The organism is Burkholderia sp. Bp9090 (assembly GCF_003857985.1).
GTDB lineage: Bacteria > Pseudomonadota > Gammaproteobacteria > Burkholderiales > Burkholderiaceae > Burkholderia.
Genome location: NZ_QTPV01000012.1, coordinates 1 through 162,243 on the forward strand (window position 1 = coordinate 1; position 162,243 = coordinate 162,243).

The window sequence follows — 162,243 nt, forward strand, 5'->3', positions numbered from 1 at the left end:
TCGTCGATCGCCTGCTTGCCGAGGATCACCAGTTGCGGCTGTTCCTTGTCGACCAGCGCCTTCAGGATCTTCGCGACGGCCAGCGGCTCGACGCTGTCGTTCGATTCGACGAGGATCGCGCGGTCCGCGCCGATCGCCAGCGCCGTGCGCAGCGTTTCCTGCGCTTGCGTCACGCCGACCGATACCGCGATCACTTCGGTCGCGACACCGGCTTCCTTCAGGCGCACCGCTTCTTCCACCGCGATTTCGTCGAACGGGTTCATCGACATCTTCACGTTCGCGATGTCGACGCCCGTGTTGTCCGACTTCACGCGGACCTTCACGTTGTAATCGACCACTCTTTTCACTGGCACCAGGATTTTCATGCACACGCTCCAAAGTTACGAATACGACCAGAGGCCATTCTATAGCGAGGCCTCATGACTGCGCGGCCAAGCGGACCAATCCATCGCGGCTATCGAGGATAGCGCGCCTCTCCGGCGCGCCGGCAATAGCGAACGGTCGTTCTATTTTAAAAGAGAAAAAACCCGGACGCAAAGCCCGGGTTTTCGATCATCGACTCTAATCGTCACCGGGCGCGCCCCGCATCACGTGTTACCAGGCAGCGATCACCGCGCCGCCGAACTTCTGTTCGATGAACTGCTTCACTTCCGCGGAATGATAAGCCGCGACCAGCTTCGCGACCCACGGCTTACCCCGGTCGGCCTCGCGAATCGCGAGAATGTTCGCGTACGGGCCAGTCGGGCCCTCGATCGCGATCGCATCCTGTTTCGGTTTCAACCCCGCTTCCATCGCGTAGTTGGTATTGATCGCGGCCGCGTCGACGTCGCCGAGCGAGCGCGGAATCTGCGCCGCATCGAGCTCGACGATCTTCAGCTTGCGCGGGTTATCGACGATGTCGAGCGGCGTCGCCTTCAGCCCGGCGTCCGCGCGCAGCTTCAGCAGCCCCTGTTTCTGCAGCAACAGCAGCGCACGGCCGCCGTTGGTCGGATCGTTCGGCACCGCGATGCGCGCGCCCGGCTTCAACTCGGCCAGCGACTTCACCCGCTTCGAATAGATGCCCATCGGGAACGTGACGGTCTCCGCGACCTTGATCAGCTTGTAGCCGCGATCCTTCACCTGCGCCTGCAGATACGGATCGTGCTGGTAGCTGTTCGCGTCGAGATCGCCCGACGCGAGCGCCGCGTTCGGTTGCACGTAATCCGAGAATTCGACGACGCGGATGTCGAGGCCGCCCTTGGCCGCGACCTTCTTCACCACCTCCATGATCTGCGCGTGCGGGCCGCCCGTCACGCCCACCTTGATGGTTTCGGTCTGCGCGTGCGCGCTCGCGAACAGTGCGGCCGCGCCGAATGCGGCCGCGAACTTCAGCATGAAGCGTCGTTGCATCCTATCCCCCAACGAATGAATGTCGTTTTACTTGTGGCTCAGCCGGCGCACGAGCCAGTCGCCGAACGACTGCACGATCTGCACGAACACGATCAGGATCGCGACGACCGTCCACATCACTTCCGGCAGATAGCGCTGGTAGCCGTAGCGGATCCCGAGATCGCCGAGCCCGCCGCCGCCGATCGCACCGGCCATCGCCGAATAGCCGACGAGCGACACGAACGTGATCGTCAGGCCCGCGACGATGCCCGGCAGCGATTCGGGCAGCAGCACCTTGAACACGATTTGCGAGGTCGTCGCCCCCATCGACTGGGCGGCCTCGATCAGCCCGCGGTCGACTTCGCGCAGCGCGGTCTCGACCAGCCGCGCGACGAACGGTGCGGCCGCGAGCGTCAGCGGCACGACCGCTGCGGCCGTGCCGATCGACGACCCCGTGACGAGCCGCGTGAACGGAATGACCGCGACCAGCAGGATGATGAACGGCGTCGAGCGCACCGCGTTCACGATGCCGCCGAGCACGCGATTCACGCCGAGGTTCTGCAGCACGCCCTGGCGGTCGGTCAGGTAGAGCAGCACGCCGAGCGGCAGCCCGACGAGCGCGCCGACCGCCCCCGAGATGCCGACCATGATCAGCGTCTCCCAGAACGACTGCACGAACATATCGAACATCTCACTCAACATACGAAAGCTCCTCTACCACCACACCTTGCTCGCGCAGGAACGCGAGCGCCTGCCCGACCTTGCCCGGTTCGCCGCCCGCGAGCACCGCGAGCGACCCGAACGCCTGCCCCTGGATCTCGTCGATCTGGCCATGCAGGATGTTGAAATCGAGTTCGTACCGGCGGATCGTCTCCGACAGGATCGGCTGATCGACACCCGAGCCGGTGAACGCGAGCCGCAGCAGATGCCCGCTGCCCGTCTTCAGCCGCTCGGCCACGCGCGCCTTCAGCGCCGGCGGCAGTTCCTGCGCGATCACGTCGCCGATCAGCGCGCGCGTCACTTCGTGATGCGGCTGCAGGAACACGTCGATCACGCGGCCCTCTTCGACCACGCGGCCCGCGTCGAGCACCGCCACGCGATCGCACACCTGCTTGATGACTTCCATCTGGTGCGTGATCAGCACGATCGTCAGGCCCAGCTCGCGGTTGATGCGCTTCAGCAGGTCGAGGATCGCGCGCGTGGTCTCGGGGTCGAGCGCCGACGTCGCTTCGTCCGACAGCAGCACCTTCGGCTTGCTCGCGAGCGCGCGGGCGATGCCGACGCGCTGCTTCTGGCCGCCGCTGATCTGCGCCGGATAGCGATCCTTCTGCGCGGACAGCCCGACGAGGTCGAGCAGCGGCAGCACCGCCGCCTCGATCTCGGCACGGCTCGCGCCGGCCAGCTCGAGCGGCAGCGCGACGTTGTCGAACACCGTGCGCGACGACAGCAGATTGAAGTGCTGGAAGATCATGCCGATTTCGCGGCGCGCTTCGCGCAGCGCGCCGGACGACAGCAGCGTGAGATCGCGTCCCCCGACGACGACATTGCCTTCGGTCGGCCGCGTGAGCAGGTTGATGGTGCGCACGAGCGTGCTCTTGCCGGCGCCGCTTCGGCCGATGATGCCGAACACCTCTCCCTGCGGGATCGTCAGATTGACGTTGTGCAATGCGTCGACCCAGCCGGTCGGCCCGGGAAAACGCTGCGACAGATTGCGTAATTCGATCATGTAAACAAAACGGCGGCCGGCTGGCGAGGCCCGCCAGTTGGCCGCCGAAGCATCTGGAATAGCCGGCGATTTTACCGCAAACGCCTCATTCCACTTAATAATCGATTTCGATCTTTTCATAACCAGACGAAATTAGAGGGGCGCTGCTGGGCCGCCGCGCGGGTACCGCGACTATGATCCGGAACACCGATGCCAACGAGACAGGGGACCCGCCAGATGACCGCCACCACCACGCAGGCCGCCGCACCCGCCGCCACCTCGGCATCGGGCCCGGTATCGCCGCCCGCCCCGCGGATGGGCCGGCTGCGTACCGCGGACGGGCTCGAACTGGCGTCGTATCGCTGGCCGGCCGGCGACGGCACGCTGCCGCCGCTTGCGACGATCGCGCTCGTCCACGGCCTCGCCGAGCATGCGGGCCGTTACGCGGCGCTCGCGGCCAGATTGAACGCGGCGGGCATCGACGTGCTGGCGATCGATCTGCGCGGGCACGGCCAGTCGCCCGGCAAACGCGCATGGGTCGAGTGTTTCGACGATTACCTGAACGATGCGGATGCGCTGGTTGCCGAAGCCGCCCGCGGCGCCACGCCGCTCTTCCTGATGGGGCACAGCATGGGCGGCGCCGTCGCGGCGCTGTATGCGATCGAACGCGTGCCGGCTCGCGGCCACGCGCTGGCAGGCCTCGTGCTGTCGAGCCCGGCGCTCGCGCCGGGACGCGACGTGCCGCGCTGGATGCTCGCGATGAGCCGCTTCATCAGCCGCGTGTGGCCGAGCTTCCCTGCAATCAGGATCGATGCGGCGCTGCTGTCACGCGATCCGGCCGTCGTCGCCGCCAATCGCGCCGATCCGCTCGTGCACCACGGCGCGGTGCCGGCGCGCACCGGCGCCGAAATCCTCGATGCGATGGCGCGCATCGAGCACGGTCGCGGTGCGCTGCGCGTGCCGGTGCTCGTCTATCACGGCACCGAGGACAAGCTGACCGAACCCGATGGAAGCCGCGCGTTCGGCGCCCGCGTCGGCTCGCCCGATCGCACGCTGACGCTATACGAAGGCGGGTTCCACGAAACGATGAACGATCTCGAGCGCGACCGCGTGATCGATGCGCTGATCGCGTGGATTCACGCGCACGTGCCGGCGCGCTGAGCGCGCGCCGATCCGCTGCCGGTCAGATGCCGGCCAGCACGCGCAGGTGCGCGACCACGCTGCGCCCGAGTGCCGACAGGTTGTAGCCGCCCTCGAGACAGCTCACGATGCGACCCTGCGCATGCCGGCGCGCGACGTCGACGACCTGGGCGGTCAGCCATTCGAAATCGGATTCGACGAGACCGAGGTTGCCGATGTCGTCCTCGCGATGCGCGTCGAAACCGGCCGACACGAACAGCATTTGCGGCTTGAACGCGTCGAGACGCGGCAGCCAGAACATGTCGACCGCTTCGCGGATCGCCATCCCGTTGCTGCGCGCAGGCATCGGCAGGTTGACCATGTTCGGCGCCTGGTGATCGGCGCCCGAGAACGGGTACAGCGGATGCTGGAAGAAGCTGCACATCAGCACGCGCTCGTCGTTCGCGAACGCGGCTTCGGTGCCGTTGCCGTGGTGCACGTCGAAATCGATGATCGCGACCCGCTCGAGGCCGTGCACGTCGAGCGCGTGCCGCGCGGCGATCGCGACGTTGTTGAAGAAGCAGAAGCCCATCGCGCGCGCGGGTTCCGCGTGATGGCCGGGCGGCCGAACGCTGCAGAACGCATTCGCGTAGCGGCCTTCGATCACCGCGTCGGTCGCCGCGATCGCGGCGCCGGCCGCACGCAGCGCGGCGCGCCACGTGTCGCGGTTCATCAGCGTGTCGGGATCGATCTCGACGTAGCCGTCGACGGGCATCATGCTGCGGATGTAGTCGATATGGGCCTGCGTATGCACGCGGCCCAGCGCCACCTCGCTCGCGAACGGCGCGGTTTCGTGCACGATCAGGTCGTCGATGCGGCTCGCGATCAGCTGATCCTGGATCGCCGACAGTCGGGCCGGGCATTCCGGATGCCATTCCCCCATCTCGTGCAGCATGCAGTCGGGGTGCGTATAGAAGGCGGTTGCCATAAGCTGTCATCCGCGACGCGGGTTGCGCCGCAGGTCTCCATCAATGATGTCCATCGTCTGCCGCGAATTCGCCGCTAACTTACCACAACGGTGCGCTGCTACGCCCCGGCACGCAAGGTGCGTCGGGTATACTGCGCCGAACCCCATCGCCCTGTCCGCCCGCTTCGACATGAATTCCAGCAAGCCTGCCGCCCTTCTCTCCGCACTGTTCCGCGTTCGCGTTCCGCTCGTTGCCGCTGCCGTCGCCGCTACCCTGGCCGCCGCACCCGCCGCCGCGCAAACACAGCCTGCGAAGTCTCCCGGCACGCTCGTCGCGCAGGCGCAACCGCAGCAGCCGACGCCGCCGGGCCAGACCTTCGAAGAGGAGATCGTTCCGCAGCGTTACGCGAGCAACGCGAAGGTCGATGCGTTCATCGACGAGATGGTGAGCCGCAACGGCTTCGATTCCGCAAGCCTGCACGCGCTGTTCTCGCGCGTCAGCTACTCGGCCACGGCCGTGAAACTCGTGAAGCCGGCGCCGACGCCTTCGGTGAAGAACTGGAGCGTCTATCGTTCGCGCTTCATCGAACCGATCCGCATCAACGCGGGCGTGAAATTCTGGAAGGCGAACCGGGCAACGCTGCAGCGCGCGTCCGAGGAATTCGGCGTGCCGCCCGAGGTGATCGTCGGCATCATCGGCGTCGAAACGATCTACGGCCGCTACATGGGCAACTTCCGCGTGCTCGATGCGCTGACGACGCTCACGTTCGACTACCCGGACACGCCGAATCGCGACAGCCGCCAGGCCACGTTCCGCAAGAACCTCGAGGACTTCCTCGTCTGGACCCGCGACAACCAGCTCGACCCGACCACCGTGCTCGGCTCGTACACGGGTGCGATCGGCATCCCGCAGTTCCTGCCGAGCAGCATCCGCGAGTATGCGGTCGACTACGACGGCGGTGGCCACGTCGATCTGCGCAGCAGTCCTGCCGATGCGATCGGCAGCGTCGCAAACTACCTGAAGCAGCACGGCTGGGAAACCGACCGCCCGGTGGTCTGGCGGATCACGCCCGACACGGGCAGCCTCGGCATCGCCCAGGCGGCCGCGGACGGCCAGCCCGAACCGCACTGGGCACTGTCGCAGCTGCTGCGCGCCGGCATGACGCTCAACGAGCCGACGGTCAATATCACCACCGAAGCCGGCACGCCGGTGACCGTGGTCGATCTGCCGTCGCCGGGGCGCGCAACCGAGTACATGCTCGGCCTCAAGAACTTCTACGTGCTGACGCGCTACAACCGCAGCTTCTTCTACGCGCTCACCGTGTACCAGCTCGGCGAAGCCGTGAAGGCGCAGATGGAAGCGAGCGGCGCGCTGCCGCTGCCCGCGGCGGACACGGAAGCACCAGCGCAGTAAGCTCGGCCCGCGCAAAGAAAAAGCGCCGCTCGTGCGGCGCTTTTTTATCGCGTGATCCTGCCGATGCCGTTCCGGCTCAGGCAGGAAACACGCCGGTCGACAGGTATCGGTCGCCGCGATCGCAGACGATGAACACGATCGTCGCGTTCTCGACCTGGCGCGCGATGCGCATCGCGACTTCGCATGCGCCCCCCGACGAGATGCCGGCAAAGATGCCTTCGACGGCCGCGAGCCGGCGCGCCATCGTTTCGGACGCGGCCTGGCTCACGCTCTCGACGCGATCGACGCGGCTGCGATCGAAGATCGTCGGCATATAGGCCTCCGGCCACTTGCGAATGCCCGGGATGCGCGACCCTTCTTCCGGCTGCGCGCCAACGATCTCGATCGCCGGATTCTGTTCCTTCAGAAAACGCGACGTGCCCATGATCGTGCCCGTCGTGCCCATCGCCGACACGAAGTGCGTGACGCGCCCCTCGGTGTCGCGCCAGATCTCCGGGCCCGTTCCTTCGTAGTGCGCGAGCGGGTTGTCGGGGTTCCCAAACTGATCGAGGATCACGCCCTTGCCTTCGCGCTGCATCTGCTCCGCGAGGTCGCGCGCCAGTTCCATCCCGCCCTTTACCGGCGTCAGGATGATTTCGGCACCGTAAGCGGCCATGCTCTGGCGACGCTCGACCGACAGGTCTTCCGGCATGATCAGCACCATCTTGTAACCGCGGATCGCCGCGGCCATCGCGAGCGCGATGCCCGTATTGCCGCTCGTCGCCTCGATCAGCGTATCGCCCGGCTTGATGCGGCCGCGCGCCTCGGCCTTGTTGATCATCGACAGCGCCGGGCGATCCTTCACGGAACCGGCCGGATTGTTGCCTTCCAGCTTGGCGAGCAACACGTTGTTGCGTGCGCGAATCTCGTCGTCCGGCAGGCGGACCAGTTGCACGAGCGGCGTGTTGCCGATCGTGTCTTCGATAGTTTTGTAAGCCATGGAGATACCGTGAGTGCGAGGCTGATCAATCGATTGATTGTAAACCAGCGCCGGGGCTCGCGCCGGCAACCCCCATTGCGACGGTGGAATAAGCGTGCCCGCGATTCACGATCGTGCGCGTGCAGCATGCACGCAAAAAACCCGCGGCATGCCGCGGGAAGCCGTCGCAACGACGGCGACTGAAGGAGCCCTTCGCCTCGCGAGCGTTACTTCTGCGCAGTGCGGGCGGGCGCCGCGGCAGGTTTCACTGCCGTGGGCTTGCCCGCGGCGGGTGCCTGCGCACCCGAGCCAGCTGCGCCGATCGTCAACCCCTCCTGCTGAAGGCGCTCGACCGTATGGCCGCCCATGCCTTTCACGCGCGATGCAAGATCGTCTGCATTCCTGAACGGGCCGCGTGCGCCGCGCTCGTCGAGAATCGCCTTTGCCCGCGCGGGACCAATGCCCTTGATACCGACGAGTGCATCCTCGTTCGCGGTGTTGACGTCGACGGCCGCCCAGGCCGACGCGATCGCGCCGAACATCGCTGCGGCGGCAAACCATTTCCTGATCATGTGCTGGATCTCCGATGAAAAACGGTCGGCGGCTGCCGACCGTGAGACCCAGTCTAGCGATGCGACGCGCGGACTTAAACCTGGCCGGACAGCCAACGCACGTAACGGTCGACACCTTCCTGCACCGTCAGGAACGGCGCATCGTAGCCGGCAGCACGCAGCTTCGTCTGGTCGGCCTGCGTGAAGCACTGGTACTTGCCGCGCAGCGCATCCGGGAACGGCACGTATTCGATCAGCCCCTGCTCGACCTGCTGCGCGAGCGTCAGCGGCGGCAGGCCGTCGAGCGCGCGCAGCGTGTTCACGACCGTCGACGCGATGTCGTTGAACGGTTGTGCGCGGCCGGTGCCGAGGTTGAAGATGCCCGACTTCTCCGGATGATCGAAGAAGAACAGGTTCACCTTCGCGACATCCTCGATCGACACGAAGTCGCGCGTCTGCTCACCCGGCGCATAACCGTTGTACTCGCCGAACAGCTTGACCTTGCCTTCCGCGCGGAACTGGTTGAAGTTGTGGAACGCGACCGACGCCATGCGGCCCTTGTGCGTCTCGCGCGGGCCGTACACGTTGAAGTAGCGGAACCCGGCGATCTGGCTCTTCGCGCTCGGCAGCACGCGGCGGATCACCTGGTCGAACAGGAACTTCGAATAGCCGTAGACGTTCAGCGGCGCCTCGACCTCGCGCTCCTCGACGAAGCGCGTCGAGCCGCCGTAGGTCGCCGCCGACGACGCGTACAGGAACTGCGCGCCCTGCGCGAGGCACGCATCGAGCACCGCGCGGCTGTAGCGGAAGTTGTTGTCCATCATGTAGCGGCCGTCGGTTTCCATCGTGTCCGAACAGGCGCCTTCGTGGAACACCGCGCGTACCTTGCCGAAATCGCCGCGTGCGAAGCGTTCGACGAATTCCGTCTTGTCGAGATAGTCGTCGATCTCGCAATCGACGAGATTGCGGAACTTTTCCGCGCGCGTCAGATTGTCGACCGCGATGATGCGCGACTCGCCACGCTCGTTGAGCGCCTTGACGATGTTCGCGCCGATAAAACCGGCTGCGCCGGTGACGATGATGGTCATGGTCGTCCTGCCTGAAAAATGGGAGCCGTCCGGCCGGCGCGTGCGCCGCCCGATGCGCTCAGTGAAACAGTTCGTCGTAGCCGACGGTCGCCGTGCCGAGCTTGCCGACCACGATACCCGCGGCACGGTTCGCCAGCACGACGGCGTCGACGAGCGGCACGCCTGCGCCGAGCATCGTCGCGACGGTCGCGATCACGGTATCGCCCGCCCCCGACACGTCGTACACCTCGCGCGCGAGCGCCGGCGCGTGCAGTTCGCCCGCGGCGGAAAAGAGCGTCATCCCCTCTTCCGAACGCGTGAGCAGCAACGCATCGAGATCGAGTTCCGCGCGCAGCTTCGCGACGCGCGCGCGAAGGTCGTCTTCCGAATGCCACTGACCGACGACTTCGCGCAACTCCGCGCGGTTCGGCGTGATCAGCGAGGCGCCGCGATAGCGCGCCCAGTCGCCGCCCTTCGGATCGACGAGCACCGGTTTGCCGGCCGCGCGCGCCTTCTCGATCATCGTCGTCACGTGCGTCAGCCCGCCTTTCGCGTAATCCGACATCAGCACGATGTCGTGCTGCGGCAGCAGCGCGTCGAACCGCGCGAGCCCGGCGAGCAGCACCTCGTGCGTCGGCATCGCCTCGAAATCGACGCGCAGCAGCTGCTGCTGGCGCGCAAGCACGCGCAGCTTGATGGTCGTCGGCAGCGCCGCGTCGCGCTCGAGATGGGGCGTGACGCCACTGCTGCCGAGCAGCTCGACGATCCGCTCACCAGGTTCGTCGCAGCCGACCACGCACAGCAGCCCGGCCTGGGCGCCGAGCGTCACGGCGTTGCGCGCGACGTTGGCCGCGCCGCCGAGCCGCTCTTCCTGGCGCTGCACGTGCACGACGGGCACCGGCGCTTCCGGCGAAATACGGTCGACGTTGCCGAACCAGTAGCGGTCGAGCATCACGTCGCCGACCACGAGCACACGCGAACGCGCGAGCTGCGCGCGCGGGACCGGCACCACTTCGCGAAGGGTCGTCATCGTGCGCTCATCCACGGGAGGGGGACTGCGGATCGACGTGCGGACGCCCGATCGCATGGTAGTCGAAGCCGAGTTCGGCCATCGCGTCCGGTTCGTACAGGTTGCGTCCGTCGAAGATCACCGGCGCCTTCAGTTCGGCCTTCAGGCGCGTGAAATCCGGGCTCCGGAATTCCTTCCACTCGGTGACGATCACGAGCGCATCCGCGGCGCTCACGGCCGCGTCCTGGGTATCGACGAAATGCAGACGCGCAAGCGCGTCGGAAGCCTCGCCGAGATCGAGCGCGAACACGCGGCGCGCCTCGTCGATCGCGACGGGATCGTACGCGCGCACGATCGCGCCACGCCCGAGCAGCGCGGCGATCAGCCGACGGCTCGGCGCCTCGCGCATGTCGTCCGTATTCGGCTTGAACGCGAGGCCCCAGACCGCGAATTCGCGACCGGTCAGGTCCGCGCCGAAGCGCTGCTCGATCTTGCCGATCAGCACGTCCTTCTGTGCGGAGTTGGCCGCTTCGACGGCCTCCAGGATGCGCAGCGGCTGGCCGTTCTCGCCGGCGGTGCGGATCAGCGCCTGCACGTCCTTCGGGAAGCACGAGCCGCCGTAGCCGACGCCCGCGTACAGGAAGTGATAGCCGATGCGCGGATCGGAACCGATCCCGCGGCGCACGGCTTCGATGTCGGCACCGACCTTGTCGGCGAGATTCGACATCTCGTTCATGAACGAGATGCGGGTCGCGAGCATCGCATTCGCCGCATATTTCGCGAATTCCGCCGAACGCACGTCCATGTAGATCGTGCGCTCGTGATTGCGGTTGAACGGCGCGTACAGCTTCTTCATCCTCTCGCGCGCCGCCGCGCCCGTCTCGTCGTCGTCGACGCCGATGACGATCCGGTCCGGGCGCATGAAGTCCTCGACTGCCGCGCCTTCCTTCAGGAATTCCGGATTCGATACGACCGAGAAACGGTGCGCGACGCTGCCCGCAAGCCCGCGGGCGCCGAGCGCCTCGTCGACCACCGCGCGCACGCGCTGCGCGGTGCCGACCGGCACCGTCGACTTGTCGACGATCACCTTGAAACCGGTCATGTAACGACCGATGTTGCGCGCGGCCTCGAGCACGTATTGCAGGTCGGCCGAACCGTCCTCGTCGGGCGGCGTGCCGACGGCGATGAACTGGATCTCGCCGTGCGCGACGCTCGCCTCGATGTCCGTCGAGAAGCGCAGACGCCCTGCCGCGCGATTGCGCGCGATGATGTCCAGCAGGCCCGGTTCGTGAATCGGCATCCCGCCGTTGTTCAGGATCTCGATCTTGCGCGGATCGACATCCAGACAGAAGACGTCGTGGCCGATCTCGGCGAGGCAGGAGCCTGTGACAAGACCGACATAGCCGGTGCCGATGATGGTGATTTTCATAGATGTTCCGGTACGTCCCGGTAATTGACTAACTTGCCCGCCGGGCCGGACCCGGCGGGAACCGCAGTGCGTCGGCGCCGCGCCCCGGGATCAACCCGGCATCGCAGGTTCGACGCGGCGCGGCGCATAGGTTTCCCAGCCGCTGCATCCGGGGCACTGCCAGTAGAAGAGCCGTGCCCGGAAACCGCAATTCTGGCACGTATAGCGTGGCAGATTTTTGGTTCGCTGCTTGATCAGCGCGCGCATCATTTCAAGTTCCTTACGGCGCGGCTCGTCGGCGGCCGCGATCTGCGCATCGAGCAGGTGCAGCATGCCCGACAGGTTCGGCGACTTCTCCATCTGCGTGCGCGCGAGCGTATGCGCCGCGTCCTGGCCGCGCAACCCGGCGATGTGCTGATACGCAGTATCGAGCAGGTCGTTCGACGGATAGCGATCGACGTAGCCCATCAGCAGCTCGGCGCCCTCGACCGGCTTGTCGAGCGCGACATAGGCCTTCATCAGCTTGTCGGCGACGAGCGGCAGATAAGCGGGATTTTGCGCCTCGACGCGCTTCCAGTGCTCGATCGCGGCCGCGTGATCGCCCGCCGCCTGCGCGGCATCACCGGACAGGATCGTCGCGCGGACGTTCTGCGGGTTTGCGGCAAGCGCGAGCTTCAACTGCTCGGCCGCGGCAGTGGCGTTCTTGCGTTGCAGCGCGTCCTGCGCGAGTTCGCAGTGGAACTGCGCTATTTCGGTGCCGAGCGGCTTGTCGCTCATCGATTCGATGCGCTTCGCGGTGTCGATCGACTTGTTCCAGTCCTTCTCGATCTCGTAGATCGTCAGCAGCGCCCGCTGCGCGCCCAGCGCGTAGTCGCCGTCGGCGAGCCGGTGGAATGCCTCCTCGGCACGATCGAGCAGGCCGGCCTTCAGGAAATCCTGGCCGAGTTCGTACAGCGCATGGTCGCGCTCGTTGACCGGCAGGTCCGTGCGGCTCAGCAGATTCTGGTGCACGCGGATCGCACGGTCCGTTTCGCCGCGACGGCGGAACAGGTTGCCGAGCGCGAAGTGCAGCTCGACCGTCTCGGGGTCGAGTTTCGCGACCTCGATGAACGCGTCGATCGCCTTGTCCGGTTGTTCGTTCAACAGAAAGTTCAGGCCGCGGAAATACGATCGCGGCAGGTTGGCGCTCTCCGACAGGAGGTTCTTCAGGTCATAGCGTGACGCCGCCCAGCCGAGCGCGAACGCCACCGGAATCGCGAGCAACCACCAGAAATCCAGATCCATGCGAAATATCGAAGCAGAGACGAAAACCGCGCGGGAGTCGCGCGGCGTCCGTGTTAAATGACGGGCGGCATCGGCGGCTGGTCGACGATGGCCGGGGTTTCGCGCGCCGCACGCAGATCGCGCTTCAGGCGCCCGTTCTCGAGGCGCAGGCGGAACATCGCCGGCAGTGCCGACAGCAGGCCGGCCAGCAGCCCGACGACGAAGAACGCGAGGCCGATCAGGATCAGCGGCGCTTGCCATGCGTAGCCGGCAACGAAATTCAGCGTCGCGGTTTGCGTATTGGCCAGTGCGAGCACCAGCAGCAGCACGAACACCAATACCCGGATCAGCCAGACGATAAACTTCATGTAGCCCTCTCTTTGTTGAGGTTTGCCGCGGCGCGCGACTCCCCTTCGCGGCGCCGAATCGACCCGTATTGTAAAGGAAGCGTTTCCGCGTCACCGCACATCCTGCGGATGCGCATTGCCGCACGGCGGCCGGAAATGAAAAAAGCGCCCGCAAGGGGCGCTTTTTTCTTCAGCCTTCGCCGGACGGATTCCGGGCAAGCCGAACGACGTTCAACGTTCGTCGTCCGGATCATCAGCTTTCAGCGGCTCGCCGGCGCGGCCGTCGACGCGTTCACGCAATTCCTTGCCGGGCTTGAAGTGAGGCACGAACTTCTCGGGCACCTGCACCTTCTCCCCCGACTTCGGGTTGCGTCCGACGCGCGCCGGGCGACGGTTGAGGCCGAAGCTGCCGAAACCCCGAATTTCGATGCGATGCCCTTTCGCCAGGGCGTCGGACATCGCATCGAGCATCGTTTTCACCGCGAAATCCGCATCCTTGAGGACAAGTTGCGGAAATCGCAGTGCCAGCTGCGCGACCAACTCGGATTTGGTCATACTTCAGCAGACCTCGTGAGGCTTACTGGTTCTGGCCGTCGAGCTTCGCCTTCAGCAGCGCGCCGAGGTTGGTCGTACCGGTCGCAGCAGCGCTGGTGTCCGACTGCAGGCCGCGGATCGCTTCCTGTTGTTCAGCCGAATCCTTCGCCTTGATCGACAGGTTGATGCCACGCGACTTGCGATCGATGTTGATCACCATCGCGTTGACCTTGTCGCCTTCCTTCAGCACGTTGCGTGCGTCTTCGACGCGATCCTGCGAGATTTCCGATGCACGCAGGTAGCCTTCGATGTCGCCCGTCAGCGTGATGACAGCGCCCTTCGCATCGACCGACTTCACCACGCCGTCGACGATCGAACCCTTGTCGTTCATTGCAACGTAGTTGCTGAACGGGTCGCCTTCGAGCTGCTTGATGCCGAGCGAAATACGCTCCTTCTCGACGTCGATACCGAGCACGATCGCTTCGACTTCGTCGCCCTTCTTGTACTTGCGAACAGCTTCTTCGCCGGCTTCGCTCCACGACAGGTCCGACAGGTGGACCAGGCCGTCGATGCCGCCCGGCAGACCGATGAACACGCCGAAGTCGGTGATCGACTTGATTGCGCCCGTGATCTTGTCGCCCTTCTTGAAGTTGCGGCTGAAGTCATCCCACGGATTCGGCTTGCACTGCTTCATGCCGAGGCTGATACGACGACGGTCTTCGTCGATCTCGAGGACCATGACTTCGACTTCGTCGCCCAGCTGGACAACCTTCGACGGCGCAACGTTCTTGTTGGTCCAGTCCATTTCCGACACGTGGACGAGGCCTTCGATGCCCGATTCCACTTCGACGAATGCGCCGTAGTCGGTGATGTTCGTGACCTTGCCGAACAGGCGCGTGCCCGACGGGTAACGGCGCGAGATGCCTTCCCACGGATCGTCGCCCAGTTGCTTGATGCCCAGCGAGACGCGGTTCTTCTCTTGGTCGAACTTGAGGATCTTCGCGGTGACTTCCTGGCCAACCGACAGGACTTCGCTCGGGTGACGCACGCGACGCCATGCGATGTCGGTGATGTGCAGCAGGCCGTCGATGCCGCCGAGGTCGACGAACGCGCCGTAGTCGGTGATGTTCTTGACCACGCCGTTGACGATCGCGCCTTCCTTCAGCGTCTCGAGCAGCTTCGCGCGCTCTTCGCCTTGCGTTGCTTCGATCACTGCACGACGCGACAGCACGACGTTGTTACGCTTGCGATCGAGCTTGATCACGCGGAACTCGAGCGTCTTGCCTTCGTACGGGGTCGTGTCCTTGACCGGACGCGTGTCGACCAGCGAACCCGGCAGGAACGCGCGGATGCCGTTGACCATCACGGTCATGCCGCCCTTCACCTTGCCGGTGATCGTGCCGGTGACGAGTTCGTTGTTGTCGAGGGCCTTTTCCAGCGACAGCCACGATGCCAGGCGCTTCGCCTTGTCGCGCGACAGGATCGTGTCGCCGTAGCCGTTTTCGAGTGCGTCGATCGCGACGGACACGAAATCGCCCGACTGCACCTCAACCTCGCCCTGATCGTTCAGGAATTCCTCGATCGGAATGTAAGCCTCGGACTTCAGGCCTGCATTGACGACCACGAAGTTGTGGTCGACGCGCACGACTTCGGCGGAAATCACTTCGCCGGCGCGCATGTCTTGACGGGTCAGCGACTCTTCGAACAGAGCCGCAAAGGATTCGGTATTCGGGGTGGAGGTTTGCAGGTCGGACATAAAAATCTGATTGTGCATGGCTCGCTGTGCCACGCCGGCCGGAATGGCAGGCTGAAAGGGCCAGATCGAGGTCCATACGGGGTTAAGGGTTCGAAACACGCTCCGCGCTGCCCGCGCGAAGCACCTACTGCCGCTCGCCTTCTCAGGCGGGCTGGCCGAGCGCCCGATACCACTGCAGCACCTGGTCGACCGCTTCATCGACCGAAAGCGCCGACGTATCGAGCAGCTTGGCATCTGCCGCGGGCTTCAGCGGCGCGGCGGCGCGATTGCTGTCGCGCGCATCACGTTCACGAAGATCCCGGAGCAAGTCATCTATATTAGCAGAAAAACCTTTTTGCATCAATTGCTTATACCGTCTGGCCGCGCGCGCCTCGGCGCTGGCCGTCAGAAACACCTTCAGCACGGCGTCCGGGAAGATCACGGTGCCCATGTCGCGCCCGTCGGCGACAAGGCCCGGCGTCTTGCGGAATGCGCGCTGGCGCGCGACCAGCGCGGTACGCACCGGCCCATGCACGGCAATCGCCGACGCGCGGTTGCCGACCGCTTCGGCGCGGATGTCGTTCGACACGTCGACGCCGTCGAGCTGCGCGCAGCCCTCGCGGAACGTGATGTGAAGATCGTCGATCAGCTTCACGAGCGCGTCGATGTCCTCCGCCGCGATGCCGTAGCGTACGCTCGCGAGCGCGGCGAGACGATACAGCGCGCCGCTGTCGAGCAGGTGGAAGCCGAGATGCGCGGCGACGAGCGCGGCGACGGTCCCCTTGCCGGAAGCGGTCGGACCGTCGATCGTGATGACGGGGGTCGGGTGAAAGGGTCGGGTGGATTTCATCGGTACGGTGGGTCAGGCCTTGGCGAGCGCGGCGAAGCGGTCGAAATAGTCGGGGAACGTCTTGCCGACGCACTTCGGATCGTTGATTCGCACGGGCACGCCGCCCAGACTGACGAGCGAGAAGCACATCGCCATCCGGTGATCGTCGTACGTGTCGATCGCGGCGTTCGGCGTGAGTTGTTGCGGCGGCGTGACGACCAGATAGTCGGGGCCTTCCTCGACGATCGCGCCGACCTTGCGCAACTCGGTCGCCATCGCGGCGATGCGGTCGGTTTCCTTCACGCGCCAGCTCGCGATGTTGCGCAGCGTGCTCGTGCCGCTCGCGAACAGCGCCGCGACCGCGATGGTCATCGCCGCGTCGGGAATCAGGTTGAAGTCCATGTCGATCGGCTCGAGCTTGCCATGGTCGTGGCCGATGCCGCGCACCTCGATCCAGTCGTCGCCCATCGATACGTTCGCGCCCATCTGCATCAGCGCATTCGCAAAGCCGACGTCGCCCTGGATGCTCGCGCGCCCTACGCCCTCGACGCGCAGCGGGCCGCCGCCGAGCGCGCCGGCCGCGAGGAAATACGAGGCCGACGACGCATCGCCCTCGACCATGATGCGCCCCGGCGAACGGTAGCGGACGCCGGCCGGCACGACGAAGCGCTGCCAGCCGTCGCGCTCGATGGTCACGCCGAAGCGCTCCATCAGCCGGATCGTGATGTCGATGTACGGCTTCGAGATCAGTTCGCCGTCGACTTCGACGACGATCCTGCCGTCCTTCGCCTTCACGAGCGGCAGCGTCATCAGCAGCGCGGTGAGGAACTGGCTCGACACGTCGCCGCGCACGCGGATCGGCGCGTCGACCGCGATCGCCGCAGGCTTGATCCGCAGCGGCGGAAAACCGTCGTTCTGCTCGTAGTCGATCTGCGCGCCGATCTGCCGCAGGCCGTCGACGAGATCGCCGATCGGCCGCTCGTGCATGCGCGGCACGCCATGCACGCGATAGTCGCCGCCATTGACCGCGAGCGCCGCCGTCAACGGTCGCACCGCGGTGCCCGCGTTGCCGAGGAACAGGTCGGCGGTCTTCGCGGTGAACGCGCCGCGCGTGCCGGTGACGACACAGGTGTCGCCGTCGCGCGCGAGCTTCACGCCGAGCTTGCCGAGCGCATCGAGCATCACGCGCGTGTCGTCGGAATCCAGCAGGTTGGTGATCGTCGTATCGCCTTCGGCAAGCGCCGCAAGCAGCAGCACGCGGTTCGAGATGCTCTTCGAGCCGGGCAGGCGCACGGTGCCCGACGCACTGGAATACGGGCCGAGATCGAGATAGTCCATGGGAATCGTCCTGTTTCCTGTTATTTCTTGACCGGTTCGGCAGCGGGCTGCGCGCCGCGTTCCTGCCATGCCTTGCGGGCCGCGCGCGAGCGCGTGAACACGGCTTCAAGCGCCGCGCCGTCGCCGGCGTCGATCGCCGCACGCAGCCGGGCGAGCACGCGCGTGTAGCCGTCGAGCTCGTCGAGCAGCGCCGCGCGATTCGCGACACACACGTCGCGCCACATTTCCGGGCTCGACGCCGCGATCCGCGTGAAGTCGCGGAAGCCGCCCGCCGCATACGAGAATTTCAGTTCGGCATCCGTCTCGCCGAGGATCTGCTCGACGAGCGCGAACGACAGCACGTGCGGCAGATGGCTGATCGACGCGAACACGCGATCGTGCTGCGCCGTGCTCATCGTGCGCACGTCGGCGCCGGTCGCCCGCCACATCGCGTCGATCCGCGCGACCGCGTCGGGTGCGTTCTCCGGCAGCGGGCACAGCACGACGTTGCGGCCGACGTACAGATCCGGCAGCGCGGCCTCGACACCGCTCGACTCGCGCCCGGCGATTGGGTGGCCCGGCACGAATTGCGCGATCCGCGCACCGAGCACGTCGCGCGCCGCCGCGACGACATCGGACTTGGTGCTGCCCGCGTCGGTGACGAGCGTCGCGGCGTCGAGCCACGGCGCGATGCGCGCGAGCAGCGGGCCCGTTTGCGCGACGGGCGCGGCCAGCAGCACGAGATCGGCGCCGGCAAGCGCGTCGCGCAGTTGCGCATCGTCGTCGAGCGCCGCCGCGCGATCGATCACGCCGAGCGCGAGCGCGCGCTCGACCGACGCACGGGAACGGCCGACGCCGACGACTTCGCCCGCGCCGCCCGGTGCGCGCTCGCGCAGCGCGCGCGCCAGCGATCCGCCGATCAGGCCGACGCCGAAGATGACCAGTTTGTTGAATGCAAAGCCTGACACGACAAGAGCCAAGTGACGCGCGCGGAACGATGCCCCGCGCGCGGAAGTCCAGATTCCGGGCAACGGGCCCGCACCCGGCACGACCTGCACCGGATACCGCCCGAGCCCGCCTTGGGCAGCGCCGCCCGGCCTGCCCTGCCCGCTTCGCCGCGCCGCCTGCGCGGTGCAGGCGACGGGCCGCTGCGCGTCAGCGCGCGCGCGGATACGAACCGAGTACCTTCAGGAACGCGGCCTTCTGGCCGAGCTCCGCGAGCGCGGCGGCCACGGCTGGCTCGTCCCGGTGCCCTTCGATGTCGATGTAGAAGTAATACTCCCACGTGCCGACGCGCGCCGGGCGCGATTCGAAGCGGGTCATCGACACCCCGTGCCGCGCGAGCGGTTCGAGCAGCTTGAACACCGCACCCGGCTCGTTCTTCACCGAAACGATCAGCGAGGTCTGGTCGTGACCGCTCGGTCCGGCCGGCTGCTTGCCGATGATCACGAAGCGCGTGCGGTTGTGCGGATCGTCCTGGATCAGCGAGAACGCGATCTGCAGCCCGTAGTGCGCGGCCGCGCGGTCGCCCGCGATCGCCGCGACGCTCGGGTCGGCCGCCGCGAGACGCGCGGCCTCCGCGTTGCTCGACACTGCTTGCCGCTCGAGCTGCGGTGCGTTCGCGGCGAGCCACTGCTGGCATTGCGCGAGTGCCTGCGCATGCGCGCAGACGCGCTTCACGCCGTCGAGCGTGCCGCTCTGCGTGAGCAGGTTGTGATGGATCGGCAGCGCGAGTTCGCCGCTGATCAGCAACTGCGTCTGCAGCAGCAGGTCGAGCGTGCGCGACACCGCGCCTTCGGTCGAATTCTCGACCGGCGCGATGCCGAATGCGGACGCGCCCGCCTCGACCGAGCGGAACACCTCGTCGATCGACGGACACGGCAGCCCTTCGATCGACTGGCCGAAATACTCGAACATCGCCTGTTCGCTGTACGTGCCGACCGGCCCGAGGAACGCGACGTGGATCGTCTGCTCGAGCGCGCGGCTCGCGGCCATGATCTCGCGCCAGATGGCGCTGATGTGCTCGCTCGCGAGCGGCCCCGCGCTCATGTCCTGCAGGCGCGCGATCACCTGCAGCTCGCGTTCCGGCCGGAACACCGGCGCATTGAAATGCTTCTTGACCTCGCCCACCTCGAGCGCCACCGCGGCGCGCTGGTTGAGGAGCGCGATCAGCTGCGCGTCGATCGCATCGATGCGGTCGCGCAGCGGTTTCAGGCGGGAATTCAGTTCGTCGTCCATGCGTTTTGCCGTGCTGTTTGAACAGCGCCGCCGTCAGGCGCCGCGCCGTTCGAAGTCCTTCATGTACTCGACGAGCGCTTTCACGCCCTCGAGCGGCACCGCGTTGTAGATCGACGCCCGCATGCCGCCGACGGACTTGTGGCCCTTCAGCTGCAGCAACCCGCGCGCCTTTGCGCCGGCAAGGAAGTCTTCATTGCGCGTTTCGTCGGCCAGGAAAAAGGGCACGTTCATCCGCGAACGCGCCGCCGGCTCGACCTTGTTCAGATAGAAGCTGCTCGCATCGATCGTGTCGTAGAGCAGCTTCGCCTTCTCGATATTGCGGGCCTCGATCGCCTCGAGGCCGCCCTGCCGCTTCAGCCACTGAAACACGAGGCCCGCGACGTAGATCGCATAGGTGGGCGGCGTGTTGTACAGCGAGTTGTTCTCGGCGACGGTTTTCCATTCGAATGCGGACGGGCAGATCGACAGCGCGCGATCGAGCAGATCCTCGCGCACGATCACGACCGTCACGCCGGCTATTCCGATGTTCTTCTGCGCGCCGCCGAACAGCACGCCGTACTTCGCGACGTCCATCGGGCGCGACAGGATGTGCGACGAGACATCGGCGACGAGCGGCACGTCGCCGAGGTCGGGAATCTCGAACGTCTCGACGCCGTCGATCGTCTCGTTCGTGCACAGATGCACGTAGGCCGGATCGTCCGACAGCTGCCACTCGGCACGGGCAGGCGCGCGCGTGAAACCGTCGGCCGTCTTGCCGGAGGCGGCCAGATGCGGCGTGCCGTATTTCTTCGCTTCGTTGAACGACTTCTGCGACCACGAGCCCGTCACGACGAAGTCGGCGGTCTTGCGCGAGCCGAGCAGGTTCATCGGCACGGTCGCGTTCGCGCCGATGCCGCCGCCCTGCAGGAACAGGATCCGGTGGCTGGCCGGCACATCGAGCAGTTCGCGCAGGTCGGTCAGCGCCGCCTCGTGGATCGACATGAATTCCTTGCCGCGATGGCTCATCTCCATCACGCTCATGCCGCTGCCGTGCCAGTCGAGCATTTCGTCGGCGGCCTGCCGCAGCACTTCCTCGGGGAGCGCCGCAGGACCGGCGGAGAAATTAAAGACGCGCATCGTGAAAACCTCGGGAGGGACGCGACCGGCTTGCGACCGGCTTGCCGCCGGCAGAAAGAACCGCGCCTGAAAAGAAATGGCCGCTTGCGCTCGCGCGCAAACGGCCATTATCGCACTGTCATCAGGCTCCCGCCAAACCCGGCCGAACGGCCGGGCGGCGTGCCCGGACGGCTTACTTGCCCGGCTTGACTGCCGCGACTTCCTTGTCAGCCTGCGCGCGCGTCGCCTGGATCGCTTGCGGCATGTACTTCTGCATCAGGCCGTTGACCACGTCGCGGCCGACCTGATCCTGAACCTGGATGAACTTGCGGCCCGTCGGGCTCTTGTAGAACGTCGTCAGATCCTTGATCTCCGACGTGCTGTAGTACTTCGCATAGGCGTCGTACTGAGCCGACATCGCATCGTTCTGGAACTGCTGCGAGCCGAACACCTTGCCCGCGCCGTCAACCAGCTTCGGCACTGCGTTCTTCTGCAGCGTCGGCACGGCAGCTTGCTTCTGCTTGTCGTTCAGCGACTTGTTTTCCGACAGCGCGTCCGACAGGATCGCCGGCACGAGCTGCTTTGCCTGCATCTCGGCGCTGTTGCCGATAGCCGACACGAGCTTCGGCGCGTCGATCGCGTCGAGCAGATCCTTGATCGCTGCCTTCTTGTCGGCGTCGATCGGCGCAGCTGCCGCGGTCGCAGCCGGTGCGGAATTCGACAGCGCTTGCGCCATCGCGAACGTCGGCACCAGTGCAGCCAGCAGAACCAGTTGCTTGAATTGCTTTTGCATCATCACTCCCTTTTGGAAATATGAATGGTTGCTCGCCGACCGCGGCGCTTTTCGCCCGCGGCGGCTCGAGTCTCATCCGTTCTTCAGGCTTCGCCGTCCGACGCCTCGTCGGCCTCGCCATCGCCCTCTTCGGCTTCCGCGATCTGCTGCAGGCCGGAGAGCTTGGTACCCTCATCGAGACTGATGAGTGTAACACCTTGCGTGGCGCGCCCCATTTCGCGAATCTCGGACACACGCGTCCGGATCAACACGCCGGCGGTCGTGATCAGCATGATCTGATCCTCGGCGTCGACGAGCGTCGCGGCGACGACCTTGCCGTTGCGCTCGGACGTCTGGATCGCGATCATCCCCTTCGTGCCGCGGCCGTGACGCGTGTACTCGGTGATCGGCGTGCGCTTGCCGTAGCCGTTTTCGGTCGCGGTGAGCACGGTCTGCTCCTCGCTGCCGGCAACCAGCAGCGCGATGACCTGCTGCCCGTCCTCGAGCTGCATGCCGCGCACGCCGCGCGCTTCCCGGCCCATCGGGCGCACGTCGTTCTCGTCGAAGCGCACGGCCTTGCCTGCGTCAGAGAACAGCATCACGTCGTGCGCGCCGTCGGTGATCGACGCGCCGATCAGGTAATCGCCCTCGTCGAGGCCGACCGCGATGATGCCCTTCTTCATCGGGCGGCTGAATGCTTCGAGCGGCGTCTTCTTCACGGTGCCGAGCGACGTCGCCATGAACACGAACTTGTCGGCCGAGAACTCCTTGACCGGCAGCACGACGTTGATCTTCTCGCCTTCCTGCAGCGGGAACATGTTGACGATCGGACGGCCGCGCGAGTTGCGCGAGCCCTGCGGCACTTCATAGACCTTGACCCAGTACACGCGGCCGCGGTTCGAGAAGCACAGGATGTAGTCGTGCGTGTTCGCGATGAACAGCGTCTCGATCCAGTCGTCTTCCTTCATCTGCGTCGCCTGCTTGCCGCGACCGCCGCGCTTCTGCGCGCGATACTCGGACAGCGGCTGCGACTTCACGTAGCCCGCGTGCGACATCGTGACGACCATGTCCTGCGGCGTGATCAGGTCTTCGGTATTCAGCTCGGTCGCGTTCAGCTCGATCTTCGAGCGGCGCGCGTCGCCGAATTCGGCCTTCACCGAGGTCAGCTCTTCGCCGATCATCGTCGTGATCCGCTCCGGGCGCGCGAGGATGTCCAGCAGGTCGGCGATCTGCGCCATCACTTCGCGGTACTCGCCGATGATCTTGTCCTGCTCGAGACCGGTCAGGCGCTGCAGACGCATCTGCAGGATTTCCTGCGCCTGCGTGTCGGACAGACGGTACAGCCCGTCGGTCTGCATCCCGAACGCCGGATTCAGGCCTTCCGGACGGTACGCGGAGCGGCCGCCCGCGGATGCGTTCTCGGTCTCGGCGCGCGTCAGCATCTCGCGCACGAGCGACGAATCCCACGGCTTCGCCATCAGTTCCTGCTTCGCGATCGGCGGCGTCGGCGCGGCCTTGATGATCGCGATGAACTCGTCGATGTTCGCGAGCGCAACGGCAAGACCTTCGAGCACGTGGCCGCGTTCGCGGGCCTTGCGCAGTTCGTAGATCGTGCGGCGCGTCAGCACTTCGCGTCGATGCGACAGGAAGCACTGCAGGATTTCCTTCAGGTTCAGCAGCTTCGGCTGGCCGTCGACCAGCGCGACCATGTTCATGCCGAACGTGTCCTGCAGCTGCGTCGCCTTGTACAGGTTGTTCAGCACCACTTCGGGCACTTCGCCGCGCTTCAGCTCGATCACGACGCGCATGCCGCTCTTGTCGGACTCGTCGCGGATGTCGGAGATGCCCTCGAGCTTCTTCTCGTTGACGAGCTCGGCAATGCGCTCGAGCAGCGAGCGCTTGTTCACCTGGTACGGCAGCTCGTCGACGATGATCGCCATCCGCTGGCCGCGGTCGATCTCCTCGAAGTGCGTGGCCGCGCGCATCACGACGCGGCCGCGCCCGGTGCGGTAGCCGTCGCGCACGCCGGCGACGCCGTAGATGATGCCGGCCGTCGGGAAGTCCGGCGCCGGGATGATCTCGATCAGCTCGTCGATCGTCGCTTCCGGGTTGCCCAGCAGGTGCTGGCACGCGTCGACGACTTCGTTCAGGTTGTGCGGCGGGATGTTGGTCGCCATGCCGACCGCGATGCCCGACGAACCGTTGATCAGCAGGTTCGGGATGCGCGACGGCAGGACCGACGGCTGCATCTCGTTGCCGTCGTAGTTCGGCTCGAAGTCGACCGTTTCCTTGTCGATGTCGGCGAGCAGCTCGTGACCGATCTTCGCCATGCGAATTTCGGTGTAACGCATCGCCGCGGCGTTGTCGCCGTCGATCGAGCCGAAGTTGCCCTGCCCGTCGATCAGCATGTAGCGCAGCGAGAAGTCCTGCGCCATCCGCACGATCGTGTCGTACACCGCGGTATCGCCGTGAGGGTGATACTTACCGATCACGTCACCGACGATACGCGCCGATTTCTTGTACGCGCGGTTCCAGTCGTTGTTCAGTTCGTGCATCGCGAACAATACGCGCCGGTGCACGGGTTTCAGGCCATCGCGGACATCCGGAAGGGCACGTCCGACGATCACGCTCATCGCGTAATCGAGATACGAACGGCGCATTTCCTCCTCTAGGGAGGTGGGCAGGGTCTCTTTGGCGAATTGATCCATGTATCCGTATCGTTTCGGAGCGAAGACGGCGAACGCCTTTCGCGTGGGCGCTGCATGCGCAACGCAACGCGAGATTCTAACATGCGCCCATCAGCCACCGATTCGCCACCCCCTCTATATGTAAACAGCAAAAATCGCGACCACGGCAGCGGCACCGCGAACCGGCCGCGATCGCGCCCCCTCAGGCGGCTCGGGGGCCGCGCGGATCCGAGTCGCGCACGCGGGTAAACATTTGCGGCCTTTCGCGCAATTTCGCGGACCCACTCTTGACAATCTCTAAAAGTTACGGCAGGCCAGTGTTGCGCATGCACCACAAAGTTGAAGCGATCTTAGGGTGGGGAGGATTTTTTTTCGTAGGAAGGGAACGATATGGCAAAATGCCAACGCACTGAAAGTTAGACGCTGCTCGAAGTCTACACAGAGCGGTGCCGCGTTTTTTGTGCCGCACCAATGTTATACTTCGAGCAATGTATGACTTGTCACCGTCAACAGGCTCGCAGTAAACCTGCGGTAATCTCAATTTCGAGAGGAGAAATATGAATAAACTTTCAAAGCTCGCGTTCATTGCAGCTACCGCAGTTATGGCTGCATCCGCTTCGGCACAGTCGGTGCCGGCGTCGCGTCAAGCCGTCAACGACAACTGGGTGAACGGCACGGGCGAATGGGTGTGGATGAACGGCACGAACGAGCTCTGCTGGCGTGACGCGTTCTGGACGCCGGCCACCGCCAACGCGAAGTGCGATGGCGCACTGGTCGCCCAGGCACCGGCACCGGCTCCGGTCGCACCGGTCGCCCCGGCAATCACGAGCCAGAAGATCACGTATCAAGCCGACGCACTGTTCGACTTCGACAAGGCAACGCTCAAGCCGCTGGGCAAGCAAAAGCTGGACGAACTGGCTTCGAAGATCCAGGGCATGAACACGGAAGTGGTCGTCGCTACGGGCTACACGGACCGCATCGGTTCGGACAAGTACAACGACCGCCTGTCGCTGCGCCGTGCGCAAGCCGTCAAGTCGTACCTGGTCAGCAAGGGTGTCCCGGCCAACAAGATCTACACGGAAGGCAAGGGCAAGCGCAACCCGGTCACGACGGGCTGCAACCAGAAGAACCGCAAGCAACTGATCGCCTGCCTCGCACCGGACCGCCGCGTGGAAGTCGAAGTGGTCGGTACGCAAGAAGTCCAGAAGACGACCGTTCCGGCACAGTAAGCCGCGGTTTTCGACTGCTTCAAAGCCCCGCTCCGGCGGGGCTTTTTCTTTGACGCCCGCCCAGGCGCTCGCTGGCCTCGTTGTGCGCCCCCTTATATACTCGGGGCTGACGTACCGACGCATCGCCCTCCTTCCGTAGCCCGTTTGCCGACATGACCAACGCCGATCCGCACGAACTCCAGAAATTCAGCGACCTCGCCCATCGGTGGTGGGATCCGAATGCCGAATTCAAGCCCCTGCACGACCTGAACCCGGTCCGGCTCGGCTGGATCGATTCGCATGCGCACCTCGCCGGCAAGCGCGCGCTCGATATCGGCTGCGGCGGCGGCATCCTGTCCGAATCGATGGCCGGACTCGGCGCGCAGGTGAAAGGCATCGACCTGTCGACCGAAGCACTCGGCGTGGCCGACCTGCACAGCCTCGAAAGCGGTATCACGGTCGATTACGAGGCGATCGCCGCCGAAGCGATTGCCGAACGCGAGCCGGGCACCTATGACGTCGTCACGTGCATGGAAATGCTCGAGCACGTCCCGTCGCCGGCCGGCGTCGTCGCCGCGTGCGCGACGCTCGTGAAGCCGGGCGGCTGGGTGTTCTTCTCCACGCTGAACCGCAACCTGAAGTCCTACCTGTTCGCAGTGATCGGTGCGGAGTACATCGCGCAGATGCTGCCGAAGGGCACCCACGACTACGCGCGCTTCATCCGCCCGTCGGAACTGGCGAGCTTCGTGCGCGGGACCGATCTGCATATCGTGGAGATCAAGGGCATTACCTATCACCCGATCGGCAAGCGCTTCGCGCTGTCGAACGATACCGACATCAACTATCTCGTCGCGTGCCGCCGCGGCGCGTGACCTTCCGACCGGCATGACGACTCCCCTTTCGACCGGGCGGCCCGCACTCGACGAGCCGCGCCTGCTGCACTGCGATGCCGTGCTGTTCGACCTCGACGGCACGCTCGCCGACACGGCGCCCGATCTCGCCGCCGCCGTCAACAAGATGCAGCGCGTGCGCGGCCTGCCCGAAACGTCGCTCGACGTGCTGCGGCCGCTGGCATCGGCCGGCGCGCGCGGCCTGCTCGGCGGCGCATTCGGCATCGGCCCGCAATCGGCCGGCTACGAAGCGATGCGCGACGAATTCCTGACCAATTACGCGACGGACATCTGCGTGCACACCGTGCTGTTCCCCGGCATCGGCGACGTGCTCGACGAACTCGATGCGCGCGGCGTGCGCTGGGGCATCGTCACGAACAAGGCGATGCGCCTCACCGCGCCGCTCGCCGACCTGCTCGGCCTTGCGCCGCGCGCGGCCTGCATCGTCGCGGGCGACACAACGCCGCACTCGAAACCGCATCCGGCCCCGCTGCTGCACGCGGCCGGACAGATGACGCTCGCGCCCGAGCGCATCGTCTATGTCGGCGACGATCTTCGCGACATCCAGGCCGGCAGCGCGGCAGGGATGGCAACCGTCGCGGCTGCCTATGGCTACTGCGGCGACGGCGCCGCGCCGGCCGACTGGCAGGCGCAGCATCTCGTCGGCTCGACGCAGGAACTGCGCGAACTGTTGCGCGATGTTGGGCTATAATGTTTGATCTTATCCGCGGGGGCGACCTGGTTTCGACAGGGGTTGTGAAGCGGCTAGGGCATGTCGAGGACCCGTCACCTCGTTAATCAATGGGAAAATCGTAACTGCAAACGACGATACGTTCGCACTGGCAGCCTAACGGCCGCCGTCCTCTGCCTAGTTCACTGACGGGCTAGTGTCGCAAGACCGGTAGCAATACCGCCAGAGGTCATTTACGTCAGTTAAGCCCTGTCGGCGTCGCGACGCCAGGGTCGAAAACCTAGCGAATCGCCGTAGTGCAGCGTGTTCGTCCGCGTCGCTGCGGTTAAATCAAATGACTGAACTAAACATGTAGAACTAGTCGTGGAGCGCTTCTGGACGCGGGTTCGATTCCCGCCGCCTCCACCAAATTCCGCGCTTGACGCACGAACCCCGCACGACGCGAGTCTGCGGGGTTTTTTGTTGCCGGTGCGCCCACCTCCCGCGCCCTCCGAAAAAGCGCCCGGCCCGGGCGGGCCAGGCGGAATGCCACCGATACGCCGGCGACAGGAGGTGACGGAGGTTCGGCGCCGTCCACGCTGCGCTCGAGCGCAGCGGACGACGCCCTGCCCGGCACCGCGACCGGACGCGATGCATCGTCGCACCGGCCCCGTGGCCCCGCCAGGCAATGCGCAGCTTAGCTGCCGCGATACAGCGACTTCATTTCTTCCGCGCTGGCCGGACGCACGCCGATCGCACGCGAGCCCGCTGCCGATGCGCCCTGCACCTGCGCGCCGTAGCCGCTGGCGTCGGCGCCTTGCGCCTGGGCCAACGCGCTGCGCTGCTGTTCTGCAACACGCGCGGTTGCGGCCTGGATCGCTTCCGGATAGTGCGGATCTTCGCCGCGGGCGGTGTTGTAACCGGCCTGCTGGAGCTGAACCAGTTCGGCGCGAACCTGTGCGCGGGTGAGTGCCGAGCCGGACTGCGCAAACGAAACGACCGGAGCAACGAGAGCGGCAGCAACGACAACGGCTTGAACGAGCGACTTCATGATGACCTACCTCCAGATTTGTCTGATTTCGCGGTGAACACCCGTTCATCGCTGACAAACCGAAGTTTATGTAGGCGGATGCTTAAGAATAAGGCAGGTTTCAGGAAGACATCCTTCCTGGATTACGGGTTAACCCTAGAATCCCGACAGGCACCCGATCCGGCATCGCACGATCGCACTGGACTACGACCGGCCATAAAGCACGAGCCCCGCAAGGCAGCATGCCCTGCGGGGCTCGAAAAGAATCGCGCGGCATCGGCGCGGCACGGCCGCACAGACGCGTCGACGACGACCCGGCGCGTCTGCCTTGGTTTATTGAGTGTCCAGCGGGCACTTCAGGTTGCAGCCGTTCGGATCCCCCATATCGCCCTTGCGGCGCAATGCCGACTTCTTGCCGCTCTGGTATTTCTGCGACGGCGCGGACGCCGCGAACGGCATCTGCGGATGCTCGTTCAGGCGGAACTGTTCGCTCAGGATGCCGCCAGGCACGCCCGGGGAATTCTGCGCAAGCGCAAACGGCGAAACAGCGACGAGAAGCCCTGCGGTCAACGCTGCCGCGGCGAAGGGAACGGAAAGTTTCATGGCGGGATGACGCCTGAACGGCGTGCTTGTTGGAACGTTGATCAAGCGGCAAGCGTAGCGCAAATCCCTCGCTGCTGCAGCGCGGCTCGCGTGCATTCCCGTTACCGTGCGTTGCCGTCCGGCGTACCGGCCGCGACCGTACCGGCGAAGCCCTCCGCGACACCGGCCAGCGTCCCGCACGCCGCCGGATCGTAGCCGTCGAGATGCGCGACGCGCTCGACGAAACGTGCATCGCGCAGCAAGGCGAGCACGCCGGCGAGCGGCCGCGAGTCGAGCTGCGCGCGTTCGCACGCGAAGTAGTAGTCCTCGTCGACGACCGGGATGAAATCGAGCCCGAAATGGCGGGCGGCCGGCTCGACGCCGAAGCCGAGATCGGCCATCCCGCTCGCGACGAACGCGGCGATCGCCGAGTGCGTGAGCTCGGCCGAAGCATAGCCGTCGATCCGCTCGGGATCGATGCCGATCGCCCGCAACGCGAGATCGAGCAGCATGCGCGTGCCCGACCCCGGCTGCCGATTGACGAAGCGGATGTCGTGGCGGGCGAGATCGGCCAGCCCGCCGACCTGCTTCGGGTTGCCGCGCGGCACGAACAGCCCCTGCTGGCGACGCGTCAGATGAATCAGCACGTGACGCGTGTCGTCGAGCCACGGCCGGTAGATCTGCGCGCACCGTTCGCGGAACGCGCCGCGCGGCAGATGGAAGCCGGCCAGCTCGCATTCGCCGCGCGCGAGTGCCTGCACGGCCTCGACGCTCTCGCGATACTTGATGTCGACGGCGGCCTGCGCATCGACGAGCGCGGAAACGAGCGCCGCAACCGCATAGCCGTGCGACGCATGGATGCGCACGGCGCCGTCGCGCTGTGCGAGCCGCCGGTTCAGGTCGCTCGCCACCTCGGCCGCCAGCGCGCGCAGGTTCCCGTCGAGACGGCTGCGCGCGAGCCGCTGCGCGTCGACGACCGCCTGCCCCAGCTCGGACAATGTCGATCCCTTGCCGCGCGCGGTCTCGATCAACTCGCCGCCGACGCACGCCTCCAGCGCCCGCAGCATGCCCCACGCGTGCCGATACGACAGCCCTTTCGCCTGCGCGGCCTGTGCAATGCTGCCCGTATCGGCGACGAGCTCCAGCAACGGGGCGACATCCGACAGGCTCGCCGTGCGGCCCTCCGTGTCGCGTACGGTCAGATACGCGTCGCATTCGATTCGAATCAATTATGTACTCCGATTTCCTATTGCGACTGCGAAATCTTCCGCTTATCGTTGCTCAAAATCAATCAGGACGAAGTCCCGGTGTGCACTATATGAATCAAGGGCACATATGAGACTTTGGAGGAGCACAACGATGTCCCCGAATTCCCCTGCGCCCGACGCGCTCGTCGAGCGTCATGCGCGCGCCGGCCGCTCGCTCGTCGCGATCCTGCATGCGATCCAGGACGAGGCCGGCTACGTACCGGCAGGCTGCGTCGCGCCGCTCGCGAAGGCGCTGAATCTGTCGCGTGCCGAAGTGCACGGCGTGCTCACCTACTATCACCACTTCCGCACCACGCCGCCCGCGCGCGTGACGATCCAGATGTGCCGCGCCGAGGCGTGCCGCAGCATGGGCTGCGAAGCGCTGGCCGCGCACGCGGAAGCGCGCACGGGTTGCCGGTTCGACGCCGCGCACGGCGATGGCGCCGACGCGCACGCGCCGGGCGACGTCGCGCTCGAGTCGGTCTACTGCCTCGGGCTGTGCGCACAATCGCCGTCGATGACGGTCAACGGCGTACTGCACGCAAAGGTCACGCCGGAGAAGTTCGACGCCCTGCTCGCCGACGCGGCCGCCCACACCCCGGAGGCCGCATGACGACCCGCATCTACGTTCCGCGCGATTCGTCCGCGCTGGCGCTCGGCGCCGACGCCCTCGCCGCCGCGATCCTCGCGGAAGCCGAGCGGCGCGGCGTCGCGATCGAACTGATCCGCAACGGTTCGCGCGGGCTGCTGTGGCTCGAGCCGCTCGTCGAGGTCGGCACGGCCGCCGGGCGCGTCGGCTACGCGAACCTGTCGGCGGCCGACGTGCCCGCCCTGTTCGATGCAAACTGGCTCGACGGCGGCACGCACCCGAGCGGCGTCGGCCTCGTCGACGCGCTGCCCTATCTCGCGCGCCAGCAGCGCCTCACGTTCGCGCGCATCGGCCTGACCGATCCGCTGTCGATCGACGACTACCTGAAGCATGACGGCCTCGCCGGCCTGAAGAACGCGCTCGCACTCGACGGCGACGCCGCGTGCGAGCAGCTGATCGAATCGGGGCTGCGCGGCCGCGGCGGCGCGGCCTTCCCGGCCGGCATCAAGTGGCGCACGGTCCGGCAGGCGCGCGCCGCGCAGAAGTACATCGTCTGCAACGCGGACGAAGGCGATTCGGGCACGTTCTCCGATCGCCTGCTCATGGAGTGCGATCCGTACTGCCTGATCGAAGGGATGATCATCGCGGGCATCGCGACGGGCGCGACGCTCGGCTACATCTACGTGCGCAGCGAATACCCGCATGCAATCGCGGCACTCGAAACGGCGATCGAACGCGCTCGCAAAGCCGGCTGGCTCGGCGAACGCGTGCTCGGCTCCGCGCATGCGTTCGACCTGCACGTCGCGAAGGGCGCCGGTTCGTACGTGTGCGGCGAGGAAACGGCGCTGCTCGAATCGCTCGAAGGCAAGCGCGGCGTCGTGCGCGCGAAGCCGCCGCTGCCGGCGCTCGCCGGCCTGTTCGGCCAGCCGACCGTGATCAACAACGTGATCACGCTCGCGACCGCGCCGGTGATCTTCGCGCGCGGCGCCGCGTTCTATCGTGACTACGGGATGGGCCGCTCGCGCGGCACGCTGCCGTTCCAGCTCGCGGGCAACATCCGCCACGGCGGCCTCGTCGAGCTCGCGTTCGGCGTCACGCTGCGCGAGCTGCTGTTCGACTACGGCGGCGGCTCGGCCAGCGGCCGGCCCGCGCGCGCCGCCCAGGTCGGCGGCCCGCTCGGCACCTACCTGCCCGAACACCAGTGGGACGTGCCGCTCGACTACGAGGCGTACGCGGCGATCGGCGCGGTGGTCGGCCACGGCGGCATCGTGCTGCACGACGACACGTCGAATCTCGCGGAGCTCGCCGAATACGCGATGAAGTTCTGCGCGATCGAATCGTGTGGCAAGTGCACGCCCTGCCGGATCGGCTCGACGCGCGGCGTCGAGACGATCGCGCGGATTCGCGAAGGCGACACGTCGGAGCGCCAGGTCACGCTGCTGCGCGACCTGTGCGACACGATGCTCGCCGGCTCGCTGTGCGCGATGGGCGGGATGACGCCGTATCCGGTGCTGTCCGCGCTCGACCATTTCCCCGAAGATTTCGGGCTCGCCGCCGGCAAGCAAGCCGCGTCGGGTCCGGTCAAGGCTGCGGCCTGACCCAGAAGGAGCCCTGCATGTCCCTCGACACGAACAACGTCCGCCAAGGCGGCTGCGGCTCGGGCCAATGCGCGTGCAAGAGCGCCGCTGAGGCACGCGTGCGCGATCCGTTCGACGAAACCGACTACGGCACGCCGCAACGGCATGCCGATACCGACGTCACGCTCGAAATCGACGGCCAGCCGGTCACGGTGCCGGCCGGCACGTCGGTAATGCGCGCCGCGATCGAAGCCGGCGTCAACGTACCCAAGCTCTGCGCGACCGATTCGCTCGAACCGTTCGGCTCGTGCCGTCTGTGCCTGGTCGAAATCGAAGGCCGGCGCGGCTATCCGGCATCGTGCACGACGCCCGCCGAAGCCGGGATGAAGGTGCGTACGCAGTCGGACCGGCTGCAGTCGCTGCGCCGCAACGTGATGGAGCTGTACATCTCCGACCATCCGCTCGACTGCCTCACCTGCCCCGCCAACGGCGACTGCGAACTGCAGGACATGGCGGGCGTGGTGGGCTTGCGCGAAGTGCGCTACGGCTTCGACGGCGCCAATCACTTGCGCGACCAGAAGGACGAATCGAATCCGTACTTCACGTACGACCCGTCGAAGTGCATCGTCTGCAACCGCTGCGTGCGGGCATGCGAGGAAACGCAGGGCACGTTCGCGCTGACGATCGCCGCGCGCGGTTTCGAATCGCGCGTCGCCGCCGGCGAAAGCGAATCGTTCATGGCATCGGAATGCGTATCGTGCGGCGCGTGCGTCGCCGCGTGCCCGACGGCCACCTTGCAGGAAAAGACCGTCGTCCAGCTCGGCCAGGCCGAGCATTCGGTCGTCACGACCTGCGCGTACTGCGGCGTCGGCTGCTCGTTCAAGGCCGAGATGAAGGGCACGCAGGTCGTGCGCATGACGCCGCACAAGAACGGCCTCGCGAACGAAGGCCACGCGTGCGTGAAGGGCCGTTTCGCGTGGGGCTACGCGACGCACAAGGACCGCATCACGAAGCCGATGATCCGCGAGAAGATCACCGACCCGTGGCGCGAAGTCAGCTGGGAAGAGGCGCTCACCTACGCCGCGACGCAGTTCCGCAAGCTGCAGCAGAAGTACGGCCGCGATTCGATCGGCGGCATCACGTCGTCGCGCTGCACGAACGAGGAAACCTACCTCGTGCAGAAGCTCGTGCGCGCCGCGTTCGGCAACAACAACGTCGACACCTGCGCACGCGTGTGCCACTCGCCGACCGGCTATGGCCTGAAGACGACGCTCGGCGAATCGGCCGGCACGCAGACCTTCGCGTCGGTCGGCCAGTCCGACGTGATCGTCGTGATGGGCGCGAACCCGACCGACGGGCACCCGGTGTTCGGCTCGCGCATGAAGCGGCGCATCCGTGAGGGCGCGAAGCTGATCGTGATCGACCCGCGCCGCATCGACGTGGTCGACGGCCCGCACGTGAAGGCCACGCATCACCTGCAGCTGCGCCCGGGCACCAACGTCGCGATCGTCAACGCACTCGCGCACGTGATCGTCACCGAGGGGCTCGTCGCCGACGCATTCGTCGCCGAACGCTGCGACACGCGCGCGTTCGAGCAATGGCGCGACTTCGTATCGCGCGCCGAGAACTCGCCCGAAGCGACCGCCGACGTAACGGGCGTGCCGGCCGCGCTGGTGCGCGACGCCGCGCGCCTCTATGCGACGGGCGGCAACGCCGCGATCTACTACGGCCTCGGCGTGACCGAACACGCGCAAGGCTCGACGACGGTGATGGGCATCGCGAACCTCGCGATGGCGACCGGCAACATCGGCCGCGAAGGCGTCGGCGTCAATCCGCTGCGCGGCCAGAACAACGTGCAGGGTTCGTGCGACATGGGCTCGTTCCCGCATGAACTGCCCGGCTACCGGCACATCAGCGACGAAGTCGTACGCACGCAGTTCGAACAGGCATGGTCGGCCACGCTACAGCCGGAACCGGGGCTGCGCATCCCGAACATGTTCGACGCGGCGCTCGACGGCAGCTTCAAGGGCCTCTATTGCCAGGGCGAGGACATCGTCCAGTCGGACCCGAACACGCAGCACGTCGCGGCCGCGCTGTCGTCGATGGAATGCATCGTCGTGCAGGACATCTTCCTGAACGAAACCGCGAAATACGCGCACGTGCTGCTGCCGGGCTCGACGTTCCTCGAGAAGGACGGCACGTTCACGAACGCGGAGCGCCGCATCTCGCGCGTGCGCAAGGTGATGCCGCCGCTCGCGGGCTACGCGGACTGGGAAGTGACGCTGCTGCTGTCGCGGGCGCTCGGCTACGACATGCACTACACGCATCCGTCGGAAATCATGGACGAGATCGCGCGGCTCACGCCGACCTTCTCGGGTGTGTCGTACGAGAAGCTCGATGCGCTCGGCAGCATCCAGTGGCCGTGCAACGAACAGGCGCCGGACGGCACGCCGACGATGCACATCGACGCATTCGTGCGCGGCAAGGGCCGGTTCGTGATCACGCAGTTCATTCCGACGCCGGAAAAGGTCACGCAGCGCTATCCGCTGATCCTGACTACGGGCCGCATCCTGTCGCAATACAACGTCGGCGCGCAGACGCGCCGGACCGAGAACGTGCAGTGGCACGAAGAGGACCGTCTCGAGATCCATCCGCACGACGCGGAGGACCGCGGAATCCGGACCGGCGACTGGGTCGGCATCGAATCGCGGGCGGGCCAGACCGTGTTGCGCGCGCTCGTGTCCGACCGCATGCAGCCGGGTGTCGTATACACGACGTTCCACTTCCCCGAATCGGGCGCGAACGTGATCACGACGGACAGCTCCGACTGGGCGACGAACTGCCCGGAATACAAGGTGACGGCCGTGCAGGTGATGCCGGTCGCGCAGCCGTCGGACTGGCAGCGCGCGTATGCGCGCTTCAACTCGGAGCAGCTCGACCTCCTCGAGCGCCGCGCCGCCACGCCGGCCGCCGTGACGACGGGCAAGTGAGGAAGCGATGGACAACGGACACCTGGTCGACATGGCCAACCAGATCGGCGCGTTCTTCGAATCGATGCCCGATCGCGAAGAAGCGCTGAGCGGGATCGCCGAGCATATCCGGCGCTTCTGGGAACCGCGGATGCGTCGTGCATTGCTCGCCGCGCTCGACGATCCGTCGAGCGCGGCCGGACAACGCGCGGCGCCGATCGTGCGCGACGCGATCGCCGCGCACCGCGCATCGCTCGTACCAGCCGCGGCCTCCGCCTGAGCGCCCCGCTACGCAGGCACCGACATGCCCGCGAACCAGCTTTCGCAGTGGCGCAGCAGCGCGTTCGCGTCGGTGGCGGTACGGCCGCGCACCGCGATGTAGCCGTCGGGCCGCAGCAGGTAGAACGACGGCCTCGAGCGGCCGTATACCTGCGCAAGCCCATCCGTGCCGTCGCTTTCGGCATCGGCGACGCGCCATGTTCGCACGGCGCCCGGCATGATCCGCTCCAGCCCCTGCACAAGCGCCTGCGCATCCGCGGGCATCGGCGGCACGTCGCCCGTCTCGCCAGCGTCGGCTCCTGCCGGTTCCTCGAGCAGCAGCAGCGTAAAGCTCGCGGGGTCGTGCAGGTCGTATAGCCGCGCGGTTCCGGGCGCCCGCCCGAGCGGCCCGTCGACCACGTGCACGAGCGCGTCGGGCGCGCGCTCGCCTGCGCGCGGCCCGCCGTCGAGCACGCGTTCGAGCGTGAGCGGGCTTTTTCGGTATTGCACGCCGAGTTCGCTGACGGTGCGGCGTACCGCGTCGCGCACCGGCCCGAACGACGCCAGCAGCGGCACGACATGATCGCGCAGCAGCTTCATCGCGCCGTGGTCGGCTTCGACGATCTGCGTGACGAGGCCGGTCTGCCGCAATACGTCACGCTCGATCGGGTGGCGCTCGGCGTGATACGTGTCGAGCAGGCGCTCCGGCGTGCCCGCGCCGAGCACGCGCGCGAGCTTCCAGCCAAGATTGAACGCTTCCTGGATGCCCGTGTTCATGCCCTGCGCGCCCGCCGGGCTGTGAACGTGCGCGGCGTCGCCCGCGAAGAATACCCGCCCGTGACGCAGTCGCTCGACCATCCGGCTATGCAGGCGGAAATACGTCGACCACGCGAGATCGCTCGGCGCAATCGACGCACCGACGCGCGCGCGCACGATCGCCTCGCATTCGTCGAGCGACGGGGTCGAGGGCGTGAGTCCGTCGGGCGATGCGTCGCTGCCGGGCGGCCGGTCGGCAACGAGCCGGTAGCGGCCGCCGCCCATCGGAAACAGCCCCGCGATGCCGTCGGGCGTCGTGAACAGATGGATCTCCTCGTCCGGCCAGTCGGGTATCGCCGCGAAATCGGCGAGCAGGAAAGTCTGTTCGAACGCATGCCCGGCGAAGCCCAGGCCAAGCAGGTGGCGCACCGTGCTGTGCGCGCCGTCGGCGGCGATCAGGTACGAGGGCGCGAACGCCTGTTCACGACCATCGGCATCGCGGATCGTCACGTCGAGCGACGGTCCGCCCGCATCGCATGCGGTGAGCGTGACGCCGCGTTCGACGGTCACGCCGAACCCGGCCAGATGCTCGGCGAGCAGCCGCTCGGTGATGCTCTGGTCGAGAAACAGCAGATACGGATAACGCGTTTGCAGCGGATCGAAATCGAGCCGCGCGATCACGCGGCCGTCCGCATGCAGCGCGGCCGCATGGGCGCGATGACCCAGCGCGAGAAACGGTTCGACCGCGCGATGCTGCTCCAGCAGTTCGAGCGTGCGTGCCTGGATACCGATCGCGCGCGAATACGGCGCGGGCACGGCCAGCCGGTCGATGATGCGCACCGGCACGCGGGCGCGCGCGAGACTCATCGCTGCGGCAAGGCCGGTGGGGCCTGCGCCGACGATCAGCACCGGCGGGATATCGAGCAGTGTGTCAGCCATGAGAACCTCGATGACACGCGATTGTGCAAGTCTACGCCGCTCCGCGTGACGGGGCCATATGCCGACCGGCCGATCTGGGGTGCCCGCGCGCAGTGTGGGAAAATACGCGCTTTCCGTCAGTTTTCGCGTCATGGAATCCGCATTCGACCGAGCGTATGCCGCGCACCGCGCGGGCCGCCTCGCCGAGGCCGAGCACGGCTATCGCGCCGCACTCGCCACTCATCCCGCCGACGCCGACGCGCTGCATCTGTTCGGCGTGCTGCGGCATCAGCAGGGCCAGCATGCCGAGGCGGCCGATCTCGTCGGGCGTGCGGTCGAGTTGCGCCCGAACGACGCCGCGCTGCAGCTCAATCTCGGCAACGCGCTGAAGGCGCTCGGCCGGCTCGACGAAGCGATCGACCGCTTTCGCAACGCGCTGACGCTCGCGCCCGAATTTCCGCTCGCGCACTACAACCTCGGCAACGCCTATGCGGCACTGCAGCGCCACGAAGATGCCGTCGACGCATTTGCCCGCGCACTTCGGCTCACACCGGACGACGCATCGATCCACAACAACCTCGGCAACGCGCTGAATGCGCTCGGCCGTCACGACGATGCGCTCGCCGCATTCCATCGCGCGCTCGAGCTGCGGCCCGGGCATGCCGGCGCGCACAACAATCTCGCGATGGCGCTGAACGCGATGGGCCGGGCCGACGACGCGATCGCCCATTTTCAGGCTGCGATCGCCGCGCAGCCGCGCTTTGTCGCCGCGCATTTCAATCTCGGCAACACGCTCGAGGCGCTCGGCCGTCATGGCGAAGCCGCCGCCGCATTCGAAGCCGCGCTCGCGCTGCACCCGCCGTTTCCGCTCGCCCTCTTCGGGCTCGCGAACGCGCTGTGCGCGCAGGCACGCCAGCGCGAAGCGCTGCCCTACTACGAACGCGCGGTCGGTCTCGATCCGTCGTTCAGTCTCGCGTGGTTGAACCTCGGCAACGCGCATCACGCACTCGGCGCGCACGAGATGGCGCTGCGCGCGTTCGACCAGGCGCTGCGCGTCGCCCCCGACCTGAAACTCGCGCAGCTGCACCGCGCCGTCACGCTGCTGACGCTGGGCGACTTCGCCCGCGGCCTGCCCGCGTACGAAACGCGCCACGACACGCCGGGCGCGACGCCGCTCGGCACGCTGCCGCGCTGGCAAGGCGAGCCGATTGCCGCGCGCACGCTGCTGATCCGCGCGGAACAGGGCTTCGGCGACACGCTGCAGTTCGTCCGCTTCGTGCCGCTCGCCCGCGCGCGTTGCGCGCGCGTCGTGCTCGAAGTGCAGCCGGAACTCGTCGCGCTGCTCGCACCGGCCGCGGCACGCTGGCGCGTGACGCTCGTCGCGCAGGGCGCCGCGAAGCCGCCGGCGGCGGACATCGCATGCACGCTGATGAGCCTGCCGTTCCTGCTCGGCCTGCAGCCGGCCGACATCGTCGCGGGCACACGCTACCTCGACGTGCCGGACAGCACGCAGCGGCGCTTTCGCGGCTCGCTGGGCGGCCAGTCGAAGCGCAAGTTCGGCCTTGCGTGGACGGGACGCCGGCAAGCACAGGAAAACCGCTCGATGCCGTTCGACGCGCTCGCGCCGCTGCTCGCGCTGCCGGACATCGACTGGATCGTGCTGCAGCCGGCGCTCGACGACGACGAACGGGCACGCGTCGACGCGCATCCCCGCATGCATCGCCTCGACGGGCGGCTGAACGACTTCGCCGACACGGCAGCGCTGATCGAACGGCTCGACGGCGTCGTCACGATCGATACGGCGGTCGCGCACCTCGCGGGCGCGCTCGGCAAGCCGCTGTGGATCATGCTGCCGTTCGCATCCGACTGGCGCTGGTTCACCGGCGACGACTGTCCGTGGTATCCGCGAGCGAGGCTCGCCCGCCAGTCCGCACCGGGACAATGGCTCGACGTGGCGGCGGCGGTCGCCGCCGCGCTGCGCGACGCCTGAATACCCGAGCGCAGACAAAAAAAGGGAGCGCGGCGCGCTCCCTTTTTTCAGTCGACGTGATGCGATACAGGCGGCGTCAGGCCGACTTGTACTGGTTGCGCGCTTCGCGCGTGCGATACAACACGAGCGTCGCGATCAATCCGCAGAATGCGGCGACGCTCAGCCACAGCCCCGGTGCCGCCTTGTTGCCGGTCTGGTGGATCAGCAACGTCGAGATCGCCGGCGTGAACCCGCCGATCGTCGTCGCGAGGCTGTACGCGAGCGAGAAGCCGGCCGTGCGCACATCGGCCGGCATCACTTCGGTCAGCGCGACGACCATCGCGCCGTTGTACGAGCCGTACAGGAACGACAGCCACAGCTCGACCGCGAGCAGCCGCAGGAACGACGGATCCGCCACGAGCCACAGCACGGCCGGATAGGCCGACAGCAGCGTGAGCACCGTGAACGCGATCAGCACCGGGCGGCGGCCGATGCGATCCGACAACGCGCCGGACAGCGGCAGCCAGACGAGATTGGACAGGCCGACGCAGACGGTCACGACGAGTGCGTCGAGCGACGACAGGTGCAGCACTTCCTTGCCGAACGTCGGCGTGTATGCGGTGATCATGTAGAACGACACCGTCGTCATGATCACCATCCCCATGCCGGCGATCACGACGCCCCAGTTTTCCAGCATCGAACGCATGATCTCGCCCATCGTCGGACGGTGACGCTTCGCGAGGAATTCGTCGGTTTCCTTCAGCGAACGGCGGATCAGGAACAGGAACGGAACGATCAGGCAACCGATCAGGAACGGAATGCGCCAGCCCCACGCGGTCATGTCCTCGGCCGGCAACGCGCGGTTCAGCAGCACGCCGACGAACGCGGCGAACACGACCGCCACCTGCTGGCTGCCCGATTGCCACGACGTATAGAACCCCTTGTGCCCCTTCGTCGCGATCTCCGACAGGTAGACGGACACGCCGCCGAGCTCGACGCCCGCGGAAAAGCCCTGCAGCAGCCGGCCGAGCAGCACGAGCACCGGCGCGAGCACGCCGATCGTCGCGTAACCCGGTATCGAGGCCACCGTGAGCGTGCCGAGCGCCATCAGCCCGAGGGTCAGGATCAGCCCCTTGCGGCGGCCGTGATGGTCGATGTACGCGCCGAGCACGATCGCGCCGACCGGGCGCATCAGGAAGCCCGCGCCGAACACCGATAGCGACAGCATCAGCGACGCGAACGCGTTGCCGCTCGGAAAGTACGTTTTCGCGATGGCCGACGCGTAATACCCGTAGACCATGAAGTCGTACATTTCCAGGAAGTTGCCGCTGACGACCCGGAACACGGTACGGAATTTCGATTCCTGCGCGACGGCGTGTGTGGCAGTGGACATGGAGTTCTCTCGGCTCGGAAGGCGCGACCTGCGCGCCGTGGGGATCCGACGATGCGTGTCGCCGGGCCGGCGCACACGGGCATCGCTGCCAGCCGGCGGCGCCGCGCGCAACGATGCGCATGCCGGCATGGTTGGCGAATGATGCCACGCGAAGCCGACAATTGCCTTGTACCCGACCGGCGTTGCGGACGCCGCGTCCGGCTCGTACGAATCGCCGCGAAAGGCGCATCAAAATCAGATTGATCCGATCGACCGATCGCGATCGCCTGACCACAATGTCACGATTTGCGACGCACTCCGCGCCGCGGCCGGCCACGCGGCCCGCGTCGCACCGCACACCGCCCTCATGATTCCATCGCCCCTCGTTTCCGTCGAAGGCTCGATCGCCCGCCCTCGCGTCGCGCCGCTCGACGGCGTGCCGCCGTTCGGCCGCGAATGGCGGTTCGGCGCCGCGTCCGGCAGCCGCTCCGGCATCCGCTGCGTGGCAACGTTGACGACTTCGTGCATCGACGTCGACGCGCCGCATCGTGCCTGCCGCTGGCAACCGCTGGCCGCCGTACAGCCGTCGTCAGCGGGCGTACCGGCCGTTGCGGCCGGCGCCAGCGGTCGGCATCGGCACATCGCACGTGCCGTCAATCGAGCACATGACCGGCGGGCACGGCATGCCGCCTGCTGGAGCATCGGCGCACTCGCGATCATCGGCGGGCTGATCGTCGCCCACGAACCGTTTCCGGATGTCGCGCGTTCGCCGGTCATGCAAATCGCCGGCGCCGTGCCGGAGCACGCGACGGAATTCACGGGTCGAGTGCGGAGCGCCGGGGCCGAGCCCGCCACGGCCATCACGCCGGCACGGCACCACGCGGCGCGGGCCGTTGCCAATACACCTATCACATCGTCGCAGCCCGCACGCGACGCTGCGCTCGCGCCGTCGCCGCGACTCGCCGACGCCGACGGCGCGCCGGACGTACGACGCGCCGCCACCGCGGCGGTACCGTCGCCGAATCGACCGAACGGCACGCACGCGACAGCCGCGCAAGTCCACCCGCCTTCCGCGCCGCGACTCGCCGGCCGCCCGTCGATCACGCACGTCGCATCGCGCATGCCAACGCCCGGTCGCGCCGGTTCACTGCGGGTCCCGGACACCCGGCACGACCAGCACGCTTCGCTCGACGATCCACTCACGCTGATCGCGATGGCGAACGCGCTGCGCGCCGATCGCCCGGCATGGGCGGCCGACGCGCCCGCCGCAGACTTCGACTGGACGACGCACCTGTCCCATCGCCGCCTGACCGACACACCGACCACGCTCACCCGCTGACGCGCGGGCAATAAAAAACCCGGCGAAGCACGCTGCGCCGGGTTTTCGTTCGTCGACCGGTCCGTCGGGCCGGCCGCTCGTCACTTGCGCGCGGGCAACCCCGTTTCGGCCTGCCGCTCGAGTTGCCGTACCTGCTCCTGCAGTTCGCGCAACTGCAGCTGCGCCGCCCGCTTCTCGACCTGCAGCGCCTGCGCCTGTTCGTGCGCCGACTTCTGCCGCTGCGCGACCTCGGCCTGCTGGCTGCGCGCGACGCTCAGATCGGCCTGCAGTTGCTGCGCACGATTCGCCTGCAGCGCGATCACGCGTTCGAGGAACGCCTTCTGCGCCTGCAGTTCGGTGCGGCGGATTTCGACGTCCGCGAGTTGCGTCGTCTGCTGGACGAAGTTCGCGTAGACCATTTCCGCGCGGGTCTTCTCCTGCGACTTGACCACGCGCCACAGATGCTTGTCCTGGAACAGCGCGACGTAATACGTCATCTCGCGCGGATCGAACATCAGGCTCGCGCCGTAGCTGCCGTTGTAGGTGGTGCGCATCTCGACGATTCGCCCGTCGTGCAGCATCTGCGTGAGCTCGGCGACGTTGCCTTGCGCGGTCGCATCCGTCGCGGAGGCGGCGGACGCGTCGGAAGGGGAAGCCGCCTGCGCGGCATCGCCGCGCAGGCTCGTCACCGCGGGGCGCGAGCCCGCGACCGGCGCGGTCGCGTCGACGGACCACGCTGCGCCCGCGTGCACGCAGGCGGCCAGCGCAACGATCCACGTTGCGCATCGTGCAGGGGAAAAATCTCGGAAGGCCAACTTCAGACTCCGGCGAACGAATCGGGAGTCGCGATTATCGTTCAAAACGAAACGGCCGCATCTCGAATTTAACGGGATGCGGCCGGCCTTCCTGCTCGGTACTGCAAACGCCGCCTACAGGCGCGTTTCGCGTGCCGCGCGCAGGAATGCATCGAGCAGCGGCGTGCAGTCGAGCAGTTCGGCGCCGCCCGCACGATGAAACTCCGGGTGCCATTGCACGCCGACGACGAACGGCGCGCGCCGGTAGCGAATGCCTTCGATGATCCCGTCGCCGGCCGACACGGCCTCGATGTTCAGATCGCGGCCGAGATCGCGGATCGCCTGATGGTGGATCGAGTTTACGATCGCTTCGCTGCGCCCGGGAAACATGCTCGCCAGCGTCGACGAGTCCGGGAAGCGGATCGCGTGGCGATGCTGGTCGTAATGCTCGCTCACGTGCGCGTTCGCGGTCGGTACGTCGGTCGCGATGTCCTGGTACAGCGACCCGCCGAACGCGACGTTGATCAGCTGGCAACCGCGGCACACGCCGAGCACCGGCTTGCCGGACTCGACGAACTCGTGAAACAGCTCGAGCTCGTACATGTCGCGCACGCGGTCGCCCGGCCATTCGGGGCGCGCGTCCGACGCCGCGTACGTTTGCGGCGACACGTCGGCGCCGCCTTGCAGCAGCAGGCCGTCGAGATGCTTCGCGTAGTCGCGCAGGCGGATGTTGCTCGGGTGCAGCATGCCCTGGTGACCGACGGTCGGGATCATGAACACGAGCACGTCGCGCGACATCACCCAGTGCGCGATCGATTCCTCGAGATACTGCAGCGTCTTGCCGCGCAGCCCCTTCGCGCCGGGCTCCGGATGGAAGATCCGCGCCGACACGCCGATGCGCAGCGTGCGCTGCGTGATCCGCTGGCCGGCGCGATCGAATAGCCGGCGTGCGCGCGCCGCGATGATCCGGCCGAATACCGACCACGGCGTGTCGCTTTGCTTCAGGTAAGCCGGCGGCACGTTCTGCGCATTCGCGGGCGGCGGGCGCGGCGTGTCGAAATCGGGCTGCGCGCCGAAACCGGGTGGCGCCGCACCGGGTTTCGGCGGCGCTGCACTGCCTTCGGCGGCGGCACCCGCCGTGCCTGCGGCGCCCGGCTCGGCCGCCGCCGTGACCGGCGCTGCGCCATTCGCCGCGACGACCTGCGCAGCGGCAGCCTGCGTGGCGGGCGCCTCCGGCGTGGGCGCCGGACCGGAACGAGGGGAATCGGTGGAAGCGGAAGAAGTGCCGGGCAGACCGGCCGGGGGAGGCGTGTTTTCGCTCATGACGATGGTCTGGTACGTCGCTCGCGCGTATTGGATTGACGAGGATTCATTATGCTTCAGTGCACGATCGCGCGGTAAACCTGCAACATCCTGTCGAAATTGTTGCAAGTCGTCGCATCCCCCGCCGGACGTGCCACCGGCCTCCATTCGATGGTATCGAAGGTCGTCCGGGCGAACTGGACATCAGTGATATATCACAATAATATTCACGGATCGTCCACGTTGCCCGATCGCCCGCGCCATGACCGCACCCTGTCCGGCCACCGCGCCCCCGCCTGCATGAACGCCCTGACCGACGCCCTCCACGACCGGCCCGCCGCATCGGCGGTCAGCCTCGCCGACCGCGCGTACGCGCTGATCCAGCGCGACATCATCACGATGCGCCTCAAGCCGGGCGCCGCGCTCAACGAAGCCGACCTCGTGGCCCGCACCGGCATCGGCCGCACGCCCGTCCATCAGGCCGTCCACCGGCTGGTGCTCGAAGGGCTGCTGTCCGTGATGCCGCGCAAGGGGCTGATGGTGCAACCGCTGTCGCTCGACGACATCGCCGCGGTGATCGACGTGCGCCGCATCAACGAAGCGCATTGCGTCGAACTCGCCGCCCGCCACGCAACGCCCGACGATCTCGCGCGCATGGCCGCGCTGCTCGACGACGGCCAGGCCTGCGTCGACTCGCACGACGTCGAGGGCATGATGGAGCTCGACCGCGCGTTTCATCAGACGATCGCCGCGGCGGCACGCAACACGGTGCTCGCGGAAATCCTGCGCGCGCTGCACGAACGCTCGCTGCGCTTCTGGTTCGTCACGCTGTCCGAGCCGCATCACCTGTCCGACGTCCAGCACGAACACCGCGAACTGTTCGAGCGGCTGTCCGCGCGCGACGCCGCCGGCGCACGCACGGCCGTCGAACGCCACATCGATTCGTTTCGCGCCACCCTTGTCCAACACCTTCGCCCCTGAGCCGCCCATGACCACCTTCACGCCCTTCCCTCCGCTCGCCCAGCTCGCCGCCGATCTCGCCGCCGGTCGGACCACGAGCCGCGCGCTCGTCGACGTCGCGCTCGACCGGATCGCCGATCCGGCCGGCCAGGGTGCCGCCGTCTTCACCGAAGTCGACGCCGACAACGCGCGCGCGGCCGCCGACGCGCACGACCGCCTGCGTGCCGCGGGCACCGTGCTGTCGCCGCTCGCGGGCATCCCCGTATCGGTGAAGGATCTGTTCGACGTCGCGGGCCAGGTGACGCGCGCCGGTTCGCGCGTGCTCGACGGGGCGCCGCCCGCCAGGGCCGACGCGGTCGCCGTCGCGCGGCTCAAGCGCGCGGGCGCGGTGCTGATCGGCCGCACCAACATGAGCGAGTTCGCGTTCTCGGGGCTCGGGCTGAATCCGCACTTCGGCAATCCGCGCTCGCCGTACCACCGCGACGTGCCGGGCGATGCACGGATTTCCGGCGGCTCGTCGTCGGGCGCGGCCGCGTCCGTCGCCGACGGGATGGCCGCCGTCGCGCTCGGCACCGACACCGGCGGCTCGATCCGCATCCCGGCCGCCCTGTGCGGGCTGACCGGCTTCAAGCCGACCGCGAGCCGGATCCCGACGCAAGGCGGCGTGCCGCTGTCGACCACGCTCGACTCGTTCGGCCCGATCGGCCTGACGGTTGCCTGCTGCGCACTCGTCGACCGGATGCTCGCGGGTCTCGAACCGAACGTGCCGGCCGCGCGGCCGCTCGAAGGCGTGCGGCTCGGCGTGCTGACCAATTACGTGACCGACGGCGTCGACGCCGACGTCGCCGCCGCGCTCGACGCATCGCTGAAGCACCTCGAAGCCGCGGGCGCGATCGTCACTGAAGTGCGCTTTTCCGCGCTCGACCGGCTGCCGGACATCAACCGCTTCGGCTTCTCGCCGATCGAGGCGTACGCGTGGCATCGCCCGCTGCTCGCGCAGCACCGCGACCAATACGACCCGCGCGTGCTGTCGCGCATCCTGAAGGGCGAGCCGGCGAGCGCGGCCGACTATCTCGACCTGCTCGCCGCCCGCCACGCGATGCTGGAAGAAGCGGCACACACCGTCTGGTCGCGCTTCGACGCGCTCGTCGCGCCGACGGTGCCGGTCGTGCCGCCGCGCATCGCCGAACTCGAAGCGGACGACGCCGCGTTCACGCGCACCAATGCGCTGATCCTGCGCAATCCGAGCGCCTTCAACTTCCTCGACGCATGCGCGCTGTCGCTGCCGTGCCATCCGCGCGACGCGGCGCCGGTCGGCCTGATGCTCGCGGCCGCGCCGCATCGCGACGACGCGCTGCTCGCGATCGGCCAGGCGGTCGAGGCCGTGCTGAACACGATCCGGTGACCGCCCGCGCGGCATGACGGCGGGCTACGGACCGGACGAAGCGACGGCGGCCGGGTGCCGCACGCGCGCTGTCAGTTTCGTGCCAGATCGTTCGCGCTAAAATCGCGCGATTGTTTATCGGACCGACCAACGACAGGAATCCCGCCGACATGAACGACTCCACGCTCGCACTCCGCCGTGAACGCCGCCTGCTGATGCTGCTCGGCTGGGTGTGCATCGCCCTGCTGGCCGGCGCGCTGTATCTGCAGTACGTGAAGAACGAAGATCCGTGCCCGCTGTGCATCATCCAGCGCTACTTCTTCGCGGCGATCGGGATCTTCGCGTTCCTGGCCGCGGGGATGCGCAACTGGCGCGGCATCTGGGTGCTCGAGTTGCTGATCGCGATCGCCGCGGCCGGCGGCGTCGGCACCGCCGCGCGGCACCTGTCGATCCAGATGAATCCGGGTTTCAGCTGCGGCTTCGACACGCTGCAGCCGATCGTCGACAGCCTGCCGCCCGCCCAGTGGTTCCCCGGCATGTTCAAGGTTGCCGGCCTGTGCGAGACGGTCTACCCGCCGATCTTCGGGATCCTGCTGCCCGGCTGGGCGCTGATCGGCTTCGCCGTGATCCTGATTGCCGTCGCCTCGAGCCTCTGGCGCCATCGCCGCAAGCTGGCGGGCTGACCGGCCGCGCCGCGCGATCCGGCCGACCGGTCGAGGCCGCGTGGCCGCTTCGTCCGGCTAGGCCCACGACACCGGCGCGACCCCGATGCGGCCGCACCCTGCCGGCCGCGCGTAAACACCTATCCCCGCCGCTGTCCCGATTCCCGGGCGAACGCGCGTCGCGCGACATCCGCGCGCACGCCCCGCCACGCATGCGTTTCGGCCCGACGCCCGCGCGTCGGCGCCCCCGATCCCGCGCGGCGGGCCTATGATCGACATGATCGCCGTCTGATAGCCCGGATCACCGCCCGGCAATGTTCCCGCCGCCTTGCGGTGCTATCTTCACGACTGGATGGCGATCTACGTGCGCGAGGCCAGGCGGTCTCACCTCCTGCGTAACGCGCGCCCGATCCGCAATGTCGACTGGATTCATCATGACAACGCAAACCATCCGCATCCGTCACCCTCATGGCGTCCGCACGTTGCGCGGCGTCGTTCGCGCGCGCCTTCGGCGCACGGCCACCGCACTGAACCCGTCGTGCGGCCGGCCCGCCTCGCTCCCGTCCGTCCTCGTTGCCGCCGCGCCCGCCAGCCCGCGCCGCGCGTCGTGCCGAATCGTCCGGAACGGAGCGTGCTGATGGAAGCCTGGCTCGGCGATCTGCAGCAACTGCTCGCACACGGCGAAGCGGCCGTGCTCGTGACGGTCGCGCATACCGACGGCTCCGCGCCGCGCGAGGCCGGCACCAAGATGCTCGTCACGCGCGACACGGCCCGCCATACGATCGGCGGCGGTCATCTGGAATGGAAGGCGATCGAGATCGCACGGCACCTGCTGAAGGACGGCGCGCACGTGCCCCACGCGCGCCGGCTCGAACGGCTCGCGCTCGGCCCGAGCCTCGGCCAGTGCTGCGGCGGCGCGGTCGTGCTCGCGTTCGAGCGGCTCGACGTCGGCGACCTCGGCTGGATCATGTCGCTCGCGAAGCGCGTCGCGGCGGGCGCCGCGACCGTGCGTAGCGTATCATTCGGCCCCTCGCCGGGCGCGCCGCTGCTGAGCGAGCCCGAATCGCCGGCCGCGCGTGCCGATTGCCTGCTGTGGGAAACCGGCGGTGTAGCGTTGATGACCGAAACGATCGCGCCGTATGCGTTCCCCGTCGTGCTGTTCGGCGCCGGGCACATCGGCACCGCGCTCGTGAAGGTGCTGGCGACGCTACCGTGCCACGTGCGCTGGATCGACGGCCCCGATGCGGTGTTCCCGCCGGCCGAGGCGCTCGCCGGGATCGGCAATCTCGCGATCGACGCGCTTGCCAGCCCGGCCGATGCCGTCGACACGGCGCCGCCGCACGCGTACTTCGTCGTGATGACGCACGACCACGCACTCGATTTCATGCTGGCCGAGCGCATCCTGCGGCGCGGCGACTATGCATACTTCGGGATGACCGGCTCGCACACCAAGCGCGCGCAGTTCGATCATCGGCTGGCGGCGATCGGCATCGACCCGGCCCAGGTCGCGCGGATGCGCTGCCCGATCGGCGTCGAAGGCATCATCGACAAGGCACCCGAAGTGATCGCGATCTCGGTGGCCGCGCAGTTGCTGCAGGCCGTCGAGGCGAACGCACCCGTGCAGGCTTCCCCAACATTCTGACCGACCAAGAACAACGCCATGACCCCGACATTCAAGGACAAGATCGCCCGCGCTCCGAAAGCGGAGCTGCACATCCATATCGAAGGCTCGCTCGAGCCCGAACTGATTTTCGCGCTCGCGCAGCGCAACGGCGTGAAGCTCGCGTACGAATCGATCGACGCGCTGCGTGCCGCATACGCGTTCACCGACCTGCAGTCGTTCCTCGACATCTATTACGCCGGCGCGAGCGTGCTGCTGACCGAGCAGGATTTCTACGACATGACGGCCGCATATTGCGAACGCGCGCTCGCCGACAACGTCGTCCACACCGAGCTGTTCTTCGACCCGCAGACGCACACCGAACGCGGCGTGCCGATCGAGACGGTGGTGGCCGGCATCGACCGCGCGCTCGCCGATGCCGAGCAGCGCGGGCTGTCGAGCAAGCTGATCCTGTGTTTCCTGCGCCACCTGCCGGAACAAGATGCGCTCGCGACGTTCGACGCCGCGCTGCCGCTGTTCGAACGCTATCGCCATCGGCTGATCGGCGTCGGGCTCGACTCGTCCGAACTCGGCCATCCGCCGACGAAGTTCGCGCGCGTGTTCGAGAAGGCGCGCGCGCTCGGGCTGAAGCTTGTCGCGCATGCGGGCGAGGAAGGCCCGCCCGCGTATATCTACGAAGCGCTCGACGTGCTGAAGGTCGACCGGATCGACCACGGCGTGCGCAGCATCGAGGATGCGGCGCTCGTCGAACGCCTCGCGCGCACGCGCACGGCGCTAACCGTATGCCCGCTGTCGAACCTGAAGCTGTGCGTGTTCGACGACATGGCGAAGCACACGCTGAAGGCGCTGCTCGATCGCGGCGTCGCGGTGACGATCAACTCCGACGATCCGGCCTATTTCGGCGGCTACGTCAACGACAACTACTTCGCGACGGTCGACGGGCTGCAGCTGACGGACGCCGAAGTGCACGCGGTGATTCGCAACGGCTTCGAGGCGTCGTTCGTCGACGCCGCGCAGCGCGATGCGCTGATTGCGCGTCTCGATTCGTACTGGCAGGCCGCGTGACGGCCGGCATCGAGGTTCGCTAGACAGATGAAACACCGCAACGACATCCGCTTCGCGACGACCGGCCCGGCGTTGTGCCGCACCGGCCGCCTGCGTGCGCCGGGCACGCAGGCCGGCATCGCGTCCGTCGTACGCGTGGCGACGGCGGTGTGCGTCGTCGCGCGCCGAAGCCTGTCGCTGCGCGTCGTGCAACGACTGTTGCGGCTCGCGATGCCGCTCGCCGGCGAGCCGGTCGCCGTGATCGCGATCGCCATCGCGATGGCGGCGCTGTCCGCCGGTACGTCGGCCATCGCGGCGACGGCCGCCGCGCTTGCGTGCGCGCTCGCAGCGCGCGGCGCCGCCTGCGCGGCTCGCCGCGTCGCGCACGCCCGGGCCGCCCCCGCCGCGTCGTCGCCCGCGCGGCACCGACCGTTTTCTTCTGTTCGCCTTACCTTGATGCAGGACCCTTCGTCATGACGCAAACCGCTTTCCGTTCCCAGCTGCTGACCTTCAACGGCGACCCGGCGCAATCGAGCCAGGCCGCGAACCACGAGACCGACGGCCTCCTGATCGTCGACGACGGCAAGGTCGTCGCGGCCGGCCCGCATGCGCGGCTGGCCGCGACGCTCGCGCGCGACGCGGTCGTCCACGACCTGCGCGACAAGCTGATCGTGCCCGGCTTCATCGATACGCACATCCACTATCCGCAGACGGACATGATCGCGTCGCCGGCGCCCGGCCTGCTGCCGTGGCTCGACAAGTACACGTTCCCGACCGAGCGCCAGTTCGGCGACCCGGAACACGCGCGCGAAGTCGCCGACTTCTTCGTCGACGAATTGCTCGCGTGCGGCACGACGAGCGCGCTCGTCTACTGCACCGTGCACAAGCAGTCGGCCGACGCGCTGTTCGCGGCGAGCGACGCGCGCGACCTGCGGATGATCGCGGGCAAGGTGCTGATGGATCGCAACTGCCCCGAGTTCCTGCGCGACACCGCGCAATCGGGCTATGACGACAGCGCCGAGCTGATCGGCCGCTGGCACGGCAAGGGCCGTCAGATGTACGCGCTCACGCCGCGCTTCGCGCCGACCTCCACCGAGGCGCAGCTCGAGGCGTGCAGCGAACTCGCGCGCCGCCATCCGGACGTGTTCGTGCAGAGCCACGTCGCGGAAAACGTCGACGAAGTGAAATGGGCGGCCGAGCTGTTCCCGGGCCACCGCAGCTATCTCGACATCTACGATCGTTACGGGCTGCTGCGCCCGCGCGCGGTGTACGGCCACTGCATCCATCTCGACGACGAGGACCGTCGCCGGATGGCCGAGACGCGCACCGTCGTCGCGCACTGCCCGACGTCGAACTTCTTCCTCGGCAGCGGGCTGTTCGACTTCGACAAGGCCGGCGAATACGACGTGCCCGTCACGCTCGCCACCGACGTCGGCGGCGGCACGTCGTTCTCGATGCTGCAGACGATGAACGAGGCGCACAAGGTTGCGCGGCTGTCGGGCCACCACCTGAGCGCGACGCGGATGTTCTGGCTCGCGACGGCCGGCGCCGCGCAGGCACTCGATCTCGCCGACACGGTCGGCACGCTCGCGCCGCGCACCGAAGCCGACTTCGTCGTGCTCGACCCGCAGGCCACGCCGCTGCTCGCACGCCGCACGAAGCGCGCGGAGTCGCTCGAGGAACTGCTGTTCGCATTCGCGCTGCTCGGCGACGACCGCGCCGTGTACCGCACGTACGCGGCCGGCCGGCTCGTGCACGAGCGCGGTGCCGCACGCCGCGCCGCCGCGTAACCGGCGCACCTGAGCCCCACCCTGCGCCGGCATGCGCTGCGGCGCATGCCGGCGCCGTCGAATTCTCCGCGCGCGGCACGCGCCGTGCTAGAATTCGCCGCTCATTGGGGAGTAGCCGCTCCGCTCGATGTCCCGCGCCCCCGGCGCGCATCGTGACGGAGGCGTCCGTCAACAGACTTGGCCGTTCGGCCATGGCGGACGCAGCCACCAAGGCCTGGCGAGACCGATGGTTCACTGCGCGCCGCATCAGGGCCCGGCGCGCGGCGGATCGTCGCTCGCACGCACAACATCGGCCCGTGGAACCCCATACGTGTCCCAAGCCTTCCTGATCTCCACCGGCGCCGTCGCCCTCGCTGAAATCGGCGACAAGACCCAACTGCTGTCCCTCGTGCTGGCCGCGCGCTATCGCAAGCCCGTGCCGATCATTCTCGGCGTGCTGGTTGCGACGGTCGTGAACCACGGCTTCGCCGGTGCGCTCGGCGAATGGCTCGGCATTCTCGTCACGCCGTCGATCATGCGCTGGGCGCTCGCGTTCTCGTTCATCGCGATGGGCTTGTGGATCCTCGTGCCGGACAAGCTCGATGCGGACGAAGCCAATGCGAACCGCTCGCGGCTCGGCGTGTTCGGCGCGACGCTCGTCGCGTTCTTCCTCGCGGAAATGGGCGACAAGACGCAGATCGCGACCGTCGCGCTCGCCGCGCGCTTCCAGGATTACATCGGCGTGGTGGCCGGCACGACCTTCGGGATGATGCTGGCGAACGTGCCCGCGATCCTGCTGGGCGACCGTTTCGCGCACCGCCTGCCGACGAAGCTGGTGCATGGCATCGCGGCCGTGCTGTTCGTCGTGCTGGGCGCGCTGGCGCTGCTGGGCGTCGGCGTCTGACGCACGCAGGCAAGTGGCGCGGCCGGGCGGCCGCGCCGGTGTCGATACCGCGTTACTTCGCGACCGCCGCACCCGATGCCGGCGCCGCCGGCACCGCGCGCTCGTTGGCGGCCGGCGCGGCCGGCCCGCCGCGCTTGTCGACCGGCAGCCGCACCGTGCGGATCGCCCCGTTCGACAACGGGAAATCGGCGAGCGCGCTGCGCGCGAGAAACGGCATCGCATACAGCAGCGCGCCGTTGTCGCCCGTGGTGCGCGCGGTCACGTTATAGACCTCCTTGCCGGTCGCGCGCTCGGTGATCCGGATGCCGAGCGTGTAGTCGAACACCTGGTAGGTCTGCGCGACGTAGCCGGCCGGCATCGGCCCCCAGGGCCCCCACGGGCCCCACGGCCCGCCCCGCCAGTACGGCCCCGGCCCCATGAACCACGGGTCGTAGTAGACCGGCTGCGGCACCGTCACCAGATCGCTGCCGACCCCGTAGGCCAGCCCGACCAGATAGCGTGCCTGCGCGGCCGGCACCTGGCGGAACGCATACGCGGACAGTTCGTTCGCGACGATCGGCTCGTAGGTCGACTGCTCGATGCTGTGCTTCTGCGCGTCGGTGCGCGTGAAGGCGTAAGTGCGCGTCGCGTCGCTGCCGCTCCAGTCGGAGAAGGCCGTGACCTGGGTCGTCACGTAGCTGGTGCAGCCCGTCAGCAGCGCCACGCACAGGGCCGCCGCCCAGCCCGCACCGCGTTGAATCCATTCGTGTTTCATGTCGATCCTCGTCGATCCGTCACCCGTTCGTCGCACCGCGCGAACCGCACGGGATGCCGATAATACGCGGACTGCCGGAACCGGTAAAAAGTTCGCGCGGCACGCGGCCGCAAGCCTTTGTACAATGGCCCGGTTCAGCCGGCCCGCGCTGCGGGCCCGATCCCCACTCCACCGATCTCGACGACCATGTCCGACAACGCCTCCTCCACCGTGATCCGCCGCGCCGACTACACGCCGCCGGCCTTCCTCATCGATTCCGTCGCACTCGAATTCGATCTCGCGCCGGCCCGCACGATCGTCAGGAACACGATGCGCGTGCGCCGCAATCCGGACGCGGCGCCCACCCCGCATCTGGAGCTGATGGGCGAAGCGCTCGAATTCCTCGGCGCACGGCTCGACGGCGCGCCGTATGGTCCGGTGCGCGCGCACGACCACGGGCTGACCGTCGAAAACGTGCCCGATGCGTTCGAGCTTACGCTCGACAGCGCGTGCGCGCCGGACCAGAACACGACGCTGTCCGGGCTGTACGTGTCGAGCGGCAACTTCTTCACGCAGTGCGAGGCCGAAGGCTTTCGCCGCATCACCTACTTCCTCGACCGCCCCGACGTGATGGCGTCGTACACCGTCACGCTGCGCGCCGACAAGACCGCGTACCCGGTGCTGCTGTCGAACGGCAATCTCGTCGACTCGGGCGAGCTGGCCGACGGCCGCCACTTCGCGAAATGGGAGGACCCGTTCCGCAAGCCGAGCTACCTGTTCGCGCTGGTCGCGGGCAAGCTCGTCGCGATCGAGGAGAAGATCACGTCCGGCTCCGGCAAGGAAAAGCTGCTGCAGGTGTGGGTCGAACCGGCCGATCTCGACAAGACCCGTCACGCGATGGATTCGCTGATCCATTCGATCCGCTGGGATGAAAAGCGCTTCGGCCTCGAGCTCGATCTCGACCGCTTCATGATCGTCGCGGTCGGCGACTTCAACATGGGCGCGATGGAGAACAAGGGGCTCAACATCTTCAACACGAAGTACGTGCTGGCGAACCCCGAGACCGCGACCGACACCGACTTCACGAACATCGAATCGGTGGTCGGCCACGAGTACTTCCACAACTGGACCGGCAACCGCGTGACCTGCCGCGACTGGTTCCAGCTGAGCCTGAAGGAAGGGCTGACCGTGTTCCGCGACCAGGAGTTCTCGGCCGACATGGCCGCGGGCGACGACGTCGAATCCGCGGCCCGCGCGGTCAAGCGCATCGAGGACGTGCGCGTGCTGCGCCAGCTGCAGTTCGCCGAGGATGCGGGCCCGATGGCGCATCCGGTGCGTCCGGAAAGCTACGTCGAGATCAACAACTTCTACACGATGACCGTCTACGAGAAAGGCTCGGAAGTCGTGCGGATGTACCAGACGCTGTTCGGCCGCGACGGCTTCCGCAAGGGGATGGACCTGTACTTCCAGCGCCACGACGGTCAAGCGGTGACTTGCGACGACTTCCGTCACGCGATGGCCGACGCGAACGGGCGCGACCTCGCGCAATTCGAACGTTGGTACAGCCAGGCCGGCACGCCGCGCGTGTCGGTGCGCACCGCGTACGACGCGGCTGCGCGCCGCTACACGGTCACGCTCGCGCAGGGCTACGGCGACGCGTCGCCGGCCGCGCGCGAGACGCAGCAGGGGCCGCTGCTGATTCCGTTCGCGATCGGCCTGATCGGCCGCGACGGCCGCGACCTGCCGTTGCGCCTCGACGGCGAAGCCGCCGCATCGGGCACGACGCGCGTGCTCGACTTCACCGACACCGAGCAGACCTTCACGTTCGTCGACGTGCCGGAGGAGCCGCTGCCGTCGCTGCTGCGCAATTTCTCCGCGCCGGTGATCGTCGAATACGACTACGGCGACGACGACCTCGCGTTCCTGCTCGCGCACGACAGCGACCCGTTCAACCGCTGGGAAGCCGGCCAGCGCCTCGCGACACGCGCGCTGCTGACGCTCGCCGCGCGCGCCGCCGCGAACGAACCGCTCACGCTCGGCGCGAATTTCGTCGCCGCGTTCCGCCGCGTGCTGACCGATGAAAACCTGTCGCCCGCGTTCCGCGAGCTCGCACTGACGCTGCCGTCGGAAACCTATCTGGCCGACCAGATGGCGGAAGCCGATCCGGCCGCCGTGCATCGCGCCCGCCAATTCGTGCGCCGCCAGCTCGCGACCGCGCTGCGCGCCGAGTGGCTCGCCGCGTACGAGCAGCACCAGACGCCGGGCGCGTACGAGCCGACGCCTGAAGCCTCCGGCCGCCGCGCGCTGAAGAACCTCGCGCTCGCGTATCTCGCCGAACTCGAGGATCCGGCCGACGCCGTGCGCATCGCGACCGCGCAGTACGACGCGGCGAACAACATGACCGATCGCGCCGCCGCGCTCGGCGCACTGCTGTCCGCCGCGGCGGCCGGTGCGAACGACGCGGCCGCGCGCGCGCTCGACGACTTCTACCGCCGCTTCGAAAAGGAAGCGCTCGTGATCGACAAGTGGTTCGCGATGCAGGCCGCGCAGCGCGGCACGCCGGCCCAGCCGACGCTCGCGAAGGTCCGCACGCTGATGGCCCACCCCGCGTTCAACCTGAAGAACCCGAACCGCGCGCGCGCGCTGATCTTCAGCTTCTGCGCGGCGAACCCGGCGCAATTCCACGCGGCGGACGGCTCGGGCTACGCGTTCTGGGCCGAACAGGTGCTCGCGCTCGACGCGATCAACCCGCAGGTCGCCGCGCGCCTCGCCCGCTCGCTCGAACTGTGGCGCCGCTTTACGCCGGCGCTGCGCGACCGGATGCGCGAAGCGCTCGAGCAGGTCGCGGCCGGTGCCAAATCGCGCGACGTGCGCGAGATCGTCGAGAAGGCGCTCGCGTAACGTCACGCACGCGACTCGCCGCGCGCGCCAGCGCGACGAAGCCGGTGCCGCCCCGTTGCGGCGCCGGCTTTTTTGTCGTCTGAAGGTTGGCGGAACGGGAGCCGGACCATGCGTTCGCCCCCCCCGGTTTTACCGCCGCTGCCGGGCCGATCCGCCGCGCCGCGCACGCCGGAACCCGGCCAGACCAGCCGGCCGACCATGTAACCGGACGAAAAAAGGCGGCGGCTCGGGAAGCGCGCCGGGTAAAATTGCGGCAATTCAAGGATTCTTTGGCCTCTCGGAGTCTGTCATGTCCATTGCCCGCCGCACCACGCTGTCCAAGTTCCTGATCGAGCAGCAGCGTGAGACCAACAACCTCCCCGCCGACCTCCGCCTGCTGATCGAAGTCGTCGCCCGCGCGTGCAAGGCGATCAGCTACAACGTGTCGAAGGGCGCGCTCGGCGATGCACTCGGCACCGCCGGCAGCGAGAACGTCCAGGGCGAAGTGCAGAAGAAGCTCGACATCCTGTCGAACGAGATCCTGCTCGACGCGAACGAATGGGGCGGCAACCTCGCCGCGATGGCATCGGAGGAAATGGAAACGTTCTTCCCGATCCCCGCGAACTACCCGCGCGGCGAATACCTGCTCGTGTTCGACCCGCTCGACGGCTCGTCGAACATCGACGTGAACGTGTCGATCGGCACGATCTTCTCGGTACTGCGCTGCCCGGACGGCAAGCTGGCCACCGAGGAATCGTTCCTGCAGCCGGGCACGGAGCAGGTCGCGGCCGGCTACGCGGTGTACGGCCCGCAAACCGTGTTCGTACTGACGACCGGCAACGGCGTGAACTGCTTCACGCTCGACCGCGAAGTCGGCTCGTGGGTGCTCACGCAAAGCAACATGCAGATCCCGGCCGATACGCGCGAATACGCGATCAACGCATCGAACGCACGGCACTGGTACGAACCGGTCCAGCGCTACGTCAACGAACTGAACGCCGGCAAGGAAGGCCCGCGCGGCGACAACTTCAACATGCGCTGGATCGCGTCGATGGTGGCCGACGTGCACCGGATCCTGAACCGCGGCGGCATCTTCATGTACCCGGCCGACAAGCGCACGCCCGATCGTCCGGGCAAGCTGCGCCTGATGTACGAAGCGAACCCGATGTCGTTCATCGTCGAACAGGCGGGCGGCGCCGCGACGACGGGCACGCAGCGCATCATGGAAGTGCAGCCGACCGGCCTGCACCAGCGCGTGCCGGTATTCCTCGGTTCGAAGAACGAAGTCGAGCGCGTGACCGGCTATCACAACGAAGGCAAATAAATTTGCACTGCAGCACTAGACGGGGGTGCGAGACGTCAGTACAATCGCGCCTTCGCGATGTGGCCCTGACAGGCTGCATCGCAGTGAAGTGAAAGCGGGAAGTCCGCCGGATCGAGGGTTTCGCGAAGCAGCAGCAGCAAGCTGAAAAAAATTTCGCAAAACCTATTGCCAAGATCTCGGATTTGACCATATAATTTCATTTCTCTGCTGCCGGTGTAGCTCAGTTGGTAGAGCAGCGCATTCGTAATGCGAAGGTCGTAGGTTCGACTCCTATCTCCGGCACCAAGATATAAAGGCCTGACAAGCATCGCTTGTCAGGCCTTTTCTCTTTTCCGGCCGCAATTCCGATTCCAGCCACGATTTCCGATGCGCGAAGTCGTGCGCCACCCTCTCCGCCATTTCCGCTTGCGGGCATCCCCCGACTCCCGCACCGCGCGCCGCCGATTACAATCGCCGGACCACCGGCCCCTCCCCAGCATCATGCGCACCTGGCGTCTCGAGCGACCGAACCTCAGCGGACAACTGGACGTGTCCCGTGCAACCGGTCTCGTCGCCGCGATCGGCGGCAGCGAGCCGAACGCGTTCGCCGCGGAAATCCTGAAGCTGTTCGACGATGCGCTGGCCGTCACGCAGTGCACGATCTTCGCGTACGAGTTCGGCAACCGGCCGCGCACCGTCTCGGTCGCCGACCATCGCGGCGGCCGCTACCTGCGCGACGTTGCCGACACCTATGCGCGCCATTTCTATGCGCTCGACGGCAACCAGCGAATCGTCTCGGCCGCCGGTCGCCGCACGCAGCGCCGCGACGTGCTGCTGCATCAGCAGGCCGGCGACGAGATCGGCCACGACGCGTATCGCACGGCCTGCTACCGCGGCCCCGACGTCTCCGATCGCCTCGCGTTACTGATGCAGCCGAACGACTCGACCTGGCTGTCGATCAATCTGTATCGCGCGCACCGCAGCGGCACGTTCCAGCCGCGCGAGATCACGGCCATCGAAACGCTCGCACCGCTGATCGCGCAGGCCACGCAGCATCACTATGCGCTCGCGGGCTCGGCGCAGATCGGCATCCCGCTACAGATGCTCGCGCGGCTGCGCGGCGCATGCCCGACACTGTCCAAGCGCGAGCTCGACGTGCTGCGCGGCGTGCTCGAAGGCCAGACCGCACAGGAGATCGGCGAGACGATCGGCGTGAAGGCTTCGAGTGTCGTCACCTATCAGAAGCGCGCGTACCGGCGCCTCGGCATCTCGAGCCAGCGCCAGCTGTTCGCGCTGTGCCTGCAACCCTGAACTTCGATTGCCGATCCTGAACGCGTCGGGGTAAATCCCGGCCCGCCGCCAGCCGTTCGCCGTACCCGGAATGGGGACAGCGGTGTCCGGCGCGGCTTCCATACTGCATCCAACCTGCCGCACGCATCGCGTCGCCGAGCGTGCGCGTTCGATCAGCGCAACCTGGAAGCCAACGATGGGCATCGAATTCAAACCCTACCCGTTCGTCGCCGTGCGTCATCCCCCGCACCTGCCGACCTGCAGCGCCGGCGTCGATACGCAGCGGCACCGCGTCGCGATCGTCGGCGGCGGCCCGGTGGGCCTCGCTGTCGCACTCGGCCTCGCCAATCACGGCATCCGCAGCGTGCTGCTCGAAGCCGATGATTCGGTCTGTCACGGCAGCCGCGCGATCTGCATCTCGCGACGCAGCCTCGAGATCATCGAGCGGCTCGGCGCGCTCGACAGCTTCATGCGCGTCGGACTGCCGTGGAGCGGCGGACGCAGCTTCCATCGTCACGACGAAGTGCTGCATTTCACGATGCCGCAGGACGAGAACCAGAAGCTGCCGCCGATGGTGAACCTCGCGCAGTATCACATCGAGCAGTTCCTGCTCGATGCCGCGCTGCGCCGCCCCGAGCTCATCGAGATCCGCTGGCAGACGAAAGTCGCGGGCGTCACGCAGCACCCGGCCGGCGCGCGCCTCGACGTCGATACGCCGCTCGGCCGCTATGCACTCGATGCCGACTGGGTCGTCGCGAGCGACGGCGGGCGCAGCACGATACGCGATGCGCTCGGGCTGTCGCTGCAGGGCACAAGCTATGAAGGCCGCTACGTGATCGTCGACATCGCGCTCGACAGCGACCGGCCGACCGAGCGGCTCGCGTACTTCGACCCGGCGTCGAACCCCGGCTCGACGGTACTCGTCCACAAGCAGCCGGACAACGTATGGCGGATCGACTATCAGCTGCGCGACGATGAGGATCCCGAAGCGGCCGTGAAACCCGAGAACGTGATCCCGCGCGTGCAGAGCCTGCTCGACATGATGGGCGAGCGCGGCGACTGGTCGCCGATCTGGATCACGATCTACAAGGCAAACGCGCTGACGCTCGAACGCTATCGGCACGGCCGCGTGCTGTTCTGCGGCGACGCCGCCCACCTCGTGCCGATCTTCGGCGTGCGTGGCGCGAACTCGGGCATCGACGACGCCGACAACGTCGCGTGGAAACTCGCGTACGTGATTCGCGGCCTCGCGTCGGACGCGCTGCTCGACAGCTATTCGGACGAGCGCGTGTTCGCGACGCACGAGAACCTGCGCTACGGCAGCAAGAGCACCGAGTTCATGGCGCCGCCGTCGTTCGCGTTCGACCTGATGCGCAAGGCCGTGCTGACGCTCGCGGTCCGGCATCCGGCGTTGCGTTCGCTGATCAATCCGCGCCAGACGTCGGCCATCGCCTACACGGCGTCACCGCTCAATGCGGACGAGCGCGATGCGTTTTCGGCCGGGCCGTCGCCCGGCATGGTACTCGCGGAATGTCCGCTGATGCTGCACGCGTCGGGCGACATCGGCACCGACGAAGGCATGCGACGCGGCCACCTGACGGATCTCGTCGGTCCGCGTTTCACCGCGTTCCGCTTCATGCGTGACGGTGCGCCCGATCCGTCGTTCGCCGATCTCGAACGAAACCTGCACGAGGCCGGCATACCGTTCGCGCTGGTCACGCTTGCACGGCACGCGGCACCGCAACAGCCGGGATGCGGCGGCTACGATGCCGACGGCCGGCTGTTCGACCTGTACGGCGCGCGCGACGGCACCGTCTATCTCGTACGTCCGGACGGACACGTGCTCGGCCGCTGGCACGATGCACGCGCCGCCGACGTGACCGCCGCACTCGAACGCGCGCTGCACCCGCGCACGTCGGCCAACATTCAGGAGCACGCATGATCACCGATACCGAACGCGACATCCTCTACACCGACCTGTGCCGCACGATGACCGGCATCGGCGAAACCGATGCGGCGCTCTTTCTCGCCCGCTTCGCGTTGCTGGCGATAGAGGCGATCGGCGATACGGCAACCGTCACCCGCCTGATTGCCGACGCCGGCGACGGCCTGCCCGACACGGGCACACCGGCGCCGACGCACGGACGATGACGCATGACGCATGACGCATGACGCACAATCGTGCGGCCCCTCCTTACAGATTCATTTCGAATGACAGACGAATCCTCTGGAAAAACCCGTTAAGGGTGCATAACATTACTTAACGATTCCGACCCGTCTATCGCGTTACATTGCGTGGGCGGCGCGGCGGGTCGCATGCCGCTTCATGCAGCTTGCGGTGAAACAGCCGACGTCCGGTCATTTCGACTCAACACAAGGAGAGGATCACCATGACTCATGGCTTGATTATGTGGCTCATCATCGGCGCGATCGCCGGCTGGCTGGCGGGCGTGCTCGTCAAGGGCGGCGGGTTCGGCCTGATCGTCGACATCATCGTCGGTATCGTCGGCGCGGTGATCGGCGGCTGGCTGGCCGGGCTGCTCGGCATCACCCTCGGCAGCGGCTTCATCGGCTCGGTGATCGTCGCGGTCATCGGCGCCGTGATCCTGCTGTTCGTGATCCGGCTGTTCAGGCGCGCGGCCTGACGATCTTCTCGCGCGCCTTCGGGCGCGCTTTCGTTTGTCGCATCGAAGCGGCGCGCGGGGCATCCCCCGCGCCGCCGTCCGTTTCAGCGGCGCTTGCCGCGCTGCAACCAGCCGTCGAGCACGTCGGTCGTCAGCAAGCCGCTGCGCGCGTCGCGTGCGCCGTCGCGACCGATCCACACGGTACGCGGCATTTCTCCCCGCCATCCCGCATCGAGCGCCGCCCGCAGACGCTCGGGCATCGGCTCGGCGTTCGCATACTGCGCGACCTGCGGCGGCAGGTTCATTTGCGCGAGCGCCTGTGCGATTGCCGCACCGTTGTCGTCGTACGCGTCCATCGAGACCATCGCGAGCTGCACGTCCGGATGGCGGCGCTGCCACGCGACCAGATGCGCGGCGTTCTCGCGGCAGTAGCCACAATCGAGCGACCAGATCTCGACTGCGAGCGGCCGTTCGTGCGCCGTCGCGTACACCTTCGCGACCTCGGCCGCGCGCAGCGGCTGCAGTCCGCCAGCCCATCCCGGCAGGCTTGCGAACACGGCGCCGATCAACACGATCAGCCGTTTCATTGCGCCCCCTCCACGGCAATCAGCCGGTAGCCGTCGTTACGCGTACGCCACGACAGGTAGATGCGGCCCGCATCGTCGAGCAGTTGCGGGTTGTCGCTCGCGCCCGACGTCGACGCGATCACGCGCGGCGCCGACCAGTGCTCGCCGCGATCGTCCGAGCGGCGCAGCTTGATCTGCATCGTGTCGCCGTCGAACGCCTTCCATGCGAGCCAGACGACCTCGCCGCGCACGACGAGTGCCGCATGCGATGCCTGCTCGGCCGGCACCGCCGGATTCGCGCCGAACGCCCACGGCGTGCCGCTCGGCCGGCCATCGGCGCCGATGCGCGAATAGAACACGTCGCCGCGGCCGTCGACGACGCCGAACCACGCAAGATGGCGCGTGCCGTCCGGCGTGATCGCGAGCGCCGGCCCGTGCTCGGGGCAAGCCTCGACATGCCAGTTTGAGAACGTCGCACGCACCGGCACGACGGACTCCGATGCCGAAACGGGCAACACCGCGAGCGCATGGTCGCGGATCTGCCCCGGGAACACGTTGCGCCACACGGCTTCGATGTGCCCGGCCGGATCGATCGCCATCGCGATGCGGCAGCATTCGCACGTGTGATCCGTCACCTTGCGCTCGGGCTCGAACGACGCACCGCCGTCGCGCGACACCGCGTAGTAGACGGCCGCCCCTTCGTACGCCTGCCCCGCCGCCTTCGCCGCGACGAGATCGCGCTTGTCGATCCACGCGATCGCGATGTTGCCGGCCGGATCGACCGCCATCATGTCGAAGCGGTGCGTGATCGCCTGCCGGTCGCGATGCACGGTGACCGGCACGCTCCAGGTCGCGCCGCCGTCGAGCGAACGCGCGAAGCGCACCATGCCGGTGTACGGCGCATCCAGCGGCATCGACCACGATACGTACACTGCGCGACCGTCCGGGCTCGTCGCGATCTTCGGGCGATTCTCCGCGCTCGTGTAGATCGGCTCGGGCAGCGCGTTGACGGTCACGGGCGCGGACAGCGTGCGGCCCGCATCGTCCGAGTGCGCGACGACGACGTGCGCGCCTTCGACCCATGCGACCCACAGCCGGTGCCGCGCGTCGAACGCGGCGCCGGTCGCGAGCGGCTGCTTCTGTTGCGCCGGTGCGGCCTGCATGCTCATGTGCGCCGCATGCGGATCGGCGGCTTTCGGCGCGTCGTGCGCGCCGGCAGGCGACAGCGCCGCGAGCCACAGCGCGCAGCCTGCCGCGAGCGATTTCACAGCGACCATTTCAGTTCTCCAAAGAAAGTGCGGCCCGGATACGGATGGAACACGTAGTAGCGGCGGTCCGTCAGGTTGTCGATGCCGACCGACGCAGTCCAGTGACGATCGAACCGGTAACGCGCCTTCAGGTCGACGACCGTGAAGATGCTCGTGCCGCCGTACACGTCCGGATTCACGTCGCTGTTGTCGAGCGTGTTGAACTGGCGGCCCGAGTAGCGGACGCCGACGCTCGCGAGCCAGTGCTCGTCGAAGCGGTACGACGCGAGCAGGTTCGCGCGCATGCGCGGGATGCGCGGAAAGCGCGAGCCGACGTACGCGGGATTCGCGGTGTCGGCCAGGATCTGCGCGTTGCTCGCCGACACGTTCGCGTCGATGTCGAGCCCGCGCAGCCCGACGTTCTGGCCGCTGAATGCGAGTTCGACGCCGCGCACGCGCACGCGATCGACGTTCGAGATGTTGGTGACGGTCGACGCGCCCGACACCGTCGTCTGGCTGTAGATCGAATCGCGCAGGTCGCTCTGGAACACGCTCGCGCGCACGACGCCGACGCCCACGTCGCGCTCGGCCGTGAAGTCCCAGTCGATCGCCTTTTCCGGCCGCAGGTTCGGGTTGTTGTTGACGATCGCGTTGTTCGAGATCGTGCCCTGGAACAGCTCGCCGACCGTCGGGAAGCGGGTGCCGGTCGCGAACGACAGCCGGAAACGCCAGACGTCCGTCGCGTCCCATTGCAGCGCGACTTTCGGCGACAGCGCATTCGCGCCGCGGTCCGCGTAGCCGAGCGTGCCGTTCGCGTTGCCGAGCGCGCCGCCGTACGCATCCCAGCGCTCGTAGCGCAGCCCGAGGGTCGCGAGCCAGCCGGGCGCGAAACGCCACGCGTCCTGCGCGAACAGCGCCTGCGTGCGCGTGTCGCCCCGGTAGACGCTCGCGAGCGACGTGGTCGGCCCGGCCAGCCAGTCGGCCGTGTTGTACGTGACGTTGCGCAGGAAGTAGTTGTCGTAGTGATAGCCGAACGTGAGCGTGTGCCCCTTCACTTCCGGCGCCTCGGCCTTCAGGTCGAGCGTGCGCCAGCCCGTGCCGTCGCCCTGGAACAGCGTGCCCGCCCCGCCCTGCACGGTCGATGCCGCGCGCAGCACGTCGCGCGACACGTCGTAGGCGGAAACCACGCCCGACAGCCGCCAGCCCGAATCGAGCCGGCCGTTCAGCCCGAGCGCGTACAGCCAGTTCTCCTGGTCGCCGCGCTGCGGCGCGAACGCGCTCGGCGCGACGGTCACGTTCCGGCCGCCGAGCGACACGTTGCCGCCGTACACGGGATTGCCGGCCGCGTCGCGCAGGAAGGTTTCGCCGTGCTGCCGGAAATGGTTCTCCCAGTGCCCGAGCGTCAGCGTCGCGTCGACGCGGTCCGTGAACGCATAGCCCATCCGGACCGTCTCGTTGAGCTGCTCGGTCCGCTCGATGTTCTGCGCACCGACGATCGTGCGCGGCTTGCCGTTGGGGCCGATGTCGGTGGCCGCGCCCGTCACGGGCACCGCGGCCCCCAGCCGCGGGTTGTAGGCGGCGTTGGGGCTCGCATATTGCATCGGCTGGCCGTCGTTCTCCAGCCGGTCGAGCGACAGCGAGAACCAGAACTTGCCGACGCGGTTCGCGATCCGAGCGGTCTGGTGATTGCCGCCGAAGCTGTCCGCGAACCCGTAGCCGTCGTGATAGCGCTGCGTGAAGAACTGCGTCGACAGGGACGCCTCGAGCTTGTCGGGACGCCGCGTCGTCAGCAGCACGGTCGAGCCGATCGCATTGCCGGAATACAGCGCGGAAAAGGGGCCATACAGCACGTCGACGCGCGCGATATCGTCGGGCGCGATCAGTGACCAGCGCGGCGGATACGCATAGCTCGAGCCGAGCAGGTTCGACAGCAGCAGGCCGTCGGCGTACACGAGCCCGCGCGCACTCTGCAGTTCGTTGAAGTCGCGGCCGGCGAACACGCTGTTGCGGTCGCCGATGTAGCGCCTGCGAACCATCAGGTTGGGCGCGTACTTCAGCGCGTCCTCGGTGGTGACGTTGGTATGCGCGTCGATCTGCTCGCGCGTGATCGACTCGACGACGGCCGGCGTATCCGGATCGACGGGTTGCCGGCTTGCGGTGACGCTGACGGCGGTCAGCGTGTCGCCCGCAGAGGCGAGCGCGGCGACCGGTGCGGCACGGCCGGCCGGGTTGCCGGCGCCGGCGGGCACCGGCGCGGCGGATGCGCCATCGATCGAGGCCGCCTGCGCGGCCGGCCAGGCAAAAGCGGCCGCGCAGGCAAGCGCGAGCCGGCCGCGCGAGGGCCGCGCGGCGAAGGTGAACGACATGGATGAATTCCTGAAAACGTGACCGGACGCCGCCGCACGCAAGCCAACGCGCCGCGCGCAGACGGCACGGCGCGCGGACCAGGCCGCGGGCGGCACGCGCGCCACTGGGGCGCGCGAACGATATCAATCAGATCGGGACGTTTTCAGGCGGACCGCGCGGCTGCGCGAGACGGATGCCCGTGCGGGGAACATCGGGAACGGCCGGGGCGCCCGCCCGGTACGCGAACGCGCGCACGAAACCCGGCAACGCGGGCAGGCTCGTGCCGAGCGCGACGTTCGCCGCGAAGCCGGGACAGTACACGCAGTGCGGCACGCCGGCATGATCGAACGACGCCGCGCCGCGGTCGTCGCCGGACTGCGCGAGGACGACCTCGCGAGCGCCTGCCGCACTGCACAACTCGAGCGTGAGCCCGCCGGAACCGCTCGATGCGAGACGCGCGTAGCCGACGACGGGCGACAGTACGTTCAGTACCAGCGCCAGCCATACGAGGCCGATCCATCGCGTCGTTCGTTTCATCGCGGTCCAGGAAAAAGTGCGCGCAAGTATAGCAAGCGGCCCGATTGTTGCCGATTGTGCAGGGTGTGATAGTCGGCATTGCTCGGCGCGCAGCAGCGCATGTGCCGTTAATACAACAGAGACAAAATCTAACGATTCGCCACTGGCATAAATCCAAGCGCGAGGTTGATAATCATTGAACCCGCTGGAGAAACGAACATGGACGAAAGACCAACCCGCATGCCCCCGCCCGAGCAAGTGATGAGCCCGGATCCGGAACCCGTCGGCGTGGAATTCCTCGCCGAATTGCCCGAGCACGTCCGGGCATTCTTCGACGAGCAGCACAAGCTGTACTCGCCGAAGTGAACCTACGTTCCGTCCTGTAACCGCCACGTGTCGATCGATATCGCGCGGTTCGTCGCTGCGTTTTCGGCGCAGATCGCTTCGCACCCCGGCTGCAACGGCCTGACGGTGCCGGATCAGCGCGTCCGCTGATTCTTCTGTCGCGTCGTTCCGCCGCGCGACTGTCTTCGTCTATCCTTCTGGTTTTCCACCTCCGGCCTGTCCGGCTCTCCCCTCTCCCGATGTTTCCGATGAAACAAGCCATTCGTGCCAGCGTCGCTGTCGCCGCGCTCGGCGTCGCCCTTTTTTCGTCACCGCATATCGCGCGCGCGGACGGCGACGACACGGCGCTCACCAATCTCGTCGCGCTCGCATCGCAGCGGCTCGCGCTGGCCGAACCCGTCGCGCGATGGAAATGGGCGAACCACCAGGCGATCGAGGATCGGCCGCGCGAAGCGGCACTGCTCGCATCGGTGGAGAAGCGCGCCGCACAGTCCGGCGTGGATCCGGCGTTCGCGCGCACGTTTTTCGAGGATCAGATCGCGGCCAGCAAGGACGTGCAGAACGCGCTCTTTGCAAAGTGGCGCGCGACGCAGCCGCCGGAAGGCACGCCGCCCGACCTCGCGACCAGCACGCGGCCGGCGCTCGACCAGCTCACGCAAAAGATGCTGACGGGCCTCGCGCAAGTCGCACCGCTGCGCGACGCACCCGACTGCCAGGCGCGGCTCGCACGCAGCATCGCGAACTGGAAGACGCTCACCCGCTACGACTCCACCCAGACGCAGGCGCTCGGCACCGCGCTGTCGCACGTTTGCGCCGCAGGCGGCGCCAGCGCGATCGGCTGACGGCGGCGTCGCGCGCCGCGGCCCGCGCTGCTCAGTCGGCAGGCGTCAGTGCCGCGAGCGGAATGAGTTGCAGGCCGCGTGCGAGATGCGTCTGCAGAAGACGATGGGTATGGGGTTCGAACGCGCCGTCCGTGCCGTCGGCCACGAGCCGCACGGCCGCGTCGAGCGATTCGGCCGTACCGAGGTAGCGCCAGCCGTCGATCACGTGAAACAGGCGGCGCTCGCCGCTCGCTTCGAAAGCGACCGCACCGTCGAACGGCCAGGGCGCATTGCCCGCACGGGCGTGATCGGCTGCGGGACGCCGGTTGTATGACGGACGCAGGCGGGCGATCCACTGCGCTTCGGCGAGCATCGCGCCCAGTTCGTTGCCGGTCTCCCGCCACTCGACCCGCCGTACCTGCTGCGCAATCCGCATTTCCTTCGACGAGCGCCGCTCGCCGGTCAGCAGCGCGCGCAAGCGCTGCCGCACGCGCACGCTGCGGCCGACATACAGCGCTTGGTCGTCCTCCCCGAACAGCGCGTACGCGCCGCATCCGGCCGGCGCGGTATCGAGCCACGCTTCGGTCATGCCGCCCGCGAGACGGAAGTGGCGCGTCGTACGCGCAATCTGGTCGCGCAGACGCTCGAGCGGCACGATCTCGTGCAATTGCCGCCAGAACTGCCAAAGCAGATCGGCATCCGCGAGTGCCCGGTGGCGGGCGGATGGAACGAGGCCATGCCGCTCGATCAGCGCATCGAGTCCGTGCCGCGCCTCGCGCGGAAACAGCGCGCGCGACAGGCGCACCGTGCACAGCACGTCCGGATTGAACGCGATGCCGGCGCGCTCGAATTCGGCGCGCAGGAAGCCACGGTCGAAGCTCGCGTTGTGCGCGACGAACAGCTTGCCGTCGAGCCGCTCGAACAGCGCGGGCGCGAGCGACGCAAACGAAGGCGCGTCGCGCACCATCTCGTCGGAAATGCCCGTCAGCTGCTGGATGAACGGCGGAATCGACTGTCCCGGATTGACCAGCGTCGTCCATGTCGATACGCCGAGCGGACCGAGTTCGACCACGCCGATTTCAGTGATGCGGTGCTCGGCGGACGAGCCGCCGGTGGTTTCGAGGTCGACGAAGACGAGCGGCTGGTCGCAGGCGGGATCGAACGGACGGGAATCGGACATGAAAAGACGGGGGAAACGATGCTTTCGTGAGTATGCACCGGCAGATGCGTTCGCGACCAGTCCGAACCCGAATCGATTCGCCGGCCGCCGATTTTCGTGCCCCGGAAAGCAAAAAGCCCCCGCGATGCGGGGGCCGGACGTGATCGGCGAAGCGTGGCGCGTCAGACCGCCTGGATATTCGCTGCCTGCTTGCCTTTCGGCCCGACTTTCACGTCAAAGGAAACGCGCTGGTTTTCCTTCAGCGTTTTGAAGCCGTCCATCCGGATTTCGGAAAAGTGCGCAAACAAATCTTCGCCGCCATTGTCGGACGTAATAAAGCCGAAACCTTTAGCATCGTTAAACCATTTTACGATACCGGTATCCATACCTTCGTTCCCCACTCGTTTAGATCAAAAAAGCTACTGTTATAGCCGCTTCCCGAAATCCCGCAACGGCGCGCCGACACTCCCCCAGCGCTCCGCCCGGGGACGGAGTGCTGACTTTATAAATTGGACAATCCGGGTGCGTCAAGGGAATTTTTAGGGCTTTCTTTATCAAAAAAACGCTAATGCCACTGGAATCGGTACACGATCGCGTTTTATTAATTGATTCGCATCAAGAACCTGTCAATATTACCGGGATCGGATCGCTAATAATCGAAATCGCGAAAAACATACCGGGGACGAATCGTTTCGGTAAATTCCTCGGGTTTTTTCCGGGTTGCGGAAAACGGGGGACGTTGCGATGCTGGTGCAAAGGCAATGGGAAGGAGAAGGCCATGTGGCTGGACGGATTCAAGCGCTTCGCGAGCCGGCTTGCACGCGTACGCCGCAAGTCCCGCGCGCTGGCCGAGACCCGTGAAGCGCCGTGCGACACCGAGTTCGACCCGACCTGGCACGGCGATCATTGGCAGAACCTGCTGGCGTCACCGCTGGACGCCCGTCACTACGTAATGGAAGACTGGACGTACACGCCGCCGCAGGCCGAAGCCGACGACACGCAGCCGACCGGCAAGCGCAAGCGCAAACGGCGCTCGTACGCGCAGTAGGGATCGGAACGACAGGGCAAAAAAAAGCGCGACTGGGAAGTCGCGCCGACAAAGGTTTGGAGATCTTTTCCGTCAACGAAAAAGTCTGCTTCGGAAAGCAGAGATCGCAGTATAGCGAGAGAACATCCTTTCATTATCCATGCCCCGCACAAACCTCTATTGCCGATGTGTCAATAATCGCGCTAGGCCTGCTCTCGCCCGTCATTGACCGCCTGTCGCGATCGCGCAACGCCCGCGACACCCGATACGCAGTCCTGATTGCTTTTTTCGCGTGCTGCATTGCCGCAAAGTCTTGATGGCCGGGCCTCTCGGCGCATATGCTGATTCTTGCCGGATTCAAAATACAGTATTGCGGGAAGCAATTTTCTTCTACGCCCGGACCGATCCGTACACTGCAAATGGATATCCGACGAGGGTGCCGCGCCCAATGCGCACGGCGTCGCCAACCTGCGACGCCGCCGATGCCCGCAGCAGGTTCGATCGACATCATCCTGTTTGGAGACAGATCATGAAAAAGACCCTGATCGTCGCGGCATTGGCGGGCGCGTACGCCACCGGCGCCCATGCGCAAAGCGCCGTCACGCTGTACGGCCTGATCGACGCCGGCATCACCTACACGAACAACCAGGGTGGTCACAGTGCGTGGCAGGAGACGAGCGGCTCGATCAACGGCAGCCGCTGGGGCCTGCGCGGTACCGAGGATCTCGGCGGCGGCCTGAAGGCGATCTTCACGCTGGAAAACGGCTTCGGCATCAATAACGGTTCACTCAAGCAGAACGGCCGCGAATTCGGCCGCCAGGCGTTCGTCGGGCTCGCGCACGAGAGCTACGGCTCGCTCACGCTCGGCCGCCAGTACGACAGCGTCGTCGATTTCCTCGGCCCGCTGTCGCTGACCGGCACCCAGTACGGCGGCACGCAGTTCGCGCACCCGTTCGACAACGACAACCTGAACAACTCGTTCCGGATCAACAACGCGGTCAAGTACCAGAGCGCGAACTACGGCGGCCTGAAATTCGGTGCGCTGTACGGCTTCTCGAATTCCAGCAATTTCTCGAACAACCGCGCGTACAGCGTCGGCGCGTCGTACAGCTACATGGGCTTCAACGTCGCGGCCGCATACATGCAGCTGAACAACAACGTCAACGCACTGGCGCTCGCGGCCAGCGACCCGGGCGCGGTAGCCGGCGACTGGACGTTCGGCGCCAGCCGTCAGCGCACCTGGGGCGCGGGCCTCAACTACGCGTTCGGGCCCGCGACGGCCGGCTTCGTGTTCACGCAGACACGCCTGACCGATTCGGCCAGGATCAGCGCCGGGCAGTCCGGCGTGTCGGGCGGCATCCCGCTCATCGGCGGCACGCGGTTCAACAATTACGAAGTGAACGGCCGCTACGCGCTGACGCCGGCGTTCTCGCTCGCTGGCTCGTACACGTACACCGACAGCCGCCTCGACGGCCAGACGCCGAGCTGGCACCAGTTCAACCTGCAGGCCGACTATGCGCTGTCGAAGCGCACCGACCTGTACCTGCAGGGCGAATACCAGCGGGTCAATGCGGACGGCCTGGCGATCGGCGCGAACATCAACGGGCTCGGCACCGCGTCGTCCACCAACAAGCAGATCGCCGTCACGGCCGGCATGCGCCATCGCTTCTGAGCGATGCGCGTGAGCCCGGCCGTTCGGCCAGGACCGTCATGACGAAGCGCCCCACCCGGGGCGCTCGTTCGTTTCAGCGCTGCACCGCACGCATGCGCCGCGCCATGCTCACGCGCTGCCCGACGCCGGATAGCGAACGTCGAGCACGTCGATCGGCTGGGGACCGGCCGGCGTCATCAGCGTGACGGTATCGCCGATCTTCGCCTTGATGAGCGCCCGCGCGACCGGCGAGATCCAGCTGACGCAACCGCGATCGAGATCGACCTCGTCGATCCCGACGATGGTAACGGTATGATCCTCGCCGTCCGGCGTCGCGTAATCGACGGTCGCGCCGAAAAACACCTGGTCGACGTTCTCCTGGCGGCTCGCGTCGACGACTTCGGCGAGATCGAGCCGCTTCGTCAGGAAGCGGATCCGGCGGTCGATCTCGCGCAACCGCCGCTTGCCGTAGATGTAGTCGCCGTTCTCCGACCGGTCGCCGTTCGACGCGGCCCACGACACCAGCCGCACGACCTCGGGACGCTCGACGTCGATCAGGTTCAGGAGCTCGTCCCTGAGCCGCTTGTGGCCGGCCGGGGTGATGTAATTCTTCGTGCCCGCCGGAATCGCGGGCTGACCCGGGTCGAGATCGTCGTCGTCGCCGTCCGACTCTTTGACAAACGCCTTGTTCATGATGCAGATTCAACGCATGGATGACTGATGCTTCAAGGGTACACGAAGGCGGCCTTCCCAAGATCGGGTGACATTTTTTGCGAATAAGGCTTCCCTTTTTATACAACCCTGCTATACTTCCGCTTCTGCGTGCGGCTGTAGCTCAGTTGGATAGAGTACTTGGCTACGAACCAAGGGGTCGTGGGTTCGAATCCTGCCAGCCGCGCCACCTTTTTCGAGGGCCTTCCCAACCGAAGGCCCTTTCAGTTCGATGTTGTAGCATTTTGTTGTTGCGTGCGGCTGTAGCTCAGTTGGATAGAGTACTTGGCTACGAACCAAGGGGTCGTGGGTTCGAATCCTGCCAGCCGCGCCACCTTTTTCGAGGGCCTTCCCAACCGAAGGCCCTTTCAGTTCGATGTTGTAGCATTTTGTTGTTGCGTGCGGCTGTAGCTCAGTTGGATAGAGTACTTGGCTACGAACCAAGGGGTCGTGGGTTCGAATCCTGCCAGCCGCGCCACCTCAGAAGGGCCTTCCTCCGGGAAGGCCCTTTTTTCTTTTCCGCTTACCCTCTTCGCCTCTCCTCCTCTTCCCGGCAACACCGATCGCGCCCGAATCGTGCGGGAGCTGCCGCCACACAACGCCAAGCCCACATCACAAACGAAAACGGCGGCCCGTGGCCGCCGTCTCATTCCGCTGCATCGCAATGCGCGGCGTCAGTAATCCTGCCGCTCGCGCTCGATGCGCATGCCGCCGTCATGACGCGCGTGCACGCTGTCGTCGGTCGAGCGCTCGCGCATGATCCGCATCACGTCCGGATTGGTCCGCACGCGCCGCATCACGTTCGCCAGATGGACACGGTCGCTCACCTGGATCACGAAGCGCAGCACCGTCGATTCGTGCGTCAGATCCTCGTCCATCGCGATGTGAACGATGTTCGCGTCCGCCGACGTGATATCCGCCGCGACGCGCGCGAAGATGCCCTTCGTGTTCTTCACGAGCGCCTTCACCGCGACGTCGAACAGACGACCCGGCTGCGGCGCCCATTCGACGTCGATCCAGCGGCCCGGATCGCGGCGATGGATGCGCTGCGCGACGCGGCAATCCGTCGTATGAATCGCCATCCCGAGACCGATGCCGATATAGCCCATGATCGCGTCGCCCGGAATCGGCCGGCAGCACGCCGACAGTTGCACGGACATCCCTTCGGTGCCGGTAATCACGACCGGCGGCGCATTGTGCGCGGGGTGCCGCTCGGACTTCGGCAGATCGTCGTCCGCATCGCGGCCGCTCATCAGCACCTCGATGCGCTTGGCCATCACCGCGGCGACGCGGCGGCCGAGGCCGATGTCCGCGAAGATTTCCTGGCGGCTCTTGTTGCCCGTCCACTGGACGAGCTTCTCCCACACTTCCGGCCCCACGTCGGCCAGCGCGAGCCCGTAACCCTTCAGGCTCTGGTCGACGAGCCGCTCGCCGAGCTGCACCGACTCGTTCAGGCGCATCGTCTTCAGGTAGTGACGAATCGCCGAACGCGCCTTGCCGGTGCGCACGAAGCCGAGCCATGCGGGGTTCGGCTTCGAATACGGCGCGGTGATCACCTCGACGATGTCGCCGCTCTTCAGCTCGGTACGCAGCGGCAGCAACTCGTTGTTGATCTTCACGGCCACGCACTGGTTGCCGAGATCGCTGTGGATCGAATACGCGAAATCGAGCGCCGTCGCGCCGCGCGGCAGCGCCATGATCTTCGACTTCGGCGTGAACACGTAGACCGCATCCGGGAACAGGTCGATCTTCACGTGTTCGAGGAACTCGCTCGAATCGCCGGCTTCGCTCTGGATGTCGAGCAGCGACTTCAGCCACTGGTGCGCGCGCTTCTGCACGTCGTTCAGGTCCGCGCCGCCGTTCTTGTACAGCCAGTGCGCGGCCACGCCGGCCTCGGCGATCTCGTGCATCTTGCGCGTGCGCACCTGGAACTCGATCGGTGCGCCGAACGGGCCGACGAGCGTCGTGTGCAGCGACTGGTAGCCGTTGATCTTCGGGATCGCGATGTAGTCCTTGAACTTGCCGGGCACGGGCTTGTACAGCGCGTGCAGCGCGCCGATGCACGTGTAGCAGTCGAGCGGGCTCTCGACGACGACGCGAAAGCCGTACACGTCGAGCACCTGCGAGAACGACAGCTGCTTGTCGCGCATCTTGCGATAGATGCTGTAGATCGTCTTTTCGCGGCCGGTAATCTCGGCGTCGAGCTTCGCATCGCCCATCGCGCGCTGGGCGGCCTCTAGGATCTTGCTGATCACTTCGCGGCGGTTGCCGCGCGCGGCCTTCACGGCCTTCTCGAGCGTCGCGTAGCGATGCGGGTTGAAGTTCGCGAAGCTCATGTCCTGCAGCTCGCGATACGTGTTGTTCAACCCGAGGCGGTGCGCGATCGGCGCATAGATGTCGAGCGTCTCGCGGGCGACGCGGCGGCGCTTTTCCATCGGCACCGCACCGAGCGTGCGCATGTTGTGCAAACGATCGGCGAGCTTGACGAGGATGACGCGCACGTCGCGCGCCATCGCGAGCAGCATCTTGCGGAAGTTTTCCGCCTGCGCTTCCTCGCGGCTGCGGAACTCCATCTTGTCGAGCTTCGACAGGCCGTCGACCAGTTCGGCGACCTTCGGGCCGAACCGTTCGGCCAGCTCGCTCTTGGTCACGCCCTGGTCTTCCATCACGTCGTGCAGCAGCGCCGCCATGACGGCTTGCGCGTCGAGCTTCCAGCCGGCGCAGATTTCCGCGACGGCGACGGGATGGGTGATGTAGGGTTCGCCGCTCTGGCGATATTGACCGAGGTGGGCTTCGTCGCTGAAGTGGAACGCCGCCTTGACCTCTTTGATTTCCTCCGGAGGGAGATACTCGGCAAGCACGCCCGTCAGTTTCGCGATCGAAACGACGCCGTGCTTGCGCGGCTGCTCCGGCGTGGCGGTCGGCCCGAACAGGTGCCGAAAGGACTGTTCGAGGACCGCGTCGATGTACTGGCGCGCAGGCGACTGGGCCGTGGCTTCGGTGGTCGAATCCGCGGAGGCGGACGATGGGGTGGTGCTCATATTCGCCTCCAGGTCGAGTCGTTGCGCGCGTGGACTACATGGCTGGAACGGGCCGGATGCGCGTTACACCGGCACCTTCTTCAGCATCTCGACGCCGACCTGGCCGGAGGCGATCTCGCGCAGCGCGACGACGGTCGGCTTGTCGCGGCTCTCGATCTTCGGCGTATGGCCTTGCGCGAGCTGCCGCGCGCGGTAGGTGGCGGCGAGCGCCAGTTCGAAGCGGTTGGGGATTTGCTTCAGGCAGTCTTCGACGGTAATGCGAGCCATGTTGGAAATTCCTTCTGAATATAGTCGTTATTCTACCTTATGTCCCTCTACCCTCGCGTCATTCCGCGTGGGGCAGATGGATGCCGAGCTCGATGAACAGCTCCGCGTGTCGCGCGTACTGCGAAGCAAAGCGCAGGCGCGTGGCCGCGACGATGCATTCGAGTTCGGCGAGCGCACGATCGAAATTCTCGTTGATCACGACGTATTCCGCTTCCGACGCGTGCGCGATCTCGCTGCCGGCAGCCAGCAGGCGCCGCGTGATCACGTTCGGTTCGTCCTGGCCGCGCTTCTTCAGACGTTCCTCGAGCGCGTCGAGCGACGGCGGCAGGATGAAGATGCCGACCGCGTTGCGGAACTGCTTCTTCACCTGCAGTGCGCCCTGCCAGTCGATCTCGAGCAGCACGTCGTGGCCGTTCATCATCTGCTCTTCGATCCAGACGCGCGACGTGCCGTAATAGTTGCCGTGCACTTCCGCGCTCTCGAGGAATTCGTGCGCGGCGTGGCGCGCGCGGAAATCCTCGACGGTCGTGAAGTGGTAGTGCTGGCCGTCCTGCTCGCCCGGGCGCGGCTTGCGCGTCGTGTACGAGATCGACAGGCAGATGTCGCTGTCCTTCGACAGCAACGCGTTCACGAGCGTCGACTTGCCGGCACCCGACGGCGCGACGACCATGAACAGATTGCCGGGATAGACGCCGCCGTGCAGCGCATGCGACGCGTGGCCGTCGCGGTTGAGGTCGGTCATGTTGCTTTACTCCAGGTTTTGCACTTGCTCACGCATCTGCTCGATCAACAGCTTGAGCGCCATCGATGCGTCGGCGAGTTCCTTCGCCGCCGCCTTCGAGCCGAGCGTGTTTGCTTCGCGATTCAGTTCCTGCATCATGAAGTCGAGACGCTTGCCGACGCGGCCGCCCTTCTCGATCACGTGACGCGTTTCGTTCAGGTGCGCGGTGAGTCGCGACAGCTCTTCCGCGATGTCGATCCGGATGCCGTACATCGTCACTTCCTGACGAATGCGTTCCGCGGCTTCCTCGCGCGTGACGATCGGCGCGCTGCCTTCGGGCGCCGCGATGCCGAGCGCTTCCTGCAGCCGCTCGACGATCTTCTGCTGATGCTTCGCGATCAGCTCAGGCACGAGCGGCGTGATGCGCGCGACGATCGCTTCCATTTCGGTGACGTTCGACAGCAGCATCGTCGCCAGCTGCGCGCCTTCGCGCGAACGCACGACGACGAGCTCGCCGATCGCTTCCTTGCCGCACGCGAGCACCGCGTCGCGGATCGCGTCCGCCGACACGCCGCTCTCGGCGAGCACGCCCGGCCAGCGCAGGATCTCGCCCGCGCGCAGGCGGCCGACGCCCGGGAACGAATCGAGCACCGAACGCTCGAGCTCGGCGAGCTGGCCGAGCGCCGTCTGGTTCAGCGCGCCCGCACCGATGCTCTGCTCGCCGCGCTGCAGGTTGATGCGCACGTCGACCTTGCCGCGCGACAGCTTGTTCATCAGCATTTCGCGCAGCGCGGGTTCGCACGCGCGCACGTCGTCCGGCATGCGGAAATTCAGGTCGAGGAAGCGCGAGTTCACGGTGCGCAGTTCGACCGACACGCTGGTGCCGCCGTTGCCGGTGGCCGTCGCGAGTTCGCGCGTCGCGCTCGCATAGCCCGTCATGCTGTAGATCATGGTTCGTCTCGCCGTCTGGGTGCCCTTCACGGGCGGGAATATGTCGAGGCGCCCGGCGCATTGCAAGGCGCGGGGCGGGAAGCGCGCATTATCCCATTTTTGCGTCCCACCCCGCCGGGCACGCCTGCCGTTCGGCGCTAAAATCGGGGTTTCCTCTTCCGTCCACGATTCCCCCATGACGTCTTCCCTGTCCCGCCCGAGCGGCCGCCGCGCCGACGAACTGCGCAAGGTCGCCCTCACGCGCCACTACACGAAACACGCCGAAGGCTCGGTACTCGTCGAATTCGGCGATACCAAGGTGATCTGCACCGCGAGCGTCGCCGAGCGCGTGCCCGAATTCCTGCGCGATCGCGGCCAGGGCTGGCTGACGGCCGAATACGGGATGCTGCCGCGCGCGACGCACACGCGCAGCGACCGTGAAGCGGCGCGCGGCAAGCAGACGGGCCGCACGCAGGAAATTCAGCGCCTGATCGGCCGTGCGCTGCGCGCGGTGTTCGATCTGGAGGCGCTCGGCCCGCGCACGATCCACATCGACTGCGACGTGATCCAGGCCGACGGCGGCACGCGCACGGCCAGCATCACCGGCGCCTTCGTCGCCGCGCACGACGCCGTATCGAAGCTGATCGCGGCCGGCAAGCTCGCGCGCTCGCCGATCACCGACCACGTCGCCGCGATCTCGGTCGGCGTGTACGAAGGCGCGCCCGTGCTCGATCTCGACTACGCCGAAGATTCGCAGTGCGATACCGACATGAACGTCGTGATGACGGGCGCCGGCGGCTTCGTCGAAGTCCAGGGCACCGCCGAAGGCGTGCCGTTCTCGCGCGCCGAGATGAACGCGCTGCTCGACCTCGCGCAAAACGGGATCGGCCAGCTCGTGCAGCTGCAGAAGGACGTGCTGGGCGCCGGCCATGTCTGATGATCGCACCCTCGCGCCGCTGTCGCGCATCGTGCTCGCGTCGAACAACGCCGGCAAGCTGCGCGAATTCACCGCGCTGTTCTCGACGGTCGGCATCGAGATCGTGCCGCAGGGCGAGCTGGCCGTGCCCGAGGCGGAAGAACCGTTCGGCACGTTCATCGAGAATGCGCTGACGAAAGCGCGGCACGCGTCGCGGCTCACCGGCCTGCCGGCGATCGCCGACGATTCGGGGCTGTGCGTGCGCGCGCTGCGCGGCGCACCGGGCGTCTATTCGGCGCGCTACGCGCAGCGCGCGGGCGGCGCCAAGGGCGACGCTGCCAACAACGCGTACCTCGTCGAGCAGCTACGCGGCGTCGCAGACCGACGCGCATACTATTGCTGCGTGCTCGCGCTGGTGCGCCACGCGGACGATCCCGAACCGCTGTTCGCCGAAGGCCGCTGGGTGGGCGAGATCGTCGACACGCCGCGCGGCGAGCACGGATTCGGCTACGACCCGTATTTCCTCCTGCCGTCGCTCGGCGCGACGGCGGCCGAACTCGAGCCGGCCGTGAAGAACACGCACAGCCATCGCGCGCTCGCTCTGAAGGCGCTGCTCGCGCGGCTCGCGGAGGAACCGGCATGATCGTCTTCGTCACGCATTCGCAACCGGAGGCCGCATGAGCCAGGCGGCGGAAACCGGCGCGCGCGTCGTCGCGACATTCACGTCGCCCGGGCAGGTACGGCTCACGTCGCTGCCGCCGCTCGCGCTGTACGTGCATTTTCCGTGGTGCGTGCGCAAGTGCCCGTACTGCGATTTCAACTCGCACGAGTGGAAAGGCGAGCGGTTTCCGGAAACCGAGTACCTCGATGCGCTGCGGGCCGATCTCGAACAGGCGCTGCCGCTCGTCTGGGGCCGGCAGGTGCATACGGTGTTCATCGGCGGCGGCACGCCGAGCCTGCTGTCCGCGGCCGGCCTCGACCGGCTGCTGTCCGACGTGCGCGCGCTGCTGCCGCTCGATGCCGACGCCGAGATCACGCTCGAGGCGAACCCGGGCACGTTCGAAGCCGCGAAGTTCGCGCAATTCCGCGCGAGCGGCGTGAACCGCCTGTCGGTCGGCATCCAGAGCTTCAACGAAGGCCATCTGAAAGCGCTCGGCCGTATTCACGACACCGCGCAGGCGCGCGCGGCCGTCGAGATCGCCGCGAAGACGTTCGACAACTTCAACCTCGACCTGATGTTCGCGCTGCCGAACCAGACGCTCGACGAATGCCGGGCCGACATCGAGACCGCGCTGTCGTACGCGCCGCCGCATCTGTCGCTGTATCACCTGACGCTCGAGCCGAACACGCTGTTCGCGAAGTTTCCGCCCGCGGTTCCCGACGACGACGCGTCGGCCGACATGCAGGAATGGATCCACGCGCGCACGGCCGAGGCCGGCTACGACCGCTACGAAGTGTCGGCGTACGCGAAGCCGAATCATCAGTGCAAGCACAACCTGAACTACTGGCGCTTCGGCGACTATCTCGGGATCGGCGCGGGCGCGCACACGAAGCTGTCGTTCCCGAACCGGATCCTGCGGCAGGCGCGCTACAAGCATCCGGCCACCTTCATCGAACAGGCGATGGCTGGCACGCCGGTGCAGGAAGAGCGCGAAGTCGGTGCGCGCGACCTGCCGTTCGAGTTCATGCTGAACACGCTGCGGCTCGTCGAGGGCTTCCCGGTGCACAGCTTCGTCGAACGCACGGGTTTGCCGATCAGCACGATCGAGCCGGCACTGAAGGAAGCGGAACGGCGCGGGCTGATCACACGCGATTTCGCGCAGATCGCGCCGACGCCGCTCGGCCAGCGTTTCCTCAACGACTTGCAGGAATTGTTCCTGCGTGACGATTGAAGCGGAACGAGGCGGCATTTCGGTTACAATGCCGCCTCGTGTGGAAGCGTGGCCGAGCGGTTTAAGGCACCGGTCTTGAAAACCGGCGACGGGAAACTGTCCGTGAGTTCGAATCTCACCGCTTCCGCCAGGAAGTTCGCCCAACCCCGTCCATTCATCGAATGACGGGGTTTTTGTTTGTTCGCGGCGCGCCGCGCACGCTGCCCCCTCTGCCTGCCGACGCATCTCGCCCGATGCCGTTACAATCCGGCGCTCCGATTCGCGAAACGGGAAATCCACGTCATGAAGCCCTTCATCGCCTCGTCGCTCGTCGCCCTGCTGGCCGCCGTCGGCACGCACGCAGCGGCCGCCGATTCCGCCTCCGGCACCGACGCGCAAACACCGTCGTGCGCGATCGCGTACGTGAAGGGCGTCGGCGGCTCGCCGCGCGGCCTGCGCGAATATCTCGCGAGCCCGACGCCGTACAACTACCTGAAGGAAAACGAGCTCCAGTGCAAGGTATCGGATGACGGACGCGCGACGAATTGCACCGGCGTGACCTACATCCGCAACGAGCAGGTCAGCGTGTACGACGATTCCGACCCGGCGACGCTGACGGTCGTCGCGCCGGTGGAACTCGAGCACGGCCAGAAGTATCCGGTGATCCTCGTGGTGCAGCGCAAGGACGCGCGCTGCACGCGGTAACACGCACCGCCTGCGGCACGCTCGACGTTGCCGCAGGCGACGCGCGCAGCCCTCACGGGCCGGGCCGCCATCGCCTAGAATTCGATCAGCACGGCGACACGACCGCCGCCGCAATTCGATGCCGCCCGCGCCATCCGTGCGTGCGGCACACGGAGACCGCCATGACCGAACTGTCGACAGCGCCCGATCACGTCGATTACGAAGGCTTCGAGATCCATGTGGTGCCGGGCCTCGTCCCCGGCAGCGATGCGCGCTACACCTACACAGGCTATGTCTGCCATCCGGGCGTGAACCCCGCGCTGCCGGATCATGCCGTGCCGTTCCATGCGGACGGCGAAGAAAGCTTCGCGAGCGTCGAGGAAGCGGTGCATGAAGCCGTGCACATCGGCAAGACCATCATCGACGGCACGCATCCGGACCTGTCCGTTCTATCGCTCGTGACACACGGCTACTGAGCCGGTCGAGCACGCCGCTGCCGTTGCGGCCGGCACGCGCCGCGCGTGCGCAATCGTCGTGCCCGCATGGTCACGTGTCATGTCACATCGCGTCGCGATGCGCGCCGGAAGCCCCGCCGAATCGCCATCATCCGCGAATCGGCACATCGCGCTTCGCGTGCTATGCGTTTGTCCCGATAACGCGCCGCGCGCAGACGCCTATCATTTTTTTATCGTCACCCTCCGGCACTCCCCCATGCCTTCTCTTCCCTGCCCGGGCGTCGACCGGCTGCGCATTGCCGCGCTGGTCGCCGCCGTCATGCTTGCCGCCTGCACGATCACGCCGCCCCCGTCGCTGCGCTCGATCCTGACGATTCCGTCGGTCATCCGCAGCGCGAATCGCGACCAGTACCGCGTGGAAGTCGCGCAGTGCGTCGCCGAGCACAATCCGTCCGCCGTGTCGCACGGGATGCCGCAGGCGATGCTGCGCTCGCTCGTCGTCGTCGCGTTCACCGTCGATCGCAGCGGCCAGCTCGTCAACGCATCCGTCTATCGCAGCAACGGCGACAGTGAAGCGGAAGCGCTCGCGCTCGCGTCGCTGCGCCGCTCGGCGCCACTGCCGCCACCGCCGTCGAAACTGCTGGACGGCAATGGCCGGCTCGAGATGATGGAAGGCTGGCTGTTCAACGACGACGGCCACTTCCAGTTGCAAAGCACCGCATCCGCGCAGGCGCAATCGATCGACTGAGCCCGCGCCCGCCCGCGTTTGCCGCCATGTCGCGGCGCTGGCTATAATTTTCCGCAATCGCGCGGCCACCCTCCCGCGCGCGTTCGCGCGCCGCACCCGGCATGCGAGCCGACCACGCCGGCACCGGGCGGCGGCGACCTATCCGTCTCCATCGTCGACCGGCGGGTGACGTCCGCGCCACGCCGCGCGTCCACGCCGCCGCCTCATCCGCTCGGCCGCTCCCGGCAAGCGCCCGCCTGCCCGAGCGCTCACCCGGCCGACCGCCCAACGACAAAACGGAGACATCCATGTCCGCATCTCCCCCGGCCGTTGCACACGCAACCGGTTCGGCCGGCGCCGTCAGCCACCGGCGCATCGTGTTCGCGAGCTTCATCGGCACCGCGATCGAGTTCTACGACTTCTACGTGTACGCGACCGCCGCGGCACTCGTCATCGGCCCCGTGTTCTTTCCGTACGGCTCCGCGACCGCCCAGGCGCTGTCCGCATTCGTCACGTTCGGCATCGCGTTCATCGCGCGGCCGATCGGCTCGTTCCTGTTCGGCCACTTCGGCGACCGCATCGGCCGCAAATCGACGCTCGTCGCGTCGCTGCTCGTGATGGGCGTGTCCACCACCGCGATCGGCTTCGTGCCCGGCTACGACACGATCGGTGCGCTCGCACCGGTGCTGCTGTGCGTGCTGCGCTTCGGCCAGGGGATCGGCCTCGGCGGCGAATGGGGCGGTGCGGCGCTGCTCGCGACCGAGCACGCGCCGCAAGGCAAGCGCGGCTGGTTCGGGATGTTCCCGCAGCTGGGCCCGTCGGTGGGCTTCCTGATGTCGAACGGGTTGTTCTTCGCGCTCGCGCTGTCGCTGTCCGACGAACAATTCCGCAGCTGGGGCTGGCGCATCCCGTTCCTCGTCAGCGCGGTGCTCGTCGCGCTCGGCCTGTACGTGCGGCTGAAAATCACCGAGACGCCGGCGTTCCAGGCCGCACTCGACCGCAACGAGCGCGTGCGCGTGCCGGTCGCGACGCTCGTCTCGCAACACTGGAAGCCGACGCTGCTCGGCGCGCTCGCGATGGTGGTCTGCTACACGCTGTTCTATATCTCGACGGTGTTCTCGCTGTCGTACGGCGTGTCGACGCTGCATATTCCGCGCCAGAGCTTCCTCGGCCTGCTGTGCTTCGCGGTCGTGTTCATGGGGCTTGCGACGCCGCTGTCGGCGTGGGCCTCGGACCGCTTCGGCCGCAAGCCGGTGCTGGTCGTCGGCGCGATCGCCGCGCTGTCGTCCGGCTTCGCGATGGAGCCGCTGCTCGGCAGCGGCTCGATGCCGCTCGTCGCGCTGTTCCTGACCATCGAGCTGTTCCTGATGGGCGTGACGTTCGCGCCGATGGGCGCGCTGCTGCCCGAATTGTTCCCGACCAACGTCCGCTATACGGGCGCGGGGGTCGCGTACAACCTCGGCGGGATCCTCGGCGCGTCGATCGCGCCGTACATCGCGCAACTGCTCGCCGCGCGTGGCGGCCTGTCGTGGGTCGGCGGCTACGTGTCGGTTGCGGCGGCAATCAGCCTGGTCGGCGTGCTGCTGATGCGCGAAACCCGCGACGCATCGCTCGTCTGAGCCCTCGAGGCGCCCCGGGTTGTGCGGCGGGGTCGCCGCCTATGCTCGATCCGGGGGCGCCGTCACGCACCCCGGGCTCCCTCCGCTGAAGGAGCCGCCGCAATGAACCTCCGCCTCGACAACGCTGGCCTCGTCCTGATCCTGGCGCTCGCGCCGGGTGGCGCCCTGCTGCTCGCGGCGCGCTTCCGGCCGAAAACCTGGCGCGGCGTCCTGTTCGAGGCGCTTCTCGCCAACCTGGCCGCCGTCGCCGCGGTGATGACGGTCGCAGCGCTGCTCGCCTGAACGCGCGGCCCGCTTCCCCCGGGCCGGTTCATGCCGATAGCGGGCTCGCGCTGGCCCTAGGCCGTCAGCCGGTCACGCAGCGCGCCATAGGCCGGCCCGACCGCATCGATCGCATCGAGTGCCTGCGCAACCGACGGCGGCGCGCCCGGTTCGCCGATCGACAGCGCGTTCGGCGCGCCGCCGATGCCGCAATGGTGACGCGACGTCGCGACGAAAATCATCACGGTCGGCCGCTGCAGCGCGTGCGCCATATGCACGAACCCGGTATCGACTCCCACCACGAGCGCGGCCCGGCCGATGGCCGCACCCAGTTCGCGCACCGACATCGCCGGCAGCACGATCGCGCCCGACGCACGCGCGGCAATGTCCTGCGCAGCGTCGTGTTCGGCTGCCGATCCCCACGGCACGAGCACGCGCACGCCGCGCGCCATCATCTGCGTAGCCAGCGCGGCCCAGTGGTCGGCGGGCCATTGCTTGTCCGGATTGGACGTGGCGTGAAACAGCAGCATGAACGGCGCGCCGTCGGTCACGGCGGGCGGCAGGTTCGCATCCTGCGGCGGGACGATCCCGTAAGCGGCGCTGCCCTCGGGGACATAGCCCAGCGCCTCGCCGGCGCTCACGCGCATCCCGTGCCACGCGTCGCAGTCCGGCCGCGGGCCGAAGCGATGCGAGTAGGCGAAGCGGGCACCCGCCTCGCCGAGATCCTGCGTCTGATAGCCGACGCGGCGCGCGGCACGCGCGAGTGCCGAGATGATCGCGCTCTTGTAGACGCCGTGCAGGTCGATGACCGCATCGTAGCGGTGCGCGCGCAGCGCGCCGATCGACGCCGAGATCGCCTTCAGGTCGCCGCCGTTCCGGAGCTTCTTGAACCGCCGCAACGGCGCGCAAAGCACCTTGCTCACACCCGGATGCCAGCGCACGACCTCGGCGCACGATTCGTCGACGGCCCAGTCGACCGTTACGCCCGGAAAGGCACGGTGGAGGTCCGCGACGACAGGCAGCGTCTGGACGACGTCGCCGAGCGACGTCACTTTCACGATGAGGATGCGTTTCACTTTTCTTATGATGAATGGGGTGGGCCGGCCATTTGGTGATGCTAACGACGGTTGCCGCGTTGATACATTACGCCGACATTACATTTGCAACAAAGTGCGACGCTTTTGTGAGGATTTGTCGAGCCCCGGCTGCATCAGGTTCTTTTTATAATGCGCTCTTTGCCCTCCCGGCTTCCGCCGATGCAACGCCCCGCCCTTCCTGCCCTGCTTTCCGGGTTGTTTCCCGCCCTCACCCGCCGCTCGCTGCGGATCTGGCGCCAGTACGGCGTGTTCTGGCTCGGCGCGATCGCCGTGGGCCTCGCGGCCGTGCTGTACGCGCGGCTGATCGACTGGGGCTACGACACGTTCCGCACGATGCGCGACCACGCCGCGTGGCTGCCGCTGCTGCTGACGCCGTCGATCGCCGCCGCGTCGGCATGGCTCACGCGCCGCTTCTTCCGCGGCGCCGAGGGCAGCGGGATCCCGCAGGTCATTGCGACGCTGCATGCGAGCCCGGGCGCGTTCGGCGCGCGGCTGCTGACCCTGCGCATCCTGTTCGGCAAGGTCCTGATCTCGTTCATGGGCATCCTCGGCGGCTTCACGATCGGACGCGAAGGCCCGACCGTGCAGGTCGGCGCGTCGCTGATGTTCAACCTGCGGCGCTTCTACCCGCGCTCGAACGCGCAGATCGAACGACAGCTCGTACTCGCCGGCGCGGCGGCCGGCCTGTCGGCCGCGTTCAATACGCCGCTCGCCGGGATCGTGTTCGCGATCGAGGAGTTGACCCGCAGCTTCTCCGCCCGCGCAAGCGGCGTGCTGATCACCGCGATCATCCTCGCCGGTGTCGTCGCGCTGGGCCTGAACGGCAACTACACGTACTTCGGCACGATCGACGCCGGCCAGCATTTCCCGAAGATGCTTGCCGTCGCCGTGCTCGTCACCGCGCTCGTGACCGGCGTCGCGGGCGGCCTCTTCAGCTGGCTGCTGCTCAATACCGGGCGCTGGCTGCCCGCGCGCCTGCTCGGCCTGTATCGCGAGCGCCCGATCGCGTTCGCGGCGCTGTGCGGTTTCGTGATCGCCGTCGTCGGCCTCGTGTCGGGCGGGACGACGTTCGGCAGCGGCTATGCCGAGGCGCGCGGCCTGCTCGACGGCCATGAACGGCTGTCGGTGCTCTATCCGTTCCTGAAGATGGTGTCGATGGTCGCGTCGTACCTGCCGGGCATTCCGGGCGGGATCTTCGCGCCGTCGCTGTCGATCGGCGCCGGGTTCGGCAACCTGCTGCACCTCGTGTTCGGCGACATGAGCCTGCCGATGCTGATCGCGCTCGCGATGGTCGGCTACCTCGCGGCGGTCACGCAGTCGCCGATCACGTCGTTCGTGATCGTGATGGAGATGATCAACGGTCACGCGCTCGTGATTTCGCTGATGGCGACCGCACTGGTGTCGAGCCGGATGGCGCGCTTCTTCGCGCCGCCGCTCTACGAAACACTCGCGCAGCGCTATCTCGCGCCGCCCGCGGCCGCCGCTGAACCCGCCGCCGCGCCGGCGGTTGCGGCCGGCGTCGTCGAGCCGCAGGACGCGGCCGCCGCGCCCGCCGATCCGCTCGACACGCTGCGCGAACGGGACAGTGGCGAGCCGCAGGCCCCGGCGGCCGGCAACGCCGCCACGCACACGCCCGCGACGTCGCACGACGACGGACCGTCCGCTTCCGGCACGACCGCTTCCGGCACGACTCCTTCCGGCACGAGCGGCCCGGCGCAGACGGGCCCGCGTACCCCTCAGTAGATCACCACCGGCGCGGGCCGATAGTAGACGGGCCGCGCCGGCACGACGATACAGCCGGCGAGCGTGATCGCGACGAGCGCAATGGCAAGGGCGGTTCTTTTCATCGCGCGCCTCCGTCAGGCCCAATGGCCGCGCGTCCAGAACCAGTTCGGGCCGCGCTGATCCCAGTGGCCCGGCACCCAGTGCATGCCGATACGCTCGGTTTCCCAGCGGCCGCCGATCCAGACGTAGCGGCCATGATCCCAGTGCCAGTGACCGCGCTCCCACACATAGCCGACGCGTGCGTCGGGCACGACCTCGTAGCGCACCGGCGGCGGCGCGTTCGGCGCGACGACGACGATTTCCTCGGCGGGCGCGGCCACCGGTTCGGCGACGACCACCCGGCCCGACTGCACCATCACGGGCGTACCGACGAGGATTTCGTCTGCGCGTGCGGCGAGCGGCGCGGCGACGGCTGACAGGCCCGCGGCGAACAGTACGAGCGAAACGATACGGCGTTGAACGGTAGAGACAGCCATCACAACCTCCTGATTGACAAATGACGCGAGCGTATTCGTTCAATGCGGGAGATCGACCAACGGCCGACAGACGCCGTGTTACGGCTCGCCCGAAAGTGCAACAGGGCGTAAGACGCGCACGGCGGCAGGCGCCACCGTGCGGGGGAACAGACAGCGGTCAGGCTTGCGGAATCTCGATCTTCACTTCGAGGACTTCGAGATCGTCCTGGCGCTCGAGGCTCACGCGGATGTCATCGTTCGAAATATGGACGTACTTCGAGATGACCGCGACCAGCTCCTTCTGCAGCGCCGGCAGGTAATCGGCCGGCGGCCGGCCGCCGACCCGCTCGTGCGCGATGATGAGCTGCAGGCGCTCCTTCGCGACCGATGCGGACTTCTTCTTCTCGCCGAGGAGAAACGAAAGGATGGACATGGGCGGCCTCCGTTACTTGCTGCCGAAGAGGCGCTGCAGCAGGCCCGGCTTCTGATAATCGGTGAAGCGCAGCGGCTTGTCCTCGCCGAGGAAGCGCGCGACGACGTCCTTGTACGCTTCCGCAACGTCGGTGCCGTCGATGTGCACGGCCGGCAGGCCCTGGTTCGAGGCGTGCAGCACGGCTTCCGATTCCGGCACCACGCCGATCAGCTTGATGCGCAGGATCTCGCTGATGTCCTCGAGCGACAGCATTTCGCCTTCGCTCACGCGCTTCGGGCTGTAGCGCGTGATCAGCAGGTGTTCCTTGATCGGATCCTTGCCTTCGGCCGCGCGCTTCGTCTTCGACGACAGGATGCCGAGAATGCGGTCCGAGTCGCGCACCGACGACACTTCCGGGTTCGTGACGATCAGCGCTTCGTCCGCGAAGTACATCGCGTGCAGCGCGCCCGCCTCGATACCGGCCGGCGAGTCGCAGACGATGTATTCGAAGTCCATCGCGACCAGGTCGTTCAGCACCTTCTCGACGCCGTCACGCGTGAGCGCATCCTTGTCGCGCGTCTGCGATGCCGGCAGGATGAACAGGTTCTCGCACTTCTTGTCCTTGATCAGCGCCTGGTTCAGGTTCGCTTCGCCCTGGATCACGTTGACGAGGTCATACACCACGCGACGCTCGCAGCCCATGATGAGATCGAGGTTGCGCAGGCCGACGTCGAAGTCGATCACGGCCGTCTTGTGGCCGCGCAGCGCGAGGCCGGACGCGAAGCTCGCGCTGGTCGTCGTCTTGCCCACGCCGCCCTTGCCCGAAGTCACCACGATGATTTTTGCCATTTACCCAATACCCTGTGTTCGTCAATGAGAGCCGATCGACCCGGAGCGTGCCGCGTGAATCACGTCAGGCGCAGCGGTTCGATCATCAGTTTTTCCTCTTCGAGCCGGATCTGCACCGATTTGCCCAGTATGTCGGCGGGCAACGGGTTCTCGGTCGTTCGATAGATACCCGCGATCGAAATCAGTTCCGGCTCGAGACACGTGCAGAAAATGCGCGCGTCGTGATTGCCGTGCACGCCCGCGAGTGCGCGGCCGCGCAACGGCGCGTAGATGTGGATGTTGCCTTCCGCGATGATCTCGGCACCGTGACTGACCGGCGCCAGCACCACGAGGTCTCCTTTCGCGTAAATCTGCTGCCCCGAACGCAGCGGCCGGTCGATCACCAGCGTCTGGCCGCCCGCCGCAACCGGCGTCGGCGCAGGTTCCGGCGCCGGTTCGGCTGCCGCCGCAGCGGCCGGCGCCGCGACGGGCGCCGCCTCCGCTTCCTCGGCCGGCTTCGCGGCCGACACGCGGCGATCGCGCGCCTCGAGCAACGGCAGGCCGGCTTCCCCCGCCCAGCCCTGCGTCGCCAGCGCGACGACGCCCACCGGGCGCATCCGCACGTCGTTCAGCATCTGGCGGATGTCGGCGAGCGCGACGCGTTCGCCGTCCGCGAGGCGGCGGACGTCGATCGCGACGACATCATCGGCGAAAAACTCGGGAGTCGCTTCGAAGCGCTTGACCAGTTCGGTACGCAACGCATCGAGATCGGTCGTCTTCACGGTGAACAGCAACGTATCGACCGATCCGCTGCGCAGCTCGAAGAATGGCGATTTTTTAAGCGACATGGACACTCTGCAAAAAATTTTTGCGTATTTTACAGGCGTCCACGCGTGCGGCCATTATTTTTGGGGAGCCAGGGGGCGACGGTCGCGGCGAGCGCGCAACCGGCAGGCGGGCAGTCGGGCGGGCGGCCGGGCCTTCATCACGCCGTGCGGCCCGCGCATTCATGCGTCAGGGTGTGTTGAAGTGCGACACGAACAACGACTTCATTGCGCCGGGCATCCGCGCGATCGGCGCATGCTCGCCCGTGTTGCCGAAGCCCGCCCGTTCGTAGAAACGGATCGCGTTGCGGTTCGCATCGGCGATCCATGCGTAGACGTCCCGCGCCCCGCGTTCGGCCAGCCACGCGGTAGCCGTTTCCAGCAACAGCACGCCGCCGCGCAGGTGGCGGACCGCGTGCGCGACCCACAGCTCGCTGACGAACGCGCGCCGCTCGGGCGTCGTGTCGAAATACGCGCCGATCATGCCGGCCGGATGGCCTTCGGTGTACAGCAGGAAAGTCGTCGACTCGTCGGACGCGGCACGCAGCGCGGCGATGGCCGCCGCCGCGTCGGAATCGACGTTCAGCAATTCGGCCTCCGGCGCTTCACCGGGCGCGTAGGGCTCACGCAGCGATGCGGCGCGGAGTTCGCGATACACGCCGCCCTGATCGGCAGCGATACGACGAACGGTCAAGGTCGAACTCATGCAGGCACAGCCCCCTTCGGACAGCAAGTTACTAGCTTCAACCGAAAGCGGGGCATGAGTCAAATCGTAATTTTCAAATGACAGCGCGGATCGAAAGGCAGCACGCGTCGCGCACGCGCGGGTGTGCGGGTGCAGCATCGACGCGTCGACGGGCCGCGACGCATGGCAGTCCGAACGGCGAAGTCGGACGCGTCGCCCCGCTCGCCTTGTCATGCATGGCATTCATGTGGTCAGGGTCCGACGTTACCCCGCAGCGGCGCCGTAATGATCCGTAATATATGTATCCCAAAAAGCCGCGCCGCCACGCGATGTCGCGTCGCATTTATTGCATTGCAACATTCGTTGCGGACCGCGCCGCCGCATATTCGCGCGTGTGGCCTCACGTATTCATCCGACGAGAATGCCGGCCGCACGAGCGGATCGGACCCGCTCCGGCCTGTTTCAATCACCGTGGCGCAGGCCCCTCCCGGCCCGCGTCCTGCACGGGCCGCCGTTTGGAGTCGCCCGCCTAGCGGCGGGGTTTGGAAAGCGCGCGCGACGGTCGTATAACTGGCACAACCGGACCACCGATCCGGTGCCGCGCGCCGTGCCGCGGACCCACGACGATTCGAACGACGACAAGCGCGTCACTCGGCCGCCGCACCCGCACACGCGGGAGCCGGCCCCGAAAAGGAGGGAGACAATGGCAATGACCGACGCATCGGCCTCGGGCTGGTCGGATGGCAAACGTTATCTGTGGCTGCTCGGCGCGGTGACGATCACGCTGCCGATCCTCTCGGCCCAGCTCGCGCTGTCGACGGGCCTCCACGTGTTCTGGTGGTTCGGCCCGCTGTTCGCGTTCGGCGCGATCCCGGTCCTGGACACGCTGATCGGCGACGATCGCGACAATCCGCCCGAAGCCGTCGTCCCGCATCTCGAACGCGAGCGCTACTACCGCTACATCGTCTATCTCGCGACGCTGGTCGAATACATCGCGTTCTTCATGTGCGTGCGGATCGTCGGCACGCATGCGCTCGCATGGTACGACTACGTCGGCTTCGCGCTGTCGCTCGGCGCCGCGACGGGCATCTCGATCAACACCGCGCACGAACTCGGGCACAAGACCAGCCGCTTCGAGCGCGGGCTCGCGAAAGTCACGCTCGCGCCGGTGGCGTACGGGCACTTCTTCGTCGAGCACAACCGCGGCCATCACGTGCGCGTCGCGACGGCCGAGGATCCGGCGAGCGCTCGCTACGGCGAATCGTTCTGGGCCTTCCTGCCGCGCACGGTGACGGGCAGCATCCGCTCGGCGTGGCGCCTCGAGAAGGCACGCCTCGAGCGGCTCGGGCATTCGCCGTGGACCTGGCGCAACGAGGTGCTGCACGCGTGGGCGATGACTGTCGTCGTGTGGGGCATCGCGCTCGCGATGGCCGGCAAGATCGTGATCCCGTTCCTCGTGATCCAGGCCGCGTACGGCGCGTCGCTGCTCGAAGTCGTCAACTACGTCGAGCACTACGGGCTCGGCCGCCGCAAGCTGCCGAGCGGCCGCTACGAGCGCTGCACGCCGCAGCATTCGTGGAACAGCAATCACGTCGTCACCAACCTGTTCCTGTACCAGTTGCAGCGGCACGCCGACCATCACGCGAACCCGACGCGCTCGTACCAGGCGCTGCGACACTTCGACGACTCGCCGCAACTGCCGGCCGGCTACGCGACGATGATCCTGTTCGCCTATGTGCCGCCGCTCTGGTATCGCGTGATGAATCCGCGTGTCGTCGCGCACTATGGCGGCAACATGGCGCAATCGAACATCAAGCCATCGATCCGCGCTCGCGTGCTCGCGCAGTATTCGGCCGCGGGGTGACGCAGGACGGCGCGGTCGCGGTCGGCGATATCGTCACGCGGCCTGCGGCAGCCTGAACACGGCGACCGCGTGCCGCAGCGCGCTCGCCTGCTCGGCCAGCGCCTGCGTCGCCGCCGACGCCTGTTCGACCAGCGCCGCATTGCGCTGCGTCGCTTCATCCATCTGCGTGACCGCGACGTTCACCTGCTGGATGCCGCCGCTTTGCTCCTGCGAAGCGGACGAGATCTCGCCGACGATCGACGTGACCCGCTGCACCGCGCCGACGATCTCGTGGATCGATTCGCCCGCGCGCGCGATCAGCACGGCGCCCTCGTCGACCCGCCGCGTCGATTGCTCGATCAGCGTTTTGATCTCCTTGGCGGCGGCCGCGCTGCGCTGCGCGAGCGTGCGCACCTCCGACGCGACGACCGCGAAGCCGCGCCCCTGCTCGCCCGCGCGCGCCGCCTCGACGGCCGCGTTCAGCGCGAGGATGTTGGTCTGGAATGCGATGCCGTCGATGACCGCGATGATCTCGCCGACCTTCGCCGCGCTGGCGGCAATCCCGCTCATCGTGCCGACCGCGTCCGTCATCACGCCACCGCCCGCGGACGCGATGTCCGATGCGTCGCGTGCGAGCTGCGCCGCATGCTGCGCGTGTTCGGCCGACTGGCGCACGATGCCCGTCAGTTCGGTCATGCTGGCCGCGGTTTCCTCGAGCGAGGCAGCCTGCGCCTCGGTGCGCGACGACAGGTCGTGATTGCCCGCCGCGATCTGCGCACTCGCGGTCGCGACGGCTTCGGCATGCGTACGCACCTCGAGCACGACACCCGACAGGCTCGCCTGCATCGTCTTCAATGCGCGCAGCAGATCGGCGATCTCGTCGCGGCCGGCCGCGTCGACGTCGCGCGTCAGGTCGCCACCGGCCACCGCCTGTGCACAGGCCACGGCGCGATCGAGCGGCCGCAGGATCGCGCGGCTGAACAGGAACGCACCGATCATCGCGATGCCGAGCACGATCAGCATGAGCACGACGCTCGCCGCGGTCGCGTGGCGCGCATCGCGGCTCGCTTGCGACGATACGGCAGCACTCTCGTCGGCGATCGCCTTCGCCGCGCGCTCGAGCAGCGCGGCGGGCGCCCGATCGACGCCCGCCACGGCCGCGTCCCCGGCCGTCGGCTCGAAGCCCGCGGCCTTGAACGCGTCGAACCCGCGCCGGTAGCCGTCGCCCATCGCCGCATGCGCGCGCATGAACTGCTCGACGAGCGTCCGGCTCTCGCCGGGCGGCAGCTCGCCGACGAGCTGCGCGGCGAGCGTGTCTACCGTGCGCTCGCGCGTCTGGAATGCCTGCCAGTACTTGTCGAGCTTGTCGGGCTGCTTGCCGCGCAGCAGCGTGTCCTTCCATTCCTGCACCTGCAGCTTGAACTGCACGAGCGTGGCCGATACGAGCCGCTCGTCGGCAACGTGCGTCTGCACGTCGTTCGCGAACGTGTCGATCGAGCGATTGAGAATGCGGATGCCGTATAGCGCGCCGCAGAACATCAGCAGCAGCGCAATGGCGAATGCGAGGGGAATCTTGTAGCTCAGCTTCATGGGACCTTGGATCGTCGGAGAACGGCGACCGCGCAAAAAGCGCGAGCCGCCGACCGCTCTGTTAACGGCGCGCGAGGTCAAGGCTGAAGCGGGCAAGCGGCGGCGGGAACCGTGCGGGTAGAGCACGAAGCCCGTGGCGATCCGTGGGCGGCGGGAACCGAGGCAACAACGCCCAAGCGGGTGCCGGCCGATCGGTACGCGCGCGCGTACCGCACATCGCATGCACGCTCGCCACCGGGCGACCAAAACGAAAAACCCCGTGATCCTTCCGGATCACGGGGCTTCGTATTTTGGCGGAGAGGGTGGGATTCGAACCCACGGTACGGGGAAACCGTACGCCTGATTTCGAGTCAGGTACATTCGACCACTCTGCCACCTCTCCTTCCTTGCTGCTTCATTTCCCGGTTGGTCGTGTCCGGGAAAGAAAAGATTATAGAACGATCTCTTCGAAACTCACAAGCGTTTTTTGCAAAATTTTTTGCGAGCCCGTCGAACACCGATCGCGCAGCGATCTCACGACGCCTGCGCAGGCGCTTCGATTCGCTCCATGCCGCCCATGTACGGACGCAGCGCCTCGGGCACCGTGACCGAACCGTCGGCATTCTGGTAGTTCTCCAGCACTGCGACGAGCGTGCGGCCGACCGCGAGGCCGGAGCCGTTCAGCGTATGCACGAGTTCCGGCTTGCCCTGCGCGTTGCGGAAACGCGCCTGCATCCGGCGCGCCTGGAACGCCTCGGTGTTCGAGCAGCTCGAGATCTCGCGATAGGTGTTCTGCGCGGGCAGCCACACTTCGAGGTCGAACGTCTTCGCGGCCGAGAAGCCCATGTCGCCCGTGCACAGCGTGATCACGCGGTACGGCAGGCCGAGCTTCTGCAGGATCGCCTCCGCGTGGCCGACCATCTCGTCGAGTGCCGCATACGACGCGTCCGGCGCGACGACCTGCACCATCTCGACCTTGTCGAACTGGTGCTGGCGGATCATCCCGCGCGTGTCGCGGCCGTACGAACCGGCTTCCGAGCGGAAGCACGGCGAATGCGCGGTCAGCTTGATCGGCAGCGCGGAGCCTTCGACGATCGACTCGCGCACGGTGTTCGTCAGCGAAATCTCGGACGTGGAGATCAGGTACTGCGTGATCGTGTTTTCGGCGCCGCCCTTCTCGACGCGGAACATGTCGTCCGCGAACTTCGGCAGCTGGCCCGTGCCGTACAGGATCTCGGGATTCACGATGTACGGCGTGTACGTCTCGCTGTAGCCGTGCTGCAGCGTGTGCGTGTCGATCATGAACTGCGCGAGCGCGCGGTGCAGGCGTGCGATCGAGCCGCGCAGCATCGTGAAGCGTGCGCCGGCGAGCTTCGCGCCGGTTTCGAAATCGAGGCCGAGCGGCGTGCCGACGTCGACGTGATCCTTCACCTCGAAGTCGAACTGGCGCGGCGTGCCCCAGCGGCGCACTTCGACGTTGTCGGCTTCGTCCTTGCCGACCGGCACGCTTTCGTGCGCGATGTTCGGCATGCCCAGCATCAGGTCGGACAGGCGCGTCTGGATCTCGCCGAGCTTGGCCTCCGACGCCTTCATTTCGTCGCCGATCCCGCCGACTTCGGCCATGACGGCCGACGTGTCCTCGCCCTTCCCCTTCATCGCGCCGATCTGCTTCGACAGGCTGTTGCGGCGCGCCTGAAGCTCTTCGGTACGGGTCTGGATCGCACGGCGTTCCGCTTCGAGGGCGGAGAACGCGGCGACGTCGAGGGTGTAGCCGCGATCGGCGAGGCGCTTCGCGACGCCGTCGAGGTCTTTGCGCAGCAACTGGATGTCGAGCATGGGAGGACTTGGAAAATCGTTGTGTAAGACGGGAATTCTAACGCACCGCGGGGCCGCCACGGCATTGGCCGGATGGACAGTGCCGCAAACGCGCGACGGGCGTGGCAGTATCGCATTGCCGGCCTGCGCGCCCGCAGCCGGCGAAGCGCGTTGCGCGACGCCGCGGCGCAGCGCGCGACAGCCGCCCCGGCCGGGCGCAACGCGGCGGGCAACGCACCCGTCTTCGCATCACCATCACCCGAGGGAACCCGATGGCCATCGAACTGGACAAGGATGTTCGCGACCGCGCGATCGCGTCGCTGCAACGGTATTTCACAGAAAACATGGACGAGCCGATCGGCAATATCCAGGCCGGTGCGCTGCTGCATTTCTTCGTCGAGGAAATCGCGCCGGCAATCTACAACCTCGCGATCGCCGATGCGCAGGAGCGCCTGCACGCACGGGTCGCCGAGCTCGACATCGACTGCCACGAGGAGCCGTTCGAGTACTGGAAGAAGCAGCCGGGCCGCCGGCGCTGACACGCCCCAGGCAGCGCCGGCCGTCGCGCCGCGCTCGGCCGGTCAGTCCTTCTTGCCGGCCTCGCGGTCGAGCTCGCGCAGCCACGCGAGCTTGTCGGCGATCTTCGATTCGAGCCCGCGCGGCACCGGCTTGTACCAGCGCGGTTCGCGCATCCCTTCCGGAAGATACGACTCGCCGGCCGCATAGGCATTCGGCTCGTCATGCGCGTAGCGATACGCGTGACCGTAGCCGAGTTCCTTCATCAGCTTGGTCGGCGCATTGCGCAGATGCACGGGCACCTCGCGCGACTTGTCCTGCTTCACGAACGCCATCGCCTGGTTGAACGCGTTGTAGCCCGCATTGCTCTTCGCCGCGCACGCGAGATAGATCACCGCCTGCCCGAGCGCCAGCTCGCCTTCGGGCGAGCCGAGCCGCTCGTAGGTCTCGGCCGCGTCGTTCGCCACCTGCAGCGCGCGCGGATCGGCGAGGCCGATGTCTTCCCACGCCATCCGCACGATGCGCCGCGCGAGATATTTCGGATCCGCGCCGCCGTCGATCATCCGGCAGAACCAGTACAGCGCACCGTCCGGGCTCGAACCGCGCACCGACTTGTGCAGCGCCGAGATCTGGTCGTAGAAGTTGTCGCCGCCCTTGTCGAAGCGCCGCGCGTTCAGCGTCATCGCGCTGCTGACGAACTCGGCATCGATGGTCGTGACCTTGGCCGAGGCTGCGGCCGTCTGCGCCTGCTCGAGCAGGTTCAGGAAGCGCCGCGCGTCGCCGTCCGCATAACCGATGAGCGTATCGATCGCCTTGTCGTCGAACGCGAGCCCGTCGAGCGCGATTTCCTGCGCGCGCTTGAGCAGCTGACGCATCTCGTCGTCGTTCAGCGACTGCAGCACGTACACCTGCGCCCGCGACAGCAGCGCCGAGTTGACTTCGAAGCTCGGGTTCTCGGTCGTCGCGCCGATGAAGGTCACGAGCCCCGACTCGACGAACGGCAGCAGCGCATCCTGCTGACCCTTGTTGAAGCGGTGGATTTCGTCGACGAACAGGATCGTGTGGCGGCCGGTGCGATTCAGCGTGTCCTTCGCCTGCTCCATCGACTCGCGGATGTCCTTCACGCCGCCGAGCACCGCGGACAGCGCGATGAACTCGCAGTCGAACGCGAGCGCGGTGAGGCGCGCGAGCGTCGTCTTGCCGACGCCGGGCGGCCCCCACAGGATCATCGAATGCGGCTTGCCGGATTCGAACGCGAGCCGCAGCGGCTTGCCTTCGCCCAGCAGATGCGTCTGGCCGATCACCTCGGCGAGCGTCTTCGGCCGCAGCGCCTCGGCGAGCGGCCGGCGCGGCTCGACTTGAAACAGGTCGGACATGAACCCTCGCTCCAGATCAAACGATGGCGGCCGAACGGGCCGCCGGACCCGACATTATGACAGCCGCGCGACTGCACCGCCGCGCCTGGTGCTTGCGCCCGATCCCGGCGCCCGATGCCCGCGCCCGATGCCCGCGCCCCAAAAAACAACACGGGCCTGCCGTCGCCGGCAGGCCCGTGTCGGGAAAACGGCGTGGTGCCGATCAGCCGTTGATCACGTCCGCGCCCTTCGGCACGACGAACTTGAACGTATCGCTCTTGAGCGGCGGGTTCGTCTGGATGTTCGTGAACGTGAGCAGCGTGACGTTGCCGAATACGTCGTGCAATTCCATCGCGGCGAGCGTGCCGTTGCGGAAGCCGATGCCGATCCGCTGGAATTGCGTGTCCTGCGCCTTCGGCAGCATCTCGAGCCACTCGATGCCGCCCTTCTCGCCGGCATCGCGCAGCGTGTAGTTCTTGTCGAGATCGTTGCTGCCGAACAGGATCGCGGCCGGGCTCGCGCCCAGCGCGCCGTTCAGCTTGCGTTCGGTGACCTGGTTCAGGTCGCGGTCGTACACGTAGAGCTTGTCGCCGTCGGCCTGCAGCACCTGCTGGTACGGCTTCTGGTACGTCCAGATGAACTTGCCCGGACGCGAGAACACGAACGTGCCGCTCGAATTGTCGTTCGGCTTCGGCGCGGCCTGCACGGCGCTCGCGCCCTTGGCCGGCGCCTTGACGATCTGCTGCGTGAAATCGCCTTTCGCCGAACGCACCTGCGACACGAAGGCCTTCAGCTGCTCGGTGCCGCCCGCGAACGCGTGCGTCGCCGCGAGCATCAGCGATGCGCCGGCGAGCGCCGCGCCGAGCCAGCGCCGCGTCGAACGAAGGGACACTGCGAACGAATGTTGCTGCATATTGCGGTTTTCTCCCTGGGTGGCCGGCGCTGCGGGCGCCGCGGACTCATTCCGCGTCGCGCGCCGGCACAAGAATTTCGCGGTTGCCGCTCGACGACATCGCCGACACGAGCCCCGACTGTTCCATCTGTTCGAGCAGCCGCGCCGCGCGGTTGTAGCCGATCCGCAGATGGCGCTGCACGAGCGAAATCGACGCGCGGCGGTTCTTGATGACGATCTCGACCGCCTGGTCGTACAGCGGATCAGACTCCTCGCCGCCTTCGCCGGTTCCCGCGCCGGCCGAGCCCTCGTCGCCGTCGGCCGTGCCGCCTTCGAGCAGCCCTTCGACGTAGTTCGGCTCGCCCTGCTCCTTGAGCTTCTCGACGACGCGATGCACTTCGTCGTCGGCGACGAATGCGCCGTGCACGCGCACCGGCAGCCCGGTGCCCGGCGGCAGGTACAGCATGTCGCCCATCCCGAGCAGCGATTCGGCACCCATCTGGTCGAGAATCGTGCGCGAGTCGATCTTCGACGACACCTGGAACGCGATCCGCGTCGGCACGTTCGCCTTGATCAGGCCGGTAATCACGTCGACGGACGGACGCTGCGTCGCGAGGATCAGGTGGATGCCGGCCGCGCGCGCCTTCTGCGCGATCCGCGCGATCAGTTCCTCGACCTTCTTGCCGACGACCATCATCAGGTCGGCCAGCTCGTCGATCACGACGACGATGTTCGGCAGGCGGCCGAGCGGTTCAGGATCGTCCGGCGTCAGGCTGAACGGATTCGGAATCTTTTCCTCGCGCTTCGCCGCTTCGTCGATCTTGTTGTTGTAGCCCGCCAGGTTGCGCACGCCGAGCTTGCTCATCAGCTTGTAGCGGCGCTCCATCTCCGCGACCGTCCAGTTCAGCGCATGGCCGGCCTGGCGCATGTCGGTGACGACCGGGCACAGCAGGTGCGGAATGCCTTCGTAGACGCTCATTTCGAGCATCTTCGGATCGATCAGGATCAGCCGCACCTGCTCGGCGGTGGCCTTGTACAGCAGCGACAGGATCATCGCGTTGATCCCGACCGACTTGCCCGAACCGGTCGTGCCGGCGACCAGCAGGTGCGGCATCTTCGCGAGGTCCGCGCAGACCGGCTTGCCGCCGATGTCCTTGCCGAGGCTCAGCGTCAGCGCCGACGACGCGGCCGCATAGACTTCCGAGCCGATGATCTCGGACAGGTGGACCGTCTGGCGGCGCTGGTTCGGCAGCTCGAGCGCCATGTAGTTCTTGCCGGGGATCGTCTCGACCACGCGGATCGACACGAGCGACAGCGAACGCGCGAGATCCTTCGCGAGGTTGACGATCTGGCTGCCCTTCACGCCGGTGGCCGGCTCGATCTCGTAGCGCGTGACGACCGGGCCCGGATACGCGGCGACGACGCTCGCCTCGACACCGAAGTCCTTCAGCTTCTTCTCGATCAGGCGCGACGTGAATTCGAGCGTATCGGCGGAAATCGCTTCCTGCGTCTTCGGCGCGGGATCGAGCAGCGACACCGGCGGCAGCGTCGAATCGCCCGGCAGGTCGGTGAAGAGCGGCACCTGGCGCTCGCGCTCGACGCGCTCGGACTTCGCCGGCGTGACGACCGGCGGCACGATCGTCACGGGTTCGTGATCCTCGATGCGCACACGCTCCTCTTCGACCTTGCCTTCGCGGCGCACGGCCGCGGCCTCGCCGAGCTTGCGGTCGCGCTCGGCCTCGCGGCGCAGCTTAGCGACGTTGACGGCGGACAGGATCGCCCCGCCCACGCGCTCGGCGACCGACAGCCACGAGAAGCGGAAATACAGCGACAGGCCGATCGCGAGCAGGATCAGCAGCAGCAGCGTGCCGCCGGTGAAGCCGAACGCGTGCGACATCGCACCCGCCACGGCCTCGCCGATCACGCCGCCCGGTGCGCGCGGCAGCTGCACCTTCAGCGACCACATGCGCAGCGCCTCGATGCCGTCGCACGCGAGCACGACGAGCACGAACGCCAGGATCTCGGTGAGCCAGCCGATCGGCCGCTCGGGTTCGTCGGCGACCGCCTCGTGACGCGTGATGCGCCGGTAGTTGACCGCGATGCGCCGCCCGAGCGGCACGATCAGCCAGTAGGCCGACAGGCCGAACAGCAGCAGGATGATGTCGGCCGTCCACGCGCCGACGCGGCCCGCCCAGTTCGAGATGTGGTCCACCTGCGCGGCGTGCGTCCAGCTCGGATCGCGCCGGCTGTAGCTCAACAGGGCCATCACCAGAAAAGCGCAGAGCGCGACCTGGAGAATCCAGCGGATCTCCGTGAGGAGCTTCGACATCCGGTGCGGCAACGCCTGTGCCTGGGCGGAATAAGGAGCTTTTGCCATGAATCCGTATAAAGAGGACGGGCCGCGCGCCCGCCTGTCGTTCGATCGCGCTTATTGTAAACGCTGCACCGGGGCGCCAAGTGTAAATGACGGTTACATAAGAGGGTCGGGGCGGCCGAAGCCGATACCCGCGCATGCGATCCGGCCCGCCGGTCGGCCCGTGACGCCCGGCCGCGGCAATGCGCCGCCACGGGCCGCAGCCGCCCGCGCCCCGCCCGCCCAACCTGCCCCGCGGCTGCGGGCGCCCCACCGAGAAACGCTATCGCCACGATTGAAACTCTCGTTCGGCAGCGCAGCAACGGGGCCTTTATAATGCGCGTCTGATACCCATCTACGACGGCATCCCGGTCAACCCAGACCGTCCGGCGAGCCTTACCCCGCCCGCCGCGGCCGCCCTTTACGGATTCGCACATGTCCACGCCCAAACACGCCAAAGTCCTGATTCTCGGTTCCGGCCCCGCCGGCTACACGGCTGCCGTCTACGCGGCTCGCGCCAACCTGTCCCCGGTGCTGATCACCGGCATCGCGCAGGGCGGCCAGCTGATGACCACGACCGACGTCGAAAACTGGCCGGCGGACGCGAAGGGTGTGCAAGGCCCGGAACTGATGGCGCGCTTCCTCGAGCACGCCGAGCGTTTCAACACCGAAATCGTCTTCGACCACATCCACACCGCGAAACTGCACGAAAAGCCGATCCGGCTGATCGGCGATTCGGGTGAATACACGTGCGACTCGCTGATCATCGCGACCGGCGCATCCGCACAGTATCTCGGCCTGCCGTCCGAAGAATTGTTCATGGGCAAGGGCGTGTCGGCCTGCGCGACCTGCGACGGCTTCTTCTACCGCAACCAGGAAGTCGCGGTGATCGGCGGCGGCAACACGGCGGTCGAGGAAGCGCTCTACCTGACGGGCATCGCGAAGAAGGTCACGGTGATCCACCGCCGCGACAAGTTCCGCGCCGAGCCGATCCTGATCGACCGCCTGCTGGAGAAGGAAAAGGAAGGCGTCGTCGACATCAAGTGGGATCACGTGCTCGACGAAGTGACGGGCGAGGATTCGGGCGTCACGGGCCTGCGCATCAAGAACGTGAAGACCGGCGAGAAGCAGGACCTCACCGTGCAGGGCGTGTTCGTCGCGATCGGCCACAAGCCGAATACCGACCTGTTCCAGGGCCAGCTCGAGATGAAGGACGGCTACATCCTGACGAAGAGCGGCCTGCAGGGCAACGCGACGTCGACCAGCGTGCCGGGCGTGTTCGCCGCCGGCGACGTGCAGGACAACGTGTACCGCCAGGCGATCACGAGCGCCGGCACGGGCTGCATGGCCGCGCTCGACGCGCAGCGCTACCTCGAAAGCCTGCACGACAAGAAGTAAGCGTCGAGCCTTCGCGCGCCGGGCGCTACAATGGCGTCCGCTGCCGCGAAGCAGGCTTGACCGGAAAGCCGCTGCCGTCGCGCAGCGGCTTTTTTTGTGCCCGCGCGCCCGAACGCGCCTGCCCGGTTACCGAATCATGGCGAAGAATCAGCCCCATCCGAGCGATCCCGCGAAGCGGAAGATCGCCGCCCGTCCCGCAAACCCGGCGCCCGCGGCGCCGCCGCCCGCGCCCGACGCCGCCGCATTGCGCGGCCAGGGCCTGGCCGGCCTCGGCGCGTTGCGCAAGTCGCTGCAAGGCGAAGCCGATCGCCGCGACCGCGAGCGCATCGAAACCGCGAAGGCCGAACGCAAGGCCGAAGCCGACGCGAACCTGTTCCGCAACGAAATCGGCGCGATCCAGCCGCTGAACGCGCCGCCGCGCGCGAAATCCGGCCGTACGCCGCCCGACCCGGTGCCGAAGCAGACGCAGCGCGACGAGGAAGCCGTGCTGAACGCGACGCTGTCCGACGAATTCGATCCCGAGACGCTGCTCGACAGCGACGAATCGCTGTACTACCACCGCCCCGGCATCAGTCGCGACGTCGTGCGCAAGCTGAGGAGCGGCGCGTGGATCGTGCAGGCGCAGATCGACCTGCACGGGATGCGGCGCGACGAGGCGCGCGATGCGCTCGCCGAATTCATCCGCGAAGCCGGCAAGAAGGGGCTGCGCTGCCTGCGCGTGATCCATGGCAAGGGGCTCGGCTCGATCGGCAAGGAACCCGTGCTGAAAGGCAAGGTGCGCGCGTGGCTCGTGCAGAAGGAAGAAGTGATCGCGTTCTGCGAGGCGCGCAGCCACGACGGCGGCGCGGGCGCGGTGCTCGTGCTGCTGCAGCCGCTCGCGGCGCCCGCCGATCGGGGGCCGCGTGCCGCATCCTAGGCTGACGCTCGCGATCGCGGTACTGGAGGCGATCGCGACGCTGGCGTTCGCGATCTCGGGCTTCATCGAGGCGCGCAAGAACCGTCTCGACTCGGTCGGCACGTTCGTCGTCGCGCTCGCCACCGCATTCGGCGGCGGCACGCTGCGCGACATCCTGCTCGAACGCCGGCCGTTCTACTGGGTCGTGCACGACGACTACGTGATCGCGATCTTCGTGCTCGCGCTGTTCGCGCCGTTCGTGTTGCGGATGCTGTCGCGGCTGTCGGCCGAGCGGCTGCTGCTGGTGGCCGACGCGATCGGGCTCGGCATCTTCAGCATCTCGGGCACCGCGATCGCGCTCGATGCCGAGATGCCGCGCTTCATCGCGGTGATGATGGGCGTGATCACCGGCGTGGTCGGCGGTATCATCCGCGACGTGCTGTGCAACGACATTCCGCTGATCCTGCGCGATTCGCGGCCGTACGCGACCTGCGCGTTCGTCGGCTGCTGGTTCTACCTGCTGCTCGCGTGGCTGCAGTTCGACTCGGTGTACAGCGTACTGCTCGCGACCGGCTTCATCCTCGTCGCGCGGCTCGCGACCTTCAAGTTCGACGTGCGGTTGCCGCACTGATCGCCGCCGCAACACCGGACGCACCGCCAGAAACAAAAGGGGCCGCTCCTTCGAGACGGCCCCTTCTTCATTCAGCGCAACCGCGGCCTCACGCGATCCGCTCTTCCGACGCCGGATCGAACAGCACCGCCTTCGATACGTCGAACAGCAGCGACTGCGTCTGCCCCGGCTGCGGGTTCGCGGCCGGATGCACGCGGCTCACGATCCGCTTGCCGTTGACCTGCGCGAACACGTGCGTGTCCGGGCCGGTCGGCTCGGTCACGTCGACGCGCACGTCGATCGGCTGCAGCTTCGACGCCTCGCCGTGGTGCGCATTGCGCGCGTCGGTGATGCGCTCCGGACGCAGGCCGAGGATCACCTCGCGGCCCACGTGGCCGTTCATCCGCTTCGCGTCGAACGGCAGGTTCAGCGCGCTGCGCGCGAGGCCCGTATCGATCTCGAGCGCGATCCCGCTGCCCTGCTCGACCAGGCGGCCGTTGATGAAGTTCATCGGCGGCGCGCCGATGAAGCCCGCGACGAACAGGTTCGACGGCGAATCGTAGATTTCCTGCGGCGCGCCGAACTGCTGGACCACGCCGTCCTTCATGACCGCGATCCGATCGCCGAGCGTCATCGCCTCGATCTGGTCGTGCGTCACGTAGACGATCGTCGTGCCGAGGCGCTGGTGCAGCAGCTTGATTTCCGCGCGCATCTCGATGCGCAGCTTCGCGTCGAGGTTCGACAGCGGCTCGTCGAACAGGAACAGCGACGGATCGCGCGCCAGTGCGCGGCCCATTGCGACGCGCTGGCGCTGGCCGCCCGACAGCTGGCCCGGCTTGCGGTCGAGCAGATGCTGGATCTGCAGCATCGCCGACACGCGCTCGACGATCTGCTGCTGCTCGCTCTTCGGCACCTTGCGGATGTTCAGGCCGAACGAGATGTTCTCGCGCACCGTCATCGACGGGTACAGCGCGTACGACTGGAACACCATCGCGATGTCGCGATCCTTCGGCGACAGGTCGTTGACGACCTTGCCGTCGATGCAGATCTCGCCGCTCGTCACGGTCTCGAGACCGGCGATCATGTTGAGCAGCGTCGACTTCCCGCAGCCCGAGCCGCCGACCAGGATCAGGAACTGTCCGTCCTCGATCTCGATGTCGACACCCTTCAGGACCGGCACCCCGTTCGGGTAGGTCTTGTACACGTCACGGATGGAAAGGCTTGCCATGCTGTGAATCCTCTGTCTCGTCTCGCGCGGCGCCACGGCACCGCGTCGGGTTCGTTTCGATGCGCCGCGCGTCGTGCGCGGCCGGTTCGTCGTATCGGATGAAGCCGCGCTTACCCCTTCACCGCGCCCGCCGTCAGCCCGCGCACGAAGTAGCGGCCGGCGACCACGTAGACGAGCAGCGTCGGCAGCGCGGCGATGATCGCGCCGGCCATGTCGACGTTGTATTCCTTCACGCCCGTCGACGTGTTGACGAGGTTGTTCAGCGCAACCGTGATCGGCATCGAGTCGACGCCGGAGAACACGATCCCGAACAGGAAGTCGTTCCAGATCTGCGTGAATTGCCAGATCAGGCACACCATGAAGATCGGCAGCGACACCGGCAGCAGGATCTTCGTGAAGATCGTGAAGAAACCCGCGCCGTCGATGCGCGCGGCCTTCACGAGCTCGGCCGGCACGCTCACGTAGAAGTTGCGGAAGAACATCGTCGTGAACGCGATGCCGTACACGACGTGCACGAACACCAGGCCCGGAATCGTGTTGGCGAGGCCGAGCATCCCCTGCAGGCGCGCCATCGGCAGCAGGATCACCTGGAACGGGATGAAGCAGCCGACCAGCATCATCGTGAACAGCGCATCCGCGCCGCGAAAGCGCCAGTGCGTGAGCACGTAGCCGTTGAACGCGCCGATCAGCGACGAGATCAGCACGGCCGGAATCACCATCTGCAGCGAGTTCAGGAAGAACGGCTTCATGCCGTCGCAGCGCACGCCGGTACACGCGCCGCTCCACGCCTTCACCCACGGATCGAAGGTCCAGTGCGTCGGCGGCGTCAACAGGTTGCCGGTACGCAGCTGGTCGAGGTCCTTGAAGGACGTCGACAGCATCACGTAGATCGGGAACAGGAAATACAGCGCGAACAGGATCAGCGCCGCATAGATCACTGCCCGGCTGATCGTCACTTTAGGCTGCATTGCGGGTGCTCCTCGATTCCATATACATCAGCGGCACCAGCACCGCGACCACGGTCGCGAGCATCATCACCGACGACGCCGCGCCGAGCCCGAGCTGGCCGCGGTTGAACGAAAACGTGTACATGAACATGGCCGGCAGCGACGACGACGTGCCGGGGCCGCCGGCCGTCAGCGCGACGACCAGGTCGAAGGTCTTGATCGTGATGTGGCAGAGGATCAGCAGCACCGAGAAGAACACCGGGCGCATGCTCGGGATCACGATCTTGCGGTAGATGGTCGGCAGCGTCGCGCCGTCGACCTGCGCGGCCTTGAAGATCTCCGCATCGACGCCGCGCAGCCCGGCGAGGAACAGCGCCATCACGAAGCCGGTCGACTGCCACACGGCGGCGATCACGATACAGAAGATCGCCTTGTCCGGATCGTCGAGCCAGCCGAACGAGAAGCTCGTCCAGCCCCAGTCGTGCATCACCTTCTCCAGGCCGAGGCCCGGGTTCAGGATCCACTGCCATGCGGTGCCCGTGACGATGAACGACAGCGCCATCGGATACAGGAAGATCGCGCGCAGCGCGCCTTCGTTGCGGATCCGCTGGTCGAGCAGGATCGCGAGGAACAGCCCGAGCGCGACGCAGATCGCGATGAACGGAATCCCGAACCAGCCGAGGTTCGCGGCGGATGTCCACCACACGTCGTTCTGGAACAGATCCGAATAACGGCCGAAGCCGTCGAATTCGTAGTTCGGCAACAGCCGCGAATTGGTCAGCGACAGATAGCCGGTAATCAGGATGAAGCCGTAGATGAACACCACGGCGATCGCGAGGCTCGGCGCGAGCACGAGCTTCGGAATCCAGCGATCGGCGAAGGCCGACATCGGCGACGTGCGCCGTGCGGCGGCAGCGCCGGATCCGTTTCCGCTAAGAGGGGCAGCCACTTGATTCGACTCCTGGAACGAGGGTGACGCAGGCCGGGCCGGCGCCGGGTACGACACGGGCCCGCGAGCGAGCCCGTTTGCTGCACATGCAGGAACGCCCGGCCGATCCTGCGTTTCCGGCCGGGCGCCTGTCGCGCTTTACTTCACCTTCGCGGCCTTCGCGAGCGCGGCGACCGCGCTCTTCGAATCCTGCTGCGAGTTCATGAACTTCGTCACGACGTCGGTGATCGCGCCGGCCGTTGCATCGCCCTGCGCCATCCCGTGCGCGAGCGACGGCACGAAGCCGCCCGACTTGATCGCGGTCTGCTCGTCGGCATACGACTTCTTCGCGCAGTCGTCGAACTTGTCCATCTTCACGCCGAGGCGCACCGGCACCGAGCCCTTCAGCAGGCTGAACTGCTCCTGGAAGTCCGGCGTCATGATCGTCTTCGCGAGTGCGACCTGGCCCGGCGTCGCGTCCTTCTGCCCCTTCTGCTGGAAGAACACGAACGAGTCGACGTTGAACGTGTACGAATTCGCGGTGCCCGGCACCGCCGCGCAGATGTAGTCCTTGCCCGCCTTCTTGCCGGCGTTCTCGAACTCGCCCTTCGCCCAGTCGCCCATGAACTGCATGCCGGCCTTGCCGTTGATCACCATCGCGGTCGCGAGGTTCCAGTCGCGGCCGTTGCGGCCCGTGTCGAAGTAGCCCTGGATCTTGCGCACCGTGTCGAACACCGACAGCATCTGCGGCGACGTCAGCGTGGCCTGGTCGAGATCGACGAGCGCCTTCTTGTAGAACGCCGGACCCTGCGACAGCACGACGTCTTCCCACAGCGTCAGGTCCTGCCACGGCTGGCCGCCCATCGCGACCGGCTGGATGCCGGCAGCCTTCAGCTTGTCGGCCACCGCGAAGAATTCGGGCCAGGTGGTCGGCACCTTCGCGCCGACCTTGTCGAGCGCGGCCTTGTTGATATAGAGCCAGTTCACGCGGTGCACCGAGAACGGCGCGGCGACGGTGTGGCCCTTGTACTTGATGATCTTGTCGATTTCCGGCGGCAGGTTCTGCTTCCAGTCGCCGGCGGCGGAATCGATGTTGACGAGCACGCCCTGGTCGGCCCAGTCCTGGATCAGCGGGCCCTTGATCTGCGCGGCCGACGGTGCGTCGCCGCTGATCACCTTGGTCTTCAGCGCGGTCATCGCCGCGGCGCCGGCGCCGCCCGCGACCGCGAAGTCCTTCCACACGTAGCCCTGCTTCTGCACGTCGTCCTTCAGCACGCCGACGGCCTTCGACTCGCCGCCCGAGGTCCACCAGTGCAGCACGGTTACGTTCTCGGCCGCCTGCGCCGCCACGGCGCCAGCCATCAGACCCGCGGCGCAGAGCGCGCCCATGATCGAGCGAACTTTCATTACTTATCTCCTCCAGACTGAATCAACTCGTGAGGTTCCCTGACGGGGAACCGGCTTCTTGATAAACGACGGGGAAATCGAGCCGCGGGACGCATTGCAGCGTACGGGGCCGATGACCGGCCGGGCTCTTACAGAAAGCGTGAATCGAGATTCAACGGCGTGTCTCCTCTTTGTGTTTCTGGCCCGCCGCGATGCCGCGGCGCGAGCCCGGGGGCGACGATGCGCGGACGATGCGCACCGTCAATGTCCGATAACATTCGGCACAAGGCGCTCCCGAAGGCGAAGCTCGCGCAGTTCATCGACCGCGCTTCTTTTTTTCTTCGCCCAGGTGCTACCCCTTGCGGCGGATTGTAGTTAAACTACAATTCAGTGTCAAAAATATTTTTATCGCACTACGGATCGCTTCCCAGCACCCCCAATCGGCGGAGACACATGCATACCGATTCCAGCTTTACCTTCGTACTTTTCGGCGGCACCGGCGACCTGTCGATGCGCAAGATCCTGCCCGCGCTGTTCGAAGCGCACCGCGGCAACATGCTTGCGGAAAGCGGCCGGATCGTTGCCGTCGCGCGGCACGAATCGGATCGGGCCGGCTATCTCGAGTGGGTCGACACGCATGTGAAGCCGCATGCGGCGAAGGCGGCCGGCAAGGCATTCGACGAAAGCGTGTGGAAATCCTTCCTCGAGCGCATCGAATACGTGAAGCTCGACCTCGGCCGTGCGGAGGACTACGTCGTGCTGCGCGACGCGGTCGCGCAGTTGTCCGGCATCCGCGTGTTCTATCTCGCCACAGGGCCGTCGCTGTTCGTGCCGATCTGCAAGGCGCTCGCATCGGTCGGCCTGAACGAGGGCGCGCGCATCGTGCTCGAGAAGCCGCTCGGCTACGACCTGAAATCGTCGAACGCGATCAACGACGCGGTCGGCGAGATCTTCGCGGAAGACCAGATCTACCGGATCGACCACTACCTCGGCAAGGAGCCGGTACAGAACCTGCTCGCGCTGCGCTTCGGCAATGCGCTGTTCGAGCCGCTGTGGCGCCGCGAATGGGTCGAGAGCATCCAGATCACGATCGCCGAGGAGCTTGGCGTCGAGGCGCGCGGCGATTTCTACGACAATACGGGCGCACTGCGCGACATGGTGCAGAACCACCTGCTGCAGCTGCTGTCGATCGTCGCGATGGAGCCGCCGCACTCGATGGATTCCGACGCGGTGCGCGACGAAAAGCTGCGCGTGCTGCGTGCGCTGAAGCCCATCGATCCGCGCGACATCGGCAAGGTCGCGGTGCGCGGCCAGTATCATGCGGGCGTGATCAAGGGCGCGCAGGTGCCGGCCTATGCCACCGAGCCCGGCGTGAAACCCGACAGCCCGACCGAAACCTTCGTCGCGCTGAAGGTCGAGATCGAGAACTGGCGCTGGGCCGGCGTGCCGTTCTTCCTGCGCACCGGCAAGCGTCTGGCCGACCGCGTCGCGGAGATCGTCGTGAACTTCCGGCCGGTGCCGCACTCGGCGCTGGGCCCGACCGCGCTGCGCCCCGGTTCGAACCGCCTCGTGATCCGGTTGCAGCCGAACGAGACGATTCGCCTGTACTGCCTCGCGAAGCAGCCCGGCGAAGGGATGAACCTCGCGAGCGTGCACCTCGACCTCGCGTTCGACCAGTTCTTCAAGGAAGGGCAGATGGAGGCGTACCAGCGCCTGCTGCTCGACGTGATCAACGGCCGCCTCGCCCTCTTCGTGCGTCGTGACGAGCAGGAAGCCGCGTGGCGCTGGGTCGAGCCGATCCTGAACGAATGGGCACGCTCGCTGAAACCGCCGAAGCCGTACGCGGCAGGCACGTGGGGGCCGGCCGCGGCGAGCGCGATGCTCGCGCAGCACGGCACCTGCTGGCTCGAAGAAGAAAACTGATGCAAACCGTTGCCGTGCGCGCCAGCGCGCGGCAACGTGCCCCACGATTCGCACGAATTGAACAGACAAAGCAGTCCGGAGGAGATGTGATCGAGATCCACGCTTTCGACACCCAGGAAGCGCAAAGCGAAGCGCTCGCGCGCGCCGTCGGCGATGCGCTGCGCGCCGCGCTCGGCGGCCCCGCGCGCCCGACGCTCGCGGTGTCCGGCGGCACGAGCCCGCGCCCGTTCCTGCACACGCTGTCGCACGCAGCGCTCGACTGGGCCGGCGTCGATGTCACGCTGGTCGACGACCGCTGGGTGCCGGAGAACGATGCGGCCAGCAACGCGCACCTCGTGCGCGACACGCTGCTGCAGCACGCGGCGGCCCCTGCCCGCTTCCTGCCGCTCGTCGACACGCGCGCATCGCTCGATGCGCACGTCGCCGCGCTCAACGCCAACGCCGACTACCGCGTGCCGAACGTCGCGGTGCTCGGCATGGGCGAGGACGGCCACACGGCGTCGATCTTCGCGGACGCGCCCGAATGGGACCATGCGATCACGACGCCCGAGCGCTTCGTCGCCGTGCATCCCGGCGCCGCGCCGCATGCACGCGTGAGCTTTTCGCTCGATGCGCTGAAGCGCGTCGACCGGCTGTTCCTGTTGATCGCGGGCCCCGCCAAGCGCGACGTCCTCGACGCCGCGGCCGCGACGCTGCAGAAGAACGCGATTTCCCAACTGGCCAACGACAAGGGGACCCAGCTCGATGTCTACTGGTGCGCAAAGTAAGGCTGTCGTCGCGGGCCAGCATGCCGACGGCCCGCGCCTGCTCGCGGACGTCGGCGGCACCAACGCGCGTTTCGCGCTGGAAACCGGCCCCGGCGAGATCACGCAGATCCGCGTCTATCCCGGCGCCGACTACCCGACGCTCACCGACGCGATCCGCAAGTATCTGAAGGACGTGAAGATCAGCCGCGTGAACCACGCGGCGATCGCGATCGCGAACCCGGTCGACGGCGACCAGGTGACGATGACCAATCACGACTGGAGCTTCTCGATCGAGGCGACGCGCCGCGCGCTCGGCTTCGACACGCTGCTCGTCGTCAACGACTTCACCGCGCTCGCGATGGCGCTGCCGGGCCTGACCGATGCGCAGCGCGTGCAGATCGGCGGCGGCGCGCGCCGCCAGAACAGCGTGATCGGGCTGCTCGGGCCCGGCACCGGGCTCGGCGTGTCCGGCCTGATTCCGGCGGACGACCGCTGGATCGCGCTCGGCAGCGAAGGCGGTCACGCGTCGTTCGCGCCGCAGGACGAGCGCGAGGATCTCGTGCTGCAGTACGCGCGCAAGAAGTTTCCGCACGTGTCGTTCGAGCGCGTGTGCGCGGGGCCCGGCATCGAGATCATCTATCGTGCGCTCGCCGCGCGCGACAAGAAGCGCGTCGCCGCGACCGTCGACACGGCCGAGATCGTCGAGCGTGCGCATGCGGGCGACGCACTCGCGCTCGAGACGGTCGAATGCTTCTGCGGGATCCTCGGCGCGTTCGCGGGCAGCGTCGCGCTGACGCTCGGCGCGCTCGGCGGCGTGTACATCGGCGGCGGCGTCGCGCTGAAGCTCGGCGAACTGTTCACGCGCTCGTCGTTCCGCGCACGCTTCGAGGCGAAGGGCCGCTTCACGCAGTATCTCCAGAACATCCCGACCTACCTGATCACCGCCGAATATCCGGCGTTCCTCGGGGTATCGGCGATCCTCGCGGAGCAGCTGTCGAACCGTTCGGGCGGCGCGTCGTCGGCCGTGTTCGAGCGGATCCGCCAGATGCGCGACGCGCTGACGCCGGCCGAGCGCCGCGTCGCCGATCTCGCGCTGAACCATCCGCGCTCGATCATCAACGACCCGATCGTCGACATCGCGCGCAAGGCGGACGTGAGCCAGCCGACGGTGATCCGCTTCTGCCGCTCGCTCGGCTGCCAGGGGCTGTCGGACTTCAAGCTGAAGCTCGCGACCGGCCTCACCGGCACGATTCCGATGAGCCACAGCCAGGTCCATCTCGGCGACACGGCCACCGACTTCGGCGCGAAGGTGCTCGACAACACGGTGTCCGCGATCCTGCAGCTGCGCGAACACCTGAACTTCGAGCACGTCGAGAACGCGATCGAGATCCTGAACGGCGCGCGCCGCATCGAGTTCTACGGGCTCGGCAACTCGAACATCGTCGCGCAGGACGCGCACTACAAGTTCTTCCGCTTCGGAATCCCGACGATTGCGTACGGTGACCTGTACATGCAGGCCGCATCGGCCGCGCTGCTCGGCAAGGGCGACGTGATCGTCGCGGTGTCGAAGTCGGGACGCGCGCCGGAGCTGCTGCGTGTGCTGGAGGTCGCGATGCAGGCCGGCGCGAAGGTGATCGCGATCACGTCGAGCAACACGCCGCTCGCGAAGCGCGCGACCGTCGCGCTCGAGACCGATCACATCGAGATGCGCGAATCTCAGCTGTCGATGATCTCACGGATCCTGCATCTGCTGATGATCGACATCCTCGCGGTCGGCGTCGCGATCCGTCGCGCGTCGACCAACGGCGAGCTGCCGGAGGCCGTCGCGCAGGCGCGCGCACGGGCGAGCGACGACGAAACGGCCGACGTGCTCGACTGGCTGAGCCACGGCGCGTCGCCGGCGGCGAAGGACGTCGCGCGGGATTGACGCCCGACACGGTACGGCGGCTGCCGCTTTCCGCCCGCCCGAGAAAAAACGCCACCGACGCATCGCGCGGTGGCGTTTTTTCATGCCGCGACCGCGCCGGCTCAAGCCCCCGCTTTCACCGGCCGGCCATGCCAGCGCAGCACGAGGTAACGCCCGACGAAACACAGCACGCCGCAGACGCCGATCGTCACACCCATCGCGAACGGCGTGCCGTCCGCCAGTGCGCCGATCGCGATGCTCGCGAGCGCGCCGAGCGCGAGCTGCATCGCGCCGAACACGGCCGCCGACGCGCCCGCGTTGTGCGGATAGCGGTGCATGAGATCGGTCGTGCAGTTCGCGGACAGGATCCCGACCACGCCGACCACGAAGAACAGGCACACGACGATCGACCACAACCCGCCCCACCCCGTCAGCGCGACCAGCGCGACCGCGAGCGACGCGACGCAGCTCACGAGCGACGCGGTCGCGATGAGGCGCAGCGAGCCGATGCGGCCGACGAGCCGCGTGTTCGCGAAGTTGCCGATCATGATGCCGACGACATTCAGGCCGAACAGCAGCCCGTAATGCTGCGGCGACACTTGGAAATACTCGATGTACACGAACGGCGTCGCGGTGATGTAGGAGAACATCGACGCGAACGCCATCCCGCCGCACAGCATGTGCCCCCACGCGACCGGATCGGACAGGATGCGCCCGTACGACGCGAACGACGCGAGCACGGCCGTGCTCTTGCGCCGCTCCTTCGGCCAGGTTTCGGGCACGCGCAGGTACGCGGTCGCCGCGCACAGCGCGCCGAACGCGGCCAGCACGACGAACACGCCGCGCCAGCCGGCGAAGCGCAGGATCTGGCCGCCGATCAGCGGCGCGAGCAGCGGCCCGACCGCGGTGACGATCGCGACCATCGACAGCACCTTCGCCGCATCGGTCGGCTCGTGCGCGTCGCGCGCGATCGCACGGGCGAGCACCGACGCGGCGCCCGCGCCGAGCGCCTGCAGGAAGCGCACGAGGATCAGCATGTCGATCGAGCCCGACACGAAGCAGCCGACACTCGCGAGCGTGAACAGCGCGATGCCGCCGAGCAGCACGGGCCGGCGGCCCCACGTATCGGACAGCGGACCGTACAGCAGCATGCCGATCGAGAAGCCGGCCATGAAGCTCGTCAGCGTGCGCTGCGCGGCGCCGGGGCTCACGGAGAAGCCGTCGGCGATCGACGGCAGGCTCGGCAGGTACATGTCGGTGGCGATCGGCCCGCAGGCGGCGAGAGCACCGAGCAACAGGATCAGCCGGGCATCGGGCCGGCGCCGGACGACGTGGGACATGGGTATCCGCAATGGAGGCCCGCGCGCATCGGGGCACGCGTGGCGGTGAAGACGGGAGGCTACGCCGCAAGCGGCGCGTTCAAGCACATGATTGTACGCGCAACTTTTTCGCGTGCCGCGCGCGGTCTGCCGTGCCAGGCTGGAACACGCGCGCATGACCGGCGTCGCGGCAGACCGCGCGCGGATTCGATTAAGCTTGCTGCTCCCCGCCTCTCTTGTCTGATCAATCCGACGCACGACCGACCCGATGACCGCCTTCCTGCTGATCTGGAGCCCCAAGAAATGGCCTTGGCCCGAGCTGCCCGACGTCGCCGCGCGCGTGAAGGCCGGCGAGGCCGTGCACGACGTGTGGGGCTGCGGCTTCGCGCGCGGCATCCTGCCGGGCGACCGTGTGTTCCTGCACCGCGTCGCGCAGGAGCCGAAGGGCGTGTTCGGCTCGGGCTACGTGACGCGCGCGCCCTACGAGGTGCCTGACCCGGCGACGAAGCGCGGCTACCGGCTGTGCATCGATTTCGTCTACGACTGGCTGGTCGACGCCCACCAGGACGTCGTGATCCCGCGCGACGCGCTGCGCGCGCATCCGTACTCGGTGCAGACCTGGGACGCTCAATCCTCCGGCACGTCGATCAAGCCGATGGTCGAAGGCCCGCTCGAGAAGCGCTGGGCCGAGCTGACCGGCAAGCGCCGGTCGTCACGATAAACGGGCCGGATCGGCCGCGCGCCGTTCGCGCCGGCCAATCCCCCACGCGCGCAAAGGCCGCAGACCCGGCCGCGGGCCCGCCGGGCGCGTCTCCGGTACAATCAGACGATCGTTCCGCTCAGGCGCCGCGGCCCGTGCACAGGCCCCCGCGCCCTTCTCTCGCAGGTTTCGCACATGTCCAACAATCAGATCCTCTTCGAACGCGCCCAGAAGACCATCCCGGGCGGCGTCAACTCGCCGGTGCGCGCCTTCCGTTCGGTCGGCGGCACGCCGCGCTTCGTGTCGCGCGCGCAAGGCCCGTACTTCTGGGATGCCGACGGCAAGCAGTACATCGACTACATCGGCTCGTGGGGCCCGATGATCGTCGGCCACGTCCATCCGGAAGTGCTGTCGGCCGTGCAGAACGTGCTCGCCGACGGCTTCTCGTTCGGCGCGCCGACCGAAGCGGAAATCGAGATCGCCGAGGAAATCTGCAAGCTGGTGCCGTCGATCGAGCAGGTGCGGATGGTGTCGAGCGGCACCGAGGCCACGATGAGCGCGCTGCGTCTCGCGCGCGGCTTCACGGGCCGCAGCCGCATCGTCAAGTTCGAGGGCTGCTACCACGGCCACGCGGACAGCCTGCTGGTCAAGGCCGGCTCGGGCCTGCTGACGTTCGGCAACCCGACGTCGGCCGGCGTGCCGGCCGACATCGCGAAGCACACGACCGTCCTCGAATACAACAACGTCGCCGCGCTGGAAGAAGCGTTCGGCGCGTTCGGCGACGAGATCGCCGCGGTGATCGTCGAGCCCGTCGCGGGCAACATGAACCTCGTGCGCGGCACGCCCGAGTTCCTGAACGCGCTGCGCGCGCTGTGCACGAAGCACGGCGCCGTGCTGATCTTCGACGAAGTGATGTGCGGGTTCCGCGTCGCGCTCGGCGGCGCGCAGGCGTACTACGGGATCGCGGCCGACCTCACCTGCCTCGGCAAGGTGATCGGCGGCGGAATGCCGGCTGCCGCGTTCGGCGGCCGCCGCGACATCATGGCCCACCTCGCGCCGCTCGGCGGCGTGTACCAGGCCGGCACGCTGTCGGGCAACCCGATCGCGGTCGCCGCGGGCCTGAAGACGCTGCAGCTGATCCAGGCGCCCGGCTTCTACGACGCGCTCACCGCGCAGACGAAGCGCCTCGCCGACGGCCTCGCGGCCGAAGCGCGCGCGGCCGGCGTGCCGTTTGCGGCCGACTCGATCGGCGCGATGTTCGGCCTGTACTTCGCCGAGCGCGTGCCGACCAGCTTCGCGGAAGTCACGAAGAGCGACACCGAGCGCTTCAACCGCTTCTTCCACCTGATGCTGGACGAAGGCGTGTACTTCGCGCCGTCCGCGTACGAGGCCGGCTTCGTGTCGAGCACGCACGACGACGCGGTGATCGACGCGACGCTCGCGGCCGCGCGCCGCGCGTTCGCGGCGCTGGCCGCCTGACCCGGGTCCGCACGCATGTTCTCGGATACCGATTTCGCCCACATGCAGCGCGCGCTGACGCTCGCGGCGCGCGGCATGTATACGACCGCGCCGAACCCGCGCGTCGGCTGCGTGATCGTCAAGGACGGCGACGTGATCGGCGAAGGCTTCACGCAGCCGGCCGGCCAGGACCACGCGGAAGTGCAGGCGCTGAAGGACGCGCGCGCGCGCGGCCACGACGTCGCCGGCGCCACCGTGTACGTGACGCTCGAGCCGTGCAGCCACTTCGGCCGCACGCCGCCGTGCGCGAACGCGCTGATCGACGCGCGCGTCGCGAAGGTCGTCGCGGCGATGGAAGACCCGAATCCTCAGGTGTCCGGGCGCGGCCTCGGGATGCTGCGCGACGCGGGCATCGACGTGCGCTGCGGGCTGCTCGCGCATGAAGCGGGCGAACTGAACATCGGCTTCGTGTCGCGGATGACGCGCGGTCGCCCGTGGGTGCGGATGAAGACGGCCGCGTCGCTCGATGCACGCACCGCGCTGCCGTCCGGCGAAAGCCAGTGGATCACCGGCGAGGCCGCGCGCCTCGACGGCCACGCATGGCGCGCGCGCGCGTGCGCGATCCTCACCGGGATCGGCACCGTACGCGAGGACAACCCGCTCCTGACCGTGCGCGGCATCGACACGCCGCGCCAGCCGCAGCGCGTGCTGGTCGACAGCCGTCTCGACCTGCCGCTCGACGCGCGCCTGCTCGAGGGCGCACCGCTGCTGATCTTCTGCGGCCGGCTCGATGCCGCCGGCGAAGTGCGCGCGAACGTGCTGAAGTCGCGCGGCGCGGAAATCGTGCCGCTCGCGAATGCGCACGGCAAGGTCGACCTGCCCGCGATGCTGGCGGCGCTCGGCGCGCGCGGCGTCAACGAGCTGCACGTCGAGGCCGGCCACAAGCTGAACGGCTCGCTGCTGCGCGAGCAGTGCGTCGACGAGCTGCTGGTCTATCTCGCGCCGAGCCTGCTCGGCAGCGACGCGGCCGGCATGTTCGACCTCGCCGCGCCGGCAAGCCTCGACGCCCGCACGCGGCTCGCGTTCCACAGCGTCGAGCGGATCGGCGACGATCTGCGGATCCTGGCGCGTGTCGCGCCGCCCCCTGCCACGCATTGAACGGAGCCGTCACGATGTTTACCGGAATTGTCGCGGCCGTCGGCCGCATCGAATCGATCACCCCGCTCGGCGCGTCGCCCGACGCGGGCGTGCGGCTGACCGTACAGGCCGGCGGGCTCGACCTCGCCGATGTCGCGCTCGGCGACAGCATCGCGATCCAGGGCGCGTGCATGACGGTGATCGCCAAGACCGGCACCGGATTCGACGTCGACGTGTCGCGCGAAAGCCTGAACCGCACGGTCGGCCTCGCGCAACCCGGCGAAGTGAACCTCGAGAAGGCGCTGCGCGCGCACGACCGCCTCGGCGGGCACATCGTGTCGGGCCACGTCGACGGCCTCGGTACCGTGACGCGCTTCGCGCCGGTCGGCGAGTCGCACGAGTTGCGCATCGTCGCACCGCGCGAGCTCGGCCGCTATCTGGCGTACAAGGGCTCGATCACGGTCAACGGCGTGAGCCTGACCGTCAACACGGTCGACGATCGCGCCGACGGCTGCGAATTCTCGATCAACCTGATCCCGCATACGGTCGAGGTCACGACGCTGCGTCACGTGAAGGCCGGCGACAAGGTCAATCTCGAAATCGACATGATCGCGCGGTATGTCGAGCGGATGATGTCGGCATCGCAGGGCGTGCATCAGGACTGATCCGGCGGTTCCGCCCCCTGGGCAGGGATTGGCGGCTGGCGGCTCGGCGCGGCACCTGGCCTGATGGCCAACGACGCGCACGCGCCATCCCGTCGCGCTAAGATGCAACGGCAGCGTTTTCGGCGCCGCGACGCACGGTGCGCCGCGTACCGGCTGCCCCTTTTCCTCCAGGAGTCGTCCCCATGTCCATCTCGATGTACCAGGCTTCGCTGCCCGTCCTGATCCGCGGCCTGACCAACCTGCAGCACATCCTCGGCAAGGCGCAGGCGCATGCGGCCGAGAAGCAGATCGACCCGTCGGTGTTCATCGGCGCACGCCTCTATCCGGACATGCTGCCGCTCGTCCGCCAGGTGTACATCGCGACCGACACGGCCAAGGGTTGCGCCGCCCGGCTCGCCGGCGTCGACATCCCGAGCTTCCCCGACGTCGAGCAGACGTTTGACGAACTGCATGCGCGCATCCAGAAGACGATCGACTACCTGAAAGGCTTCGACGCCGCGCAGATCGACGGCAGCGAAGAACGCCAGGTCGTGCTCAAGATGCGTGTCGGTCCGATCGAGTTCACCGGGCAGTCGTACCTGCTGAACTTCGTGCTGCCCAACTTCTTCTTCCACGTGACGACGGCGTACGACATCCTGCGTCACAGCGGCGTCGAACTCGGCAAGCTCGACTACCTCGGCGGCCGCAACGACCACGCGTGACGCACGGCGGGGCCCCGGCCAGCCTGCGGCTGCCTGACATCGGGCGGGCCGCGGCGGCCCGGGCAGGCCCGCCTCGCAGGCCGGTCGCACCGCGTTTCGGCGCGCTCGCCGGCCGCGCGCAGCCGGTGCCAGCCGAAACGCGGCCCGGCTGGCGTAAAATACGCACTTTCCTCTTTCTCGCCCCCTTATGACGCTCGCCTCCACGCTCGACATCATCGCGGAGTTGAAAGCCGGCCGGATGGTGATCCTGGTCGACGAAGAAGACCGCGAAAACGAAGGCGACCTCGTGATCGCCGCCGAATTCGTCACGCCGGAAGCGATCAACTTCATGGCCAAGTACGGCCGTGGCCTGATTTGTCTGACGTTGACGCAGGAACGCTGCAAGCAGCTGCACCTGCCGCTGATGACCTACCGCAACGGCACCCAGTACGGCACCGCGTTCACGGTCAGCATCGAAGCGGCCGAAGGCGTGACGACCGGCATTTCGGCCGCCGACCGCGCGCATACGATCGCCACGGCGGTCGCGCACGACGTCCGTCCCGAGCACATCGTGCAGCCGGGCCACGTGTTCCCGATCATGGCGCAGCCGGGCGGCGTGCTGGTGCGCGCCGGCCACACCGAGGCCGGCTGCGACTTCACCGCGCTCGCCGGGCTCACGCCGGCCGCGGTGATCTGCGAGGTCATCAAGGACGACGGCACGATGGCGCGCCTGCCCGACCTGCTCGAGTTCGCGAAGGAACACGGCCTGAAGATCGGCACGATCGCCGACCTGATCCAGTATCGCAGCCGCACCGAATCGATCATCGAGCGAATCGCCGAGCGCACGATGCAGACCGCGCACGGCACGTTCCGCGCGGTGCTGTACCGCGACCAGCCGAGCGGCTCGCCGCACATCGCGCTGGTGCGCGGCACGCCGTCGCCCGACGTCGATACGCCCGTGCGCGTGCACGAGCCGCTGTCGGTCCTCGATCTGCTCGAGACGGGCGTCTCGACACACTCGTGGACGCTCGACGCGGCGATGCGCGACATCGCGGAACGCGACCTCGGCGTGATCGTGCTGCTCAACTGCGGCGACACGAAGGAACATCTGATCGACGTCTTCAAGGCGTTCGACGAGGAAGAAAAGGCCGCTGCGCTGAAGCGCCGGCCGGTCGATTTCAAGACGTTCGGCATCGGCGCGCAGATCCTGCGCGATGTCGGCGTCGCCAGGATGCAGGTGCTGTCGAATCCGCGCAAGCTGGGCAGCATGTCCGGCTACGGCCTCGAAGTCACGGGCTTCATTCCGATGCCCGGCGGCGAAGCCAAGTCCTGCCCGGCGTCCCACGCGTAACCCGCCACGACGCTTTCGCCCTATAACCGTTCATCCACACCACGGACCAGATCATGGAAATCGGACAATACCAACCGAATCTCGAAGGCGACGGCCTGCGTATCGGCATCGTGCAATCCCGCTTCAACGAACCCGTCTGCAACGGCCTCGCCGATGCGTGCGTCGAAGAACTCGAGCGCCTCGGCGTCTCCGGTGAAGACGTGCTGCTCGTGTCGGTGCCCGGCGCGCTGGAAATCCCGCTCGCGCTGCAGAAGCTCGCGGAAAGCGGCCAGTTCGACGCACTGATCGCGCTCGGCGCGGTGATCCGCGGCGAGACGTACCATTTCGAACTCGTGTCGAACGAAAGCGGCGCGGGCATCACCCGCATCGGCCTCGACTTCAACCTGCCGATCGCGAACGCGGTCCTGACGACCGAAAACGACGAGCAGGCCGTCGCGCGCATGACCGAAAAGGGTCGTGACGCCGCGCGCGTCGCGGTCGAGATGGCCAACCTGACGATGGCACTCGACCAGCTCGGCGACGATGAGGACGAGGACGAAGAAGACGAAGACGACGAAGAGGAGCGCGCATGAAGAAGAGCGCCCGCCGACAATCGCGCGAGCTGGCGACGCAGGGCCTGTATCAGTGGCTGCTGTCGAACGCGGCCCCCGGCGAGATCGACGCGCAACTGCGCGGCGCGCTCGGTTACGACAAGGCCGACAAGGAGCTGCTCGACGCGATCCTGCACGGCGTGATTCGCGAGCATGCGACGCTCGTCGAAGCCCTCACGCCGTCGCTGGACCGTCCGGTCGACCAGCTGTCGCCGGTCGAACGCGCCGTGCTGCTGATCGCGACGTTCGAGCTCACGCATCATGTCGAAACGCCGTACCGCGTGATCATCAACGAAGCAGTCGAACTCGCGAAGACGTTCGGTGGCTCCGACGGCTACAAGTACGTCAACGGCGTGCTCGACAAGCTCGCCGCGAAGCTGCGCCCCGCCGAAACGCAGGCGCGCCGCAACGGCTGATTCCGCAGGTGGACGGGCGCGCGAGCGCCCGTTTTTCGTTCTCCCTCCCCCTCCCCGCTCCGCCCGACCGATGAATACCACCGCCGATTCGCTCGTCACGCTCGCCGCACGCGTCGACGCGATCCAGCCCTTCTACGTGATGGAACTGATGAAGGAGGCACAGCGGCTCGAGTCCTCCGGGCGCGACGTTATCCACATGGGCATCGGCGAGCCGGACTTCACCGCACCGGAGCCCGTCGTCGAGGCGGCGGCGGCCGCGTTGCGCCGCGGCGTCACGCAGTACACGAGCGCGCTCGGCATCGCGCCGCTGCGCGAAGCGATCGCCGCGCACTACGCGCGCGCGTACGGCCTCACGATCAGCCCCGAGCGGATCGTCGTGACGGCCGGCGCGTCGGCCGCGCTGCTGCTCGCGTGCCTCGCGCTCGTCGGCCGCGACGACGAGGTGCTGATGCCCGACCCGTCGTACCCGTGCAACCGGCACTTCGTCGCGGCGGCCGAAGGCCGCCCGGTGCTCGTGCCGAGCGGCCCGGAAGCGCGCTTCCAGCTCACCGCGGACGACGTTCGCACGCGCTGGGGCAGCCGCACGCGCGGCGTGCTGCTCGCGTCGCCGTCGAACCCGACCGGCACGTCGCTCGAGCCGGACGAACTGAAGCGGATCGTCGAAGCCGTGCGCGCACGCGGCGGCTTCACGATCGTCGACGAGATCTACCAGGGGCTCAGCTATGATGCGGCGCCCGTGTCGGCGCTGTCATACGGCGATGATGTCGTCACCGTCAACAGCTTCTCGAAGTACTTCAGCATGACCGGCTGGCGGCTCGGCTGGCTGGTCGTACCGCCCGCGCTCGTGAGCACGTTCGAAAAGCTGTCGCAGAACCTGTTCATCTGCCCGTCCACGCTCGCGCAGCACGCTGCGCTCGCGTGCTTCGAACCGGCGGCGCTCGACATCTACGAGGCGCGCCGCCTCGAATTCAAGCGTCGCCGCGACTTCATCGCGCCAGCGCTTGAACGGCTCGGCTTCACGGTGCCCGTGATGCCGGACGGCGCGTTCTACGTCTATGCGCACTGCGGCGGCGTCGCCCATCCGGCGGCCGGCGACAGCGCGGCGCTCACGCAGGCGATGCTGCACGACGCGGGCGTCGTGCTGGTGCCGGGCATGGATTTCGGCGTGCATGCGCCGCGCGACTATATCCGGCTGTCCTATGCGACCGCCTATTCGCGCCTCGAAGAGGCCGTCGAGCGGCTCGCGACGCTGTTCGGCCAGCACTGACGTCCGAGCGGCCCTCCCGGCCGGCGTGCCGGGCGCTACCGTCCACGCCAAAACGAAAAGGCACCCGAACGGGTGCCTTTTTGCGTGGGTCCTGCCGGAACCGCGGGGCGTTGCGTGACTTACGCGCCGAGCTCCGAATGATCGCCGTGCGCCTGCTTCGCGGTGTCGACGCTTGCGTCGTCCTGCTGCGGCGCGCCCTTCGGCGCGGCGGCGGCCTTCGCGGCAATCGGCTGCGCGGTGTCGAGCGTCGCGTGCACACGCTTCGTGCCGCCTGCCGCTGCCGTCACGGCCGCGGTGACGATCGGCTTCGACGGCTGGGCCGGCGCCTGCGGCGCATTGACCGGCACGCTGCGGCCGTGCGCGACGTCGCGCAGGCGGCCGCGCTCGGCCATGACCTTCGAGCCGTACACGGTGTCGTCCGGGTTGGTCGAGCCGTTGTACAGACGCAGGCCGTTCGCAAGCGAGCCGCCGCGGGCGATGCAGTCCTTCAGCACGAGCGCGCCGACCTGCAGGTTCGCGAGCGGCTGCAGCGCGGTGTCGGTACCGCCGAAATATTCGAACTTGTCGGAATGGACCTTCGACATGACCTGCATCAGGCCTTGCGCGCCGACGCCGCTTTCCGCGTACGGGTTGAAGCCCGATTCGATCGCCATCACGGACAGCAGCAGCAGCGGATCGAGGCCGACGTCGTGGCCGGTCTGGAACGCGGCCTTGACGAGCTGGCCGAGCGGCTCCTGGGCGACCCGGTAACGGCGCGACAGGTAGGTGGCGACGAGCGCCTGCTGGCGGTTCGACGCGAGCGCACGGTCGTCGCGCGCATCGGCCGGGACCCGCTGGGACGGGATCAGTTTCGCGAGCGCGACAGGCGACGGGCCGTTGCGGGCCGGATCGGACGCATCGCTCTGCGCGGCGGTTTCCGGTGCCACGTCGAGACCGACGGCGAGCGCATCCGTCTCGGGAGCCTCTTCCTGCTGCGGCTGCGCGCCGGCGGGCGCGAAGTTCGGCAGCGGATGGCCGGTCAGCAGACGGGCCGGACCGGCCTGCACGGCCGCGGATACGACCGGCATCAGCTTCGCGGCGAGGTTCCCGCGCACGGTCGGCAGCAGCCACAGGGCCAGTGCGATCGCGACGGCGAAACAGCCGACGACGCTGAATAAATGGTGACTGACACGCGTCCCGCGACGCAGCATGTTGCGCACGATCTGTGCATGCTGCTCACTGGGACGCCACGATAACCAAGCGTTCATTCAGATCATCTCCCATGAACATGACTCGTGCGGCTCGCTCGGCTCGATGGCGAGACAGAAAACGCGCCGCGGAATCACGACGCCGCACGCCTTGGTCGGGGCATGCAGGCATCGGGGAAACGGTATAAGTACCGTTCGAGGCCACGGTATAAGACGGCCGGCACCTTCGCACATTGGGCGAGGCGGGCATACGCGGTGGCACCCACGCAAAAAACCAGCGTCTGGTGGCGCTGGCTGGGACTACGACAAAGGCCGTCGAATACGCCGTGCAGGTTTCGGCGGACGGTGACGCGCTGCGTCAAAGATCGGTGATTGGCGGCTCGAAGCCTTTTACCCTGCAGCCAATGTGAGCGGATTCTAGCAGGGTTTTATAGATCGTCAACACTATAAAACCTTCAAATTATAACAAAAAGTAATTTTGAACCGCCCTTCAGATCGCGAGCCCCCTGCCGTAGGGGCTCTCCGCGCGGTCCACTTTTTTCTCCGCCCGGGCGTGCGCGCGGCGGCCCGGGTAAAATCTGCGCTCGATTCGGGGCCGCAGCCGGCCGCTGCGCCCGCCCATCGCTGCCCGCCTTGCGGGCGGCCCGGACCTTGTTCATGAAATACAAAGACTTACGCGATTTCATCCAGCGCCTCGAGGCGCTCGGCGAACTGCGGCGCGTCACGCAACCCGTGTCGCCCGTGCTCGAAATGACCGAGCTGTGCGACCGCGTGCTGCGCGCCGGCGGCCCGGCGCTGCTGTTCGCCGCGCCGCCCGGCAATGCGTTCCCGGTACTCGGCAACCTGTTCGGCACACCGCGCCGCGTCGCACTCGGGATGGGCGTCGATGCCGGCGACGACGCCGCGCTCGGCTCGCTGCGCGACCTCGGGCGGCTGCTGTCCGCGCTGAAGGAGCCGGATCCGCCGAAGAGCCTGAAGGACGCCGGCAAGCTGCTGTCGCTCGCGAAGGCCGTATGGGACATGGCGCCGAAATCGGTGTCGTCGCCGCCGTGCCAGGAGATCGTCTGGGAAGGTGCCGACGTCGACCTGCACAAGCTGCCGATCCAGACCTGCTGGCCCGGCGACGCGGGGCCGCTCGTCACGTGGGGCCTCACGGTCACGCGCGGGCCGAACAAGCCGCGCCAGAACCTCGGCATCTATCGCCAGCAGCTGATCGGCCGCAACAAGCTGATCATGCGCTGGCTCGCGCATCGCGGCGGCGCGCTCGACTTCCGCGAATTCGCGTTGAAGAACCCCGGCAAGCCGTATCCGGTCGCGGTCGTGCTCGGTGCGGATCCGGCCACGACGCTCGGCGCGGTGACGCCGGTGCCCGATTCGCTGTCCGAGTATCAGTTCGCCGGCCTGCTGCGCGGCAGCCGCACCGAGCTCGCGAAGTGCCTGACGCCCGGCGTCGACACGCTGCAGGTGCCCGCCCGCGCGGAGATCGTGCTCGAAGGGTTCATTTATCCGCAGGAAGGCGCGCCCGCCCCCGCCCCGGCCGGCGCACCGCCGCGGCCGGCCGGCTACGCGTCGGCCGCTTATGAGCATGCGCTCGAAGGCCCGTACGGCGACCACACCGGCTACTACAACGAACAGGAGTGGTTCCCGGTGTTCACCGTCGAGCGCATCACGATGCGTCGCGACGCGATCTATCACTCGACCTATACGGGCAAGCCGCCCGACGAGCCGGCCGTGCTCGGCGTCGCGCTCAACGAGGTGTTCGTGCCGCTGCTGCAGAAGCAGTTCACCGAGATCACCGACTTCTACCTGCCGCCGGAAGGCTGCAGCTACCGGATGGCGATCGTCCAGATGAAGAAGAGCTACGCCGGCCATGCGAAGCGCGTGATGTTCGGCGTGTGGAGCTTCCTGCGGCAGTTCATGTATACGAAGTTCATCGTGGTCGTCGACGAGGACGTGAACATCCGCGACTGGAACGAGGTGATCTGGGCGATCACGACGCGCGTCGACCCCGTGCGCGACACCGTGATGGTCGACAGCACGCCGATCGACTATCTGGATTTCGCGTCGCCCGTCGCGGGCCTCGGCTCGAAGATGGGGCTCGACGCGACCAACAAGTGGCCCGGCGAGACGAACCGTGAATGGGGCCGCCCGATCGAGATGGACGCCGCCGTGAAGGCGCGCGTCGACCGCCTCTGGCAGGAGATCGGACTGTAAGTCCGCGCGCTGAACGCACCCGACAAGAACGACGATGAGCTTTCCTCCCGCCTCGATGCTGTCCGACGGATTCTTCCTGTCGCTTTCGCTATGTCTCGACATCGGCCTCGTCAACGTCGCGATGCTGTCGCTGACGCTGTCGCACGGCTTCCGGCCCGGCTTCTGGCTCGGCGTCGGCTCGTGCGTCGGCGACCTCGTCTACGCGGCGCTCGCGCTCGCCGGCATGGCCGTGCTGCTGCAGTTCGAGGCCGTGCGCTGGATCGTCTGGATCGGCGGCGGTGCGGTGCTGCTGTTCCTCACGTGGAAGATGGCGCGTGAAGCGCTCGCGCCGGCCGGCGGCACCGACGACGGCGATGCGGACGACACGCCGCAGCCGCGTGCCAGCGCGCGGCGCAGCTTCATGCGCGGGATGCTGCTCGCGATGTCGTCGCCGAGCGCGATCCTGTGGTTCGCGGCGGTCGGCGGCGCGCTGATCGCGAAAGCCGGCGCGACCACGCCGGCCACGGCGTCGGTGTTCCTGTCCGGCTTCTTCCTCGGCGGCCTCGCGTGGACGCTCTTCATGTGCACGCTCGCGAGCCAGGGCCGCAAGCGCGCGGGCGCGGGGCTGATGCGCGCATGCCACGTCGCGTCGGCGCTGCTGTTCGCGTATTTCTCGTACAGCGTGATCGTCGGCGGCTATCGCGACCTGATCGCGCACGCCGTGTCGTAACCGGCGCGCACCGGATCGCGCGCCCAATGAAAAACGGCGCAACGCCCCACGCGGGACGTTGCGCCGTTTTGCCGCGCGCGGTCAGGCCGCCGCGCGGAATGCGTCAACGACGCCAGTAGCCGTGGTGGCCCCAGCCGCCGTAACCGTGACGCCAGTACGGACGGCCGTAGTAGCCGCCGACGACCACGGGGGGCGGGGCATAGTAGGCCGGCGCCGGCGCGTAATACACGGGCGGGGGCGGCGGTGCGTAGTACACGGGCGGCGGCGCCGCATACACGGGATACGCAGGTGCGATCGGAACCCCGATGCCGACCCCGATCGACACGTGGGCCTGCGCGGCGCTCGCGGCACCCAGGCCCAGCGCGGCGGCGGCGATGAACGGAATGAGCTTTTTCACTTCGATTCTCCTGCTGGAGCGGTAATTTGTGCGCCCCTGTCGGCAACGGCGGGCATGCACGTCGCATGCAAGCAATGTAGCGAAAACCCGCCGCGCGCGTATCGCGCATTTGTTGCAAATTGCAATTCCATCCGGCTGCAAACACCGTGCGGCGTGGCCTTGCGGATCCTCGACATCGCTTGCCGGTCGCGTGATTCCGTCCGACCAGTGAAAGCGCGACACATTGTCCGGTCAGTCTTACCGGATCCGGCAAGCACGGCGGGCACGCTTCCGTAATGAACGATTACAAATTTGAGACAAGACGCCGACAATTCAACGGGGATGTGGCCCCCGCGCGATTCGGGGCCGAATCACGCGATCGTCGCGGGCGGCGAAACCGGCCGCGCGAATTTACCGCTACCCCGTGTCGCACGCCGACGTCCAGGTCGTTCTCGCCCGGCGCCGCCCTTGCGCGGCCGCCCCGTCATTCCTGCGATACTGGCGGCTGCTCCGTTTCCGCTTCGTCACCCACCATGTCCCTTCCCGACACGCCCCGCCTCGGCTTCATCGGCGCCGGCCGCCTCGCGCGCTGCCTTGCCCTGCGTTTCGCGGCGGCCGGCTTTCCGGTCGTCGCGATCGCGAGCCGCACGGCGGAATCGGCCACGGCGCTCGCCGCGCGCATCGACGGCTGCCGCGCGCTCGACACGCCGCAGCAGGTCGTCGACGCCGCCGACCTGATCTTCCTCACCGTGCCCGACGACCATCTCGCGTCGACCGCCGCGGCGCTGCGGTTCGACGCGGCGCGCGCGGCGAGCCCGGCGCTCGTCCATTGCAGCGGCGCTTCGGCGGTCGAGCTGCTCGATCCGGCCAAGCGGCAAGGCGCGGCCACGGGCGGCTTCCATCCGCTCTACCTGTTCGGCGGCACCGACGCCGATCTCGCCCGCATCGACGGCTGCTCGGTCACGCTCGAAGCCGACGGCGCGCTGCACGCGACGCTGCTGCGGCTTGCTGACGCACTCGGCTGCCATCCGCTGTCGATTCCGGCCGGCGGCCGGATGCTCTATCACGCGGCCGCCCATTACGCGGCGAGCTTCGCGCTGTGCGGGCTGTCGGAGGCGGTCGAGCTGTGGCGCGGCCTCGGCTTCGACGAGGAAGCGGCACTGCGCGCGCTGCTGCCGATGCTCGCCGGCACGATCGAGACCGCGCGCGACAAGGGCCTCGCGAACGCACTCGCGGGCCCGGTATCGCGCGGCGACACCGGCATCGTCGAGCGTCAGCTCGCGCTGCTCGAGGCGCGCGGCGGCGATCACGCGACGCTGTACGCGCTGATGACCCGCCGCGCGGTCGCGCTCGCGGCGAAGCGCGCCGCGCCGCCGGCCGCGCTGCCGGCGCTCGCGCAGGCCGTCGAAACGTCGCTCGCGCGCACGACCGGGCACCCCTCCCCGCCGCGGGACGAGGCGTGATAAGGTGTCGGCCGATGCGCCGCCATCCGGCGTTGGCGGCCGCACGCTACTCGACTGTATAAAAAGGATGCCAACGATGTTCGGCGAGATCGCCCGTTTTCTGCTCAATACCGTCTTCACGCTGTTCGGCGCCGCGCTGATCCTGCGCGTCTGGATGCAGGCCGTCCGCGTGCCGCCGTACAACCCCGTCACGCAGGCCGTGCTGCAGGCGACCAACTGGCTCGTGCTGCCGCTGCGCCGCGTGATCGCGGGCGTGCGCGGCATCGACTGGGCAAGCGTCGTCGCAGCGCTGCTCACCGCGCTCGTCTATGTGGTGCTGATGGTCGTGATGGCCGGCTTCGACCCGGCCTCGGTGATCGCGACGCTCGTCGTGGTCGCGCTGCTCACCGTCGTGAAGTGGGCGCTCAATCTCGTGATCTGGATGACGATCCTGATGGCGCTGCTGTCGTGGCTCAATCCGCGCTCGCCGGCGATGCCGATCCTCTACCAGCTCACCGCACCGTTCCTGAACCCGCTGCGCCGCGTGATCCCGAACCTCGGCGGCATCGACCTGTCGCCGATCCTGCTGTTCGTGATCGTGCAGGTGCTGCTGATGATCGTCACGCGCGCCGCCGTGTCGCTGACGATCTTCGGCATCTGATCCGACGTGTCGCGCTACGCTGCCGGCCCCTGCGCCGGCGGCGCCTCGAGCGTGTCGATCACGCCGAAATTCGCCGGAATCATCGCGTAGCACACGCGCACTTTCTCGCGCGACACGCGCTCGAGCAGCCGCTTCGCCTCGTCCTCGGTGACGATGAACTCGACCTCGACCGCGAGCGAACCCTGCAGTTCGAAAAAGCGGTCCTCGTGCAGCACCCGATGCCGGCCGAAGCCGGCCATCGCGCGAAACGCCGAACCGCCCGCGACCCCCATCCGGTTTCCCTCCTCCAGCAACCACTCCCACAGCGGCTTCCAGTGCAGCCGGTGCTGCTCGTGCACGTAGAAGCGCAAGAAGACCCTGTCCATCGCGTCCTCCCGGTGCCGGCGCGCTCAGGCCACCGCGAACCACGCGCGCGCGGTCCACATGCCGAGCGCCGTCAGCGTGAACGATCCAGTCAAGTGTAGGGCAGCCACCGCGAACGCCCATCCGAATTCGCCCTGCACCGCGTGCGTCATCACTTCGACCGAATAGGTCGAGAACGTCGTGAGGCCGCCGAGGAAGCCGGTGATCACGAACAGCCGCCACTCGGGCGGCAGCCCGACGCGGGTGGTAAAAACGACGGCGGCAACGCCGATCACGTAGCCGCCGATCAGGTTCGCAGCGAGCGTGCCGAGCGGCACGGCGGGAAAGAACGCGTTGAGCGCAAGGCTCAGGAACCAGCGCAGCAATGCGCCGAGTCCGGCGCCGACGAAGATCGCGACCATCGAATAGAACAAGGGAACTCCTCGCTGACGAGCCCGCATCGCCGGATGCGGCCTACGCCGAACTGTATGCGCAATCGCGCCGCGACGGCAATGCCGGAGGACCGGCGGACGGGGCCCGGATCGCGTCGCACCGGCATCACGCAATTCATTATTCCGGCACCCGGGCCGCAATCGATGTTTTCCAATCGATTACGCCGGACATTACAAATCAAACCGGCGTCGATTATTTATCAGATTTTTAATACCGGAAAGATCAGCTTCATCGGGCGGCACGCCAGCGCCTGAACGCTGCATTCCATTGGTATTTCACGTATTTACCCTCATCAGATATTCCCGTATTCGTTCGATATCCGATGCAATTTACGCAGCCGATTTCGTAGAATTGTTTCGCCCCCTACTCCATCGACATGGAGATTCGAAGAATGAACAATATCCGCCTGTCTTCCATGTTGATACCGGCGCTGTGCGCGTCGCTGCTCGCGTCGAGCGTCGCGCTCGCCGGGGACAACGGGCCGCCGCCCTACGTCGAGGGCGCCCGTGCACCCAAGGGATTCGCCCGTCCGCCGTTCCATACGAAACCGCGCGCAAGCACGGCCACGGTGGCCGGCCTCACGCCGGCGCTCACCCGGCACGCGTACGGATTCGACACGATCGCCAACCAGGGCGACGGGATGGTCGTTGCGATCGTCGACGCATACGACGACCCGCGGATCGAGTCCGATCTCGGCGTGTTCAGCAACGCGTTCTCGTTGCCGGCCTGCACCACGGCGAACGGCTGCTTCACCAAGGTATATGCACGCGGCGCGCGGCCCAGGGCCGATTCGGGCTGGGCGCTCGAGATATCGCTCGACGTCGAATGGGTGCATGCGATCGCGCCAAAGGCGAGAATCGTGCTCGTCGAGGCCGCGTCGGCCAGCTTCAACGACCTGATGGCCGCGGTCGACGTCGCGGTCAAGCGCGGCGCGTCGGTCGTGTCGATGAGCTTCGGCGGCAACGAGTTCAACAGCGAAACCGGCTTCGACAGCCACTTCAACGTATCGGGTGTCACGTTCGTCGCGTCGTCCGGCGACAGCGGCACCGGCACCGAGTACCCGGCGGCGTCGCCGTACGTGGTGGCGGTGGGCGGCACGACGTTGTCCACCGACGTATCCGGCGCCTACGTCGGCGAGGCCACGTGGAGCGGCAGCGGCGGCGGCGTGAGTTCCGTCGAGGGCGAACCGGCCGGCCAGACCGCCTGGCCGGTGCCGGTCGCCGGCAAGCGCGGCGTGCCCGACGTCAGCTACGACGCGAACCCGTCCAGCGGTTTCGCGGTGTACGACTCGGTCACCTACCAGGGGCAGGCGGGCTGGTTCCAGGTCGGCGGCACCAGCGCAGGCGCGCCGCAATGGTCGGCACTCGTCGCGATCGCGAATTCGATGCGCGCGGCGGCCGGCAAAAGCCCGTTGAGCGGTACCTACAACACGCTCTATACGGTCGGGAAAAACGCCTACGGCAGCGGCTATCACGACGTCACGACCGGGTCCAACGGCAGCTGCGGCAGCATCTGCAACGCCGCGGGCGGCTACGACTACGTGACCGGCCTCGGTTCGCCGCAAGCACCGGCACTCGTGCAGGCGCTCGTCGGCCAGCCGTAACGGGTGAACGCAGGCCGTGCCGGGGTGCGGCGTTCAATCGCCGTGCCGTGCGACAAGCCCCGGCACTCGTGCAGGCGCTCGTCGGCCAACCGCAACGGGCGAACGCAGGCCGTGCCGGGGTGCGGCGTTCAATCGCCGCGCCACGCGCGGTCGAGCGCGGCGAGCGTCGCGAGCGCGCCGCCCTTCAGCCCGATCACGTCCGCGCGGCGCGCATGCGCTTCGCGCGCGTTGATGCGGATCACGTCGGCGCCGAGCCGTTCGCTCAGCAGCCGCACGGTCGGAATCGCGGTGCCCGCGCCGATCTCGACGACGCTCACCCGTCCTGCCTGCGCGATCCAGTCGTGCAGCGCCCGCTCCTGCGCGTCGTAGCGTTCGCCGAGCCAGCCGTGGTCGCCGAACATCAGGATGTTCGGCCGCGCGAGGCCGCCGCACCGCGGGCAGCGCGGCAACTCGCCGACCAGCCGGCACGCGGCCGCGTCGACGTCGGGCGTGAACGGCGCGGCGTCCCACGTGTCGTCCGAGCAGGGTCGCAGGCATTGCATCGAATGAATCGAACCGTGAATCTCGACGACACGCGCCGGATCGAAGCCGGCCTTCTGGAACTGGCCGTCGACATTGCTCGTCAGCACGAAGCCGCCGTTCGGCATCGCGTCCATCCAGCGCCGCAGGATCGCGAAGCCCGCGTGCGGCACCGTCCGACGGTAGAGTTCGAGACGGTGCCCGTAGAAGCCCCACGCAAGCTGCGGATGCGCGCGGAACGCCTGCGGCGACGCGATCTCGTGGAATTCGAAACGCTCGTGGCGCAGCGCCGGATACGCGCGCCAGAAGCCGTCCGTGCCGCGGAAATCGGGCAGCCCCGAATCGACGCCGATGCCGGCGCCGGCCGTCACGAGCAGCGCATCGGCCCGCGCGAACGCCTCGACGGCGGACGCGACCAGATGCGCCGGCAGTGGCGCGGAAGCGGCATTGGAATCGGCGGAACCGATGGAGTCGGGCGAATCGGAAATCGGCATGATGGCGCAGCGGTAGCGTCGAACGGTGTACGAATGGCGTCGCGCGATCATACGCCCGTTCGAGTGCCGCGCCGCGGCCTCATCCCGTCGTTGCGCGCCCGCCCGCGGGTTCACGCAGCGCGACGTACTGCAGCAGCATGATCGTCTTCGCGTCGACGATCTCGCCGCGCTCGACGGCATCCAGCGCCGCGTGCAGCGGCATCTCGACGACCTCGAGATCCTCGCCCTCCTCCGCGATCCCGCCGCCGTCGCCCGTGCGCAGCGACGCATCGTATTCGCCGACGAAGAAATGCAGCTTCTCCGTCACCGAGCCCGGGCTCATGAACGCCTCGAACACCTTGCGCACGCCGCGCACGCGATAGCCGGTTTCCTCTTCGGCCTCGGCACGGATGCGTGCGTCGGGCGTCGCGTCGTCGAGCAGGCCCGCGGCGGCTTCGAGCAGCATCCCGTCGTGTCCGTTGACGAACGCCGGCATCCGGAACTGCCGCGTGAGCAGCACGTCGCCCGTCGCCGCGTTGCGCAGCAGGATGGTCGCGCCGTTGCCGCGATCGTAGGTTTCGCGGCTCAGGCGCTGCCACGTGCCGTCGCGGCGCAGGAAATCGAACGTGACCTTCTTCAGCACATACCAGTCATCGGACAGCACCGTCGTATCAACGATGCGGACGCGGTCCCGCGTTGCGGCCATGGCGGCCTCCCATTCGACAAGTGATGGCACTCATGGTAACGTGCATATTCGTGCAATTTCAAGAAATTTCGTGCAAACACGATGCTGACGACCCAACGCAAGAAAGCGATCCTCGACGCGCTCGCCCGCGACGGCCAGGTGCTGGCTGTCGAACTGAGCGCGCAATTCGGCGTGTCCGAGGACACCGTGCGCCGCGACCTGCGCGAGCTGGCGGCCGAAGGCCTGCTGCAACGCGTGCACGGCGGCGCGCTGCCGGCGTCGCCGGCCGTCGCGCCGTTCGCGCAGCGCGAGACGCTCGACACGGCGGAAAAGCGGCGTATCGCACGCCGCGCCGCGCAGATGATCGCGCCCGGACAGGTCGTGATCGTCGACGGCGGCACGACCTCGGCCTTGCTCGTCAGCCAGTTGCCGCCCGACCTGCGCGCGACGATCGTCACGCACAGCCCGAGCGTCGCCGTCGCGCTGGCCGCGCATCCGTCGATCGACGTGATCCTGATCGGCGGACGGTTGTACAAGCATTCGATCGTCGCGGTGGGGGCCGCGGCGATGGAAGGCATCGCGCGCATCCACGCCGACCTGTATTTCATGGGCGTCACGGGCGTTCATCCGGTCGCGGGGCTCAGCACCGGCGACTTCGAGGAAGCGGCGATCAAGCGCGCGCTGGCCGCGCGAGCCGGCGAGACGATCGTGCTGGCGTCGCAATCCAAGCTGCGTGCGGCGTCGCAGTTCGTGATCGGCGAGCTCGCGCTCGCACAGGCCATCGTGGTCGAACGGGAAACCGATGCGGCGCTGACCGAGCCGATCGAGGCCGCGGGCGTGACGGTCGTGCGGGCCTAGCCGCGCGCCGGTTTCGGCGGGCGCGCCGACGTCGTTGCGCAAGCATCCTCGCCGGCCCGATGTCAGCGTGCTGACAGGCACCGCTTGCTACCATGGGCGACTGCCCACCCGCCGCGCCTTGTCCGCCCGATGTCTTCGCCCGCCACCCCGATCGCACCCGCGCCGCCCGACGGCGCTGCCCCGCCCCCCGGCGTCCTCGCCCTGTTCATCGCGTTCGCGCAAATCGGCCTCACCAGCTTCGGCGGCGGGCTGAGCGGGCGCATGATGCGCGACTTCGTGCACGAGCGGCGCTGGCTCGACGAAGAGGCGTTCCTCAACGGCCTCGCGCTGTCGCAGGCGCTGCCGGGCGTCAACGTGAAGAACCTCGCGATCTGGATCGGCTACCGGCTGGCCGGATGGCGCGGCGCGGTGGCCGGCTTCACCGGCATCATCGCACCGCCGGCCGTGCTGATCGTGCTGTTCGGCGTCGCGTTCTCGACGCTCACGCGCTTTCCACTCACGCATGTCGCACTCGCGGGCGCGGCCGCCGCGGCGATCGGGCTGTCGATCTCGATGGCGATCACCGCGGTGCGCCGGCTGCCGCGCCGCGCGCTGCCGTTCGCGGTGACGACGCTCACGTTCGTGTCGGTGGCGGTGCTGCACTGGCCGCTCGTCTGGACCGTGCTGATCGGCGGCACGCTGAGCGTCGCGCTCGAATACCGCCGTGCGGGCGCCGTCGCGGCCAGGAGCGCCGAACGATGACGACCCCGTCACGCTATGCCGCCCTGCTCGGCGTATTCGCGCCGCTGTCGATCGCGACGATCGGCGGCGGACAGGCGATCATCGCCGACATCCAGCGGCAGGTCGTCGACGTGCATCACTGGATGACGGCCACGCAGTTCGTGAACGACTTCGCGATCGCGCGGATGGCGCCCGGCCCCGGCTCGCTGCTCGCGACGCTGATCGGCTGGCAGGTGGCGGGCTTCTGGGGCGCGGTGATCGCGACGCTCGCGCTGTTCGGGCCGACCGCGTTCCTGATCTACGGCGTCGCGCATCTGTGGCGGCGGCACCAGGGCGCACGCTGGCAGATCGCACTCGAAGCCGGCCTGCGGCCGGTCGCGGCCGGCATGATCCTCGCGTCGGTCTGGGTGCTGCTGCGCGCGCTCGACGGCGGCTGGGCCGCGCGGGCGATCGCGGTCGGATCGACCGTGTGCGTGATGGGCACGCGCATTCATGCGTTGCTGCTGATCGTCGTCGGCGCGTTGCTGCTGGTCGGCGTGCACGCGATCGGCTGACGGCGGCATCCGCGCCAAGCCGGCCCGCCAATGCATGCACGGCCCGCTTCGCGATCGACGCGCGCTGACACCGGCGACGCCGGTCAGCGGCCCGCGACCGCGCGAAACGCGCGACAGGCATCGGCATGCAGCTCGAAACCGATGCCCGGCGCCTGCGGCACGGGCGTGTAGCCGGCGTCGACCGTTGCGCCGTCCGCCAGCCCGCTGAACGGATGGAACGCGAACGGGCTGACTTCCGCGCCGCCGAGCCCGAGCGCCGACACGACGTGCAGCGAGAACAGATGACCGCCATGCGGCCAGAACGCATCGCGCCGCCAGCCGTTCGACACGAAATGGTCGACGATCTGCAGGTAGCCCGGCAGGCCATAGCAATGCACCGGATCGAACACGAGGACGTCGCGGTCCGGGCGCAGGCCGCCGTAGCGCTCGAGCAGCTTCGCTTCCGCGAGCGAGAACAACGCCTCGCCGGCCGCGACCGGCGGCGTGTATTGCGCAGTCAGGTCCGCGTGAAGCGGCAGGTCGAGCGGGTCGCACAGATCCTCGAACCACCAGAGTTCGAACGGGGCCAGCCGCGCGGCGGCAGCGGGGCCGCTCGTCGCGTCGTACGCGTTCATCGCGTCGACCGCGAGATGCGAGCTGTCGGCAAGGCAGGCCGCGGCGGTTTCGACGCGGCGTGTGTCCTGGTCGATATCCGGGCCGCCGATCTTGATCTTCGCGTGCGTGTAGCCGAGATCGGCGATGCGGCGCATCTCGTCCGACAGGTGCGGGAGATCGTCGTGCGGATAGCGGTAGCCGCCGCCCGCGTAGACGCGCACGCGGGGCGCCGCGTCGCGCGCGAGCCGGTCGGCGACGAAGCGATGGAGCGGCAGGCCCGCGATCTTCGCGGCGGCATCCCAGATCGCCATGTCGAGCACGCCGACCGCGACGCAGCGTTCGCCGTGCCCGCCGGGCTTCTCGCCCGCCATCATCGCGCGCCATGCGCGAAACGGATCGAGGTTCGTGCCGGCGTCGTCGGCGATGGCGTGCGCGGCGGCCAGCAGACGCGGCGCGAACCGTTCGCGAATCAGCCCGCCCTGCGCATGGCGGCCGACCGACGCGTAGCCATAGCCCGTGACCGGCCGGCCATCGCTCACGACATCGGTGACGATCGCGACGACGCTCGTCGTCAGGCCGCCCGACGGAATCGCCGGATCGGCATAGCGGGAAACCGGGATCGCCTGCTCGCGGATGTCGGTGATGCGCATGGTCGGGGTTCCGGGAAAACGTTCGGCGTTCGCGGGCCATGCACGCGCGGCAGCCGGCGTGACGGGCGGATCGCTGCATCATAGGCGCTTGCGCGATGCCCTGCAGGCTCGCGATCGTCGCGATGCCGTGAAGTCATGCGACTTGAGCGACAGCATCCGAATCGCGCCGTACCGCATCGGTGTGCGAACGCGTGCTCCGTCATGCGCGAGGCGCGTGACACGTGCACTTGCGCGTCGGCCATGCGCGGCCTCGGCAACGCGCGCCGAGATCCAATGGCGCCCCCGCGATTTACGCTTGTACCGCGGCACCGCCGCGCCGATCGGTATCGCATGCGAAACATGTCGCTGCCGGTGAACAGGCGGGTGAACAGCGCGTCACCCGGCGCGATCCGCGCGATAGTGGAACCGGCCGGGCGTGCGACCACGCTCGGGAGCTGTTTCCGACCCGGAACGCGTTTTATTTTGTTGGGCCGGGGTTCGCTGCTGGCGATCCCCGGCTGAATCCGCTGTTCGTCGGTATCGGCTGAAGGTGCGGCTCAACGCGTCGGTGCGACCGGCGCGTTGGCGCAGCCCGAACCGATCCGCACGCTCACGCGAAGACGAAGTACTTGCGCACCGTCTCCACCACTTCCCACGTTCCTTTCATGCCGGGTTCGATCACGAACACGTCGCCGGCCTTCAGGTGCACCGGCTCCTCGCCTTCCGGCGTGATGATGCAGTAGCCGTCGAGGAAGTGGCAGTACTCCCATTTCTCGTAGTTCACCTCGAACTTGCCCGGCGTGCAGATCCAGGTGCCCATGATCTTGCTGCCGTCCTTGGAGACGTAGGCGTTGAGGTTCACGGTGTGCGGATCGCCGCCGATGCGCTTCCACTTGGTCGCGTCGACGACCGGGGTCGGGCAGGTTTTGCGCAGAACGGTGATGAAATCGGACATGTCAGCTCCAGACTAACGATCGGGTAAGAGGTCTGTCACGTTAGTTCGAAAGCTGCACCGCAGCTTGTATGCGTCCGACACCGACTCGTCCATTTTCGACACGTGCCCGCATGCGGGCGCGCCGCCAGCGCATTTTCCGGACGGCCTTGCGTTGACGGACCGCTGCAGACCGATCCTTGACGCTCATTACCGGCGATCGATCGCACCGCCACCGGGCCATGCCGGTTTCAAGGCCGGCGGCCAAAACGCCTCGCTTGCAACATTTGCGCCAAACTTGGGTGCTTGATCGAGCGTAGGCGATCTGCGAGGCGTGTGACCAGCCCGCCTGTTCTCGCGCGCGGATGGGTTCCCCTTTTCTCGAAGTCATCATCTCCGAAAGCTGGTGGACGGCGGATCGGATACGGTGACGAATGCGGTCGCCGTTTGCCCCAACTGCCATCGGCGCCTTCACTTCTCGGAAGACGCTCACTCGTACCGAGAAACCCTCCATGGAAAGGTAGCTGAGCTGGCGCGTGAGTAGCAGCGTCAGAAATCGGACGGGCGACCGTTGTACGTCGCCCATGCCAATTCGATGAGTCTCGCGCCCACCTCGCCCGCGTCGAATCCTGGGATGTCTTCGAGAAGTGTCAGAAGATTTTCAGTGAAATCTGCTCGCGAAAGCTTGCCGCCGCAATCTTCACACACAGCAGCAGCAGCAGCAGCAGCCAGATCGCAAATCTGATCGATGGTCAGCAGCGGAAAATTGTTGGGGTGTTGGGTGTCGTCTATGCGACGACTATCCGGGCAGACCACCGCTCAACACAACGCAATGGACAGTTGAAACGTGGCGATCGGCACAACCCCATTACCGCCACTTACTTTCAACGGTCAATCTCATCCAATACGGGTCACTAACCCTTGAACGCAAACTTCTCAGCGATGTACTTCGCCGAATTTTCAATGTATGGAAACACCGTACTCTCGTTGATATTCAGTTGATCTAGTTGACTGAGCACCATCCGCTTATTCGTCACCGCAATTCTCTGAACTGCAATCTCCGAAGTGCCACGCTCATCCAGCACAGCGTCATGCCCGAACAGCAAGAATGCTCCCGATTGGAAGGAGATTCTGTTGTTTGTGTGTTTTCCCTTGACGCAAATGACAGATCGCAAGTGACGAGGATCCATCCTACTTTCAAAGAATGGTTTTTCTTCTTTGACAAAGTGGAGCAACTGCTTGATCGGCTGCTGCTTATTGAATTTGCGGACATCGTTGCTGCTGTAGTCGATGGAATCCTTCCTCTCCTGCGGAAGCCGCGTCAAGTTTGCGATGCAACTTGCGGTATCCGAATCGAAGTACTTGATTTGACTCCGCTCCATAGAAAACACGATGACCTCACCATCGTGGTCAAGATTGCTCTTGCAAGCAAAATACAAAGCGATCAGAGGATTCGATGTGATATCAAGCAAGCGTGTAGGCAATGAGTAGTGCTGCATTCGCACGAGCCGATCCAACGTGTACACGTCACCTTGGAAGTCCACGGAATTCGAGACAAGCAACTCTTTATACATCCGGTCTTCCGAATCACGATTGATAAAATTCCCGCGCTCGTCCTTGCGGAAGATGGACGGCTCGAGTCGATACTTGGTTCGATTCGAGTGCCCTCGATAAAACACCTCGCAACCACCATGGTCGAGGTTCAGCACCTTCTCAATAAATGCACCGACGTTGCCAGCCTGAAATTCAGGGGCGGAAACCGGCGGCAAGTCTGATTTTTCGATTCTCGAACTGGTCGCATTACGTGGGACGAGGCCCGCGCCCGTCAACACGTCAAAGAGATCCTCATCCTTGATCGCCCAATGTGTCCGATTTAACTCCCAACTACGAATGTCTAGGGAGGTTTGAAGCGGCTTAATTCGCTCAAAAGGAATGGGCGGAACGCGGGGATCCAAGTCTGGTTCGAGATATAGCGTGCGCTCGCTGTTTCGCAGCTTGACCTTCTTCAGACGACCGACTCGCATAGGCTCATCAGTGCCCTCGTAGGCAAACAAACACGGCAGTTCTGTTAGTGCCTGCAGCTGTGGAGATTTCAGTTCCCGAAAGCTAACGGAGATATCGTCGCTGGTATATTCAAGAAATCGGCTTCGGTCGTACTCGTAACCTGGTCGATCCCAAGCTCCGATCTCAGCTGTTACGAGGAAGTTGAACATGCTATCTGCAGATCTAGTAGATAAATAACAGCGCCCCAATGTAACAGATGCGTAGTGCTCGCGCCATAGGCAAAATTCTGCTATTGGCATACGCTAGTTACTAGCCATTCATCGGCGTGCTGTAATAAAGCGTCATCGATTTATATGCCGCAACTCCCCCTAGACCGCTCGCTTTTTCAGGCCAATACATTGCCGACGGCTTAGGCTCTCATCCTAATTTTTTCCACATCACTGTCCGTGAGGTCAAACCATTCGCCGTTTATCCGTTTGGTAGCAAACATATTGTGATAACGACGCTCTGCCTCATGGCAGTCATCGAACCATGCACAAAATGGAATGGTATAGACGATAGGCAGATGAACACCAAAAGCCCTCATCCGTGCGGGCACATTTCGAGTCCTACCTACCTTATAGCCGTAGGCTGACTTGAGGACGTAGACAACCCCCGCTTTGGGACCTGCCGTCGGTTCCCCGATAATCTCGATGGGAATCAAACGTTCTGACGGAATTCCACTGCGCCCTATCGCCTTTCTCGGGCCGGTAGGTCTGGTGGCAACCGGCGCATGGTCACGAAGATCCATACCACCAAATGCTTCGCTCCAAAGCTCGTGCAGTCCATAGCCCGCAATTTTAGAAGAGGCGAAGCCAAAGCCCCCCTCCTTCCATTTGTTGCGGCCGAATCCGGTGTCTACCCAAATCTCGGCATTGGAAGGTCTCCACTCGACCGTTCGTATTCCGCCGCCCCCTCCGGTCACGATGCCAAGCCATCTGAACAGTCCCATCTGCTCTGCTTCGTCGTAGGCGGCAATCGTGATTCCGTGGCCAATTCGAGGAGGTGATGACTGGTTAGCCAGCGCTTCCGGCAAGCTAAACTCCGTCGCTGGACGTAAATCCCCAGCGTCGATGCTACAAGGCACGCGCCAGTATTTCAACGGCGTGAGCATGCGCGCCTCCCCACCGCTCATTTCTTTCTAGTCGTTTGCCGCTGCGAAAGCGCCGAACCGGCCGCACTCTTTGAAGCCGCGCTCGTTCGACCATCACGAAGTACTTGCGAAGCACTGGATGCGGCGCTTGATGATGTGACTTTCTTTGGGGCGGCCACCTGCGAGAGAGCACTCCCTGCAGCAGTTTTAGAATTTTTACCAGTGGAGCCGTTCGAGAGAACTTGCGACGCACTCTGTGCAGCTTTCGGTCCCGTGACTTTACTTTTCATGCCAACCCCCGAGCATTGATCATTTGGAATTTAATACCGCCCACCCAGTATTGCACATTCCTTTGCAACCTCTCCGCCTCGTTTACCCGATACCGAATTCGAACGGTTCACAACCTAAGATTCCGCCGGAGGCTACGCAGCGATACAGGAGCGATTACTAGAAAAACAGTGGCATATCCTATGAAGCTGACCCAACTTGAGCAAACAGATCCGAAGATCGCTGGACAGGAGTGAAAAGCTCATCGTACAGCGCATCGGGCTGAACTTTGAAGCGCAATCCGTCCGCAAGACGAGTCAACGCAGAAAGACCAACGATGCACAATCCGAATCGCTCTGTTTCTTCGATAAACGGCTCGATCTCCGCGTCTCCGTGCTTTGTGATGAGAACCCCGTTTACCTGAACGTTTCCGAGTCGCTGTGTGGCAAAGCCGTTCTTTATACGTAGCACACGCTGGTGTAGCTTCGAAAGCTTCTCGGATGAGTTAGTGACGGCAGCCGCGCACTCGATCACTGCGATCCTTCGAGTCGGAGTCTCGCAATATATATCTGGCGCTTCCTGCAAGTGGGATACCTCGCCAAGATACATACAGTCGAATCCGAGTTCTTCCAGGACGAGCGCCAAAACCCGCTCAAACGGGTGACCACGAGATTCGCGCGACAGCAGTTCTTCACGAAGCTTCGTGAGATCCTTGTCGAATTGCGCAAGAAATGCCGAACGCTGACTTGGCAGCCGAGTCGGGTCACCGATCCACCAACGTGAAACATGATGCCCTGCGTAACTCAGAAAAACTTGGCATACCGCCGCGTCAGCTTGTGGCAGCGTGTAGAACTCTCCGTCGACCTCGATCTGCCCCGCATGAAAGATTCGATCAAGGTCGAAATTCGCATTCGCCAAATCGATTCGCACTCGCCCTACAGTAATGCCGTCCAGTTCTACGACGGAAGGTTCGAGCAAAGTCGGGCGGACCGTCTCGTAGACGTATCGAACTATCGCCCAATGAAGCCACTTTGTGCCGGCAACCTCTATAGCCAAGTACGACACAATTACGTGCTGCGCGGCACTCGTCCAATGCTCCGCAAGGGCCCGAAATCGATCGATTTCAGATTGCGCATATGTCGATATTTGGAATGGGACGCTAGTCAACATCATCGCCCGCCGCTCGTGGCTATAGATCGCACGATCATACGCCGAAACACGTAGCTGGCCCCTTCAACGCGGGTGACGGGGAGTCTTACGAGCGATGCTGCCGCCCCACGATCCAGCCATGCCAGTTTCGCTCCCACCGCCCAAATCTCCCCGCTTGCCATCCTCACGCCAAACCCTGTAGAATTACCCGTTCTGCGGGCGTCGTATAATGGCCATTACCTCAGCTTCCCAAGCTGATGACGTGGGTTCGATTCCCATCGCCCGCTCCACCTTCGGCTGCTCGGCAGCCTGCGCAAGAGCCGCCTCGTCGAAGGCGGCTTTTTTGTACCATCTGCCTGTCCATCGGGCAGCACCGCTGCGCGTAGCGGGCGTAACGGGCCCGCGCCCGAACCAAGCCTTTCTCTGTCACCGATGATGCACGACGATCCGAACGAAGCCGGCCTGCCGCCGGACGACGCCGCCCTTCCCGACGAAGCCGCCGACGGCGCCGACGAAGTCAATCCGCTGCACCGACGCCGCATCCGCAGCTTCGTGACGCGCGCCGGCCGCGTGTCGACCGGCCAGCGCCGCGCGCTCGACGATCTGGGCCCGCGCTTCGTCGTGCCGTACGCCGCTGAAATCCCCGACTGGGACGCGGTGTTCGGCCGCCGCGCGCCGCGCATCCTGGAAATCGGCTTCGGGATGGGCGCGTCGACCGCGGAAATCGCCGCGCATCGCCCGGGCGACGACTTCCTCGGCGTCGAGGTGCACGAGCCGGGCGTCGGCGCGCTGCTGAAGCTGATCGGCGAGCAGGAGCTGCCGAACATCCGCATCATCCAGCACGACGCGGTCGAAGTGCTCGAGCACATGCTCGCGCCGGAAAGCCTCGACGGCGTGCACATCTTCTTCCCGGATCCGTGGCACAAGGCGCGTCACCACAAGCGCCGGCTGATCCAGCCGCCGCTCGTCGCGCACCTCGCATCGCGCCTGAAACCGGGTGCGTACCTGCATTGTGCGACCGACTGGCAGAACTATGCGGAACAGATGCTGGAAGTGCTCGGCGCCGAACCGACGCTCGAGAACACGGCCGCCGACTACGCGCCGCGCCCCGACTACCGCCCCGTCACGAAGTTCGAACGGCGCGGGCTGCGGCTCGGCCACGGCGTGTGGGACCTGGTGTTCCGCAAGCGCGCCGGCTGACCACGGCTCGCGGCAGCACGGCGCATGCTGCGCGCCGCGCCATGAAAAACGGCCCGACCGGCATCTTGCCGATCGGGCCGTTCTTCATCCATCTGTCGGGAGCACCTGTGCCCCCCGCACCGGCATCACGCCCAGTTCAGCCACCCGCTGTAGCCCACCAGCAGCACGAACAGGCCGAACGCGATCCGGTACCACGCGAACACGGTGAAGTCGTGCGTCGCGACGAAGCGCAGCAGCCAGCGCACGCACACGAACGCGCTGACGAACGCGGCAACCAGCCCGAGCGCGAACAGGCCGAGCGAGTCGACCGTGAATGCCTGCCAGTCCTTGACGGTTTCATAGAGCGTCGCGCCGAAGATGATCGGAATCGCGAGGAAGAACGAGAATTCGGTCGCGACGCGCCGGTCGAGGCCGAACAGCATCCCGCCGATGATCGTCGAGCCCGAGCGCGACATGCCCGGCACCAGCGCGAAGCATTGCGCGAGGCCGACCTTCAGCGCATCGAGCGGCGTGAGCGCATCGACCGACTGCACGCGCGGCGGCTCGCTGCGTTCGCGCTGCCGCGCCTCGGCCCACAGGATGATCGCGCCGCCGACGACGAGCGCGAATGCGACCGGCACCGGCGAGAACAGCACGGCCTTGATCTTCTTCTCGAACAGCAGGCCGAGCGCGATCGCGGGAATGGTCGCGATCACGACGTTCAGCGTGAAGCGCTGCGCGTCGGGCCGGCTCGGCAGCCCGGACACGATGGACACGATCCGCTGCCGGTATTCCCAGCAGACCGCGAGAATCGCGCCGAACTGGATCACGACGTCGAAGGTCTTCGCGTGCGCATCGTTGAAATTCAGGAAGCTGCCCGCGACGATCAGGTGGCCGGTGCTCGACACCGGGAGGAATTCCGTCAGCCCCTCGACGACGCCGAGGATCAATGCCTTGCAGATCAGGATCCAGTCCATCCGTGGCCCAACTCCGAAGTAGTCGAAAGAAAGGGCCGCGTCACCGCCGCGGCCCGCCCGGCCGCGCGCGGTGCGCCGTCACTTTTCGACGATCGCCACGCGTATGCCGTTTGTAAGAATCGTAATTGTACCGGGTTCGTAGTTCACGCCGGCAAATTGCAGTTGCTCGGGCTTGAACGTATAGATCGGATAGTTGGTCAGCACCTGCGTCGCGAGCAGGCCGGCGGCCGCGCCGACCTGTTGCGCGTACATCTGCGCGTTGCCGTCGAGCACGAGGCTGTCGACGGCCGGCGCCTTCAGCACGACCGAGCGGCTCGGCGCGTCGTAGGCCAGCTGGCCCGACACGGTGAACTTGCCGCTCACCGGTTCGCTCAGGAACGGACTCGCGAAATGCGCATCGAGCTGCACCGCGACGCGGTTCTGGTCGGGCAGCAGGTTGACGGCCGGATTCGCCAGCGACACGTCGACGACCTGCGCGACCGTCTTCTGGTACGGAAACTTGCGCGCGACGGCCTTCTGCACGTCGCCGCGCGAGAACGTGTAGTGATCGGGAATGAACGGAAACGTCGACGCACAGGCGGCGAGCGATACCGACACGCCGATGGCGCCGGCGCAAGCGGCGAGGAAGCGGCGCCGGCCAGGCGTGCAAGATGCGGTCATGCTGAACAATCTCCTGTATCGGGCGAAGCGGCAGTCCGGTTATCGGCTCCGCCCCATGTGGCGCTGGGGACCGAAGTTAGTGCTTCGACGCGCGTCGCCGGTTCCATGCGCGTGCCGGCAAACGACAGCGCGGGCAGCGCGTCAGTGGGCAGCGCCGGGCGACGGCTGCGTCGCGATCTCGAGGCGCGTCAGCCACGCGAGCGCGTCGTCGCGCGACGCACCGCACATCTCGGCGGACGGCTGCAGCCCGGAACAGCACGCGGGCCGCTCGGGCCGGCCGAAGATCCGGCAGCGCAGGTCGTCGCCGAGCTGCACGCAGCGCACGCCGGCCGGCTTGCCGTCGGGCATTCCCGGAATCGGCGAGGAAATCGACGGCGCGATACAGCATGCGCCGCACCCCTCGCGGCACGCGTGCGGCGGCGGGACCTCGGCGGGCGCCGGACGGACAGGCATTTCGACGGACACTCGGCTCTCTCACGAACAACAAAAAACGGTGCGGCAACCGGACGCAGCGTGCGGCAGCCCACCGCGCATTGTGCCACCGCCGGCTGCGACGTTATTACACAATGCAGCCGGAACGCGCGTTCATATACTCCAAAGCATCCAAAAAGCGCGAGACCATCATGAGTTCCGGTTCTGCCGACACACTGTTCCGTCCCGATTTGCTCGCGAAGTACGGTGCGAACGGGCCGCGCTATACGTCCTACCCCACCGCGCTGCAGTTCCGCGACGAATTCGACCCGACCGACTACGTGCGCGCCGCGGGAGATCCCGGCGCGTCGGCGAGCGACCTGTCGCTGTACTTTCACATCCCGTTCTGCAACACGGCCTGCTTCTATTGCGGCTGCAACAAGATCGCGACCAACAACCGCCGCCGCGCGCGCCCGTATCTCGAGCAACTGAAGCGCGAACTGGCGCTGCAGGCCGCGCTGTTCGATCCCGCGCGCCCGGTCACGCAGCTTCACTGGGGCGGCGGCACGCCGACCTTCCTGTCCGACGACGAAACGGCCGAGCTGATGGCGGCCACCCGCGAACATTTCGCGCTCGCGCCGGACGCCGACGCCGAGTTCTCGATCGAGATCGACCCGCGCACGGTCACGCCCGCGACGCTCGTCCACCTGCGCAACATCGGCTTCAACCGGCTGAGCCTCGGCGTGCAGGATTTCGATCCGGTCGTGCAGCAGGCGATCAACCGGGTCCAGCCGCTCGCGATGACGGCCGACCTGCTGTCGGCCGCGCGCACGACGGGCTTCCAATCGGTCAGCGTCGACCTGATCTACGGGCTGCCGCACCAGACGGTCGCCGTGTTCGCGCGCACGCTCGAGACGATCATCGAGCTCGCGCCGGACCGCCTGTCGGTATTCGGCTACGCGCACATGCCGCACCTGTTCAAGATGCAGCGGCAGATCGACGACGCGACGCTGCCGCCGCCCGCAACGCGCATCGCACTGCTCGGCCTCGCGATCGACATGCTGACGCAGGCCGGCTACGTGTACATCGGGATGGACCACTTCGCGCGGCCGTCCGACGAACTCGTGCGCGCGCAGCGCAACGGCACGCTGCAACGCAATTTCCAGGGCTACAGCACGCGCGCGGATACCGACCTGGTCGGCTTCGGCGTGTCGTCGATCGGCAAGGTCGGCGACGTCTACGCACAGAACGCGAAGGACCTGCCGGCCTATGGCACCGCGCTCGACGCGGGCCGGCTGCCGATCGCGCGCGGCGTGCGGCTCACGCCCGACGACCGGCTGCGCCGCGACGTGATCACGCAGCTGATGTGCAACCTCGAACTGCCGTTCTCGCATATCGAGGCGGCGCACGGGATCCGCTTCGCCGATCACTTCGCGCGCGAGCTCGACGCGCTGCGCGGGTTCGAGCAGGACGGCCTGCTGACCGTCGCCGGCGACCGCCTGACGATCCATCCGGCCGGCCGGATGGTCGTGCGCAACATCGCGATGGCGTTCGACGCGTACCTCGGCCAGACGCCGCATCAGCGCTACTCGCGCACCGTCTGACACCGCACGGCCGCATGCGGGCGGCCGGTTTGATAAAGTAAAGGGCTCCACGCCCCTGCAAGAACCCGCACGATGCGCACCACCAAAGCAACCCACGCGGTCGAACGCCTCAAGACCCGTTCCGGCAACCCGCAGTTCGCCGCCGTCGCGATGGCGGGCGGCCTGTTCTACCTGGTCGACCGCTCCGGCGGCACCGCCGAGAAACGCAGCGAGCCGCTGCCGCTCGACGAATTCGTCAGGTTCGTCGACGAATTCGGCCCCAAAAAGCCGCGCAAGGCGAGCAAGCTCGACCTCGCGTTCGAGGCGCAGATCAAGAAGAGCAAGGCGTAAAGGTCTGTTGCAGGCCGTCTGAAGGCTTCGCCGCCGCCCCGTTTGGTACAATCACGAAGTTTCTCTATCCCCGCTGATGGCCGACCTGGCTGCGTGACCACACCATGAATATCGAAAACGCGCGTTTCAACATGATCGAACAACAGATCCGGCCGTGGGACGTGCTGGATCTGGACGTCCTGGGCCTGCTGTCGATCGTCAAGCGTGAACACTACGTGTCGCCCGAACACCGCGATCTCGCGTTCGCCGACCTCGAGCTGCCGCTGCCCGGCGGCCGCAGCAAGATGCTGTTCCCGCGCGTCGAAGCGCGCGTGCTGCAGGAACTGGCGGTCAAGAAGCACGAGAACGTGCTCGTGATCGGCGCGGGTTCGGGCTACCTGGCCGCGCTGTTCGCGCATCGCGCGCAGCACGTGACGGCCGTCGAGATCGATCCGGCCATCGCGAAGTTCGCGGCCGACAACCTGCGCAACGACGGCGTGACGAACGCGGAAGTCGCACTCGGCGACGGTTCGCTCGGCTGGCCCGACAAGGCGCCGTACGACGTGATCTGCGTCGCGGGCGGCCTGCCGGTCGTGCCGCAGCAGATGCTCGAACAGCTGAAGATCGGCGGCCGCCTGTCGGCGTTCGTCGGCGGCCGTCCGGTGATGAAGGCGCAGGTCATCACGCGCATCGACGAGAAGCAGTACCGCGTCGCCGACGTATTCGAAACCTACGTCGACCACCTCGTCAACGCGATCGAACCGTCGCGTTTCAAGTTCTGAGCGGCGGCCCCATGCAGATCCTGACGCCCGCGATGCTTGCGGAATGGCTTCGCGATCCGGCGCGCCCCGCGCCGGTCGTGCTCGACGTGCGCGAGCCGTGGGAAATCTCGACCGCGCAGATCGCCGGCAGCGTGTCGATCCCGATGCAGCAGATCCCCGCGCGCAGCGAGGAGCTCGACGACGAAGCGGAAATCGTCTGCGTGTGCCATCACGGGATGCGCAGCGCGCAAGTCGCGATGTTCCTCGAATCGCGCGGCTTCACGAAGCTGTACAACCTGCAGGGCGGCATCGACGCGTGGTCGCGTGACGTCGATCCGTCCGTACCGCGTTACTGACCTTCCCGGCGGCGCATCGCGCGCCGCCACGGCGACCGGCAAGTAATAGCCGATCGCTCCAGTCCCGCCGAACGGGCGCACATGGCGCGCCCGTTTGCGTTTCTGCTGCACCGTTCCATCCTCTTCCGTTTGTTTCCGCACGCCGGCCATCCGCGTCCGCTCGATGACGCGAGGCGGCGAGAACCCGGGCAACGCACCCGTCGAGCGGAGCGCCTCGCCCTTCCCCTGGCACTTCATGACCAAGCCATGTGCACGCGACGCCGACACGACACGGCCGGATGCGTGCGCATCGATCCCGCGCCGCCCCCCTTCGACGTGTGACGCACGCGCTCGAACCCGGGCCCCAGCCGTGCACCATTTGCGCCCGCACGAGCGCACCGCAACGGATCGCGCATGCTGCACGACGCGTCATGCGCACCGCGCCGGCGCCCCGCGCCGCCCCGCACAGGCACGCCCGGCGTGCATCGGCGCGACTGGCACATGCCTTGCGTTACTCCGATGCCGGCGCCGCCACGGCGCACGCACATCCAACATGACAAGGGGATCCCGATGAAACGTCGCAGTCTGTTGAAGTTCGGTTCGATGGCCGGTGCACTCGCGCTGGCAGGCAAGAGTCCGTTCGCTCACGCGGCCGATGCGGGCACGGGCCCGATCAAGGTCGGCATCCTGCATTCGCTGTCGGGCACGATGGCGATCTCCGAAACGTCGCTGAAGGACACGGCGCTGATGACGATCGCCGAGATCAACAAGAACGGCGGCGTGATGGGCCGCAAGCTCGAGCCGGTGGTCGTCGATCCCGCATCGAACTGGCCGCTGTTCGCGGAGAAGGCGCGCCAGCTGCTCACGCAGGACAAGGTCGCGTGCGTGTTCGGCTGCTGGACGTCGGTGTCGCGCAAGTCGGTGCTGCCGGTGTTCGAGGAGCTGAACGGCCTGCTCTACTACCCGGTGCAATACGAAGGCGAGGAAATGTCGCGCAACGTGTTCTACACGGGCGCCGCGCCGAACCAGCAGGCGATCCCCGCCGTCGAGTACCTGATGAGCGCGGAAGGCGGCGGCGCGAAGCGCTTCTTCCTGCTCGGCACCGACTACGTGTATCCGCGCACGACCAACAAGATCCTGCGCGCGTTCCTGAAATCGAAGGGCGTGAAGGACGCCGACATTCAGGAGGTCTACACGCCGTTCGGCCACAGCGATTACCAGACGATCGTCGCGAACATCAAGAACTTCGCCCAGGGCGGCAAGACGACCGTGGTCTCGACGATCAACGGCGATTCGAACGTGCCGTTCTACAAGGAGCTCGGCAACCAGGGGATCAAGGCGACCGACGTGCCGGTGGTCGCGTTCTCGGTCGGCGAGGAAGAGCTGCGCGGGATCGACACGAAGCCGCTCGTCGGCCATCTCGCCGCGTGGAACTACTTCATGTCGGTGAAGAACCCGACCAACACGAAGTTCAAGGACCAGTTTGCCGCGTGGGTGAAGGCGAACAACCTGCCGGGCGGCGCGAAGCGCGTGACGAACGATCCGATGGAGGCGACCTACGTGGGCATCCACATGTGGAAGCAGGCCGTCGAAAAGGCGAAGAGCACCGACGTCGACAAGGTGCGCGTCGCGATGATCGGCCAGACCGTTGCCGGCCCCTCGGGCTTCACGCTCACGATGGACGGCAACCATCACCTGCACAAGCCGGTGATGATCGGCGAGATCCGCGGCGACGGGCAATTCAACGTCGTGTGGAAGACGAAGACCGCGGTGCGCGCGCAGCCGTGGAGCCCGTTCATCGCGGGCAACCAGGGCAAGCCGGACATCGTCAGCTCGATCCCGGCGTTCCTGCGCCGGCAGCGCGCGGCGCTGGCCTGATGCGATGCGGGGCGCGGCGCACCGGCGTGGCGCTCCGCTTGCAGGCCGGTGCGCGAATGCCGGTACTCACCGTAACGCATCGCACGCGCACCGCCGCACGAACCCGCTTTCCCACGCCCGACAGGATCTCCCGATGCCTACACGCTTTCGCCGCGCCGCCGTCGCGGTCGTCGCCTGTGCCGCGCTGGCGGGCGCACTGCCGCGCGCCGCGTTCGCCCTGACGGCAGCCGATACCGCCGCGCTCGCCGGCGACGACTTCGACGCGAAGACGGCTGCGGTCGACCGTCTCGCCGCCGATGCCGACCCGCGCGCCGTCGCGTTGCTCAATGCGCTGTCGAGCGGCGACGCGCTCGCGACCGGCGACGGCCGCCTGCTGATCCAGACCGGCGACACCGCGCACGACGCGCTCACGCAAGCCGCGACGCCGGCCGGCGACGCGCAGCCCGTGATGCTGAACAACCTGCTGCGCACGAAGATCGCCGGCGCGCTGTCGGGCCTCGCACTCGCGTCGCCCGACGTCGCCGCGCGCCGCGACGCGATCGATGCGCTGCTGAAGTCGCCCGACCCGGCGCTCAAGCCGATGATCGATCGCGCGCGCGCGAAGGAAACCGATCCCGCGCTGAAGCGCCGCCTCGACGCACTGTGGGCCATTGCCGCGCTGCACGACGCCGATCCGGCGAAGCGTCTGGAAGCCGTGCAGGTGGTGGCCGCGCGCCGCGACCTCGACATGATCGAGCAGTTGCGCCCGCTCGTCGCGAAGAATGCCGACGGCAGCTACACGGAACCCGACGCGCGCGTGCGCGACGCCGCGCAGCAAGGCCTCGACGCATTGCACGCGCTGCAGCGCCGCGGCGAAATCGCCGGCACCGTGTTCGCGGGCCTGTCGCTCGGCAGCGTGCTGCTGCTCGCGGCGCTCGGGCTCGCGATCACGTACGGGCTGATCGGCGTGATCAACATGGCGCACGGTGAATTCCTGATGATCGGTGCGTACGCAACCTATGTCGTGCAGACGCTGATCCAGCGCTACGCGCCGGCCGCGTTCGACTGGTATCCGCTCGTCGCGGTGCCCGTTTCGTTCGCGGCGGCCGCGCTGGTCGGCGTCGTGCTGGAGCGGCTCGTGCTGCGGCACCTGTACGGCCGCCCGCTCGAGACGCTGCTCGCGACCTTCGGCGTGAGCCTGATCCTGATCCAGGCGACGCGCATGCTGTTCGGCGCGCAGAACGTGCAGGTCGTGAACCCGTCGTGGATGAGCGGCGGCGTCACCGTGATGCAGAACCTGATCCTGCCGTACAACCGGCTCGCGATCCTCGCGTTCGCGCTCGCGGTCGTGTGCGTCGCGTGGGGCGTGCTGACGAAGACGCGGCTCGGCCTGTTCGTGCGCGCGGTCACGCAGAACCGGCGGATGGCCGCGTGCGTCGGCGTGAAGACCGCGCGCGTCGACGCGTATGCGTTCGCGTTCGGCGCGGGCATCGCGGGCCTCGGCGGCTGCGCGCTGTCGCAGATCGGCAACGTGGGCCCCGACCTCGGGCAGAACTACATCATCGATTCGTTCATGGCGGTCGTGCTCGGCGGGGTCGGCCAGATCGCCGGCACCGTGCTCGGCGGCTTCGGGCTCGGCCTCGTCAGCAAGGCGATCGAGCCGTTCTGGGGCGCCGTGCTCGCGAAGATCGCGGTGCTCGTGATGATCGTGCTGTTCATCCAGAAACGTCCGCAGGGCATGTTCGCCCCGAAGGGACGCAGCGCGGAGGCCTGACATGACTTCAATCACCGATTCGTTGTCGAAGCCGATCGCCGACACGCCGAAGCCCGCTGCCGCCGCGCGTGCGGAGGATAAGTTCGCGCTCGGCCTGCCGCCCCGCCCCGCGCTGCTGTCGCGTCGCGCATGGCTCGCGCTCGTCGCGCTGTGCGTCGCGATCGGCATCGGCGTGCCGCTCGCCGCGCTGGTCGCGCCCGAGTCGAGCGCGTTCCATCTGTCCGCGTATGCGATGACGCTCGCCGGCAAGCTGATGTGCTACGCGATCGCCGCGCTCGCGCTCGATATCGTGTGGGGTTACTGCGGCATTCTCAGCCTCGGCCACGGCCTCTTCTTCGCGCTCGGCGGTTATGCGATCGGCATGTACCTGATGCGCGAGATCGGCCGCGACGGCAAGTACGGCAGCGACCTGCCCGACTTCATGGTGTTTCTCGACTGGCATCAGCTGCCGTGGTACTGGAGCGGCACGCAGCATCTCGCGTGGGCGCTCGCGCTGGTCGTGCTCGTGCCGGCCGTGCTCGCGTGGGTGTTCGGCTTCTTCACGTTCCGCTCGCGCGTGAAGGGCGTGTACCTGTCGATCATCACGCAGGCACTGACGTTCGCGGCGATGCTGCTGTTCTTTCGCAACGAGACGGGCTTCGGCGGCAACAACGGCTTCACCGACTTCAAGCGCATCGCCGGGTTTCCGATCACGTCGCCCGGCACGCGTACGGTGCTGCTGCTGCTGACCTTCGCGACGCTCGTGCTCGCGTTCATCGTCGCGCGCGCAATCGTCACCAGCAAGCTCGGGCGCGTGGTCACCGCGGTGCGCGACGGCGAGACGCGGCTGATGTTCCTCGGCTACAGCCCACTCGCGTACAAGCTGTTCGTATGGACGCTGTCGGCCGTGCTGTGCGGGATCGCGGGCGCGTTGTACGTGCCGCAGGTCGGCATCATCAACCCCGGCGAGATGTCGCCCGGCAACTCGATCGAAATGGCGATCTGGGTCGCGGTGGGCGGGCGCGGCACGCTGATCGGGCCGATCGTCGGCGCGTTCGCGGTGAACGGCGCGAAGAGCCTCTTTACCGCGTACTTCGCCGAATACTGGCTGTTCTTTCTCGGCCTGATCTTCGTGCTCGTGCCGCTCCTGCTGCCGCGCGGCATCATGGGCCTCGTCGACACGCTGCTCGCAAAGGGGAAACGCGGATGAACGGCACCGCCCTCTACCAGTTCACGCCACCGCCCGAGGACGAGCTGCTGGCCGTCAGCGGCAGCGCATCGATGGGCCGCGTGGCGCCGCCCGGCATCGACACGTCGCATGGCACGATCCTCTACCTCGAGGACATCGAGGTGAGCTTCGACGGCTTTCGCGCGCTGAACAAGCTGTCGCTCGCGATCGACGCGGGCGAGCTGCGCTGCGTGATCGGCCCGAACGGCGCGGGCAAGACGACGATGATGGACGTGATCACCGGCAAGACGCGGCCCGATGCGGGCAAGGTGTTTCTCGGCCAGACCATCGACCTCGCGCGGATGAACGAACCCGGGATCGCGCGCGCGGGGATCGGCCGCAAGTTCCAGAAGCCGACCGTGTTCGAACAGCATCCGGTGTGGGAAAACCTCGAACTGGCGATGCAGACCGACAAGGGCTGGCTCGCGTCGCTGCGCGCGCGGCTCGACCGCGCGGCGCAGGCGAAGATCGAGGAGACGCTCGCGCTGATCGGCCTCGAAAGCGACGCGTATCGCGCGGCCGGCGAGTTGTCGCACGGGCAGAAGCAGCGGCTCGAGATCGGCATGCTGCTGATGCAGCGCCCCGCCCTGCTGCTGCTCGACGAGCCGGCGGCCGGGATGACCGACCACGAGACGATGGAGCTCGCGAAGCTGCTGAACACGCTGCGCGGCACCTGCTCGATGATGGTCGTCGAGCACGACATGGAGTTCGTCGCGGCGCTCGCGGGCGACACGGGCCGCGTGACGGTGATGGCCGAAGGCGCGGTGCTCGCGCAAGGCACGCTCGACCAGGTCAAGCGCGACGACGCGGTGATCGAGTCTTACCTCGGACGGTGACGCAATGCTGAAGATCGATGCACTGAACCAGTACTACGGCGGCAGCCACATCCTGCGCAACGTGACGCTGGCCGCCGACGACGGCAAGCTCACCGTGCTGCTCGGCCGCAACGGCGTCGGCAAGAGCACGCTGCTGCGCTGCCTGATGGGCGTCGTCGCCGCGAAGAGCGGCAGCGTGTCGTGGCGCGGCACCGCGCTCGGCGCACTGCCGCCGTATGCGCGCGTCGCGGCCGGGCTCGCGTACGTGCCGCAGGGCCGTGACATCTTTCCGCGGCTCACCGTCGAGGAGAACCTGCTCGTCGGCGCGGCAAGCCGCAAGGCGCCATCGAAAGTGCCCGACCGCATCTACGACCTGTTCCCGGTGCTGAAGGACATGCGCGCCCGGCGCGGCGGCGACCTGTCGGGCGGCCAGCAGCAGCAGCTCGCGATCGGCCGCGCGCTGATGAGCGAGCCGCAGTTGCTGATCCTCGACGAGCCGACCGAGGGCATCCAGCCGTCGATCATCCAGGACATCGGCCGCACGCTGCGCCAGCTCGTCGACGAATCGAAGATGACCGTGCTGCTCGTCGAGCAGTATTACGACTTCGCGCGCTCGATCGCAGACCATTACTGGGTGATGAGCCGCGGCGAGGTCATCGCCGGCGGCGATGCGCGGGACATGGAAACGAACGGCGTGCGCGAGCTGATCGCGGTGTAGCGCGCCACGCAGCGCAGGATTGCGCCCACGCGTGGCGCCGACGGTCGACGCATGTCACGCGATGGCCGGCGCCGTCGCCGCTCCCCTTCGCCACGTTCGGCAACCCGAACACCCAAGCGTATAGTGTTGCGGTAGCATCCTCGATCACCGCGCCCGTTCCCTGCTTCCCGCCGATGTCCGCCCTCGATTCCCACGCCCCGCTGTCCCGCCCCGCCGTCGCCAAGTCGTGGCGCGGCCGTCTCGAACTCGGCTTCGAACGGCACGGCGCGCGCACGACGCTCGTCCATCGGCTGCACGACGGCCCGCTGCGCGTGCAGCGGCCGCTGTATCCGGAAGGCGACGCGATCTGCCACGCGGTCATCGTCCACCCGCCGGGCGGTGTCGCGGGCGGCGACCGGCTCGACATCGACATCGCGCTCGGCGACGGCACGCACGCGGTGCTGACGACGCCCGGTGCGACCAAGTGGTACAAGTCGAACGGCCTCGACGCGACGCAACGCATCGGCATCACGGTCGGCGCGCACGCGAAGCTCGACTGGCTGCCGCAGAACAACCTGTTCTTCGACGCGGCCCACGCCGCGCTGGACTTCACGGTGACGCTCGGCGCGGGCGCGAGCGCGATCGGCTGGGACGCGACGCAGCTCGGCCGGCAGGCGGCCGGCGAAACGTGGTCGGCGGGCCGCATCGTGTCGGGTTCGGCACTCGTCGATGCCGACGGCCGGCCGCTGTGGACCGAGCGCGCGCTGCTCGACGCGCACGATCCGCTACGCGGCGCGCTGCAGGGCCTCGCCGGCTTTCCCGTGTACGGCACGCTGTGGGCGGCCGGCGCCGCGTGCGATGCCGCGCTCGCCGAAATGCTTGCCGCGCGGATGCCGTTCGACGACACGCTGCGCGCGGGCGCGACCTGCGTGACGCCGGGCGTCGTGCTGGTGCGCGCGGTGTCGACGTCGATGGAAGCGCTGCAGCGTCACTTCACCGACTGCTGGCTCCACCTGCGCCCGCTCGTGCACGGTGTCGACGCGCGACCGCTGCGCCTCTGGCAGACCTGAGCACGCGGCCCGGCACGCACCGTTTCGGCGCAGCAGCGACGCCCGCGTTGCCCACGATCCATGCATCGCGCACCACGATCGCGCATCGCCGCACGCCGCACCGACATGGCACGCACCTTGCTGCTTACATATCGGATACACGACGCAGGAACAACGGCGCGGTGCTACGATGAACCGCGCCCCCGCCGGCATCCCGCGCACCGATAAAAATTACGTTTTCCTGAACGACTGCCTTCATGAAACTGACTCCCCGAGAAAAGGACAAGCTGCTGATCTTCACGGCAGCGCTGCTGGCCGAGCGCCGCCGCGCGCGCGGGCTGAAGCTCAACTATCCGGAAGCGGTCGCGTTCATCACCGCCGCGCTGATGGAAGCCGCGCGCGACGGCAAGACCGTCGCCGAGGTGATGCACTACGGCACGACGCTGCTCACGCGCGACGACGTGATGGACGGCGTGCCGGAGATGATCCCCGACATCCAGGTCGAGGCGACCTTCCCGGACGGCACCAAGCTCGTGACCGTCCACCACCCGATTCCGTGACCGAGGTAGCACGCATGATCCCCGGCGAAATCCTCACCGACGACGGCGAGCACGAACTGAACGCGGGCCGCGCGACGATCTCGCTCGTCGTCGCGAACACCGGCGACCGCCCGGTGCAGGTCGGCTCGCACTACCACTTCTTCGAAGTCAACGACGCGCTGTCGTTCGATCGCGCGGCCGCGCGCGGCTTCCGGCTCAACATCGCGGCCGGCACGGCCGTGCGCTTCGAGCCGGGCCAGACGCGCACCGTCGAGCTCGTCGAGCTGGCCGGCGAACGCGCCGTCTATGGTTTTCAGGGCAAGGTGATGGGGCCGCTGTAAGCCGCGCCCCGCTCTTCAGGAACAGCACATGACACTACGCTTGAGCCGCCGCGCGTACGCGGAAATGTTCGGGCCGACGACGGGCGACCGCGTGCGGCTCGCCGATACCGAACTGCTGATCGAGATCGAACGCGACTTCACGACCTACGGCGAGGAGGTGAAATTCGGCGGCGGGAAGGTGATCCGCGACGGGATGGGCCAGTCGCAGCGCGTGGCCGCCGACGTGCCCGACACGATCATCACGAACGCGGTGATCCTCGATCACTGGGGCATCGTGAAGGCCGACATCGCGATCAAGCACGGCCGGATCGCCGCGATCGGCAAGGCCGGCAATCCCGACATCCAGCCCGGCGTGACGATCGCGATCGGCGCGGCGACCGAAGTGATCGCCGGCGAAGGGCTGATCGTGACGGCCGGCGGCATCGATACGCACATCCACTTCATCAGCCCGCAGCAGATCGACGAAGCGCTCGCGTCGGGCGTCACGACGATGCTCGGCGGCGGCACGGGGCCCGCCACCGGCACCAACGCAACGACCTGCACGCCGGGCCCGTGGCACATGGAGCGGATGCTGCAGGCGGCCGACGGCTGGCCGATCAACCTCGGCTTCCTCGGCAAGGGCAACGCGAGCCTGCCGCAGCCGCTCGTCGAGCAGATCGCGGCCGGCGCGATCGGCCTGAAGCTGCATGAAGACTGGGGCACGACGCCCGCCGCGATCGACAACTGCCTGTCGGTCGCCGACGACACCGACACGCAGGTCGCGATCCACACCGACACGCTGAACGAAGGCGGCTTCGTCGAATCGACCGTCGCCGCGTTCAAGGGCCGCACGATCCACACGTACCACACCGAAGGCGCGGGCGGCGGCCATGCGCCGGACATCCTGAAGGTGTGCGGCGAAGCGAACGTGCTGCCGTCGTCGACCAACCCGACGCGCCCGTACACGATCAACACGCTCGACGAGCATCTCGACATGCTGATGGTGTGTCACCACCTCGATCCGTCGATCGCCGAGGATCTCGCGTTCGCCGAATCGCGGATCCGCCGCGAGACGATCGCGGCCGAAGATATCCTGCACGATCTCGGCGCGCTGTCGATGCTGTCGTCCGACTCGCAGGCGATGGGCCGCGTCGGCGAAGTGATCATCCGCACCTGGCAGACCGCGCACAAGATGAAGGTGCAGCGCGGCGCGCTGCCCGAGGACGGCGCGCGCAACGACAACTTCCGCGCGAAACGCTACGTCGCGAAGTACACGATCAACCCGGCGATCACGCACGGCATCGCGCACGAAGTCGGTTCGATCGAACCCGGCAAGTGGGCCGACCTCGTGCTGTGGGAGCCCGCATTCTTCGGGATCAAGCCGTCGATGATCCTGAAGGGCGGGATGATCGCGATGGCGCAGATGGGCGACCCGAACGCGTCGATCCCGACGCCGCAGCCGGTCCACTACCGCGAGATGTTCGCCACGCGCGGCGGCGCGCTCGCGCGCACGTCGCTGACCTTCGTGTCGCAGATGGCGGCCGACGCGGGCATCGCCGAACGCTACGGGCTCGCGAAGCGCGTCGTGCCCGTGCGCAACTGCCGCAACGTGACGAAGGCCGACATGATCCACAACGCATGGCGCCCGTCGATCAGCGTCGATCCCGAAACCTACGACGTGATCGCCGACGGCCAGCTGCTCACCTGCGAGCCGGCGACGGTGCTGCCGATGGCGCAGCGCTATTTCCTGTTCTGATTTCCGGTTTTCCGTTCCATGCGCACCCTCGACAAACGCATTGCCCCGAACGTGAAGCTCGCCGCGTCGCTCGTCGCGCGCGCGCCGACGCTCACGCTCGCCTATGACGCCCGCTGCAAGAGCCGCCTCGCGGCCACGCTCGACACCGGCGAGGACGTCGCGGTCCTGCTGCCGCGCGGCACCGTGCTGCGCGACGGCGACGTGCTCGTCGCCGACGACGGCGCGCTCGTGCGCGTCGCAGCTGCCTCCGAAACGGTGCTGCTCGTACGCGCGGCCGACCCGCTCACGCTGATGCGCGCCGCGTATCACCTCGGCAACCGTCACACGCCGGTCGAGATCGGCGACGGTTACCTGAAGCTCGAAGCCGATCCGGTGCTAGCTGACATGCTGCGCCGGCTCGACACGCAGGTCGAAGAAACGAGCGCACCGTTCCAGCCGGAAGCCGGCGCATATGGTGGCGGCCACAAGCACGGGCACGATGCGACGTTCGCCGAGGACTACGCGCTCGCGCAGCAGGTCTTCGGCGAACACCACGGCCACTCGCACTCGCACTCGCACTCGCACTCGCACGATCACGATCACGATCACGATCACGATCACGATCATCAGCATGGTCCCGGCTGCTCGCACGGCCACCACGGTCATGACCACCACTGAGCTCGTCGCGCTGCTGCATCTCGCGTCGCCCGCATTGCCGATCGGCGCGTTCAGCTATTCGCAGGGACTCGAAGCCGCGCTCGACGCGAACCTGATCCGCGACGCCGACACCGCGCGCGACTGGATCGCGAGCGGGCTGACCGACGTGCTCGCACACGGCGAGCTGCCGTTCCTCGCGCACCAGCTCGCGCGCTGGCACGCGCACGACGCCGACGCGCTGGCGCGCGAGAACGCATGGTTCGTCGCGAGCCGCGAATCGGCGGAGCTGCGCCGCGAGACCGAGCAGATGGGCTGGTCGCTCGCGCAACTGTGCGCGTCGCTCGAATGGGGCGATGCCGCACGCCGCGCGACGCTCGCATCGCTCACGCCGATCGCGCTGCCGACCGCATTCGCATACGCGGCGGCCGCACACGGTGCCGGCGCCGACGCCACGCTCGCCGCATACGCGTTCGGCTGGGTCGAGAACCAGACGTCGGCCGCGCTGAAAGCGGTGCCGCTCGGCCAGCTCGCCGGCCAGCGCATCATCGTCGCGCTGCGCGGCGCGATCGACGCGGCCGTGCGCCGCGCGCTCGCGACGCCGCCCGACGCCATCAACACGTTCGCGCCGCAGCTCGGCATCCTGTCCGCACGGCACGAAACCCAGTATTCGCGGTTGTTCCGCTCCTGAACCCGATCCACGCCATGAACGCACCCGCAACCTCCTCCGCCCGCCGCACCAAGAAACTGCCGCCGCTGCGCGTCGGCATCGGCGGCCCGGTCGGCTCCGGCAAGACCACGCTGCTCGAAATGCTGTGCAAGGCGATGCGCGAGCGCTACGACCTCGTCGCGATCACGAACGACATCTATACGAAGGAAGACCAGCGCCTGCTGACGGTCGCGGGCGCGCTACCCGAGGAACGCATCATGGGCGTCGAGACGGGCGGCTGCCCGCACACGGCGATCCGCGAGGATGCGTCGATCAACCTGGAGGCCGTCGACCGCATGCTGTCGCGCTTCCCCGACGCCGACATCGTGTTCATCGAATCGGGCGGCGACAATCTCGCGGCGACCTTCAGCCCCGAGCTGTCGGACCTGACGATCTACGTGATCGACGTGGCCGGCGGCGAGAAGATTCCGCGCAAGGGCGGGCCCGGTATCACGAAGTCCGACCTGCTCGTGATCAACAAGACGGATCTCGCGCCGCTCGTCGGCGCGAACCTCGACGTGATGGCGTCCGACACGAAGAAGATGCGCGGCGAGCGGCCTTACGTGATGACGAACCTGAAGGCGCTCGAGGGCGTCGCCGATGTCGTCGCGTTCATCGAAAGGAAAGGATTGCTGACGGTGTGAGCGACGCGGCGGCGACATGCCGCCGCCACGTCGGCCCGGGGGACGGCCTTGCGCCGCCCGCTCAGTCGTCGGATGCGTCGGCCGCGCCGTGCATCGCACGCCCGCCGCGCTCGACGGGCGGCAGCAGCGCCGCGAGCACGTCGACCGAGCGCGCGGTCGCGCCGCGATGGCGCGACGCGAACGCGGCGCCGGCCGCGCCCATCGCGACGCGCCGCGCGTGGTCGGCGAACAGCGCATCGAGCACGTGCGCGAGATCGAGCGGATCCGCGACCTGCATCGCCGCGCCGGCCGCGACCGCATCGGCGGTCGCCTGCGTGAAGTTGAACACGTGCGGGCCGATCAGCACCGGCACGCCGACCGCACACGCCTCGATCAGGTTCTGCCCGCCGAGCGGCAGCAGGCTGCCGCCGATGAACGCGACGTCGGCGGCCGCATAGTACGCGCCGAGTTCCCCCATCGAATCGCCGAGCAGCACCGTCACATCGGCCGGCAACGGTTCGGCGGCCGGTCGGCCGGCCGCGAGCGCCGCGGCGTCGGCGGCCCACACCGAACGCCGCACGCACTTGAGCCCATTGCGCGCGACCAGCGCTTCGACTTCGGCGAAGCGCTGCGGATGACGCGGCACGAGAATCAGCAGCGCGCCGGCCGTCTTCATCGCGGCGAACGCCTGCAGCACCAGCGCCTCCTCGTTCTCGCGCGTGCTGGCCGCGACCCACACTGGCCGCGTGCCGATCGCGTCGCGCCATGCGTGGCCGCGCGCCGCCAGCTCCGGCGGCGTCGTCATGTCGAACTTCAGGTTGCCGAGCACCGCCACGTTGCGTGCACCGAGCGACGTCAGCCGCTCCGCGTCGGCCGGGCTCTGCGCGAGCACGCGCGAGAATCCGCCGAACACGTCGCGCGTCGCCGCGCCGAACTTCGCCGCGCGCCGATGCGAGCGCGCGGACATCCGCGCATTGGTCAGCACGAGCGGCACGTCCGCGCGGCGGCACTCGTCGATCAGCGTCGGCCACACCTCGGTTTCCATCACGAGGCCGAGCGTCGGCCGCCAGGCGCGCAGGAAGCGCCGCACCGCGCCCGGCATGTCGTACGGCAGGTAGCAGCGCAGCACGCGCTCGCCGAAGATCTGCTCGCCGGTCGCGCGGCCGCTCGGCGTCATGTGCGTGAGCAGGATGCGCGCGTCGGGCCGCGCGCGCATCAGCGCGTCGATCAGCGGCTGCGCGGCGCGCGTCTCGCCGACCGACACCGCATGCACCCAGATCAGCGGCGCGCGATCGTCCGGCGAACGGCCGGCGACGTGGCCGAAGCGCTCGCCGATGTGCTCGCGATAGCCGCGCTCCTTGCGCGAGCGCACGAGGAGCCGGATCACCGCGATCGGCGCGACGAGCCACCACAGCGCGCGATAGATCGCCCTCAGCATGCAGCAGCCCTCGTATTGCGTCGGTGAAAAGTCGAGCTCAAACCAGCGCCCTGCCCTGCAGGCGCTCGAGAATCCCGAGCGGCGCGCATTCGCGACGCACCATCGCGTCGACCGGCAGGAAGAAGGTCTGCTCGAGCATGAACTGGCCGGACATCACAGCGTGCGAAGTCTGATCGGAGAAACATATCCACACGCTGCCTGGCGGAAACGGCATCGTCTGCTGTGGACAAGTCTTCTGGTAGTCGAGATCGGCCTTCATCCCGTCGTGCAGGTTCAGCATGAGGTGGTCGTACGCGCTGCGTGGCGACTTCGTCACGTGCAGCAGGTTCAACAGCCACGCCGAGCCCGGCAACTGCGGCCGGATCTTCGGCAGGAAGCGTTTCGCGACGTCCTCGAACGGCTCGCCGACACGCCACACGCGCGGCACGCCGGCCGGGTTCACGTTCGTGAACACGCGCAGGATCCGCTCGCCGTAGTTCGGCCGCGACGGGAACGCGTCGACGTGCAGCCGGCTGTCGTCCTTGCGCCAGGATGTCTGGCGCGTCTCGACCTGCATCAGCCGCAGGCTCGTCGGCGCGACGCGCAGCTTGCCGCGGTATTCGGGAAACAGGCCGTCGACGAGCGTGCCGGCCTGCTGCTGGAAGCGCGCGACCAGCGCGCGCACGGCCGATTGCGTGACGCTGTCGCCGAGCACGCCGACGAGCGCACCGCCGTTCGGCGCGAGGCTGATGTTCTTGCGTTTCGGGTCGGCGAGCGCCGGATCGAGCAACGCTTCCTCGCCGCCTTCGATCGCGAAGCGCAGGTGCGGGAAATACAGCACCTTGCCTTCCTCGACCGCGGCGAGCAGCTGCTCGCGCGGCGTCGACAGGTTGTGTCCGCTCCAGTCGGCGGACGGGACTTCGATGATCTGGGATTCGCTCATGATCGGTTCGCGTGCGTGACAGGCAAGGCAGGCAGGACAGGCATGACGGGCTTCACAGCAGGCCGAAGCCCGCGAGTGCCGCCTTCACCTGCGCGATCGACGGCGGCTGCCCCGCCGTGCCGAGATTGACGACGTTCGGCGACCAGTATCCGCCGGTGCGCCAGGCCGTCGCGAAATTGTACAGTTCGACCGTCGGACGCTTCAGCGCGGCCGCGATGTGAACCAGACCTGTATCAACCCCGACCGTCGCGGCCGCGCCGTCGATCAGGCCGACGACGGCCGGCAGCGACAGCTTCGGCGGCACGATCGCCGCCGCGCCGAACGACTGAGCGAGCCGCTCGCTGGTCGCGCGCTCCGCGTCGTTGCCCCACGGCAGCACGAGCGACGCGCCGCGCCGCACGAGCGCCTGGCCGAGCTCGATCCAAGCGGCATCCGGCCACTGCTTGTCGGCGCGCGACGTCGCGTGCACGAACACCACGTACGGCACCGGCAGGTTCAGGCCGAGCGTCGCGACCGCGCGCGCCGCCGCGCGCGTATCGAGGCCGAAGTCGACCGGATCGGCCGGCGTCGGCGCCGGGTCGCCCAGCGCGGCCGCGACCAGCTGGCGCGAACGCTCGACCACGTGCGTGCGCGGCGCGATCGGCACGCGCTTGCGATAGAAGAAGCGCACCGGCCATTCGTAGCCGGCGCCGTCGGTGCGATTGCCGAGGCCGGCGAGCGGGCCGCGCGCCCAGCTCGCGACCCAGGCCGTCTTGATGAGCCCCTGGCAGTCGATCACGAGGTCGTACTGCTCGGCCGCGAGGCGCTTGCGGAACGCGCGGATCTCGCGCCACGTCGCGCCCGAGAACGGCTTCTTGCGCCAGCGGCGCAACGAGAACGGCAGCACGTCGCGCACGCCGTCGACGAGCCGCACGAGGTCGACGAAGCTCTCCTCGACGAGCCAGTCGATCTGCGCGTCGGGATGGCGACGCCGGATATCGGCGATCACCGGCATGTTGTGCACGACGTCGCCCAGCGACGACACGCGCACGATCAGGATCTTTTGCACGCTGAAAAAACGCCGGCGGACAGCCGGCGACAGGCATAAAGACGCGATTTTATCGCGCCCGGGGAGGCACACAGGCAAAAAGCGGCCGCACGCCGTCCGCGTGCGCCGCTTTTCGGGAATGGCGCGACGATCCTTCTACCGTCGTCGCACCGGCGGCGGCCCGCAGGCCGCCGGGGTTCAGAACGGCAGCTCGACGTCCGGCTTCGCGGCCGTCAGCACGCGGCGGAAGTCCGCCTGGATGCGCTCGAGCCC

At 67.2% G+C, this 162,243-nt stretch carries 155 protein-coding genes, 7 tRNA genes, 1 other RNA gene, 1 pseudogene and 1 riboswitch; of the genes and pseudogenes, 89 read left to right on the forward strand and 75 right to left on the reverse strand.

The genetic code is table 11. The features are described from left to right. The 4 genes and pseudogenes from DIE16_RS13730 to DIE16_RS13745 form a co-directional block, all read right to left on the reverse strand. Positions 1-365, reverse strand: a pseudogene (locus tag DIE16_RS13730) (electron transfer flavoprotein subunit beta/FixA family protein); the annotation flags it as partial. A 229-nt stretch (positions 366-594) separates the two neighbouring features. Then, the gene (locus DIE16_RS13735; RefSeq protein ID WP_124487834.1) at positions 595-1,389 is read right to left on the reverse strand and encodes a MetQ/NlpA family ABC transporter substrate-binding protein; all 795 of its coding nucleotides are present in this window, start codon (positions 1,387-1,389) and stop codon (positions 595-597) included. A gap of 27 nt (positions 1,390-1,416) precedes the next feature. Further along, on the reverse strand, positions 1,417-2,070 hold the full coding sequence (locus DIE16_RS13740; RefSeq protein ID WP_044844825.1) for a methionine ABC transporter permease: 654 nt from the start codon (positions 2,068-2,070) through the stop codon (positions 1,417-1,419). Beyond that, positions 2,060-3,094, reverse strand: coding sequence for a methionine ABC transporter ATP-binding protein (locus DIE16_RS13745; protein ID WP_044844826.1), 1,035 nt, complete (start codon positions 3,092-3,094; stop codon positions 2,060-2,062). Before DIE16_RS13745 ends, DIE16_RS13740 begins: the two co-directional genes overlap by 11 nt. 216 nt (positions 3,095-3,310) lie before the next feature. On the opposite strand from DIE16_RS13745, the gene DIE16_RS13750 reads away from it, so the two are divergent. Further along, positions 3,311-4,234, forward strand: a complete 924-nt coding sequence (locus tag DIE16_RS13750) for an alpha/beta hydrolase (protein ID WP_124487832.1) — start codon at positions 3,311-3,313, stop codon at positions 4,232-4,234. A gap of 22 nt (positions 4,235-4,256) precedes the next feature. On the opposite strand, the gene DIE16_RS13755 is transcribed toward DIE16_RS13750, so the two are convergent. Beyond that, a complete protein-coding gene (locus DIE16_RS13755) occupies positions 4,257-5,180 on the reverse strand; it encodes a histone deacetylase family protein (RefSeq protein WP_044844828.1) in 924 nt (307 codons plus the stop codon). A 43-nt stretch (positions 5,181-5,223) separates the two neighbouring features. Here DIE16_RS13755 and mltB point away from each other — a divergent pair, with 43 nt between their 5' ends. Further along, a complete protein-coding gene (mltB, locus tag DIE16_RS13760; protein ID WP_082088495.1) occupies positions 5,224-6,573 on the forward strand; it encodes a lytic murein transglycosylase B in 1,350 nt (449 codons plus the stop codon). Between the two features lie 76 nt (positions 6,574-6,649). Here mltB and cysM read toward each other — a convergent pair whose 3' ends face one another. The 16 genes from cysM to gyrA form a co-directional block, all read right to left on the reverse strand. After that, positions 6,650-7,552: a cysteine synthase CysM gene (gene cysM / locus DIE16_RS13765; protein WP_124487831.1), complete on the reverse strand. Its 903-nt coding sequence runs from the start codon at positions 7,550-7,552 to the stop codon at positions 6,650-6,652. Between the two features lie 206 nt (positions 7,553-7,758). Beyond that, entirely contained in the window at positions 7,759-8,103 is a 345-nt protein-coding gene (locus tag DIE16_RS13770) for a helix-hairpin-helix domain-containing protein (RefSeq protein ID WP_124487830.1), read from the reverse strand. A gap of 74 nt (positions 8,104-8,177) precedes the next feature. Beyond that, positions 8,178-9,170, reverse strand: a complete 993-nt coding sequence (gene rfaD, locus DIE16_RS13775) for an ADP-glyceromanno-heptose 6-epimerase (protein WP_044844832.1) — start codon at positions 9,168-9,170, stop codon at positions 8,178-8,180. 58 nt (positions 9,171-9,228) lie between these two features. Continuing rightward, positions 9,229-10,179, reverse strand: coding sequence for a D-glycero-beta-D-manno-heptose-7-phosphate kinase (gene rfaE1, locus DIE16_RS13780; RefSeq protein ID WP_124487829.1), 951 nt, complete (start codon positions 10,177-10,179; stop codon positions 9,229-9,231). Positions 10,180-10,186: 7 nt separating this feature from the next. Then, on the reverse strand, positions 10,187-11,587 hold the full coding sequence (locus DIE16_RS13785) for a UDP-glucose/GDP-mannose dehydrogenase family protein (RefSeq protein ID WP_124892466.1): 1,401 nt from the start codon (positions 11,585-11,587) through the stop codon (positions 10,187-10,189). 90 nt (positions 11,588-11,677) lie between these two features. Further along, positions 11,678-12,850 carry a lipopolysaccharide assembly protein LapB gene (gene lapB / locus DIE16_RS13790; protein ID WP_124571003.1) on the reverse strand — a complete coding sequence of 391 codons (1,173 nt, stop codon included), beginning with the start codon at positions 12,848-12,850 and terminating at the stop codon, positions 11,678-11,680. 53 nt (positions 12,851-12,903) lie between these two features. Then, positions 12,904-13,197 (reverse strand): lipopolysaccharide assembly protein LapA domain-containing protein, encoded by a 294-nt coding sequence (locus DIE16_RS13795; RefSeq protein WP_044844835.1) that lies wholly within the window; start codon positions 13,195-13,197, stop codon positions 12,904-12,906. Between the two features lie 210 nt (positions 13,198-13,407). Next, positions 13,408-13,731 (reverse strand): integration host factor subunit beta, encoded by a 324-nt coding sequence (locus tag DIE16_RS13800; protein WP_034187427.1) that lies wholly within the window; start codon positions 13,729-13,731, stop codon positions 13,408-13,410. A gap of 22 nt (positions 13,732-13,753) precedes the next feature. Next, complete coding sequence (gene rpsA, locus DIE16_RS13805; RefSeq protein WP_044844859.1) at positions 13,754-15,466, reverse strand: 30S ribosomal protein S1; 1,713 nt, start codon at positions 15,464-15,466, stop codon at positions 13,754-13,756. A 142-nt stretch (positions 15,467-15,608) separates the two neighbouring features. Beyond that, positions 15,609-16,295: a (d)CMP kinase gene (cmk, locus tag DIE16_RS13810; RefSeq protein WP_124892467.1), complete on the reverse strand. Its 687-nt coding sequence runs from the start codon at positions 16,293-16,295 to the stop codon at positions 15,609-15,611. Positions 16,296-16,307: 12 nt separating this feature from the next. Then, positions 16,308-17,612 carry a 3-phosphoshikimate 1-carboxyvinyltransferase gene (gene aroA, locus DIE16_RS13815; protein WP_124892468.1) on the reverse strand — a complete coding sequence of 435 codons (1,305 nt, stop codon included), beginning with the start codon at positions 17,610-17,612 and terminating at the stop codon, positions 16,308-16,310. Between the two features lie 20 nt (positions 17,613-17,632). Further along, entirely contained in the window at positions 17,633-18,559 is a 927-nt protein-coding gene (locus DIE16_RS13820) for a prephenate dehydrogenase/arogenate dehydrogenase family protein (protein WP_124892469.1), read from the reverse strand. 187 nt (positions 18,560-18,746) lie between these two features. Next, complete coding sequence (pheA, locus tag DIE16_RS13825; protein WP_044844839.1) at positions 18,747-19,829, reverse strand: prephenate dehydratase; 1,083 nt, start codon at positions 19,827-19,829, stop codon at positions 18,747-18,749. Between the two features lie 33 nt (positions 19,830-19,862). Further along, on the reverse strand, positions 19,863-20,945 hold the full coding sequence (serC, locus tag DIE16_RS13830; RefSeq protein WP_124892470.1) for a 3-phosphoserine/phosphohydroxythreonine transaminase: 1,083 nt from the start codon (positions 20,943-20,945) through the stop codon (positions 19,863-19,865). Positions 20,946-21,117: 172 nt separating this feature from the next. Then, positions 21,118-21,717, reverse strand: a complete 600-nt coding sequence (locus tag DIE16_RS13835) for a DUF2059 domain-containing protein (protein ID WP_044844860.1) — start codon at positions 21,715-21,717, stop codon at positions 21,118-21,120. Between the two features lie 83 nt (positions 21,718-21,800). Next, positions 21,801-24,404 (reverse strand): DNA gyrase subunit A, encoded by a 2,604-nt coding sequence (gene gyrA / locus DIE16_RS13840; RefSeq protein WP_044844841.1) that lies wholly within the window; start codon positions 24,402-24,404, stop codon positions 21,801-21,803. A gap of 536 nt (positions 24,405-24,940) precedes the next feature. Between gyrA and ompA the strand changes: the two genes are divergently transcribed. From ompA to ssrA, 4 genes are all read left to right on the forward strand, one after another. Next, positions 24,941-25,612, forward strand: a complete 672-nt coding sequence (ompA, locus tag DIE16_RS13845) for an outer membrane protein OmpA (RefSeq protein WP_044844842.1) — start codon at positions 24,941-24,943, stop codon at positions 25,610-25,612. A 152-nt stretch (positions 25,613-25,764) separates the two neighbouring features. Further along, the gene (gene ubiG, locus DIE16_RS13850; RefSeq protein WP_044844843.1) at positions 25,765-26,463 is read left to right on the forward strand and encodes a bifunctional 2-polyprenyl-6-hydroxyphenol methylase/3-demethylubiquinol 3-O-methyltransferase UbiG; all 699 of its coding nucleotides are present in this window, start codon (positions 25,765-25,767) and stop codon (positions 26,461-26,463) included. A gap of 13 nt (positions 26,464-26,476) precedes the next feature. Then, positions 26,477-27,193, forward strand: coding sequence for a phosphoglycolate phosphatase (gene gph, locus DIE16_RS13855; RefSeq protein ID WP_124892471.1), 717 nt, complete (start codon positions 26,477-26,479; stop codon positions 27,191-27,193). Between the two features lie 17 nt (positions 27,194-27,210). After that, positions 27,211-27,580, forward strand: a transfer-messenger RNA (tmRNA) gene (gene ssrA, locus DIE16_RS13860). A gap of 268 nt (positions 27,581-27,848) precedes the next feature. Here the strand turns inward: ssrA and DIE16_RS13865 are convergent. The 3 genes from DIE16_RS13865 to DIE16_RS13875 all read right to left on the reverse strand — a co-directional run bounded on the left by DIE16_RS13865 (position 27,849) and on the right by DIE16_RS13875 (position 29,992). Then, positions 27,849-28,202, reverse strand: coding sequence for a DUF4148 domain-containing protein (locus DIE16_RS13865; protein WP_059599002.1), 354 nt, complete (start codon positions 28,200-28,202; stop codon positions 27,849-27,851). 312 nt (positions 28,203-28,514) lie between these two features. Beyond that, positions 28,515-28,784: a hypothetical protein gene (locus DIE16_RS13870; protein WP_044844846.1), complete on the reverse strand. Its 270-nt coding sequence runs from the start codon at positions 28,782-28,784 to the stop codon at positions 28,515-28,517. A gap of 101 nt (positions 28,785-28,885) precedes the next feature. Then, the gene (locus DIE16_RS13875; protein ID WP_124892472.1) at positions 28,886-29,992 is read right to left on the reverse strand and encodes a substrate-binding domain-containing protein; all 1,107 of its coding nucleotides are present in this window, start codon (positions 29,990-29,992) and stop codon (positions 28,886-28,888) included. A 130-nt stretch (positions 29,993-30,122) separates the two neighbouring features. Between DIE16_RS13875 and DIE16_RS13880 the strand changes: the two genes are divergently transcribed. From DIE16_RS13880 to DIE16_RS13895, 4 genes are read left to right on the forward strand one after another with little or no spacing between them, the layout of a single operon-like run. Next, positions 30,123-30,623 (forward strand): NAD(P)H-dependent oxidoreductase subunit E, encoded by a 501-nt coding sequence (locus DIE16_RS13880; protein ID WP_124892518.1) that lies wholly within the window; start codon positions 30,123-30,125, stop codon positions 30,621-30,623. Further along, positions 30,620-32,197 carry an NADH-quinone oxidoreductase subunit NuoF gene (locus DIE16_RS13885; RefSeq protein WP_124892473.1) on the forward strand — a complete coding sequence of 526 codons (1,578 nt, stop codon included), beginning with the start codon at positions 30,620-30,622 and terminating at the stop codon, positions 32,195-32,197. Before DIE16_RS13880 ends, DIE16_RS13885 begins: the two co-directional genes overlap by 4 nt. 17 nt (positions 32,198-32,214) lie before the next feature. Further along, positions 32,215-35,166, forward strand: coding sequence for a formate dehydrogenase subunit alpha (gene fdhF, locus DIE16_RS13890; protein WP_124892474.1), 2,952 nt, complete (start codon positions 32,215-32,217; stop codon positions 35,164-35,166). A 7-nt stretch (positions 35,167-35,173) separates the two neighbouring features. Next, the gene (locus tag DIE16_RS13895) at positions 35,174-35,425 is read left to right on the forward strand and encodes a formate dehydrogenase subunit delta (RefSeq protein WP_124522090.1); all 252 of its coding nucleotides are present in this window, start codon (positions 35,174-35,176) and stop codon (positions 35,423-35,425) included. 8 nt (positions 35,426-35,433) lie between these two features. Here DIE16_RS13895 and DIE16_RS13900 read toward each other — a convergent pair whose 3' ends face one another. Then, positions 35,434-37,098, reverse strand: coding sequence for an FAD-dependent monooxygenase (locus DIE16_RS13900; RefSeq protein ID WP_044844852.1), 1,665 nt, complete (start codon positions 37,096-37,098; stop codon positions 35,434-35,436). Between the two features lie 130 nt (positions 37,099-37,228). On the opposite strand from DIE16_RS13900, the gene DIE16_RS13905 reads away from it, so the two are divergent. Further along, positions 37,229-39,067, forward strand: a complete 1,839-nt coding sequence (locus tag DIE16_RS13905) for a tetratricopeptide repeat protein (protein WP_409364200.1) — start codon at positions 37,229-37,231, stop codon at positions 39,065-39,067. 76 nt (positions 39,068-39,143) lie between these two features. Here the strand turns inward: DIE16_RS13905 and DIE16_RS13910 are convergent, their stop codons facing one another. Next, positions 39,144-40,439, reverse strand: a complete 1,296-nt coding sequence (locus DIE16_RS13910; RefSeq protein WP_124487816.1) for an MFS transporter — start codon at positions 40,437-40,439, stop codon at positions 39,144-39,146. Positions 40,440-40,605: 166 nt separating this feature from the next. Between DIE16_RS13910 and DIE16_RS13915 the strand changes: the two genes are divergently transcribed. Next, positions 40,606-41,757, forward strand: coding sequence for a hypothetical protein (locus DIE16_RS13915; RefSeq protein ID WP_311769717.1), 1,152 nt, complete (start codon positions 40,606-40,608; stop codon positions 41,755-41,757). Positions 41,758-41,837: 80 nt separating this feature from the next. On the opposite strand, the gene DIE16_RS13920 is transcribed toward DIE16_RS13915, so the two are convergent. Both DIE16_RS13920 and DIE16_RS13925 read right to left on the reverse strand, forming a co-directional pair. After that, positions 41,838-42,551 carry a DUF2968 domain-containing protein gene (locus DIE16_RS13920; protein WP_124892475.1) on the reverse strand — a complete coding sequence of 238 codons (714 nt, stop codon included), beginning with the start codon at positions 42,549-42,551 and terminating at the stop codon, positions 41,838-41,840. A gap of 114 nt (positions 42,552-42,665) precedes the next feature. After that, positions 42,666-43,853: a gamma-glutamyl-gamma-aminobutyrate hydrolase family protein gene (locus DIE16_RS13925; RefSeq protein WP_124892476.1), complete on the reverse strand. Its 1,188-nt coding sequence runs from the start codon at positions 43,851-43,853 to the stop codon at positions 42,666-42,668. A 279-nt stretch (positions 43,854-44,132) separates the two neighbouring features. On the opposite strand from DIE16_RS13925, the gene DIE16_RS13930 reads away from it, so the two are divergent. From DIE16_RS13930 to DIE16_RS13970, 8 genes are all read left to right on the forward strand, one after another. Then, on the forward strand, positions 44,133-44,813 hold the full coding sequence (locus DIE16_RS13930; RefSeq protein WP_044849232.1) for a GntR family transcriptional regulator: 681 nt from the start codon (positions 44,133-44,135) through the stop codon (positions 44,811-44,813). Positions 44,814-44,820: 7 nt separating this feature from the next. Continuing rightward, a complete protein-coding gene (locus DIE16_RS13935) occupies positions 44,821-46,197 on the forward strand; it encodes an amidase (protein ID WP_124892477.1) in 1,377 nt (458 codons plus the stop codon). A gap of 149 nt (positions 46,198-46,346) precedes the next feature. Beyond that, positions 46,347-46,859 (forward strand): disulfide bond formation protein B, encoded by a 513-nt coding sequence (locus tag DIE16_RS13940; protein WP_124487811.1) that lies wholly within the window; start codon positions 46,347-46,349, stop codon positions 46,857-46,859. A 616-nt stretch (positions 46,860-47,475) separates the two neighbouring features. After that, positions 47,476-48,480 carry a xanthine dehydrogenase accessory protein XdhC gene (xdhC, locus tag DIE16_RS13945; RefSeq protein ID WP_124487810.1) on the forward strand — a complete coding sequence of 335 codons (1,005 nt, stop codon included), beginning with the start codon at positions 47,476-47,478 and terminating at the stop codon, positions 48,478-48,480. Between the two features lie 18 nt (positions 48,481-48,498). Then, positions 48,499-49,524, forward strand: a complete 1,026-nt coding sequence (locus DIE16_RS13950) for an adenosine deaminase (RefSeq protein ID WP_124892478.1) — start codon at positions 48,499-48,501, stop codon at positions 49,522-49,524. Between the two features lie 27 nt (positions 49,525-49,551). Next, positions 49,552-49,980: a hypothetical protein gene (locus tag DIE16_RS13955; protein WP_124892479.1), complete on the forward strand. Its 429-nt coding sequence runs from the start codon at positions 49,552-49,554 to the stop codon at positions 49,978-49,980. Next, on the forward strand, positions 49,977-51,293 hold the full coding sequence (gene guaD, locus DIE16_RS13960; protein WP_044848552.1) for a guanine deaminase: 1,317 nt from the start codon (positions 49,977-49,979) through the stop codon (positions 51,291-51,293). Before DIE16_RS13955 ends, guaD begins: the two co-directional genes overlap by 4 nt. 94 nt (positions 51,294-51,387) lie before the next feature. Beyond that, a riboswitch (yybP-ykoY riboswitch) is annotated at positions 51,388-51,525 on the forward strand. A 78-nt stretch (positions 51,526-51,603) separates the two neighbouring features. Beyond that, complete coding sequence (locus DIE16_RS13970) at positions 51,604-52,176, forward strand: TMEM165/GDT1 family protein (protein WP_044848551.1); 573 nt, start codon at positions 51,604-51,606, stop codon at positions 52,174-52,176. 52 nt (positions 52,177-52,228) lie between these two features. Here DIE16_RS13970 and DIE16_RS13975 read toward each other — a convergent pair whose 3' ends face one another. Beyond that, positions 52,229-52,930 (reverse strand): DUF4136 domain-containing protein, encoded by a 702-nt coding sequence (locus DIE16_RS13975; RefSeq protein WP_124487808.1) that lies wholly within the window; start codon positions 52,928-52,930, stop codon positions 52,229-52,231. A gap of 186 nt (positions 52,931-53,116) precedes the next feature. Between DIE16_RS13975 and pepN the strand changes: the two genes are divergently transcribed. From pepN to DIE16_RS14010, 7 genes are all read left to right on the forward strand, one after another. Then, positions 53,117-55,810 carry an aminopeptidase N gene (gene pepN, locus DIE16_RS13980; protein WP_124892480.1) on the forward strand — a complete coding sequence of 898 codons (2,694 nt, stop codon included), beginning with the start codon at positions 53,117-53,119 and terminating at the stop codon, positions 55,808-55,810. A gap of 289 nt (positions 55,811-56,099) precedes the next feature. Then, complete coding sequence (locus DIE16_RS13985) at positions 56,100-57,113, forward strand: class 1 fructose-bisphosphatase (RefSeq protein WP_124892481.1); 1,014 nt, start codon at positions 56,100-56,102, stop codon at positions 57,111-57,113. Positions 57,114-57,322: 209 nt separating this feature from the next. Further along, a tRNA-Thr gene (locus DIE16_RS13990) sits at positions 57,323-57,398 on the forward strand. Between the two features lie 195 nt (positions 57,399-57,593). Then, positions 57,594-58,403: a LuxR C-terminal-related transcriptional regulator gene (locus tag DIE16_RS13995; RefSeq protein WP_124892482.1), complete on the forward strand. Its 810-nt coding sequence runs from the start codon at positions 57,594-57,596 to the stop codon at positions 58,401-58,403. A gap of 175 nt (positions 58,404-58,578) precedes the next feature. Then, on the forward strand, positions 58,579-60,324 hold the full coding sequence (locus DIE16_RS14000) for an FAD-dependent oxidoreductase (protein ID WP_124892483.1): 1,746 nt from the start codon (positions 58,579-58,581) through the stop codon (positions 60,322-60,324). Continuing rightward, positions 60,321-60,533, forward strand: coding sequence for a hypothetical protein (locus DIE16_RS14005; protein WP_124487803.1), 213 nt, complete (start codon positions 60,321-60,323; stop codon positions 60,531-60,533). Before DIE16_RS14000 ends, DIE16_RS14005 begins: the two co-directional genes overlap by 4 nt. Before the next feature lie 239 nt (positions 60,534-60,772). Continuing rightward, entirely contained in the window at positions 60,773-61,027 is a 255-nt protein-coding gene (locus DIE16_RS14010) for a GlsB/YeaQ/YmgE family stress response membrane protein (protein ID WP_044848544.1), read from the forward strand. 83 nt (positions 61,028-61,110) lie between these two features. Here the strand turns inward: DIE16_RS14010 and DIE16_RS14015 are convergent, their stop codons facing one another. The 4 genes from DIE16_RS14015 to DIE16_RS14030 all read right to left on the reverse strand — a co-directional run bounded on the left by DIE16_RS14015 (position 61,111) and on the right by DIE16_RS14030 (position 65,702). Continuing rightward, positions 61,111-61,593, reverse strand: coding sequence for a TlpA family protein disulfide reductase (locus DIE16_RS14015; RefSeq protein WP_124892484.1), 483 nt, complete (start codon positions 61,591-61,593; stop codon positions 61,111-61,113). After that, positions 61,590-62,849 (reverse strand): sialidase family protein, encoded by a 1,260-nt coding sequence (locus tag DIE16_RS14020; protein WP_124892485.1) that lies wholly within the window; start codon positions 62,847-62,849, stop codon positions 61,590-61,592. Before DIE16_RS14020 ends, DIE16_RS14015 begins: the two co-directional genes overlap by 4 nt. Further along, positions 62,837-65,185, reverse strand: coding sequence for a TonB-dependent receptor (locus DIE16_RS14025; protein ID WP_124892486.1), 2,349 nt, complete (start codon positions 65,183-65,185; stop codon positions 62,837-62,839). Before DIE16_RS14025 ends, DIE16_RS14020 begins: the two co-directional genes overlap by 13 nt. Positions 65,186-65,312: 127 nt before the next feature. Next, the gene (locus DIE16_RS14030; RefSeq protein ID WP_124892487.1) at positions 65,313-65,702 is read right to left on the reverse strand and encodes a DUF2946 domain-containing protein; all 390 of its coding nucleotides are present in this window, start codon (positions 65,700-65,702) and stop codon (positions 65,313-65,315) included. A gap of 198 nt (positions 65,703-65,900) precedes the next feature. On the opposite strand from DIE16_RS14030, the gene DIE16_RS36595 reads away from it, so the two are divergent. Together DIE16_RS36595 and DIE16_RS14035 are read left to right on the forward strand one after the other, a co-directional pair. Next, positions 65,901-66,047, forward strand: a complete 147-nt coding sequence (locus DIE16_RS36595; protein ID WP_009690993.1) for a hypothetical protein — start codon at positions 65,901-65,903, stop codon at positions 66,045-66,047. 227 nt (positions 66,048-66,274) lie between these two features. Further along, positions 66,275-66,868 carry a chorismate mutase gene (locus tag DIE16_RS14035; protein WP_124521672.1) on the forward strand — a complete coding sequence of 198 codons (594 nt, stop codon included), beginning with the start codon at positions 66,275-66,277 and terminating at the stop codon, positions 66,866-66,868. A 31-nt stretch (positions 66,869-66,899) separates the two neighbouring features. On the opposite strand, the gene DIE16_RS14040 is transcribed toward DIE16_RS14035, so the two are convergent. Together DIE16_RS14040 and DIE16_RS14045 are read right to left on the reverse strand one after the other, a co-directional pair. Further along, the gene (locus DIE16_RS14040) at positions 66,900-68,027 is read right to left on the reverse strand and encodes an exonuclease domain-containing protein (RefSeq protein WP_124892488.1); all 1,128 of its coding nucleotides are present in this window, start codon (positions 68,025-68,027) and stop codon (positions 66,900-66,902) included. 161 nt (positions 68,028-68,188) lie between these two features. Then, a complete protein-coding gene (locus DIE16_RS14045; protein WP_006476615.1) occupies positions 68,189-68,392 on the reverse strand; it encodes a cold-shock protein in 204 nt (67 codons plus the stop codon). 392 nt (positions 68,393-68,784) lie between these two features. On the opposite strand from DIE16_RS14045, the gene DIE16_RS14050 reads away from it, so the two are divergent. Both DIE16_RS14050 and DIE16_RS14055 read left to right on the forward strand, forming a co-directional pair. Then, positions 68,785-69,054 carry a hypothetical protein gene (locus tag DIE16_RS14050; RefSeq protein WP_044848537.1) on the forward strand — a complete coding sequence of 90 codons (270 nt, stop codon included), beginning with the start codon at positions 68,785-68,787 and terminating at the stop codon, positions 69,052-69,054. 508 nt (positions 69,055-69,562) lie between these two features. After that, positions 69,563-70,705 carry a porin gene (locus DIE16_RS14055; RefSeq protein WP_044848536.1) on the forward strand — a complete coding sequence of 381 codons (1,143 nt, stop codon included), beginning with the start codon at positions 69,563-69,565 and terminating at the stop codon, positions 70,703-70,705. Between the two features lie 108 nt (positions 70,706-70,813). On the opposite strand, the gene greB is transcribed toward DIE16_RS14055, so the two are convergent. Next, the gene (gene greB, locus DIE16_RS14060) at positions 70,814-71,377 is read right to left on the reverse strand and encodes a transcription elongation factor GreB (protein ID WP_124496799.1); all 564 of its coding nucleotides are present in this window, start codon (positions 71,375-71,377) and stop codon (positions 70,814-70,816) included. Positions 71,378-71,508: 131 nt separating this feature from the next. Here greB and DIE16_RS14065 point away from each other — a divergent pair. The 3 genes from DIE16_RS14065 to DIE16_RS14075 all read left to right on the forward strand — a co-directional run bounded on the left by DIE16_RS14065 (position 71,509) and on the right by DIE16_RS14075 (position 71,873). Continuing rightward, positions 71,509-71,585, forward strand: a tRNA-Arg gene (locus DIE16_RS14065). A gap of 67 nt (positions 71,586-71,652) precedes the next feature. Next, positions 71,653-71,729, forward strand: a tRNA-Arg gene (locus DIE16_RS14070). A 67-nt stretch (positions 71,730-71,796) separates the two neighbouring features. Continuing rightward, positions 71,797-71,873: transfer RNA gene (locus tag DIE16_RS14075), tRNA-Arg, on the forward strand. Between the two features lie 196 nt (positions 71,874-72,069). Here the strand turns inward: DIE16_RS14075 and DIE16_RS14080 are convergent. From DIE16_RS14080 to DIE16_RS14095, 4 genes are all read right to left on the reverse strand, one after another. Continuing rightward, positions 72,070-74,436 carry a bifunctional (p)ppGpp synthetase/guanosine-3',5'-bis(diphosphate) 3'-pyrophosphohydrolase gene (locus DIE16_RS14080; protein ID WP_044848534.1) on the reverse strand — a complete coding sequence of 789 codons (2,367 nt, stop codon included), beginning with the start codon at positions 74,434-74,436 and terminating at the stop codon, positions 72,070-72,072. Positions 74,437-74,499: 63 nt separating this feature from the next. Next, entirely contained in the window at positions 74,500-74,703 is a 204-nt protein-coding gene (gene rpoZ / locus DIE16_RS14085; RefSeq protein WP_044848533.1) for a DNA-directed RNA polymerase subunit omega, read from the reverse strand. Between the two features lie 58 nt (positions 74,704-74,761). Then, a complete protein-coding gene (gmk, locus tag DIE16_RS14090; protein ID WP_124487795.1) occupies positions 74,762-75,445 on the reverse strand; it encodes a guanylate kinase in 684 nt (227 codons plus the stop codon). Between the two features lie 6 nt (positions 75,446-75,451). Next, positions 75,452-76,375, reverse strand: coding sequence for a YicC/YloC family endoribonuclease (locus DIE16_RS14095; RefSeq protein WP_124487794.1), 924 nt, complete (start codon positions 76,373-76,375; stop codon positions 75,452-75,454). Between the two features lie 175 nt (positions 76,376-76,550). Between DIE16_RS14095 and rph the strand changes: the two genes are divergently transcribed. The 9 genes from rph to DIE16_RS14145 all read left to right on the forward strand — a co-directional run bounded on the left by rph (position 76,551) and on the right by DIE16_RS14145 (position 82,908). Further along, entirely contained in the window at positions 76,551-77,291 is a 741-nt protein-coding gene (gene rph / locus DIE16_RS14100) for a ribonuclease PH (RefSeq protein WP_124487793.1), read from the forward strand. Then, a complete protein-coding gene (gene rdgB / locus DIE16_RS14105; RefSeq protein WP_124892489.1) occupies positions 77,284-77,913 on the forward strand; it encodes an RdgB/HAM1 family non-canonical purine NTP pyrophosphatase in 630 nt (209 codons plus the stop codon). The genes rph and rdgB overlap by 8 nt, the downstream gene beginning before the upstream one ends. A 34-nt stretch (positions 77,914-77,947) precedes the next feature. Then, a complete protein-coding gene (gene hemW / locus DIE16_RS14110; RefSeq protein WP_124892490.1) occupies positions 77,948-79,162 on the forward strand; it encodes a radical SAM family heme chaperone HemW in 1,215 nt (404 codons plus the stop codon). Positions 79,163-79,204: 42 nt separating this feature from the next. Further along, positions 79,205-79,292: transfer RNA gene (locus DIE16_RS14115), tRNA-Ser, on the forward strand. A gap of 152 nt (positions 79,293-79,444) precedes the next feature. Further along, positions 79,445-79,846, forward strand: a complete 402-nt coding sequence (locus tag DIE16_RS14120) for a hypothetical protein (RefSeq protein WP_044848554.1) — start codon at positions 79,445-79,447, stop codon at positions 79,844-79,846. Positions 79,847-80,007: 161 nt separating this feature from the next. Further along, positions 80,008-80,301 carry a hypothetical protein gene (locus tag DIE16_RS14125; RefSeq protein WP_044848553.1) on the forward strand — a complete coding sequence of 98 codons (294 nt, stop codon included), beginning with the start codon at positions 80,008-80,010 and terminating at the stop codon, positions 80,299-80,301. A 235-nt stretch (positions 80,302-80,536) separates the two neighbouring features. After that, the gene (locus DIE16_RS14130) at positions 80,537-81,028 is read left to right on the forward strand and encodes an energy transducer TonB (RefSeq protein ID WP_044848527.1); all 492 of its coding nucleotides are present in this window, start codon (positions 80,537-80,539) and stop codon (positions 81,026-81,028) included. A gap of 287 nt (positions 81,029-81,315) precedes the next feature. Further along, positions 81,316-82,626, forward strand: coding sequence for an MFS transporter (locus DIE16_RS14140; protein WP_124892491.1), 1,311 nt, complete (start codon positions 81,316-81,318; stop codon positions 82,624-82,626). Between the two features lie 102 nt (positions 82,627-82,728). After that, positions 82,729-82,908, forward strand: coding sequence for a hypothetical protein (locus DIE16_RS14145; protein ID WP_124487789.1), 180 nt, complete (start codon positions 82,729-82,731; stop codon positions 82,906-82,908). Between the two features lie 56 nt (positions 82,909-82,964). Here DIE16_RS14145 and waaC (DIE16_RS14150) read toward each other — a convergent pair whose 3' ends face one another. Continuing rightward, entirely contained in the window at positions 82,965-83,963 is a 999-nt protein-coding gene (gene waaC / locus DIE16_RS14150; protein WP_124487788.1) for a lipopolysaccharide heptosyltransferase I, read from the reverse strand. A gap of 180 nt (positions 83,964-84,143) precedes the next feature. Here waaC (DIE16_RS14150) and DIE16_RS14155 point away from each other — a divergent pair, with 180 nt between their 5' ends. Further along, a complete protein-coding gene (locus DIE16_RS14155; protein ID WP_260434382.1) occupies positions 84,144-85,727 on the forward strand; it encodes a chloride channel protein in 1,584 nt (527 codons plus the stop codon). A 116-nt stretch (positions 85,728-85,843) separates the two neighbouring features. Here the strand turns inward: DIE16_RS14155 and DIE16_RS14160 are convergent, their stop codons facing one another. From DIE16_RS14160 to DIE16_RS14180, 5 genes are all read right to left on the reverse strand, one after another. Then, positions 85,844-86,245, reverse strand: a complete 402-nt coding sequence (locus DIE16_RS14160; protein WP_124892492.1) for a YXWGXW repeat-containing protein — start codon at positions 86,243-86,245, stop codon at positions 85,844-85,846. A gap of 157 nt (positions 86,246-86,402) precedes the next feature. Then, the gene (gene minE, locus DIE16_RS14165; RefSeq protein ID WP_006486661.1) at positions 86,403-86,657 is read right to left on the reverse strand and encodes a cell division topological specificity factor MinE; all 255 of its coding nucleotides are present in this window, start codon (positions 86,655-86,657) and stop codon (positions 86,403-86,405) included. Positions 86,658-86,669: 12 nt separating this feature from the next. Continuing rightward, entirely contained in the window at positions 86,670-87,485 is an 816-nt protein-coding gene (minD, locus tag DIE16_RS14170) for a septum site-determining protein MinD (RefSeq protein WP_044849298.1), read from the reverse strand. A gap of 59 nt (positions 87,486-87,544) precedes the next feature. Then, positions 87,545-88,312, reverse strand: coding sequence for a septum site-determining protein MinC (minC, locus tag DIE16_RS14175; protein WP_124522124.1), 768 nt, complete (start codon positions 88,310-88,312; stop codon positions 87,545-87,547). Positions 88,313-88,478: 166 nt separating this feature from the next. Continuing rightward, entirely contained in the window at positions 88,479-89,132 is a 654-nt protein-coding gene (locus DIE16_RS14180; RefSeq protein WP_260426262.1) for a GNAT family N-acetyltransferase, read from the reverse strand. 544 nt (positions 89,133-89,676) lie between these two features. On the opposite strand from DIE16_RS14180, the gene DIE16_RS14185 reads away from it, so the two are divergent. Next, positions 89,677-90,837 (forward strand): alkane 1-monooxygenase, encoded by a 1,161-nt coding sequence (locus DIE16_RS14185; protein ID WP_124892493.1) that lies wholly within the window; start codon positions 89,677-89,679, stop codon positions 90,835-90,837. 33 nt (positions 90,838-90,870) lie between these two features. Here DIE16_RS14185 and DIE16_RS14190 read toward each other — a convergent pair whose 3' ends face one another. The 3 genes from DIE16_RS14190 to serS form a co-directional block, all read right to left on the reverse strand. Further along, on the reverse strand, positions 90,871-92,406 hold the full coding sequence (locus DIE16_RS14190) for a methyl-accepting chemotaxis protein (protein WP_124487784.1): 1,536 nt from the start codon (positions 92,404-92,406) through the stop codon (positions 90,871-90,873). A 291-nt stretch (positions 92,407-92,697) separates the two neighbouring features. Continuing rightward, a tRNA-Ser gene (locus DIE16_RS14195) sits at positions 92,698-92,788 on the reverse strand. A gap of 131 nt (positions 92,789-92,919) precedes the next feature. After that, entirely contained in the window at positions 92,920-94,221 is a 1,302-nt protein-coding gene (gene serS, locus DIE16_RS14200; protein WP_044849213.1) for a serine--tRNA ligase, read from the reverse strand. A gap of 251 nt (positions 94,222-94,472) precedes the next feature. Between serS and DIE16_RS14205 the strand changes: the two genes are divergently transcribed. Then, positions 94,473-94,739 carry a DUF2164 domain-containing protein gene (locus tag DIE16_RS14205; RefSeq protein WP_124487783.1) on the forward strand — a complete coding sequence of 89 codons (267 nt, stop codon included), beginning with the start codon at positions 94,473-94,475 and terminating at the stop codon, positions 94,737-94,739. Between the two features lie 42 nt (positions 94,740-94,781). Here DIE16_RS14205 and DIE16_RS14210 read toward each other — a convergent pair whose 3' ends face one another. The 3 genes from DIE16_RS14210 to DIE16_RS14220 all read right to left on the reverse strand — a co-directional run bounded on the left by DIE16_RS14210 (position 94,782) and on the right by DIE16_RS14220 (position 99,340). Beyond that, positions 94,782-96,092: a replication-associated recombination protein A gene (locus DIE16_RS14210; RefSeq protein WP_044849211.1), complete on the reverse strand. Its 1,311-nt coding sequence runs from the start codon at positions 96,090-96,092 to the stop codon at positions 94,782-94,784. A gap of 202 nt (positions 96,093-96,294) precedes the next feature. Continuing rightward, positions 96,295-96,984 carry an outer membrane lipoprotein chaperone LolA gene (gene lolA, locus DIE16_RS14215; protein ID WP_044846204.1) on the reverse strand — a complete coding sequence of 230 codons (690 nt, stop codon included), beginning with the start codon at positions 96,982-96,984 and terminating at the stop codon, positions 96,295-96,297. 46 nt (positions 96,985-97,030) lie between these two features. Next, positions 97,031-99,340, reverse strand: a complete 2,310-nt coding sequence (locus DIE16_RS14220) for a DNA translocase FtsK (RefSeq protein WP_124487781.1) — start codon at positions 99,338-99,340, stop codon at positions 97,031-97,033. Positions 99,341-99,751: 411 nt separating this feature from the next. Between DIE16_RS14220 and trxB the strand changes: the two genes are divergently transcribed. The 3 genes from trxB to DIE16_RS14235 all read left to right on the forward strand — a co-directional run bounded on the left by trxB (position 99,752) and on the right by DIE16_RS14235 (position 102,240). Next, the gene (gene trxB / locus DIE16_RS14225; RefSeq protein WP_044846206.1) at positions 99,752-100,714 is read left to right on the forward strand and encodes a thioredoxin-disulfide reductase; all 963 of its coding nucleotides are present in this window, start codon (positions 99,752-99,754) and stop codon (positions 100,712-100,714) included. 136 nt (positions 100,715-100,850) lie between these two features. Beyond that, positions 100,851-101,630: a Smr/MutS family protein gene (locus tag DIE16_RS14230; RefSeq protein ID WP_124487780.1), complete on the forward strand. Its 780-nt coding sequence runs from the start codon at positions 100,851-100,853 to the stop codon at positions 101,628-101,630. Further along, positions 101,617-102,240, forward strand: coding sequence for a trimeric intracellular cation channel family protein (locus DIE16_RS14235; RefSeq protein WP_044846208.1), 624 nt, complete (start codon positions 101,617-101,619; stop codon positions 102,238-102,240). Before DIE16_RS14230 ends, DIE16_RS14235 begins: the two co-directional genes overlap by 14 nt. 88 nt (positions 102,241-102,328) lie before the next feature. Here the strand turns inward: DIE16_RS14235 and DIE16_RS14240 are convergent, their stop codons facing one another. The 4 genes from DIE16_RS14240 to DIE16_RS14255 form a co-directional block, all read right to left on the reverse strand. Beyond that, the gene (locus DIE16_RS14240; protein WP_124892494.1) at positions 102,329-103,447 is read right to left on the reverse strand and encodes an ABC transporter ATP-binding protein; all 1,119 of its coding nucleotides are present in this window, start codon (positions 103,445-103,447) and stop codon (positions 102,329-102,331) included. A 110-nt stretch (positions 103,448-103,557) separates the two neighbouring features. Then, a complete protein-coding gene (locus tag DIE16_RS14245) occupies positions 103,558-104,415 on the reverse strand; it encodes a carbohydrate ABC transporter permease (RefSeq protein ID WP_044846210.1) in 858 nt (285 codons plus the stop codon). Further along, positions 104,405-105,343 carry a carbohydrate ABC transporter permease gene (locus DIE16_RS14250; protein WP_124487779.1) on the reverse strand — a complete coding sequence of 313 codons (939 nt, stop codon included), beginning with the start codon at positions 105,341-105,343 and terminating at the stop codon, positions 104,405-104,407. Before DIE16_RS14250 ends, DIE16_RS14245 begins: the two co-directional genes overlap by 11 nt. A gap of 138 nt (positions 105,344-105,481) precedes the next feature. Beyond that, positions 105,482-106,729: an ABC transporter substrate-binding protein gene (locus DIE16_RS14255; protein WP_124521642.1), complete on the reverse strand. Its 1,248-nt coding sequence runs from the start codon at positions 106,727-106,729 to the stop codon at positions 105,482-105,484. Between the two features lie 432 nt (positions 106,730-107,161). On the opposite strand from DIE16_RS14255, the gene zwf reads away from it, so the two are divergent. The 3 genes from zwf (at position 107,162) to DIE16_RS14270 (ending at position 111,304) form a co-directional block, all read left to right on the forward strand. After that, positions 107,162-108,631: a glucose-6-phosphate dehydrogenase gene (zwf, locus tag DIE16_RS14260; protein WP_124487777.1), complete on the forward strand. Its 1,470-nt coding sequence runs from the start codon at positions 107,162-107,164 to the stop codon at positions 108,629-108,631. Between the two features lie 86 nt (positions 108,632-108,717). Continuing rightward, on the forward strand, positions 108,718-109,398 hold the full coding sequence (gene pgl, locus DIE16_RS14265; protein ID WP_124522130.1) for a 6-phosphogluconolactonase: 681 nt from the start codon (positions 108,718-108,720) through the stop codon (positions 109,396-109,398). Further along, positions 109,376-111,304: a bifunctional transcriptional regulator/glucokinase gene (locus DIE16_RS14270; RefSeq protein ID WP_124487775.1), complete on the forward strand. Its 1,929-nt coding sequence runs from the start codon at positions 109,376-109,378 to the stop codon at positions 111,302-111,304. Before pgl ends, DIE16_RS14270 begins: the two co-directional genes overlap by 23 nt. Before the next feature lie 101 nt (positions 111,305-111,405). Here the strand turns inward: DIE16_RS14270 and DIE16_RS14275 are convergent, their stop codons facing one another. Continuing rightward, positions 111,406-112,623 carry a Bcr/CflA family multidrug efflux MFS transporter gene (locus tag DIE16_RS14275; RefSeq protein WP_124892495.1) on the reverse strand — a complete coding sequence of 406 codons (1,218 nt, stop codon included), beginning with the start codon at positions 112,621-112,623 and terminating at the stop codon, positions 111,406-111,408. Positions 112,624-112,870: 247 nt separating this feature from the next. Here DIE16_RS14275 and DIE16_RS14280 point away from each other — a divergent pair, with 247 nt between their 5' ends. The 9 genes from DIE16_RS14280 (at position 112,871) to DIE16_RS14320 (ending at position 120,866) form a co-directional block, all read left to right on the forward strand. Next, positions 112,871-113,323: a hypothetical protein gene (locus DIE16_RS14280; protein ID WP_124892496.1), complete on the forward strand. Its 453-nt coding sequence runs from the start codon at positions 112,871-112,873 to the stop codon at positions 113,321-113,323. A gap of 174 nt (positions 113,324-113,497) precedes the next feature. After that, positions 113,498-114,781, forward strand: a complete 1,284-nt coding sequence (gene hemL, locus DIE16_RS14285) for a glutamate-1-semialdehyde 2,1-aminomutase (protein ID WP_059680798.1) — start codon at positions 113,498-113,500, stop codon at positions 114,779-114,781. 15 nt (positions 114,782-114,796) lie between these two features. Beyond that, on the forward strand, positions 114,797-115,918 hold the full coding sequence (gene ribD / locus DIE16_RS14290; protein ID WP_124487768.1) for a bifunctional diaminohydroxyphosphoribosylaminopyrimidine deaminase/5-amino-6-(5-phosphoribosylamino)uracil reductase RibD: 1,122 nt from the start codon (positions 114,797-114,799) through the stop codon (positions 115,916-115,918). A 14-nt stretch (positions 115,919-115,932) separates the two neighbouring features. Continuing rightward, positions 115,933-116,562, forward strand: coding sequence for a riboflavin synthase (locus tag DIE16_RS14295; RefSeq protein WP_124892497.1), 630 nt, complete (start codon positions 115,933-115,935; stop codon positions 116,560-116,562). Positions 116,563-116,744: 182 nt separating this feature from the next. Continuing rightward, entirely contained in the window at positions 116,745-117,263 is a 519-nt protein-coding gene (locus DIE16_RS14300) for a DUF1993 family protein (RefSeq protein ID WP_124487766.1), read from the forward strand. Between the two features lie 187 nt (positions 117,264-117,450). Further along, on the forward strand, positions 117,451-118,593 hold the full coding sequence (gene ribBA, locus DIE16_RS14305; RefSeq protein WP_044846224.1) for a bifunctional 3,4-dihydroxy-2-butanone-4-phosphate synthase/GTP cyclohydrolase II: 1,143 nt from the start codon (positions 117,451-117,453) through the stop codon (positions 118,591-118,593). 53 nt (positions 118,594-118,646) lie between these two features. Then, complete coding sequence (ribH, locus tag DIE16_RS14310; protein WP_124521635.1) at positions 118,647-119,165, forward strand: 6,7-dimethyl-8-ribityllumazine synthase; 519 nt, start codon at positions 118,647-118,649, stop codon at positions 119,163-119,165. Next, positions 119,162-119,599 (forward strand): transcription antitermination factor NusB, encoded by a 438-nt coding sequence (gene nusB, locus DIE16_RS14315; RefSeq protein ID WP_044846225.1) that lies wholly within the window; start codon positions 119,162-119,164, stop codon positions 119,597-119,599. Before ribH ends, nusB begins: the two co-directional genes overlap by 4 nt. Positions 119,600-119,669: 70 nt before the next feature. After that, on the forward strand, positions 119,670-120,866 hold the full coding sequence (locus DIE16_RS14320; RefSeq protein WP_124487764.1) for a pyridoxal phosphate-dependent aminotransferase: 1,197 nt from the start codon (positions 119,670-119,672) through the stop codon (positions 120,864-120,866). 119 nt (positions 120,867-120,985) lie between these two features. On the opposite strand, the gene DIE16_RS14325 is transcribed toward DIE16_RS14320, so the two are convergent. After that, a complete protein-coding gene (locus DIE16_RS14325; protein WP_124892498.1) occupies positions 120,986-122,113 on the reverse strand; it encodes a lytic transglycosylase domain-containing protein in 1,128 nt (375 codons plus the stop codon). A gap of 597 nt (positions 122,114-122,710) precedes the next feature. Here DIE16_RS14325 and DIE16_RS14330 point away from each other — a divergent pair. Further along, positions 122,711-124,267 (forward strand): UbiD family decarboxylase, encoded by a 1,557-nt coding sequence (locus DIE16_RS14330; RefSeq protein WP_124892499.1) that lies wholly within the window; start codon positions 122,711-122,713, stop codon positions 124,265-124,267. Positions 124,268-124,301: 34 nt separating this feature from the next. Further along, positions 124,302-124,976, forward strand: coding sequence for a LysE family translocator (locus tag DIE16_RS14335; RefSeq protein WP_124892500.1), 675 nt, complete (start codon positions 124,302-124,304; stop codon positions 124,974-124,976). Positions 124,977-125,079: 103 nt separating this feature from the next. Here DIE16_RS14335 and DIE16_RS14340 read toward each other — a convergent pair whose 3' ends face one another. Continuing rightward, positions 125,080-125,373, reverse strand: a complete 294-nt coding sequence (locus tag DIE16_RS14340) for a hypothetical protein (protein WP_044846230.1) — start codon at positions 125,371-125,373, stop codon at positions 125,080-125,082. 512 nt (positions 125,374-125,885) lie between these two features. Here DIE16_RS14340 and DIE16_RS14350 point away from each other — a divergent pair. Together DIE16_RS14350 and DIE16_RS14355 are read left to right on the forward strand one after the other, a co-directional pair. Continuing rightward, complete coding sequence (locus DIE16_RS14350; RefSeq protein ID WP_124892501.1) at positions 125,886-126,815, forward strand: Rossmann-like and DUF2520 domain-containing protein; 930 nt, start codon at positions 125,886-125,888, stop codon at positions 126,813-126,815. A 76-nt stretch (positions 126,816-126,891) separates the two neighbouring features. After that, positions 126,892-127,455: a YggT family protein gene (locus tag DIE16_RS14355; RefSeq protein WP_044846232.1), complete on the forward strand. Its 564-nt coding sequence runs from the start codon at positions 126,892-126,894 to the stop codon at positions 127,453-127,455. Between the two features lie 14 nt (positions 127,456-127,469). Here DIE16_RS14355 and DIE16_RS14360 read toward each other — a convergent pair whose 3' ends face one another. Together DIE16_RS14360 and crcB are read right to left on the reverse strand one after the other, a co-directional pair. Beyond that, complete coding sequence (locus DIE16_RS14360) at positions 127,470-127,820, reverse strand: DUF190 domain-containing protein (RefSeq protein ID WP_124487758.1); 351 nt, start codon at positions 127,818-127,820, stop codon at positions 127,470-127,472. Between the two features lie 24 nt (positions 127,821-127,844). Beyond that, on the reverse strand, positions 127,845-128,231 hold the full coding sequence (crcB, locus tag DIE16_RS14365; protein ID WP_124892502.1) for a fluoride efflux transporter CrcB: 387 nt from the start codon (positions 128,229-128,231) through the stop codon (positions 127,845-127,847). Positions 128,232-128,285: 54 nt separating this feature from the next. Here crcB and DIE16_RS14370 point away from each other — a divergent pair, with 54 nt between their 5' ends. After that, positions 128,286-128,504, forward strand: coding sequence for a hypothetical protein (locus DIE16_RS14370; protein ID WP_124892503.1), 219 nt, complete (start codon positions 128,286-128,288; stop codon positions 128,502-128,504). 137 nt (positions 128,505-128,641) lie between these two features. Continuing rightward, positions 128,642-129,853 (forward strand): S53 family peptidase, encoded by a 1,212-nt coding sequence (locus DIE16_RS14375; RefSeq protein ID WP_124892504.1) that lies wholly within the window; start codon positions 128,642-128,644, stop codon positions 129,851-129,853. Between the two features lie 128 nt (positions 129,854-129,981). Here the strand turns inward: DIE16_RS14375 and DIE16_RS14380 are convergent, their stop codons facing one another. After that, positions 129,982-130,866 carry a Sir2 family NAD-dependent protein deacetylase gene (locus DIE16_RS14380; protein WP_124892505.1) on the reverse strand — a complete coding sequence of 295 codons (885 nt, stop codon included), beginning with the start codon at positions 130,864-130,866 and terminating at the stop codon, positions 129,982-129,984. Between the two features lie 79 nt (positions 130,867-130,945). Next, complete coding sequence (locus tag DIE16_RS14385; protein WP_044846237.1) at positions 130,946-131,551, reverse strand: NUDIX domain-containing protein; 606 nt, start codon at positions 131,549-131,551, stop codon at positions 130,946-130,948. Between the two features lie 81 nt (positions 131,552-131,632). Here DIE16_RS14385 and DIE16_RS14390 point away from each other — a divergent pair, with 81 nt between their 5' ends. The 3 genes from DIE16_RS14390 to DIE16_RS14400 all read left to right on the forward strand — a co-directional run bounded on the left by DIE16_RS14390 (position 131,633) and on the right by DIE16_RS14400 (position 133,662). Beyond that, entirely contained in the window at positions 131,633-132,388 is a 756-nt protein-coding gene (locus tag DIE16_RS14390; protein WP_044846306.1) for a DeoR/GlpR family DNA-binding transcription regulator, read from the forward strand. A 129-nt stretch (positions 132,389-132,517) separates the two neighbouring features. Continuing rightward, positions 132,518-133,129: a chromate transporter gene (locus DIE16_RS14395; protein ID WP_124892506.1), complete on the forward strand. Its 612-nt coding sequence runs from the start codon at positions 132,518-132,520 to the stop codon at positions 133,127-133,129. Then, a complete protein-coding gene (locus DIE16_RS14400; RefSeq protein WP_124892507.1) occupies positions 133,126-133,662 on the forward strand; it encodes a chromate transporter in 537 nt (178 codons plus the stop codon). Before DIE16_RS14395 ends, DIE16_RS14400 begins: the two co-directional genes overlap by 4 nt. 83 nt (positions 133,663-133,745) lie before the next feature. Here the strand turns inward: DIE16_RS14400 and DIE16_RS14405 are convergent, their stop codons facing one another. Further along, entirely contained in the window at positions 133,746-134,906 is a 1,161-nt protein-coding gene (locus DIE16_RS14405; RefSeq protein WP_124892508.1) for an enolase C-terminal domain-like protein, read from the reverse strand. A gap of 589 nt (positions 134,907-135,495) precedes the next feature. Continuing rightward, positions 135,496-135,840 (reverse strand): cupin domain-containing protein, encoded by a 345-nt coding sequence (locus DIE16_RS14410; RefSeq protein WP_059448122.1) that lies wholly within the window; start codon positions 135,838-135,840, stop codon positions 135,496-135,498. A gap of 325 nt (positions 135,841-136,165) precedes the next feature. Here DIE16_RS14410 and DIE16_RS37090 point away from each other — a divergent pair, with 325 nt between their 5' ends. Next, complete coding sequence (locus DIE16_RS37090; protein ID WP_409364452.1) at positions 136,166-136,360, forward strand: HNH endonuclease; 195 nt, start codon at positions 136,166-136,168, stop codon at positions 136,358-136,360. A gap of 5 nt (positions 136,361-136,365) precedes the next feature. Here the strand turns inward: DIE16_RS37090 and DIE16_RS14420 are convergent, their stop codons facing one another. From DIE16_RS14420 to DIE16_RS14440, 4 genes are all read right to left on the reverse strand, one after another. Continuing rightward, the gene (locus DIE16_RS14420; RefSeq protein ID WP_260434384.1) at positions 136,366-136,632 is read right to left on the reverse strand and encodes a hypothetical protein; all 267 of its coding nucleotides are present in this window, start codon (positions 136,630-136,632) and stop codon (positions 136,366-136,368) included. Between the two features lie 98 nt (positions 136,633-136,730). After that, the gene (locus DIE16_RS14425) at positions 136,731-138,029 is read right to left on the reverse strand and encodes an FRG domain-containing protein (RefSeq protein ID WP_124892509.1); all 1,299 of its coding nucleotides are present in this window, start codon (positions 138,027-138,029) and stop codon (positions 136,731-136,733) included. A 200-nt stretch (positions 138,030-138,229) separates the two neighbouring features. Continuing rightward, positions 138,230-138,973, reverse strand: a complete 744-nt coding sequence (locus DIE16_RS14430; RefSeq protein WP_185735467.1) for a GIY-YIG nuclease family protein — start codon at positions 138,971-138,973, stop codon at positions 138,230-138,232. A 447-nt stretch (positions 138,974-139,420) separates the two neighbouring features. After that, positions 139,421-140,392, reverse strand: a complete 972-nt coding sequence (locus tag DIE16_RS14440) for a hypothetical protein (RefSeq protein ID WP_148095393.1) — start codon at positions 140,390-140,392, stop codon at positions 139,421-139,423. Between the two features lie 191 nt (positions 140,393-140,583). Here DIE16_RS14440 and DIE16_RS14445 point away from each other — a divergent pair. Together DIE16_RS14445 and trmB are read left to right on the forward strand one after the other, a co-directional pair. Further along, positions 140,584-140,658, forward strand: a tRNA-Gly gene (locus tag DIE16_RS14445). A gap of 142 nt (positions 140,659-140,800) precedes the next feature. Further along, on the forward strand, positions 140,801-141,568 hold the full coding sequence (gene trmB, locus DIE16_RS14450) for a tRNA (guanosine(46)-N7)-methyltransferase TrmB (protein WP_124487751.1): 768 nt from the start codon (positions 140,801-140,803) through the stop codon (positions 141,566-141,568). Positions 141,569-141,693: 125 nt separating this feature from the next. Here the strand turns inward: trmB and DIE16_RS14455 are convergent, their stop codons facing one another. The 3 genes from DIE16_RS14455 to DIE16_RS14465 all read right to left on the reverse strand — a co-directional run bounded on the left by DIE16_RS14455 (position 141,694) and on the right by DIE16_RS14465 (position 143,637). Further along, positions 141,694-142,524, reverse strand: coding sequence for an undecaprenyl-diphosphate phosphatase (locus DIE16_RS14455; RefSeq protein ID WP_044846253.1), 831 nt, complete (start codon positions 142,522-142,524; stop codon positions 141,694-141,696). 78 nt (positions 142,525-142,602) lie between these two features. Then, complete coding sequence (locus tag DIE16_RS14460; RefSeq protein ID WP_044846254.1) at positions 142,603-143,184, reverse strand: DUF1439 domain-containing protein; 582 nt, start codon at positions 143,182-143,184, stop codon at positions 142,603-142,605. 141 nt (positions 143,185-143,325) lie between these two features. Next, entirely contained in the window at positions 143,326-143,637 is a 312-nt protein-coding gene (locus DIE16_RS14465; RefSeq protein ID WP_124892513.1) for a YkgJ family cysteine cluster protein, read from the reverse strand. Between the two features lie 170 nt (positions 143,638-143,807). Between DIE16_RS14465 and hemN the strand changes: the two genes are divergently transcribed. The 16 genes from hemN (at position 143,808) to ureG (ending at position 158,604) form a co-directional block, all read left to right on the forward strand. Further along, a complete protein-coding gene (gene hemN, locus DIE16_RS14470; protein WP_124892514.1) occupies positions 143,808-145,199 on the forward strand; it encodes an oxygen-independent coproporphyrinogen III oxidase in 1,392 nt (463 codons plus the stop codon). A gap of 72 nt (positions 145,200-145,271) precedes the next feature. Continuing rightward, entirely contained in the window at positions 145,272-145,529 is a 258-nt protein-coding gene (locus tag DIE16_RS14475) for a hypothetical protein (protein ID WP_044846256.1), read from the forward strand. A 104-nt stretch (positions 145,530-145,633) separates the two neighbouring features. Continuing rightward, positions 145,634-146,290, forward strand: a complete 657-nt coding sequence (locus tag DIE16_RS14480) for a protein-L-isoaspartate O-methyltransferase (RefSeq protein WP_124487749.1) — start codon at positions 145,634-145,636, stop codon at positions 146,288-146,290. An 11-nt stretch (positions 146,291-146,301) separates the two neighbouring features. After that, entirely contained in the window at positions 146,302-146,625 is a 324-nt protein-coding gene (locus DIE16_RS14485) for a rhodanese-like domain-containing protein (protein ID WP_006758748.1), read from the forward strand. Positions 146,626-147,174: 549 nt separating this feature from the next. Then, on the forward strand, positions 147,175-148,482 hold the full coding sequence (gene urtA, locus DIE16_RS14490) for an urea ABC transporter substrate-binding protein (RefSeq protein ID WP_124522153.1): 1,308 nt from the start codon (positions 147,175-147,177) through the stop codon (positions 148,480-148,482). A 133-nt stretch (positions 148,483-148,615) separates the two neighbouring features. Next, positions 148,616-150,235, forward strand: coding sequence for an urea ABC transporter permease subunit UrtB (gene urtB / locus DIE16_RS14495; protein ID WP_124522155.1), 1,620 nt, complete (start codon positions 148,616-148,618; stop codon positions 150,233-150,235). A gap of 1 nt (position 150,236) precedes the next feature. Then, entirely contained in the window at positions 150,237-151,424 is a 1,188-nt protein-coding gene (gene urtC, locus DIE16_RS14500; RefSeq protein ID WP_124892515.1) for an urea ABC transporter permease subunit UrtC, read from the forward strand. Next, entirely contained in the window at positions 151,421-152,278 is an 858-nt protein-coding gene (gene urtD, locus DIE16_RS14505) for an urea ABC transporter ATP-binding protein UrtD (protein WP_124521602.1), read from the forward strand. The genes urtC and urtD overlap by 4 nt, the downstream gene beginning before the upstream one ends. Positions 152,279-152,282: 4 nt before the next feature. Continuing rightward, a complete protein-coding gene (gene urtE / locus DIE16_RS14510; protein WP_124521600.1) occupies positions 152,283-152,975 on the forward strand; it encodes an urea ABC transporter ATP-binding subunit UrtE in 693 nt (230 codons plus the stop codon). A 173-nt stretch (positions 152,976-153,148) separates the two neighbouring features. Beyond that, positions 153,149-154,024: an urease accessory protein UreD gene (locus DIE16_RS14515; RefSeq protein ID WP_124892516.1), complete on the forward strand. Its 876-nt coding sequence runs from the start codon at positions 153,149-153,151 to the stop codon at positions 154,022-154,024. A 236-nt stretch (positions 154,025-154,260) separates the two neighbouring features. Then, on the forward strand, positions 154,261-154,563 hold the full coding sequence (gene ureA / locus DIE16_RS14520) for an urease subunit gamma (protein ID WP_006406310.1): 303 nt from the start codon (positions 154,261-154,263) through the stop codon (positions 154,561-154,563). Positions 154,564-154,577: 14 nt separating this feature from the next. Beyond that, positions 154,578-154,883 carry an urease subunit beta gene (locus DIE16_RS14525; RefSeq protein WP_044846264.1) on the forward strand — a complete coding sequence of 102 codons (306 nt, stop codon included), beginning with the start codon at positions 154,578-154,580 and terminating at the stop codon, positions 154,881-154,883. 28 nt (positions 154,884-154,911) lie between these two features. Then, positions 154,912-156,618: an urease subunit alpha gene (ureC, locus tag DIE16_RS14530; protein ID WP_044846265.1), complete on the forward strand. Its 1,707-nt coding sequence runs from the start codon at positions 154,912-154,914 to the stop codon at positions 156,616-156,618. Positions 156,619-156,636: 18 nt separating this feature from the next. After that, on the forward strand, positions 156,637-157,275 hold the full coding sequence (ureE, locus tag DIE16_RS14535; protein ID WP_124892517.1) for an urease accessory protein UreE: 639 nt from the start codon (positions 156,637-156,639) through the stop codon (positions 157,273-157,275). Continuing rightward, the gene (locus tag DIE16_RS14540; protein ID WP_124521590.1) at positions 157,262-157,942 is read left to right on the forward strand and encodes an urease accessory protein UreF; all 681 of its coding nucleotides are present in this window, start codon (positions 157,262-157,264) and stop codon (positions 157,940-157,942) included. Before ureE ends, DIE16_RS14540 begins: the two co-directional genes overlap by 14 nt. 14 nt (positions 157,943-157,956) lie before the next feature. Then, positions 157,957-158,604: an urease accessory protein UreG gene (gene ureG, locus DIE16_RS14545; protein WP_044846268.1), complete on the forward strand. Its 648-nt coding sequence runs from the start codon at positions 157,957-157,959 to the stop codon at positions 158,602-158,604. 61 nt (positions 158,605-158,665) lie between these two features. Here ureG and waaA read toward each other — a convergent pair whose 3' ends face one another. Genes waaA through waaC (DIE16_RS14560) form a run of 3 tightly spaced genes read right to left on the reverse strand, consistent with a single transcriptional unit; the run spans position 158,666 to position 161,991 of the window. After that, complete coding sequence (waaA, locus tag DIE16_RS14550) at positions 158,666-160,021, reverse strand: lipid IV(A) 3-deoxy-D-manno-octulosonic acid transferase (protein WP_124551304.1); 1,356 nt, start codon at positions 160,019-160,021, stop codon at positions 158,666-158,668. A gap of 37 nt (positions 160,022-160,058) precedes the next feature. Then, positions 160,059-160,943, reverse strand: a complete 885-nt coding sequence (locus DIE16_RS14555; protein ID WP_124521586.1) for a Kdo hydroxylase family protein — start codon at positions 160,941-160,943, stop codon at positions 160,059-160,061. Positions 160,944-160,995: 52 nt separating this feature from the next. Next, on the reverse strand, positions 160,996-161,991 hold the full coding sequence (gene waaC, locus DIE16_RS14560; protein ID WP_124487740.1) for a lipopolysaccharide heptosyltransferase I: 996 nt from the start codon (positions 161,989-161,991) through the stop codon (positions 160,996-160,998). Positions 161,992-162,243 lie beyond the last annotated feature (252 nt).

What these genes read in the sequence shown, in the direction of transcription:
- xdhC (WP_124487810.1), top strand. Translation starts at nt 47,476, where the DNA reads ATGGAAGCCTGGCTCGGCGATCTGCAGCAACTGCTCGCACACGGCGAA.
- DIE16_RS14015 (WP_124892484.1), bottom strand. Translation starts at nt 61,593, where the DNA reads ATGAAACGGCTGATCGTGTTGATCGGCGCCGTGTTCGCAAGCCTGCCG.
- DIE16_RS14055 (WP_044848536.1), top strand. Translation starts at nt 69,563, where the DNA reads ATGAAAAAGACCCTGATCGTCGCGGCATTGGCGGGCGCGTACGCCACC.
- DIE16_RS14320 (WP_124487764.1), top strand. Translation starts at nt 119,670, where the DNA reads ATGAATACCACCGCCGATTCGCTCGTCACGCTCGCCGCACGCGTCGAC.
- ompA (WP_044844842.1), top strand. Translation starts at nt 24,941, where the DNA reads ATGAATAAACTTTCAAAGCTCGCGTTCATTGCAGCTACCGCAGTTATG.
- DIE16_RS14040 (WP_124892488.1), bottom strand. Translation starts at nt 68,027, where the DNA reads ATGTCCGATTCCCGTCCGTTCGATCCCGCCTGCGACCAGCCGCTCGTC.
- lapB (WP_124571003.1), bottom strand. Translation starts at nt 12,850, where the DNA reads ATGGATCTGGATTTCTGGTGGTTGCTCGCGATTCCGGTGGCGTTCGCG.
- DIE16_RS14080 (WP_044848534.1), bottom strand. Translation starts at nt 74,436, where the DNA reads ATGAGCACCACCCCATCGTCCGCCTCCGCGGATTCGACCACCGAAGCC.
- DIE16_RS14515 (WP_124892516.1), top strand. Translation starts at nt 153,149, where the DNA reads ATGTCCGCCCTCGATTCCCACGCCCCGCTGTCCCGCCCCGCCGTCGCC.
- DIE16_RS13870 (WP_044844846.1), bottom strand. Translation starts at nt 28,784, where the DNA reads ATGAAACTTTCCGTTCCCTTCGCCGCGGCAGCGTTGACCGCAGGGCTT.
- DIE16_RS14145 (WP_124487789.1), top strand. Translation starts at nt 82,729, where the DNA reads ATGAACCTCCGCCTCGACAACGCTGGCCTCGTCCTGATCCTGGCGCTC.
- urtA (WP_124522153.1), top strand. Translation starts at nt 147,175, where the DNA reads ATGAAACGTCGCAGTCTGTTGAAGTTCGGTTCGATGGCCGGTGCACTC.
- urtD (WP_124521602.1), top strand. Translation starts at nt 151,421, where the DNA reads ATGAACGGCACCGCCCTCTACCAGTTCACGCCACCGCCCGAGGACGAG.
- guaD (WP_044848552.1), top strand. Translation starts at nt 49,977, where the DNA reads ATGACGCAAACCGCTTTCCGTTCCCAGCTGCTGACCTTCAACGGCGAC.
- DIE16_RS14480 (WP_124487749.1), top strand. Translation starts at nt 145,634, where the DNA reads ATGAATATCGAAAACGCGCGTTTCAACATGATCGAACAACAGATCCGG.
- DIE16_RS14190 (WP_124487784.1), bottom strand. Translation starts at nt 92,406, where the DNA reads ATGAAGCTGAGCTACAAGATTCCCCTCGCATTCGCCATTGCGCTGCTG.
- gmk (WP_124487795.1), bottom strand. Translation starts at nt 75,445, where the DNA reads ATGACCGACCTCAACCGCGACGGCCACGCGTCGCATGCGCTGCACGGC.
- DIE16_RS14210 (WP_044849211.1), bottom strand. Translation starts at nt 96,092, where the DNA reads ATGTCCGACCTGTTTCAAGTCGAGCCGCGCCGGCCGCTCGCCGAGGCG.
- DIE16_RS14425 (WP_124892509.1), bottom strand. Translation starts at nt 138,029, where the DNA reads ATGTTCAACTTCCTCGTAACAGCTGAGATCGGAGCTTGGGATCGACCA.
- DIE16_RS14395 (WP_124892506.1), top strand. Translation starts at nt 132,518, where the DNA reads ATGTCTTCGCCCGCCACCCCGATCGCACCCGCGCCGCCCGACGGCGCT.
- DIE16_RS14140 (WP_124892491.1), top strand. Translation starts at nt 81,316, where the DNA reads ATGTCCGCATCTCCCCCGGCCGTTGCACACGCAACCGGTTCGGCCGGC.
- rdgB (WP_124892489.1), top strand. Translation starts at nt 77,284, where the DNA reads ATGTCTGATGATCGCACCCTCGCGCCGCTGTCGCGCATCGTGCTCGCG.
- rpoZ (WP_044848533.1), bottom strand. Translation starts at nt 74,703, where the DNA reads ATGGCTCGCATTACCGTCGAAGACTGCCTGAAGCAAATCCCCAACCGC.
- cysM (WP_124487831.1), bottom strand. Translation starts at nt 7,552, where the DNA reads ATGGCTTACAAAACTATCGAAGACACGATCGGCAACACGCCGCTCGTG.
- DIE16_RS14325 (WP_124892498.1), bottom strand. Translation starts at nt 122,113, where the DNA reads ATGAACGCTTGGTTATCGTGGCGTCCCAGTGAGCAGCATGCACAGATC.
- gyrA (WP_044844841.1), bottom strand. Translation starts at nt 24,404, where the DNA reads ATGGATCAATTCGCCAAAGAGACCCTGCCCACCTCCCTAGAGGAGGAA.
- DIE16_RS13835 (WP_044844860.1), bottom strand. Translation starts at nt 21,717, where the DNA reads ATGCAAAAGCAATTCAAGCAACTGGTTCTGCTGGCTGCACTGGTGCCG.
- DIE16_RS14230 (WP_124487780.1), top strand. Translation starts at nt 100,851, where the DNA reads ATGGCGAAGAATCAGCCCCATCCGAGCGATCCCGCGAAGCGGAAGATC.
- DIE16_RS13930 (WP_044849232.1), top strand. Translation starts at nt 44,133, where the DNA reads ATGAACGCCCTGACCGACGCCCTCCACGACCGGCCCGCCGCATCGGCG.
- hemL (WP_059680798.1), top strand. Translation starts at nt 113,498, where the DNA reads ATGTCCAACAATCAGATCCTCTTCGAACGCGCCCAGAAGACCATCCCG.
- DIE16_RS13880 (WP_124892518.1), top strand. Translation starts at nt 30,123, where the DNA reads ATGTCCCCGAATTCCCCTGCGCCCGACGCGCTCGTCGAGCGTCATGCG.
- DIE16_RS13735 (WP_124487834.1), bottom strand. Translation starts at nt 1,389, where the DNA reads ATGCAACGACGCTTCATGCTGAAGTTCGCGGCCGCATTCGGCGCGGCC.
- DIE16_RS14005 (WP_124487803.1), top strand. Translation starts at nt 60,321, where the DNA reads ATGATCACCGATACCGAACGCGACATCCTCTACACCGACCTGTGCCGC.
- urtC (WP_124892515.1), top strand. Translation starts at nt 150,237, where the DNA reads ATGACTTCAATCACCGATTCGTTGTCGAAGCCGATCGCCGACACGCCG.
- DIE16_RS14525 (WP_044846264.1), top strand. Translation starts at nt 154,578, where the DNA reads ATGATCCCCGGCGAAATCCTCACCGACGACGGCGAGCACGAACTGAAC.
- DIE16_RS13900 (WP_044844852.1), bottom strand. Translation starts at nt 37,098, where the DNA reads ATGGCTGACACACTGCTCGATATCCCGCCGGTGCTGATCGTCGGCGCA.
- DIE16_RS14000 (WP_124892483.1), top strand. Translation starts at nt 58,579, where the DNA reads ATGGGCATCGAATTCAAACCCTACCCGTTCGTCGCCGTGCGTCATCCC.
- ureE (WP_124892517.1), top strand. Translation starts at nt 156,637, where the DNA reads ATGCGCACCCTCGACAAACGCATTGCCCCGAACGTGAAGCTCGCCGCG.
- ubiG (WP_044844843.1), top strand. Translation starts at nt 25,765, where the DNA reads ATGACCAACGCCGATCCGCACGAACTCCAGAAATTCAGCGACCTCGCC.
- DIE16_RS14330 (WP_124892499.1), top strand. Translation starts at nt 122,711, where the DNA reads ATGAAATACAAAGACTTACGCGATTTCATCCAGCGCCTCGAGGCGCTC.
- DIE16_RS14455 (WP_044846253.1), bottom strand. Translation starts at nt 142,524, where the DNA reads ATGGACTGGATCCTGATCTGCAAGGCATTGATCCTCGGCGTCGTCGAG.
- DIE16_RS13975 (WP_124487808.1), bottom strand. Translation starts at nt 52,930, where the DNA reads ATGAAACACGAATGGATTCAACGCGGTGCGGGCTGGGCGGCGGCCCTG.
- trxB (WP_044846206.1), top strand. Translation starts at nt 99,752, where the DNA reads ATGTCCACGCCCAAACACGCCAAAGTCCTGATTCTCGGTTCCGGCCCC.
- gph (WP_124892471.1), top strand. Translation starts at nt 26,477, where the DNA reads ATGACGACTCCCCTTTCGACCGGGCGGCCCGCACTCGACGAGCCGCGC.
- DIE16_RS14280 (WP_124892496.1), top strand. Translation starts at nt 112,871, where the DNA reads ATGACCGCCTTCCTGCTGATCTGGAGCCCCAAGAAATGGCCTTGGCCC.
- aroA (WP_124892468.1), bottom strand. Translation starts at nt 17,612, where the DNA reads ATGGACTATCTCGATCTCGGCCCGTATTCCAGTGCGTCGGGCACCGTG.
- DIE16_RS14245 (WP_044846210.1), bottom strand. Translation starts at nt 104,415, where the DNA reads ATGCAGCCTAAAGTGACGATCAGCCGGGCAGTGATCTATGCGGCGCTG.
- DIE16_RS14160 (WP_124892492.1), bottom strand. Translation starts at nt 86,245, where the DNA reads ATGGCTGTCTCTACCGTTCAACGCCGTATCGTTTCGCTCGTACTGTTC.
- zwf (WP_124487777.1), top strand. Translation starts at nt 107,162, where the DNA reads ATGCATACCGATTCCAGCTTTACCTTCGTACTTTTCGGCGGCACCGGC.
- ribD (WP_124487768.1), top strand. Translation starts at nt 114,797, where the DNA reads ATGTTCTCGGATACCGATTTCGCCCACATGCAGCGCGCGCTGACGCTC.
- rfaD (WP_044844832.1), bottom strand. Translation starts at nt 9,170, where the DNA reads ATGACCATCATCGTCACCGGCGCAGCCGGTTTTATCGGCGCGAACATC.
- DIE16_RS13745 (WP_044844826.1), bottom strand. Translation starts at nt 3,094, where the DNA reads ATGATCGAATTACGCAATCTGTCGCAGCGTTTTCCCGGGCCGACCGGC.
- rpsA (WP_044844859.1), bottom strand. Translation starts at nt 15,466, where the DNA reads ATGTCCGACCTGCAAACCTCCACCCCGAATACCGAATCCTTTGCGGCT.
- nusB (WP_044846225.1), top strand. Translation starts at nt 119,162, where the DNA reads ATGAAGAAGAGCGCCCGCCGACAATCGCGCGAGCTGGCGACGCAGGGC.
- DIE16_RS14380 (WP_124892505.1), bottom strand. Translation starts at nt 130,866, where the DNA reads ATGCCGATTTCCGATTCGCCCGACTCCATCGGTTCCGCCGATTCCAAT.
- waaA (WP_124551304.1), bottom strand. Translation starts at nt 160,021, where the DNA reads ATGCTGAGGGCGATCTATCGCGCGCTGTGGTGGCTCGTCGCGCCGATC.
- DIE16_RS14275 (WP_124892495.1), bottom strand. Translation starts at nt 112,623, where the DNA reads ATGTCCCACGTCGTCCGGCGCCGGCCCGATGCCCGGCTGATCCTGTTG.
- DIE16_RS14130 (WP_044848527.1), top strand. Translation starts at nt 80,537, where the DNA reads ATGCCTTCTCTTCCCTGCCCGGGCGTCGACCGGCTGCGCATTGCCGCG.
- DIE16_RS14350 (WP_124892501.1), top strand. Translation starts at nt 125,886, where the DNA reads ATGTCCCTTCCCGACACGCCCCGCCTCGGCTTCATCGGCGCCGGCCGC.
- fdhF (WP_124892474.1), top strand. Translation starts at nt 32,215, where the DNA reads ATGTCCCTCGACACGAACAACGTCCGCCAAGGCGGCTGCGGCTCGGGC.
- DIE16_RS14335 (WP_124892500.1), top strand. Translation starts at nt 124,302, where the DNA reads ATGAGCTTTCCTCCCGCCTCGATGCTGTCCGACGGATTCTTCCTGTCG.
- DIE16_RS14430 (WP_185735467.1), bottom strand. Translation starts at nt 138,973, where the DNA reads ATGCTCACGCCGTTGAAATACTGGCGCGTGCCTTGTAGCATCGACGCT.
- DIE16_RS13885 (WP_124892473.1), top strand. Translation starts at nt 30,620, where the DNA reads ATGACGACCCGCATCTACGTTCCGCGCGATTCGTCCGCGCTGGCGCTC.
- DIE16_RS14485 (WP_006758748.1), top strand. Translation starts at nt 146,302, where the DNA reads ATGCAGATCCTGACGCCCGCGATGCTTGCGGAATGGCTTCGCGATCCG.
- pheA (WP_044844839.1), bottom strand. Translation starts at nt 19,829, where the DNA reads ATGGACGACGAACTGAATTCCCGCCTGAAACCGCTGCGCGACCGCATC.
- DIE16_RS13950 (WP_124892478.1), top strand. Translation starts at nt 48,499, where the DNA reads ATGACCCCGACATTCAAGGACAAGATCGCCCGCGCTCCGAAAGCGGAG.
- DIE16_RS14360 (WP_124487758.1), bottom strand. Translation starts at nt 127,820, where the DNA reads ATGGACAGGGTCTTCTTGCGCTTCTACGTGCACGAGCAGCACCGGCTG.
- minE (WP_006486661.1), bottom strand. Translation starts at nt 86,657, where the DNA reads ATGTCCATCCTTTCGTTTCTCCTCGGCGAGAAGAAGAAGTCCGCATCG.
- DIE16_RS13905 (WP_409364200.1), top strand. Translation starts at nt 37,229, where the DNA reads ATGGAATCCGCATTCGACCGAGCGTATGCCGCGCACCGCGCGGGCCGC.
- minD (WP_044849298.1), bottom strand. Translation starts at nt 87,485, where the DNA reads ATGGCAAAAATCATCGTGGTGACTTCGGGCAAGGGCGGCGTGGGCAAG.
- ribBA (WP_044846224.1), top strand. Translation starts at nt 117,451, where the DNA reads ATGACGCTCGCCTCCACGCTCGACATCATCGCGGAGTTGAAAGCCGGC.
- DIE16_RS14390 (WP_044846306.1), top strand. Translation starts at nt 131,633, where the DNA reads ATGCTGACGACCCAACGCAAGAAAGCGATCCTCGACGCGCTCGCCCGC.
- DIE16_RS14465 (WP_124892513.1), bottom strand. Translation starts at nt 143,637, where the DNA reads ATGCCTGTCCGTCCGGCGCCCGCCGAGGTCCCGCCGCCGCACGCGTGC.
- DIE16_RS14255 (WP_124521642.1), bottom strand. Translation starts at nt 106,729, where the DNA reads ATGAAAGTTCGCTCGATCATGGGCGCGCTCTGCGCCGCGGGTCTGATG.
- DIE16_RS14405 (WP_124892508.1), bottom strand. Translation starts at nt 134,906, where the DNA reads ATGCGCATCACCGACATCCGCGAGCAGGCGATCCCGGTTTCCCGCTAT.
- trmB (WP_124487751.1), top strand. Translation starts at nt 140,801, where the DNA reads ATGATGCACGACGATCCGAACGAAGCCGGCCTGCCGCCGGACGACGCC.
- DIE16_RS13955 (WP_124892479.1), top strand. Translation starts at nt 49,552, where the DNA reads ATGAAACACCGCAACGACATCCGCTTCGCGACGACCGGCCCGGCGTTG.
- DIE16_RS13925 (WP_124892476.1), bottom strand. Translation starts at nt 43,853, where the DNA reads ATGAGCGAAAACACGCCTCCCCCGGCCGGTCTGCCCGGCACTTCTTCC.
- DIE16_RS14375 (WP_124892504.1), top strand. Translation starts at nt 128,642, where the DNA reads ATGAACAATATCCGCCTGTCTTCCATGTTGATACCGGCGCTGTGCGCG.
- DIE16_RS14475 (WP_044846256.1), top strand. Translation starts at nt 145,272, where the DNA reads ATGCGCACCACCAAAGCAACCCACGCGGTCGAACGCCTCAAGACCCGT.
- DIE16_RS14185 (WP_124892493.1), top strand. Translation starts at nt 89,677, where the DNA reads ATGGCAATGACCGACGCATCGGCCTCGGGCTGGTCGGATGGCAAACGT.
- serS (WP_044849213.1), bottom strand. Translation starts at nt 94,221, where the DNA reads ATGCTCGACATCCAGTTGCTGCGCAAAGACCTCGACGGCGTCGCGAAG.
- urtB (WP_124522155.1), top strand. Translation starts at nt 148,616, where the DNA reads ATGCCTACACGCTTTCGCCGCGCCGCCGTCGCGGTCGTCGCCTGTGCC.
- DIE16_RS14370 (WP_124892503.1), top strand. Translation starts at nt 128,286, where the DNA reads ATGCGCAATCGCGCCGCGACGGCAATGCCGGAGGACCGGCGGACGGGG.
- DIE16_RS13985 (WP_124892481.1), top strand. Translation starts at nt 56,100, where the DNA reads ATGTCCATTGCCCGCCGCACCACGCTGTCCAAGTTCCTGATCGAGCAG.
- ureC (WP_044846265.1), top strand. Translation starts at nt 154,912, where the DNA reads ATGACACTACGCTTGAGCCGCCGCGCGTACGCGGAAATGTTCGGGCCG.
- DIE16_RS13935 (WP_124892477.1), top strand. Translation starts at nt 44,821, where the DNA reads ATGACCACCTTCACGCCCTTCCCTCCGCTCGCCCAGCTCGCCGCCGAT.
- DIE16_RS14295 (WP_124892497.1), top strand. Translation starts at nt 115,933, where the DNA reads ATGTTTACCGGAATTGTCGCGGCCGTCGGCCGCATCGAATCGATCACC.
- DIE16_RS13995 (WP_124892482.1), top strand. Translation starts at nt 57,594, where the DNA reads ATGCGCACCTGGCGTCTCGAGCGACCGAACCTCAGCGGACAACTGGAC.
- DIE16_RS13795 (WP_044844835.1), bottom strand. Translation starts at nt 13,197, where the DNA reads ATGAAGTTTATCGTCTGGCTGATCCGGGTATTGGTGTTCGTGCTGCTG.
- DIE16_RS14270 (WP_124487775.1), top strand. Translation starts at nt 109,376, where the DNA reads ATGTCTACTGGTGCGCAAAGTAAGGCTGTCGTCGCGGGCCAGCATGCC.
- DIE16_RS13755 (WP_044844828.1), bottom strand. Translation starts at nt 5,180, where the DNA reads ATGGCAACCGCCTTCTATACGCACCCCGACTGCATGCTGCACGAGATG.
- rph (WP_124487793.1), top strand. Translation starts at nt 76,551, where the DNA reads ATGACGTCTTCCCTGTCCCGCCCGAGCGGCCGCCGCGCCGACGAACTG.
- DIE16_RS14410 (WP_059448122.1), bottom strand. Translation starts at nt 135,840, where the DNA reads ATGTCCGATTTCATCACCGTTCTGCGCAAAACCTGCCCGACCCCGGTC.
- urtE (WP_124521600.1), top strand. Translation starts at nt 152,283, where the DNA reads ATGCTGAAGATCGATGCACTGAACCAGTACTACGGCGGCAGCCACATC.
- greB (WP_124496799.1), bottom strand. Translation starts at nt 71,377, where the DNA reads ATGAACAAGGCGTTTGTCAAAGAGTCGGACGGCGACGACGACGATCTC.
- DIE16_RS14050 (WP_044848537.1), top strand. Translation starts at nt 68,785, where the DNA reads ATGTGGCTGGACGGATTCAAGCGCTTCGCGAGCCGGCTTGCACGCGTA.
- DIE16_RS14240 (WP_124892494.1), bottom strand. Translation starts at nt 103,447, where the DNA reads ATGGCAAGCCTTTCCATCCGTGACGTGTACAAGACCTACCCGAACGGG.
- DIE16_RS14400 (WP_124892507.1), top strand. Translation starts at nt 133,126, where the DNA reads ATGACGACCCCGTCACGCTATGCCGCCCTGCTCGGCGTATTCGCGCCG.
- DIE16_RS13940 (WP_124487811.1), top strand. Translation starts at nt 46,347, where the DNA reads ATGAACGACTCCACGCTCGCACTCCGCCGTGAACGCCGCCTGCTGATG.
- DIE16_RS14125 (WP_044848553.1), top strand. Translation starts at nt 80,008, where the DNA reads ATGACCGAACTGTCGACAGCGCCCGATCACGTCGATTACGAAGGCTTC.
- DIE16_RS13865 (WP_059599002.1), bottom strand. Translation starts at nt 28,202, where the DNA reads ATGAAGTCGCTCGTTCAAGCCGTTGTCGTTGCTGCCGCTCTCGTTGCT.
- DIE16_RS14020 (WP_124892485.1), bottom strand. Translation starts at nt 62,849, where the DNA reads ATGGTCGCTGTGAAATCGCTCGCGGCAGGCTGCGCGCTGTGGCTCGCG.
- DIE16_RS14155 (WP_260434382.1), top strand. Translation starts at nt 84,144, where the DNA reads ATGCAACGCCCCGCCCTTCCTGCCCTGCTTTCCGGGTTGTTTCCCGCC.
- hemN (WP_124892514.1), top strand. Translation starts at nt 143,808, where the DNA reads ATGAGTTCCGGTTCTGCCGACACACTGTTCCGTCCCGATTTGCTCGCG.
- rfaE1 (WP_124487829.1), bottom strand. Translation starts at nt 10,179, where the DNA reads ATGACGACCCTTCGCGAAGTGGTGCCGGTCCCGCGCGCGCAGCTCGCG.
- DIE16_RS14120 (WP_044848554.1), top strand. Translation starts at nt 79,445, where the DNA reads ATGAAGCCCTTCATCGCCTCGTCGCTCGTCGCCCTGCTGGCCGCCGTC.
- DIE16_RS14540 (WP_124521590.1), top strand. Translation starts at nt 157,262, where the DNA reads ATGACCACCACTGAGCTCGTCGCGCTGCTGCATCTCGCGTCGCCCGCA.
- DIE16_RS14030 (WP_124892487.1), bottom strand. Translation starts at nt 65,702, where the DNA reads ATGAAACGAACGACGCGATGGATCGGCCTCGTATGGCTGGCGCTGGTA.
- DIE16_RS13910 (WP_124487816.1), bottom strand. Translation starts at nt 40,439, where the DNA reads ATGTCCACTGCCACACACGCCGTCGCGCAGGAATCGAAATTCCGTACC.
- pepN (WP_124892480.1), top strand. Translation starts at nt 53,117, where the DNA reads ATGTCCGACAACGCCTCCTCCACCGTGATCCGCCGCGCCGACTACACG.
- DIE16_RS14355 (WP_044846232.1), top strand. Translation starts at nt 126,892, where the DNA reads ATGTTCGGCGAGATCGCCCGTTTTCTGCTCAATACCGTCTTCACGCTG.
- ureA (WP_006406310.1), top strand. Translation starts at nt 154,261, where the DNA reads ATGAAACTGACTCCCCGAGAAAAGGACAAGCTGCTGATCTTCACGGCA.
- serC (WP_124892470.1), bottom strand. Translation starts at nt 20,945, where the DNA reads ATGCGCGTCTTTAATTTCTCCGCCGGTCCTGCGGCGCTCCCCGAGGAA.
- DIE16_RS14220 (WP_124487781.1), bottom strand. Translation starts at nt 99,340, where the DNA reads ATGGCAAAAGCTCCTTATTCCGCCCAGGCACAGGCGTTGCCGCACCGG.
- DIE16_RS14095 (WP_124487794.1), bottom strand. Translation starts at nt 76,375, where the DNA reads ATGATCTACAGCATGACGGGCTATGCGAGCGCGACGCGCGAACTCGCG.
- DIE16_RS13770 (WP_124487830.1), bottom strand. Translation starts at nt 8,103, where the DNA reads ATGATCAGGAAATGGTTTGCCGCCGCAGCGATGTTCGGCGCGATCGCG.
- DIE16_RS14300 (WP_124487766.1), top strand. Translation starts at nt 116,745, where the DNA reads ATGTCCATCTCGATGTACCAGGCTTCGCTGCCCGTCCTGATCCGCGGC.
- cmk (WP_124892467.1), bottom strand. Translation starts at nt 16,295, where the DNA reads ATGAAATCCACCCGACCCTTTCACCCGACCCCCGTCATCACGATCGAC.
- ribH (WP_124521635.1), top strand. Translation starts at nt 118,647, where the DNA reads ATGGAAATCGGACAATACCAACCGAATCTCGAAGGCGACGGCCTGCGT.
- ureG (WP_044846268.1), top strand. Translation starts at nt 157,957, where the DNA reads ATGAACGCACCCGCAACCTCCTCCGCCCGCCGCACCAAGAAACTGCCG.
- DIE16_RS14205 (WP_124487783.1), top strand. Translation starts at nt 94,473, where the DNA reads ATGGCCATCGAACTGGACAAGGATGTTCGCGACCGCGCGATCGCGTCG.
- DIE16_RS14385 (WP_044846237.1), bottom strand. Translation starts at nt 131,551, where the DNA reads ATGGCCGCAACGCGGGACCGCGTCCGCATCGTTGATACGACGGTGCTG.
- DIE16_RS13895 (WP_124522090.1), top strand. Translation starts at nt 35,174, where the DNA reads ATGGACAACGGACACCTGGTCGACATGGCCAACCAGATCGGCGCGTTC.
- minC (WP_124522124.1), bottom strand. Translation starts at nt 88,312, where the DNA reads ATGTCGCTTAAAAAATCGCCATTCTTCGAGCTGCGCAGCGGATCGGTC.
- hemW (WP_124892490.1), top strand. Translation starts at nt 77,948, where the DNA reads ATGAGCCAGGCGGCGGAAACCGGCGCGCGCGTCGTCGCGACATTCACG.
- DIE16_RS14010 (WP_044848544.1), top strand. Translation starts at nt 60,773, where the DNA reads ATGACTCATGGCTTGATTATGTGGCTCATCATCGGCGCGATCGCCGGC.
- DIE16_RS13800 (WP_034187427.1), bottom strand. Translation starts at nt 13,731, where the DNA reads ATGACCAAATCCGAGTTGGTCGCGCAGCTGGCACTGCGATTTCCGCAA.
- DIE16_RS14035 (WP_124521672.1), top strand. Translation starts at nt 66,275, where the DNA reads ATGAAACAAGCCATTCGTGCCAGCGTCGCTGTCGCCGCGCTCGGCGTC.
- DIE16_RS14460 (WP_044846254.1), bottom strand. Translation starts at nt 143,184, where the DNA reads ATGACCGCATCTTGCACGCCTGGCCGGCGCCGCTTCCTCGCCGCTTGC.
- lolA (WP_044846204.1), bottom strand. Translation starts at nt 96,984, where the DNA reads ATGCAGCAACATTCGTTCGCAGTGTCCCTTCGTTCGACGCGGCGCTGG.
- DIE16_RS14180 (WP_260426262.1), bottom strand. Translation starts at nt 89,132, where the DNA reads ATGCTGCACCCGCACACCCGCGCGTGCGCGACGCGTGCTGCCTTTCGA.
- DIE16_RS14555 (WP_124521586.1), bottom strand. Translation starts at nt 160,943, where the DNA reads ATGAGCGAATCCCAGATCATCGAAGTCCCGTCCGCCGACTGGAGCGGA.
- DIE16_RS13750 (WP_124487832.1), top strand. Translation starts at nt 3,311, where the DNA reads ATGACCGCCACCACCACGCAGGCCGCCGCACCCGCCGCCACCTCGGCA.
- DIE16_RS14440 (WP_148095393.1), bottom strand. Translation starts at nt 140,392, where the DNA reads ATGATGTTGACTAGCGTCCCATTCCAAATATCGACATATGCGCAATCT.
- DIE16_RS13785 (WP_124892466.1), bottom strand. Translation starts at nt 11,587, where the DNA reads ATGAAAATCACCATCATCGGCACCGGCTATGTCGGTCTTGTCACAGGC.
- DIE16_RS36595 (WP_009690993.1), top strand. Translation starts at nt 65,901, where the DNA reads ATGGACGAAAGACCAACCCGCATGCCCCCGCCCGAGCAAGTGATGAGC.
- mltB (WP_082088495.1), top strand. Translation starts at nt 5,224, where the DNA reads ATGATGTCCATCGTCTGCCGCGAATTCGCCGCTAACTTACCACAACGG.
- DIE16_RS14025 (WP_124892486.1), bottom strand. Translation starts at nt 65,185, where the DNA reads ATGTCGTTCACCTTCGCCGCGCGGCCCTCGCGCGGCCGGCTCGCGCTT.
- DIE16_RS13740 (WP_044844825.1), bottom strand. Translation starts at nt 2,070, where the DNA reads ATGTTGAGTGAGATGTTCGATATGTTCGTGCAGTCGTTCTGGGAGACG.
- DIE16_RS14045 (WP_006476615.1), bottom strand. Translation starts at nt 68,392, where the DNA reads ATGGATACCGGTATCGTAAAATGGTTTAACGATGCTAAAGGTTTCGGC.